The sequence below is a fragment of the Halomicrobium mukohataei DSM 12286 genome (assembly GCF_000023965.1).
GTDB classification, from domain to species: domain Archaea; phylum Halobacteriota; class Halobacteria; order Halobacteriales; family Haloarculaceae; genus Halomicrobium; species Halomicrobium mukohataei.
Window position 1 is genome coordinate 1,938,755 of the sequence record NC_013202.1, and the last position, 228,674, is coordinate 2,167,428.

Genomic DNA, 228,674 nt, shown 5'->3' on the forward strand with positions numbered 1-228,674 from the left:
CGACACCGGCGTCTACTACCCGACGCCGATCCACGAACAGCCCGCCTACGACGACATCGAGTCGTCGTTCCCCGTCGCAGAGCGACTGACACGGGAGGTCCTCTCCGTGCCCGTCCACCCCTCGCTGGCGGACGAGACGGTCGAAACGATCGCGACTGCGATCGACACGGTGATCGCCGATGAGTGAGAACGGATCTCTCAAGACGGGCGTCGTCGGCGTGGGCAACATGGGTCGCCACCACGCACGCGTCTACGCACAGAACCGCGCCGTCTCGCTGGTCGGTATCGCCGACGCCGACGAGGCGACGGCCCGCGAGGTGGCCGACGACTACGACACGACCGTCATGTCGACCGCCGAGCTGCTCGACGCCGCCGACGCCGTCACCGTCGCCGTCCCGACCCGGTACCACGACGACCTCGTCGAGCGGGCGCTGGACGCTGGCGTCCACGTCCTCGTCGAGAAGCCGTTCGTGAAGGACCTCGCCGACGGCGAGGCGCTGGTCGAACGCGCCGCCGCCGAGAACCTCGTCCTCCAGGTCGGCCACATCGAGCGATTCAACCCCGCCATCCGAACCCTGACGGAGGTCCTGGCCGACCACGAGGTGATCGCGGTCGAGGCCCGCCGGCTCGGTCCGCCGGTCGACCGGGACACGACCGACACGGTCACGATGGACCTGATGGTCCACGACCTCGACGTGACCCTCTCCTTGCTCGACAGCGGCGTCAGGACCGTCGACGCGGTCGGCACCTGTGACGGCCAGCACGTCACCGCACAGCTTTCCTTCGAGGACGACACGGTCGCCCAGTTCAGTGCCAGCAGAGTGACCCAGCAGAAGGTCCGTCAGCTGGCGGTGACGACCCGCGACGCGCGGATCACCGTCGACTACGCCGACCAGGACGTGCGAATCCACCGCCACTCCGTGCCGGCCTACGTCGAGAACGACGGCGACGTTCGGTACCGCCACGAGAGCGTCATCGAACAGCCGACCGTCGCCAACGGCGAGCCGCTGGTGACGGAACTGGACGCGTTCGTCGAGGCGGTCGTGACCGACAGCGAACCGGTCGTCTCCGGGACGGACGGTCTGCGCGCCCTCGAACTCGTCGACCAGATCGACGCACAGGTGTCGACCGAACTGGACGCCACTGCCCAGCAGTCCCGCTAACGAGTGTGAGACGACTATGATACTGTCCCGCCAGTGCGTCGGTCCCGGCCCACCGAGAGCGGCCCGCACGGAGGTGAGCGGATGGGGTCGGTAGTGATCTCCGTCGACGCAGAACTCGGCTGGGGCTTTCACGACGTGTCGGGCCACTCGGAGCGACTGGCGGCCGCCCGCGTCGGCTGGAAGCGACTCGCCGGACTCTGCTCGGAGTACGAGATCCCCGCGACGTGGGCGGTCGTCGGCCACCTGTTGCTCACCGACTGTGACGGCCGCCACGAGAACCACCCCCGCGGTCCGGAGTGGTTCCGGTGTGAACGCGACCGCTGGGCCGACCGTCCGAGCCTGCGGTACGGCCCCCACCTCGTCGCCGACGTGGCGGCGGACCCGGTCGGCCACGAGATCGGCTGTCACACGTTCTCACACGTCCTCTTCGGAGCGGACGACACGACGGCCGCGACCGCTCGCGCCGAGATCGAGGCGTGTCTCGACGCGACCAGCGCGACCGACTACTCGCTTCGCTCGTTCGTCTTTCCGCGCAACAGCGTGGGTCACCGGGAGCTGCTCGCGGAGTACGACTTCGACTGCTATCGCGGTGTCGCCCCGGCGGAACGGACGCCGCTGAACAAACTCCGCGAAGCGACCGTCGGCGAGCCCGAGCCACGCCTCGTCACACCCGCCGTCGACGAGCACGGTCTGGTCGACATTCCGGCGTCGCTGTACCTCTTCTCATTCGAGGGCCGACCCCGGCGACTCCTGACGACGGTCTTCGAGGACCCGATCGTCCAGTACGCCCGTCGCGGGATCGACGCCGCGGCCCGCGAAGACGGCGTCTTCCACATGTGGCTCCACCCGAACAACCTCACCGGTCGCCCGGAGATCGCACGCATGCGAGCGATCTTCGACTACCTCGACGAGCGCCGCGCCGACCTCGCTATCGAGACGATGGGCGAGGTCGCTGCCCGAGTCGACCGAGTGGATCCGCCGACGGCGGGCCACTCTCCCGATGGCGTTTAACTCAGAAAACACTATAGGGCGGGCATAACAAACCCGACACGAGTGGAGTTCCTTTCCATGTCTGAACCCAACCTCAGCGACAGATCGGTGCTGGTCACGGGCGGTGCCGGCTTCGTCGGCGGCCAGCTCGTCCAGACGCTCGCCCCGGACAACGACGTGACCGTCCTCGACGACCTCTCGACGGGCGAACGCGACCGCGTTCCCGACGACGTGACCTTCGTCCACGGCGACGTACGCGACCAGCGCAAGCTCAAGCAGGAGATCGAGGCGGCAGACGTCGTCTTCCACGAGGCGGCCGTCGTCGGCGTCCCGGCCTCGTTGCGAGATCCGCCCCGGAGCAACCACGTCAACACCGGCGCGACCGTCCAGTTGCTCGACTACGCTCGCCAGTACGACACGCGGGTCGTCCTCGCCTCCAGCGCCGCGATCTACGGCGAGCCCGAGTCGGTTCCCATCGAGGAGGACCACCCCCTCGAACCGACCTCACCGTACGGCGTCGACAAGCTCGCAGTCGATCACTACGCCCGCGTGTTCGCCCAGCAGTACGATCTCCCTGTCGTTCCGCTGCGGTACTTCAACATCTACGGGCCGCGGACCGGCCCCAATCCCTACAGTGCCGTGGTCGACGTCTTCCTCGAACAGGCTCGGAGCGGCGACCCGATCACGGTCCACGGGACCGGCGAGCAGACCCGTGACTTCGTCCACGTCGACGACGTGGTCCAGGCGAACCTCCGGGCCGCGACCACCGACGAGGTCGGCGTGGCCTACAACGTCGGCACCGGCTCGTCGGTCTCTATCGCGGAGCTCGCCGAGCTGATCCGGACGGCGACGGACAGCGACTCGCCGATCACACACACCGACGAGCGACCGGGCGACATCAGCGACAGCGAGGCGGACATCTCTCGCGCACGCGAACGACTCGGCTACGAGCCGACGGTCGATCTCCGTTCTGGCATCGACCGGCTCGTCGACGCGGCCGCCCCGGCGGATCCCCCCTCCTCCTCGTAGCGCGTCCATAACAAACCCGTCCCGCCGGGAAGAGAGAGTCACCGATTGCTGCACGGACTTTCAGCAGACATGTTCAACGGACACTCTCTCAGCGTCGTCGTACCGGCATACAACGAGGAATCACACGTCGGCGAAGTCATCGACACGCTCCCGGACTGTGTCGACCGGGCGTACGTCGTCGACGACTGCTCGACCGACGACACTTGGTCGGTCATCCAGTCACACGTTCCCGCCCGCGAACGGTCTCGGTCGCGGGCACGCGCCGACGGCGGCGAGGCGGCACAGACGGTCGTCCCGATTCGCCACGAGCGAAATCGCGGGGTCGGTGGCGCGATCAAGACCGGCTACCTCGCGGCGATCCGGGACGGCACGGACATCGTCGCCGTGATGGGCGGCGACGGGCAGATGGACCCGGACCTGCTGCCCGACATCGTCGCGCCGGTGGCCGACGGCCGGGCCGCCTACGCGAAGGGGAATCGGCTGTGTTCGCCGTCGGACCGTTCGTCGATGCCGACCGTCCGTCAGGCGGGCAACCGCATGCTCTCGGCGCTGACGCGACTCGCGTCGGGGTACTGGGGGATCGGCGACCCACAGAACGGGTACACCGCCGCCTCCACGGCGGCGCTCGAACGCAGCGGGGTCGACGAGATGTACGAGTTCTACGGCTACTGCAACGATCTGCTGGTCAAGCTCAACGTCGCGGACTGCCGGGTCGCCGACGTGCCGATGCCCGCCGAGTACGGCGACGAGACCAGCCACATCGACCTCCGGACGTACGTGCCCCGCGTCTCCGGTATGCTGGCTCGGAACTTCTTCTGGCGGCTCCGCCGATACGCCAGCGACGTCGGTCCGGCGATCCCGGCTGCCTATCTCGGCGGGATCGCGCTTTCCGTCCCCGGCCTGGCGGGCGTCCTGTTCGCGTTGCTGGCGGGTAACAGCGGCTTACTCGCCCTCTCGTCGCTGGTCTTTCTCGTCGCGACCGTGGCGCTCGTGGCCGGCGTCGCGCTCGACCGCAGGCACAACGAGGAGCTGGCCGTCGTCGTCGATAACTGAGCCCTACCGTTCGGGAGCGTCGGTAACCCCTTCTTTCGGTGTCCCCTCGGAAGGCGCAACCACGCCGCTACCGACTGGTAGGCAAGTCAGTCCACTTCGACGGAATCGTTTTGTCGGTATGTACGGATTACCAGGTGTTGATGGCTCCGACACCCACCTACCAGGCCCTCCGCGACGTGGACAGTACGTCTACTACTGTCGGCCGTCCGTCCGTGACCGATCTCGCCACCTCGGGGTGGCGGACGGCTTCGCGACGTGACGGCCGACCGTACGAACGACGCCGATGGAGGACCAGACGATGACCAACGAGACGGACAACACCGACAGTGATCCGCTCGCGGACGCCGCCACGACGTTCGCGGGGACGCCCTGGGAGGGCCGGCCGGTCGATCCGGACCTGCACAGCGATCTGGGGTACGAGCTGGTCGACTGGGAGGTCGTGCCCAACGCTCGCGACGACAAGCAGGTGTTCCTCCCGATCGAGGAGTCGATGCTGCGCGACGAGGCGTTCATCGTCGCGGAACCGGACGCCTGCTGTGACCTCGGAACGAAGCTGTAACTGCGCTCTCGTACGGATGTCGCCCGTCGCTTCGCGGTCGGTCGAGTCCCGCGGCGACGCTCACCGGGACATCGCTACAGCCGTCCGTCTCACTCGACGGTCACGCTCTTGGCGAGGTTCCGTGGCTTGTCGATCGGTCGGTCGAGTTCCGCGGCGACGTGATAGGCGAGCAACTGGAGGTGAACGTTCGCGAGCACGCCCGTCAGTGCCGGATCGGTGTCGGGCACCGGCAAGTGAGCGTCCGCTCGGTCGCCCAGCGGGCTGTCGGCCGGGCCGACCGCGACGACCGGCCCGCCGCGTGATCGGATCTCCTCGGCGTTGCTGGCGACCTTCTCGGTGTTGTGGCCCGTGTCGATCGCGAACACCGGCGTCCGTTCGGTCACGAGTGCGAGCGGACCGTGTTTGAGCTCGCCAGCGGCGAACCCCTCGGCGTGTTCGTAGGTAATCTCCTTGAGCTTGAGCGCTCCCTCCAGTGCGACCGGATGGCCGGTCCCGCGACCGACGAAAAAGTACGCGTCGCTGTCTCGAAACTGCCGAGCCACGGACCGAACGTCGTCCGACTCGACGACCGTGCGGACGCCGTCGGGCAGGGCTGCGAGCGCGCGTCGGAAGGGGCGGCCCCGCCCGGTCCCCTCGCGAGCGGCCAGTTGCTCGGCCAGCAACGCCAGCGTCGCGACCTGCGAGGAGAAGGTCTTGGTGGCCGCGACGCCGATCTCGGGACCGGCCCGGATGAACAGCGCGTCGTCGCACTCTCTGGCGGCCGTGGAACCGACCGTGTTCGTGACCGCGAGCGTGGGCTGGTCCTGTGAGTGCGCCTCCCGGAGCGCCGCCAGTGTGTCGGCCGTCTCTCCGCTCTGGGTCACGCCGACGACGATCGTCCCCGCTCGCGCCGGTGGCGGTGCCGTGACGTACTCGCTGGCTAGGTGTGCGCTCGCGGGGACGCCACGCTCGATCAGTAGCCGCGCCCCGTACAGCGAAGCGTGGTAGGAGGTTCCACAGGCGACGAAGGCCACGCGTTCGACGCCGTCGAGGGTCTCGTCCGCGAGGTCGTCGAGCGCGACGCCGTCGCCGAGTCGCCCCTGGAGGGTCTGCTCCAGGGCCCGTGGCTGCTCGTGGATCTCCTTGTGCATGTAGTGGTCGTAGCGCCCCTTCTCGGCGTCCTCGGCGGTCCACTCGACGGTCCGGACCGGTCGATCGCGGACGCGACCGTCCGCGCCGGTCACCTCGTAGTGATTCGGTCCGATCGCGACGACGTCGCCGTCGTCGAGGTAGACCACGCTGTCGGTGCGCTCGATGAACGCGGGCACGTCGCTCGCGAGGTAGTTCGCGTCGTCGCCCAGGCCCAGGACCAGCGGCGAGCCGTTCCGTGCGGCGTAGACTCGGTCGCTGTCGGCGACGACCATCGCGATCGCGTAGCTCCCGTCGATGTCGCCCAGCGTCGCCCGGAGCGCGTCGACCGGCGTCGCGCCCGCGGCCAGATACTCCTCGACGAGGTGTGGCACCACTTCGGTGTCTGTCTCGCTGTCGAGGACGTGGCCACTCGCCCGGAGTCGATCACGCAACGACGCGTAGTTCTCGACGATCCCGTTGTGGACGACGGCGACCCGCCCCGTGCAGTCGGTGTGTGGATGGGCGTTCTCGTCGCTCGGCTCACCGTGGGTGCTCCAGCGCGTGTGGCCGATGCCGGTCGTGCCGCCGGGACGGTCGCGACGGACGCGCCGGGCCAGCTCGGCGACCTCGCCGGAGCGCTTGACGACCTCCAGGGACGCACCGTTCGGCACGGCGATCCCGGCGGAGTCGTACCCCCGGTATTCGAGGTTGTCCAGTCCCGAGAGCAGCGTCGAGACTGCCTCCTCACACCCCACGCAGGCGGTAATCCCACACATCAGCGGTCACCCTCCATGGCGGTGTGGAGGCGTCGCTGTCGGTCGACTGCGCGTCCGAAGGGCGGTCTTGGCATACACACCCGTTACCCGGCTCGTCACCTTTGTTATGGACGACTCAAGGCTAAAACCTCGCCCTTTAGGGCGGGGATACAGCCGACAATTCCTACACAGTCCCCGTCGATTCCAAGGCCGGATATTCCACGCCCTGCTCGTTACCTTTAATATAATGTCCCATAACTGGTTATAAACACAGTACGATGCTGGAGACGACCCGCACCTACGTCGTACGCATCACGAACCACGGTCAGGTTCGTGACGACCTTGACCAGTGCGGGTTCGTAGCATCCAAGCTGTGGAACGTCGGACGCCACTACATCCAAGGTCGGTGGGATGAGGACGGTGAAATACCCGACGAGAAAGAGCTAAAATCGGAGTTGAAAGACCACGAACGCTACAGTGACCTGCATTCTCAGTCAAGTCAGCGAGTTCTCGAAGAGCTTGCTGAGGCGTTCACCGGCTGGTACAACTCCGACGACGGCAATAACCCACCCGGCTATCGGAAACGTGGTGACCGACACCCGCGCTCCACCGTGACGTGGAAGCAGAAAGCCATCAAGCACGACGACAAGCACGGCCAGCTTCGTCTCTCGAAAGGCTTCAACCTGAAAGAGAGTCGATCTGACTTCATCCTCGCGGAATACGAAACCCGCCCTGACGTAGAAGTCGAGCACATCCAGCAGGTGCGTGCCGTCTGGAACGGCGACGAGTGGGAACTACACCTCGTCTGCAAGAAAGAAATTCCAATCGAGGACGCACCCGGCGACGCCACGGCGGGTATCGATCTCGGTATCAGCAACTACCTCGCTATCGACTATGAGAACGGCCCCTCGGAGCTGTATCCGGGGAACGTGCTGAAAGAGGACAAGCACTACTTCACCCGCGAGGAGTATCAGACCGAAGGCGAGAACGGGCCGTCGAAGCGTGCGCGGAAGGCTCGCCGGAAACTCTCCCGACGCAAAGACCACTTCCTCCACACTCTCAGCAAGCACATCGTTGAGCAGTGTGTCGAAGAAGGTGTGGGAAAGATCGCGGTTGGCGACCTCAGCGACATTCGCGAAGGCGAGAACGGTGATTCGCGGAATTGGGGTCCGTCGGGAAACAAGAAGTTGCACGGATGGGAGTTCGGCCGCTTCGCCCGTCTGCTCGAATACAAGGCCGAGGAACACGGCATCCTCGTTGATCGTGTAGACGAGGAGAACACCTCAAAGACGTGTTCGTGTTGCGGACAGATTCGTGCTAGCAACCGCGTGGAGCGTGGGCTGTACGTCTGTGAGTCGTGCGAGACGACGATGAATGCGGACGTGAACGGTGCGGTGAACATTCGGAGAAAGATAACTCAGAGTCCCCCGACGGGGGATATGAGTAACGGCTGGTTGGCACAGCCCGGAGTCTTCCTGTTCGACCGCGAGAGCGGACGGTTCCCACCGAGAGAACAGGGAGACTGTAGACCCTAATATCCCAACGCTCGGGAATCCTCGCCCTTCAGGGCGGGGAGGATGTCAAGCGACGGCTGTCGGTCGTCCGACGGAGTCGACGGGTAGCTCAGAGACCGCCGGCAGTCTTCACTTCGCCCCGCTCTGTGGCGGCCAGAGGATCGCTCGCGAGTTCGGCCAGTCCGGTCAGATACGAGTGGACCGTCATGTCGACTGCCTCGAACTGGCTCGGGACGACTCCCGCGAGTTCGCCGTCGACGTACGTCGCCAGACAGATTCGTGGGAGCTTGATGCAGTCGAACGCTTCGTCGGTGACGAACGATTCACAGACCGTCTGCTCGAAGGGGAGTTCGACCTCGGGATAGCCGTCTGCCCAGCGTTCGAACTCCTCGATCTTGTTGTGCAGGTATCGCCCGACCGGCGACTGGGAACAGCGTTCCCCCGTGTAGAGACGATCACCCCACACCTGAACGGTGAACCGATCGATCCTGTCTCGTTCCTCCAGTCCGTCGAGGCGTTCGAGGACGGCCGACTGCGTCGTCTGGGTGGGCGTCGGTGCCCCCAGCGACCGAACGAACACGTCGACGCGAACGTCGTCACTCGCTTCGACGCGCTCGCTGTGATTCGACCACCACTCACGGTACGGTGTCTCTGACATCGTGTTCTTCTTGTGGGTCCGTACCAGCCGACATAAGCGGGTTCGACCGTTCACAGAACTGATTCGTGATAACCCTCCACTGTCGCCGATATGGTGGGGCTTCGCCGTGCTGGAGTCCAGCCGCCGGTGTCCGAGCGAGGGTTGCGACCTCTCCACCTGCGGTGGCCCGTCCCGCCTTACCGGGCGACGGACCGTTCGTCCGTCCGGTACCGAGCCGAGAGCGTTCGGTAGCCCGGCCATAACAATGCGTGGGCCAGCGGTGCGTCGGGACAAGAAATGGTGATCGGTGTATGAGCTGCCGGGGGCAGGCCACGAGCGGGCACAGCAGCGACACAGCGTCCGATCTTTCCCTCTCCGTGGTCGTCGTGACCTACAACGAGGCCGATCGTATCGAGGCGTGTCTCGATGCGATCTTCGAGGCGTGTCGCCGGTTCGAACGTACCGAAGTCGTCATGGTCGATTCGCGCTCGACCGACGAGACCATCGCGCTGGCCGCCAACTATCCGATCCGTGTCTACCGTCTCCCCGCGTCCACGGACCGCACGCCCGGTGCCGGTCGATACGTCGGGACACAGGTCACGTCGGCTGACCCCGTGCTGTTCGTCGACGGCGACATGATCGTCGAGCCCTCGTGGGTCGCGGCCGCCGCGGCGCGGCTCCGGTCCGAGCCCGCGGTCGCCGGCGTCGACGGCTGTCTCAACGACGCCTCCGGACGGACCGAACGCCGCGTCGACACGCTTCGTGGCGTCGTACTGTACGACCGGGCGATCCTGGCGTCGGTCGGCGGCTTCGACCCGCACCTGCAGGCCCTCGAAGACGTGGAGCTGGGCTTCCGCCTCAGGAACGCGGGATACCACCTGGTGCGGCTCCCGATCGTCGCCGCAACCCACCCCTTCGGCGACGGGCTACCAGAGCTGCGTCGCCGGTGGCGCAGCGGCTACTACTTCGGCCGCGGGCAGGTCCTGCGCAAGTGGTCTCGATCCCCGCGGATGGTCGCGCGCGTGTGTCACTACTCTCGACTCTACGCGGTGATGGGCGGCTGGACGGCGCTCGGAATCTTCGCAACCGGTTCGCTGGGACCGGTCGGGCTTCTGGCGTGGTGCTGCGTGACGGCGGCGCTGGTCGGCGTCTGTCTCCGACTCAAGGGGCGGACCTGGGTCGAAAACAAGTCGATATCGCTCGCTCCCGTCTGGGCGGGCGCACTCGTCGGCTTTCTCGGGCCGCACCCGCCGCCGTCTTCCTATCCGGTCGGACGGGTCGAGCTGATCGCGACGCCGACCGGGCGGAGTTCCGGAGCGGTCGGAGGGATTCGATGACCGACGCGGCCACGCTGGGGGGAGGTCCGTGGATCGGTCGCTAACCGAGGCGTTCAGCGCACTGTTCAGTGCCAAGCTGGCGACTTCGGTGATCAGTATCGTCTCCTTACCGATCGTCGTCCGGGAGCTGGGGACGACCGGGTACGGGGACTACGCCTTCCTCATCTCCTCGTTCAGCCTCTACATGATCCTCGTCAGCTCCGGTGTCACGGAGGGCGTCCAGAAGTTCGTCGCCGAGGAGCGCGCGGACGACCGCTGGCACGAACACGTCGTCGGCTTCTACCTCCGACTGACGCTCGGACTCGGGGCGGTCGGTGCGGTCGTCGTCGGCGCGGCCAGCGCGAGCGGGCTGCCGGACCGCCTGCTCGGTGCGCCGTTCTCCTACTACTTCGCGTTGCTGGCGGTGCTGGTCGTCGCCGCACAGCTCCGGGCGTTCACCCGCCGGACACTGATGGGGCTCGGTCTGGAGCGCTACTCCGAGCCTCTCCGGGTCGCGGCGAAACTCACGTGGGTCGGACTCGGACTCGGGCTGGCCGCTCTCGGACTCGGCGTCGACGCCTTCCTCGTCTCGAACATCGCTGGTGCGACGCTGCTCGCCGTCGTCGGTCTCGCGGTGATCGCCCGCCGACTGTCGGTCTCTGCCATCCTCCGTGGCCCACCAGACGACTTCCCCACTCGAGAACTGCTCTCGTTTAACGGGCTCAACATCGTCCTCGTGCTCCTCTTGCTGTCGCTGTTCCACGTCGACGTGGTGATGATGCGACTCCTGACCGACGGCGGACAGACGGGACAGTACAGAGCCGCCCTGGCGATCGCGGAGTACGTCTGGTTCGTTCCGCTCTCTCTCCAGACGCTGCTGTTGCACTCCAGTTCCCGGCTATGGGCCGAGCGTCGGTTCGAGCGCCTCACCGACATCGCCTCCCGAATTACGCGCTACGTCTGGCTGCTCGTGTCGCTGATGGCGATCGGTCTGTTCGTCCTGGCCGACGCGGCGATCCCGCTGTACTTCGGCCCCGAGTTCACCGACACCGTCGGACCACTGCTCGTCCTGTTGCCCGGGACGATCGGCTTCGCGCTGGCCCGCCCGCTGTACGCCATCAACCAGGGGAGCGGCCGCCTCCGAACACCGATCGTCGCCACAGGCGGGGCTGCCGCTATCAACGTCGTCCTCAACGCGGCACTGATCCCGGCCTACGGAATGATCGGCGCTGCGGCTGCCACCAGCGTCGGCTACGGTTCGATGTTCGCCTTCCACGTCGCCTGCGCGCGGCATCTGGGGTATCGACCGCTGGCCGATCTCCGGTTCCCGTCGCTGGTCGGGACCGCGGTCGTCGCCGCTCCCGTCATCTACGCCGTCGACGCCGTTCTCGTCGGCGACTACCTCTCTCTCGCGGTGGTCCCGGTCGCCGGTGCAGTCGTCTACACGATCGTCGCCGTGGCGTTCGGTGCGGTGACCGTCGACGAACTCCGGTCGGTCACCGGCGCGTTGCCCGCACCGGTCGGTCCTCGTCTCCGAGCGCTCTTGCCTGGGTCCGACCGCTGACGTGTCGCGTCACCCGGCGAATTTATTCTCCACCTATAAATGAAGAAATGTATACTGGTAGCTCGTACCATCAACAGGGTGTGACGTTCGACCGACCGCCGCGACGTATCAGACCTCCAGTTTCGTCTGGAAATATATCGAACACAACAGCCGCCACCCTCAATACGTTTCCGGTGTCGTACCGCCGATCGAGAGGGTCTGGTGCCGTTCGCTACGCGATCGCCTCGACGGTGACGATGTGATCGTCGACGCTGGTACCCTCACTCTTCGACTGTCTCGTGGCCCCACGCGAGATCGCACTGTTCGGTCGTGGCGTCGTCTCGCTCCGGACGCGCCCGCGCAATCTCGACGTGTACCGGAGGTCGGACCGATGTCACACGATCCGGTCCGCGGATTCGAGCATATCAGCGAGAGACGACTACCCAATTTCGATACTGCATCTCAAACCGGTGGTTCGTTTCTCGCGCGAACAAGTGTACGCAGCCATATACGTTCTCCACGGGCCGATGCTTCCGGCCGGTCGCCGCCCGCAGCTCTCCCGAACGTATCACTCTCAGTATACCGTTCCCGACCCGCGGTTTCCTCGCCCGCTCTCGATAGTGCTATCACTGGTACCACCGTTATTTCCTCCTCGTGAACACCTGTGCCAGCTCCCGGATAGCGACCAATCAGTTTCGAAAGAGTTTCTCCCCGACCGCGACAGTCCTTACATCTGTCATACCAGAATCTACAAATAGGAGCGCGCCGTGGCCCGTCACATGAACTCCGGAACGCTAACCGTCGAGAATATCGGCGGCATCGAGCACACGACAGCAGAGATACCGCCCGGCGTCACCGTCCTCGCGAGCCCGAACGCCTCGAACAAGACCTCGTTTCTCCGATCGGTGATGGCCGCGCTCGGTAGCGATCAGGTCTCGCTCAAGGGCGACGCAGACGAGGGGTCGGTGAGCCTCGAACTCGACGGGACGACGTACGAACGGACGTTCGAACGAACGGGTGCGACCGTCCGCTCGGACGGCACTCCCTACCTCGACGACTCTGCCGTCGCAGATCTCTTTGCCTTCCTGTTGAAGTCCAACGAGGCCAGGCGTGCCGTCCAGTCGACCGTCGACCTGCGGGAACTCATCATGCGACCGGTCGACACCGAAGCGATCCAGTCCGAGATCGAGCGTTGTCAGCGCGAACGCGATCACATCGACGAACAACTGGACGAGATCGACTCGCTCAAGCAGCGACTTCCCGACCTCGAAGAGCAAAAGCGCGAGCTGCAAAACGAGGTCGAGGCGAAGCGTTCGGAACTGGAGTCACTCGAAACGGAGATCGAGGAGGCCGACGCTTCCGTCGAAAGCCAGCGCGAGGAACGCGACGAACTCGAAACGGCGCTGGAAGAGCTTCGAGACGTTCGCTCGACACTCGAAGACGTTCGCTACGAGATCGAGGCAAAGCGCAAGCGCCACTCCTCGCTCAAGGAGGAGCGAAACGAGCTCGAAACCGAGATCGACGAACTGGCCGACGTGCCCGAAGACGAACTGGCCAACATCGAGGGCCACGTCGACGACCTTCGCTCCCGGAAGCAGCAACTCGACGCCGAAATAAGCGAACTCCAGAAGACGATCCAGTTCAACGAGAAGATGATCGACGAGGCGACGAGCGGGAGCCACCCGGCCGTCGACATCGCGACCGACGGCGGGGACGGTGCCACCGTGACCGACCAACTACTCGATCAGCGACAGGAGACTGTCTGTTGGACCTGTGGCTCGGAGGTCGAGATCGACCAGATCGAGGACACCGTCGCCAACCTCCGTGACGTACGCCGCGAGAAGCTCGATACGATCGACGACATCGAGTCGGAACTCGACGAGTACAAGCGCCAGAAGAAGTCCTACGAGTCCCAGCAACGCGAACGCGACCAGGCACAGCGCCGCCTCGCGCGCGTAGAGAACGATATCGAGTCCACCGAGAGCGCGCTCGAACGACTGACCGAACGCAAAGACGAACTCACTGACGAGGTCGAAGACCTCGAAGCCCGCGTCGAGGACCTCGAATCCGGCAGCTACGACGAAGTCCTGGAACTCCACCGGACCGCCAACGACATGGAGTACGAACTCGGGCGACTGGAGACCGAACGCGACGAAGTCGAGAGCGAGATCGCGGACATCGAGTCCCGCGTCGCCGAGGCAGACGACCTGCGCGCACAGCGCGAGCAACTCCAGGCGGAACTGACGGACCTCCGCACTCGCATCGACCAGATCGAGGCCGACGCCGTCGAGCAGTTCAACGACCACATGGAACAGCTCCTCGGTATCCTCGACTACGACAACATCGAACGGATCTGGATCGAGATCGTCGAGGAGGAGGTTAGAAAGGGACGACGCAAGACCACCGAACGGACCTTCGAACTCCACGTCATCCGTAGCAGCGACAGCGGCGTCGCCTACGAAGACACCGTCGACCACCTCAGCGACTCCGAGCGGGAGGTGACCGGACTGGTGTTCGCTCTGGCCGGCTATCTGGTCCACGACGTTCACGAGGACGTGCCAGTGATGATCATGGACGCGCTCGAACCGATCGACTCCGAGCGCATCGCCGCACTCGTCGAGTACTTCGAATCGTACGTCGACTATCTCGTCGTCGCGCTGCTGCCCGAAGACGCCGACGCGCTGGAGATCGACCACCACCGAATCACCGATATCGGCGCGTAACGACCGCTGGCGGCTTTCGAACGCTCTCCGACACGATCGCTTGGACTGGTAGTGTTAGCTCTCCTCGCTCTCACACTCGCAACCACCCTCGTCGAGCAACGACGCCACGGTCTTCTGTGTCTCGCAGTCCCGACAGTACACCTGGAAGTCGATGATGAGCCGGAAGTCGCCCAGCGAGATCCGGCCGGTGTCGCGCAGCCGCGTCAGCTTCTCTTCGGTGACTGATGTCGCCCGACTGACGAGGCGCTGGATCGTCGTCTTTTGCTTCTCGATGTGTTCTTCGTCGCTCGGCGTCTCGTACTCCGCGTCACGGACGTCTTTGACGTAGGATCTGATCGCCTGGTACGTGACGAAGTCGCTCTGTAGCTGCTCGACGTCGACGCCCTCCCGTTCGAGCCGCGTCTCGATGGTTGCACGGTCTGTCTCGGCGTCGTCGTTCGCCAGCGCCTCGTAGATCGCCTTCCCGTCGCTGTCGAAGTGCGTGACGCCCTCACTCTCCAGTCGCGCGTCGACCAGCGCGACGTTGAACTCGGTCGCGAGCTGGCGGAGGCTCTTCCGATCGTCGCCCTCGGCCGTCCAGCTGGCGACGAGTTCGTCTCCCAGGCCATCCAGCCCGTACTCGTCCAGCAATCGTTCGACTTTGCTTCGCCGCTGTCTGTTCATATGTGGTTCCAACGCGCTCCCGGGTTATGTAAATTGCTTCCGGCTTCTACACTGGCCGTCCGCTGCAGTGAAATAACGTGGGTATCGGCGTTACGTTTCACTGCGTCCCAGCGTGACTGTCGGGTGCTGCCACAGCCACAGTTCGAGCCTGGCCCACTCGTGCCCACCTTCACTGAACATCTGGGATGTGTGTAGATAGATGGCACTATAAGGTAGTACTGCTTCAATATGCACTCTTTTGTAGATATTCACATCTATATTTGGGGAATTTGACTAAGCAATTCTGGCTACGATATTCTAACTGGAATATTGGAACGTAGAAGGATGCCTTCTATACAAACATCTAGTTATATGGGTGCACCTTGATCGGGGGTTCCGGAGCCGTGGGACTGCCTTCCTGTCTGTAACTTGGCCATTCTGTGGTCGTCGTCTCCGCTGCAAGACTCACACTGTTGGCCGTCATCGCTACAGGGTACTCGCTCCCTCGAAGGCGACGACGTCTCACGCAGACAGCCGGCTGTCCGTGTCGGGTCGATCGTCTGGCTGCCTGCTGTCACTGTGGTCGCCGTGTGCCCGTGATGCAGCCGCTGTCGTTCGGGGAGTTCTAGGGTCGATTCTGACCGTCGGTTCTGCCTCGCTTATATCCCCTCGTTCAGTTACATCACGGTGACGACCACCACACGTGAGCCGTGTGCTGTTATCACAGGGCCGCTTCGAGACGTGCGATTTATATGTACCCCTCCCATCGGGTGTAATACGAAGGTCGCGCCGGGTCGCCCGGCAAGGCCGGGCCGGCAAACCGCCGTGGTTCGTCGGCCACGAAGAGTGAGAGTGTGCCCACCTCGACGCCTCGCGGTGAGTGGCCCTCTCGCGAAGTATGAGGATCCCACCCCTGCGGTCCGCCGTCAAGATGGGATCTGATGTGAGCCCTGACGGACCCAACACGATGTAGCTGGGGAGGGATACCCCAGCGTTTGCTTCCGACGGAGTGACACCTTTCCGCCGCTGACTATGTCAGCACATTCCGGTTGATCCTGCCGGAGGCCATTGCTATCGGAGTCCGATTTAGCCATGCTAGTCGCACGGGCTTAGACCCGTGGCGTATAGCTCAGTAACACGTGGCCAAACTACCCTATAGACCATGATAACCTCGGGAAACTGAGGCTAATCGTGGATATCGCATTCACGCTTGAACTGCCGAATGCGAGAAACGTTCCGGCGCTATAGGATGTGGCTGCGGCCGATTAGGTAGACGGTGGGGTAACGGCCCACCGTGCCAGTAATCGGTACGGGTGGTGACAGCCAGAACCCGGAGACGGTATCTGAGACAAGATACCGGGCCCTACGGGGCGCAGCAGGCGCGAAACCTTTACACTGCACGACAGTGCGATAGGGGGACTCCGAGTGCGAGGGCATATAGCCCTCGCTTTTCTCGACCGTAAGGTGGTCGACGAATAAGGACTGGGCAAGACCGGTGCCAGCCGCCGCGGTAATACCGGCAGTCCGAGTGATGGCCGCTGTTATTGGGCCTAAAGCGTCCGTAGCTTGCCGTGAAAGTCTATCGGGAAATCGACGCGCTCAACGCGTCGGCTTCCGGTGGAAACTGCACGGCTTGGGGCCGGAAGACTCAGCGGGTACGTCTGGGGTAGGAGTGAAATCCTGTAATCCTGGACGGACCACCAATGGCGAAAGCACGCTGAGAAGCCGGACCCGACAGTGAGGGACGAAAGCCAGGGTCTCGAACCGGATTAGATACCCGGGTAGTCCTGGCCGTAAACGATGCTCGTTAGGTCTGCCGTGCACTACGAGTGCACGGTGAGCCGAAGTGAAGACGATAAACGAGCCGCCTGGGAAGTACGTCCGCAAGGATGAAACTTAAAGGAATTGGCGGGGGAGCACCACAACCGGAGGAGCCTGCGGTTTAATTGGACTCAACGCCGGACATCTCACCAGTCCCGACAGTAATAACGACGGTCAGCTTGACGAGCTTACCCGAGTTACTGAGAGGAGGTGCATGGCCGCCGTCAGCTCGTACCGTGAGGCATCCTGTTAAGTCAGGTAACGAGCGAGACCCGCATCCGTAGTTGCCAGCGATACCCCGAGGTAGTCGGGTACACTACGGAGACCGCCGACGCTAAGTCGGAGGAAGGAACGGGCAACGGTAGGTCAGTATGCCCCGAATGGACTGGGCAACACGCGGGCTACAATGGTCGAGACAATGGGTCGCGATACCGAGAGGTAGAGCTAATCTCCCAAACTCGGTCGTAGTTCGGATTGTGGGCTGAAACTCGCCCACATGAAGCTGGATTCGGTAGTAATCGCGTGTCAGAAGCGCGCGGTGAATACGTCCCTGCTCCTTGCACACACCGCCCGTCAAAGCACCCGAGTGAGGTCCGGATGAGGCCATCATGCGATGGTCAAATCTGGGCTTCGCAAGGGGGCTTAAGTCGTAACAAGGTAGCCGTAGAGGAATCTGCGGCTGGATCACCTCCTACTGAACGGGACCAGGCCGACGTGCCTGGCCCACCTGCTGTTACCGTTGGTCGAGCGCGACCAACAATTTGGTCGGAAGACCGTGTTGGGCCGTCAGGGCTCACAAGACCTATCCGAGGCGGATCTTCCTTCGGGGAGGCCGGGTGCAACTCCCGGCGGGTCCGTACCTCGTAGCAGCTCCGAACCGAGCCCCTTAAGTGTGGGACGGCGCTCGGATCTGGTACGAAGACCAGTGCACTACTCCGTGCAAGCGTGGGTAGGAAGGGTCGATGTACAGACCGGGTCGCACCGGCTGTACTGATGACACCGCGTGTACGTGCGATCCAGGCGTCCACTGGACTCGTGCAATTTCATCGAGTCACAACCAAATTTGACGTTGGCTACTGTGCCGCCTGGTGGATAGCTCGGCTCGGAAGCCGATGACGGACGTGCCAAGCTGCGAAAAGCCATGGGGAGCCGCACGGAGGCGAAGAACCATGGATCTCCGAATGGGAATCTCTTTACAATTGCTCCGCGCAATGGGGAACCTCGAGAATTGAAACATCTTAGTATCGAGAGGAACAGAAAGCGCAATGCGATGTCGTTACTAACCGCGAGTGAACGCGACACAGCCCAAACCGAAGCCCTCACGGGCAATGTGGTGTACGGACTACCTTTCATCGGCCGACCATCTTCACGAAGTCTTCTGGAACGAAGCGTGATACAGGGTGACAACCCCGTAGTGAAGGTCAGTACGTCGTGTGGTAACTCCAGAGTAGCGGGGGTTGGAAATCCCTCGTCAAGACGGCAGGCATCGACTGCCAAGGCTAAATACTCTCCGAGACCGATAGTGAACAAGTAGCGTGAGCGAACGCTGAAAAGCACCCTCAGACGGGGGTTGCAATAGGGCTTGAAATCAGGTGGCGATCGAGCGACGGGGCTTACAAGGTCCTGTAACAAACGAGAGCGGCGCGAGCCGTCAGTAGGACTTACGGGAAGCCGAAGTTCCGTCGTGCGTTTTGAAAAACGAGCCAGAGAGTGTGCCTGTTTGGCGAGTCTAACCCGATAATCGGGGAAGGCATAGGGAAACCGACATGGCCGCAGCATTGCGAGGGCCGCCGTCTTCAAGGGCGGGGAGTCAAACGGGCACGACCCGAAACCGGGTGATCTACGCGTGGGCAGGGTGAAGCGTGCCGAAAGGCACGTGGAGGCCCGTTAGGGATGGTGTCCTACAATACCCTCCCGTGACCTACGTGTAGGGGTGAAAGGCCCATCGAACCCGGAAACAGCTGGTTCCAACCAAAACATGTCGAAGCATGACGTCCGCCGAGGTAGTTCGTGGGGTAGAGCGACCGATTGAGGTGCTTCACTTCGAGAGAAGTGAACACTTCTGTCAAACTCCGAACCTACGAACGCCGTCGACGCGGGCAGTCCGGTATGCGGGGTAAGCCTGTGTACCGTAAGGGAGACAACCCAGCGCCGGGTTAAGGTCCCAAAGTGTGGATTAAGTGTGATCGAAAGTGGTCTCAAGCCCTAGACAGCCGGGAGGTGAGCTTAGAAGCAGCTACCCTCTAAGAATAGCGTAACAGCTTACCGGCCGAGGTTTGAGGCGCTGAAAATGATCGGGACTCAAATCCACCACCGAGACCTGGCCGCTCCCGTGAAAGGGAGATCGAGTAGGTTGGCGCTCCGATTGGATGGAAGCAGGGGTGAGAACTCCTGTGGACCGATCGGTGACGACAATTCTGGCCATAGTAGCAGCGATAGTCGGGTGAGAATTCCGACGGCCGAACGAGCAAGGGTTCCTCAGCACTGTTCGTCAACTGAGGGTTAGCCGGTCCTAAGTCCCCCCGTAATTCGAAGGGGACGACATGGGAAGCTGGTTAATATTCCAGCGCTCGTATGCAGTGAAACCGACGCCTCGGGGTCGACCGAGCTGGGCCTTCGCCCAGTCGAATCATCCAAATCCGTGGAAGCCGTAATGGCAGGAAGCGGACGAACGGTGAGATAGTGTAAATCGGTTCAACCTGGGGCCCGTGAAAAGGGAGCATACGATCCGTACCGAGATCCGACACAGGTGCTCGTGGCGGCGAAAGCCAAGGCCTGTCGGGAACAACCGACGTTAGGGAATTCGGCAAGTTAGTCCCGTACCTTCGGAATAAGGGATGCCTGCTCCTGACAGGAGCAGGTCGCAGTGACTCGGACGCTCCGACTGTCTAGTAACAACATAGGTGACCGCAAATCCGCAAGGACTCGTACGGTCACTGAATCCTGCCCAGTGCGGGTATCTGAACACCTAGTACAATAGGACGAAGGACCCGTCAACGGCGGGGGTAACTATGACCCTCTTAAGGTAGCGTAGTACCTTGCCGCTTCAGTAGCGGCTTGCATGAATGGATTAACGAGAGCGTCACTGTCCCAACGTTGGGCCCGGTGAACTGTACGTTCCAGTGCGGAGTCTGGAGACCCCCAAGGGGAAGCGAAGACCCTATGGAGCTTTACTGCAGGCTGTTGCTGGGACATGGTCGCTACTGTGCAGGGTAGGTAGGAGCCGTTACACAGGTACTCGCGCTAGCGGGCCACCGAGGCACTCATGAAACACTACCCGGTAGTGACTGTGACCCTCACTCCTGGCGGAGGACACCAATAGCCGGGCAGTTTGACTGGGGCGGTACGCGCTCGAAAGAATATCGAGCGCGCCCTAAGGCTATCTCAGCCGTGACAGAGACGCGGCGAAGAGCGCAAGAGCAAAAGATAGCTTGACAGTGTCACTACCAACACGGTGACGCTGACGCGAAAGCGTGGTCTAGCGAACGGATGCGCCTGCTTGATGCGGGCCGATCTACGACAGAAAAGCTACCCTAGGGATAACAGAGTCGTCACCGGCAAGAGCACATATCGACCCGGTGGCTTGCTACCTCGATGTCGGTTCCCTCCATCCTGCCCGTGCAGCAGCGGGCAAGGGTGAGGTTGTTCGCCTATTAAAGGAGGTCGTGAGCTGGGTTTAGACCGTCGTGAGACAGGTCGGCTGCTATCTATTGGGGGTGTAACGGAATCTGACGGGAACGATCGTATAGTACGAGAGGAACTCCGATTGGTGACCACTGGTGTACCGGTTGTCTGAGAAGGCACGTGCCGGGCAGCCACGTCACACGGGGTAAGAGCTGAATGCATCTAAGCTCGAAACCCACCTGGAAAAGAGATTCCACCGAGGTCACTCGTAGAAGACGAGATGGATAGACTCGGGGTGTACGCGTCGAGGCAACGAGACGTTGAGCCCGCGAGCACTAATCGACCGAAGCCACACACTCATTGCACTGTGACTCATTGCGTTGCACGAGTCCAGGCGTTCACTGGATCGCACGTAGACGCGGAGACCGAGACAGGTATCCTCGTGGTTCGATTCCACGACTCGGCGTAAAGGCGGCCATAGCGGCAGGGAAACACCCGTACCCATCCCGAACACGGACGTTAAGCCTGCCAGCGTTGCGGTGAGTACTGGGGTGTGCGAACCCCTGGGAAAGCCGGTTCGCCGCCTGCCATTCATACTACAGAGCCCGCAGCCATCGTGGCTGTGGGCTTTTTTCATGTCGATCGACAGCGGCAGTGCTCCCTCCGAGCGGCCGCTGTGGCAAGCGTTTTTCCCCTCGCCCGCGTGTTGATCGTATGAACACCGACGAGATCGAGCGACTCATCGAGGCCGGGATCGACGACGCAGACGCGACAGTGACGATATCGCACGGGACTGCGGAAGACGACCATTACGCGGCGCGAGTCGTCGCTCCGGCTTTCGAAGGCGAGTCTCTCGTCGACCGTCACCAGCGGGTGTACGACGCCCTCGATGGGCACATGACGACGGACATTCACGCGATCGAAATCGAGACGTACGCGCCCGGCGAGGCGGACTAGCACAAGCCATTTGCGCACGGAGGGCGAGGACACGCGTATGACGTTCAATCCGAACGAGGGGCTACCACAGGATGAGGTCACGGAGCGCGTCGACGAGGCGATCGAGAGCAACGAGGTCGTCCTGTTCATGAAGGGAACAGAGATGATGCCTCAGTGTGGTTACTCGGACAAGGCACTCACGCTGATCGGGCAGTGTCGCGACGACTTCGAGACGGTCGACGTACTCGAGTCACTCGACGAGTACCGGGTAGCATTGGAAGAACACAGTGGGCGTGAGACGATTCCACAGACGTTCGTCGACGGGGAGTTCGTCGGCGGCAGCGATATCTTAGAGCAGTACGCCGAACGGGGCGAACTCGAGGCGACGCTCCTGGCCTAGACGAACCGGAACGTTTCGAGGTTCTTCGGGTTGTAGGTCCGCATGTTGAACTTCTGGTAGAGCGCCGACGACAGCTGGTTCGTCGACTGTTCGTCGCCGTGGACGCAGATGACTTTCTCGGGACGGGGATGCATCGTCTCGACGAAGGTCTCCAGTCCCTGCCGGTCGGCGTGGCCGGAGAAGCCGTCGACGGTTTCGATTTCCATTTTCAGCGAGACGCGTTCGGCGCGGGGCCCGCTGCCGTCCGAGAGCGTGATCTCGTCCTGTCCGCGCTGGATCTGTCGACCGAGAGTCCCCTCTGCCTGGTAGCCGACGAACATCATCGTGTTGTCCGGGTCGCTACCGAGCAGGCGGAGCCACGACATCACGGGGCCGCCGGTGACCATCCCGGAGGTCGTGAGGATGATACAGGGTTCGTCGTCGGCGATGTCTTGGCGCATCTCCTGGCCGCCGTCGACCTGCTGGAACTGCTCGGCCAGGAAGGGGTTCTCGTCTTCGTAGAGAATCCGCTGGCGGAGATCGTCGCGGAGGTACTCGGGATAGGCGGTGTGGATCGCTGTCGCTTCGCGGATCATCCCGTCGAGATAGACGGGCACGGTCGGAATGTCGCCGCTTCGCATCGCCTCTTCGAGGACGAGCATGAGTTCCTGCGACCGGCCGACGGCGAAGGCCGGAATGAGGATCTTCCCGCCGCGATCGTGGGCTTCGTTGATGGCTTTCTTCAGGACGCGCTCGGAGTCGGCCTGATCGGTCTGGTAGTCGTTTTTCCCGCCGTAAGTCGATTCGAGCACGAGCGTCTCGACGCGCGGGAAGTCGTTGACGGCTCCGTCGAGGAGACGGGTGTCGGTGTAGTGGATGTCCCCGGAGAACGCGACGTTGTAGTGGCCGTCGCCGATGTGGAAGTGTGTCACTGCTGCCCCGAGGATGTGTCCGGCGTTGTGCATCGTGAGCTTGATATCCGGGGCGATGTCGGTGACGTTGCCGTACTCGACGGGGATCGTGTGCTTGAGTGCGTCCCGGACCTGCTGGCTCTCGTAGGGGGGTGCGCGTCCCTCTTTGGCGGCGACGTCGAGGTAGTCGAGCTGGAGGAGTCCCATCAGGTCTCTGGTCGGCGCGGTGGTGTAGATCGGGCCGTCGTAGCCGTACTTGAACAGGATCGGGATGAGCGCGGAGTGGTCGAGGTGGGCGTGAGTGAGTACGACCGCGTCGATCGACTGCGGACCGGCCGCGAGGGCCTCCGGTGCCTGGAGGTAGGGAACCTCTCCTTCTGCGCCGGGCTTGTCGCCACAGTCGATGAGGATGCGCGAATCGGGCGTCGAGAGGATGAAGGCAGCGCGCCCGACCTCTCGACAGCACCCCAGCGTCGTCAGGCGCACCCAGTCGGCGTCGTCCGTCGTCGGACGGTTGATCTGGCGACCGACGCGTTCGAGGATGTCGCGCCGTTCGGTCCGTTCCTGTTTGAGGAAGTTCCGGACGTTCGAGACGGTCGAGGACTCCATCGGTGGTGTTCGGACGACTTCCGGCGTCCAGCCGACCGACGCCGAGATCTCGTCGAGCGTCTCGCCGTGGCGGCCGATGACGAGGCCGGGCTTTTCGGCTTCGATGAACACTTCGCCGGTGTCGTGGTCGAAGTCGAGGTTCTGGACGCCCGCGGCGTCCGGGATCGTCGACGAAATCTCTTCGCGGGCGCGCTGCTCGTCGACGAGTGCGCCCTGTGTCGGGCGGACGTTGATGCGCTTCTGGAGGGTCTGGGCGAGGTTCGGCACGAGCCGGTCCCTGTTGGCGACCTTCCGCGCGTCGGGCGTGTAGATGACGAGTTCTGGCCCTTCGAACGTCACCGAGGCGATCTCGATGTCGTCCGGCGTTTCCTGCTCGACCGTCGTTCGAATCTTCTCAAGTGTCTCGTCTGCGGAACTCATGGGTTGAAATCAACGATTAGTGGCCGTCAATGGCTGCGAAAACGACGGCAACGGGGGTTCGATAGATGCGGCTATGCTGGGGAGTGGCAAGAACCTTTGCTTCTCGATCCACACACTCGGAGTCCCAGAGTCGGGTCCCACGACGATCTGGCCACGGAGCCGGCTATTCGGTGGCCGCTCGGACCACGCGCCCGATCCGATCGATCGCCGCGTCGACGTCGGCGCGGTCCACGTCGAGGTTGGTACACAGCCGCGTCGTGTACTCGGAGACGCTCCCACAGCGAACGCCACGCGCCACACAGCCCTCGACGAAGGCGTCGCTGGTGATCCCGGCGGGTTCGCTGTCGACGACGACGATGTTGGTCTCCGGTGTCGGCACGCGGAGGCCGTCTATCGCGTCGAGACCGGTCGCCAGCCGCCGTGCGTTCTCGTGGTCGTCGGCGAGCCGGTCGACGTTGTCGAGCGCTTCGAGGCCGGGTGCCGCGATCATGCCCGCCTGGCGCATTCCGCCGCCAAACAGCTTCCGGAGGCGACGGGCCTCGTCGACGAACGACTCGGTGCCCGCGAGGACCGAGCCGACGGGTGCGCCCAGTCCCTTGGAGAGGCAGGCCATCACCGAGTCCGCTTCTCGGGCGAGCGCGGCCGGCGCGGTGTCGAGCGCGACCGCGGCGTTCCACAGCCGCGCGCCGTCGAGGTGGACCGGCACGCCGAGAGCGTGTGCCGCGTCACACGCGGCGTCGACGTGGGATTCGGGGACCGCGACGCCGCCGCGGTAGTTGTGCGTGTTCTCCAGGGTCACCAGACCGGTCCCCGGTCGGTGCAGGTCCTCGGCGACGAACGCCTCGCTGATCTGTTCGGGGGTCGGTACGCAGCGCTCGCTGGCGTCGACCGTGCGACACTGGACCTGTGCGTGCTGGGCGGTCCCGCCGAGTTCCCAGCGATAGATGTGTGACTCACGATCCAGCAGGAGTTCCTGTCCCCGTTCGGTGTGGGCCCGGACGGCGATCTGGTTGCCCATGGTGCCGCTGGGAACGAAGAGCGCGTCGGCTTTCCCGAGCAGACCGGCGGCACGGGCCTCCAGTTCGGCGACGGTGGGATCTTCGCCGTACACGTCGTCGCCGACTGGGGCGTTGCGGGCGGCCTCCCGCATGGCTGTCGAGGGCCTAGTCACCGTGTCTGATCGGAGGTCGATCGGGTCGTCGTGTCCGGACATGGATCAGGCCTGCTGGGCGGCGTCGTCGCTCGGTTCCGTCAGGTGGGCTTTCCCCCACTCGGCCATCGCGTCGATCACTGCTTCGAGCGACGAGCCCCGTTCTGTCAGGGAGTACTGGACGCGAAACGGCTGTTCGCTGATGACTTCGCGATCGACCAGACCGTGTTCCTGCAGGTCTTCGAGACTGTCCGAGAGGACTTTGCTGGAGATCCCGTCGACGCTCTCTTTCAGTTCGTTGAACCCGGACGGGCCGTGTTCGAGCAAGCGATGGACCAGTACCGGGTGCCACTTCTTGCCGATCACCGACGCCGTCGTCGTGATCGGGCACCACTCCTCGCCGGCACACCACACTTCCAGGGGCTCACTGGCGTCTGTCATCGTCGCACGGTTACGTGGTCCCCACGGTTATAGTTACGTATCGTAAGCGGGTTCGGGATGGAAACTCCGGGGGTCGGAGATCACGCATTGCTGGCGGATCGATTGACGAAGAGAGACCGCAGTGGCCCGGAACGCCTACGGTGAGACTGTCGACGCTCGGTAGACCTTCTTGCGGGCGTCGGGCAGAAAGACCTCTTCGGTGACGAGATCGGCTTCCGAGAGGGTTTCGAGCGCGGCGCGCACCGTTCGTTTCGGGAGCAGCGTCTCCTCGGCCAGCTGTGCCTGCGTCATCGCTCCTTCGCTGTCGAGCACCCAGTGGACGAACTTGGCACTCGGCGGTGCGTCTTCGAGGTGGTGGCGCGGCAGTGACTCACCGGTGTCGGACTGTGTCGTTGCGGTCATCCAGTGACCATCCATTGTGGCTTCTGCATTAATAGCTCTTGGTTACCGCCAGCACACCCGGTCTGACCGACGTGTGGCGCGACGTGCGCTCACCCCTCACGTTGTTCGCTGGCGGCCGCCGCCAGCGCGTCGATCGTCTCCGGATTCTCGATGCTGCTGGTGTCGCCGATCGTCTCGCCGGTGTAGGCACCCGCGACGGCCCGGCGGACGATCTTGCCGCTCTGTGTCTTGGGGAAGCCGTCGACGAACACGACGTCTCGGGGACGGAACGGCTTGCCGAGTTCGCGACCGACCTGCGAGCGCAGGTCTGCCCGAAGGTCCTCGCCTGCCTCGACACCGTCTTCGAGGACGACGAACGCGGCGACGGCGGTGCCCGTCGTGTCGTCTGGCACTCCGACGGCGGCGGCCTGATTGACGGCGTCGTGTGCGATCAGTGCCCCCTCGACCTCTGCGGGGCCGACCTTCCGCCCGGCGACGTTGAGCGCGTCGTCGGCTCGGCCGTGGAGGTACCAGAGTCCGTCCTCGTCTTTCTGAGCCCAGTCGCCGTGGTCCCAGCAGTCCTCCCACGTCGACCAGTACTCTTCGAGGTAGCGCTCGTCGCCGCTCCACAGGGACTTCGTCGTGCTGGGACAGGAGTCCCGTGCCACCAGAAAGCCCCGCTCGTGGTCGTCCGCGACGGACTCGCCGGTGCTGTCGACGATGTCGACGTCCATCCCCAGCCCCGGGCCGCCCAGCGTGCAGGGCTTGAGGGGCTGGATCGGCATCGGCATGAGGAAGCACCCGCAGATCTCGGTGCCGCCGGAGATGTTGATGATCGGGGTCTCGCCGCCGCCGACGTGCTCGTAGAACCACCGCCAGGACTCGTCGTCCCAGGGTTCGCCCGTCGATCCCAGCAACCGCAGCGACGAGAGGTCGTGGGCCTCGAGGGGGCCGGTACCGTGCTTGCGAAGCGCACGGATCGCCGTCGGACTGATGCCGAACTGGGTCAGTCCGTGGCGTTCGATCATGTCCCAGAATCGGTCCGGGCCGGGGTGGTCGGGCGCGCCCTCGTACATGAAGACGGTGCCGCCGAACGTGTGGGTCCCGATCAGCGTCCAGGGGCCCATCATCCAGCCGATGTCGGAGACCCAGAAGAACCGATCTGCGGGCTGCAGGTCGAACCCGAAGTGTAGTTCCTTCGCCGTCTGCACCTGGACTCCGGCGTGCGTGTGGACGATCCCTTTGGGTTCGCCGGTGGTCCCAGAAGAGTACAGCAGCATCGACTCGTCGTTCGCGTCGAGGCGCTCGGTCTCGAAGGTCGCGTCGGCGGTTCCGACGGCGTCGGCCCACCGCTCGTCGCGATCGGTCCATGGGATCTCGTCGACTGCACCCAGGCGGTCGAAGACGACGGTGTCTGTGACGCTGCCGGCCTGCTCGATGGCCTCGTCGACGGCGTCTTTCAGCCGGATCTCGTCGCCGCGCCGGTAGAATCCGTCGGCGGTAAAGAGCACGGAACAGTCGCTGTCTGCGATCCGGGTCGCGGTCGCGTCGACGCCGAAACCGGAGAAGATCGGGACGGCGATCGCTCCCAGCTTGAAACAGCCGTACAGGATCGAGACGACTTCGGGGACCATCGGCATGTACAGGCCGACCGTGTCCCCCCGCTCGATGCCCCGCTCCCGGAGCGCGTTGGCCACGCGGTTGGCCTGTCGGTGGAGGTCGTGGTACGTGACGTGGCGCTGCTCGCCGGGTTCGCCCTCCCAGATGCAGGCCACGCGGTTGCGCGCCTCGCTGTCGAGGGCGGCGTGGCGATCCACGACGTTGTGCGCGAGGTTGACGGTGCCGCCGGGGTACCATCGGGTGAACTGCGGGCCGTCCGTGTCGTCCCGGATCTGGTCGTACGGTTCGTAGAACTCGATGTCGAGGTAGTCGACGATCTCGTCCCAGAACCAGTCGATCCCGGACGCGGGCTCTCCGTCTACTTGCCCGGTGGTGCGTGCGATCAGTTCCTCGTAGTCGGCGATGTCGTAGGTCCGCATGAACCGGGCGACGTTTGTCGCCTCGACGAACGCCTCGTCGGGGACGTGGACGAACTCACCCATCGCACTCACCGCCGTCGCGGTCGGCTGTGGAACTCGCCGTCCGGCGAGTGAATCGCTGGCACATATACAGCCGTTTGACATCCATCGACAATGATTGCTTGGTGAGTCATTGGATACTCGACATTTCCGAACTGGCGAACGGTTCTGCCGTGATGGCAACGCATATTAGGCCGACATTGGTACATCTGCACATGGACGACATTTTTGTCGGACGGCTGATGACATCCGACCCGGTAACGGTCTCACCAGATACGCTCGTCGAGGACGCGGCACAGCTGATGATCGACGAATCGATCGGTTCGCTGATCGTCACCGACGACGACAACGACATCCGAGGGATCCTCACGTCGACCGACTTCGTGGAGATCGTCAAGGAGAGCGATCCGAAGGCCCAGACGACCGTCGAGCGCTACATGAGCACGGACGTGCTGACGACGACCGCACAGGAGCAGATTCAGGCGGTCGCAGACCTGATGCTCGAAGCAGGCATCCACCACGTCCCCGTCGTCGACGAGACCGAGGGCGTCATCGGGATCATCTCTACGACGGACCTCACCGCGTACGTCTCGACGGTCCAGACGCCGAGTCCGGCCTGAACGCTCTCTCTCCTGCGGACTCGCGTCGACCGGACGCTTTCCCGGACCGGCGGCTGTCCGCGAACGACTCCATTACCCCAGTGGCGACTGTCCCGGCACGGCGACAGTATCAGTCGTCCGTGTCGGCTCGTTCGCTCGCGGTCGGTTCCCAGACCGTCGCCTCCGAGCGCTGCTCGACGAAGGCGGCGAGCGCGCCGTAGAGACCGATATCGTCGCCCAGTCGGCTGATTCGGATCTCGGGACGCTCGACGAACAGGTAGTCGTCGAGGTGCCGATCGATTCCGTCCAACACGACGTGCTCGTTGTTCATCGCGACGCCGCCCCCGACGGTGATCAACCCCGGGTTGAGAGCGTTACAGATGGCACCGATCCCGGCCGCGTTGTACCGCGCGACGCGATCGAGAAAGGACTGGGCGAACGCGTCCCCCTCCGATGCGGCCCTGAACACGTCTTGTGCCGTCACCTCGGTGTCGAGAGTCGTCTCCGGCTCCTCGGCGACGATGCGTCTGGACACGGTCCGAGCGATCCCACGTCCAGAGCAGAACGCCTCCCACGCGCCCGTGACGCCCGTACTCTCCACTTCGCTGTCGGGTGCGACCGGGAGCAAACCGAACTCACCGGCCTGGGCCGACTCGCCCCGGACGAGCCGGCCGTCGTCGACGACGCCGCCGCCGATGCCGGTGCCGAACGTGACGTGGACGAGGGTGTCGACGTCGTCGCGAGAGCCGTACTGCCACTCGCCCAGCACGGCGGCGTTGCAGTCGTTTTCGACGACGACCGGGAGACCGTGTGCCTCGTGGATCGCCCGGCCGGCTTCGATCCGATCGACGGTGTCGCCGTCGGTCGTGTCCAACTCGTCGATCTGCGCTCTGTTTCTGTCGACGAGGCCGGTACAGGAGATGGCGACCCCAGAGAGCGGTTCCGTCGCCGCCGCGGTCAGATCCGCGACGGCGTCGACGAGCTGGCGCTCCAGGTCGTACGGCCGGGTCGGTTCGACGGTCACGTCCGTGACGATATCTCCGTTCGGGACCGCGACTCCGTACCGAAAGTTCGTGCTTCCGATCCCGAACACGGCGACCTGATCCATACACCATTCCATCCGTTCAGTCAACTTAAGTATCCTTCCGTTAGCGACTGTCCGGTCCCGGTGGGGGCCGGCAGGCGTCGCCTACGCCGTCTCGACTGAGGACCGTCCCGACCGGACGAGTCCCTGGGCCGACACGTATCAGTCGCAGCCGCTTCCAGACGCATGTATCCTTCGGGTAGCCGCTCTATACCGGAGATTGCGAACCCGTACTGCATCTTTAAGTATCACGTGGTCGATATTCATTGTAGATATGGAACGTTCCAGTGCGGAGGACGGAGCCCTGCTCAAGTGGTATCGCAACCGGATCGCCGAGCCGACGACCGACGACGAAGTGTACGGCTACTGGCTGTTCGTCTTCGGTGTCGTGGTCGGTCTGTTCGGCGTGTTACTCGCCGGCTCGACTGCCACACAGACCAGCGGGTCGTTCCAGCGACTGGCCGGGATCGCCCTGGGCGGACTCGGACTGCTGTTCGTCCTGATCGGGCCGATCATCCGGCTCCCGCTGGAACGCCGGGCGACGAGGGTCTCCTACCTCGGGGCGGCCATCAGCGTCCTCGCGATCGTCTGGCTCGTCCTCTCGTTCGACGGCGGGCGCGGACAGCGCACGATCGTCTTCGGGACCTACGGCATCGGGATGGCCGTCATCGCGCTGGGTGCGATCCTCGTGCCGATGCTGAACGAGACCGACGGCGAGACCGCCGTCTCGGCCGCTGAGTCGGCGGCCCAACGGGCGCAGGCGGACGCCGACAGTGCCCGTACGGAGGCCGACGAACACCGGGCGGACGCCGACGACCTTCGCGATCAGGTCGCCGCTCGGACCGACGAACTGGCAGTGCTCCACGACAGCGCGGCGACGTTCGAGCTGTACGAGGACAGGGGCGGCAAGTACCGCTGGCGGCTCCGCCACCGCAACAGCAACATCATCGCCGACAGCGCCCAGGGGTACTCCCGCCGCGTCGACGCCCAGAACGGGATCGAGAGCGTTCGCCGCAACGCACTGGGCGGCGCGCTCGTGGAACTGGAGACCACGCTCGAAGACTCGACCGACGAGGCAGAGACGGGCGTCGTCGCCTATCCGCCGGGCGAGAGCAAGGCGACGTTCGAGCTGTACGAGGACAACGTCGGGGGATACCGCTGGCGACTCCAGCACGCCAACGGCAACATCATCGCCGACAGCGGCGAGGGCTACACCGAGCGCCGCGAGGCCGAGGCGGCCATCGAGCGCGTGAGCGAGCGGGTCGGACCGGCACAGTACCTCCGTGCCGATCCGACGGCCTTCGAGGTGTACCAGGACGCCGCCGAAGAGTGGCGCTGGCGGCTGATTCACAAGAACGGCAAGATCCTCGCCGACAGCGGTGAGGGGTACGCTTCCCGTAGCGGGGCTCGTGACGCCGTCGATCGCGTCCGGTCTGGTCTGGACGACGACGACTACGAGTTCGAGGTCTACGAGGACACGGCCGGCAAGTACCGCTGGCGGCTCGACGCGGACAACGGCGAAACCGTCGCCGACAGCGGGCAGGGGTTCAGCGAGGAGCGGGGCGCGCGCGAGAGCATCGATCGCGTCGAGGGACACGCGCTCGACGCCGCGGCACTGGACATCGGACTGGCGGCTTTCGAGGTCTTCGAGGACAGCGCCGGGAAGTATCGCTGGCGACTCCGCCACCGCAACGGGAACATCCTCGCCGACGGGGGCCAGGGGTACAGCTCGCGGACGAAGGCCTTCGACGGCATCGACAGCGTCAAGCGCAACGCGCCCAACGCCGAGACCACCGACGCCTGACGGCTCACCCGTCGTATTCGACGATCTCGAAAGCCGCGTCGCCGTTTCTCAGCGTGTCGGTCAGCCCGGCCAGATCGTCCGCCACCGCCAGCAGACACACGTCGAGCCCCTTCGTCGCGGCCTCCGCGACGGCGGCCGCCGTCGCGAACTGGATGTCGATGTCGAGGTCGGCGGCGTGGGCCGTCGCGACGGCCTCCGTGCCCGAGACCGCGAGCAGGTCGTGGTCGCTCGCTTCCGCCGCGACGGCTGCGTGATCCACGTCGCTGCTTCCCCCGTCACGGATCGGCGGGATCGAGACGATCGTCACCGTCCCGAGGTCGTACTCCAAGACGCCGTCGAAGTCGGTGATGCCCACGTCCCGGCCCGCCTCGGCCGCCGAGACGGCGACCGCGGTCGCCGTACCGGCCTCGCCCGGTGTCGCGTGCAACACGCCGTCTCGCATCGTCAGCGAGACCGCCTGTCCGTCCTCGATGGCGGTGGTCGCGATGGCGGTCTCGATCTCGACTTCGCCGATCACGTCGTCGGAGACGTGGTCGACGAACTCCCGGAGGTCGGTCGTCTGCGTGATGAGCCAGTCGACCCCCTCCTTGGTGACTTCGTAGCGCCCTCGTCCGTGCTTCTGGACGAAGTCGTTCTCGACGAGATCCTGGAGGTAGTTCGAGACTGCCTGCGAGGTGATGCCGATGCTGTCGGCGATCTCCTGTTGACTGACCGCCGGCTGGCGCTCGGCGATCTCGATGAGGATCTGGTACTGGGTCGCCGACCGCTTGCTCTGGAGGACCGTAGTGCCGTCGTGTGCCCCGTCCGTCATTGTCGATGCTGAGGGCGGCCCGGACAAGTATGTTTGCCCTTCATCCCCACAGGACCGGTGCTGGGGCGCTCACGATCGTCTGAAGGAAAGTCGAGTTGTTACCGGAGCGATCCCGTTGTGGTCGATCCCAGCGTGGTTGTGTCGGGAAAACCGATGATATTTCACCCCACTGGACGGAGTGTCGACCATGACAGACGACGAACTCCCCGACATCCCCGTTATCTGTACGGACTGCGACACCCGGACCAGCGTCGCGTTCGACGAGGTCGAGGCGGCGGTCGAGCGCCACAACGAACAGCTCCACGACGGCGAGGCGGTCGCACAGGTCGATCCCGAAGTCATGGAGGTCCTCGCCGACCGCGTCGCCGAAGACCTGGGACTGCTGTAGTCCGTCAGCGGACGTTCTCGACCCCTGCTCTGACGCGCCGCCCGATGCCGGCGGCGACGCCCCGGAGCGTGTGGCCCGCCCAGTAGAACTCGCTGGTCGCCCAGCACAGGCCGACGAGCACGAACAGCGCGGCGAAGGCCAGGTCGGTAAAGAGCACCCACGGCGGCGCGGTGTAGAGGATACCGTTCGTGACCAGCGACGGCGTCACGTCTTTCAGGGTGAGCCAGAACCGGTCGGCGGGGGTCCGATCGCCGGTCGTCTCGAGCGACGCTCCGACCGAGGGCGGCGTCGCTGTCCCGTTCGCCCCATCCTCCGGCTGGGTCCTGGGTTCGACCGGTGCCCGTCCTCTGAGCCGTGCGGCCGGTCCGCCCTCGCTCTCGTCGCCGGTTCCGATCCGCTCGACGTCGTAGGGCATCCCGACGGTGGCCGACCAGACGATCTCGTCGTCGGCGTTCACCTCGACGAGTCGGTTGCCGTTCGAGTCGACCAGCAGCGTGTTGCCGTTGGGGAGACGGTCGGCGTCCCGTGGCCACTTGAGACGCACGTCCTGCCAGGACCAGCTCTGGACCCACTCGCCGTCGACGCGCTGGTACTCGACGACGCGGGCGTTCTCGGAGTCCGCGACGACGACGGCGGGGCCGCCGTACGCTCGCGGGATGTAGTCGGCGTTGTGTTGCTCGTAGAGGATCGAGTGGTTGCCGTCCTCCCCGAGGGTCCAGTTCTCGTCGACGGCGTACCCCCCGCCGTCGGTCCGATCGAGGAAGATCACCTCGTCCATGTTGCGCGGACTGAGCATGATCCGGCCGTCGGACAGCACTTCCACGTCGTTGACGTGCGTCCAGTCCCCGCCCTGGCCGCCGGCCTCGCGGCTGTAGTGTTCGTCGAAGCGCCACTCCCAGACGACCGAGTCGTCGCGCGTGTCCACGACGAACACCGAGTCTTCGACGATGTCGGCGACGATCAGGTGGGTGTCGTTGATCCTGTCCACGTCGTGCCAGCGGCCGGACGCGACCTGGGGTGTCATCTCCGCGTACACGGTCTCGTGGTCGCCCGTGGTGAGGTTGACGCGGTTGACGACGTTGCGCGTACACTGGCCGCTGTGGAACTGCTCGCAGTCGTCGCCCTCGAAGTGCTTCGCGGCGACGTACTCGACGGTGTAGCGCTCCCCCTCGACGGGATCTACGTCGAAGTAGACGCGGTAGGTGTCGTTGAAGTAGACGACGCTCCCGTCGGGCGTCAACGCGGCCAGCTCCGCCGTCTGGTCGCCCACGTAGAACCCCTGTGTCGCGACGACGGTCAGGCCGCGCTCGCCACTGGCCGCCCGGACCCGCTGGGTCGACCAGTTCTCTCCCGGCAGCGTCTCCGATTTCGCCCGCTGAAACCGTGATTCCACGTCGACCTCCGTCAGACCGCTCGACGGTGGCGCTGCCGTGGCCGTCGCGTCACCGCCGGCCGATCGGTTTTCCTCCGCGACCGTCGTCGCGTCGTCAGGTGTGGTCGCGGCCGGCGTTGCCGTCGCCGTTTCGGTGCCCGTCTCGGCACCGGCAGTCGACTGGAGAAACGACTGTCCGACCGCCGCGGCCGAGAGGATCATGACCGTCAGAAAGAGGACTCGCAGCGCCGATCGTGTGCGCGCTCTCATCGGTTGAACAGGAGATGAGTCGACCGACCGCGGTTAAGTCTTTGTGAACGCTCAGCCTCGCTTTGAGCGACCGGATCGTTCAGCGCTCGCTCATCCTGCGACCAACATACATTGCTCATCAGCCACCAGTACACCAGCTTTGCCTCGCACCGGCGAAATGCTATCAATTACGTTCCCGTTTCGAACGGTCCGCTTCTGGTGCCCGGGTCGCGAAGCTATAAGTCATTATCGCAATAATCATTATCCAGAGTATGACCTTTTACGATCGGGTGGACGAACTGGACACACTCGTCGACGACTTCGAGACTCCAGGTCACGATTTCTACGTCGTGTACGGTCGCCGTCGAGTCGGGAAAACTGCGCTCCTCAAGGAATTCTGTGACGGCCGACCACACATCTATTTCCTCGCAGCACAGGAGGCCGAAGCTCGTCAGCGTGAGAAATTCGTCGAGACCGTTGCCGATCACTTCGACGATCGGGTTCCGCGTATCGACGGGTGGGACGAGGCGTTCAGCTATCTCGGCGAGAAGATCGCACAGGAGCGGTGTATCGTCGCGATCGACGAGTTCCCGTATCTCGTCGACGAGAACGACTCACTGCCGTCGTACGTCCAGTCGTTCGGGGACGAACAGCTACAGGAGACGGACTCGATGCTCGTGTTGTGTGGCTCCAGTATCAGTACGATGGAGTCGGAAGTCCTGGGACACGAGAGCCCGCTGTACGGTCGACGGACGGGACAGATCGATCTCCAGGCGTTTACGTTCCAGCAAGCTCGTGACGTGATCGCGTACGACATCGAAGCGGCGGTCCAGTCGTACGCGATTACGGGTGGAACGCCGATGTATCTCACTCTGTTCGATTACAGTCGTCCACTCGGCAAGAATATCAAACAGGAGATTCTCTCACCGACGGCGGTGCTCTACAACGAACCGGCGTTTCTCCTTCGGACCGAGTTGCGCACTCCCGGCCGCTACATGAGTATCCTCGAGGCGGTCGCGACGGGCAATACCACGCCAAGTGAGATCGCCGGTGCGTCAGGAATCGATTCGGGACCACTCTCGAAATATCTCCAGACGTTACGCCGCCTCCGGCTGATCGACCGGGAAGTACCCGTAACCGCGTCGTCGAAGCAGTCCAAGCGATCCCGCTACCACGTGGACGACGAGTTCCTTCGCTTCTGGTTTCGGTTCGTCGAGCCGAACCGATCCAGTATCGAGGAAGCCCCAGCAGTCGTCTACGACGAGACGATCGAACCGAATCTCTCGGACCACGTCGCGACGACGTTCAAAGATGTCTGTCGGGAGGCTGTTTGGGCTGCAATCAGGCGTGACGATCTCGGACCATATTCTGAGGTCGGGCGGTGGTGGTACGGTGAGGACGAGATCGACATCGTCGGTCTAGCACCGGGTGACGACCGAATCCTGTTCGGGGAGTGCAAGTGGACGAATGAACCCGTCGGACACGGACTCGCGTCACAGCTACGCGAGAAAGGAGAGCGTGTTCGGTGGGGACCAGACACCCGTGACGAGGAGTACGCTCTGTTTTCGAGGAACGGCTTCGTCGACGGACTGGCAGACGATCTGGGCGACGACTGGGAACTGTTTGATTTGAGTAGGATTGGCGAGATCCTCTATAGTGACAATTGAAACGATTTACACACCGATCGCACTGCCGTCGTGCGATCGGGTGTGCATTGATTTTCAATGGCTACTATAGCTCAGTCACAGACAATGGACCGATAGCGCACACTGGCGGCTTGACCGCCTCAGATCGCCACCCCGCTGTTCTAATGAAGATCGTTCGATGCGGGAACGAACGCCCTCAGCGCTCGTCCCACGCGTTCAGACAGGACTCGTCACAGAAGTGCGCTTCCCGGACGGTGTCGTCTTCGATCCAGGTCACCTCGCGGTGGGTCGGCTCGTTCACGATTGCGTCGCCACACTGCTCGCAGTCGGGCGCTTCGGACTCGTCTAGGTCCTCGTGATGGTCCGATGTGGGATCTACCATTAGCCGAATCGTTGGCGTCACGCTATTTAATCCCACAGATATCTCGATCCGCCACCGCCTCTCACCGATCCCGCGTGACCGACTCGCCCGGCGTCGTGGTGGCTCCCTTCGACAGGGTGACACCGGGGTTGATGCTCGTGTTGACCGCGGTCTTGACGCCGTCTCCGGCGACGACGCCGTACTTTCGCCGTCCGGTCGAGACGCGGTCGCCCTTGACTGTCTGTCTGACCGGCTCGCCGTCGTGACGGAGGTTCGCCACCTGCGTGCCGGCTCCGAAGTTCACGCCCTCGCCGAGGACGCTGTCGCCGACGTACGTGACGTGGGGGACGGCCGAGCCGGCACCGATCACGCTGTTTTTGATCTCGACGCCGTGGCCGACGTGGGTGTCCTCGGCGAGCAGGGTCGCTCCGCGGACGTAGGCGTTGGGTCCGACCTCCGCGCCGGCACGGATCAGTGCCGGCCCCTCGACGACGACGCCGGGCTCGACGGTCGCGCCGGCCTCGACGACGACGTTTCCGCGGAGCGTCGCGTCACCGCGGACCTCGCCGTCGATCCGCCGATCGAGCTCCCCGAGCTTCCACTCGTTTGCCGCCAGCAACTCCCAGGGTCGCCCCACGTCGAGCCAGCGGTCGACCTCGACCGCCGAGACGGTACCGGTCTCGATCGCTCGCGCGACCACGTCGGTGATCTCGTACTCGCCGCGCTCGCTTTTCTCGACGTCGAGCCACTCGCGGGCGTCGGCCGGAAACACGTACGCACCGGCGTTCGCGAGCTCCGTCGGCGGGTCGTCGGGCTTCTCGACGATCCCCGTCACGGTGCTGCGGTCCGTCGAGAGGACGCCGTAGGCCGTCGGATCGTCGACGCGAGACGCCGCGATGGCCGGGCCGGCGTCGAACAGCGCGGCGATCGACGATCGATCGTAGAGATTGTCGCCGTTGAGGACGGCGAAGGGACCGTCGAGGTGCTCGCTGGCGGCCCTGACGGCGTCCGCGGTGCCGCGTTGTTCGGCCTGGACTGCGAACTCCACCGGGACGCCGCGATACTCCTCGCCGAAGTACGACCTGACCGCGTCGGCTTCGTACCCGACGACCAGTATCAGCTCGCTCGCCCCCGCCTCGACCGCCGCGTCGGCGGTGTGTGCCACCAGCGGCCGGTCTGCGACCGGCAACATCGGTTTCGGCGTGTCCGTCGTAAGCGGTCGCATTCGCGTCCCCTCACCTGCCGCGAGGATGACTACTTGCATACGCGCCGAGACTCACGGCATCCATTTGAAGCTACGGTCGACGGGACGGGTGGCCGGCGGTCCGAGTCGACGCCGACACCGTCGCTACGCGGTTTCGTGTCCCTCTGGAAACGGCTCCCGCTCACGACGTTGTTCGCGAGAGAAATGCTCGCTCAGGGATCTGAACAGGTGCGAGACGTGCTCGTGTCGCTGCGCGCGACTCGCGTGCTCAAACCCTGTTGGGATGGCTCTCGCTCACGACGTTGTTCGCGAGAGAAATGCTCGCTCAGGGATTTGAACCCTGGTCATTGGCTCGAAAGGCCAATATGATTGGCCGGACTACACCAAGCGAGCGGCGCATGTAGGGAGATAGGCTCGTGGTATTTAAAATCGTCTTTCTGCAGGCAGTTTGCGAACCACTCACTCGAATTCGACGCCGGAGACGGTGACTCGGAGGCCCCCGCTCTCGCTCTCGGACAGCGAGAGCTGCCAGCCGTGGGCCGTAACGATCTGCTCGACGATCGTGAGGCCGTAGCCGGTGCCGTGTTCGGTCGTCGTGTACCCGTACTCCAGTACGTCGCCGCGCTCGCTGGGCTCGATTCCGGGGCCGTCGTCGGCGACGACCAGGCCGTCTTCGGTCCGGTCGACGGTGACGGTCACGCCGGGACCTGCGTGACTGGCGGCGTTCTCGAAGAGGTTCTCGAACACCTCCAGCAGCCGGTTCTCGTCGGAGAGCACCGTCCCGAGGTCGTCGCTGGCCGAGAGCGTGCCGTCCTCCGGTCCGGCGGTCGTCCAGGCTCGGTGGACGATCCGTTCGACGTCGACGGGCTCGGGTTCCGTGATCCGATTGCCGTCCCGAGCCAGCGTCAACACGTCCTCGATGAGCGCTTCGATCCGTTCGAGGGACTGCTCGATGTGGTCGAGGTGGGCCGTATCGTCGGTCTCGCGGGCCAACTGGAGCCGTCCCATGGCGACGTTCAGCGGATTGCGGAGGTCGTGGCTGACGACGCTGGCGAACTGTTCGAGTCGCTCGTCCTGCCGCCGGAGCTTCTCCCAGCCCTCGACGCGTTCGCTGATGTCTGCGATCGTCCCGACGTTGTACCGGGTCCCGTCGACCTCGATGGCCGTCGTGTGTGTCTCGACGGGGACCTCGGTGCCGTCGAAGCGGCTGTGTCTCGCCTCGCGCTGTCGCGTCTCTCCGAGATCGAACGACTCCCAGTACTCCTCGAATCGCGCTCTGTCGATCGCCGGGTTCACCTCCCACAACCCCGTCCCGTGTAGCGACTCGCGATCGGTGCCCAGCAGATCGGCGTACGCCTGGTTCACGTAGGCGAATCGTCCGTCCGCCCCGTAGACGCCGACTGCGACGCCGACGCGCTCCACGACGGCGTTGAAAAACCCCGGCTCGAAGCCGCCGTCGGTCCGTACGTCCGCCCTCGATCGCTGGTCCGCGACACCTCGTCGCCGGCCGTCGCTGGCAGGCTCGCTCTGTGCACCGTCCCGGTCGCCGTGTCTGCTGTGTTCCCCCGTCATGTTCGCACCCACAGCGCGTACCTGACGCTGATACTCCCTCTTCTGAGCCCAGCATCAAAAACCCCTCCCGTGGTAGCACGACACATCCACCACTGGACGGCGGCTCGATCGCTGCCGTTCAGGCGGCTCCGCCACCCGACCGGCGGGGTGGGGATCGATCGCCCACGGTGGTCGACGGCCTACTTGCCCTGGAAGTCCGGGTCGCCGTCACCCATGAACGCCGTGATGCCCTCCATCACGTCGTCGGTGCCGATGAGGTGGCCGAAGGCCTGGGCCTCGACCTCCAGTCCGGCGTCGGTGTCGTCGCGCCCGGCCAGCATCGCCTTCTTGGTCAGCTCCTGGGCGACGGGCGGTCCGGCGGCCAGGTCGGCGGCCAGTTCGAGCGCCCGCTCGTCGATCTCGTCGTTGGGGACGACCTCGTTGACGAAGCCGTAGTCGGCCATCTCTTCGGCGTCGTAGCGCTCGGCCGTGAAGATGATCTCCTTGGCGCGGCCCTCGCCGACGATGTTGCTCAGGCGCTGGGTGCCGCCCCAGCCGGGCAGCAGGCCGAGGTCGTGTTCGGGCTGGCCGAGTTCGGAGCGCTCGCTGGCGACGCGCATGTCCGCACAGGTGGCCAGTTCCATCCCACCGCCCAGCGCGTAGCCGTCGATGCCGGCCACGACCGGCATCGGACAGGATTCGAGCTTGCCGAACGTCTGCTGGCCTTTCCGGGAGAGCTCGATCGCTTCCAGCGGCGTCGCGTTGCTCGCCATCGACTGTACGTCCGCGCCCGCAGAGAAGGCCCGATCGCCCGCGCCGGTCAGCAGGATCGCCCGCACCTCGTCGTCCTCGCTGAGGTGATCGACGGCGTCGGCGATCTCGTCCATCATGTCCGGACTGACCGTGTTCATTCGGTGTGGGCGATCGAGTTCGATCTGTGCGACGTACTCCTCGGGGTAGGACAGCGAAATCGATTCGTAGTCGGTCGACTCCGCTTCCTCGTCGTCGTAGAAGCCACCCTCCCGAGCGGCCGCTTCGAGGCCCGCCGAGAGTTCGTAGCGGGCTGCACCGGTCTCCTCGCGGGCCGTTTCGAGCGCGTCGACGAGCGCCTCCAGCCCTGCCTCGTCTGCGAGCTTCGCCGGCCCGTCCGGGAAGCCGCCGCCGAGCATCACGGCCTCGTCGATGTCGCCGACGGGCGCGACGTCGTTTTCGACCAGTTTCCCGACCTCGTTGGCCATCACGGCCAGTAGACGGTGTTCGACGTCCTCGCGGCCGGCGTCCGTCGGGATGTCGACGCCGCCGTTCTCGTAGTCGTAGAACCCTTCGCCGGACTTCTTGCCGAGCCGCTCGTCTTCGACCGCCTCTTCGAGCAGCGGACACGGTGCGTACTGCTCACCGAGCACCTCGTGCATGTATTCGAGGACGTGCAGGCCCACGTCGTTGCCGACCTGGTCCGAGAGCTCGAACGAACCCATCGGCAGGCCCATGTCGAACTTCGTCGTCGAGTCGACCTCGGCGATCGTCGCCACGTCGTCGTGGACGAGCCAGCAGGCCTCGTTCATCAGTGGCACGAGGATGCGGTTGACGATGAATCCGGGAGAGTCCTTGCGGACGCGAACGGGGGTCTTGTCGAAGGCTTCGGCGAGCGCTTCGATCGCGTCGAGCGTCTCGTCGTCGCTGTGTTCCCCCGAGATGACTTCGACGAGGGGCATCCGAACCGGGGGATTGAAAAAGTGCATCCCGCAGAACTGCCCTGGACGCTCCGTGACTTCGGACAGCTCCGTGATCGAGAGGCTCGACGTGTTCGTCGCGAAGATCGCGTCCTCGGGGGCGTAGGCTTCCACGTCGCCGTAGACGTCTTTCTTGATCTCCATTTTCTCCGGGACGGCCTCGATGACCACGTCGGCGTCGCCGACGGCCGCCTCCATGTCGACCAGCGGTGTCACGCGTTCCAGGGCCGCGTCGGCTTCGTCCTGACTGAGCTGTTCTTTTTCCGCGAGTTTGTCGAGGGACCACTCGATGTTGTCGTACCCGTCCTGGACGAACTCCTCTTTGATGTCGCGCATCTGCACGTCGTAGCCTGCGATGGCGGCGACCTCGGCGATTCCGTGACCCATATTTCCTGCGCCAAGCACCGCCACAGTCTCAATGTCCTCAAAATCCATGACAGGCGTATTCACTCTCGCCCAGGGTTTCAACGTTTCTCTCGCACAACAACCACGTTGCCGTTTATTTCTGTACAAAATCATTATCCGTGATACCGTTTAACACTGATAATATGGACTTCGACCTCACAGACGAGCAACGCCAGGTCCGAGACGAGGTGCGACGGTTCGCGGAAAACGAGATCAAACCCGACGCGACCGAGTACGACACCGAGGAGAAGTATCCCCGTGAGATCGTCGAGCAGGCGGCCGAGATCGGACTCACGGGCGCGAACATTCCCGTCGAGTACGGCGGGGTCGGCTACGACACGCTGACCAACGCGATCATCGCCGAAGAGCTGTTCGCGGCCGATCCCGGCATCGGACTCTGCATCCAGTCGACCGCCTTCGGGGCGGACGCTCTCGTCGGCTTCGGGACGGAGGAACAGAAAGAGGCGTTCCTCGAACCGGTCGCGACTGGCGACGCGATCATGGGTGCGGCGATCTCCGAACCCGACGTGGGGTCGGACGTGTCTTCGGTGTCGACGCGGGCGGAGAAAGACGGCGACGAGTGGGTGATCAACGGCAACAAAATGTGGATTACTAACGGTTCGATCGGAGACTACTTCGTCGTACTCTGTAAAACAGATCCGGAGGCGGAGGGCCGGTACAACGGCTTCTCCCAGATCGTCGTCGAGGCCGATCGCGACGGATTCGAAGCCGACAAGATCACCGGCAAGCTCGGCATCCGCGCGTCGGACACCGCCGAGTTGATCCTCGACGACGTGCGCGTCCCCGAGGAGAACCTCGTCGGGACCCGCGGCGCGGGCTTCCTCCAGCTCATGCAGTTCTTCGACGAGACCCGGACGGGCGTCGCCGCACAGGCCGTCGGGATCGCGAAGGGAGCCGCCGAGCGTGCGCTCGACTACGCCGAGGACCGCGAGCAGTTCTCCAAACCGATCAGCGAGTTCCAGGCGATCCAGCACAAGCTCTCCGAGATGCACACGCAGGTCGAAGCCGCCCGGATGCTCACATACAAGTCCGCCTGGAGCGTCGACAACGAGGACGACCAGCTGACGATGCTGGCCTCGATGGCCAAGGAGTTCGCCTCGCGCGTCGCCGTCGAAGTCGCCGACGAGGCCGTCCAGATCCACGGTGGTGCCGGCTACGTCAACGACTTCGACGTCGAGCGGTTCTACCGCGACGCCAAGATCACCCAGATCTACGAGGGGACCAGCGAGATCCAGAAGAACATCATCGCACGCGAGCTGCTCGGCAAAGGGATGACCTAAACCGCGACGCGCAGCGCTTCGTCGAGGCTGTCGACCGTCTCGATGTCGACGCCGGGGATCTCGCCGATCTTGCTCTTGAGCGCCATCTTCTTGATGTCGTCCGAGACGATAATCCAGTTCGTGATCCCGTACTCGGTGCCGGCCTCCGCGGCCTCCTGTGCCTTCTCGAAGACCTCCCCGTTGAGTGCGGACTCCATTTTCAGGACCGAGACGTGCGTGTCGATGGCGGGATCGGTCGCCAGCTCTTCGAACCGCTCGTTGACGGCCGCAAAGACTTCTTCTCTCGTTTCGATGTCGACACCGAACTCGGCTATCAGCGCGTTCTCCTCTACGTACAGGCTCCAGTCGTCTGTCGTCACGCCCACCGCTCCGTGCCCGCTGAACATAACTGCCACCCTCTGATTATCACCAGCGATACTTCTCCCGTCCTCGCTCCGACACTCGACCGCAACGTTCTCGACGCTCTCGTCCCATCGTCCGTCCGTGAGCGATCCCCACGACCGACTCCGCGAGGATCCCGACTTGGGACCCCTCGTCGAGACCCACGGCGAACTGACGATCTCGCCGGCCGAAGACCTCTTCGCGCGAATTCTGACCTCGATCGTCCGCCAGCAGGTGTCGATGGCGTCGGCGGCCGCCACCCGCGAGCGACTGTTCGACGCCGTCGAGGTGACGCCGTCGGGCGTTCTGGCGGCCGACGACGACGTGCTGCGTGACGCCGGCCTCTCTCGACAGAAGACTCGCTACGTCAACAACGTCGCGAGCGCCTTCGAGGAACGCGGACTCTCACGGACGTACTTCGAGGACATGGACGACGACGCTGTCGTCGACGAACTCACGTCGATCACCGGCGTCGGAGAGTGGACGGCGAACATGCAGCTCGTCTTCTCGCTGGGCCGCGAAGACGTGTTCCCCGTCGGCGACCTCGGCATCCGGACGGGCATGGCGTCGCTCGTCGATCCGGAGATGACCCGCGCCGAGATGTCCGCGTACGCCGAGCGATGGGAACCCTATCGGAGCTACGCCAGTCTCTACCTCTGGCGCGTCGAAGAAGACGTCGAAGAGAGTGTCGACGAGGTCGAATCGCTGTGACCGGCGCGTCTCCCACTGTCGGTGGCCGAAAGACGGCGGCCAGGAGGGCCGAACTGTCGTCCGGGAGCCGGTGCATCAGGATCGAACCGTGTCGCCGCCACTCGCCATCTCCCGTACGAGTATCGCAATACGACTGACAAGAACCTGTCGAAAGAAACCCGTGTGCTGGGCGGCCGCGGAACTCACTCCCCGTCCATCTCGAAGTCCTCGATCGAGTGGCCCTGCCGGACGATCCGCTCGCTGATCAACAGCTTCTCCGTCCGGTCGAGTGCCTCCCAGTCGAGGTGGTCCGGGGGCGACGACTCCAGGGACTCGAACTGCTCGATCACGCGGCCGTTGACGAATCGCGAGAACTCATCGCAGTTCGGGCAGGTAACGGAGAGGTGCGAAACGTCGAAGTCGCGCGTCAGCGTGTGCTCTCGGCAGTTCGAGCACCGATACGTACGCTCGGTCATACCCATCGAAGGGGTTCGAGGGGGTTGAGCACTGCGGTCTGTCGCTACCAGTCGAACGCCTCGTGGACGGCCAGTCCCGCCTCGTGACACACCGGCCCGGTCACGTCGGTGACGCCGTCGAGAATCGCTCCCGATCGAACCGTCGGCTCGCCGCCGGTGAACTCGTGGATCTCGTCGCCGCCGACGCTGTAGACGATCCGCCCCAGTCCGACCGAGCGGAGGCCACCGGCACACATCGGGCACGGTTCCGTGCTCGTGTACATCACCGTCCGGGCGCGTTCTTCCGGCGTGTACGACCGCTCGGCCGCCAGCGCGAGATCGAGCTCCGGATGGCGTCGCAGATCGTCCTCCGTGACGACGCGGTTCGACGCCGCCGCGATCTGCTCGTCGTCACGGACGAGGACGGAACCGAACGGTCGGTCACCGCGGTCGGCGGCCGCACGGGCGAGGTCGATGGCCGACTGCACGTGTCGCTCGTGGTCGAACTCCTCGAAGTCGGGATCTGCCATACCGCCACTCTGGGGTGCCTCACAAAGAAAGGCCGGGTCCTCCTGGCGGTCTCGCGGGGTAGTAGCGGCGGGGTTTAAGAGGCTGGATCTTCGAACGTAGAGTATGCTTCGCGGGCACGCTCGCGACCGACCGGTCGTCCCACGAACGTCCGCTCTCGCCGGCCGCTGTCGGTGAGCGCCCCGCTCTTCTCGTCACCGCGCACCGCTCTTTCACCACGCCTGACACTCCAACAATGTTCGACCGCATCGCAGACGACATCCGATTCGCCAAGGCCAACGATCCGGCCGCAACGAGCACCCTCGTGGTGCTGTTGACCTATCCGGGACTACACGCCGTCTGGTGGCACCGCCTCGCACACGCCTGTCACCGCCGCGGTCTCGCCCTCGCCGCCGCCCTGCTGGCGTACGTCGGTCGATTTCTCACCGGCATCGAGATCCATCCCGGCGCGACCGTCGGCGAGCGGGTGTTCGTCGACCACGGCATGGGGACCGTCGTCGGCGAGACCGCCGAGATCGGTGACGAGGTCGTGATGTACCACGGCGTGACGCTGGGCGGGAAATCCAGCGAGCCGGTCAAGCGCCACCCGACGATCGAGGACCGCGCGCTGATCGGTGCCGACGCGACGCTGATCGGCGACATCACGATCGGCGAGGACGCGACCGTCGGTGCCGGCTCCGTCGTCGTCGACGACGTGCCGCCCGACACGACCGTCGTCGGCAACCCCGCCCGCCCGATCGACGCCCTCGAAGACGAGGAGGGCGTCCCAGACGCGGACGAGGACGACGGAGTCCATCCGGACTGCGCCCCCGGGGTCGAACCCCGCTGGCGGGAAGTCCAGTCGTAGGCGCGTCGCTCACACCACCCGATTCCGCTCGCACCTCCGAGGCCCGCTGCTCGCTTCGCTCTCAGCGCGCCTCGCTACTCACGGGTTGTTCCTCCCCGCTCGCACCTCCGAGGCCCGCTGCTCGCTTCGCTCTCAGCGCGCCTCGCTACTCCTCCCCGGCCTCTTCTTCCTCTGCCTCCAGTTCGCCGTCGGCGTCGGCTCGCCGGGTCACGTCGACCCGGTAGTGCTGGAGGATGTCCCGCCCGAGCAAGAGCGGGTAGTCCATGTGCCCGCGGTCCTCGATGCTGGCGGTGACCGTGTGTTGGGTGCCGCCGACACCGACGACGAGGTCGACGACGGGTCGGGATTTTCCCTTCTTGAGGCTTCCAGAGCGAACGGTCACGATGTCCTTGATCGGGCCGGTTCCCAGACGGGTGGCCAGCTGTGAGTCGATGCTGGTCCGTGTCGCGCCGGTGTCTGACTTCGCGAGGACCGTCTCGGTGCCCCGAGTTCCGGCGACCATCACCTCCTCGATGTAGCCGACGACGGCCGGCTCTCTGGGTTCGGTCTCGGCCGGCGTGGGCGTGCACACCGGGCGGGAGTCGTCAAGCCTCTCTGCCAGCCGTTCGACGTCGTCGTCGGCCACGCTCCCGCCGGCCGCTTCGATCGCCAGGCGTGCGATGTGGGGTGCCGGACTCGTTCCCGTGGCCTTGAACAGCCCCCGGAATCCGGCCGTCGGGTTGACTTCCAGGACGAAGTAGCCGTCGGCTCCCTCGATGATGTCGACTCCGGCGTAGTCGAGTCCGAGTACGTCCGCGGCCGTCGTCGCCATGTCGGCCACTTCCGGCGGGAGATCGTCGGTCACGTCCTCGACGTCGCCGCCGAGTGCGACGTTGGTTCGCCAGTCGCCGTCGGGTGCGTAGCGGTTCATCGCGCCGACGACGACGCCGTCGACGACGTAGACGCGCAGGTCGTGGTTGCGCTGGTCGTCGACGTCGAGGTACTCCTGGAGGAACGCCTGTCGCAGCCCGACCTGGGGGTTGACGGGATCGTCCAGATCGACGAGCCAGGTGCCCCCGCCGTGGGTCCCGATCGCGGTCTTGTACACGGCGCGATCGCCGAAGCGAGCCCGCCCCTCGTTGAGCCGCTCGCTGGACAGCGCCAGCAGGGCGTCTGGCACCGGGACGCCGGCCTCCGCCAGCGCCATCGTCGTCGCGAACTTGTGTAGCGCCGTCGTGATGGCTTCGGGCGGGTTCAGCATCGGGACCAGCCGAGCCAGCGTGTGGGCGAGGCCGATCCCCTCGACGGGCTGTTCGTCGCTGGACAGGAGGAGCCGATTGACGACGACGTCCACGTCCGGTTCGAGCGTCACGTCCCCGTCTCGTACGTCGACGGCCGTGTTCTCCGCGCGGAGCCACTCAGTGTCGTAGCCCAGCGCGTCGACGGCGTTCAGAATCGCTTTCGTTTCCTTGCTGTTGTGGAGGCTCAGAACGCCGACCGTCGGGTCCGCAGCGTCGTTCATAGGGCTGGTGACTCCCACAGACGCCAAAGCCCTGACGGTCGTCGCGAGCCGTCGGACGCGGTTCGGTCGCCGACAGTGCGAACGCGCCCGCTCGCATCGGGGGCGCGCCCGCGGTCGGACCGACGGTCGGACCGGTTTTACCCTTCGGCGTCGATTGGGTGCTATGGACGAAGCGCGGCCGTTCACCTACGACGGCGGACGGGTGGACCCCGGCGAGACCGAGAACGTCAGATACACGGTCAGCCAGACGTATCTCGGCGATCCCGTCCGGATGCCGGTCACGATCGTCAACGGCGAGGGCGCGGGGCCGAGGCTGTTTCTCGCGGCGGCGGCCCACGGCGACGAACTCAACGGCGTCGAGGTCGTCCGCGAGGTCGCCCACGAGTGGGATCTCGCCGACCTCTGCGGGACGCTGGTCTGCTGTCCCGTCCTGAACGTTCCGGGGTTCATCGCCCAGCAGCGGTACCTCCCGGTCTACGATCGGGACCTGAACCGCTCGTTTCCGGGCCGAGACGACTCGACGGGCGCAAAGCGGATCGCCAACGAGATCTTCCGGAACTTCGTTGCACCCTGTGACTACGGGCTCGACTTCCACACCTCCACGCGCGGACGGACCAACATGCTCCACGTGCGGGCCGACATGGCGGACGAGCGGGTCGCGCGACTGGCGAAGTCGTTCGCGACGAACGTCGTCATCGCCTCGGACGGTCCCGGGGGAACGCTGCGACGCGAGGCGACCGACGCGGGCGTCCCGACCGTCACCGTCGAGATGGGGGAAGCCCACCGCTTCCAGCGGGACCTGATCGACCGAGCGCTCGTCGGCGTCCGCTCGGTCCTGGCGGAGTTCGGCCTCCTGCCCAGCGCGTCCGTCCACTGGCCGGGCTGGCGGACGATCATCGACGGGAGCGACGAGAAGACGTGGATCCGGGCCGACGCTGGGGGCCTCGTCGACATGCACTTCGACCGCGGTGCCTTCGTCGAGGCGGGCGACCCGATCTGTACGATCGCCAACCCCTTCAAGACCGATCGGACGGTCGTCGAAGCACCGTTCACCGGACTGCTGGTCGGGGTGCTGGAGAACCCGCTCGTCTACCCCGGCAACCCGCTCTGTCACCTCGTGAAACTCGACGACCGGACCCAGCGCGCGCTGGAGCGCAACGGCGGGATCGACGATCGCGCGTGAGCGACGTGTCGTGTCACGCCGAACGTGAACTACCGATCATGTTTGCCGGGAGCGCGCGTACGTTGTAGTAACTTCTATTTGTCCCCGCTCCAAGTGCTGGGTGTATGAGTCAGTCTTACAATCGCGGCACCGTCGAGGACTTCGGACGGTGGCGGGACTTCTCGGCCGGGATGTGGGCGTGGATCTTCCACAAGTTCACCGGCTGGGTACTCGTCGGCTACCTCTTTACCCACATCGCCGTGTTGAGCACGGCGATTCAGGGGGAGGCACTGTACAACGGCACCCTGCAGGGACTCGAAGCCCTGCTCGTCGTTCGCTTCCTCGAGGTCGGCCTGCTCGCCGTCGCCGTCTTCCACATCCTCAACGGGCTCCGACTGCTGTTCGTCGACCTGGGTATCGGACTCGAAGCACAGGACAAGAGCTTCTACGCGTCGATGGTGCTGACGGGCGCGATCGTCGTCGCCAGCATCCCGACCTTCCTCGGGGGGAAACTCGTCTAATGGCCGAACACTACTCCTCTTTCGAACGGAAGGGATCGCGGTGGCTGCTACAGCGGATCACGGCGGTGTTCCTGATCGGCGTGCTGGCCTTCCACTTCATGCTGCTGCACTTCGTCAACCACGCGGCGGAGGTCACGCTGGCCGGCACGACCACCCGGATGAGCTCCATCGGCTACTTCACGACGATGTGGCTGTTCCTCGTGACCGCGACCTTCCACGGCGTCAACGGCGTCTACAACGCCCTCATCAACCAGGGTCTGACCGGGACTCGCAAGCGAGCGGTCAAGTGGGTGCTGGTCGTCGCCGGTGTCCTGCTGATCGCACAGGGAACCCGCGTCGCCGTCGCCATGACCAACCTGATCTAACCATGAGTACGATCGAACAGGAGACAGAGACCGAAGAGACGACCGACGAGTCGGCCGAGCCGACCGTCGAATCACCGGGCGAGCGCCGCCGGGCGGAGAAACAGGAGCGGGCGCAGGCCCGAGAGGACCAGCGCGTCGACGAGGAGATCGACCACTCCGAAGAGACGATCACGCTCAAAGTCTTCCGCTACGACCCCGAAGTCGAGGGGAAAGAAGAGCCGCGGTTCGACGACTTCACCGTCCCCTTCCACAAGGGGATGACCGTCCTCGACGCGCTCATCTACTCGCGGGACCACTACGACTCGTCGCTGACCTTCCGCCACTCGTGTCGGCAGGCCGTCTGTGGGTCCGACGCGCTCTTCATCAACGGTCGCCAGCGGCTGGCCTGCAAGACCCAGATCGCCGATCTCGACGCCGGGACGATCCGGATCGAGCCGCTGCCCCACCAGGAAGTCGTCAAGGACCTGGTCGTCGACATGGAGCACTTCTACGACCAGATGGAGGCCGTCGAGCCGTACTTCGACGCCGACGAGCTGCCCGACGACGAACTCGAAGAGCAGCGCCAGGACCGCGAGAACCGCGAGAAGATCAAGATGTCCACGCGCTGTATCTGGTGTGGCGCGTGCATGTCCTCGTGTAACATCGCGGCCGGCGACAACGAGTACCTCGGGCCGGCGGCGATCAACAAGGCCTACCGCTTCGCGATGGACGAACGCGAGGGCGAGCAGCGCAAGCAGGAGCGACTCCGTATCATCGAGCAAGAACACGGCGTCTGGCGGTGCCAGACGCAGTTCTCCTGTACCGAGGTGTGTCCGAAAGACATCCCACTGACCGAGCACATCCAGGAGCTCAAACGGGAAGCAGTCAAGAACAACCTCAAGTTCTGGTAATCCTAAGGGAGACTAACAATGCACGAACACGACGTGATCGTGGTCGGTGCCGGCGGTGCCGGCCTCCGAGCGGCGATCGCAGCCGACGAAGAGGGTGCCGACGTGGCACTCGTCACGAAGCTCCACCCCGTCCGGAGCCACACGGGCGCGGCCGAGGGTGGCATCAACGCAGCACTGCGCGAGGGCGACGACTGGGAACTCCACGCCTACGACACCATGAAGGGGTCGGACTATCTCGGGGACGCCCCCGCGATCGACACCTTCGCCCAGGACGCCCCCGAAGAGGTCGTCCAGATCGAGCACTGGGGGATGCCGTTCTCCCGCGAGGACGACGGCCGCGTCTCGCAGCGTCCGTTCGGCGGGATGTCGTTCCCGCGGACGACCTACGCCGGTGCGGAGACGGGTCACCACCTGCTGCACACGATGTACGAACAGGTCGTCAAACGAGGCATCGAGGTGTACGACGAGTGGTACGTCACCAACCTCGCCGTCACCGACCACGACGACCCGGAAGAGCGCCACTGTCACGGGGCCGTCGCCTACGAGATCGCGACCGGCAACGTCGAGGGCTTCTGGGCCCGCGACGGCGTCATCCTCGCGACCGGTGGTCTCGGACAGGCCTTCGATCACACGACAAACGCCGTCGCCAACACCGGCGACGGCTGTGCGATGGCCTACCGCGCGGGCGTCCCGATGGAAGACATGGAGATGATCCAGTTCCACCCGACGACGCTGCCCTCGACGGGCGTGCTCATCTCCGAAGGCGTCCGTGGCGAAGGCGGGATCCTCTACAACGACGAGGAAGAGCGGTTCATGTTCGAACACGGTTACGCGAACAACGACGGGGAACTCGCCTCTCGTGACGTTGTCTCGCGGGCCGAACTCACCGAAGTCAACGCCGGCCGCGGCATCGAGGACGAGTACGTCGACCTCGACATGCGCCACCTCGGCGAGGAGCGCATCCTCGATCGCTTGGAGAACATCCTCCACCTCGCGGAGGACTTCGAGGGGGTCGACGGCCTCGACGAACCGATGCCGGTCAAGCCCGGCCAGCACTACGCTATGGGCGGCATCGAGACCGACGAGAACGGCGAGACCTGTATCAGCGGACTCTACGCTGCCGGCGAGACGGCCTGTGTCTCGCTGCACGGCGCGAACCGTCTCGGGGGCAACGCGCTGCCGGAACTGCTCGTGTTCGGCGCACGCGCCGGCCACCACGCCGCGGGCAAGGACATGAAGACCGCCGAGATCGAGACCGGCCGCTCTGCCAAGAGCGAGGACGGCGACGTGTCGCCGCCCGTCGAACCCGGCGCGATCACGGCCAACGGCGAAGGCGACGTTGCAGCGGACGGTGGTGAGCGATCCTCGTCGGACCGTCGGTCTGACGCTGCGATGGTCGAGCCCAAGGAGACGCTGGAACACACCGTTCAGCAGGAACGAGAGCGAATCGAGTCGCTGCTGGAAGCGGACGGCATCAACCACGCCGAAGTCCGCTCGAACGTCCAGGAGACGATGACGGAGAACGTCAACGTCTTCAGAAAAGAGGAGAGCCTCAACGACGCGCTGCGTGACCTCCGGCGCGCACGCGAGCGCTACGAGGACGTCGCCGTCGCCGACCCCTCGCGCACCTACAACACGGACCTGATCCACACCATCGAGACGCGCAACATCCTGGACGTGGCCGAAGCGATCACGCTCGGCGCACTGGCCCGCGAAGAGTTCCGCGGCGCTCACTGGCGCGCGGAGTTCCAGGAACGGCGCGACGAGGAGTGGATCAAGCACACGATGCTGGCCTGGGACGACGGGACGCCGGAGCTGTACTACAAGCCGGTCCTGCTGGAGAGCCAGTGGAAAGAGTACGAACCCAAAGAGCGGTCGTACTGACCACTCCGTCGTCGCGGCGTCGACGACGCTCGCCGCTGTCGACGCGACCCGCGACCTGATCGCCGGTCAGCTGGCGTCGACGCGTTTTCTCGACCCCAACCGCTTAGGCAGTGGCACACTTCCCTCGTGGTGATGCGACTCACCGGGACCGTCGTCGCCGACGCCGACACCGTCTACGAGGACGGCGCGGTCGTCACGAGCGGTGACGAGATCGTCGCAGTCGGGGACCGCCAGCGTCTGGTCCGGCAGTACCCGGACCACGACAGCCGATCGTTCGACATCGTCGCGCCGGGGCTGGTCGGCTCGCACGTCCACTCGGTACAGAGCCTCGGACGGGGGATTGCCGACGACGAAGCGCTGCTTGACTGGCTCTTCGATCACGTCCTCCCGATGGAGGCTGCCATGGACGCCGAGCAGATGCGGACCGCGGCGACGCTTGGCTACATGGAGTGTCTGGCCAGCGGCGTCACGACCGTCGTCGACCACCTCTCGGTCGCGCACGCCGACCAGGCTTTCGAGGCGGCCGGCGAGATCGGGATCCGCGGCCTGCTCGGGAAGGTGTTGATGGACTACGACGCCGGGGCGCTACAGGAAGACACCGACGCGGCACTGGCCGAGTCCGAGCGCCTCATCGAGCGCTATCACGGGGCCTTCGACGACCGGATTCGCTACGCAGTCACGCCGCGCTTTGCCGTCTCCTGTACCGAGCGCTGTCTCAGGGGGGCTCGCGATCTCGCCGACGCCTACGACGACGTGCGCATCCACACGCACGCCAGCGAGAACCGCGACGAGATCCAGACGGTCGAGGACCGGACGGGCATGCGCAACGTCGAGTGGCTCGACGAGGTCGGCCTGACGGGGCCAGACGTGACGCTCGCCCACTGCGTCTGGACGGACGAGACCGAGCGGGCGATCCTCGCCGAGACCGACACCACCGTCGTCCACTGTCCCAGCTCGAACATGAAACTCGCCAGCGGGATCGCGCCCGTCGAGGCCTACTTGCAGCGGGGGATCACCGTCGCGCTGGGCAACGACGGCCCGCCCTGCAACAACACGCTGGATCCGTTCACCGAGATGCGCCAGGCGGCCCTGCTGGCGAAGGTCGGCGAACTCGACGCGACGGCGCTGCCGGCGGCGACCGCCTTTCGGATGGCGACCGAGCACGGGGGGCAGGCGACTGGCTTCGACGTGGGCGTCCTCGCGCCGGGTCGGCCGGCCGACGTGATCGGCCTCGCGACGGACACCGCCCGGGCGACGCCGGTTCACGACCCGCTCTCGCACCTCGTCTTCGCCGCCCACGGCGACGACGTTCGGTTCACGATGGTCGACGGCGAGGTCGTCTACGACGACGGCTCGTTCGCGAACGTGGACGGCGCAGCCGTCCGCGCGGACGCTCGACGGCACGCAGATTCGATCTACGCTGAGATCTCGTCCAAGGATTAATGCCCGTCTCGTCCCAACGACCGGCCGCGGAAGGGTGGCTCAGTGGTAGAGCGCCGCGACCGACTCCAGCATCGGTCGGCGGTCGTCCCTTCAGGGCTTCGCGTGGTTCGAATCCCGCCCCTTCCATCGTGCTCCGAACGACAGTGCGGAGCCGATGGTGACGCGCGGATTCGCGCCCTGGCAGACGAGCGCAGCGAGTCTTCCTCTGGTTCGAATCCCGCCCCTTCCATCGTGCTCCGAATGACAGTGCGGAGCCGATGGTGACGCGCGGATTCACGCGCTCTGGCAGACGAACGAAGTGAGTCTTCCTCTGGTTCGAATCCCGCTCCTTCCATCGTGCCTCCCATCCGGCGGCGAGCGACGCCGCGCTGTCGATTTTTCGTCGCGAACTGAGCCACACGGCGCGAGGCTGGCGACCGTGTCTCGTACGAGTGCTTCGGCTATCGATCGTGAAAAGCGTAGGAAAGGGGTGGTGGGTGGTGGTGGGTGCTGGCACCGGGGTGGTGCCGTACTTACACATTGTCGATGGATGGTAATAAATGCGTCGGCCAAGTATCAATGTAGATAATTGGAGCGAACGATCGCCGTTCTATCGTCTCTGACAGTACCGTTCGGGTGTTCTCCCCAGTGCTGACGAGCGGTTACCGGTTCCCTGGCGACTCTCCCGAAGTAATCGAGGCGGACACTGCAGGGGCTCGAATCCGCTCGTGTCGATATTTCTGTTCGCTGACGTTCGCAGCAAGAATGCGTGGGACCGGATTCGAACCGGAGGAAGACGAGCGTAGCGAGTCTTCCAGGGCTCGAATCCGCTCGTCCCATTCCTGCTGCTCACGAGTTTGTTCGCAGCAAGAATGCGTGGGACCGGATTCGAACCGGCGGACCCCTACGGGACAGCGCCCTCAACGCTGCGCCGTTGGCCTGGCTTGGCTACCCACGCTCGTTGCGTCGTGCGCATTCAGTCCTATTCCGTGGTTGGGTAAAAGCGCTTTCGTTTGCGACTCTCCGCGCGAACCTCTCACACTCGCGACAAAGCGGGCATTTCAAATACGTTCGGTCCGCTACGGCCCGCATGGCAAAATACTCGACCGGCAGTGGCAGTGGCAGCGCCGGCGAGAGCTGTGAACTCTGTGGCGCGTCCGATGCGGACCTCGAAACGGCGAACGTGGCGGGGGCGACGCTGCAGGTGTGTGCGGACTGCTCTCAGCACGGCGAGACCTCGAAAACCGAATCGTCGGACGGTTCTCGTGGTGACCGAGACACCGATCGAAAGCGCCGTGCGGCCCAGAACGCGGCCAAGATGGCCGACGCACAGCAGCCCGACGCCTCCCACTGGGAGGACGGCACGAACTACGAGGACGATCAGCTCCCGTATCTCGTCTCCGACTACGGTTCCGTGGTCACCGAGGCCCGCCAGGACGCGGGCCTCCAGACTCAGGAGCTGGCCGAGGAGCTGAGTGTCGACGAATCCGACGTTCTCGCCGTCGAACAGGGCCGCGCGACGCAGGCCGGCGTCGGCGGTTCGGTCGTCGCCAAGCTCGAAGACTTTCTTGACGTCGAACTGGCCGAGTGACGATCGCGTCGTGGCATCTATTGGCAAGGGTGCTGTACGTGGTGTATGCACCTTTCGTCCGAGCAGCGTGCTATCCGTGACACCGTCCGCGAAGTCGCGGCCGAGGAGATCCGGCCGGTCGCACGCGAGTGTGACCGCGAGCAGACGTTCCCCGAGGACGCCTGGGACACGCTGGCCGAAATCGACGTGACCGGCCTGACGGTTCCCGAAGCATACGGCGGCCTCGACGTCGATCGCCAGACGTACGCGGTCGTGAACGAGGCCGTCGCCCACGGCTCGTTGGCGGTGGCGACCGCGCTGTCGGTCCACTGTCTCGCGACCTCCTGTCTCGCGACCTTCGGAGACGAGCAGCTCCGGGAGGCGTGGCTCCCGGACATGGTTGCGGGCCGTCCGGTCGGGGCCTTCGCCCTCTCCGAGCCCGAGGCGGGGTCGAACCCTCGTCAGATGCAGACCGTCGCGCGCCGCGAGGGCGACGAGTACGTGATCGACGGCGAGAAGGCCTGGATCACGAACGGGCAGCGCTCTGGAGTCGTGATCGTCTTCGCGAAGACCGACCCGGACGATCCGAACTCGGTCACCCAGTTTCTCGTCCCCAAAGACAGCGACGGACTGACCGTCGGTTCGAAAGAGGAGAAGCTGGGGCTGCGAGCCAGCGACACGACGACGCTGACCCTCGATGATGTCCGCATTCCAGACCGGTACCGGCTCACCGAGGAGGGTCGCGGGCTCGCTGCGGCCCTGTCGATCCTGACCGGCGGACGGGTCGGGATCGCCGCACAGGCGGTCGGTCTCTCGCAGGCGGCCCTCGACGAGGCGGTCGACTACGTCACGGAACGCGAACAGTTCGACGGCCCGATCGGCGACATCCAGAGCGTCCGGCACACGATCGCGGAGATGGAGACGACCGTCCGGGCCGGCCGCGAGCTGACCCACGCGGCGGCGCGGGCCATGGACCGCGGCGACGACGCTCGTGCGAGCGCGAGCGTCGCGAAGTACTTCGCGACCGAGGGAGCCGTCGACGTGACCCAGCAGGCCGTCCAGCTCCACGGCGGCTACGGCTACACGTCCGAGTTCGACGTCGAGCGGTTCTACCGGGACGCCAAGGTGACGACGATCTACGAGGGGACGAGCCAGATCCAGAAGAACGTCATCGCCCGGTCGCTCCTGGGGGAGTGACCGAACGCTCTTGTCCGTCGGGGCCGTGCGCCCGCACATGAGCGCCGACTACGACGCCGTCGTCTACGACCTCGATGGCACGCTCGTGCGTCTGGCCGTCGACTGGGACGCGGTCGCGAGCGACGTCGACGACGTGTTGCGAGAACGCGGCGTCGACACGGCGGGCCACTCGCTGTGGGACATGCTCGAACTCTCGGAGGAGCGGGGCCACCGCGACGCGGTCGAGTCGGCCATCGCCGATCACGAACGACCGGGAGCGCGCGACTCGGAGCGACTCCCGCTGCTCGACGAACTGCCCCTGGACGTTCCCGTCGGCGTGTGTTCGCTCAACTGCGAGGCCGCCTGTCGGATCGCTCTGGAGACTCACGGCGTCGACGGTCACGTCGATGCCGTCGTCGGCCGGGACTCCCTGTCGACGTACAAACCCGATCCGGCCCCGCTCCGGGCGCTGCTTTCGGAGTTCGACGTGTCGCCGTCGGCGGCCCTGTTCGTCGGCGACTCGGACAGCGACGCGACCGCCGCGCGACGCGCGTCGATGGACTTCCAGTGGGTCCGCGAGCGTCACTCCCTGTAGCGTGCGTAGGCGTACACACCGGCGGCGGTACAGAACCAGACGACGGCACCCACCCGGATCGCGAACTCGGCCCACTCCGCCCAGCCCGTCAACTGGACGAACAGCGAGAGGGTAGCGACGATCGGCGCGCCGACCAGGATGGTCGTCACGAAGGTCATCTGCATGACCCAGCCGAAGTCGACGCCCTCCGGGTCCGTCTCCTCGACGTGTGGCATGGCACACACTCGTGGTGTCCGGCGCTAATCAGTTACGGAACCCTCGAACGCGCGTGCCTGTCATACGAAACGACAACCGTCCGTATCAGTGCATGGCAGGGCTTATGCGCCGGGGCATCCCAGCCCAATCCATGCGGGCCAATGACATTCGCGCGAAGGCAGGTGAGGAGCCGGTGACGATGCTGACGGCCTACGACGCACCGACCGCGACGGTCGTCGAGGAGGCCGGCGTCGACATCGCGCTGGTCGGCGACTCGGTCGGAAACCTCCGTCTGGGACACGACTCGACGCTGCCGGTCACGGTCGAGGAGATCGCCAGCCGCACCGCTGCGGTCGCGCGGGCTACAGCGGACGTGTTCGTGCTCGCGGACATGCCCTTCCTCTCGTACGGTGCCGACGAGGCCGAGGCGATCCAGAACTGCGGTCGCATGGTCAAGGAGGCGGGCGCGGACGGGGTCAAACTCGAATCCGGTCCCCACACCGTCGACCTCACTCGTCGGCTGACGCAACTGGGCATCCCGGTCCAGGCACACCTCGGACTGACTCCACAGCGCGAGAACGAGACCGGACTGTTCCGCCAGGGCACCGACGAGGAGTCCGCGACGGAGATCGTCGAACTCGCGCAGGCCCACGAGGAGGCCGGCGCGTTCTCGCTCGTCCTCGAACACGTCCCCGCCAACCTCGGTGCGGCGGTCACGGACGCGCTCGACATTCCGACGATCGGCATCGGTGCCGGCCCCGACTGCGACGGCCAGGTCCTGACCGTCGACGAGGTGATCGGCCTCTCTGAGGACGTGGCTCCCTTCTCGAAGCGCTTTGGCGACGTGCGCGAGGAGATGGCCTCCGCGATCGAGGGGTACGTCGACGCCGTCGAAGACGGCACCTTCCCGGCCGACGAACACAGCTACGTCGAGGACGAACTGGACGACCTCTACTGATCGCGGGCCTGAAAGATTGAATACGCTGCACGGAAACGCTAGAACGTGTCAGAAGACGATCCCGGCCCCGAACGAAACTAGCAAGTAAGACAATTCGTTTTCTGGACTGTGGTCGCGATTGTCGTCGGATTCGTGCTACTCTTTGTCATCCCGAAACTGATCTAATTGTGTCCTGTCACCGTCGACTGCCCGCCACACGAAATGGTCACATGCTCCCTGCCGAAATCAGTACGTTCTGGCCAGGTGAAAGATCCGCCACTCACTGAGCAGTAGCCAGGGCTGTTTCGACGACCGAAGCGGCGTCACGGCGATGGTGTGGGTTCGATATCGCGGAGAAACGTTGCGACGGCGTCGTTGAATCGTACGGGTCGTTCGACCATCGCGAGGTGTGCCGCGTCGGGAACCGTCTCGCACCTTCCTCGCGGAATCTCCTCCGCGAGGGTCTCGTGGTAGGACGGCGGCGTGAGTCGATCGTGTTCGCCACACAGCGCCAGCGTCGGCACGTCCACGGTGTCGAGTCGGTCTCGCACGTCGAATCGATGGCAGGTCTCGAAGTCTCGCCGTGTCACCGACTGTCCGACGGCACGCATCGTCTCGATGGAGTGCTCGCGCGCACGCTCTGGCGGGTCGTGGAAAAGCATGTCCTCGCCGTGCAGGAACGAGACGGCGGCCTCGAAGTCGGCCGCCAGATCGTCTCGGAGCGTCTGGACGACTGGGAGCTTCGCGCCGCTGCCGGCGAGGACGAGCCCGTCGAGCGGGACGGCGCGCCGCAGGACCGTCGCCAGTGCGACCGCACCGCCGAGCGAGTTGCCGACCAGGACCGTCGCGTCCGTCGCTTCGGCGACGGCCACCACGTCGTCGACGTAGCTCGTCAGCGTCGCTTCACCCGGTGCGGTGTCGATGTCCTCGCTCGCACCGTGACCGCTCAGATCGAGCGCTGCGGCCGACGACGCCGGACCACTCGGCGCGTACTGCTGGCTCCAGAGCGCGTGGGTGCTGGCGCTGCCGTGGACGTACAGTACTGTGGCGCTCTCGCCCTCGCCGGTGACGGACCGGTACGCCGTCGTCCGTCCGTGGTGTTCGACCGTCTCCATACCACCGCTTTCGTGGGGGTCTCGTATAGTGGTGGGGCCGGCGTCGGTGTGAACCGCAATCAGTGGGTTCTTCGTCTGGTCGAACGCCTTGTTGCGGTTTTCGACGAAAGGTTTATATAGTTGTCTCACTAACTCGTAGTTAGCATGACTGACCAACAGCAGCTTGTCGGCGATGCCCCGCTACGACGCTACGAGTACGACGACGCCGTCGTGCTGGCGGCGGATATCGGCGTCACCGACGACGCGACGGTCGATGTCGTCGACGACACGGCGATCGTCGTCGTCGGTGACGAGCAGTACGACTTCGATCTCCCGGCGGGTGACGCACGAGCGTTTATCCGCAATGGGGTTCTCACTGTCGAGATGAGCGAGGTGTCCCACTGATGAAACTTACGGTAAAACCCCTCAAGCAGAAAGACGCCGGACGCGGTCTCGCGGCCGTCGACCGTGCAGCGATGGACGAGATGGACCTGGAGAACGGCGACTACATTGTCATTGACGGCGACGGCGGTCGCGCGGTCGCCCGTGTCTGGCCCGGATACCCTGAAGACAGCGGCAAGAACGTCGTCCGGATCGACGGCCAGCTCCGACAGGAAGCCGGCGTCGGCATCGACGACCAGATCGAGGTCGAGAAGGCAGACGTACAGGTCGCAAAGCAGGTCACCGTCGCCCTGCCCCAGAACCTCCGGGTGCGGGGCAACGTCGGTCCGATGATCCGCAACAACCTCAGCGGCCAGGCGGTCACGCAGGGCCAGACGGTGCCAGTGAGCTTCGGGCTCGGTCCGCTTTCGAGCATGAGCGGCCAGAAGATCCCGCTGCGGATCGCCGAGACTGAACCCTCTGGGACGGTCGTGGTGACCGACCAGACCGACATCGAAGTCAGCGAGAAGCCGGCCGAACAGATCGCGGGCGACGCCCCGACCGAGGGCGGCGGCGAAGCCACGCCGGACGTGGCCTACGAGGACATCGGCGGCCTCGACAGCGAACTCGAACAGGTCCGCGAGATGATCGAGCTGCCGATGCGCCACCCCGAACTGTTCCAGCAGCTCGGCATCGAGCCGCCGAAAGGCGTCCTCCTGCACGGGCCGCCGGGCACCGGGAAGACGCTGATGGCCAAGGCCGTCGCCAACGAGATCGACGCCCACTTCACGACCATCAGCGGCCCGGAGATCATGTCGAAGTACTACGGAGAGAGCGAAGAGCAGCTCCGCGAGGTCTTCGAGGAGGCCGAGGAGAACGCCCCGGCCATCGTCTTCATCGACGAGATCGACTCGATCGCGCCAAAGCGCGGCGAGACCCAGGGCGACGTGGAACGCCGTGTCGTCGCACAGCTCCTCTCGCTGATGGACGGGCTCGACGAACGCGGTGACGTGATCGTCATCGGCGCGACCAACCGCGTGGACGCGATCGACCCCGCACTGCGCCGCGGCGGCCGCTTCGACCGCGAGATCGAGATCGGCGTGCCGGACAAGGAGGGTCGAAAGGAGATCCTGCAGGTCCACACCCGCGGGATGCCCCTCTCCGAGGACATCGACCTCGAATCCTACGCCGAGAACACGCACGGCTTCGTCGGTGCGGACCTCGCACAGCTGACCAAGGAGGGCGCGATGAACGCCCTGCGGCGCATCCGCCCGGACATCGACCTCGAATCCGACGAGATCGACGCCGAGGTGCTCGAATCGCTGGAGGTCTCCAAGCAGGACTTCAAAGAGGCGCTGAAGGGGATCGAGCCCAGCGCGCTCCGCGAGGTCTTCGTCGAAGTCCCGGACACCTCCTGGGACTCGGTCGGCGGCCTCGAAGACACCAAAGAGCGCCTGCGCGAGACGATCCAGTGGCCACTGGAGTACCCCAGCGTGTTCGAGCAGATGGACCTGCAGGCCGCCAAGGGCGTCCTGCTCTACGGCCCGCCGGGCACCGGGAAGACGCTGCTGGCCAAAGCCGTCGCCAACGAGGCCCAGTCGAACTTCATCTCGATCAAGGGCCCCGAACTGCTGAACAAGTTCGTCGGCGAGTCCGAGAAGGGCGTGCGCGAAGTGTTCAGCAAGGCCCGAGAGAACGCCCCGACCGTCGTCTTCTTCGACGAGATCGACTCGATCGCGGCCGAACGCGGCTCGGGCGGCGGCGACTCGCAGGTCGGCGAACGCGTCGTCTCCCAGCTCCTGACCGAACTGGACGGGCTCGAAGCGATGGAGGACGTGGTCGTGATCGCCACGACCAACCGACCGGACCTCATCGACTCGGCGCTGATCCGGCCCGGACGACTGGACCGCCACGTCCACGTCCCGGTCCCCGACGAGGACGCTCGCCGGGCGATCTTCCAGGTCCACACCCGCGGCAAGCCACTCGCCGACGGCGTCGACCTCGATCAGCTCGCACGGAGGACCGAGGGATACGTCGGTGCCGACATCGAAGCAGTCGCCCGCGAGGCCTCGATGGCCGCGACCCGGGAGTTCATCAACAGCGTCGACCCCGACGACATCGACGACTCCGTCAGCAACGTCCGCATCACGATGGACCACTTCGAGCAGGCGCTCGACGAAGTCGGGCCGAGCGTCGACGAGGACGTGCGGGAACGCTACGACGAGATCGAAGAACGGTTCGATCACGCCGAGGCGGAACTGGACGACGGCGAGACGGCCTCGCGAACCTTCCAGTAGTACCGTTTTAGTCCTCGGATGTCCTCGGCCGCCAAAGGCGGCCTGTGGGCACCGCTCGTCGTGAAAATCTACGCTAAAAACGGTCCGCACGTCGCGCCGCCGGCACGCTTGCGGTGAACTGCGGCCGAAAGCCGCGGATGTTCTTCGGTCAGTATCGCACGACCTCTTTTCACCTCGAGTTCGCGACGCGAACCGCTCGGCGAACAGCCAGTCTCGCGAACGTTCCAGTCGTCCGCGATCCGGTTTACTGAATTTTCGGCTCGGACGCGGCCTCCGTCCGGAGCTGGACGAACGCGTCGGCCAGGATCCCGTAGTTGACGATCGTGATGATGGAAATGATCGAGAGGACCACGATCTGTCCGATAGCCGGGCCAGCTATCGTGACGAGGGAACTCAGACCGCCGACCGCGCCCGCGACGATCCCGACGATCAAGACGAGTCCGAACAGCCGCCAGCGGTTGCCCGTCGCCAGGTCCCAGCTCCGTCGGAGTGCGTCGACCGGTCCCTGATCTTCCACGCCGATCGCGAAGAAGACGAAGGTGAAGCTCACCGACAGGAAGAGACCGGGGATCACGAGCGCGATCAGACCCAGCGTGACGGCGATCGAGACGAGGACGTTGGCGACGATGGCCGCCAGCAGTGCCCGTCCGACGCGGTGGGTGAACAGCTCGCTCGGGAGCGACGACAGCTCGCTGGAATCCCGGACCAGGAGCCGCGTCGCGACGAGGAGGATGTACGTCCCGAACAGGATCGAGACCACTGCCAGCAACCCGGAGACGCTCGTCGAGATCGGCAGCGTCAGCCCGATCTGTCCCTGTTGGGCCGTGTCCGGCAACATCCCGGCGACGGCAGTGTTGATCGAACCGACGAACACCAGTTGATACGCGATGGTCAGTACCATGAGGACGATACCACTCGTCGACAGCGCACGTCGGCTCCCGCGGCCGAGTGCAGTTCCTATCTGGAGGGTCACGACCGGATTCACTCCCGGACGGGACTTAAACGGTGAGCGTGATTTACAGGGCCAGAAAGTCTGTGCTTTTGTCTATTAAAGGAGAGAAGAATTTGCTATACATCCACCATTTCGCGTAGCTATCGGGATAGATACCTGTATAAGGTATATCGATGCACGAGACCACAATTAGGGAAACGGTTTTTAGCGACCGTGCCACGAGTCCCAGTAACATGGTACAGTGTGACAGCTGCGACGGCGAAGTCCGCGAAGTGTGGCGACACCGCAAACACGCCGAATCGATGACCCACCGGCGTATCGAGTGGGTCTGTCCCGACTGCCACCCCGAGCTGCCCGCGACGGTCGAGACGCCGACGAGGGCCGGGCGGGCCATCGCCGACGGGGGCCAGCCGACTGCAGCGTGTCCGATCTGCTCGGCCGCGACAGTCAACGGACAGGGCCTGTGCAGTTGCACCGAGTGTGGCTGGACCGGACGGCTCTGATACCGTCGTCCGTCACGATCTCCGACCCGTCTTCGCGAGGGCCGCACGGTAGCTCCCGTCCCAGCCGGGCCGGACCACGTCTTCGACGCTCCAGGGGCCCGGGACCGTCGCTTCTCGCAGTCGCTCCGGGCCGAACAGTCGAAACTGCAGAATCTCGCTCGTCTCGCCCTCGTACTCGAAGGTCATCACCCGATGGGCGAGTCCCGGCGTCGGGTCCGCTCGGTAGCCGACGAGCTCTTCGACGCCGTCGGCGGCCGGATCGTAGCTGTGGACGACGGCGGTCGCGTCCGCCGTCGTGACGTGGGCCAGATCGGCGAGAAACTGCCGGAGTCCGTCCATCGAGCCCGCGAGACAGATCTGCGTGCCGATAGCCAGTGCCGACTGGAAGCGGTCGCGCTCGAAGCGGTCGGGCAGCGCGAACATGTCGCCACGTCTGGGGTCCTCGACGCCTCGCTCTCGCATGGTCTCGACGAGCGCGTCGCTTGGGTCGATGGCGACTGTCTCGAACCGCTCCTGGAAGTACAGCGCGTGTCGGCCGGTGCCCGCGCCGAGATCGAGCAGGGGGCCGTCGAGCCAGGATTCGAGCCACTCGCCGTGGCCCTCGCCGTCGAACGGCTCGAAGTAGAACGCCTCGATGGGGTGGTGTTCGGTGTCGTCGCCGTCTCTCACGAGCAGGGGAGCCGTCCGCTCTCCTCGGTGGTGGTCGCGGATCGCGCGGCCGAACGCGTCGGACATGGACGACGGTGGTCGCTCCTCAAATTTGTGTGTTATTGTGACATGGTGTCGTGGGACGTGGGGCCGATCGGCCGCGTCAGTCCAGGTCGGCCAGAATCTCCTCGGCGTGGCCCTCGGGGGAGACGCCCTCGTAGACGCGTTCGATCACGCCGTCGGGGTCGATCACGTACGTGTTTCGGAAGACGCCGTCGAAGGTGTTTCCGAACATGTTCTTCTCTCCGTAGGAGTCGTACCGGGCGGCGACAGCGCCGTCCTCGTCCGACAGGAGCGTGAACGGGAGGTCGTACTCCGCCGCGAAGGCCGCCAGGTCGTCGACCGGGTCGTCGCTGACTCCCAGGACAGCGACGTTTCGATCCGCGAACGCGTCCCACTCGTCGCGGAAGCCACAGGCTTCTTTCGTACAGCCTGGCGTGTCGGCTCGGGGGTAGAAGTAGAGGACGACACGCTGGCCCTCGTACTCCGAGAGCGCCACGGTCTCGCCGTCCTGCTCTGGCAGTTCGAACGTCGGGGCAGTGTCTCCGGCTTCGAGCATGTCGCTCTCTCCGTGGGGGCGTCCCAAAGCCGTGGCGTTCCACGAACGCAACCGCCTTGTCCGCGCGGACTAACCTCCGGCCATGGAACGACTGGTCCGAGAGCGTACCGAGGTCCTGACGGCTCTCCTCACGATCGTCTCGCTCGCGCTCGTCTTCGGTGCCGTCTTGCGGGTGGGTCCCGCGACGGCGCTGCCCGCAGCGCCCGACGCCGTCCTGGCAGCGATTCCCCACGCCAACGCGGCGATCAGCGCGACCGCGATCGGGACGATCGTCGTCGGCGTCCGTGCGGTCAAGCGTGGCGACGTTCGACGCCACAAGCGGCTGATGGCGACGACGTTCGCGCTGTTCGTCGGCTTTCTCGCCCTCTATCTGTACCGCGTCTCGCTGCTCGGCCCGACCGGTTTCCCCGAGAGCGCGCCGGCCTGGGTCGAGACGTACGTCTACTTCCCGGTACTGGCCGTCCACATTCTGCTCGCGATCGTCTGCATCCCACTGGTGTACTACGCGCTCTTGCTGGCGTACAGCTATCCCGTCGCAGAGCTACCGGACACGCCACACCCGCGCGTCGGTAGGGCTGCCGCCGGACTGTGGCTGATCTCCTTCGCTCTCGGCATCGTCGTCTACGTACTGCTGTACTGGCTGTTCTGATACGGACGGTTGTCGGACTGTACCGGTGAGCGTCGCCACGGGGGAGACGCTCACCGTAAGCAACTACACCTTTCCGTATGATACGGTCAACAGAAGATCGCGCGGCTCAGTCGTCGGCTTCCATCGTCTGGTCGCCGATGACGGGCCGGTCGACGTCGCGGTCGGTCTCCTCGCCCTCGATGTCGTAGGGGTACTCGCCGGTGACACAGCCAAGACACAGCTCGTCTTGACCCTTGTCGAGGCTCTGTGCGATGGCCTCGACCGAGAGATACGACAGCGAGTCGGCCTGGATCTTGTCGCGGATCTCTTCGATGGACCGGTCGGCCGCGATCAGCTCGTCGCGGGTCGCCATGTCGATGCCCATGTAACACGGCGAGATGATCGCCGGGGCACCGATGCGGACGTGGACTTCCTCCGCGCCTGCGTCTTTCAGCAGCTCGATCAGCTGCGTCGAGGTCGTCCCGCGGACGATCGAGTCGTCGATGATGGTGACGGTCTTGCCCTCGATCGTCGACTTGATCGGGTTCAGCTTGAGCCGCACTGCCCGCTCGCGCTCGTCCTGAGTCGGCATGATGAACGTCCGGCCGACGTACCGGTTTTTCATCAGGCCCTCGGCGAACTCGATGTCTGCACCGCTCTCCTGGGCTGCCTCGGCGTAGCCGGAGGCGAAGGCGCGCCCGGAGTCGGGCACCGGGAGGACGACGTCGCTGTCGACGCCGGATTCGTCCCAGAGCTTCCGGCCCAGTTCGCGCCGTACCTCGTAGACCAGATTGTCGTCGATGGTCGAGTCGGGGCGCGCGAAGTAGACGTGTTCGAAGAAGCAGTGGGCCGTGTTCTCCTGTTCGACCAGCTGGTAGCTGTCGAAGCCGGTGCCGTCGTCGTGGAGCACGACCAGCTCGCCGGGCTTGACGTCTCTGATCAGCTCGCCGTCGAGCGTGTCGATGGCGGCCGACTCAGAGGTGAGGACGTAGCCGTCGTCGAGCTTGCCGATGCACAGCGGTCGGTTGCCCTCCGGGTCACGAACGCCCATGACGGTGTCGTCGTGAGAGATCGTCAGGGCGTAGGAGCCGTGGATCCGGGACATCGTCCGCTTGACCGCGCGGACGAGGTCGGCTTCGAGGAGATTTCGCGCCAGATCGTGGGCGATGACCTCCGTGTCTCCGTCGCTCGTGAAAGCGTGGCCGAAGTTCGCGAGCTCGTCGCGAATCTCGTCGGCGTTGACGAGGTTCCCGTTGTGGGACAGTCCCAGCGAACCCGACTTGAACGAGACCGAAAAGGGCTGTGCACAGCACGAATCGACGCTGCCGGCCGTCGGATAGCGAACGTGCCCGATCCCGTTCGAGCCGTTCAGCGACGCCAGATCGTCGGGGTCGAACACGTCGCCGACCAGCCCCATCTCGACGTGGCTGTGTTGCTGGAAGCCGTCGTGGGTGACGATGCCGGCCGACTCCTGGCCGCGGTGCTGGAGAGCGTAGAGAGAGTAGTAAAGCGGGCGGGCGGCGTCACGGTCTTGGAGTGCGATGCCGACGACGCCGCACTTTTCGTGCATGTTGTGTTATTCGCCGGATTTGCTCTGCCACTCGTAGTCGCGGCGTTTGGCCGAGTTACCGAAGCCACACGCCGAACAGACTTTCTTCTTTGTATGATAGGACTTTTCGCCGCACCGACGACACTTCGTGTGCGTCGTGGTGTTTTTCTTACCCTGGCTCGGAGTTCCTGCACCAGTCATGGTTTGATAGAGACGACGTTGTCGCCGCGTATAATCGTTGTGTCTTCGTCTTCGATGACGAGATTCATGTGCTGATCGTAGCCCGAGAGCTCACCTTCGTACAGCTCGCCGCCCTTGAGATGTACGGTGACTGTCTCGCCCAGTGACGCCTCGAGCACGTCGAGCGGTCGTCCACTCATACCCCAACGGGCTGGCGACGAGTGTATAAACGTACCGCTTGCGGACTCACAGGTCGACGCTGAACGGTGCGAGCGCGTCGGCCTGGGCCGCGAAGCCGGCCAGGAGGTCTGCCACGGCTTCGAGGTCTGCCGGGTCGATCACCTCGACGGGGGTGTGCATGTAGCGGTTGGGGAGACCGACGTTGAGCGACGGGATCCCGCCACGCGACGTGTAGAAGGCGTCGGCGTCGGTGCCGGTTCGGTTGCCAGTCGCCTGCAACTGCACGTCGATGTCCTCGCTCTCGGCGGTGTCTCTGACCGCATCGACCAGCGCGGGGTGGTTCGCGCTGCCGCGGGCGATCACCGGGCCATCCCCGAGCGCGACGCCGCTGGAGCGCTTGCCCGGCGAGTCCGGCTGATCGGTCGCGTGGGTCACGTCCACGGCGATCGCGGCGTCCGGATCGAGGTCGAAGCCGACCATCTTCGCGCCCTGGACGCCCACTTCCTCCTGGACCGTCGAGACGGCGTAGACCGTCGCGTCGGTTCCGGTCTCCGCGGCCCGTCGGAGTCCCTCCGCGGCGGCCCAGATGCCGATTCGGTTGTCCATCCCGCGGGCCGAGAGGTAGCCGTTCTGCAGTTCGCTGATCGTCTGCTCGAAGGTGATCGGGTCGCCACGCGAGACCAGTTCCTCGGCCTCGTCGCCGTCCTCGGCCCCGATGTCGACGTGTTGTTCGTTGATCCCGGGAACGTCGTCGTCCTCGCCGTTTCGCAGGTGGATCGCCGTCTGTCCGACGACGCCGTCGATCGGGTCGTTGTCGGTGTGGACGGTGACGTGCTGGCCCCGCGAGACGGTGCTGTCCGAGCCGCCGATACGGTCGATCCGCAGGAAGCCGTCGTCGGTCACGTCCCGGACGATGAAGCCGATCTCGTCGCCGTGGCCCGCCAGCGCGACCTCGGCGTCACCGCTTCCCTTCAGTACCGCGACGGCGTTGCCGTAGTCGTCGACTCTCACCTCGTCGGCGTACGATTCCACGTAGTCGATCCAGACTCGCTGGCCCGCCGTCTCGTAGCCCGAGGGCGTCGCGGTCGAGAGCAGTTCGTCGAGAAACTTGCGTCGGTCCTCGTCCATGGTCGGGCCTTCGCCGGCATCCGTCATGTATCTTGCCGAGAGCTGGATCGTGTTCAGATAAGCCGCTGCATCTTCTGAGTTGTAGACACCGAAAGCCCTCGTCGCGCTCCGGCATTCTGTGACGGATATCTTCACTTCGTTCAGATAGTGCCGCCACAGAATGCCGGACCACGACTCGCCCTTTCATCCGCCAGGAGAGCACGCTCTCCTGAGCCTGTGCTCACCCTGTTCGCACAGACGCCAGGATTCGGCCGTTGAGCCGTCTAGACCCTGGTGGATGAAAGGGCGAGCGCAGTCGCGGGACCGCAACTGCGCGAGGGCTTTCGGTGTCTGCACCACTACGCTGACAGTCGCTTATCTGAACACTACCGAGAGCTGCAGGCGAAGCGATAAGTACCGACCGCTCGAAACGCCGCCATGGCCGAGTTCACCTTCCTCGAACTCCACCTCGACGAGGCGACGATCACCAACAACGCGCCCTATAGCGGTGCCGATCAGTCGGATCCAGACGACGAGACAGCGGACGACGACCCCGACGACGGTCGCTCGCTCGGCAGATTGCTCGCGTTCGCGCTCGCCGTCGCTGCCGTAGCGACGGTGATCGGACGCGCGCTCTCGGGGAGCGGTGAGTCCGGAGCAGCGGTCGACGACCTGGTCTGACCGGTCGACCCCGCTACTGTTTGGTCATTCATTTAAGTAGTTTCGGTGAGAACATGTCGTCTGTGAGTCAAACAGACACTCCGGAAGAACGCATCGACGAAACGACGACGTGGCCCGACCTCGCGATCAGCCTCTACGACCGCCTGACCGGTCGCAACGCCGAGATCACCTACGAGTTCGAAGACATGGAAGTCGACGTGCCAAGCGGCACCGGCGACGACGCCGACCACGCCCACTGGCGTGTCGACGGGACGCTGCGGGTCACGACCCGTGAGCAGGACTGATCGGTTCCCGCCGCTGTCGGTCGACGCGGAACTGACGCTGACCGTCGACGGCCACGAGTACCGCGTTCGTGATCGCGGGAACCGGCTCGTCGTCGACGCGCCGACGCTCCCGGCGGCACTGGCGTTGCGCGATTCGCTGCCGGAGGGCGGCGTCGGCAGGCTCCTCTCGACGACCGATCTGGCCGTCGACGTGGCGGTCCACGACGCCGTCGTCGCCACCACCGGCCCCAGCGCCGACGGCCCGGTCGCGACGACTGTCGGTGGGTCGCCGACGACGCTGCGACCCGCGGGACTGGCCACGGCACTCGTCCGCGAGGGACGGGCTCGCCCGGTCGCCACGGCGGCTCTGGTGGCGGCTCTCCTCGCGCTGGGCTGGCTCGTCGGACGCGTGATCGACGCCTTCGGCGACGACTGATTCGGAGTCCGAAGCCGGGAACGGGCCCACGGGGAGAAGGCCTATCCCGACCCGTCGCCTTGTGCGCGTATGGGATTGTACCACAGCGTGCAGGCCGTCGCCGGGGCCTCCGGTGACGGACCGATCGACTGGGACGCCGTCGCGTCAGCGGCCAAGAGTTCGACCGATCCCGGCTCGCTGGCACTCACCGATCGGCAGGAGGTGGCCTACGCCGACGACGTGCGTGCCGCTCGCGACCGCGTTCGCGACGTCGCCGACATCGGCTTCGACCTCCCGGAGACCGTCGAGATCCAGAACCGCCACCACTGGATCGACGCCAACGTCGAGACCTTCGAGCGGGTGATGCGTCCGCTCGAACAGCAAGCCGACCTCATGCCGGGCGTCGCCCGCGTCGCCAACACCGGCTCGATGGCGTTCGCGCTCTCGTTCCTGGGCCGGAACGTCCTCGGGCAGTACGACCCGCTCTTGCTGGCCGACGACGGCGACGACCACGCGCTGTACTTCGTCCACCCGAACATCGAACAGGTCGCGTCGACACTCGCCGTCGATCCCGACCGCTTCCGTCGCTGGATCGCCTTCCACGAGGTCGCCCACGCCGCGGAGTTCGGCGCGGCCCCGTGGCTCTCCGATCACCTGGAGTCGACGATGGAAGACGCCATCGGCGCGCTCACCGAGGGCTCGATCGACCGGGCCTCGCTGGGCGAGCTCGACACGACGATGACGGCCGTCGAAGGGTACGCCGAACTCGTCATGGATCGCGCCTTCGACGACGAGTACGACGACCTCCGGCGCAAGCTCGACGAGCGCAGAGGCGGCCAGGGACCGGTCGCGAAGCTGGTCCGCAGGCTGCTCGGGCTGGGGATGAAGCGCCGCCAGTACGAACGGGGCAAGGCCTTCTTCGACGCCGTCGCGGACGAGCGCGGCGTCGCGGGGGCCGGCGCGGTCTGGGACGGTCCCGACTCGCTACCGACCGACACCGAGTTGGACGATCCCGCCGCGTGGCTCCGTCGCGTCGACCCGTGACGCTCCGATGGCCAGCAAGCATATGTTCGCTGGCGTAATCCCATCTGTATGCGCACACTGGCGATTCTCCTGTCGGTCGCGCTCGTCGCGACCACGGCCGGCTGTGGCTTTCTCATCGGTGACGAAGCGCTCGCGTTCGAATCCGCACCCGCGAGTGTCGGCGACGAGACCCTCTCGGAAACTGGCTACGAGCAGACGCTCAACGAGAGCCAGACGGTCTCTCGGGAGTTCACCGTCGCGGGCCAGAGCCGGCAGGTCAACGTGACGAACCACCTCGCACAGTACGAGCGCTCGATCGACCTCGGCCCGCTGGGCGAACAGCGGGCGGCGGTGTTCGCCACGTTCTCCAGCCCGGAGGTGAGCGTCGCCTCACAGACGTTCAACCCGCTCAGTGACATGTCCAACCGCGAGCTGCTGTCGCAGTTTAGCTCCAGCTACGACGGTCTCAGCGTCGGCCAGCGGGTCGAAAACCGGACACACACGGTCCTCGGAACCGAGACGGGCGTCCAGAAGTACGGCGGGACGGCAGAGCTGGGCGGGCAGTCCATCGACGTGTACATTCACGTGACGACGGTGAAACACGACGGGGACTACGTCGTGGCGCTGGGGCTCTACCCACAGCAACTCTCCGGCGAAGAGACACACGTCTTCGCGATGCTCGACGGCCTCCAGCACGGCGAGTAAACGAGTCGGCTCTCTCCTCGTTACGTCGTAGACGCGGATCGCCACCTCGGGGTAGCAACGACGGACGGGTCGTCGGTCGTCTCAGCGACGCCGGTTCACGAAGCCAAGCGCCACGCTGTCGGGGAACACCCACCAGCCGAGCACGGCACCGGCGACCGTCCCGGCGACGCCGGCCCCACCGATCGTCGGGAGGCTGGCCGAGACGTTCAGTGCGACGAGTGCCATCGACACGCCCACGAACAGGGCGAAGCCGACGCGGAACTTCAGGAGGAACGACCGCCGGTCCTCGTCCGTGACGGAGGGCTGGACCATCAGTGAAAGCCCCTGCCAACGTCCTCGTCGACGACGTCCTCGAACTCGGCTTCGAGCAACTCCTCGGCTTCCTCGAAGGTGTCGGTCAGCTCGTCCATCTCCTCGGGCCGATCGTAGTGGTCGAAGTCCATCGGCCCGTAGGCCGGCGAGTCCAGCGCGTCCATCACGTCCTCGAACAGCGCGTCGGGCGTCGTCGGCGCGTCGGCGTGGGTTTCGAGGACGGTCTCCAGTTCCTTCGCCGTCTCCTCGGCCTCGTCTTCGTCCTCGACGGGCTGTTGGACGCCGAAGGCACCGGTCCCCTGCTCGGGAAACAGCGGATCGAGCTCGTCGTCGATCCGGCGAGCCACCTGCGATCCCACGCCCTGCACGTCGTAGGGGTTCTTGGCGTAGGTCTTGAGCTGGAAGACGCCGGCAGCCGGGTGGCCGATGTAGAGGTCTTCGCCGATGCCGCTCGCGCGGTCGCCGCCGACGGCCCGCCAGCCACCGGGATCGGCGTTCGATTCGACCACGTCTTCGAGGATGTCGTCCCACTCACGAACGCGCATGGAGCCCGTTTGGGGGCGGTTCTGAAAATACCCTTCGGTCGGTCCGATCGCCGGCTGGACCGGGGATTTCTTTGCACCCGAATCCGAGACGTGCAATAGAGCAGTCGTCCGCCGTCTCGCCGGGCCGCCCGGCTGCCCTCCCCGCGCGGCGGCGACCCACTGAGACCATGGTCCCTACGCACCGCACCGCCGCCCGGACGAACGCCCCGACCCGACAGCTCCTGATCGTGGCGACGTGTGTCGTCGGCCTCCTCGTCGCCGCAGCCGCCATGCCAGCCACGGCACCACAGCCGACGCCCCCGGAGTTCCTGAGCGGGGAGTCGGACTGCCAGATCCTCTTCTCCGAGGATCCGGTCGCCGGACACGAACTCACCACGACGGTCCTGTACGACGAGGAGCCGGTGTCGGACTCACCGGTGTGGTTCAACGGCGAACGCGTCGGCCGGACCGACGAGGACGGACGGGTCGTCGGCACCGTCCCCTACGAGCAGACCCTGCAGGTCCGGGTTGAACTGCCCGGCGGGGGCAGCTGTGAGGCCAGCATCGACACCGGCGACTCGGACGCGCCGCTGAAGACCGTCGACCGATCCGGCCTCGGTGTCGCCGCCCTCGACGGCGTGGCCCAGCAACAGGCTCAGAACGGGTCGGGCGCGTACCCGGTCCGTGGCCGGATCGATCTCTCGGTCGACGAACAGCCCTACCCCGGCGAGACGACGACGCTGCGGGCGACGATCCAGGGCAACCCCGTGGCCGACGCGACGGTGTCGGTCGACGGACGGACGATCGGACGGACCGACGCAGACGGCACGATCGAGATTCGCGCGCCGATCGAGGGCGACCGGACGCTCACCGTCCACGTCGAACGGGGGGCCTTCGAACGCGAGACCGAGATCGTCGTCCTCCGCCTCGACGCGACGATACGGACCGACGCACTGCTCGCGCTGCCGGGGCAGAACGCGACGGTCGTCGCCCGGCTCGGCGACCGCCCGGCGGTCAACGCCACGGCGCTGGTCGGCGGCGAGCGACTGGGTCGAACGGACGCGGACGGCCACGTCGAGATGACGCTTCCGGCCGACCCGACGGCACGGCTCACCGTCGCGACGGCCGATCAGGTGGCCACCACGCCGGTCCTGTTGGCGTTCGCGCCGACGATCCTGCTGACCGTCCTCGCCGTCCTCGCGCTCGTCGGCGTGCCGGCGGCCGGCTACTCGATCGCCGGTCGTCGCGGTGTGGCGATCGGCTCCGGCGTCGCCGTCAGCGTCCTGGCGCTCGCGTACGTGTTTCTCCGCTTTGGCCGCACGATCGCACTGCTGGGGTCGCTGGCGCTGCTGGCGGTCGTCGGACTCGTCGCCTTCCTCCGGAGCGACTACAGCGCGGTCGAGGCGGCCCGAGCGACCGCCGGCTGGTTCCGCCGTCTCGGCCGCCGACTGGCCTCCGACGGCCTGTGGCTGTCCGGGCGACTCGAAGCTGCCGTCGGGAGCCTCGAACGCCGTCTCCGGCGTCTGTGGGACCGACTGATGGGTCCAGACGCGACGCCGCTCGCGGACGCCGGCCGCTGGCTCACGTCGCTTCCCGCCCGCCTGCTCGCGCTCGTCCGCGCTCTCGCCCGCGGGCCGAGCTGGCTAGGTGCCGACGAGAGCGACCGCGACGACCTCGCGGGCGAATCCGGAGACGCGGACGACGAGACGACGCTCTCGCGGCGCGCACAGTTCCGCCGCGTGTGGCGTGCGTTCGCCGGTCGGGTCGCCCCCGAGACGTGGCCCCGGCGCACGGCCGGCGAGGTCTCCCGTCGGGCGATCGATCGCGGCCTCTCGCCCGAGCCGGTCCGCGAACTGACCGACACGTTCCGGGCCGTCGAGTACGGCGACGAGTCGCTCACCGACGGACAGGTAGCGCGGGCTCGCGCGGCCCTGGAGGAGATCCGCGACGACTCCGAGGGGGGGTCGGCGTGAACCGCCTCGCCGTCGGCGGCGGTGTCGCGTCGATCCTCCTCGGAGTCGCCGCGCTCGCGGCCGGCGTTCCGGAGACGGCGGAGACGATCGTCGCCAGCGCCGTCGCGCTGCTCGCGATCTTCGGCGTCGGCGTGGCGCTCTGGAAGCTGCTCGCCTCGCCGGGCGGTGACGGGCTGGCCCTGCCGCCGCCGTGGACCGACGACGGCGCGCTCTTCGACCGCGCGCCGGAGCGGAGCCGCGGCGAGGACGCCCTTTCGGGCGAGTCCTTCGGGGCCGTCCTCGCGGACGCCGGTCAGACGGCGCGCTCCGAAGGGACGGTCGAGGCCGGCTACGACACCGTTCGGCCGGTTCTCAGGCGCGCGCTCGTCGACGCGCTGGTGATCCGAGAGGGCGATCGAGCCGCCGTCGAGGAGTCGCTGGCTGCTGGGAGCTGGACCGACCACCAGATCGGGGCCGCCGTGCTCGATCCGGGCGTCGATCCGCCCCCGCGTTCGCTGCGAGCCCGGATCGAGGCCTGGCTCTTCCCGGAGCGCGTCGTCAGGCGACACCTCCAGATCGCCGTCCAGGCCGTCGCAGAGGCGGCCGACGACGCGGTGCCGACGGTGCCGGGCCAGAACGCGTCCCGCTCGGTCCCGGTCAGCCAGCCCCGACTCGAAGACCTCCAGCGCGGCGTCGACGGCACCGTCCAGCGCGCTGTCGATCCGCTGGCGACCGCCCGCGGCCCGCGACCACCCGGTAGCGAGGCCCGCGGGGTCGCGGTCGGTGTCGAGCCGGCCGACGCGGACGGCGACGCAGAGGTCGACGAAAGCGCCGAGCCAGTCGACGACGCCGACGAGCCGGCCCGAGAATCCGACGGGAGCGGGGACGCCGGAGAGCGGGACCGCTTTGCCACGGACGGTGGTGCGCGATGAGCCGGCAGTCGACGCGCTGGCGGGCGACGGTGGCGGCTGCGACGCTGTTCGCTGCGGCCGGGCTCGTGGCCCGCAGCGGCGCGTTACTCCTCGCCGCGGTCGTTCCGCTGGTGTATCTCGCGTACTCGCTGGTCACGAGCGGTCCCGGTTCGGTCTCGCTCTCGGTCACTCGCCACGTCGAGCCGGAGCTGTCGCCGCCGGGGACGCCGGTCCACGTCACGCTCGAACTGACCAACGAGGGCGACCGGCCGGTGTCCGACCTCCGCGTCGTCGACGCCGTCCCGGCGGACCTGGCGGTGACGCGTGGCTCTCCTCGGACGGGCGTGGCGCTCGAAGCCGGCGCGACGACGACGATAGAGTACGTGCTGATCGCTCGCCGCGGCGTCCACGAGTTCGAACCCCCGCGCGTCAGGGTCCGGAGCCTCGGGGGCACGAGCGTCACGACGCTGCGCCCGACTGTGTCGGGCGACACACGGCTCGTCTGCCGCCTCGACGCGGACGCGCCACCGATCGACGACCAGGGCGCGCAGTTCGTCGGCGACCTGACGACCGACGAACCGGGCGAGGGACTCACCTTCCACTCGACTCGGGAGTACCGGCGCGGCGACGACGCGCGCCGGATCGACTGGCGGACGTACGCCAAGACCGGCGAGCTGACGACGATCGACTACGAGCGCCGCCGGGCGGCCTCGGTCGTCCTCGTCGTCGACGCTCGCCGCATCAGTCGCGTCTCGGCGGGTCCCGGCCGACCCACGGCCGTCGAACTGTCCGCCTACGCGGCGACCCACGCGGTCACCGACTTCGTCGCCAGCGGTCACGACGTCGGCGTCGCGGTGATCGGAGCCGACGGTCCGGGGCCGGCCGGACTCCACTGGCTGGCCCCCGAGAGCGGCGACGGGCAGCGGTCCCGAGCGATCGATTACTTCCGGACGGCGACGGAGGTGACCGGCGGCGCGCCCGACATCGACCGCCAGCTGGCCGAGCTGCTCGACCTGGTACCGCCGGGCGCACAGCTGGCACTGTTCTCGCCACTGCTCGACGATCTGCCCGTCGAGGCCGTACAGGCGTGGCGCTCGCAGGGGTACCCCGCCGTCGTCCTCTCGCCGGACGTGGTGACGGACAACACCGTCGGCGGACAGTTCGAACAGGTCCAGCGGTACACGCGACTGGCTCGCTGTCAGGCGACCGGCGCGCGCGCGACGGACTGGCGACGGGGGACGCCGCTCCCGATGGCGCTGGCGTACGCGTTCGCGGCCGACGCACGGCTGCCGAGTCAGCGTCCGACCGGCACTGGGGGGGTCCCGTAGATGGCGCTGTTCGGTCCCCGTCTCGATCGGCCGAGCGCCCTCGGCGACGAGGGGCGGCCGCGGGCGACGAGTCTGACGATCGCGTCCGTGCTGGTCTTCGGGCTGTTCGTCGTCGCGACGACCTGTCCGTGGAACTACGGCCTCCGGTTCGACGGGCTGGTCCCGTCGCTGATCGTCCCCGCCTGCGCCCGGCTGGGTCGGCTGACACTCGCTTTCGGCACCGTCACCGGGCTACTGACCGCCGGACTCGCGCTGCTGACCCGCGAGCGGTTCGTGTCGCTGTTCGTCGGGCAGATCTGCTTCCTGCCGGCCGGTGCGGCGCTGTTGGCCGGTCTCACGGCGCTGCTGGTCACCAGCCCGGCCTACGGCGTCTTCTTCGGCGGCTTCGCCGTGGCACTGGTCGCGCTCGGGAGCACGTGGACGGACACGACCAGTGCGTCGGCCGTCCGCCCGGCGCTGTTCCAGGAGGGGCTGACCTACCTCTCGATGGTCGGCTGGGGGATCGTCGTGCTCGTGCTCGGCGGAGCCGCCCTGCTCGTTCGCGCTGTGGTCGGTCCGGCCGGGAGCGGCTCGGATCCGACCGCGGCGCTCTCGACGTTCCTCGTCGTCGTCTTCGTCGGCGTCCTCTCCGTCCGACTGGGGCTGCGCTGGCTGCCGATCCGACAGCTCACGCCCCGAAAGCGCCGTGGAGCCGTCGACAGACGACTCGGACAGCTCAGACGCGCCACGACCGTGGTCCTGATCGGCACCCTCGTCGCCGTGCTCTGTGTTCTCCCCGCCTGGTTCCTGGGGTGGTTCGACGCGGTGTACGCGCTCTTCCCGCCAGCCCGACTGCTCTTTCCCGTGCTCGCGACGCCGATCCCGGTCGTCGCCGTCCTCGGCGTCGGCGTGGTGACGCTCGCGCTCGGAGTGGGCGCGCTCGCGCTGCGCCGGCTGACCCGCCCGGTCGACACGACGGCGAACCGCTTGCTTGCGCCTGTCGCGGCGGGGCTGGTGCTCGTGCTCGGATTCCTCCCTTTCGCCCTGTCGCTGATCCCGGTGCCCGGCGGCGCACCGCCCATCGTCCTCGTGGCGTTCCTGGTGCTTGGCCCGATCGCGCTCTACCTGCTTGGCTGGACGCTCGTCGCCGCGCAGTACCTCTCCCTGGTCCCCGAGCGCGCTGGCGGCCCGGCGCTCGCGGCCGGCGGGATGGTCCTCGCCACGATCGGCGCGGCCCTCACCGGGGTGCCGACGCCGCTCGTCCTCGCGACGGCCGTGGTCGCGATGGTCGTCTGGGACGTGTCCTCGTTCGGGCTGGGTGTCACCGCCGAACTGGGCCACCTCCCCGAGACGAGACGGCTGGAGCTGTTCCACGCCGTCGTCGCGGTCGCTCTCGGCGCGGCCGCGGTGCTCTCGCTGAGCCTGCTCGACGTGGTGCGTACGTCGCTGGCCGGCGAGGTCGCGGCGACCGTCGCGGCCGCGCTGGCCGTCTTCGGCGTCCTGGTGTTACTGACGCCGCTGCGGGGATACGTCGCCGGGGAAGGGAGAGATTGATGGGGGCGGGCGACGAGCCACCGCGCATGGTCCACCATTCCGGCGGCGACACGGTCGAAGATGGAGCTCAGACCTGCCTCTCCGTCGTCGAGCGTATCGAGGAAGCCGCCGTCGTCGAGCGCACTGTCCTCCACGAAGTCCTGTCTGCCGTCCTCGCGAAGGGACACGTCCTGCTGGAGGACGTGCCCGGCACCGGCAAGACGGTCACTGCCCGCGTCCTCGCAGAGGCGCTCGGCCTTGAGTTCACCCGCATCCAGTTCACGCCGGACCTGCTGCCGGCGGACGTGACCGGCTCGAACGTCTACAACGAACACGAAGGGACCTTCGAGTTCTCCCCGGGACCGATCTTCGCCAACGTCGTGCTGGCCGACGAGATCAACCGCGCGCCGCCCAAGACCCAGTCGGCGCTGCTGGAGGCCATGGAGGAGGGACAGGTCAGCGTCGACGGGACGACACACGAGCTGCCCGACCCCTTCGTCGTCGTGGCGACCCAGAATCCGATCGAACAGGAGGGGACCTTCCGACTGCCCGAGGCACAGCGAGACCGCTTCAGCGTCAAGACCTCGCTGGGGTACCCCTCGGTCGACGGCGAGATGGAGCTACTCGACCGGCGAGCGAAGCGCCGGACACTCGCCCCGAGCGTCGAGCCGGTGATCGAGGAGGCCACCGTCCGCGAGCTACAGGACCTCGCCGAGGACGTCTCGGTTCGGGTCCCGGTCCGACGGTACATCGTCGACATCGCCCGAGAGACGCGGGCCGACGAGCGATCCGAGGTCGGCGTCTCTCCCCGTGGCGTCCAGCGGGTGTTCGAGGCGGCGCGTGCCAGCGCCGTCCTCGCGGGTCGGGACTACGTCGTCCCGGACGACGTGAAACGCCTCGCCGTGGCGACGATGGCCCACCGGGTCGTGCTCTCGACGAACGCCACTGTCGAGGGCACCGAGGCCGCCGATGTCGTCCGCGACGCGCTGGACCGCGTCGAGGTGCCGGCCGTCTCGCCCGACGCCCCCGACTCGGACGCCGGAGCAGACGAGTCGGCCGCGGAGTCCCCGGAAGGGTCCGCCGAGACGACGCCCGCGACCGAGCAGGCGACCAACGGCCACGAGGAGCCGTCCGGCGACGTGTCGACGGACGCGCCCGCTCCAGACTCGACGACGACCGACGGCGACGCAGAGCCCGACGGATCGGACGACGACCTGTTTTGAGACGGCCGCCGGCCCACCCCGACCGACAGCGTTTTTCGGCCTGCCCGCCAGGCTCCGTGCGTGCAATTACGCGGCGTCGCGGTCGAGGTGGGCGACGAGCAGACCGTCAACACGCAGTACGGCGAGAGCGATCTCTGTGAGGTGACGGTTCGGCCCGACGACGGGCGCGGCGAGCCCGTCACCGTCACGCTGTGGGGCAAGTGGACCGAGACCGGCGCGGTGCTCGAACCCGGCATGAGCGTCGCCGTCTACGACGCCGAACCGCGCGAGTACCGAGGCGAGACCCAGTACTCCGTGGGCAGCGACGCACGGATCGTCGTCGAACCGGACTTTCTGGTCGACGTGACCGACGTTCGCTCGTGGGTCCAGTGCCCGCGGATGTACTACCTCAACAAGCTCTCGGGGACCCCTCAGGCCTACCCGGTCGTCAAGGGGACTATCGTCCACGAGGTCTTCGGCGATCTGCTCCGGGGCCGGGACGTGGCGGAGGCGGTAGCGGCCCACGTCGAGGACGCCGGACTCGATCTCGGGCTGCTCGGCCGCGACGCCGACGAGGTCGCCGCCGACGTTCGCGACCACGCCGAGGCAATCGAGGGGTGGCTCCAGCAGGGAACCCTGACCGAAGAAGACGAGTGGCGATCCGAGATGACGCTCATCTCCTCGCGCTACGGCATCAAGGGGCGGGCCGACGCCGTCCGGCGCGGGATGCCGGTCGAGCTCAAGACCGGGAAGAACACCCGCAGAGAGCCCCGCTTTCAGGACAAGATCCAGGCGGCCTGCTACGCGTTGCTCCTCGGCGAGCGCCGCGAGGAAGCGCCCGACACCGGCACGCTGCTGTACACCAAGAACGCCGCCGTCGAGCGGACCGAGGAGTCCGGCGATCTCTCGCCGGCCAAGGAGTTCTCGATCAACGACGGCCTGCTGAACTTCGTCGTCCGAACGCGCAACGAGATCGCGGCCATGGAGTACGACGCGAGCGTCCCGACGGGCTACGAGGCCGACGCAAAGTGTGAGTACTGTTTCGAACAAGACACCTGTATGGCGGTCTCCGGGCGACTGGACCAGGAGTCCAAGGCCGGCCAGGTCGGAACCGCCATCCCCGAGCAAGAGCGCGAGTACTTCGACCGGTTCTACCGGGCGATCGAGGCCGAGCGCCGGGCCGTCCACCGCGAGTACGCCAAGCTGTGGGACCAGCGCCCAGAACAGCGGGCCGACGACGACCGCGCCCTGATCGACCTCGAACCGACGGGCGAGCGCCGACTCGACGGCGGCCGCTGGGAGCTGCGAGCCCGCGGCACGGGTGCGGTCTCGAAGATCCGCGAAGGGGACATCGCGCTCGCCAGCGACGGCGACCCGATCGACGGCGACGCCGAACTCGCTCGCGTCGAGCGGCTGGGTAGCGAGACGCGCGAGGAGCGAAGCGACGAGGGGGTCTCGGAGACGCGAGCGGGAGCGAAGCGACACGCGAGCCGTGCGGACGAGCACAGCGAGTCCGCAGACGGTGCGAGCGGTGAAACCGCGAGCAGCGGCGACGATTCGACCCGCGGTGAGATCGTCGTCACGACCGACGAGCCGGTCGAACTGCGTCGCCTGGACGTGTACCCCTCCGAGATCGGCACGGATCGGATGTTGACGGCGCTCCACGACGCCCTGCTCACCCAGCCGCCCGAACAGAAGGACGTGCTCTTCGACCGGCGCGAGCCCGCGTTCCGATCGATCGACGAGACGTTCATCGACAACAACGACGCCCAGAACGAGGCGGTCCGGCTCGCCGTCGGAGCCGACGACTGCGCGCTCGTCCACGGGCCGCCGGGAACGGGCAAGACCTACACGCTCGCCCGGATCGTCCGTGCGCTGGTGGCACGGGGCGACCGGGTGTTGCTCTCGGCGTTCACCAACCGCGCCGTGGACAACTGCATCGAGGCCCTCGAAGAGCAGGGCTTTACCGACATCGTCCGGCTGGGCACCGAGAGCGGCGTCCGAGAGGACATGCAGCAGTACCGCCTGGAGACGGCCGGCGATCCCGACGACTGCGTCGGCCGGCTGGAGGACGCGAGCGTCGTCGCGGCGACGACGGCCTCCTGTGGCTCCCGGGTCGCCAAGACCCAGTCGTTCGACGTGGCGATCGTCGACGAGGCCGGCCAGCTCACGGAGCCGGGGACGCTGGCCGCCACGACGCTGGCCGACCGGTTCGTCCTCGTCGGCGACCACCAGCAGCTCCCGCCGGTGGTCCAGAGCGAGGACGAGACGCTCTCGCGGTCGCTGTTCGAGCGACTCATCGAGGCCTATCCCGACGCAAGCGTCCTGCTCGACCGTCAGTACCGGATGGCCCAGCAGATCCAGGCGTTCGCCTCGCGGGAGTTCTACGACGGCCAGCTCCGGCCGGCCACCGGCGAGGTGGCGGCCCAGCGGATCGCGGACCTGGACGGCGTCACGCTCGACGCGCTCCCGGAGACGCTGCGTGACGGCGTCAACTTCGTCGATCCCGACGGGCACGTCGACGGCAACACGAACCCGGCGGAGGCGAGGGCGGTCGCCGACGTGGTCGATGCCTACCTCGCTGCCGGGATCGAGAGCGAGGCCGTCGGCGTGATCGCACCCTACCGTGCGCAGGTCGCAGAGATCGACAAACACGTCCCCGAGGGGGTCACCGTCGACACGGTCGATCGCTTCCAGGGATCGAGCAAGGAGGTCATCGTCGTCTCCTTCGTCGCCACGGGGTCGCTCGACGGCCCGATCTTCGAGGACTACCGCCGCATCAACGTCGCCCTGACGCGAGCGAAGAAGGCGCTCGTGCTGGTCGGCGACGAACGCGCGCTCTCGACGGACGAACTGTACGAACGGATGGTCGAGTGGGCTCGCTGACGGCCCTGGCACCGACGCCTGCGGGGCTCAGTCCGTCACGCGCTTGATTCGGTTCATCCGACACACCGGACAACAGACGGCCGTCTCGCGCTGTGGGATACTGAACCGCACCCCGCAGGTCCGACACCGGTACGTGGCCACGCGCCCCTCAGAGAGCTTCGCCATCGCCCTCGATTGGTCGCCAGATAGCCGTGATCGGTCCTGGAACGACCGATTCGGGATCATTCATTGTGCTCACGTTCGGTCGTCGGTTCGGCGGGGCGCGTTGTAGCCGTTGTTTCCAGTTCGATGGGTCTACCCCTCTCTGGGCCACAGTCGGTTCTCAGAGGCGTTCGATTTAACTGCCGATGTGACGACTCCTCGTCCGTGATTCGACTCACTGCACTGTCCCGGTCGATCTGGGAGGCGACGCCGGGGTGGCTGATCGAACCGGCGGCCGTCGTCACGGCCTTCGGGGGTGCGACGGCGCTGCTGTTCGTCCTCTCGTTGCTCTACTGGCTCGACGAGCGGCGCTCGACGGCCACGGTCGTGAGCTACGCCTTCGTCGCACTGGCGGTCGTGATCCTCCTGAAGGCCGCGATCGGCGTGGGGCGACCGCCGGCCTCGGTCCGCTCCATCCCGCTGGCCAACGACCCCTACGGCTTTCCCAGCGGCCACGCGGTCGCGGCGGTCGTCGTCTACGGGGGCCTCGCGACCGTCCGGGACCGTCTCGACGACGCACGCGTCGTCGCCGCTGTCGCCCTCGCCGTGACACTCGTCGCGCTCTCGCGGGTGGTCCTCGGGCTGCACTACCTGGGTGACGTGCTCGTCGGCGCGGCGCTCGGAGCCGTCGTCCTGGGGGCCTGCTGGCGGTTCGTCGGCCGGCGTCCGGGACGGGGCTTCCTCGTGGCCGGCGTGGTGGCCGTCGGTGCCGTACTGGTCACCGGCGGCAGCTCCGAGTCGATCCTCGCGTTCGGTGGCAGCGCCGGTGGGGCGGTGGGGAGCCGCTGGATCGACGCCGCGAGCGGACTCCGATCTCGCCTCGACGGCGCGATCCTCGCGGCGGTGGGCGTCCCGTACGCACTGGTGCTCGATCGGGCCGGCGAGGCGGTCGCGCCGCCGCTGGCGGCCGTCGTCTACGCCGCGCTCGTCGCCGGCATCCTCCTCTTGCCGGTCGCCGTCGACCGACTCCCGCTCTCGGCCGACCGGACCGCTGGTGCCTGATCGACTCGACGGCCGACCGCGGGCGATGTCGAACGCGTTCGCCGTGCTACGGCTCGCGAGCGGACGATTCGGTCGGATCGGGCGTACCCGCATCGACGGCCCCGTCCGGAGCGTCGGCCTCGTCGAGCAGCGCCGTCAGTCCCTGCCGTCGATCGCCCCGTTCGCCGGCCCGGAGGTCGGCCATCAGGCGCTCGCGGAGCGTCTCGTGGACTGTTCGGGCGCGCTGGTCGTCGAGGTCGTGTGCCGTCGCGTCCCCGCCCAGCAGGCTCGCCGTGCTGGCGGTGTCGGCGGTCACGCTGGCCAGCGAGAGGCGACGCTGGAACACCGTTCGCGTGTCGATCACGGTCTGGACGCGGTAGTACGGCACCAGCCGGGTCGACCGCACGAGGACGCCGCTCCGGGTGGCAAAGAGGTGGTCGAGCAGCGCGAACCCGCGGTGCTTCCAGCTCAGGTGACCGGCCAGTGCCGTGACCGGGAGCAGCGCCAGCGGCGCGTACCAGTAGGGGACCGTCTGGACCAGCGTGTCGACGGAAAGCAACAGCCCCGTCGCCACGACCGGGAGCAGCGAGTAGCGGACGGCGTAGCGTCGGCGCGACCTGTCGGGGAGTCGCTCCATCGCCGGAACGTCGGCGTCGGTCAGCGCCTCGGCGACGGCCAGCACCGTCTCGCGATCGTCCAGCGGAATCGCCGTGTTGCTCGCGTCCTGACTCCCAGAACCCGGCGCGTAGCCGGCCGTCTCGACGGCCAGAGCGGCGTATCCCACCTGTCGCATCAGTAGGTTCTCTCGGACGGTGACCGTCTGGACCTTCTCCAGCGGGATCGAGCCGCTGTACTGCTGGATCAGTCCGCGCTCGTATCGCAGGTCGTCCCCGACGTAGTCGAGGTGAAAGCCGTAGTACTCCGTGATCGTGAACGCGGCACTCAGGAGCCAGGCCGCGAGTGCGAACAGCGCCGCGGCGACGCCGACGGTCAACAGCGTCTCTCCCGTCGAGTAGGTCGGGAGCCCCGACAGCGAGACCGTCGACGGGCCGCCCAGTGTCTCGACGGTCGCCGAGAGCAGTCGGAGCGCGTACTCCTGTGCGAACGGGACTCCGAAGAGAACCACCGCGGGGGCTGCGGGCCGGAACGAGACGAGCGCGAGCGTCAGCAGATCTCTGGTCGAGAGCTCGTAGATCCGGCGCTGTCCTGGCCCTGTCGGCTCTCGGGCCACTGTGTCGTGTGCTGGCTCGTCCTCGTCGCTTGCCGTCTCGTCGCCCTCTCGTCGGTACTGAGCGACGGCCGACTGGAGCGCTCTGGCCTCGTCGACGTCGACGGCGTTCAGGACCGCCTCCGTCGCGCTCCCACCGGCCGTCTCGAACTTCACGACGGCGAGGCCGAAGAGCCGCTGGACGGGGCCGCGCTCGATGTCGACGTTCTGGATCCGTCCCAGCGGAATCTCCCGTTCCTGTCGGTCGAAGACGCCGGAGTCGACCGACAGCGTGCCCCCCGCGAGTGCGTAGGTAAAGCGGTAGTACCGCGCCACGGCGTAGGCCGCCCCGACGAGGGCACCGACGGGTGCGAGGACGAACACCGCTTCGAGCGGGAGCACGTCCAGTGGACCCGTGAGCATCATACCGGCGAAGAAGCCGATGCTCCCGAGCCGGACGACGCCGGTGACGACGCTACCGACGGCGCTGATCGGGTGGAGACGGTTCATACGGCGTCGGTGGCCTCGCTCTCGGCGGCGAGCTCGCGCAGTTGCTCGCGCAGTTCGGTCGCTCGCTCCGGACGCAGCCCCGGAATGCGGATGTCGGCACCCCGCGTTCCGGCAGTGTAGACGACGACGCTGGAGAGACCGACGAGGCGCTCGACCGGTCCGCGCTGGGTGTCGGTGTGCTGGAGCCGGACGTAGGGGACCGAGGTGTCGACCTGCGTCACGACTCCACGGACCAGAAAGAGCGCGTCGTCCTGAATCTCGAAGCGCCAGCGTCGAAACCTGAGGACGGCGTGGACGGTCCCGAGAACGGCCGCCACGACGACGACGGCGGCGATCAGCGGCGGGTCGACCGGAATCGCAAAGCGGTCGATCGCGACGGCGACGCCCGCAAGCAGCGCCGCGACCACGACCGCCCGCCCGATCCACAGCAGTTGCACGCGGGAGTTGAGCCTCTCCATGCGCGATTTCCGGGGCGGCGCGGTGAAAAGGGTTGGTGTGGTCCACTCTCGCTCGGCGTCGTCCCGCTCACTGACGGCGGCGTTGCCGACGGTGGAGTGCTGTCGTGTCGTGGCCGGTATCAGACCTCGCCAGCGTCGTCGTCGATAGCCGCCAGCACGCGGTCGTGAAACGCCTGCAACACCGCGGACTCGTCTTCGGCCAGCACCACGTCGCTGGCCAGCAGCGTCGCCAGCCCGAACGCGCGGGGCGACGGCGAGTCGACGCGGACGGTCTCGACGGCGAGCTCGCCGGTCTGGATCGCGCCGGTCACGTCCTCGATCGCGCCCACGTTGAGCTTGTCTTCCAGGATCTCGCGATACGTCTCCTCGACGACGGCGAACTCGCCCAGTTCCTCGGCGAACGAGAGCAGCATCTCGGCGTTGACCTGCTGTTCGCTGGCCGACTTCTCGTAGCCCTTGTACCGCTTGAGGATCATCAGCGCCCGCGTGGCGTTGATCCGGAAGTATCGCTGGAGCAGGTCCGTCCCGTCGAGGCTGGCCCGCAGATCCGCCCGAACCGCCGTCGGATCGATGTCGGTGACGATCCCCTCGATGTCGACTTTCCTGTTCAGCGGCATCGAGAGGGTGAAGCCGTTGTCGGCGACGGCGACCTGGACGTTGGCGCTGGCTCGCTGGGCGACGCGGTAGGCGACGAGCCGCGAGAAGCCGTCGTTGAACCGCCGTCCGTACCCGGAGTGGACGTAGTAGTGGCGCTCGTACTCGTCGTGGTCCAGCGCGACCTCGATCACGAGCCGGTCGTCGGTCGAGACGCTCTTCGAGCCGGCGTAGGCCACCTGCTCGGAGAACATCCGCGTGATCGCACGCACGGTGTTCTCGTCCAGGGGGAACTCCCGGAGCCACAGTCGAACGGCCGGCGGGCCGCCCTCGTCGAGTCGCGACAGTAGCTGGCGCTGGAAGGCGAGGATCTCCCGGCCGAGGTCGTACGATAGCGGCAGCCGTTCAGAGAACCACGACGGGACCGTCGGCCGTGCGCTGGTCCGGTCGACGTACACCTTCGAGCCCCGACGATAGCGATACTCGAAGTTGTCGCCTCCGAGGACGAACACGTCGCCGCTCTCAAGCGTGTCGAGGTAGCCCTCGTCGAGTTGCCCGACCCACTCGTCGCCCGCCCGGGTGTACACGTCGCAGGTGAACGAGTCGGGGATCGTCCCGATGTTGGTCATGTAGATGACGCGGGCCATCCGCCCGCGCTTGCCGATCAGGTGTTCGCCCACCGGGTACTCCTCGTAGTGGTGCTCGCCGTCGGGGGGATCGTTCGTGTCTCGCCAGATCTTCGCGTAGACGTTCTTGTCTTCCATCCCCGGATAGTCGGCGGTGAGATACCGACAGAGCTGCTCCCACTCGTCGTCGGTGTACTCGCGATAGGGGTATGCACGGCGGAGAATCGCCTCGACCTCGCGCTCGGGCCGGACGGCGTTGATCGCCATGCCGTAGACGTGCTGTGTCGCCACGTCCTGTGCGCGTTCGGGGACGAACACCCGGTCGACGAACCCCTCCGTTGCCTTCTTCAACATCACCGCACACTCGATCAGCTCGTCCCGGTCCAGCGCCACGACCCGTCCCGTGACGGTCTCTCCGAGCTGGTGGCCCGCTCGACCGACTCGCTGGAGGAGCGCGGCGACGGACTTGGGTGAGCCGACCTGCACGACCAGATCGACGTGGGGCATGTCGATCCCCAGCTCCAGACTCGTCGAGGTCGTCACGACGTCGAGTGTCCCCGCTTTGAGACGCTCCTCGATCTCCTGGCGGCGCTCTTTCGAGAGGCTCCCGTGGTGGCACCCGGAGTTGTCCTCCCCGTAGCCGTCGAACTCCGAGCGGAGATTGTGCAGGACTCGCTCGGCCCCCGAGCGCGTGTTCGTGAACACGAGCGTGTTCGTGTGGTCCTGAATCAGCTCGTGGAGCTGCTCGTAGAACCGCCCCTGGATCACGTCTCGCGCGGTGTCGATCAGGTCGTCGGTGGGCGTCGTCAACTCCACGTCGAAGTCACGGGCGAAGCGCGCGTCGACGATCTCGCACTCGCGGGGCGACCAGTCGTCGCCGCCCGCGCCGTGGCGCTCACACCCGACCAGGAACCGGGCCATCTCGTCGAGTGGCTCGACGGTCGCCGAGCAGCCGATCCGGGTCGGCGAGCCGTCGGCCAGCGCCTCCAGGCGCTCCAGAGACACCGAGAGGTGGGTCCCGCGCTTGTTCTCGGCGAGGCTGTGGATCTCGTCGACGACGACGTACTCCACCGTCCGGAGCTTCTCTTTGAACTTCGGGCTGTTGAGCAAGATAGCCAGCGTCTCCGGCGTCGTGTTGAGGATGTGCGGCGTCGTCTCCAGCATCTGCTGGCGATCGCTGTCGCTCGTGTCCCCGTGGCGAATCGCGTGTCGGATCTCGACGGCCTCGCCCCGTTCGTCGAGCTTCTCGGTGATGTCGGTCAGCGGAACCGCCAGATTCCGGTGGATGTCGTTTGCCAGTGACTTCAGCGGCGAGACGTACAGACAGTAGACGCTGTTGTCGAGTGCGTCCTCGCGAGCCTTCGCGAACAGCTCGTTGACGATACCGGTAAAGGACGCGAGCGTCTTGCCGCTGCCGGTCGGCGCTGCGATCAGGGCGTTCTCCCGCTCGTGGATCAGCGGGATCGCCTCCTTCTGTGGCGGAGTGAAGAACCCCCCGTTGTGCGGAACGAACTCGCCGAACTGCTCGACCCACCACTCCTGGACGACCGGCGCGAGCCGATCCAGCACGTCGCCGTCGTCGATCGCGACGCTCTCGGGGTCGAACTCCGGATCGACGCCCGCGAGCCGTTCGCGTCCCTCCATTCGTTGTCGAGGGGTAGGACTGGGGCGACAAGTGCCTTCGGACCGCACGGTGAAAGTGAAATCTCGATTCCCAAGCGCTAACCCGTTGCCACTCCGGACTCCGGTATGGACTACAGCGTCGGCTGTCCGATGGTGACTCCGTTCGAGGACGACGGCACGCTCGATCGCGCGTCGCTCCGGTCGCTCGTCGACCACCTCGTCGCGGGCGGTGTCGACAGGCTCGTCCCCTGTGGCACCACGGGCGAGTTCGCCTCGCTGACGGATTCCGAGCGACGGACCGTCGTCGAAACGACCGTCGCGGCCGCCGACGGCCGGGCGAGCGTGATGGCCGGGGTCGGCGGGACGGCGGTCGAAGCCGTTCGCGAGCGCATCGCGGCCGCCGCCGACGCGGGTGCCGACGCGGCGCTCGTCGTCGCTCCGTACTACGGCGGCCAGGCCGCCCCTGCCGGCAACGAACGGTTCTTCGACGCCGTCGCGGCCGGCGCGTCGATCCCGCTGTACCTCTACGACATTCCCAGTGCCACCGGGCAGTCCCTCGCCGTCGAGACCGTCGCGTCCCTGGCCGAACGCGGCCGCTACGACGGTATCAAGGACTCCAGTGGCGACCTGACTCACTTCGACGAACTGCTCGACCGGACGCCCGACTCCTTCGAGGTGCTCCAGGGCTGGGACGCCCAGTACGTCCCCTCGCTGCTCATGGGTGGCGACGGCGGGATCAACGCCGTCACGCACGTCCGGCCCGCGGCCCTCGGCCGGGCCGGTAGCGCCGTCGCCGACGGGGACGTGGCCGCTGCCCGAACGGTCCAGTTCGACGAGATCGATCCCGTGTTCCGGTCGGCCGCCGAACACGGATTCGCGCCGGTCTGCAAGGCGATCCTCGCCAGGCGGGGCGTCATCGAGAACGCCGCGGTCCGTCCGCCACTGGTCGAACTCGACGACGCGACCGCCGCCGAACTGGTCGAGCGGCTGGAAGAGTAGATCGTCGGCCGGTAGGATCGCCTTACCCGGCCGCTCGTTCGCTCGCTGATCGGTCAAACGTCGCTCGCACACTCCACGAGATTCATTACACTGGCCGTCTGTGGTTTCGATATGTCGCTGTTGCCCTCCAGAGGCCCCGATACGAGTACGTCACAGGAGGGGGAACTCCAGGTCGTCGGCGTCGACGACGAGGTGGCCCCGCTACTCGACGCGCTCAACTCCGAGACCGCCCGCGCGATTCTCAACGAGATCTACGACGAGCCGGGCACGCCGTCGGAGATCGCCGACAGACTGGACATGTCGATCCAGAAGGTCTCCTATCACATCGAGAAGCTCGACGACCAGGACCTGATCGCCGTCGCTGGCACCCAGTACTCCGAGAAGGGCCAGGAGATGACGGTGTACCAGCCGCCGGACGATCCGACGGTGCTGTTCGTCGGGACCGAGGAGCGAAAGCGGTCCCTGACGACGATGGTCAAGCGCCTGCTGCCCGTGGTCGGCGTCGTCGCGCTCGGCAGTCTGGTCATCGAACAGCTGTTCGGCAACGGGCTCTCGGTCGGGTTCAGCTCCGCCGGGCCGTCCTCGCAGGGCGGGGACGGCGCGGGTGGCAGTGACTCCGGCGGCGTCACGAACACGACGGGCGCGACCGAGACACCGACGGAAGCGCCCGCAGACACGCCGACGCCCACCGAAACGGCGAGCGACGGTGGCGACATCGGCATCGCGGAGGCGACGGAGACGCCCGCCGACAGCGCCACGTCGACACCGACTCCGCCACCCGAGACCGACACGCCGGTCCCCGAGGAGGAGACGATCGATCTGGCCGCCGAAACGACCACCCAGGCCGCCGATGTGGCGGCAAGCGGCGGTCTGGAGCTCTCTCCGGGGCTGGCCTTCTTCCTCGGCGGCATGACGGTCGTCGCGGTGCTCGGCGTCTGGTGGGCGTACACGAGGAACGCTTAAACTGGATTTTGAGCCACAGGTGGGGCTTTATGGGTATCCTTCGTAGGCGTATCTGCGCCGTCGGCGGGCGGTTCCCGTCACCCGCCGCCCTCGCCGATGGCCGCCGCCTGCCCATCCCGACAGACAGTCCCGCTGACCCCATCCAAATCGCTTAGGCCCTCCACCCCGAGCGATCCGACATGCGCCTGACCTTTCTCGGAACCGGCAGCGCGATGCCGACGGGCACCCGCTTCCAGTCCGGACTGTTGCTCGAAGACGGCTCCGATCGGCTGCTCGTCGACTGTGGCAGCGGCGTCCTCCACGCGCTCGAACGCACCGACGTTGGCTACGAGGGCGTCGACACCGTCTTGCTCACACACCACCACCTCGATCACGTCTCCGACCTCGACGTGTTCATGAAGGCGCGGTGGCTCGCGGGCGACACCGACCTGACGATCGCCGGGCCGCCGGGGACCCGTGACCTGATCGAGGGGCTCCTCGATCTGCACGGCTACATGCGCGGCCGGCTCGACCTCACGATCGACGAGGTCGGCGTCGATGAGCCGTTCACGCTCGCCGGCTTCGATATCGAGGCCATGGAGACGCGCCACTCGATGCAGTGTTTCGCCTATCGCTTTCAGGCCGGGGGCGAGGAGCCGGCGCTGGTCTACAGCGGGGACTCCGAGGCGTTCACGGAACTGATCGAGTTCGCGGATCGGGCGGCCGTGCTCGTCCACGACTGCTCGTTCCCGGACGAGGTGGACGTGTCTAACCACCCGACGCCCGCCCAGCTCGGGACGGTCCTGGACCGCGCCGAGGCCGCCGTCGGCCGCGTGTACCTCACCCACCTCTACCCGCACACGGAGGGCCGTCACGAGGAGATGCTGGACTCGATCGCAGCGAGCTACGACGGCGACGTTCGCTTTGCCGCCGACGGGCTGTCGGTGACGATCGATCCGACAGAGTCCTGACCCGCGGGAGTCTCCCCGGCACCGCGACACCGGTCGTCTCGTACGGTTGGGTGTCGGAACGTACCGGTGAGCGTCTCCCCCGGTGCGACGCTCACCGACAAGCAACGACAGCGTTCCGTCTCATACGGACGGTTGTCGGCGTTTACCCAGTCGACCGCACGCCGTCGTGCGGTCGATCTGGTAAAGACCTACAACTTTCCGTATCAGCCACGCTGGAGCCGAACGCGGAACTCCGCGCCGCCGGCATCGCTCTCGGTGACGGTCACGTCGCCGCCGTACGACTCGGTCAGGGCGCGGACGAAGCCGAGGCCGAACCCGCTGCCGCTGCTGTCGGGGCCTTTCTCGCCCATCTCGAACAGCTCGTCGCGGACCGACGGGTCGATGCCCGCTCCGTCGTCGGCGAAGCAGACAACCACGTCGTCGACGCCCGTCTCGACGCTCGTCCGGACCGTGACTTCTCCCTCGTTGTGGACGACGGCGTTCGTGAGGATGTTCGTGAACACCGATTCGAGCAGGTCCCCGGCGTACACCGTCTCCTCGAATGCCGCCTTGTCGAACTCGACGGTCAGCTCGCCGTAGCCGGTCTCGGCCTCACTGACGGTCCGTTCGAGTATCGGCGCGAGGCCTCTCGGTTCCGGTTCCTCTTCTTCTTCCAGCGTCGAGACGAGGTTCCCGACCCGCTGGATCAGGTCGGCAGAGCTGTGTGCGGCCTCGTTGATCCGCTCGGCGTAGGCAGCGGTCTCGCCGTCGGCTTCGTCGGCGAGGACCTCGGAGAACCCGGTGATCACCTGCAGGTCGTTGCCCAGGTCGTGGCGCAACAGGCGGTCGTACAGTTCGACCATCTCCTTTTTCGTCTCCAGGTCCTGTCTGGCCCGTTCGAGTCGCTCCCGCGACCGGATGTTGCTGATCGCCGTCGCGGCGTGAGACGCCAGAATCTCCATCGGGCGCACGACGGTGTCGTCGAACTCGGACCGGCTCGTCGAGCGCATCACGAGCACCGCCGTCACCTCGTCGACGATCGTCGCCGGGACGGCCAGTGCCGCGGTCGTCTCCGTGTCGGTGGCGGCACGAGCGTCCGCACCGCTGGCCACCTCGGTCGTTCTGGACTCGTAGGCCCGCCGTGCCACGCTCGTCGGCGCTTCGCCGACCGACAACGCGGGATTCGTGCTGTGGACGACCTGCAGGTCGTCGTTTCGAACTTCCACGAACGTGTTGTCGGCGGCGTCGAACAGCAGTGACATCGCTTCCAGCGTCATCGAAACGACCTCGTCGACGCTCTCACATCGGTTCAGCGCCTGTCCGTACTTGTTGAGGTCGGCGACCTGCTTGGCGAAGTCCGTCTGGTTTTCGAATGACATGCTGGTGACTGGCTCCGGTCGGTAGCTGAACTGTCAGTACCTGAAGATAGATGTCGCCAATGAAAACCGTTTCGCCCCGTTCGCCCTCTACTGCAGCCGATACCGCAGTAACGCGGCCACACCGCCCAGATTACGGAGCTGTTGGCCGGGGTCGAACTCGTGGGAGAAGACGGTCACGTCGCCGCCTTTCTGTTCTGTCGTCGTGACGATCTCGTCGACGTCCACGTCCCACTCGCTTTCCTCGCCTCGCTCCTCGCGGAGTCGCTCGTCGAGCACCAGCAGTTCCTCGATCGCGCCGAACTCGGCGGCCTCGGCGACCGCGTCGGGACCGTACGCGACTTTCGCGCCCGTCGCGATGCGTTCCATCAGCTCGTCGATCAGCTCGGCTTCCTCCGCGATACGGGTCCGCTCCTGGACGTCTTCGACCGCACCGCGCTTGAGCACCTCGTGGACGCCGCGGTCGCCGACGGCGCTGGTGTCGACGGTCGTGATCTCCGCTGCCAGATCCGGGTACTCGTCCTGAATGTACTTGAGCGCGTCCTGCTTGGTGAAGCCGGGGCCGGCGAGGATGTAGGCGTCCACGTCCATCCGCCGGAGCACGTCCGACAGCTCCGCGAACAGCTCTTCTCTCGGTCGAGCGTAGTCGCCCTTCCCCGTCGTCGAGGTGATCGACGCGCGCGACTCGGTGCCGTACTGGGCGACGGTGTGGACGTGTGCCTCTCCTTCCTCGACGGTGGCGATCGCCACGTCGGGCTGGTCGGTCGCCTCGGTCGCCTCCTCGACGCGGTCGATCTGGTCGGGCTTCCAGACCTTCTCGACCTCGATCTCGTCGTGTTCCTCGACGTTGAACGTGTGGTGGAAGTCGAGCTGGTCCTCGCGCGAACAGTCGACGATCGTGCCGCCGACGCGCAGCCGGTTGGCGAACTTCGCGAACTCCACGTCGGTGACCTCGACCGCGATCCACATGGGCTCGCGCTCCCCGCCCTTGTCGCGCAACTGATCGTCGTCGCGCTGGATCCGCCGGGTGGTGTCGCCCGCGACGCGGTCGCCCGGCTCGATCACGTACGTCAGGTGCCACAGGTCGTCCAGCGTCTCGGGGACGAGCGTCAGCCGCTCGCGCCCGCCCTCGACCTGCTGGCGATCGGCGATGCGCATACCGTCGAGTCGGCCCGTCGATGGTAAGTGCCCTCCGGTTTCGGCATTCAGGGCTCCGTGTCGACCGCCTCGGGATCGCTCGCGTCGTCGTCGGCACCGTCGACCGCCAGCCCGAGTTCCGACTGGACCAGTTCGACGGCGTTCTCGACGGCTCCGACGCTGCCGAGATAGCCCGCGCCGACGGAGGTCTTGAGCGCGAGCGCCGCCTGGCCGGTCAGGACGCCGTCGCCGACCTGCGCGACCGCGCCGTCGCCGACGCTGACCAGCCAGCCCAGCGAGTCGAAGGTGTACCGATCCAGCCGCGGCTCGAAGCCGCCGGCCCCGGCCAGTCGATGCTCGACCAGCGCCGTGACGTTCTCCGCGGCGACTCCGGCCTCTCGGATCGCCGCCTGCGCACTCGCCGGGACCGGCTCGCCGTCCGTGTCGACGACTCGCGCCACGTCGCCGACCGCGAAGGTCTCGTCCGCGAGCCGCAGATCGCTCCTGACGACGGGGCGCTCGTCGTCCAGCGCCGACGGTCCCTGCAGTCCACCCGTCCAGACGAGCTGGTCGTACGACAGGTCCGCCCCGTCGGCGACCGTGATCGTCTCTCCGTCGACGGCTTCGACGGTCGTCTCCGTTCGGATCTCGACGCCGCGCTGGCCGAGCTGGTCGGCGACGGCCCGCTGGAACGCCTCGGGGAAGCTCGGCGCGACGCTGTCGAGCTGTTCGAGCAGGACGACTTCGGGGCCGCTGTTGCCCTCACCGTCGCCATCGCTCTCGTGGGCTCGTGCCATCTCGACCAGTTCGCCAGCGACCTGCACTCCCGAGAGGCCGGCACCGCCGACGACGACGCGCCCGCCCTCGTCGAGCAGGCCCAGGTACCGTTCGCGGATCTCGCGGGCGTGATCGAGTCGCTTCAGCGGCGTGGCGTGCTCGCGGAGTCCCGGGATGTCGTAGAACGCCGTCTCGGCGCCGAGACAGACCGCGCCAACGTCGTATTCGAGGTCGTCTGCGCCGTCCAGTCGGGCGACGCCTGCCTCGGGATCGACGCTCGTCACCGCCGCCTGCCTGACCTCGCAGTCGAGGAGATCCGTCAGCGGGATCGAGATTTCGTCCTCGACCGCGGGCCGGCGAACGACGCGGTGGAGTTCGTGCTGGACGACGTGGGTCTCGGACTCGTCGACGACGACGAGGTCGGCCGATTCGGGCAGCGACGATTCGAGCTTCCGGGCGAGTGTGAGGCCGGCGTAGCCAGCACCCAGGACGGCGACGCGCATACCGTCAGTTGGGCCTGACCGCGTATGAACGTTGGCTGGATGGTTGAGCCGACTCTTGCCGTAGTCATTCTTATGCCTGGACTACCCTTTCAACCGATTTTGCAGGAACAGGTTTGTGGCGGAACTGTGCGAAAAAAGACCGGCTAACGCGTTAGCAGAAGTATTAGAGAAACACAACTCTGAATCTGAGATGCTGTAATGGAGGGGTTTTAGTGCACTATGAGTTAAAATACTAATTCTATATTTACCATATTATAAGATACTCAACCAATGGAAGATTTTTTATCACTCCGAGATTATCTATATTTGCATGTCAGAAGAATCTGACAATATTAGTCGGAGAACCGTGCTTTCGACCACCGGCGCACTTGCATTCACGGGGCTAGCAGGTGTTCAAAGTGTTCGTGCTGACAGTAATTCCAGTCGAGAAAGCGATGGTCGTCGAACGGCTGGAAGTCGCACCGGAGACAGCGGATCCGTAGAACTCACTTCCGAGAATAGCGGAACCAAACAGGAGTGGGTGTCAATTATGAAACAGCGGGATATCGTCCACCCCGCAGTGAACGAAGATGTGAGTTCTTCCAGTGCAGACGCGAATTTGCAAAATCTCACGTATGTGGATCACTGGAAACAGACCTCAGACCTGGCGCCCAACTGTCCACAAGGAGACAATCCGAACTTCAGTGCCGAACACTTGTGTACAGTGTACAAAGCGGTCGACGACGAAGGGGCTATCGTTCAAGACAGTAACGGCCAGTACAGGTACATTGTCGAACTGTGGCAGCAGTGCACTAAATCGGATAGTAGCGGGTTCCTTTGTGCTGATGCAGAGATTAATCTTCTCCGATCGAATATAAACGACAAGGACGGTGATGTGACCTTCCACGGGCGTGATCCCGCCGGCACTGAGCGAGTCAATGATGAACGCATATCCGTCCGACACTATACCGAGGTTGGCGGTGTCGCATTTGGAGGTGACGAGGTTGTTCGATTCAACGACGGGCTGTTCGGAGCAATCGAATGGACACCTGGACCGGAAGGATCGTATACCGTGTCCTGGAATGGGGAGGAAAAACAAATACAAGACATTATCGCTTTCGTCGACATCGGATCTGATTCAAAGCTTGACTTCGACGACGAAGACACCGGAATCGTTTGGAACTACAGAGTCGAGACCGGCTTTTAATTGGGCGGTCTCCGACGCCGTTGAATAGGTGCTTTCAAACGAATCATTCGAAGATTATCGAGAACCACTTCCCGTATTATGAGACGGAGACAATTCGTCACGCTCATGGCCGGTGGCTCGTCAATGACCGGTGGCTGCCTGGGTCTGGGGGTATCGGCGGACGACGATCAGACCGGAGCAGGCGTCTTCCAGAGTCACCGTTACGAGGGACGACAACTGATTGTGCAATTCCAAGAACGAGCCGAAATTGAGGAGGCCGTACTGGTCGATCGAGCGCTCGACCGTCAGTACCAACGGATCGCCCGCCCTGCCGACCGGGCTTACTTCGACGTCGTGTTCCCGGACAGGCTCGAGTCCTCACTCTCGAAGAACCTCTACGTGAAAGCCAAGACCGCCGGCGGGTGGGTTAGTGAGTGGGTCTGGGAACCAGTCCACGGCGCTGCGAAGAATATCGAGGTCGGGTCGGACGGCAGCGTTGCCTTCGACATTCATAACACGGGCGCTGCTCCGCTACTCGTTCGATTCGTCGGCATTTACGGAGACGTGCCGAACTCTACTGTCGACCTGCAAGCCGACTCGTTCGAACGCGAAGCTCTCGAATTCGGACCGGGTGTCGTCGGCGCTGGAGACAACCGGCCGCTCGATCCGTCGAGAGGCGATCTCGTCGTCGGGCCGGGCGAAACTGCTCGGTTCGAAACGGTCTACCGGCCGTTCGCGTTCGAGGATGGGGCGCCTGCCGGTAGCTGTGATGGCACGGAGCGCACTGGAGATATCGGTATCGTCCACGCATCCGGAACGATCACATCGTACACGTTCTCGTATCGTGGTAGCGGTGGTCGGGTCGCTGCCGAGACCGACGCGAGCGCCAGCCAGCAGGGAGTCGAGGCGTGTGATACAGTGACAACTTCCAGGTGACGGTGTTCCTTCCGTTGGGTGGCCGAAGCGGTGCTATATCGTCGTCGACAGCATGACCTCGTCGACCTGCTCGTCGTCGATCGTGTAGTGGTTCCGGCGGATGGCTTCGGTGTTCCACCCGTGGTCCGTGAGGAACTCGATCGCGCGGTCGTTCGTCATCGGGAGGCTGTTGTACACCTTCCGGTAGCCGTTGGCCTCCGCCCAGGAGAGGCCCCGCCGGAGGAGTTCGCTGCCGATCCCCTCGCCCCGATACTCGGTGGTGACGCCGACGGTCTGCTGGGCGGTCCCGGCCAGCGAATCGAGCTGTGGCAGGTCGAGGTGGGTCCACCCCACGACCTCGCCGTCGATCGCCGCGACGAAGAACACGCGCGACTCGACGGTCGTGTGGCGGTTGATGGTGTCCTCGTAGAGCAGTTCCTCGGCGACGGTCTCGGCGACGACGTACGTCTCCTCGTCGGTCACGTCCCGGATCGCCCGGACGAGACCGTCGAAGTCCTCGTGACGGGCCGGCCGGATCGTCACCGACAGGTCCCCGGTCTCGTACGCCTCGACGGCACCCACATCGAGCGCGACGCGGATGGTGCCGCCGTCCTCGCTGAGATACCCTCGCTCTTTCAGTTCGTCGAGGCGGTCGCCGAACTCCTCGGCGGACGCGTCGCTTTGCTCCAGCAGAATGTGTCGCTTCGCGGTGCCGTGGCGCTCGACGTACTCGTAGATGCGGCGACTGGTGTCAGACTCGAACGTCGGTCGCTCGACTGTCTCCATACCCTCGTTTGGTGGAGCGGGCGCTTAACGATTGCTATGGTATCACATACCTCGTCCGTCACCAGCGGTCGACGGCCGCTGCCGTCGAGAGGACGGTGGCGAATTCCCCGTCGAGGTGTGCCAGCGCCGTTCTGTGAACGAGGGGCGCTTCGAACCGTTCGCCGTCGAGCGTTCGGTCGAACGTCGCCGTCGCGTCTGCCGCGACGAACGTCTCGAATCCTCGGTTCTCGCCCATCCGGACGGTCGTCGACACGCAGTGATCGGTCGTCAGCCCGCAGACGACGATCGACTCGTGGCCTCGTTCGCGGAGCCACGCCCCCAGGCCGGTGTCGACGAACGCACCGTTGACCCGCTTTCGGAACGCCGGCTCACCGTCGACGGGGGCGAGCTCGGGCTTGTAGTCGAAACCGGGCTCGCCCGCCCGCAGTGGCGAGTCGGGCTCCGTCGAGTCGTGGCGGACGTGGACGATCGGACGGTCGTGCTCTCGCCACGTCGAGAGGAGTCGCGCCGCGTTCGCCTCGGCGTCGGGGTTGTTGCGCGTTCCCCATTCGGGTTCGTCGAACCCTCGCTGAAAGTCGACCAGTACCAGTACCGGTGTTCCCGACATGGTCTCAGTTCGGGTGGCCCACGCTCTCGCGGGCGTCAAGGAGTTGCGTCGACTTGGGGTGCTCGCGGGTGGTCGAGATCGGGCACTCGCTGGGTGCCTGTCGGTCGTCCTCCGAGAGCATGTACTGTGGCCACTCTCGATCTCCTTCGACGCCCCAGTCTCCGAGGTCCGCGTGGGGGCAGACGCCGTCGTACCCTTCGAGTCGGTCCTGGATGATCCCTCGGGCGTGTTCGCCGGCCTCGGTATCGGCGGTCACGCCCATGTCCTCGAAGAGCGCCCGCGGCTGGAAGGTGATCTCCAGCCCCACGGGGCAGTACCGGCTCTTTCGACCCTCGTAGAAGGGTGCTCGGCAGGTCGGGAAGATCGGCTCGCCGCCGAAGGAAAACTCCCAGTGGGGATCGTCTGGCTCTGTCGGGATGTCTTCGGGCCAGGGTGCTGGATCGTGGACGTGCAGGAACTGCAAGATGTTCCACAGCGCTTCGTGGTACTGGGCCTCCGTGAGTTCGCGCTCTGGCGGCTTGAAGAACGCGACCAGCGACGCACGGTCGCTGTGTTCCTGGTACGTGTCGAGATACTGCAGGAGGGTCCGGCCCAGATCCAGTAACGCGTCCTTGTCGGTCATCGACGGGACCGCGGTGTACAGCGGATCTCCGTCGGCCACGGATTCGGCCCCGAAAAAGCACGGGAACGGCGTGCCGTTTCGCTCGCCGAGGAGGCCGTCGCGGAACGTGGTCCAGTGGTCGACAACCCAGTCGGTGGTCGCACCCGATGCCACCCGTTCCTCGACGGTCGCCTGGTCCTGAAGCTCGCCGACGATCCGGTCGGTCATAGCCGTGGCGTACGGTCCGTGGCTGCATTTATCCGTCGGTATCGGCGTCGAAACGCTGGCAATCCGCTCAGAACAGCGCCTCGGAGTCGTCGAGCACCCGCGCGGGGCCGCCGACCTCCCAGACGCGGGTGTCGACGCCGCAGTCGGCCACCGTCTCCTCGACGCGGTCGACGTGCTCTGCCGTGGTGTTGACGTAGACGCTCGCGCCGGTGTCGACGGAGAAGTAGACCGGGACCCCCTCTTCGCGGAGTTCGCGGACGGCGTTGAAGATCTCGATCGTCCGTGGCTGCCAGTACACCCAGCCCGCCGGCCCGGTCATCGTCGTGGCCGCCAGCGACAGCGAGTCGTGCTCGGCCAGTTCGAAGGTCCGATCGAACGCCCCCGCCGCGATGGCGTCTCGCGCCTCGGCGATCTGGCCGTGGATGTGGGCCATCCGGTTCTCGAACATGTGACTCGCCGCGGCCTCCTCGTGGGCTGCTTCCGTCTCCTTGTAGGACGGGACCATGCCGGCGACGACCCGGAGGTCCTCTTCCAGCTCGGTCTCGATGCGCTCGGAGCGACAGTCCGCGTCGTTCATGCCGTTCTTGAGGTGGGAGAACCCGCCCGTCACCGCCCGCGCGGCAGAGCACGACCCGCGACGTGCGACCGTCGACACCTCGGGCCGGGTCATGTCCAGGCCCGCCGCCTCGACGAGTGCCATCGCCGCAGCCGCGAACCCGGAGGCCGAGGAGCCAAAGCCGATGTTCGTCGGGAAGGTGTTCTCCGACTCGAAGCGCACGCGGTGGTCGATCCCCGCCAGCTCGCGGACGTGGTCGACGACGGCCGCGATGCGCTCGGCCCCGCGACCCTCGACCGGCTCGCCGTCGATGACGTACTCGTCGGCGTCGAGTTCTGGATCGAACGCCGCGGTCGTCTTCGAGTGGCTCGGTGCCGTACAGACGCTGATGCTGTCGTGGTAGGGCAAGCGCAGTTCCTCGTCGCGCATCCCGTGGTACTTGACGATCCCCTGGATCGGGTGAGCCTTCGCGGTCGCTTTCATACCTCAGCCTCCCGGCGACTCCACTTTGCAGTTCCGAACCGAGGCCGTCCGGAACCGAGCGGTCTTTGATCGTCCAGTCCAGACGTGAGCTATGGAGCGTCGCGCCTACCTGCGAACGGTCGCCGGGGCGAGTGCGGTCGGACTTGCGGGGTGTCTCGGCGGCCTCGCCGAGTCGCGGGACTACGACGTCGGGATGACGAGCAACGCGTTCGACCCCGCCGAGATCACCGTCGCCGCCGGTGACACCGTCGTCTGGCGAAACACGAGCTCTCACGCCCACTCCGTGACTGCCTACGAGGACGGCATCCCGGACGGGGCAGACTACTTCGCCTCCGGCGGGTTCGACGACGAACCGTCTGCCCGCGAGGGGTGGACGAACGCGACAGACGGCTCGCTGTACCAGGGAGACACGTACAGCCACACCTTCGAGGTCGCCGGCCAGTACCGCTACTTCTGTATCCCACACGAGCGCGGGGGGATGGTCGGGACGGTCGTCGTCGAGTAGCTCGTCGGTGACGGATTCCGCGATCCCGCGTCCCGCTTCCTGCAATCGCCACCGCCGTCTCAGGCCACGTCTCGGTCCGCGAGCGCCAGCTCCCACTCTCGCTCGGTCGGATCGACGCCAGCAACGTCGACCGGCCCGTCCACCGAGCGGTGAGCTGGACGCACCGCGAGGACGGACCTGTCCGAGAGCATCGACAGCGGGAACGCGTCACTCGCTCGGAAGCCGAACGCGTCGAGGACGGACGGCGGGATCGGCCCCTCGCCGACCTTGACGACGTCAGAGTCGGCCGCGTCGGCGACGATCGGCGTCAGCAGCGCCTCGAAGACCTCCGGCGCGACCGCGCCCCCGCGTGGCACCGTATCGAGGACGGCGGTCGTCCGGATGCCGCCGCGTTGCTCTCGACAGACGACGCAGGCTGCCACGGCTCTCTCGTCGCGCCGGGCGACGTACGTCGTCGTCTCCCAGCGAGGGTTCGCGAAGCGCCACCGGTAGTAGTCGGCGTCTCGGACCACGTGGACGGCGTCCCGTTCCTCGCCGTCGCTCAGTCCGACGAGCAGATCGGCGGGGACGCCGTGGTGTCGCTCGACGGCGATCGCCGCCCCGTCGCGGCGGAGTCGGTCCCGAACGGAGAGATAGCCCCGGGCCAGGGGCGTCGCCAGCCGGCCGAGGTGTCGAGACGCGATCGATCGAAACTCCCGCTTGGAGCCCGAGCCGTGACGGACGAGTCGCCGGGGGTTCTGGATCCGGTAGTGGGTGCGCGGCCCGTCCCTGAGCGTCCAGTCGAACGACTCCAGGCCCGGCACGAGGGCGGCCGTCGGGAAGTTGAAGTACAGCCGAGCGGGGCCGTCGCTGTACCGTTCGAGCAACCGTTCGGTCATCCCGGTGAAGACCCCGCGCTCGCGGTGGTCGGGGTGGACGACCCAGTCGGCCGGCTGAAAGGCCAGCACCGTCTCCTCGCCGAGTCGCACTCTGAACGTCAGACAGGGCTCGGCACCGACGACCTCCCCGTCGCACTCGGCGACGACCATCGGAATCTCGTCGACGTACGGGTTCTCTCCGAACCGCCAGCGGAACCACGCCGCCCGCCGCTCGTGTCCCCAGACCGTCTCGTGGAGGTCGAGAAACCCCTGTACGTCGGTCGACTCGACGGGCCGATACTCGTAGCTCGACGGCCGCTGTTCGAGGTGACTCATTGGGGGGTTGTTCTGCCGTCGGCCCCTTCGTTGGGCTCCGTCTACCAGCGATTAGCCGGCCGCTACGGGCGTGGCGTCGAAAAAAGCGCGGCGAAAGCGCAGTTACTCCTCGACGTCGACCGTGGTCTCTTCTTCGGCTGCGACTTCCTCGGGACGGGCTTCCATCGTGGTCTTCTGGATCTCGACCCGGCGAAGCGGGTAGATGTCCTTGCACTCGCTGTACAGTGCAGAGGAGAGCCGCCCCTCGACGATGGAGTCGACGAGCTGCTCGAAGCTGCGGTCCTCGGCAGTCTCCTCGACGATGTCGATCATCTGTCGACGGATCGCCTTCTCCTGGGAGGCGTCGGCCTTCTTGGTCGTCAGCGCGACCGGCTGGATCTGGACGCGGTAGTCGTCCGTCGTCAGCACGGTGATGAAGGCCTCGACCTTCGAGGAGCCTCGGCGGACGAGCGACCGCAGGTAGTCGCGGGTCAGCTCGTGCTTGATGAACTCCGTGTACGCGGAGTCGGAGGCGACCTCGTTGATCTTGAAGGTCAGCTTCGTGTTGTTCTCGCTGGCGTCGTCTTTCAGATCGCCAAGCGTTGTCTGGATGGTGCGTCCGAGCACCTTCTCTGCCTCGTCTGCCGTGGTCTCACCGAGTTCCTCCCGGTCGAACTGCTCGGGAGCGAGCACGGTGTACCACCGCTTTTCTTGCTTCTGTCGGGATACGGATCGTTCGCTCATGATGTGTGTGTTGTGTGTTGGTCGGCAAGCTGTGCTGCGACGCGGAGGTTGACGACGTAGTCGTCGACTGTCGAGTGGAGTCCGCCGGTCGTCTCGCGGTCGATCGTCGTCACGATCTCGTCGCCGTCGACGCGCGTGTCCATCTCGTCGGTGTTGTCCGGGCGGAGCGCGCTGGCGATCCGCTCGGCCGTGGCGTCGTCGCCGTGGGCCGTCCGGATCGTCGCTTCTCTCATAGTGCCTCCCGGACCTGCTCGACGAGGTCGTCGGCGTCGCCCTCGAACCGCGCGTTCGTGCGGGTCGCCGTTCCGCCGACGGCGGTCGTCGCGGCGTCGAGCGCGGGCGCGACGGATCGGTCGTCGGTCCCACGAACCGCGGCCCTGTTGCCAGCGACGACCAGCGTCACCGGCTCGGGCGAGCGAAACCGCGCGACGAGTCTGGCGACCGTCTCGACGGGCATCGCGTCGCCACGGACGACGAACAGGCCGTCGTACCGCTGGGTCGACGCGGTCCGGATTCCGGTATGGGCCCGACTCGCGTGCGTGCGCCAGACGTCGAGTGCCTGCTCGCGCACGCCGTCGTGGCCGAGCGCGAGCGCGACGCCGAGACCGGGCCGTTCGCGTGCGACGGCATCCAGCACGTCGCCGTAGCCGCCGATCGTCTCGAACGGGCCGCCGACGTAGGGGTGCAGCGCCCGCTCGATCGCCTCGGTGGCTCGATCGGTGGCGGTCTCGTCGCCCGCGATCGCCAGCGCGACCAGCGAGGCGACGCGACGGTGTCGGTCCGTGTCGTCGTCGGAGCCCAGCGCCTCGATCGCGTCCTCGACGGCCGCGCGCTCGCCCGAAAAGGGCGCGTGCAACAGCGTCGAGTGTGCGAGCCCGTCGACGTACTCGCTCACCGGGACGGCGACGCCGGGGCGGCGCTCGAACCCGGCGGCTTCGGCCAGCGTGGCCTCGCCGGAGTCGCCGTCGGCGACGGTCGCCCCGGCCAGCGCGAGCGCCAGATCGGGCTCGGTGCCAAGCGCCCGCACCGTCTCGACGGCCGCGGTGCTCAGTGGCTCGTCCGCGAGTGTCGCGGTCGCGTCGACGCCTTCGGCACCGACGCTGACCGTGACGTCGGCGTCCGTCGTCCGGGCTCCCGCCTCGCCCGTTCGCGCGACCGACGCCTGGAATGGCGTCTCGCGCGCCGTGAGAGCGCGTGCGAGGAGTCCCGTGGCTGCCAGCCCGTCCCCGTCGGCGCGCGCGACGAGCCGAACGAAGTCGGCCCCGTCGAGCGTGCCGGCGAGGTCACTGGGCGGCGTGGCGGACGCCTGATCGCGACCGGCTGTGGACATCGATTACTCGATCAGTTGCTTCGCTCGCTCGTAGCTGTAGGTGAAGTCCGCGTCGATCTCGTCGCCGCGGTAGTAGTCGACGAGGCGGCGGATCTTCGACTGGTTGTTCTGGAGCGCGCGCTTGTTCTGGTGGTCGCCCGGGTTCTCGTCCATGTGCTCTCGCAGGCGGACGGCCTTCTTCATCAGGTTCCGGAGGTCTTCGGGCAGTTCGGCGGTCGCGTCGTTCTCTTCGAGGATCTCGGTGACCTTCTTGCCCGTCGCGAGCGAGACGTCCGGGATCGGCGTCCCCTGGACACCCTCGTCGCGGAGCTTGAGGCCGATCTCGCTGGGCGAGTGGCCCTGCTCTGCGAGCTCGACGACTCGCTCCTCGATCGCGTCTTCGTCTACGTCGCTCCACTCCGGCGGTTCGTCTGCCACGGGCTTGTCCGAGTCGGACGAGCCGCGGCGTCGTGTGTGCATTCGTGCCATTGTTAGGTTGGAACGGCACAGACCGCTACGTGCTACTCGCAGCGCGAGCGTGTGGTGTCGAAACACCGGACACGGCCGCAATCTCGAAGCCACGCAACCGCGTGGCGGGTCAGATTTGCGGTCGTGCTGTTCCCGACGTACTCTCCCCACTCGGCGCGTAAAACCGTTTCTACTGCGGCCGGTGACTGTCGGTGAACGGTGACCGGCCGGCCCGACCGACTTTTCCTCTCGAATATCACCGGCGATAACCGTTTGAACGGTCCTAAACGGTTCGAACGGTCGCGCGCCTTATTCCCCTCAGTCGCGTCCGTGACGGTATGTACCGGGGCCTCGGCCGGCGCGGGCAGTCGTCGCCGATCGCCGTGATCCTCCTCGTCTCGATGGTCGTCGCCGGCTCGCTGGCCGTCGTGACGCTGGGTGCCCAGTCGCTGTCTGACACCCGAGAGACGATGGACGTCGAGCGCGCCGAGAAGGGCCTGACACAACTGGACTCGAACGTCGCGATGGTCGCGCTGGGGAGTGCCGGCGGACAGGAGCTCTCGCTGTCGAGGACGGACGGGGCCGCCTATCGGCTCCGGGACGACGCGGGGCGGATGACCGTCGCGGTGACGAACACGTCCAACGACTCCACGAAGACGGTGATGAACGCGACGCTCGGCTCGATCGCCTACGAGAACGACGGCCGCTCGGTCGCGTACCAGGGCGGCGGCGTCTGGAAGACGGACGGCGACGGCGGCTCGCTGATGGTCTCGCCGCCGGAGTTTCACTACCGGGACGCGACGCTGACGCTCCCGCTGGTGACCGTCTCCGGCGACGAGTCGCTCGACGGCCGGATCGCGGTTCGGCCGGGCGGTCGCTCGACGCAGCACTTTCCGAACGCCTCGGCCGACGAACAGTGGGTGAACCCGCTCGACGGCGGCCGCGTCAACGTGACCGTCAGGAGTGAGTACTACCGGGCGTGGGGCCGATTCTTCGAAGAGCGTACGGACGGCGAGGCCACGCTCGATCACGCGAACGAGACGGCGACGGTGACACTCGTCGTCCCGGCCGGGCCACAGACCGTCACGAACGCCGTCGCGGCCACGTCAGCGGGCGGCGAGATCGTACTGGCCGGAAGCGGCGATCAGACCCGGACCGACAGCTACAACTCCTCGAAAGGGACCGGGCTGTACGCCGACACGAAGACGCACAACGGGTCGATCCGGACGGCCGGCGACGTGACGGTCAAGGGCAACAGCCAGGTCAACGGCTCGCTGGCGTCGGGAGGCAAGGTGACCGTCAAAGGGAGCGGTGTGGTGACCCGAGACGCCGGTTACACCGACGACATCAAGGTCACCGGCAGCGGCGGTGTCGACGGCTCGATCGAACAGCTCTCGGGCGTCGACGGGATCGGTCCGATCGACGCCGTCGTCGATCGACGGTACGAGAACGCGACCGGGGACAACGACAACGGCGACACGAGCGCGATCACGGGGACGACGCTGAGCGACGGCGACCAGACGCTCTCGGCCGGCGAGTACCACCTCGATCGGCTCGTTCTCGACGGCGAGACGCTGACGCTGGACACCGGGACCGGCGGGACGATCAGTCTCGCGGTCCGTGACTACGTCCAGCTGAAGAACGACGGCCGAATCCACGTCGTCGGAAACGGGACGGTCCGCCTGTACGTCGACGGACAGGCGACGACGGCGTCGAACCACCACTTCTCGATCGAGGGAAGCGGCGGCCAGATCGACATCGACGAGGGGCAGAACGCCTCCCAGTTCTGGCTCTACGGCCGCGAGGACTTCCAGGGACGGATCGACGGGACCTCCAGTGACACCCATCTGTTCGAGGGCGTCGTCTTCGCACCCGGCGGCACGCTCGGCAGTAGCTCGTTCACGGTCGAGAAAGGGAGCCTCTACGGCGGTGTCGTCACCGGGAGCGTCACGATGGACAACGGCGGACAGGTCCACTACGACCGGTCGCTGAAGCGGGTCAACGCCGTCCCGCCGGCCGAGAACATCGTCCGACTGACCTACCTCCACGTCTCGGAGATCGAGATCGAAGCTCGCGACTGACACTGTCGGCTGTACCTTCGTGACGATATTCGCCGCCCGGGGTGGCGACATCGGTCACGCACACAGCCGACAGTGGGACTCCTCGGCCGTCACAGCTCGATCGTCAGATCGATCTCGTGGACGGGAACGTACAGTCGATCCGGCGACGCCCCCGGCTCCAGGTAGCACGTCACGCTGGCCGCGTCCGGATCGGGCGCACACTCCGAGAGAGCTGTCTGCTCGAAGGCTCGCTGCCAGAGCTCCCACCGCGGCGACGTGACGGTCACGCTGACGTTCTCGAACTGTCCACCGGAGACGGCGACGGCCGAGGACTGCTGGTTCGCGCGTACCAGGACGGTCGACCCGCCGACGCTCCGGACGCGCTCGGTCCGCGTCTGGACGATCGGGACGAGCACACGGCCGTCTCGGGCCACCAGCGGCGGTTCGACGGTGTGAAATCCGCCATCACGGGAGACCTGAAACACCGCGCCACCCTCGTAGACGAGCCGTTGCGCTCCGTCGCTCTCGTAGACGATCGGCCTGACCGATCGCTCGACGCTCTCGTTCCCGTCGGCGGTGTCGCGGTCGATTGCGGTCACGTTGATCGTCACGTTCTCGCCCGTGTACAACTGTGCGCTGCCGAGGCTGACCTCGGTCGCTCGGCTCGGGGCCCCCCGCTGATGGATGTCGGCCATGTTGTCCGCCAGCACGTCGAAGGCCTGCTGTGCGTTGTTCGTCTGCTCGGCGTCCCGCACGTCCTGGAGCGTCCCCAGTCCGCTGACCGAGATGATCGCGACCGAGGCGACGACCATTCCGAACACGAGGGCGAACCCGAGCACCTCACTGACCGCGCGATCAGTCATTGCTCACCCCCAGGGCGCTGCCGTCGTAGCCGACGACGACCGTTCCGCCGTCGGCCGACGAGTTGCTGAGTGCCGTCCTGTTCTGAACGCCCACCGTGACACGGACCTCGGGACTGCTCGACCGCAGGCGGATCGTCGGTGACGGCGTCGCCACGAGTTCGAGTCGGTAGGTCGTGCCCGTGATTCGGGCGGGGAACTGCTGTTCGATCCGCACCGTCGCACCGGCCGGATCGTCACTGGCTCTGACGAGCCTGTCCGCGCGTGCGACGTCCGCCGACACCTGCTGGCCGATCACCTGGAGTTCGGATCTGACGACCTGGCGCTGGCGGTCCTCGACGAAGCTGCCGGACGCGACGAGCAGCCCCGTCACCAGCATGGTCGCGATCGCGAGGCTGAGAACGTAGCTGAACGTCGAGGAGACGGCGCGATCGTTCACGGCGGCTCACCCGGCGCGACCCGGATCGTCGTCTCGTAGCGCAGCTTCGCCCCGTCGTAGCGGTACGTGACGTTCGCGGCGTAGATGGCGGGCGTCGCGTACGGATCGTCTCCGGTCGACGACGACGGCAGGTTCCCGTTGCTGGTGGCGTCGTCGCCGACGACCAGCGAGTAGTTGCCGGTCACCTCGTCGCCCTCCTCGTAGGCGATCTCGTAGGGTTCCGACACGCCCTCGCCGAACGACAGCGCCGGACACGGTGCTCCGTCGACGAGCCCCGCCGTCAGATCGACGTGGAAGTAGTCGACCCCGTCGTCGACCGCACAGACACCCTGCCGTCCGGCACCGTCCTCGACGCCGATCTTGTAGGTCCCGTCGGCGGTGTCGTGGGTGACGTTCATGATCCAGGTCGCGCCCGCGCCGTCCTCGATCCGCACACGGAACTGGTCGGCCGGGCCGCCGAAGTTGCCCGTCCGGTTGACGCCGCTCACGTTCATCCTGTAGGCACGCGTCTCCGCGACGCCCTGGGCGACGCGCCAGTCGACACTCGTCGCGTTGCCTTCGCTCGCGTTTTCGAACGAGGAGCCGCCGGGGGCGTCGTCCCTGACTCTGGTCCCGTTCTCGATGTCGGTCGGCCCCGCGACGCTGACCACCTTCCCGCCCGAGGCGTGATGCGCTCCCGACAGCGCCGAGAGCGTCCCGACGCTCTCGTCGAGGCTCGTCGCCAGCGTCGTCGTGTCGCTGGCGTTGTGCGTGTTCGCGTACTCGATCGCGTGGCCGGTCGACTGCTCGATCGACTGGCGCACCAGCAACGCGTCGTCGCTGCCAGCCGTTTCGCCGCGGCTGGCGAGGTTCTCCGTGAAGATCGCCGAGTTGACGACCAGCGCCAGCATGACGAACGTGACTGCCATCACGAAGGCCGCCACCAGAATGACCTGTGCGCGGTCGTCGCCCAGCGAGCGACAGCGGCGACGCAGGCGGCTCAGATCCGCCACGCGACCACCTCCACGCGGACCACGTTGTACACCGAGGTGCCGACCTGCTGGACGGGATAGCGACTCGCCGAACCGACCGTCACCGACTCGTTCGCGGTCTCGTCCGGTCGCATCAGCGGATCGTCCGGCTCGAGTGTCACGGTCCGTGAGGCCGACACCGCGTTGTCGCTCGGCCGACCCCGGTAGATCATCCGCCGGGTGGCGATTCCGCCGCTCGGCCTGCGGTACCGGAGGTAGACGTTGTAGGAGATACTGCGCTCGTCGAGCGTCCGTTCCAGGATCTGCCCGAAGGTCGTGTCCGGCGGCTCGTTCGTGTAGAACCCGATGTCGGGCGCGCCGTGGAACCGACCGTCGGTGTCGTTCCAGTAGCGGACGCTCGTCGAGAGCGCGCCCCGGTCGGCCGCCGTCGCGAGCACGCCCTGCGCGACCGAACGCTGCTGGTTCTCGATGTGCTGGCTCGAGGTGCTGGCCGACAGCGGCGTCACTGCCGTCATCTGCATCGCGAAGACGACGCTGCTCAACAGCAGCAGCCCCGCGATCACCGCTTCGAGCGTGTGGGCCTGCCCGCGGTCAGGACTCGTACTGCCGGGTGTCACTGTTTCACGATATTCGCGACCACGGGACCGCAATATTCTGTACAGACGTACAGCCGGCAGTATCACCATAGTACGACCTCCAGCGTGACGACCTCGCGATTCAGCGACACCACTCGACGCGCGGTCACCGACTCGTCCACGTCGGCCGTCGTCGGTTCGCCCGCCCGGAGAGACACGTCGCCACTCTCGCAGTCGCTCCGGTCCCGCAGCGACGCGGTGTCCGCGTCCCAGCACAGCGGACTCGCCCCCTCCCGGGCCGTCGTCCCGTTTCGCGTCACCGTGACGTTGACCCGCTGGCGGCTGTCCAGCCCCAGCCGCTCGTTCGTCGTCTCGCCCGCGAAGTGACAGCCACTCGCAGAGCGATTGTCGAAAAACACCGCCGTACACGTGCCGTTCAGGACCTTCGGACGCTCGGCGCTGCCCAGCGTCGCCCGCGAGAGATCGTCCGCCACCCTGTCGACGGCGACGGTCTCCTCCTGTGCCCCCGCGGTGAACGGCTCGACCACGCCGGGCACGAACAGGAAGACGAACAGCACGACGGCGAGGAAGAGACTCATACCGAACGCGAAATCCAACGTCGTCTGTCCGCGTGTGTGACCCCGCATACTGTGACCCGAAACCGCGCTGACTCTGATGGAGGGAGGCTGTTGCCCGCCTTATCTATTGTGGCCGAACTGTACATCAGTCGACACGACGTGCTCGACGACGGCGGACGACACCGTGACCCACGGTCCGATCCCTTCGATGGGTTTAAGAAAACCCACACGGTACGAAACGATGCGAGGGCTCGTAGATCAGTGGTAGATCATCCCCCTGGCACGGGGAAGGCCCCGGGTTCAAATCCCGGCGAGTCCACTATTCTGCGTCGCGAGCAAAATTCGCGAGCGGCGCGAATCGTCGTCGACACCCGGATTTGAACCCCTGGAAGTCGCAGCGCCGAGCGCAGCGAGGTGACCGTCTTCCCCTGGCTCAAATCCCGTCGAGCCCATCTGTAACTAAACGATGCTGGTGCCATCTTGAATCGCATTTTCGCTGAAATAACGTCTTTAGCGGAGCGATTGGCGTTTTCGAATGATCCTCAGAAAACGGAGATGCTAAGGAGAGCAAGCGGAGGTCCCGCAGTCTGGCGGTTCCTGAAAGGGAAGTCCGTCGCTAGTACGGCTCGTCTGTCGACGAGTATATCGATTCCCCGGCTCTCCCCAATGGAAGGTGCTGGCCATGAGCGATCCGGCCGAGACGTCCACGAGCCAGAGTGCGAGCATATTGCGGAGACAATCTGGGAAGTACCGTGATCACTCTGTGAGAGCACAGCTATGCCTCCCGATAGATTTAATCCTATCTATCCGGTGGGTTTTTGTTCTCTATGATACAATGCTGTGCTAGCGATCACTGGGAAAATATGTGGGGTCAATACGAACTGGACGAACGCGGTGTCTCGAATCTTGTGGGTGTTATCCTGCTAGTAGCAATTTCCATAACGGGGGCGTTACTGATCCTTACAGCGGGTCAAACGACAATTCAGGACACTCAAAACGAGCAGAACGCGGAAGTCGTATCGGACATGTTCAAACAGGTCGACTCGATGTTCCAGTCGGTACCACGAAACGAGAGCAACTCTGGATCACGATCGGTTGCGGTTCCAGAGAGTGTTCAGGGGTCAGTAAAGGCGAACAACGATACGACATATAGGATACGACTGAACGATAATCCGACCTGTGACACAGGTGTACAACCACTGGGATCAATGCAGTACGAGGAGGATGGCACGGTAGTCGGCTACGAAGGAGGGGGCGTTTGGGAGTCCAGAGAGGGTAGTACAGTGATGGAGTCGCCGCCGGCACTCACGTACAAGGACGGAAGCCTCAACGTCCAGTTCCAGCGTGTGTCTGGAAACATCACTGACTCCAACGAAATTACCGCACAAGTCAACGCTACGGACGAACGCGCGCTCAATGACGAACTCTCGGTACTACTGTACACGAATCTCACACCGTCGAACATCAGCAGTGCAACGTCGTACAGTCTGACGTGTGCGCCGGCACGACTTCAGAACGCCACTGTGTTCATCAATGACAGTCAGTTCGCTGGCGGGTGGGCACGCTACGCAGAGGACCGTTTTAATGACCGCCGTGTCGATGTCCAACCCAGCAACTCAGTGAGTCCACGCGAGAACGTTTCGATCACCTTCGAACTCGGTGATGTGTCGCTGCCAGAATTCTCTGCTCGGAACGTGACCACGAAACGATACAGTGATACGGGCCCACTGTACGTCAACGCCACCGTCCAGAACGAGGGTGGACTGAGCAGTGAGCAAACGGTGACGTTCACCTTCGAAGACCCGGGCGGTAACGAAGTCTCGACCGATTCGAGGGATGTTTCGCTCAACGGTGGTGAGTCAAAGCGAATGAAGTTCGAAGTCCCTGCTAGCGACTTGAGTTCGGTCACCGCTGGGACGTACGACGCAACGATCGAGACGGAAGACGAGTCAGAATCCAGGGCAGTTCAGTTCACGTCTGGGAATCACGTGCCAGAGTTCCAGATCACTTCTGTTTCAGCCCCCTCACAGGGACAGGTCGGCGACGACCTGACAGTTGACGTGACTGTCGAGAACCGCGGAAGTATGACCGGGACGCGAGCAGTCGCCTACGGGTTCGACGGGTCGACAGAGAATACGACAATGTTGCGCCTCCATCCCGGCCAGACGAAGACTCTGAGTTACCCCCTGTCGACGACTACAGACGGAAGCCACGACTGGACGGTCCAGACCGATGGCACTTCCGAGCAAGGAACTGTCTTTGTGGGGACGGGACCGACGTTCACCATCAGTGATACGGACGCACCGAAACATGCGGGCGCTGGCAACACCTTCTGGCTCAATGCCACGATTGGCAATACTGGTCAACTCAACGGCACGCGTGATATCAACCTCACGATCCGGAACGACACTAACGGGAATGTCGTCACGGACGAAGATCAAACTGTCAGCATCAACGGCACGATCGCTGACAGCAGCGACGAGGCGACGGTCAACGCCTCGGGAACAATCACCACACCAGGGACTTACGAGTACAAAATCGACACGGGAGATATGGTCCAGACCGGCGGTTTCACTGTCGGACCGGCACGGTACCCGAATTTCATCGTCACGTCCCTGCGCTTCTCCGACGATCCCGTCGTGAAAGGTGATCAAGTCACCATCGAAGCAGACATCAAGAATACTGGCCGTGTAGATGACACACAGCCTGTCAAGATCTCGACCGAGCGCGATATCTTGACGGCACCTAACCGACACGTCGATCCCGGCGACGTAGTGACGGTTAGTACTACTGTCGACGTCGCGTCACCGACGTTCGTCCTCGGAGAGGCCAACGAAATCACCGTCGAGACCGACAACAATACCGTCGCTCAGAATCTGGAGGTATTGGCCCAAGAGCCCATCGGCGAGACCGACGACGGACAGATCATCGCCAACGAACGTCTAGACGTTAGCGTCAGACTCCTCGGAGCAGAACTGGAAGGGAGCAACAGAGAATGGTGCAATCCCAGATACCGCTCGTGTCTCGGCAGCTTCCGGACAAACGGTGGCTACCAGCGTTACGGTATCATCAACGATCCCGTCGAAATGTCACTCCTGATCAACGGCCAAACGGAGAGTGATCTCTGGCAGTCACTGCCGGGTGATGGCGATGTGAATCACCCTGAAGCCGAACAGGAACTTCTGAACGGTCAGAACCCGTACAACGAGACAGCCACCCTAGAGAAAGACGATCGGGCAATCGTGACTGCAACATCGTACCGCTGTAGTTATTACCAGTACACGGATGTACGGTTCCCCGACCTCATCACGTTGGGTAACACCGAGCAAGACGCCGTCGGCAAAGAGTGCGCCAACCGTGGGAGGACACGGCTTTCGATAAACGGGAATGGCGAAGACGACAGAGTTGTCATAAGGAAGGACGGAGAGAGCATCCGCGGCGGCGAGGAGTTTGAGCCTCAGGCGGCAAACTACCAGCGCAACGTCAAGCAGATGTTGCAGGGTCGCCTGAACGAGACCGGCCACCTTGACCTGTCGCCCGGCGAACGAGTGCTGATTTACGAACTCTCTGACCGAGACGCGACCATTGAACAAGCAAGCCAGTCAGGCGATCCCGACTACAACGACGCCCTCGTACTGTTCAAAGTCCTGTCGAAGAACCGCACTCTCTCGCCGCCGGCATCCTACGAGATTACCGATCTTAGCGCACCGGCGAGCGTTCGACGCGGCGACTCCGAGACGATTACAGCGACCATCAACAACACCGGTGGACAGGAAGGTGAGACAGACATCCAGTTTGCATTCGGCGGTACGACTGTCGAGACAGAATCGACTGGAAAACTCGAACCCGGTGAGAAGACGACCGTAACCTTCGACGTTCCCACGGGATCGACTGGGACCTTCGGATACACCGTAACTGTCGCAGACGAGCCGACGGAAAATCGGGCAGGACAATTGACCGTCGGTGTGCCACGATCGCCCCACTTCCAAGTCACCCAGTTCACTCCCGACGCAACCGCTGTTGAACGGGGTGAGACGGTCGGGATCGAGACGACGATCACCAATGTCGGCGCCACAAGCGACACTCAAACTGTCGAACTGCGCAACGTCACTGGTAGCAACGACACGGTCGTCGACACAGTATCTGGCGTGTCTCTGGCGGGCAACGCCGACACCACACTCCCTCTTGACCTTCCGACACACACCAATGGGACCATCCGGTATACGGTATCGACTGAGGACGACCGTGCGATCCCACAGCGAGCTTACGTCAACGAATCGCACGTTAAGATCAATCAGACTGAGGTTGGGCTGAGTACCTACAACGAGAGTGAACTCATCGAACGAAAGTCAGTGCCACGGATGACCGTGAAACTGAACAATCGTGGCGGACTGGGAGACGACCGTGATGTCAAATTAACAATCACGAACCAGTCCGACGGCACTACTCACTCCGACACGACTACCGTAAGTGTCGGAGACGGGGAAATAAAGCCACTGTACCCCGGATATGCTACGTTCGACACTTCCTCGATGGGGATCTCTGAAGGCTACTACAGTTACTCGATCGAGGTTGAAGACGACGGGGCTCGCGAGGACTACTGGACGGGTGAACTATTCGTTCACGAAGATGGGACGGTCGAACAATCGTCTGACTCTGACTCGCCAATCAACGTCGACTCTGGACAGATCGAAGTCGGCAGCTGAGCACTCGAAGCGGTTGGCTGTTGTCCTTGTTTCTGATGCTCTTTTCGATGCTCCTCTGCGTCGTGGCCTGATGCCCCCGCTCACAGCTACTGTCACGTCAGAAGCGACTGATCGACAGAATGCACTACTACAGTACGCCAGTGTCATCGGTACCCGAACCGCTAGCTCGCTGTCTCGTCACAGCAGCACGCGTCTCGGACAACGAAAGCACGATATCATCTCTCTGTTGAGCGACATCGACTGCTTCATACTGCCAGCAATCCGTTACGAAGCGTTTCTCGACTCCGAGATCCCGAACCCGAAATCCCTTGCAATAGTGACAGCCGACAGTATCAGTTTACAGCTATTCCGACGGTCGTATTGTGGACGACAGCTCGGTCAATCCCGTCACAGGTGTATCGTCCGTTCCCGCCGTTCCATCTCGGAAGTTCCGACTCGAACAGACGCTCCCAGGCGTCGGTGTGTCGTGTGTTTCGAACGTTTACACTCACGTTCTTTACACCTTTATCTGGACTTAGCGGCGTGATCGACTCGCGGTTCTGTGCGTTCGCTCGCACTGTTACGGGACCGTCGCTACTCTGGCTCACCTGACCGTTGATCCTGACCAACGAGACGTGAGCCGTGTCACTCCCACAGCGCAGTGCCGGTGTACCCGTCACGACTTCGCCGTTCGGTTGGCTGCGGAACGTGGCACCAGCCGTGTATATAAATCGTGTCCCACTGTCGGTTCGACGGACGAAGCTCTCGACTGGCACGGTTTCGTTGGTGTAGCTGTCGTCCTCGTAGCCGATCTCGATTCGTATCTCGGCGTCGGCAGTCTGGAGTCGGTCGCCGCTGAGCTCTAGCCGCTGGACGTGCTGTGGGGCTCTGTTGTCTCGGACTGCCCCGACTCCCCTCGCAAAACTGGTCATCGATCGCTCTGCTGTGTTCGCCTGTGCACTATCACTGATATCTTCGACGGCTTCGACACCGTAGACTCCGGTGAAGCCGACCGACGTAATAATGATCGTGAACACGAGAGTAAATGCTAACGTATCCGAGACGGCGCGGTCGGTTCCGGTCATAATTAGGGATCCCTCAATTCGAGACACGGTTCCGAAACGTCGAAAACGACGTTGATTTTCCCGCCATCAACAGCACTCGCACAGACACTGCTCTCGTTCTCGAACCGATAGACGACGGTGCGTTGTGACTCTCCGGTCGCTTCGAGTACTAGAGTCGACTTCGGGGAGTCTGGTTCTAGAACCACGTCGTAGGTCCGCCCTCCGACCCGCGCCGGATGAGTAGTAGTGTAGCTCAGGTCCGCATCGACACCAGTGGTGTTGAACTGGTCCATACTGACGAGTTCACTCGTGACTGCGCTACCAACGTTCTCGAGCCCGTTTTCGACGACGTATGATCGCTGGTCGTCTAGTAGCCCACCAGCACCCACGAGTAAGCCCGTGATCATGATTGCCGAAATACCGATCGTCAGAGCGTGTGTGACGGCCGGCGTCACTGCACGGTTGTCCATCAAGATCCCGCCTCCCCAACGGCGAAAGTGCGGTTGTACGCCGTCGACGGGCTACGATACTTGTAATCGATGCCCGGATACAGAATTCGTTCACGGGTGCCTGCAAAGTTACCTGTATTGACTGAGCCACCGACGACGGCAATCTCGTATCCACCCTCGGCTCTGTTACCCTTTTCGAACTCGATAGTGTACGGGCCGTCTAGCGCATCAGTGAACGACGTGAACGTACAACTGGGGGGTGTCATGGCATCTTCGCCATCGATCAAGTTCAGTTCGATATCGTCGGCATCCGACCGCCTACATGCTGTATTCGTCGATGTCGGCGTTTCGACGACGACATCAACATCGTCTGGGCCTGGCCCAGCTACTGGCACTCCCTCGAGCTTGAGTCTCCATTCGTCTCCCGCAGGGTTGCTGACGACGACTTGGAACGACGTTCCGCCAGTTTTGACGGAAGACTCGTTGAGCCAGAACTGTGACACGGTTTCCGCATCGGTGACCAAGTCCCAGCTGGGCCGCCTGGGACTCGTTTGTTTCCGGTACGGGTCATCCGACTGTGTCATTACTGTTTCGTTGACCGACGCCGCCAGGTTGAGCGTGACGTTCGTGTACGTTGCCCCGCCTGCCGCCGTCATGTTCTCTGAGTAGTTCTGGTACGTCGAGACGTTCTCGCGTAGCGCCTCCTGATACTCCGATCGGTCTGTTCCGTTTCGGACTCTCATATCGAGCCCATAGAGGGCAGCCCGCGTCTCGGCTTCCGCCTGTGCTGCCTGGTCGATGGCGTCAGTCTGAGCGTTAGATCCTATGGTGTCGGTGTACTGGAGGTCATTCAGTTGGATTACGACGCCGACGATGACGACCGAAAAGAGGATTGCTCCGACGAGCAAGAGCTGGCCACGTTCGGCTACCATACGACCAGTCGAACCTCCACGATGTTGTATAGTGGGGAGTCCTCGTCGACATCTGGGATCTTGAACGCTCCCTCACTAATCTCGTATCCTGCTGTCCCACAGCCGTTCCCGAACTGGATCGTCTGATCGTCGTAGAGAGTGATCCGCTGGGTCCCGACCGCGGTGGTCCGGCCGGGCGAAGCGAGCGCCTGGTTCTCACTGGTCGAGATCACCCGCTCTGTGCGATCGTCGACAGAGTCGTTCCAGTAGCTCAGATAGAGGTTGTAGTTTCGGTTTTGCCTATCGAAGGTGTGATTCAGCATCTTCTCAAAGCGAGCGTTCCTGTCGCTCTCGACCGTCCCGTCGACAACTGATTTGTCTGCACCCCAACACCGAACGACTTCCGACAGCGCACCTGTTTCGGCACCTACGGTCAGCACGTCTTCGCTCTGGGTACTGAGTTGCTCCGAGACTTGATCCTGTTGACTGTTCAACTGTCCCGTGTCGACTGCTTGGAGGCCGATCAACACAGCGATTACGACGATGATGGCACCGATTGTCCCTTCCAGCGTGTACGCCTGTCCCCGTTCCATCGTTACCAGACCCTCACGACTAGCAGACAGTTGCTCGAACAGATTGTGCTCTCGTCTTCGAGGGTAACCACCCTCGCTGTACTGGCTGCCCCGTCCTGGTTCTTATAAGCTTCACCCCAAGTCAGTTCTCCGGATATTCCTGTGGCTGGTTTTCGAGAACCATCCGCAAGAGCGTCGCTGCCGACGACTGTGACGTTGATCGATAGATTGATGCGTCGGTCTGTGGCCACGTCTAGCCCAGCACCGGCTCGCAACCGGTCCAGAGAGTCGGTATCCCGGTTGAGTGATTGCTCGATCCCGTCAGACGAATCGTACCGCAAGATATTGTCTTTGTCTTCGACGCTGTAGTTCTCGACGACGTAGGAGGCGACTCGGTCCGCGGACTCTTGTACGTCTCCGCTGACCGGGCGGTCGTACGTCGTTACGACGCTGTTCTGTATGAAAACGAAGGTCGCAATGATCGTCAGCAACAGAACCGCAACCCCAACCGCAAAGTCCTGCGGTGTCTGTCCACGGTCGTTCGTCGGCTTGTCTTTCCGTACTGTCAATCTTACTCCCCCCACAAATGCGAGCGGATGGCTGATCCGCCGTCGTACCGCTCGCTTCGTAGCTGCCCCCCGTCGCAGTTCTGCTGGCTGCTGAACTCTCTCAACAACTGTCCGCAACTTCTGCACAGCGTCCCGAGCCAGCATTGTACTCTCGACATATTCTATCCACGACGGGGCCTGTTGTCACGCACCCAGAAGATGCGTTCGAGTTGATTCAAAATTTGCCCGTCGGATTATTAGTGTTTTGTTACCATAGCGATGTGAAAGGGAACTGCTCGTGTTGAATCTACGATTCGTGAGGTCTGGTGCTATCCGACCGCGATCCAGGTGATGAGCGCGATCGTCGGGAGGATCACCGCGAACTTCACTCCCGAGATGATGTTCACGTCCCGGATGTACCCCGCGATGAACGACGAGAGGAGCGCCTGCAGCGTGACGGCGTGGAAGAACAGCAACGAGAGCAGGTCCGTGTCGACGTTGCCGCCGAAGCTCTGCCCGGTCGCGCCACTTCCCCCCGCACCGGCCGCGCTCTCGGACAGTCCCGCCATCACGTCGAGGAACTGAGTCTTCAGCAGTGCCATCACGCCGAGCAGCGTCAGGTACGTCATGAGGATGATGACGACCTGCATTCGGGTCCGGGCGATCCGCTCGCGGTCGATGTCGTCCTGATTCTCCGAGGCCTGTGCCGCCGTCGAGAGCACGTTCTGGATCTGGCTGGACGCTTCCTGTGCCTCGCTGATGAGCTTGACCGTCCGGGCGAGTCGCGGGACGTGGTACTTGTTGTTGAACTCCCTGAGGGCGTCTTTGAGGCTGGTGCCGTAGTTGACCTTCGCGTGCATGATCTCGAACTCCTCCGAGAGCTTGCCTCCCGATGTCGTCGAGACCACCTGTACGGACTCCAGCAGCGTCATGCCCGTGTCGTTCGCGCTGGCGAGTTTCCTGAGGTTCTCCGAGAGACTGCCGATGATCGTCTTGCGCGAGCGGACGTTCCACTCGTAGAAGATCGCTAGCGGGAGCAGGTTGATGTACAGTGGCACGTACACCCAGAAGAACGTCCCGAGCACTGGTCGAGCGATCATCCCGTCGAGGCTCATCGGTGCGAGATCGAACACGACGACCAGCAGCAACGCGACGATCGTCACGGGGACCGTCACGCCGAGCACGAACAGCGGGTGATCGCGGAAGAACAGGTCCGGGCGCTTGAGCACCTGCATGAACTCGTAGGTCCCTTCGCGGCTCTTGATGCGGTCGAAGATCGTGTACTGGCCGGTGTAGTTCTCGACCAGTCCGAGGTTCAGAAAGCCCAGCCCGTCGTCGACGACGAAGTCGTCGTCCTTGCCGTCGGGCCGCAAGTAGCCGTCGCCGACCTCGTCTCGGGTCACCGTCGAGACGAGCACGAGGAAGCCGGCACCGGTCAGCGGGATCAGCCCGTAGACCGTGCCATAGAGGAGCCGGTTCTGCGCGTCGCCCATCATCGACATGATGACGAGGATGATGATGAGCAAGAGCGGAAACAGCGACAGGGTCATGTACATCTCCCCGAACAGTTCGAGGGTGTCGAGCATCTTCTGCTGTTCCTGCTTTGCGGTCCGCATGTGCTTGTCCTTCTGGTCTTCGAGGAAGGAGGTCATGTCCCCGCCGGAGTTGATGATCGAGAGCATGTCGGTCAGGAACTGCGAGAGCTCGTCCGACGGCGTCTCGAGTGCCTGATTGCGGATCGCGGTCCGGTAGTCAGTATCGAAGTACTCCGTCTCCAAGACGATCGACTGGAACTCCTTGGCACACTCCCCGTAGGTGTCGTCGGCCTTGGCCATCGCCTGGAGAATCTCCAACTGGTTGAGCCCCCCGACCGACAGCGCGTACATGAACGAGATCGAGTCCGACAGCAGGACGTTCACCTCCCGCTCGCGTGCGTTGGCCCGGAAGTACGGGATCGAGACCAGCGATCCGAAGCCGATACCGAAGCCGATGACACCGAACACCAGCCCGGTGACCAGGATCAGCGCCGGGATCTTGATCACGTCGAGCGCGGCCGAGACCCCCTCTGGCAGTGGGATCCCGATGAACGTCGGTGCCTCGGCTCCAGTGCCGCCCAGCAGGAAGGTGACGCCGAGGTAGCCGATCAGCGTGCCCACGAGCCACAGCGCCAGTCCCGAGATGACGCCGATCGCCAGCGCGCGTGCGAGGAACATCTCGACGTTGTCGGCCATCCGGGCCTGTGCGAGCTTCTTCTCGACGTTCCTGACGAAGTCGCCGTCCTCGTTGAACAGCCACTGGAAGAGGGGATAGAACGTGTCCCCGAGCGCGCCACCCGAGAGCTGTCGCTGGCCGCGCGTGTCGAGGCTCATTCGCCTTCGGCCTCCGCGCCGGCTTTGGGTACGAACTCTCCGAAGTCCACCTCCTCGTCGTCCGTCTGCTCGGTGCCCTCGTCGCCGCTCATCAGCGCCGAGACGATGTCCGGCGTCTCGCGCTCCTGGAACTTCTCGAACAGCGGGCCGGCGTTGTCGAGGATGTCGGCGGTCTCGTCGAGCATCTCCGGCGGTGCCTCGGGTCTGGGGACCATCTCCTCTTTGGCCTCGTCGATGTCGATCTTGACCGACTCCATCTCTCGGAGGTCCTCCAGCGAACTCTCCAGGTCGTCGTTGGCGATCAGCGTGAGGATCGTTCCGGGATCGTTGATGAACGCCTGGATCGTCGCCGCCACCTGCGTGTACGTGTTGAGCCCGTTCTCGATGAGGTGTGCCAGTACGACCTTGCGCTTGAACAGCTCCTCGTCGAGTTTCTCCTGGGTCCACCCGCGGTCGAACTTGATCTCTTCGAGGGTGTTGGAGTTGCCCATCTGGATGTACTCGTCGGTCTCGGCGCGCCACTCGTAGACGTCTCGGACGTTGATTTCGTCGTTCTCGGCGGAGTACTCGTTGATCTCGGTCAGGGTCTTGTTTCGGCGGACCTTGCTGCCGTCGACGCGGGTCTGGGTCTGGATCGAAACGAGGTCGAGGGCGGTAAACAGCGTCTTCGAGACGTTGATCGGATCGGTGGTGAACCGCTTGATGACCTCGCCGACGGAGTCGGCGTGGAAGGTGGTGTAGGTGGTGTGACCGGTCGACATGACCTGAAAGAGCACGCGCCCTTCCTCGCCGCGGATCTCGCCCATGACGATGTAGTCCGGGCGCTGGCGGAGCGCGGCTTCCAGCAGGTCGAACTCGTCGACGTCGCCCTTGTCGTCGTCGCCGAACGAGGGCCGGGTGACGCTGGCGACCCAGTTGCGCTGGGGCAGTTCGACCTCGCGGGTGTCCTCGATGGAGACGATCTTCGAGTTCGACGGGATGAAAAGCGAGACGGCGTTCAGGCTGGTCGTCTTCCCCGACGCGGTCCCGCCAGCGAAGATGAGGCTCTTGTTGTTCTCGATACAGAGCCAGAGAAACGCCATCTCGTCGAGCGAGAAGGTGTTCCAGTTGATGAGGTCGATCGGCGTGAAGGGAACGTCCTTGAACTGCCGGATCGTGTAGTTCGTCCCGTGGTCCGACACTTCTCGACCGAGCGTCAGTTGCGCGCGCGAGCCGTCCGGCAGGGTCGCGTCGACCTGTGGCTGGCGCTTCGAGATGCCCTTGCCAGAGCGCTGGGCGAGCTTGACGACGAAGTCGTCGAGGCTCTCTCGACCGTGCTCGACGTTCGAGATGATCTGTTCGTAGTCGGTGTGGTAGACGAACACGCGCGAGTTGTAGCCGTCACAGGAGATGTCCTCGACGTTGATGTCGTGTTTCACCGGGTCGATCTTCTGGTAGCCGATGAAGTCCCGCTTGAGGACGTACAGCAGCTTCTCGACCTGGTACTCGGAGAGTTGCTCGGGGTCGTCTTCGAGGACGGCCGGCTCGGGCCGGGCACTGATGCCGTCGAGCTGGCCGGTCCCGACTGCCTGGGCTTCGACCTCCATGCCCAGGAACTCTTTGAACTGATCGAGCACTCCGGGTTCGGCGCTACCCACGGGGCCGCTGTACAGATCGTAGCGGTTCAGCAGCTGCTCGGCTTCCCGCTGGATCACGTCGGCCCGGTCGGCCTCCGACCCCTGTACGATCACGTCGTCCTCGGAGTACTTGATCGCGGTCTTCAGCTTGTTCGAGAGGAATCCCTTGAGATCGTCCTCGATCTCGTTGTGGTAGGGCTCGACGACGTAGTACTTCTTCTCGTTTTCCTTCCGAGAGTGGAAGATGATCACGCAGGCGTAGGGTTTGTTGACCCAGTAGCGCTCGATCTCCGTGAAGTGCGTCTTCTTCTTCAGCGGGACGGCCTTCTCCAGATCGTAGCGGTTGACGACGGTCGTGTGACCGTCCTGTGTCGAGAAGAAGGCGTCTTCGTCCAGTTCCGGATTGACGTCGACGGTTCGCTGCTCGACGAGGTTGTCGAGTAGCTCTGCGGCCCCGTCGGCCGCCGACAGTTCGCTCTCGACTTCCTCGGGCTCGAAGCCCAGATACTCGGCGGGGTCGAACGGGATCTTCTCGCCGTCGCCGTCCGTCGGCGGCGTACTGTCTTCCTCGTAGTAGTACTCTTGCTTGAAGTGTTCCCACGTGTAGACCCCTTTCGCGACCGGCGTCGCCGCCGGATCGACGTAGGCGTCGAAGGGCTGTTTCAGCGTCTTGGCGTTGCTCGCGGCATCTGTCAGTACCGATTCGATGTCGTTCGGGTCGAAGCCCAGATACTGGCTTCGATCGAACCGACCCCCGCTGTGGTGGTCCCGCCGAAGATCTTCCCAGGTGTACTCACCGACGATGGCCGGCGGATCCTCGGTCACCTCCCCCCGAGTGACCTCGGACCGGCTCTCCCCCGTGTCATCAATTGCCATTGTGTTTTCTCTGCCCCTACCGGTGAAAAAGCTTTACGCCATCGATGGTGGTCGCTGATACTCGGCCCGCCGTCGCCACCGCGATGCCGGTGGCTCGATCGCGGGAGCGCTACTGGTCGGCGAGGAACGACTCGATTCGGTCCATCGCCGTCTTCAGGTCCGACATCCCGGTCGCGTACGACACTCGGAGGTGGCCGTCCCCGCCCACGCCGAAGGCAGAGCCCGGCACGACGGCGACCCGTTCGGCTTCGAGCAACGCCTCGGCGAACGCGTCGGCGTCGTCCCAGGGACACTCCGGGAACGCGTAGAACGCGCCCTTGGCGGTAAAGCAGTCCAGCCCCATCTCGTCGAACCGCGAGAGGACGAGCTGTCGACGGCGGTCGTACTGCTCGCGCATCTCTCGGAGTTCGCTCTCGCAGTTGTCCAGCGCCTCGATCGCCGCGTACTGGGGCGTCGTCGGGGCCGACAGCATCGTGTACTGGTGGATCCGGTTCATCGCTGTGATCGCCTCGGGCGGGGCCAGCGCGTATCCGAGGCGCAGGCCGGTCATCGCGTACGCCTTCGAGAAGCCGTTGAAGACGACGGTCCGCTCGCGCATCCCCGGGAGGGTGGCGATCGACGTGTGATCGTGCTCGTAGGACAGCTCCGAGTAGATCTCGTCGGCGAACACGAGCAGGTCGTGCTCTCGGGCGAACTCGGCGACCGGGCGCAGCTCCGCCTCCGTCATCGTCGCCCCGGTCGGGTTGTTCGGGTAACAGAAGATCAGCGCGTCCGCCTCGGCCGCGCCGCTGTCTTCCAGGACCTCCCGGGTGAGCTTGAAGTCGTCCGCGACGCGCGTGGGCACGTCGATCACGTCGGCCCCGGCGAAGGTGACGCCCGGTTTGTAGGAGACGTAGCAGGGCTGGGCCACGGCGACCTTGTCGCCGGGGTTCAGCAGTGCGCGAAAGGCCAGGTCGACGCCCTCGCTGGCCCCGGTCGTCACGAGGACCTCCTCGTCGGGATCGTAGTCGAGGTCGTACCGCTCGGCCACGTCGTCGGCGATTCGCTCGCGCAGCTCTCGCTTGCCGCGGTTGGCGGTGTAGGAGGTCTTGCCCTGTTCGAGCGAGGCGATCGCCGCCTCGCGCGCGCTCCACGGGGTCGAGAAGTCCGGCTCGCCGACGCCGAGCGAGATGATGTCGTCCATCTCTTCGGCCAGCTCGAAGAACCGCCGGATTCCGGAAGGGGGCACTTGATCGACGCGGTCGGCTGGTTCGAACGTCATGGCGAGATCGAGAGTCGATCGTCGTCGCTGCCGTCGCCGAACTCGATGCCCTGTTCCTTGTACGACTCCATGATGTAGTGTGTCACGGTCTGAGTGATCTCGGGGATCGGCGCTATCTTGTCGCTGACGAAGTGTGACACCTCGCTCATCGAGTCGCCTTCCACCTCCATGTCGAAGTCGTAGTCCCCACTGATCAGGCGCAGCGACTTCACCTGTGGGAACTTGGCGATGCGCTCGGCGATGTCGATGTAGCTGGTCTCGCGGTCCAGCGTGACGTTCAGTTCGACGGTGGCACGCACGGGCTCGTCGCCCTCCTCGACGGCCTCCCAGTCGACGATCGCCGTGTACCCCTTGACGACGCCCTCGGATTCGAGTTCGTCGACGATACGCTCGACCTCTGGCTCGGTCAGGCCGGTCTGGCGGGCGATGTCCGCGTTCGACTGGCGGGCGTTCTCGCGGAGGACCGCCAGCACGTCCTTCCGATTGCTCATACGTATACCCGCGCTGGGGCCGACTAAAGCGTTGCTACACCGTGGTGGGTCGACACACGCTCGGACACGTTTATCTTATTCCAGACCGACGACCGGATATGGACGGCCCCGACAGCGACGACACTGCATGGCACGTCGTCGCGGAGCACGACGACGCTGCGGCACTGATAGACACGCTCCTCGAACTCGACCCCGAGGCGTCGTTCACCAAGACAGAACTGAGCGACCGGGCGGACGTGCCGCTCAAGTCGCTGTACCTCAACGGAACGCTGGACGCGGTCACGGAGCTCGGCCTGCTGGAGAAACGCGAGCGCGACGGCGAAGAGCCGCTGTACTCTGTCGACGACGACAGCGACGCCTTCGCGGCGGCCCGGTCGTTCGGTAACGTCACCCGAGCGGCGGCGTCGACGGAACCGTAACGACTGGCGAGGTTTCTTGGGCGCTCCCGACCAACTCTCGGTGAAATGGTCGCACTCGATTCGGAGGACGACGTCCTCCAGCGTGGCGACGAGGCACCGGTCTTCGAACTGCCAGGGACAGACGGCGAGAGCTACACCCTCGACGCGTTCGCCGACCGCGAGGCACTGCTCGTCGTCTTCACCTGCAACCACTGCCCGTACGCACAGGCGAAGTTCGACGAGCTGAACCACCTCGCGGCGGAGTACGACGAGGTCGCCGTCGTCGGGATCAACGCCAACGATCCCGAGGAGTACCCCGACGACTCCTTCGAGAAGATGCGGGAACTCGTCGACGACGGGACCGTCGACTACGACGCGTACCTCTTCGACGAGTCTCAGGAGATCGCGGCGGCCTACGGCGCTCGCTGTACGCCCGATCCGTTCCTCTTCGTCGACGACGGCGGGACCTTCCGGCTGGCCTACCACGGTCGCCTCGACGACGCGACCAACCCCGACGACGAGCCCACCGAGCGCGAGATGAAGGCCCACATCGAGACGCTGCTGGCCGGCGAGGAGATCACGGCCGAAGCGAAGCCGTCGCGTGGCTGTTCGATCAAGTGGAAGCCGGGCAACGAACCCGACTACTGGGACGCGTAGCACGGGTCGTCCAGCGCCCTTTTCTCCCGGTCGGCCGAACGACGGGCATGACCGAAACTGCACTCGGAGCGATCCGACCGCTCGTCGGGATGGTCCACCTGCCGGCACTGCCCGGCGCGCCCGGCTTCGAGGACCGAGAGGCGGTCCGGGAACACGCGCTGGCAGACGCTCGCACGCTCGCCGACGTGGGCGTCGACGCGCTGGTCGTCGAGAACTTCGGCGACGCGCCGTTCTACCCCGACGACGTACCGGCCCACGTCGTCGCCGAGATGACGGCCGTGACGCGTGCGATCACCGACGCCGTCGACTGCCCCGTCGGCGTCAACGTCCTGCGAAACGACGCCACGGCAGCGGTCTCGGTCGCCGCAGCGGCCGATGCCGACTTCGTCCGCGTGAACGTCCATACCGGCGCACGCCTGACGGACCAGGGTATCGTCGAGGGACGGGCCCACGAGACGGTCCGCCTGCGCGAGCGCATCGACGCGGACGTGTCCATCCTCGCCGACGTGGCGGTCAAACACTCGGCCCCGCTGGCAGCACGTGGCGTCGCCGAGATCGTCGGCGACACGATCGAGCGCGGTCACGCCGACGGGGTCGTCGTCTCGGGGGTCGGGACGGGGAGCGAGACCGACGCGCCGGACGTGGAGGCCGTCGCCGCCGCACGGGACGCTGTCGACCCGACCGTCCCGGTGTTCGTCGGCAGCGGCGTGACGAGCGAGACGGCCGCCTCGCTGCTCGACATCGCCGACGGGCTGATCGTCGGAACGGCGCTCAAAGCCGGTGGCGCGGTCGAGAACCCGGTCGATCGCGACCGCGTGGCCCAACTCGTGGCCGCGGTCCGCTGATCGGTCCCAACGGTTTTGTCCGCCGGGCCGCACCTCACGGTCGTGAAACGACCCGTCGGCTACGGCTCGCTCCTGCTCGCCGCCGTCCTGGCTGTCGGTGCCGCGTACGCAGATCTGCTTCCGGTCGAGGGCGTGGTCGGTGGGGTGCCGACGCCGCTCGTCGTCGCACAGGCGCTCTCGGCGGCTGCGATCCTGTTCGCGAGCTACGGGCTCTACATGTTGACGCGGCGCGTCCTGGTGGACAACGCACCGACCAAACGCCGCGGCCACGACGTTCGAAACGTGCTCCGGCTGGCGTTCGGAGCCGCGACGGTGATCGCGCTGCTGGGCGTGCTCACCCAGCAGTGGGTCGGCGTCCTCTTCTCGCTGGGCGTCGTCGGCTTCGCCGTCACGTTCGCGCTCCAGCAACCGCTGTTCTCGGCCATCGGGTGGCTGTACATCATGGTCAAGCGGCCCTATCAGGTCGGGGACCGCGTCGCGATCGAGGATTCCAGAGGGGACGTGGTCGAGGTCGACTTCCTCGTGACGACGCTGTGGGAGATCGACGGCGGCCTCGTCAGTTCGAACCAGCCCTCCGGACGGATCATCACGCTGCCCAACAGCGTCGTCCTCTCCTCGCACGTCGCCAACTACACCCGCGAGGAGTTTCCCTACGTCTGGAACGAGCTCACGGTCCAGGTCGCCTACGAGACCGAACTGGAGTACGCCCGCGAGCGGATGATCACCATCGCCGACGACTATCTGGGCGACGAGATGGCCGCCCGGATCGAGACCTACCGGGAACGGCTCTCCGAGACGCCGGTGGAGCTGGAGGTCCGGGACCGCCCCTCGGTCAACGTCGTCCAGCAGGAGTCGTGGGTCGAGCTGCGACTGCGCTACCTCGTCCACCCGCGGCGGGGCCAGCGGGTCCGCAACGAACTGTACGAGCGGATCCTCGCCGACTTCAACGAGGCACCGGATCGGGTCCGGTTCCCCGTCAGCCGGAACCGGTAGCGGACGTTTTTCACGGCCGGTGCTGTACGGGCGAGTATGCCTGACGATCCGCTGCCCGACGTGACCGAGGAGTTCGCGCGAACGCTGGCACCCGGCCGTGACGACGTGATCCGTGCGATGGACGAGCGCGCCGACCGCGAGGGCTTTCCCACCGTCGGCCCGGCAGTCGGGGGGTGGCTCCGCCTGCTCGCCCGGGCCGTCGACGCCGAGCGCGTCTTCGAGTTCGGCTCTGGCTACGGCTACTCGGCGTACTGGGTCGCGTCGGCGATCCCGGCGGACGGCGAGATCGTCCTGACCGAGATCGACGCCGACGAACTGGACGACGCGCGTGAGAACCTCGCGGCGGGCGGGTTCGAGGATCGCGCGCACTTCGAACACGGCGACGCCATCGAGACCGTCGACGCGTACGACGGCCCCTTCGACCTCGTGTTGATCGACAACGAGAAGGACCGCTACGCCGAGGCTTTCGAGGCCGTTCGCGAGAAGGTCGCGCCCGGCGGGATCGTCGCCGCCGACAACGCCATCGAAGCGGGGCCGATCGACTTCGAGGACGTGCGCGCGCTCCTGGCGGGCGACGCCGTCGACGCGACGGCGTCGAGCCACGGGATCGCCGACTACCTGGCGACGGTCCGAGACGATCCCGACTTCGAGACCAGTCTGCTCCCGCTCGGTGAGGGGATGGCCGTCTCGATCCGGGTCTGATCCGACGGCGGTCGGACGCGCCGTGGTTCGTCCTCGCTCGGCCCCGGATTCGTTCCCCAATTCTCGTCTCCGAAAATGAGGGTGCATAGCTTATGTGTGAGGCCGGGTAACCCCTGTCCAACGATCGACTACTCATGAGCCTGATGATCGATATCCGGAAGCTGGGGCTGTTCAACAAGATGGCGAAGGAGGGCGGCAACACCGTCGCGAACCACCTGAGCCAGATGACTGGGATGGAAACGGAGATGGAGATCACCAAGATCAACTTCATCGACATCCCCGACATCAAGACCCACATCGGTGACGAACGCCAGATCGGGATCTCGATCCGGATGCTCGAACCCCCACACGGCTACATCCTCTTCCTGTTCAACGCCGAGAACGCGAAGAAGCTGGCCAGCGGGATGATCGGCGACATGGGCGAGACAAGCGACGCCACCGACGGCTTCACCGACATGGAGCGGTCCGCGATCCAGGAGATCGGCAACATCATGACCAGCGGCTTCATCGACGGCTGGGCGAACGTCCTGGAGACGACCATCGACATCTCGACGCCGAACTTCACCTTCGGCCCCGGCAGCGGGATGGTCGACGAGCTCGTCGGCGACCGCGAGACGGACATGGCGCTGATGTTCGACTCTCGCGTTCACGCGCTGGAGTCAGACATCAACGTCAAGGTGTACACCTTCCCCGAACTCGACGAACTGGTCGAACTGATGCAGGAGATCGAAGTATAGGCCGTAAACCTCACTATCGTTTGCCGGTGTTCCACGAGCTATTTGGGAACGCGGCCCGTAATACTGTACATGGATCTCCTAGAAGAGACAGTCGTTCCCGAAGAAGCACGGGACATCAAACAGGAAGCCCGTGAGTTCGCAGCGGAACACATCGAACCGAACGCCCAGGAGTACTACGAGCGCGGCGAGTACCCGGTCGACATCCTGGAGGAGGGGATGGAAGCCGGGCTGGTCGCACAGGACATCGGCGAGGAGTACGGCGGGCGCGGGCTCTCCCTCCAGCAGGTCCTCGCGATGGCCGAGGAGTTCTACAAGGCCGACGCCGGCATCGCTCTGACCCTACAGCTCGCGAGCTTCGGCGCGGAGATGCTCGAAGACCACGGCAACGAGGAACAGAAAGAGGAGTACCTCCGTCCGGTCGCGGAGAACGAACAGCTCACCGGCCTGGCCGTCTCGGAGCCCGAGACCGGGAGCGACATGGCCGGGATGCAGACGACGGCGGAGAAAGACGGCGACGAGTACGTCCTCAACGGCGAGAAGTACTGGATCGGCAACGGCGTCGAAGCCGACTGGGTCACGGTCTACGCCAAGACCGGCGACGACCCCAACAACCGCTACGGCAACTACTCGCTGTTCATCGTCCCGACCGACACCGACGGCTACGACGCCGAGCACATCCCGGAGAAGATGGGGTTCCGTGCGTCCAAACAGGCCCACATCGTCTTCGACGACTGCCGGGTTCCCGAGGAGAACGTCATCGGCCACGAGGGCGCTGGCTTCTACATGCTCGCGGAGTTCTTCAACCACGGCCGCGTGATCGTCGCCGGCCACGGCCTCGGACTGGCCGCGGCCGCCATCGAGGAGGCGTGGGAGTTCGTCCACGACCGCGAAGCCTTCGGCAAGTCCGTCGACGAGTTCCAGGCGGTCCAGCACAAGCTCGCGGACATGCGCATGGAGTTCGAGTCCGCCCGTGCACTCACGTGGCGCGCGGCCGACAAGGTGGCCAACCAGGAGGACGCGGGATTCTGGGCGGCCATGGCCAAGACGAAGGCGACCGAAGTGTCGACCCAGTGTGCCGAGAAGGGGATGCAGCTCCACGGCGGCCGTTCGGTCCTGACCGAGAACCGGATCTCTCGGGTCTACCGCGACGTGCGCATCCCGGTCATCTACGAGGGCGCGAACGACATCCAGCGCAATCTCATCTACAGTCAGACGCCCCAGTAACGCGTCGCGGGAGTGAAGCAGCTCAACCACGGCGATCCTTTCTCCTAACCGGCCGTAAATGATCTTGTCAGCCGCTGGCACAGCGTTCTCGGCAACCGACATCGGATAGTTCGTTTCCCCCTTCTGTAGCTATATATTATCAAAACAGACTTATACGATAGGTAGTTCTGACAGAATAGAACGCGACGGCTACTCGGTGGTGGCTGGTCGAATGAAGCGCTCAACGACCGCTTCGGGAGGTGGGTCTACAATGAACGAGAGGATCAACGCATCACGACGACAGTTGCCGGACGGTAGACAATTGCATGAAAAAATAAGAATGTTGTCACTATCGCAGCGAGGGCGACACCCGCTGTGGAGACTACGATGACGGCAGCGACACCAGGTGGGCGCTCGCTGCGGTCGCTGTGGCTCGCTACGCTACTCGTCGTCTCCGCGTGCTGTGTGCCCGGGCTACTCGTTGGGACCGCAGCGGCCGCGAACAGTCCGACAGCGCCCGAAATCAGCGGTAACCCGGCTGTCACGATCGACGAGAGCGCCACCCGCACGGTCGACGTAAGCTTCGAGGTGACAAACCTCAACGAGAATCAGTCGGGCGGACCAGTCGATTTCACTGTCGCTCCCGGCGAGGGCGTCACAGCCACCAGTGTCAGTGCAGTCTCGGTGAGCGGTGACGGAGTGGTGGTCTCAGACGCGAGCGTCGATGGAGGCGAAGTCTCCTTCGCTCTCAACCAGAGCACTCGTGCGTACGATCCAGAGACGATCACACTCCACAACGTAGTGCTCGCTGCCGACGAGGTCTCTTTCCCCGATCTCGCAGCAAACCTCTCGGTGTCCGTCATCGACGCCGGTGGCTCCAATGCGTCCGTCACGAACGTCGACGCGATTCGGATCAACGAGACAGCGACGCCGGAATTTCTGTACGCACCGAACGTCACGGATGCCGACGACGACGGAACACTCTCCGCTGGTGAGAAGCTCACAGTGAGTGGCGAAGTTGCCCCGACACCTGTCCAACCGAGTGAGATCCGTGCGACGGGCGCAAACGTGACAGCAAACGGTGGCTACGTGACAAGCGACTCAGTGTGGACCAGCGACACACCGGTCGGCCAATCGAGAGTCCTCTTTCACGGGTTCTTCACGTCGAGCCAGCGCGTCGATACTGTCGAGGTGACCTTCGCGAACGAGCCGCCGAACTCACTGCGCGTCCAGCACGGAGCGACCCGAGAGATAGTCACTCCGACGAATCGAACTGTCCGAGCGAACGTCTCTGGTGGTGAATCGAGTCTCGTGCTACTCGACGACAGAGACGAGTCGAGCACCCACCATCTGCAGGTTTCGGACATCGATCTGTATCGGAACGGATCGAAGATCGACGAATCGTGGGGCTACACCGGATTCACGACTCGTGTCGAAAGCGGGGTCGCGGACGAACTCTCATCTCCGGACGGTGACTGGGAGACGCGGATGCCTCTCGCGTCGAACTATGCGTTCGTCGACGTAGTCCTCGACGAGCCACAGCCGATCACTGGTCTCCGCCTCGACCAAGCACCAAGCAATTATTCGTCGAATGGCACTGTTCGACTCTTGAATACCACAGGCGGAGATCGCAACCACGTCGCCAACTGGGACCGCAACGTCACCAGTGCCGAGACGGAGCTCTCGATCCCTGCGACGAGTGCTGACACGGTTCAACTACGCTCCACTCGCTCGGCGGCCGACCGGCCGTGGACGATCGAGCAGATCACGCCACTCGTCGAGCCGACTGCCGACACCACTTCGGTTACGATCGACGCTTCCAGTATCGGTGCCGGGACCGTCGATGCAACCGTCGAAAATGGATCGTTCGCGGCGACGATCCAGCCCGATGTCTCGTCTGTCGAAGACGGCACGTACACCTTGCCAGTGACGATCACCGACGAGGATGGCAACAGTCGAACGATCCAGTCGACGTCCGTAACCGTCGCGAAGGCACCTGAACAATCGGTTGCTATCGAGGAACGTATCGTCTCTGGACCTGCAGACGGTTCGATGGCGATCAACGTCTCGCTGGTGGACACCGACCGAGCGACGATCTCGATCAGCCACGAGCAATCAGACTACAGGTCTACCAGTGTGATTGAGGACGACTCCGGAGACGGGACTGTGACGGTCCAGTTCGATCCATCGAGTGACTCGAATACCATCACCACTGCGAATCCAAGCGACACCGTTGGACACCTCTCTCTCAGCCCCGTTCCGGAAACCTCCGATGGTGACTACCTTGTCAGAACGAAGCCAGTCCTCAACGACTCAGGTCCGTTCCCGGTCGCGGATAGTGCCCTGCTCTCCTTTGGAACACCCGAGCCAGATGTCTCTGGGCAGCCCACGATTGCACTCCGAGACAGCGGCGGGGACGGCGTGTTAGATGACGGAGAGTCGCTCACCGCAGTCGTCGACAGTACACAGTCGCTCGATCCAGATCGGACTGCAGTGGCGGCGACGAATCAGTCGACTGGAACGAACGTCAGTTCGAACAGTCGCCCCATTGCGCTGGAGACCGACCAGTTGACCTGGATCTCGGATCACTCGCTCGACTCGGCGAGATACGAAATCGTCTTGCAGCCCGATGGGCCGCGTCCGATCTCTGGCGTCGAGATCGCACACGCGAACGGATCGGCGATGCCCGAACACGTCGCAGTCATCGTGACCGACGCCGACGGAAAAGAGCAGGTCTATAACCGCTCGCTCGCGAGTCGGAACGAGACGCTCACGATTCCGACGACCGAGGCGAAAGCGCTTCGGATCGTCGATCGCGACCGAACGAGGACTCGATCCTGGCATGTCACTGACCTCTCGTTCGTCGTCCCTGGCGGTGCGTACGAGACGGGAACGATTAACGCAACGTCACTCGGTGCCGGGACCGTTGTGATGAGCGAGGGCCAGAGCGGAGCGCTCAGTGCGACGTTCGAACCTGACCTCTCCGTTACGTCCCGTGATGAAGCGCAGCTGCCGGTCACTCTCACCAGCTACGACGATCGCTTTTTCCTCGGGGTGAGCGAGTCGATCTCGATCGCATCGTCGACAGATGCCGGGCAAGACGACGGTGGGGGTGGCGACTCCGGTGACCAGACCGACAGCAACGACGATGGGACCGACGGTAACGACGACGGACCAAGCCGTGAGACCGGCGACGGCGTTTCCGGTGGGTCGACTGCACCGACTGGTCCCGTCTCCTCGGGGAGCACCGGTACGAACGTCGACATCGAGATCGTCGACGTGACACTGGCGAACCAGACCATCGAACCGGATTCGGACGTTCAACTGAACATCACGGTCGAGAACGCCGGCAACGCGGACGGAAGCGAGACAGTTCTGGTTACTGCGGGTGAGCACCGCTGGACGACCGACGTGACCGTGCCGTCGCAGGAACGCAAGACAGTCAGCATTCGACGGTCGCTCTCGCAGGCAGGATCGTATACGGTCGAATCCGGGGACGTCAGTGCCGGGACACTCACGGTGACGGCGTCGAAGCCGGTATCGAACGAGACTACGACGCCAACACCGGTATCGACGGTCGACTCGACAGATACCGAGACTGCAGTCGAGACGGTGTCGGCCGACCAGACTGACACACCGGCCAAGTCACCGCCTCCAACGGATCGAACGACGCCCGAAGAGACGGTGACGGAGACGCTCGCCGAGGGTGGTGCACAAGCACGTGCGACGACAGAGACCACCAGCGAGAGCGGACCGATCGGACTGGGGACGGCGCTCGCTTCGCTTTCGGTGCTGTTCCTTACGCTCTACCGGCGGACAGTATAGGGCCACCCCGACTGTCTATTGCTCGATACGTCCGTACGTCGAGCGCAGGTGTTCGAGGATCCAGTCGACGGTGTCCGCGTCGTACGTCCAGAAGCCGTAGAACTCTCTCGGGGCCCGTTCTTCGGCCAGCAGCGCGCACTTCTGACCGTCGTCGCCGCCGCCGTCGAAGACGACGAACCACGACTCCTCGATCTCGGTCGCACGCTCGATGTGGAGCGTGAAGTTGTCGGTCTCTGGGCGCTCCTCGTCGGGTGCGGCGTAGGCGTGTACGTCTATCGCGCCGTCGCCCAGCTGCTCGTACCTGTCGAGTTCCCCCGCCAGCGTCGACACCGTCTGGAAACCGGCGTGGAGCGAGCCGCGACCGACGCGGAACGCCCGGTCTTCGATCTCTCTGGTCGCGGCCATCATCTGTCCGATGCTCCAGGACGTGAACATCGTCTCGTCGAGTTCGTCGAGGATCGGACGATACGGGCTCTGTTCGACGCCGATGGGCCGGTCGTTTCGAGCGAGTCGATCGGTGAACTGTTCGAGACTGGCCGCCGCGATCACCCCGTCCTCGTCACTCAGAGCGACGAACTCCCCGGGCCGTCCACTGACCGTCTCCTCGGCCGTGACGGCGACGTTTCGGTCGGAAAACTGCCGCCGAAGGTCGGCGGTCGCGTCATCTCCGGCGTTGAACACGATGAGTCGTTTCTCGTGGTCTTCGACCCCGGCGATGAGTTCCGAAAGCGACATTGCGTCTACGGTAGCAACGGTCCGGGTCGGCTTAGGGGTTGTGCCTCGTCTCTGTCTGCCCGTTGTTCATGGTATTCCGTGTGCTAGCCGACCACTTGACATGTCGAAAACGGCCATTTGAGTGGTATCTGCGCGACGTTCATGATTAATGGGGTGCGACGTAGTGGAAAATCTTTAGTCACGGCCCTCCAACGGTGGATATACGGCTTCCCAACTGGGGCCGATGATCTCAAATGACAGATAATGAACTAATCTGGCGAATCGCTGGCGGTTCCGGTGACGGGATCGACTCGACGAGCCAAAACTTCGCAAAGGCCCTGATGCGCTCGGGACTTGACGTTTTCACGCATCGTCACTATCCCTCGCGCATCCGAGGCGGCCACACGTTCGTAGAGGTACGCGCAGGCGACGAAGACGTACGCTCGCGCGGTGACGGCTACAACTTCCTCCTCGCCCTCGGTGACTCCTTCGCACGGAACCCACAGGACGAAGCCTACTACGGCGACGAGGAAGTCAAGCCGCTCTCGGAGAACCTCCACGATCTCCGGGAGGGTGGCGTCATCGTCTACGACGAGGGACTCCTCGACGAGGACGCCATCGCCGAGCTGAACCTCGAAGCGCGTGCCGAGGAGAACGACTGGCACGTCTACCCGATGAACCTCCGCGAGATGGCCCGCGAACACGGTCGCGAGGTCATGCGCAACACCGCTGGCGTCGCCGTCACGGCGGCGCTGCTGGATACGGACCCGGCCTTCTTCGAGGAGCTCATGCGAGAGAACATGTCGGGCGACATCCTCGAAGACAACCTCGCGGTGCTCGAAGACGCCTACGAGCGAGCCGAGGAACTCGAACACACCCACGATATCACGATGCCGGAAGCGGAAGACCACGACGACGAGCAGGTCCTCCTCTCCGGATCGAACGCTATCGCCTACGGTGCCCTCGACGAGGGCTGTCGCTTCATCGCTGGCTACCCCATGACGCCGTGGACCGACGTGTTCACGATCATGTCCCAGCACCTGCCGAAGTTCGGCGGGATCTCCGAGCAGGTCGAAGACGAGATCGCCGCGGCGGCGCTGGCACTCGGTGCCAGCCACGCTGGCGTCAAGTCGATGTCCGGCTCCTCGGGCGGTGGCTTCGCACTGATGTCCGAACCGCTCGGTCTCGCCGAGATGACCGAGACGCCGGTCGTGCTCGTCGAAGCGATGCGCGCCGGCCCCTCGACCGGGATGCCGACCAAGCCCGAGCAGGCCGACCTCGAACACGTCCTGTACACGAGTCAGGGCGACTCGGCTCGCGTCGTCTTCGCACCCGCCAACATCCGGGAGTGCTACGACCAGACGCGAGCGGCCTTCCGGATCGCCTACGAGTACCAGATCCCGTCGATCGTGATCTACGACCAGAAGCTCCAGGGCGAGCTTCGCAACGTCGACGAGAGCTTCTTCGACCGCGAGCCAAACGCCGACCCCGGCTCCGTGCTCACCGAAGAGGAGATCGCCGACGCGGCCCACCACGCGTCGGGCAAGTTCCAGCGCTTCCAGCACGAACCGGAGGACGGCTCCAACGTGAGCCCGCGCTCGGTGCCCGGCCAGAAGGACGGCCGCTACCTCGCGACCGGCAACGAACACAACCCGTCGGGCCACATCAGCGAGGACCCCGACAACCGGATCGCACAGATGAACCGTCGGCTGGACAAGCTCGACGACATCCGTGCTGACTTAGACGAGAACACGTCCCACCAGACCTACCACGGTCCGGAGGACGCCGACTACGGCATCCTCGTGTGGGGCAGCCACCAGGACACCGTCTTCGAGGCCGTCGACCGTCTCAACGACGGCGGCCACTCCGTGAAGGCACTCGGCGTCTCCGATATGGCACCCTACCCCGTCGAAGAGGTCTCGGCGTGGCTCGAATCCGTCGACGAGGCGCTCGTCGTCGAGATGAACGCCAGCGCACAGTTCCGCGGCCTCACGCAGAAGGAGATCGGCCGCTTCGGTCCGAAACTCTCCAGTCTGCTGAAGTACAACGGGAACCCGTTCGAACCGGCGGAGATCGTCGAGGGCTTCGAGACCAGCATCAACGGCGAGGATCTCGCCGCGAGCAACATGAAGTACCTCCCAGCGGCAGGTGACTAAGCTATGAGTGCATTCTCAGCAATCGGCGACGAACGCGAGGTTGACCGCGACGAGTTTACGCCCGGTATCGAACCACAGGCGACGTGGTGTCCCGGCTGTGGCGACTTCGGCGTCCTGAAGGCGCTCAAGCAGGCCATGCCGGAGGTCGGCCGCAACCCCGACGAGGTCGCGCTGTTTACCGGTATCGGCTGTTCGGGCAAGCTCAACAGCTACTTCAACAGCTACGGCTTCCACACCATCCACGGGCGCTCGCTGCCCGTCGCACGTGCGGCAAAGCTCGCGAACCCCGACGTCGAGGTCATCGCGGCCGGCGGTGACGGCGACGGCTACGGGATCGGCGGGAACCACTTCATGCACACTGCCCGCGAGAACCACGACATGACCTACATCGTGTTCAACAACGAGATCTTCGGCCTCACCAAGGGCCAGACCTCGCCGACCTCCCCGAAGGGCCACAAGTCAAAGACCCAGCCCTCGGGTTCGGCGAAGTCCCCGATCCGCCCGCTCAGCCTCGCGCTGACCTCCGGTGCGACGTACGTCGCCCGGACCGCGGCGGTCAACCCCAACCAGGCAAAGGAGATCATCGCGGAAGCGATCGAACACGACGGCTTCGCGCACATCGACTTCCTGACCCAGTGTCCGACCTGGAACAAGGACGCGAAGCACTACGTCCCGTACACGGACATCCAGCAGTCCGACGACTACGACTTCGACACCTCGAACCGCGAGGAAGCCCAGAAGATGATGTTCGAGACGGAGAACAAACTCTACGAGGGCGAGGTCCTGACCGGACGCTACTACGTCGACGACGAGAGCCCCTCCTACCAGGAAGAGAAGCAGGCCACCGGTGAGATGCCCGAAGAACCGCTCGCAGAGCGGTACTTCGACGAGGACTACGAGTGGGAACGCACTGCCGACTCCCTGCTCGACCACCACAAGTAACGCCGCTCGGCGGGACTGCATCCTCGTTTGTGTATTCGGAAGGTATTTTTTCGTCCGTGGCAAAGAAACGTCTATGAGCGTCGATTCTACGGAGCGCCGCATTCTCTCTGTCCTGGAGGACGATGCACAGGCATCGTACGCGGAGATCGCCGAACGGGCGGACGTTTCGAAACCGACCGTCCGAAAGTACATCAACAAACTCGAAGACGAAGGCGTCATCGTCGGCTACTCGGCCGACGTGAACCCGAAGAAGCTATCGAGCCAGTCGATCGCACTGGTCGGGATGGACGTCGCGAGCGACTGTTACGTCGAGGTGACCCGAGCGCTCTCCTCGATCGACGCCGTCGAGTCGCTGTACACGTCCAGTGGCGACCACATGCTCATGGCGGAAGTGCGGGCCGCCGACGGCGGCGAAGTCGGCGAGATCATCGAAGACGAGATCCTCTCGACGGAGGGAGTCACGGCGGCACATCCCTCGTTCCTCCAGGAGCGGCTCAAGTAAGTGGTTTTTAGACGCTCCATCGCTCACTCTCGCGTATGACTTCTCGCCTGGTGTTGGGGGCGGGGCCGCTCGTCCGGTCACTGCTCGACGAACTCGCAGCCGGCCGTGGCGAGGTGACGGTCCTGACCGAGGACGAACACCGGGTCGACACGCTCCGTACGGACGCGATCACGGTGCAGTTGGCCGATCCAGCCGACCGTTCGGTACTGTCGTCGCTGGACGTGACGCCGGAGACGGTGTTCGTCGCTGTCGGCGACGCCAAGCGCAACGCGGCCGTCGCGCAGGCGGTGCGATCTGTCTTTCCCTCTGCGATGCTCGTCGCCTACAGCGGACTGGAGACCGATCCGGCGGTCGACGACGCACTCGAACACGTCGCCGACCGGGTCGTCGATCCCGGCGCGGCGATCACCGACCACCTCATGGAACGCGTCGGCGAGGCCGGTCTGCGGACTCGACAGCTCCAGCGCGTGTTACGCGACGTGGACGGAACGCTGGCGGTCGTCATGCACGACAACCCGGATCCAGACGCCATCGCGAGCGGGGTGGCGCTGTCGCGGCTGGCACAGGCCGTCGGCTGTGAGACGGAGCTGTGTTACTACGGCGAGATTACCCACCAGGAGAACAGAGCGTTCGTGAACCTACTGGAGTTCGACCTCCAGAACCTCGACGCCGACGCGGATCTCGACGCGTACGACGGCTTCGCGCTGGTCGATCACTCCCGCCCCGGCGTCAACGATCAGCTCCCGCCCGAGACGCCCATCGACATCGTCGTCGATCACCACCCGCCGCGCGCGCCCGTCGAGGCGCGGTTCGTCGATCTCCGGAGCGACGTGGGTGCGACCAGTACGCTGCTTGCCGACTATCTCCGCCGGTTCGACTCGCTCGTCGAAGAGGCGGTCGCGACGGGACTCCTCTTTGGCATCAGCGTCGACACGCGCGAGTTCCGACGCGAGGTGTCGGTCGACGACTTCGAGGCCGCGGCCTACTTGCTGCCACACGCCGACCTCGACATCCTCCAGCGCATCGAGGACCCGAGCATGAGCGCCGACACGCTCGACACGATCGGACACGCGATCGCGAACCGCCAGCGGGAGGGTTCGGTGCTGCTGAGCTGCGTGGGAGAGCTCTCGGACCGCGACGCGCTCGCACAGGCAGCGGATCGACTGCTCGACCTCCAGGGAATCAACTCGACGCTGGTCTACGGCGTCAAGGACGGAACGATCTACGCGTCGGCGCGCGCTCGCGGGACCGAGATCGACCTCGGTGAAGTGCTCCGCGAGGCGTTCGGCCAGATCGGCAGTGCGGGGGGCCACGCCGACATGGCCGGTGCCCAGATCACGCTGGGCGTCCTCGAATCCATCGAGGACCGGGACGAGTCGCTCCACGAGGTCGTTCGCGCCGTCGTCGACGACCGGTTCCTCGACGCCGTTCAGGCCCGCCCCAACCATCTCCTGAGCCCGGTGTACACGGCACCGCGCTACGGAGTGACCGACGGGTATCTCGACGTCGAGGACGGCGAGGAGTGACGGACCGCCGGGGCCTTTTTCTCTCGTGGTCTCGTCCCAGAACACATGGAAGCGGACGGCGAACCACGCGTTCGAGAGTACATGACCAGCGACGTGGCCACGGTGTCGCCCGACGACACGGTCGAAGCGGTGGCCCATCGAATCGCCGAAAGCGACGAGTACAGCGGCTTTCCGGTGTGTGAGGGGCGTCGTGTCGAGGGCTTCGTCAGCGCCCGGGACCTGTTGCTGGCCGAGGATCACGAGCCGATGTTTCGCGTGATGAGCGACGACATCCTCGTCGCTCACCCGGAGATGGGCGTTCAGGACGCGGGGCGGGTCATCCTCCGGTCCGGCATCCAGAAACTCCCGGTCGTCGACGACGCGGGCCATCTCGTCGGCATCATCTCGAACGCGGACGTGATCCGTTCGCACATCGAGCGCGCGACGCCGAACAAGGTCGACAAGCTCACTCGGACCCTGGAGTCGATCCACGACGTGTCCGCGCGGGACGAACGGCGCGAGGTCGTCATCGACGAGCTGGTGCCGACACAGGGGACCGTCTACGCGGACGAACTGGAGGGGCGGACCTACGAACTCAAACGCGGACTCGCCGAGCCGCTCGTTGTCATCGACAACGGGGGGCTCCAGCCGCCCGATCAGGCGACCGTCACCGAGTTCGCCGACGGCGAGAGCCCGGAGCAGACCCGCGAGCTGTTGCTGGCCGACGGGCACCACCGCGTGAAAGCGGCCGAGCAGCTGGACATCGAGACGATGGACGCCTACGTGATCGTGCTGGACGACCCCGTCGACCTCGGGATGGCACGCACCGCCGACGATGCGGACCTCACTTCGATCAGCGACATCGAGGTGGTCGACTACGCGCGCCACCCGCTGGTCGAGACGACCGAACGCCTCCAGGGCGAAGACGACTAGGGTCTCTCGACGCGTACAAGATTTATTGTCACATGATGTCAACGAACACAGTATGTACGACGAGGCCGACCTGGCAGCCATCCGGGAGGCGAAAGCCGACTGGGAGGCCGAGACGCTCGATCCAGTACTGGACGCCTACGGCGAGCGAGCCGAGCGGTTCGCTACCGTCTCGAATCGCGCGGTCGACAGACTGTACACGCCGGCCGACGTTGCCGATCTCGACTACGAGCGCGATCTCGGCTTCCCAGGCGAGGAGCCGTACACCCGCGGCGTCTATCCGACGATGTACCGTGGCCGCCAGTGGACGATGCGCCAGTTCGCCGGCTTCGGCACGGCTCGGGAGACCAACGAGCGCTTTCAGTACCTGATCGACGAGGGCCAGACGGGGCTCTCGACGGCCTTCGACATGCCCACGCTGATGGGGATCGACTCGGACGACCGCATGGCCGAGGGCGAGGTCGGCAAGGAGGGCGTCGCCGTCGACACGCTCCGGGACGTGGAGATCCTCTTCGACGGGATCGACCTCGCCGAGATCTCGACGAGTTTCACCATCAACCCCAGCGCACCCGTGATCTACGCGATGTACGTCGCGCTCGCGGACCGCCGCGGCGTCGACCGCACGGAGCTTCGCGGGACTCTCCAGAACGACATGTTCAAGGAGTTCATCGCACAGAAAGAGTGGGTCGTTCCCCCGGAGCCGTCGCTGGGGCTCGTGACCGACGTGATCGAGTTCGCCACCGAGGAGACGCCGTCGTTCAAGCCGGTCTCGGTCTCGGGCTATCACATCCGCGAGGCCGGATCGACGGCCACGCAGGAACTGGCCTTCACGCTCGCCGACGGCTTCGCGTACGTCGAGGACTGTCTCGACCGGGGCCTCGACGTGGACACGTTCGCCCCGCAGCTCTCCTTTTTCTTCAACTCGCACAACTCGATCTTCGAGGAGGTCGCGAAGTTCCGGGCCGCGCGGCGGATCTACGCGCGGGTCATGGACGAGTGGTACGACGCGAGCGAACCGGCCGCCAAGCAGCTGAAGTTCCACACCCAGACCGCTGGCCAGTCACTGACCGCCCAGCAGCCGCTGAACAACGTCGTCAGGGTGACCATTCAGGCGCTGGCCGGCGTGCTCGGCGGAACCCAGAGCCTGCACACGAACAGCTTCGACGAGGCGCTCGCCCTGCCCAGCGAGAAGGCGGTCCGAGTCGCGCTGCGGACCCAGCAGATCATCGGCGAGGAGTCCGGCGCTGCGGACATCGTCGATCCGTTGGGCGGGAGCTTCGCCGTCGAGGCGCTGACCGACGAGATCGAGGCGGACGCGATGGCGTACATCGAACACGTCAGGGACGAACTGGGCGACGGCTCCATGCGAGCGGGCGTCCTCGCGGGGATCGAGGACGGGTACTTCCAGCGAGAGATACAGGACGCCGCCTACGAGTACCAGGAACGCGTCGAGGACGGCGAGGAGACCGTCGTCGGCGTCAACGCCTACGCGGTCGAGGAGGAGACCGAACCCGATCTCCTGCAGGTCGAGGACCGCGTGCAAGAACAGCAACGCGAGCGTCTCGCGACGGTCCGAGACGAACGCGACGACGAGGCCGTCGACGCGGCGCTCGAACGGGTCCGCGAGGCGGCCGTCGGCGGCGAGAACGTGATGCCCGCGATCGTCGAGGCCGTCAAAGTCGAGGCGACGATGGGCGAGATCATGGGCGTCTTCGAGGACGAGTACGGGAACTACCGGGAGACGATCGGGGCCGCGTGACGCGGTCGAGCACCGCCCGGAACGTTTATTCTTTCCCGACAGGTCGTCTGTGACGTGAAGCCCACTGGTGCCCTCTCGACCGGTATCGATACCCTCCGCAGACAGCCCCAGATCGTCGCGATCCTCTTCGCGTTCTCGCTGCTGAGCACCGGACTGTCCGCCGTTCAGTTCGTCAATCCGCTGCTCGCGTATCCGGCGACAGGGGTCGTCTACCTGTTGCTACCGTTCCTCGTCGGCGGACTCGTCGCCTACGTGGCGGCGTCGATGACGGATTCGCCGTCGTTCGAGCAGTTCCTCGCGGCCGGCCGGGACCACTACGTCGGCCTCCTTCTGGGCGGACTGCTCCTCGGTGTCGTCACGCTCGTCGTCTACGTTCTCGTCGCGATCGTCTTCTTCGTGGCAGTCGTCTTGGTGTTCGGGGCCGCGCTCAACACCGGGTTGGGGGCCGCGACCCTTTCGGTGGTCGTGCTCCTCTCGCTGGTCGGTTTCCTCGTCGTGCTGGTCCCGTGGTTCTTCTCGCAGTTTTTCCCCGCGGCGATGGTGCTTGACGGCGACGGCGTCGCCGACTCGTTCCGTCGAAGCGTCTCGCTCGTCCGCTCGAACGCCGTGTCGGTCGTCGGGTTCGACCTGATCGCGTTCGTCATTGGCCTGCTCGTACAGACTCCGACCGCGTTCCTGTTCTACAGTAGTTTCGACTCGATGGCACTCGACGCCCGGTCCAGAACCGGGATGGTCTCGGTCTTCGATTACATGTCGACCACCGAAGTCGGCCTGTTTCTCGGTTCGAGTCTCGTGATCAGTACGGTCGTCGGATCGATCATGTACGCGTACTACGTCGCCTACTACCGTGAGATCGGCGACGCCTCGTCGGCGGCGACCGACACGACCAGGCTGTAACGCCGCTCGACACTCCCGTCTTTGCTCTCCAGTGATCGTTCGCCTCCACTGGATCGACGCTCGCTTTTGACCGGAGATCCCGGCGGTTGAGCCGTAGGTGTTTCAGAGTGGTAAGGTGAATGGCTTCGCAGTGCCTGCCTGCCATTCGTTTGTCACTGGGAAACGAGATGCCAGTATCTATACAGATCATGTCGCTTGGAATAACTTAATACGGTTCCACTGTGAGCACCTGTATGAGGTATATTTAATCATGCCAGATGAGGGACCTGAACTCGAGGCTCGCCTGACGGAGCAAGAGTACTTCCGTCCGCCGACGGACTTCGTCGGCCAGGCAAATGTAACCGATCCGGACATTCACGAACGATTCGACGAGAACTATCCGGAGGCGTTCGAGGAGTACGCAGAGCTGCTCGACTGGGACGAACACTGGGACGAGGTGCTCGACGACTCGAATCCGCCGTTCTACGAGTGGTTCACTGGCGGGAAGCTCAACGCGTCACACAACTGTATCGACCGCCATCTCGACGAGCGCAAGAACCAGGCCGCGATCATCTGGGAGGGGACCGACGCCGACGAGAGCGAGACGATCACCTATCAGGACCTGTACAACCGGGTCAACGCGATGGCCGCCTCGCTGCAGGACGTGGACGTCCGCGAGGACGACGTGGTCACCTGTCACCTCCCGATGCTCCCCGCGCTGCCGGTGACGATGCTGGCCTGTGCCCGCATCGGCGCGCCACACTCGGAGGTGTTCGCCGGCTTCTCGGCCCAGGCGCTGGCCGACCGGATCGACTCCGCCGACAGCGACGTGGTCGTCACCTGTGACGGCTACTACCGACGCGGCGAGTTCCTCAACCACAAGGAGAAGTGCGACGAGGCGCTGGAAGCCGCCGAGTCCGACGTGGACACCGTCCTGCTGTGGACGCGCGAAGACGAACTCCACCCCGACGTCGAGATCGGCGAGGACGATCCGTACGTGCTCGTCGACGACCTGCTTGCCGACAACGAGCGAGCGCGCGTCGACCCGGTCTCGCGTGACGCCGAAGACCCGCTCTTCCTGATGTACACCTCCGGGACGACGGGCCAGCCGAAGGGCTGTCAGCACCGCACCGGCGGCTATCTCTCCTACGTGACGGCCACCTCGAAGAACGTCCTCGACATCAAACCCGAGGACACCTACTGGTGTGCCGCCGACATCGGCTGGATCACGGGCCACAGCTACATCGTCTACGGACCCCTCTCGCTGGGGACCACCAGCGTGATGTACGAGGACACGCCCGACTATCCCCACAAAGGTCGCATCTGGGAGATCGCCGAGCGCTACGACGTGGACATCTTCCACACCTCGCCGACCGCCGTCCGGATGTTCATGAAGTGGGGCGAAGAGTACGTCCAGGACTACGACTTCGACTTCCGGCACATGACGACGGTGGGCGAACCGATCCAGCCGGAAGCGTGGCTGTGGTACTACAAGTACATCGGCGGCGAGGACGCGGCCATCGTCGACACCTGGTGGCAGACCGAGACCGGCGGCCACCTGATCACGAACCTGCCCGCGCTGGACGACATGAAGCCTGGCTCCGCCGGCAAGGCGGTTCCGGGCATCCAGCCGGCCATCTACGACGACAACGGCGACCCCATCGAACCCGCGTCGGGACGCGCCGGCAACCTCGTCATCGAGAAGCCGTGGCCCGGCATGCTCCAGACGGTGTACGGAAACGACGAGCGGTTCATCGAGGAGTACTGGCAGGACTTCTCGGACACCGACTCCGACGACCCCGAAGACTGGGTGTACAAAGCCGGCGACGGCGCGGTCCACGGACAGGACAGCTACTATCGCGTCCTCGGTCGTCTCGACGACGTGATGAACGTTGCGGGCCACCGTCTCGGAACGATGGAACTGGAGTCGGCGGTCGCCGAGGTCGAAGACGCTGCCGAGGCTGCCGTGGCCTCCCGCGAAGACGCCGAGAAAGGAGAGGTACCGGACGTGTACGTCGTCCTCCGAGACGGCATCGAGCCGAGCGAAGCGGTCCGTGACCGGATCGTCTCGGCCGTCGAAGACGAGATCGGGAAGTTCGCCCGTCCGGCCAACGTCATCTTCTGTGGCGACTTGCCCAAGACTCGCTCCGGCAAGATCATGCGCCGGATCCTCGAAAACATCTCCAACGGCGAGGAACTCGGCAACACGACGACCCTGCGTGATCCGAGTGTTCCCGAGGAGATTCGCGACCAGGTCCAGGGCGACTGATCACCCGACTGCCTACTCTTTTCTGGCGTCGTCGTCGAAGTTGTTCGCGACGTACACCACCAGCGCCAGCAACACTCCCAGCCCGGTCCCGATCGTCACCATCCCGAAGACGGCGACGCCGACCGGCGTCGGCGGCAGCGCGACGACGCCGAACAGCTCCGGTTCGAGCGTCTCGTCGGTCGCCCAGGCGAGTACGTACCCCATCACGCCCGTCAGCGCCACGATGATCAGGTAGAGTCTGACGACGAGTCGATCGCCACGCAGCGTGCCACTCACGATTTCCTCTCGGGAGCGAGTCGATTAGCCTTTTTCGCTCCAGTGCCAAGGGCCGCCATGGCCGAAAAAGACCTCCTCTTTCTCGTGCTCGCCGGGATCGCGTCGCTGATGTTCATCACCGGGATCATCCTCATCTCGGGCGGCGTGTAGACGATCGGCAAATCGAAAAGAGACGGATCGAATTACCGTTCGTCCGACTGCTGGCCGGGCTGTCCGCCGTCTGCCATCACGGACTCGTCCTCTTCGCCGCCGTCGGCGAGGGCGGTCTCACGCTGTTCTTTGAACCAGCTGAACTCGTTGCCCAGCATGTCGTTCTCTTCGAGGTTCCACGGGTCGTGGCTCTCGACGCGGCGACCTTCGAGCCAGGAGGTCACGACGTTCCAGACGAAGATGAGCTGTCCGACCAGCAGGATGAACGCGCCCACGGTCGCCAGCTGGTGGAACGTCGTCACCTGCGCGAGCGGTGCGATGGCACCGTCGAAGTTGTAGGTCGCGTAGCGGCGCGGCATACCGAGGTAGCCAAGCGCCAGCATCGCGAAGAAGGTGACGTTGGTGCCGATCATCGACAGCCAGAAGTGGGCCTTTCCGAGCGTCTTCTGGTACATCCGCCCGGAGACGATCGGGAACCAGTAGTAGATGCCGGCGAAGACGGCGAAGCCGATCGCACCCATCACGATGTAGTGGAAGTGACCGACCACGTAGTAGGTGTCGTGGAGCACGAGGTCGACGGGGATCGACGCCAGGAAGACGCCGGTGACACCGCCGATGATGAAGTTCGAGACGAAGCCGATACAGAACAGCATCGGCGTCGTCAGGCGAAGCTGTCCGTTCCACATCGTCGTGATCCAGTTGAACGTCTTGACGGCGCTGGGGATCGCGATGGCCAACGAGACCGCCATGAAGGAGGCGCGCAGCCGCGGGTCCATCCCGGTCGAGAACATGTGGTGGGCCCAGACGCCAAAGGAGAGCACGCCGATCGCCAGCGTGGAGTAGACGACGAATTTGAAGCCGAACAGCTTCCGGCCGGAGAACTTCGGGAGGATGTAGCTGACCAGTCCCATCGGCGGGAGCACGAGGATGTACACCTCGGGGTGGCCGAAGAACCAGAACAGGTGTTGCCACAGCATCGTCCCGCCGTTCCCGGTTGCGAAGAACGTCGTCGCGAGATTCCGGTCGAGCAGGAGCATGATCATCGCGCTGCCAAGCAGCGGGAAGGCAAAGAGGATCAGTCCCGACTGGGTGAGGACCGTCCAGCTGAAGATGTCGAGGTTGGCCCAGTTCACGCCGTCACCGCGCTCGGTGAAGATGGTCGCGATGAAGTTGATCGCGCCCATCGTCGCTGCGACCCCGGAGAGGTGTAGGCCCAGCAACATCAGGTCGACGCCGGGGTTGGCCTGTTCGGCCGACAGCGGCGTGTACATCGTCCAGGCCGTCTGTGCGGGCTCGATCTCGTTGCCCGTCAGCGGCGCGGTGAAAAAGCCCGCCCAGATCAGGAGTGCGGCCGGCGGGAGCAACCAGAACGCGATCGCGTTGATCCGCGGGAACGCCATGTCGTCGGCCCCGATCAACAGCGGGACGAAGTAGTTCGCGAACGCGGCCAGGATCGGCGTCCCGAACAGGAACAGCATCGTGATCCCGTGGCTCGTCAGGAGCGAGTTGTAGTAGCTGTTCCCGACGATGACGCCGCCGGGCAGCGTCAGCTGCACCCGGATCAACATCGCCATGATGCCACCGACGGCGAAGGCAACCACGGCGTAGACGCCGTAGAGGATCCCGATGTCTTTGTGGTCGACCGTCGTGAGCCAGCGCACGAGCCCACCCGGTTTCTCTGCGTGTCCGTGTCCCGTCGCCTCGCCGTAGCCCCCACCGCTCGCGAGGGGCGTGTACGACCGCCAGTCCTCGGCTCGCGCGAGGGCCCCGACGATCACGACGAGGAGAACGGCCATGAGTCCGGTCAGTACTAACTGCTCTCCTGCCATGGGTGTGCCTCAGGTTTGGGGCATAATGAAAGGGTCGGTTCAACTTGAAAGGGCGACCGAACGGATTCGAAGAGAGCGACGAACACGACACAGTCGGGACTCATACTGCCGGCTGTACCTTCGTTCAGATATTCGCCACCCGGGGTGGCGAAATCCGTGTCAGATGTACAGCTGGTGGTATCAGAACTGTCGGCGCAACGCGAGAAAAGCGGCGTTACTCGGCGTGCTCTTCGCCCTGCTGTTCGGCCCCTTCGATCGCTTTGCCGGTGTAGTACGAGAGAATCGCCAGCCCCGCGAACATCGAGCCGATCAGCGCGAACTGCATCGTACTGAACACCGGATCGACGCCGAACGCCGGGACGACGGCGAAGGCCGCGATGAAAAAGAGGAGGATCCCCAGTGGGATCGCGTTGACGGTCAGATCCAGGAGCGTCTCTTTCTCGAAACCGAGCAGTGACATACCTGGTCGTTAGCGAACGGCGACTAATAGCTCTTTGATTTTCCGTCGGTCAGACCGTCGTCTGCTCGGCGACCGAGGCGACGCTCCCGGCTGCCGCGAGGATCACGCCGGCAGCCACGATAGCGACGCTGCGCGAGAGGAGACCGTCTCGTCCGAAGTTCTCCAGGGTGACCGTCGCCAGCGGGACCTGCCAGACGACGAGCGCGAGTCCGGCGACGGCAAGGAGTCCACCGAAGCCCAGCAGCGTCGGCCACGGGCGGGACGTGTACCCCGACTCCGTCAGGATGCCGGCGATACTGCCACCGAACAACACCAGTCCGAACACTGCGACGGTAAACAGGCCCAGGAAGACCCCGACCTCCGAGACGACCAGTCCCAGAGCGACGAACAGCGGCCACGGGCTCGCTCGACCGTACTGATCGCTCAATCCCGGCTCCTCGTTCATACGCGCGTTTGCGGGCGAGGAAACATAGTCCCGTCGGAGTCGTCGTGCCAGACCGGGCGCAAAGTATTTGTCCCGCATGCGGCTTGTGGGTTACAATGAGTACACGCACGGTCGAGCAGATCGACTCGTGGGACACCGTGCCCTTCTCGGGTGGGTACGAGGGGCTCCGCGAGCTGGCCGACTCGGAGTTTTCCGGCGTCGTCGCCGGTCCGTCTCGGCTGTTCATGCTCAACGGCAACGTCGTCGGAATCCTCGACGGATCGATCGAGGACTTCGAGGACGCCGATGGGACCGCACGGAAAGCACCGCATCCCGGACTGCCGTTGCTGGCAGTCATGCAAGAGCACTCCGACGAGGTCAGGGCGAAGTACTACACCGAGGACACGCCCATCGCCGAGGTCGACCAGACGCTCTCCAGTGGCGGTTTCACCGGCTACGTCGAGCTCTCGGAGAACGTTCTCTCGGGCGACTACTACCAGATCTACCACCAGGGGCGCTCGATGAGCGTCGCCTGGGTGGGCAACAGCGACCAGCTCGTGACCGAAGACGAGGCCTTCGAGCAGGCCAACGACGAAGTCGGGATCTACGAGGTCCGGCCGGTCGACATCGAGATCGTCGACGTGCCGGAGCCGACGACGCCCGAGCCGGCGTCGAGCGAGGAGACGGCAGGTGTTTCCGGCCAAGCGCCGGGCGACGACGGGCCAGCGGACGAACCCGCCCCGGAATCGGCTGCGTCTCCGGGCCCGGACACTGCCGACGAGCCGACAGCGCCGGGCGACGACGGACCAGCCGACACCACCGCAGACGACGCCGGTGGGGGTGCGGCGGGACACGGCGGGAACACCCGAACGGATCCCGTCGCGAAGACGGGGACAGAGACGACACGGCGCCACGAAGCGGACGCCGACGCCCGCGAACAGACCGAGCCACGCAGGTCAGAGCCGTCGTCGACGGACGAACGGTCGGACGCGGCTGCGGACTCGCCCGCGCCGTCCTCCGAGTCCCGGGAACCCGAGCAGTCACCGCCGGACCGAACACCCGAGCAGTCGCCCGACAGCCACCAGCGTCCCCGCGACCGATCCCAGAGCGATCAGACGCCGGCCGGCGACAGATCCGGGGAGCCGACGCGGCGCGAACGGGAGACCCAGAGCCAGCCCGCGACCGACCGGCCTGCGGGCGAGAACGCGACACGCGCGTCCAGCGAGCCGGTCGATCCTCAGCCCACCGACAGCGTCTCGGAGGAACCCGAGGCGGGCAGACAGCCCGAACCAGCGGGGCAGTCCGCGAGTGGCACTGGCGTCGCGCCCGCGCCCAACGATCCGTCGGCCGCGGGTGCCGGTGACCTCGAAACTCGTTCTATCCCGTCGCTCGATCCGTCTCACTCCGGCACTGCGAGCGCGGTCGCGGCCGCCGACGAGCGCTCGGACCCGGAGCCGTCGGCCGGGACGAACGGCGGTGTCGAGAGCGACCCGGAGCCCGAGCGCCGCCAGTCTCGCCATCCCGGCGCACCGGCCGACCAGCAGTCGGCGACGGCTGAGCCGGAGCCGGACCGAACGCGCGAGCCCGAGCGCTCCGCCGAGGCGACCGAGCGCCGCCGTCCCCAGCCGGGAGACGAGCCCGAACGACAGCCGACGGGACGGGCCGACCAGCAGTCGGCGGACACGGCCCAACGTCAGCCGACGGACGAACCAGCGCCCGAGCCGACGGACACGACAGAGCGCGTCGCGGAACTCGAACAGGCTCTCGAAGAGACCGAGGCCGAGCGCGACCAGCTCCAGTCCGAACTCGACACGCTCGCGAACGAGCGCGATCAGCTCCAGTCCGAACTCGAAGAGGCTCGCACGGAGATCGAACGGCTCGAACAGCGCGTCGAGGAGCTGTCGGTCGAAGACGACGACGTGCCGGCCGCGGAGACGCGGCTGAGCCAGCGAGAGGCCATCGACCAGACGAACCTCTTCGTTCGCTACAACTCGAAAGGCGACGCGACGCTCGCTGCCGTCCACTCCGGGAACGCCGACCGATCTGGGGTCGACGACAATCTCAGACTGGAGTTTCACACGCAGTTCGACGCGGCGACGGCGGCGGTCGGTGACACGGAGTTCGAGACGTTCCTGCCCGAGAGCATCCAGTACCGGTTCGTCGACTGGCTCGTCAGGAACCTCCTCTACGAGATTCGCGACACCGGCAACCCCGAAGCGATGTCGGAGCTGTTCGACGCACTGCCACAGATCGACAGAGCGGAACTCAACGGGCAGATCGCCGTCGAATACACGGAAGACGGCGAGCAACACCGCTCCCAGGAGCAGTTCGACGTGGTCGTGCGCGACCGGATGGGGAATCCGCTGATCGTCGCCAACATCAACGACTCCCGCGATCCGGCGACTGACGACATGATGACCGACCTGATCACGCGGGCCGAACGAGTCGGGTCATCGAACGAGTCACTGGCCGGTGCCTTCCTCGTTACCGAGAGCTTCTTCGAACCGCCTGCGCTCGAAACGGCCGAGGAGGCGACTTCCAGCGGACTGCTGAGCCGCGACAAGCGAAAGAGCTTCGTCAACCTCTCGCGCAAGGACGGTTATCACCTCTGTCTGGTCGAGGCGCGCAACCAGGAGTTCCACCTCGCGGTCCCGGAACTGTAACTGACGGATCGAACGGCGATTCGATCCGGAGAACTGAACGTGGCTGTCCGATCCCCACCCGACTGGAGCGTCAGCCTTCGATTTCGGCGGCGTCTTCGATCTTCATGCCTTCGAGCTTGTCGATGATCTCGTCGACTTTCTCGTCGAGGTCGTCGACGAACTCGGAGGTCTGTTCGGTCGTGATGGCACCCTGGCTCGACGGCTCGATGAGGTTCTCCTCTTCGAGGACGCGCAGCGAGTACCGAACCTTGTGGTGCGGGTAGCCCGTCTCGTTGGACATCTTCACGATACCGATCGGTTCGTTCTCGATGACCATCCGCAGAACCTGCAGATGACGCTCCAGCATATCTACTTCCTTCTCAAGCCTATCTATCATGGCAATTGTTAACTTGTGTTTGCAGGATTTAAAAGTTGCTGTCGTGGGGGGCCGTTTGCCGGTATATTTCGCCGATCCCCACCATCTGGCAGCGAGCTATCTTAGCGTACAGCGAATGTGTGCATAAAGCTGTCGTGGTGCGTGCGCACAGTCTCGTCGCGCGCGGTACCGTAATCTGTTTACCCCGGTGGCTGAAAGTCGGGATTGATGACCGTAACCATCGTCGGCTCGCAGCTCGGCGACGAAGGGAAAGGCGGGATCGTCGACGTCTACGGCGACGCGGCGGACATCGTCGTCCGCTATCAGGGCGGCGACAACGCCGGCCACACCGTCGTCGACGGCGGCGAGGAGTACAAGCTCTCCCTCGTTCCGAGCGGAGCCATCCGCGGGAAGATCGGCGTTCTCGGGAACGGGTGTGTCGTCAACCCCGAGACGCTGTTCGACGAACTCGACGCGCTGCGCGAGCGGGGGATCGAACCCGACGTTCGCGTCGCCGCTCGTGCCCACGTTATTTTCCCTTACCACCGCGTTCTCGACGGAATCGAAGAAGACGCAAAGAGCGAGGAAGGTGATCTCGAAGCGGCGACGACCGGCCGCGGTATCGGCCCGACCTACGAGGACAAGGCGGGCCGGCGCGGCGTTCGCGTCGGCGATCTGCTCGATCCCGAGACCCTCCGGGCCCGACTGGAGTACGTCGTCCCCCAGAAGCGTGCCCTCGCGGCGGACGTGTTCGGCATCGAGACCGACGAGGCCTTCGAGGTCGAGCCGCTCTTCGAGCAGTACCGCGAGTACGGCCGCCGACTCCGAGAGGAAGGCATGGTCGTCAACGTCGGCTCGTTCCTCGACGACGCCATCGACGGCGGCCAGAACGTCATGCTCGAAGGCGCTCAGGGCACCTCGATCGACATCGACCACGGAATCTACCCATACGTCACCTCCTCGAACCCGACGGCCGGCGGGGCCTGTACCGGGACCGGCCTGGGTCCGACCACGGTGGGCCAGGGCGAAGTCCTCGGGATCGTGAAAGCATACCTCTCACGCGTCGGTACCGGCCCGCTCCCGACGGAGCTGGCCGGCGTCGAGGGCCACACGCCCGGCTACGAGGACAGTGAGTCACCGGATGTCTCGGCGGACATCGCCCAGCCACAGAGCGAGGAGGAGCTGGCACACTACATCCGCGAAGAGGGCGGCGAGTACGGGACCGTCACCGGCCGCGCGCGCCGCGTCGGCTGGCTCGACATGCCCATGCTTCGCCACGCCGCGCGGGCCTCCGGCTTCACCGGGATCGTCGTCAACCACGTCGACACGCTCGCGGGACTGGACGAGATCCGGGTCGGCCACTCCTACACGCTCGACGGCGACGAACTGCTTTCGATGCCCCCGACGACCGAACGGTGGGGCGAGTGTGCGGTCAACTACCGGACCTTCGAGGGATGGGACGAGCAGGACTGGGCCGCGATCGCCGACGAGGGCTACGACGCGCTCCCGGAGACGGCCCGGACCTACCTGGAGTACGTCAGCGACGAACTCGACGTTCCGATCTACGCGGTCGGCGTCGGTCCCGGCCGCGAGGAGACGATCGTCTGCGAACGGCCGTTCTAGACCGTCGACACCCGGCACGTTTTTCACAGCGCCGACCGGAGACGGGTGTATGAAGGAGGATCTGATGGACATCATCTGCTGTCCGCTCGACAAGCACGAGCTCGACCTCGAAGTCGACGAGCGCGACGACGAGGAAGTGCTCGCCGGCTCGCTGGTCTGTACGGAGTGTGGCGAGAGCTACCCGATCGAAGACGGGATCCCGAATCTCCTCCCGCCGGACATGCGCGAGGACGCGCCGGCCTGATGGCTGTCACTACGTGAACCTTTTTCTGCCGGCGTCGCCCACTCTCTGGCGTGCCTGATACGTTACCCGTGCACGTCAACAGGGCGTCGTTGCACTCGCTCGAAGTCGCCGACCGCTTCGAGACCGACGACTCCTTCGAGATCCTGTTGATCAACCACGGCGAGCCGACCCACGTTCACCTGCACGTAGACGACGCCCTCTCGGAACTGGCCTCGATCGAAGCGCCGAACCACCACGTCGAGCGCGAGTCCGAGCGGCGGGTTCGCGTCACCGTCCACAGCCACGGCTCGACGTTCGGCAAGCTCAAGATCGCTACCAGCTACGGGGCCGAGACTCGCTACGTCGACGTCGACATCGACGAGCCAATCGAGACCGAGGAGCCTGTCCAGGTCGACGAGTCGCTGTCCAAGCCCCAGCCCCGGTCGGACGGGCGCGACGACGCGACCGGCGTGAGCGCGGTTCCGTGGCCGTTGCTGGCTCTCGGGCTCGTCGCCGTCGCGCTGGCGCTCGTGGTCGCAGCCTGGGTCGGTGGGACGGCCGCCTGGCTCGGGGCGTTCGTCGTCGTCGCGGCCGTCGCCGTCGCGACCGCGCTCGCAGTCGGCGAGTGACGATCACTCCGCGTCGGTCTCGACGCCACAGAGGTTCCCCTCGTCGTCGAACAGCTTCGCCCGCAGGAATCGCGTTCGGTAGCGGTTAGCTCCGTCGTACACGTCGGCCTCCCTGATCGCTTCGGTCTCGCCGTTGGCCACCGCCTCGACGATCCGCTCGACCTGTTCTTTCTCGCTCGGGGTGAGCTCGAACTCGTAGGTCTGGGCCTGTTCGCCTTCCAGCTTCGTCCAGCGGCGCGCGGCAGAAATCACCAGCGAGCACGGTTCGCGACACGGGAACTCGCCGTCACCGCCGTCGACGTCGAGTTCGGTCTCGTCGTCGTACTCCCACTCCCGACGCTTCAGACACTGCGAGTCGTCACAGCAGGCCTCGGCGACCCAGTTGACGTGTTCGTACCCCTCGCCGCGATCCCAGGTCTGGACCACGCCGTAGATCCCGCTCTGGCGCTCCATCGTCTCGCGCCAGTGGTTGACGTCGAGGTCGCCGGTCCGTTCGCGGTGCCAGTTGGCCACTGTCGCGGGGTAGACGAACTCGACGGTCTGGACCAGATCGGCCGGGTCGAGGTCGACGAACTGCCAGCCGGTCCGCAGCGTCGGAGCCGTCTTCAGCGGACGGTACTTGCCGTCGTCGTCGTGCTTGACGAGCGTTCGCGCGTCGAGCGGGTCGTCGTAGCGTTCGGGCGTCGCGTCCGTGGCCGTGTCGTCGACGTGACTGATGTCGTAGCGCCGATTGCCGTCGTCGATACGGGCCGTGATCCGTAGCTGTCCCCAGGTCTGGGTCACGCCCTCGGCGAGCGCGTCGTAGCGCTCTGGCACCGTGCGTTCTTCGGCCCCCTCGATCCAGCGGAGGAACGCCCACCGGTCTGCCTTCTGTGGCGCGCTCGCGTGCCAGAAGTACCAGTTCGAGACGTACGCAGGGTACTCTGTCGCGACGCGACGGAGGTCGTCGTCGGTCTCGACCGTGTGACTGTCGCCGTCGACCTCGACGACGTAACCGCGGTCGTCCGGTTCCACGGCGAGTCCGTCGAACGCGATGCCGTCGGCTGCCGTCGTCACCAGTGCGTCCAAGTGGGCACCCTGCATGGTCGAACGGACGGATTCTGTCGAGAAAAGTGGGGCGATTCATACTACCGGCTGTAAATCTGTGAACGATTTCGCCACCCCGGGGTGGCGAAGATCTTCACGAAGTTACAGCCGGCAGTATCAGTGGGACATCTGGCCCCAGTACTCGGGGCTCATACGGAAAGTTGTAGTTGCTTACCGGTGAGCGTCGCCACGGGGTAGACGCTCACCGGTAAATTCCTACAACCGTCCGTATCAGTCGCCCCTGGCCTCTGCCCCGCCGGTCTCGGATTTCACTCGCTGGATCGCGTCGCCCACGTCCGCGCCCGCGTCGGCGGCCCGTTCGAGCAACACGTCGGCCATCAGGGGCTCCGTTCCGACGGCACCGGAGTACCAGATGTCGTGGCCGTCGACCGTCGTGGGCACGTCGTATCCGGTCCGGTAGTCGTCGGTCAACCCCATGTCCTCGGGGATGTCTTCCTCGGTGTGGTAGCCGTCGGCGACGAACAGCGGCACGACGACGATGTCGTCGCTCTCGAAGTACTCCGTCACGTCGTCGATCTCGGGGTCCTCGTCCATGAACAGCGCCTGCACTTCGTCGAAGCGGTCGCGCTCCCCGATGCGGTCGGCGTGGTACTCGATGGCCTTCGCGGAGTTCTCGTTGCGCTCCGTGCCGTGACCGACGACCGCGAGCCCGAAGCCGTCGCCGACATCCCGATCGCCGGTCACGGACTGGGCTCGCTGGACGATCACGTCGCTCATCGCGTCGTGGGTCCCGGCGGGACCACAGTAGTGGATCGTCTGCCCGGTGTCTTCGGCCGTCAGCGTCGCCGTGTCGGCGCTGGTGCCGTCCGAGTCCCACAGCTCGGGCTCCCACTCGTCGAGGCGGAACTCGCGGGGGATCACCTGCTCGGTGAAGTACCCCTCACTGATAAAGAGCGGCACGAGATAGACCTCGTCGGCGTCGACGGTCCGCAGCACTTCCCTGAAGTGTGGCTCCTCTTTCCAGAAGCTCTCGCGGACCTCGTCGAAGGCGCTCACCGCGCGGATCGTGTCCGCGTGGTCGAACGTCGGCGTCGATGACCCGGCGCTGAGATGCGATCCGTGGGCCGCGATGACGAGCGCTTGCATAGCCCGTTCTTGGGGAGAGGCGGTCTTAGGGGCTTCGTTGCCGGAACCAGTGGCGCTTTTCCGGGGCCGACGGAACGGTCCGCTATGGCATCACTCGCAGCGCGAACGCGCGAGGCCGTCCGTGCGAGACCGTTCCTCTACGACGCGCTCCGGGCCGGCGTGGTCAACTACACCGCCGCCGCCCGCTGGCTCTCCGTTGAGGGCGACACCGAGGCCGTCGCGACCGCGCTCCGGCGCTACGCCGAGGAACTGGACGGCGACGCTGGCCCCGAATCCGACGCGCGCGTCGCGATGCGCAGCGGCCTCGGCCGGGCCGACGACGAGGACGCTCTGATCGCGGTTGCCGACGCCGCGTACGCTCCCGACAGTGGCTCACTGACCGGCATCGTCGTCGCCGGCCTCACCGGCGTCGACACGTTCGAGCGGGTGCTCGGCGCGCTCAGAGCAGCGGGGATCGGCGTCGACGCCGCGGGATTCGCCGCGGAGACGGCCCTGGTGGTGGTCGGTCGCCGTGACGGCCCGGACGCGGTGCGGGCCGTCGAGGCGGCGCTGGAGGCGTGAGTGTGGCCGCACATCCGACGCTTTGAAATCGCCGCCTCGTCTGGTACTCGACGATGACGCTTCGCGTGACCAACACGCTCACCGGCGAGCGAGAGGCGTTCGAGCCACGGGATCCCGACTCCGTCCTGCTCTACTACTGTGGCCTGACGACCTCCGATCCCGCTCATCTGGGGCACGCTCGCGGGTGGGTCCACGTCGACGTGATGCATCGCTGGCTGGCGCACCTGGGCTACGACGTGCGTCACGTCGAGAACTTCACCGACGTCAACGAGAAGATCGTCGCCCGCGTGGGCGAGAACGGCGAGAGCGAGGCCGACGTGGCCCGCCACTACGTCCAGTCGGTGATCGACGACATGCGCGCGCTCAACCTCCGGCGCGCGGAGGTGTACCCGCGCGTCTCCGAACACGTCCCCGAGATCGTCGCGATGGTCGAGACGCTGATCGAGAAGGGCTACGCCTACGAGGCCAACGGCTCCGTGTACTTCGACGTGACGACCTTCGAGGAGTACGGGAAGCTCTCGAACCAGCAACTCGACGAGATCGAAGCCCAGGGCGACCCGGACGAGCAAAGCGAGAAGCGAAACCCCGCGGACTTCGCGCTGTGGAAGGCCGGCGGCGTCGATCCGGCGGCGATCGAAGACCACCAGCACGAAGGCGCGTCGCCCCCCGAAGCGGCCTGTGAGACCGCCCAGACCTGGGACTCCCCGTGGAGCGAGGGCCGACCCGGCTGGCACATCGAGTGCTCGGCGATGAGTACGACCCACCTCGGAGAGACCATCGACATCCACGTCGGCGGTCAGGACCTCGTCTTCCCTCATCACGAAAACGAGATCGCACAGAGCGAGGCCGCGACCGGCCAGCAGTTCGCGCGCCACTGGCTCCACGTCCGCCTCTTGGAGACCAAAGGCGAGAAGATGTCCTCGTCGCTGGGCAACTTCTTCGCCGTCGAGGCGGCCGTCGACGAGTACGGGACGGACGTGGTGCGAACGTTCCTGCTGTCGACGGCCTACCACAACAGCGCCGTCTACAGCGAGGCGACGATCGACGAGGCAATCGAGCGCTGGGAGACGCTCGAACGGGGCTACGAACGCGCCGTGCGGGCGTGTGACGACGTAGACGCGTACGCGACGGTCGAAGACGACACGCTCCGGACGGCCGTCACCACCGCCCGCGAGCACTTCGAGACGGCGATGAACGACGACTTCAACACCCGCGAGGCGCTCGCTGCGCTGACGGAACTTGTCGGTGCCGTCAACGTTCACGTCGACGAGCAGTCGTCGTTCGACTACCGGGCGCTTCGCGAGGCCGTCGAAACGATCGAGGAACTGGGCGGTGGCGTCCTCGGGCTCTCGTTTGGTGGCTCCGAGGGCGGCGACGTGTCGGTCGCCGAGGACCTCGTCGAACTGCTGCTGGACGTGCGCGAGGCCGAGCGAGCCGCCGGCAACTACGAGCGGGCGGACGAACTCCGAGACGAGGTCGAGTCTCTCGGCGTCGAAGTACAGGACACCGACGACGGCCCGACCTACCGGCTCGGATAGCCGGCCTCGCCTGCGAGCGGTCCGTCCGCTCACCACCGCCAGCGGCTCGGTGACCAGCGAGAACGCTTTTGTCGATCCCCGGTGTGGACCGTCGTATGACATCGTCAGCGAGGACCCGCTCGCGTGTCAGCTCCGCCCGGTCCGAGACGATCTCGGCCGGCGAGAGCCCTCGCTCGTCTGACTCTCGGGGAGGGTCCGCGCCGTGATCGACGCGTTCGTCTTCGGCGACGACGGGATCAGCCGCTACGACGAACTCTCGGCGGCACGCGACGCCGAGGGCACGACCTGGATCCACGCGCCCGAGGTGACCGACGCGGAACTGGACGCCATCGCCGAGACGTTCGCCATCCACCCGCTCACCGTCGAGGACCTCCGGAACGGCGTTCGCGCCAAGACCGAGACGTTTCCGGAGTACACTTTCGTCTTGCTGAAGACGATCACGCTGGCCGGCGGTGAGACGACGTTCGCCGAAGAGCTCTCGACGACACCGATCGGACTGTTCGTCGGCCACGACTGGGTCGTCTCCGTCTCGCCGGGCGCTGGGTCGGCCGTCGACCGGGTCCGACACGCGGTCGAACGCGAGGACGAGCGACTGCTCCAGCACGGGGCCGACTTCACCGCCTACCGCGTCATCGAAGTCGTCGTCGACGACTACTTCGAGGTGCTGGACCGCGTCGAGGACCTCATCGAGGCGATCGAAGACGAGGTGATCGACTCGCCGGATCGGGAGACGCTCGAACGGATCAACGCGGTTCGGCGCGACCTGCTCTCCTTCCGGAAACAGATCTGGCCGGCCCGAGAGGCCGTCGGCGTCCTCGCGCGGGGCGATCCCCCGCAGGTCCAGCCACAGACCGAGAAGTACTTTCGGGACGTGTACGACCACCTCGTCCAGCTGGCCGACCTCACCGAGACGTATCGGGACCTCGTTTCGGGCGCGCGGGACATCTACCTCAACGCGCTCTCGCAGTCGACCAACGAGGTGATGAAGACGCTGACCGTCGTCGCGACGATCTTCATCCCGCTGACGTTCGTCGCTGGCGTCTACGGGATGAACTTCGATCCGGCCGCGAGCCCCTACAACATGCCCGAACTGGGATGGGCCTACGGTTACCCGGCGGTCCTCGTCGCGATGGCACTGATCGGCGTCGCGATGCTGGCGTACTTTCGCCGACAGGACTACTTATAGCGCCAGGGGGACGAGCAGGACGCCCATCAGATTCGCCCGCCGTGCGCCACAGCGGGCGGGGACGAGTCCGATCACGGTGCCGGCGGCCAGCGACGCCACGCCGACGGGGCCAGCGAACACCCACCCGAGGCCGACGAGCGAGGCCAACACCGCGACTGCGAGTCGCGTGGTGTCCAGCGTCCCCACGACGGCGAGGTAGCGATCGCCCACCAGCGGGACCAGCACGAACCCGGCGGTCGCGGCGACGGTCACGCTGACGAGCAGGAGGCCGACGGCCAGGGGCGCGTCGGTCTGCTCGAAGGCGACGAGCACGCCGGTCCGCGGCGTTTCGAGCGCGACGAGTGCGAACAGCGCGAAGACGGCCGTCGCCGTGTTGACGCCGCTGGTCGCGACCACGAACTCTCTGGGTCCCGATCCCGACAGCGCGGCCAGGGCACCGGTCGCAGCGATCGCTGCCGTCACGCCGGGCACGTAGCCGACGATCGCTCCGGCGACGGTGCCGGTCAGGGCGACGACGCCGATCGACCGCCGGGAGAGCGCGACGGTCGCGTCGTCCTGCGGGGGCACGCCGTCGCCGCCGATGCTCTCGATCAGCACCGGCGCACCGAACAGCCCCGCGAACAGCGGCATCAACATGCTCCCGACCGAGACCAGACCGTCCGGTTCGATCGGCAGCACGACGACGCCGAGGGCACCGCTGCCGACCAGCGCGACGCCGGCACCGATCCGCGACCGACGTCCGCGTTCGGTGAGCACCAGGGCCACCGCGACGAGGGCGAGCAGCGGGCCGAGATGTGTACGGACCGTCGGGTACAGGTACGTCATCGCCAGCGTGACCGGGACCGCCAGCGGGACGGCCAGTGCCACCGCGAGCCCGCTGCCCAGCGCCGACAGCCGGAGCGCTTCCCGTCCCCGGCCGGCGATCACGAGCCGGTGGCTCGGGAGCGCGCTGGCGGCCATCGCCGGATCGGGCACGCCCAGCGCCATCGCCGGCACCACGTCGAGGAATGTGTGGGTCGTCCCGGCGGCCAGCATCGCCGCGCCGACGAGCCGCGGCGGTCCCGGCACTGCCGGCGCGACGGTCGCCAGCCCCAGTGCGAACGTGTTGGCGTGGATGCCCGGCACGAGCCCGCTGACCGTTCCCAGCGCGATCCCACCGGCAATCGCCACCAGCGCCGCCGCTGTCAGCTCCGGGTGGACGACGAACTGGACCGGTCCGGTCACTGCGACGGGCTGGCCCCGCCTTCGAAGATAAACCTGTGGCGTCGCTACCGGGGCGAATCACGGACTCGGCGCTGTCGCTCTCGGATCTGTGTCGAAAGAATCGAAGTGTTGGTGCTGTGGCCGAATTAGCCGAACAGCTCGCCGAGGCCTTCGCCGCCGTCGCCCTCGTCCTCGTCGTCGTCGCCTGCTTCCTCTTCTTCTGCGGCCTCTTCTTCTGCGGCCTCTTCGTCGGCACCGGCGTCTTCCTCGGCACCGCCCTCGGCGGCCGGCGCGGCAGCGCCGCCGGCTGCGACGGGTGCGGCGGCGGCCTCGTCGACGGCCTCGTCGATGTCGACGTCCTCGAGTGCGGCGACGAGCGCCTTCACGCGGGACTCTTCGACGTCGACGCCAGCGGCGTCGAGCACGTCAGTGAGGTTGTCTTCGTTGATCTCTGCGCCCGATTCGTTCAGGATGAGTGCAGCGTAAACGTATTCCATTGTTGTAATTAGAACATTGCTCCGAGTGCGTCACCAGCGTCCTCGTCGTCGTCATCGTCATCGTCGTCGTCGTCCTCGGCCGCTTCGGCCTCGGCGTCGTCGCTGGTGTCCTCGGTTTCAGCGTCGGTTTCGTCTTCGTCGGTCGATGCGTCCGTGGCTGCCGGCTGGGCGTCGACGCCCTGGAGCTCCTCCGGCAGCGCTTCTTCGTCGTCGATCTGGGCAGCGATCGCACGGACCTGTGCGTCGGCCTTGCTGACCAGATCCGGCACGACCTCGGGGTCCTCGATAGACGCGAACACCGCGAGGCTCTTGGCGTCGCCGCGTGCGTTCTGCAGCAGCGTCGACGCGTTCTGCGTGGTCGGGTACTCGGCGTTGACCGAGAGGTTCCACCCGGCCGACGCGGCGGCCTTGATGTCTGCTTCGTACTCCTCGACGTCGAGTTCGAGCTCCTCGGGTTCGAACAGCACGCCGTCGGCGAAGACGCCGCGCAGGTCCAGCCCGACTTCCTTCGGCTCGATCCCGAGTTCGCCGAGGACGTTCTCGAGGTCCGTCGAGACCTCCCCGCCCGCTTCCAGCACGGTCGAGTCCTCGACGACCTTGATCGAACCGCCGTCGATGCGCGCGTTGGCTCCGACGTTCTGGAGTTCGCCGACGAACGGCCCCGGATCCACGCCCGTGTCACCCTCGGGGATGACGATGTCGTTGGGAGCGATCTCGCCCGCGCTGATCGGTGCGGGCGTCTTCGAGGCTTCCAGTTCCTTGTACAGCCCGAAGGGGTTGTCGTTCGTCCCGATCAGACCGACCTGACCGGAGACGTAGTCGCCCAGCTGTTCGAGGCCGGCGTCGACCTCGTCGAGTGCGCGCTCCAGCAGCGTGTTGCGCGAGACGCGCAGTTCCGCGGTCCCGTGCAGGCCACGGCGCATGTCCTGGAGCTGGCGCGACGGGATGCCGGTGATCGCGACGACCCCGATGCTGTCGTAGGACTCGATCATCTCGACGATCGAGTCGACTTCCTCGCGCTTCCACTCGGGGATCGTCTCGGTCTTTCGTTCTGCTTCGGCGCTCATGTTAGGCCACCTCCACCGCGGGGCCCATCGTGGTCTTGACGTAGACCGAATCGATGTTCATCGGCCCCTTCTCTAGGTCGGCGTGCAGGCGGCGCAGGATGACGTCGATGTTGTCGCCGATCTCCTCGGCGGACATGTCCTCTGCACCCACGCGGGTGTGGAAGGTTCGGCGGTCACCGCTGCGGATCTGCACGGACTTGCGCATTCGGTCGACCATCTCGACGACGTCGTCGTCGGGACTGATCGGGTCCGGCATCTTCCCGCGTGGACCGAGGACGGTCCCGAGGTAGCGACCGATGTCTTGCATCAGCCCTTCCTCTGCGAGGAAGAAGTCGGTATCGTCGGCGAGATCTTTCGCTGCATCGTCGTCGTCGCCCAGCTCGGCCAGCTCGTCGCTGGACATGACCTGGTCGGCAACGTCTTCGGCTCGCAGAGCGGTCTCCCCCTCGGCGAACACGACGATGCTCGTCTCCTGACCGGTACCGGCAGGAAGGACGATGCTCTCGTCGATACGGTTCGACGGATCGTTCAAATCAAGGTCGCGCAGGTTGACGGCGAGGTCGACTGTCTCGGTAAAGTTCCGAGGATCGGCCTCGTCGAGTGCGCGAGAGACTGCGTTCTCTATATCCTGGTCTGCCATTGTTCACCTCCGTAGTACGCCCAACGGGCTTCTACGGGTCAGTGAAACAGGGCGTACTGTCGTAGACAGTACAGTCGCCTGTCTCACCCGGTACGAAGCCGATGCGACACTTAAAGCCGTCGAACCACGGCAGCGACGGCACTGTCGTCGGTCCCGTGTCACCTACCTGTCGGTGAGGATCAGCAAAAACGCGGAAAACCGGCGTCGGTGGCCTCGCTACGCTTCGGCAGCGTCCAGCAGGATGTCGTCGTACTCGCCGGCATCGACCTTCTGCTTGAAGTCGCGGGGGTTCTCGCCCTCGATGGTGACACCCAGCGTGACGCAGGTGCCGACGACTTCCTTCGCGGCGTTTTTCGTGTCGTACGCGAGCAGGTCGGTCTGCTTTTGCTCGGCGATCTGTTTGATCTGGTCGACCGAGAGATCGGCGACGAACTCCTCGTGGGGTTCGCCGGATCCGGTGTCGAAGCCAGCTTCGTCCTTGATGAGTTCGGCCGTCGGCGGGACGCCGACCTCGATCTCGAAGGAGCCGTCGTCGTCGTAGTCGACGGTGACGGGCACTTCGGTGCCGTCGAAGGCCGCGGTCTGGTCGTTGATCTCCTGGACGACTGCCTGCACGTCGACGGGGGTCGGCCCCAACTCCGGACCGAGGGGCGGGCCAGGGTTGGCCTCGCCGCCCGGAACGAGCACTTCGATAGTTCCAGCCATGTTAGGTTTGACCTGCCCAGCAGTTTTAAGGATTGCTTTTCGACGACGCCGCGTGGGAGTGAACCACACCGCTCTGGTCGGTGTCGGAGAATCGCGTCGATCACGACCGTCGAGACGGTCCGTACGGTGTCTCGCGACCCGGCGTCGCGAACAGCAAACAGTGACGGTCGACGGCGTCATACGGAAAGTTGTAGGTCTTTACCAGATCGACCGCACGCCGTCGTGCGGTCGACTGGGTAAACGCCTACAACGGTCCGTATCAGGCGAGGTTGACGCCGTTCATCGCCAGGAAGTCCGAGGCCGCCTTGATCTCCACTGGCGAACCGATGATGCGGACCTGTGTGCCCTCCTCGCGTACCGTCAGCGTAAACTCGCGTTCGAGATCTTCGCGGATGCCGTCCAGGGCAGCGGCTGGCAGGAGGATCTGCGTGCTGTCGCGAAACCGGTCGGCACTTGCCATTATCGGATGTGGTGTCGGACGAGGTATTAGTGTATCGAAGTACTCGTATCGCCGAGAATTCGATGTTCGTCCGTTCTCTCGTCTAATACTCCCGTATATTTCGCATCGGCAGCTGTCGGCGCTGTGACACCGTTTTGACGGGCGTTCACTGCTGGTAAACGAACCGGAGAGCGTGGTCACTCGACCATCCGACTGCCGCCCGGCGGGAGGAACTCCTGGATCAGGTCCGGGCTGGCGACCTTGCGGACGAACGACTCGTCTTCGAACCGCTCTTTGAACTCCCGGTACAGCCGCTTCGCGATGTCGTTCTGTGCGTACTGGCCGGGTTCGATCTCGATACTGGTCGCGACGCGATCCTCGACGGCCGATCGCGGGCCACCGAGAACGCCGGTCCAGTCCTCACAGGAGATCCCGACGGCCACGTCGACTTCGAGGTCCCGGAAGTACGTCCGGTCGCCTCGAATCGCGAACCCCCCCTTCTCCAGGTACTCGCCGCTCTCTGGAGTCTTCGATACCTGGTCGGGATCGACCATGTACGCGTCACCGGCGTACTTGCCGTCCTTCCACACCGACGAGTACGCCACTGCGAACGTCGCCGCTTCACGTTTGTCCTGGTCCGGGATGTCCACGTCGCGGCTGGACTCGCTGGGACCGGTCGCCTTCAGGACGGTCACGGGACCGCCGTGTGCCTGTGCGTGGAAGAACTTGTCTCCGCGGTCGAGGTACTTCTTGACCAGTTCCTCGTTCTGATCGGCGTTACGGCCGCCGATCACGAGGAAGCCGTTCGAGGTGCGGAACCACCGGAAGCGATCGTACCACGGCTCCTGTCTCCGGACCGGAATCGACGCCCGCGAGAGCCAGTCGACGTCGTCTGCTTCCGCCGTCTGCTCCTGGGTCTCCGTCGTGTCCTCGGCTTCCCAGTTCTCGCGGCGTCGCTCGACCGCTTCGAGATCCTCTCGCGTGTCTTCGATCGCCGCCTGCGCGCCCTCTTTCTTCTCCTCGATGCGCTTTGCCGCCTGGTAGAGCTGGTCGGCGTTCTTCTCGACGCCCATCGTCGCGTCGATCGTCACGCGCACGTCGTCGATCGACAGGGTCACCGTCCCCTCGCTGCCGTCGAGGCCCTCGACGGCCTCGGCCGCGGCGATGCCCTGCTCTTTGCCCTCCTCGAAGGTCGCCTCGATCTCGTCCCACGGCGTGTCCTGGGTTCGCGCGCCCTGAATCGTCGAGAGGATCTCGTCGACGAGGTCGTAGCGAGCGTACAGCAACTCCGCCTTCTCGCGCTCGGCCTCGGCGTCGGACTCGAAGTCCTCGATCGCGCTCTGCTGTTGCTGGATGATGCGCTCGTACTTCTCGATCTCGCTCTCGAAGTCCGGCCGGTCGACGCCCGCGTCGGCGATCTCCTCGGCCGTGTCCTCCCGTTCGACCTCGTAGAAGTACTCGTCCAGCGCCTCGGTGAAGGTCTCGAAGGCACGGCTCTCTACGTCGTCGTACTCTTCGAGGGGAATCGGCGTCACGTCCACGCGACGCTCGATCTCCTCGCCCTCGATCTCTTCGTACTCGTAGTAGACGCGCGGATCGAGGTCGCCGCTGCGGAGCCGCGCTTTCAGATCGGCGATCACCTCGTACAGCCGCTCGAACTCAGCTTCGTCGGTGTCTCCGATGGCCTGGTTGTACGGAATCCCGGCCCGCGTACACAGCTCCTCGCCGTAGAGCCCCCCGAAGTTCAGCTGGGTCGCGAGCGTCCGTACCACGTCGGCGTCGGACTGGCGCATCCGCTCCAGAAACGTCTCGTAGTCGACGGTCAGCGGATTGAACCGCGCCGACGGGAACTCGTACTGGCTGCCCGGCGCGACGGTGCGTGACTTGAGTCGGACCGTCTCCAGGCAGTCGACGACCTCGCCGTGTTCGTCGAGCACCGCGACGTTGCCGTCGCCGAACAGCTCCGCGACGACCGTGGTGGAGGCGTCGGGACGGTCGAACTCGAACTCCATGATCCGGTCGAACTCGAACTGGCGCACGTCGGCCAGCTCGCCGCCCGAGATCCGATTGCGAAGCATCATCGCGAAGTTGGGCGGTCGGCCCGGCGCGTCGGGGACGTGGTCGGCGTCGACGACGTGGGCGCGCTTGTTCTCGCCGACCTCGATCAGCAGCTCCACCCGCCCGCGGTCGAAGTCCCGCATCTTGAGCCGCAGGAGGTCGTCCTCGTAGAGGTACGCCTTGTCGAGCTTGGCCCCCTCGTAGCCGCCCAGCTCCCGTTCGAGGGCGGCGAGGTCGACGCTCGTCAGCTCCCGCTTGTGGTCCATGTCGGGTGGTGCAGGCCGGCACGCAAAACCGCTTCGCTACAGGTGCTCGCCGATTCGCTCGCCGGTTCTCAGCCCGTTCCGGAGCGCTGCGTGGAGCCGCGCCTCGCCCGCGACCCAGTCGCCGGCCAAAAAGAGGTCGTGCGCTGCCGCCGTCTCCAGGGCGTCCGCCCCCACGCCGTCGTCCGGCAGCGCGTACCGCCAGTGCTGGTGGTCGGTCCAGTCGGGTTCGGCCAGCCGGTCGTCGTCCAGCAGCGTCGCCGTCGCGTCTGCGATGGCGTCGGTCAGCGTGGCGGCGTCGTCGCGGTAGTGGGTGACCGACCAGTCCGGTGCCATCTGGACCACCAGGAGCGTCTCTCCGTCGGGGACGTGCCCCGCCTTGCACTCTTCGCGGCCGATCCAACCCACGTCGTGGTCTCCGGCTTCGCTGACCAGTCCGTAGTACGGGCGGTCGAGTTCGAACTCGTAGTGCAACAGACCGGCGACGACCGTCCGATAGGGAACGGACGCGGCGGCCTGCCTGAGCCGTCGTCGATCGGCGTGTTCCCACTCCGATTGGCCCAGCAGGTCCGCGGTCTGTGGACCCGGTGGCGTCAGGAGGACGGCGTCGAAGGAGTCGTACGTACCGCCCTCGGCGTCGGTGACACGCCAGCCCGCCCCGCTTCGCTCCAGTGACTCGACGCGCGTGTGCCGGTGGACCGTCGCGTCGCCGGCCGCGAACAGCCGCTTCGCGAGCTGGGTGATTCCCTGCTCGTAGGTCCACCGCGTCGTCTGCTCGTCGCGACCCTCGCGTATCTCGCGGTCGGCGTCGAACGTCCACACCGGCTCGTCGATTTCGGTGAGTCCCTCCGAGGGTAGTTCCGCGGTGACCAGTTCGGCCACGCGGTCGTCGTCGGCAGTCAGGTAGTTGGCCCCGTACTCGTAGACACAGCCGTTTCGCCGCCGTGTCGCGGCCCGACCGCAGACGCCGCCGCTCTTCTCGAAGACGGTCACGTCCGCGGGGTGTTCCCGGAGCGCGTACGCCGCCGCCGCACCGGCCGCGCCCGCACCGACGACCGCGACTGATCGTTGCATAGACAGATCTCCGCACGGACAGTACAAAAACCCGCTCGTTCGATCGGTCAGAGAGTCGCAGCGAGTGCGCCGAGTACGTCGTCACCGTCACGGACGAACGGCGTTCCGTGGGCCATCGCCGCCACCTCGAAGGCGGGAGCCCGCGCGGCGAACTCCCGCACAGACGCCCGGACCCGGTCCATGTCGTAGGAGTCGAACCAGATCGGCGTCGTCATCGCACCGCCTTCCTCCCAGACGAGGTCGCCGAGCAGCGCCACGCCGCAGTCGTGGACGTACACCGTGTGCCCGGGGTTGTGTCCCGGCGTCGCGTAGCTGGTGAACCGACCGACGGCTTCGCCGTCGTCGACCGGCCGGAGGTCGATCCCGTCGGGCAGCGGACAGAGCGTCCGGGCGGCGCGGTGGAACAGCCCCTTGTGGTTGTTCGACGGCGGCGGCGCGCCGTTCTCGACCAGTTCGTAGTCGGCTCGCCCGAGAAAGACCGGACCGGTGAACTCCGGTTGCAGCCGTTCGAGCCCGCCGACGTGGTCCAGATCGTAGTGGGTCAACAGGACGCGGTCGAGATCGCCGGGCTCGTAACCGACGGCTGCCAGTTCGTCCCTGATCGAGGGCTCGTTCCAGAACAGTCCGGTGTCACACAGCGTCACCGCCTCGCCGTCGGTCCCGTCCATGTCCCGCTCATCGAGGAGAAACGCGTTCGACGCCAGCGGCGGCAGTAGTCCCAGATCGAGCTCCCAGACCCCGTCGATCAACCTCCGTGCCATTGCCGACCGTACGCCGGCCCCACGCTAATGGCTGTCGACCGACTTCACGACGGCGAGACTGGAGGCAAAAAGCCGGACGCACTCCGTTCGTCCGGTTACAGCCGCTTGCTGACGTACGGACCGTCTTGCTTGTAGTCGAGCTTCTCGCGGTAGTACTGCCGGACGCCGATACCGGAGATGACCGCGAGCTTGTCGTAGCCGGCGTCGGCCGCCAGTTCCTCCGCCGTCGCGAGCAGTCGGCGACCGTATCCCTCGTGCTGGTGTTGGTCGTCCTCGCTGGCGCTCCCGAGGCCGACCTGGCTGCCGTAGACGTGGAGTTCCCGCACGAGCGCGGCGTTTTGCAGTTCGCGGCGAACCGGGTCGTTCGGGAATCGGAGCCGACAGAAGCCGATCAGCAGATCCTTGTCGGGGTCCTCGAAGCTGATGAAGTGCTCGGTGCCGCCGGCGGCCTCGTAGGTCAGCACGTCTTTCTCGATGCGCTCTGGGTCCTCGTCGTTCATCCCGACCTCGCGACAGCGGATGCAGTCGCAGGTCCAGCCGTGTTCGTCCATGCGCTGTCGGGCGAGCTGTCGGAGGTTGGACTTCCAGACGCCGCCCTCGATGAAGTCCGCGGGGATGTCACGCTGGACGCGCTGGAGGCGCGTGTACTTCGGGATCATCGACTTGATCTCGGCGACCAGCTCCGCGGCCTCGTCGTTGTCCAGTGGCTCGAACTCGTCCTTGCGGTACCAGTCGTAGGTGACGGTCCCCTCGACGACCAGCGTCGGGTAGATCTTGAGGTAGTCCGGTCGCCACTTGCTGTCCTCGAAGATGCGCCGGAAGTCCTCCAGGCACATCTCCTTGGACATGCCGGGCTGGCCGGGCATCATGTGGAAGCCGACCTTGAACGCCGAGTCGCGCAGCCGGCGGTTCGCGTCGACGCTGGCCTGGACGCCGTGACCGCGGTGCATCTCGCGGTTGATCCGCTCGTAGGTGGTCTGGACCCCGACTTCGACCTTCGTCCCGCCCAGCCTGAGCATCCGGTCGATCTGCTCGGGATCGCACCAGTCGGGCTTCGTCTCGAAGGTCGTGGCGACGTTTCGCACGTCGGCGGTCTCGTTCTCGGTGATCACGTCTTCGAGGTAGCGAAAGTCGTACTCGTCGGGGTCTTCGGCGAAACTCACGTCTTCCGCGGGCTGGGGCTGGGCCCCGGCGTCGAAGTCGTTCATCGCTTCGAGCGCACGCTTGACGAACCACTCCTGGTAGTCGTGGCTCCGGGCGGTCATCGTCCCACCCATGATGATTAGTTCGGCCTTGTCGACGGGGTGGCCGATCTCGCGCAGTTGGTTCAGCCGCAGCGTCACCTGTCCGTAGGGGTCGTAGTCGTTCTGGACGCCGCGGGCCGCTGCGGGCTCGTGGCCGGTGTAGGACTGGGAGGACGAAAACTCCGAATCGGGCCCGCCGGGACAGTAGAGACACTTCCCGTGTGGACACCGGTGGGGAGAGGTCATCACCGCGATCGGCGAGACGCCCGAAGCGGTCCGCACCGGCTTGCGCTGGAGCACTTCCTCGAGCTCTTCGCGTCGCTCCAGTGGCGCGTAGTCGAGGATCTCGGAGTTCTTGGGGACCTTCGGCGCGGAGTACTTCGAACAGACCTCCATCTTGGCGCTTTCCACGTCCTCGCGCTCCAGTTCGCCCGCGAGGATGCGGTCGACCAGCTCCGCACAGACCTGCTCGAACGCCTCGGACTCCGTCGGATCACCCGTCTCGGTGCTCATTGCCGTTGTCACAGTTCGTTCGCTCGCGCGAATAAGCGTGTCGCTACTCCTCCCGCTGGCTGCCTCCATCCCCGCCGTCCCAGTAGGGCACCTCGGCGTCGGCGTCGAGATACTTCGAGAGGCGGCGCTCGCTCTCGTCGCCGCCCGGTGGCGAACCGGCGAACACCCCGACGGCGTCGTTGTCCGGGTAGACGGTGATGTCGGGGTCGTACATCGTCGACATCGCGAGATACCGGAGCCCGTCCGGTCCCGCTTCGAGTTCGTGCTGGCCGTCCTCGCCGCGGGGGAAGACGGCGAAGTCGCCCGCTTCGAGGTCGCGCTCCTCGCGGTCGCCGCCGAGCCACAGGGTGGCCGACCCGTCGAGGACGAACATCGCCTCCTCGTTGCCCTCGTGATAGTGCGCGGGCCAGCCCCGTTTGCCCGGTTCGATCTCGTAGAGGCTACAGCCCAGTTCGCTGGCGGCGCTGGCTCGCGTGAACCGCCTGCCGCGGAACGCGCGGTCGCCGTGGTCGTGTGCCTCCCAGTCGAGACTGTCGCTGTCGACGATCCGGTCGTCCATACCTGGCGTTCAGCCAACGACCGCAAGAACGTTCTGGTGGTCCGTGGACGACTACCGGGGCGGTAAGAGCTCGACCGTCGCGTCCGGGTCGGATCTGTAGTGTCGCCAGCCGTAGACGCTCAGCACGATGCCCAGAAGCGACGCTCCGACGACGACGGCGCTCACGAGTGTCTGATCGAAACCGGCCAGCGTAGATCCCGAGTCGATCACCGTGTTCGCCAGATTCGCGACCACTGCAAGCCAGGCACCGGCGACGAGCGGGACCTTCCAGCGCCGAATCGCTCTTCGCCGGACGACGACGGCGAGCACGAGCGCGGGGAGCAACAGTGCCGCCGATACGAGCACGGCTGCTGGTGAGAGGAGGGCCACGGCTGCTGGTTTTCGTGGACGGCACAAAGAGGCTGTGTTTGCTCGACCGCCGCTATCGCGGTGATCGGGCCGTCAGAACTGCTCGCCGACGACGGCCAGCGTCGCGTCGATGACGGCGTCGCGCTCGCCCGAGAGGAATCGGATCGACTGCTCGCGGGCGCTGCGTGTCCGGACGGCCGCTTCCGGTGCGGCCTCGTCGATCGCGTCGGCGAGGTCGTGTACGTCGACCGTCTGGTCGGCCCGCACGAACAGCGTGTCGTCGGCGACGCCGACGAGTGCGTCCGTCCCGCTGTCGGCTTGCCGGAACAGTTCGTCGAGCAGGATCGTCGACGGCGGGAAGTCGTAGCGGTGCGTGAAGGCGTCGGTGTCGAGGACGGCGACGGTCGTCCCGCCGATCTCCTCGCGCTCGATGTTGGCCGTCGCGGTGTCGACCTCCGTCGCGAGCTTCTCGCGGAACTGCTCGGCGACGTTGCCGGCGAGCCCGGTCACGTCGTCCTCGTCGTCGCCAAAGAGCAGGTCCTTGATCAGTTCGCGCTTGTCCTCGTAGGACTGGTAGTACGCTTCCAGCGCGACCGCGTCGCGAAGCTCCGTAACCGAGGCTTCGTCGTAGCCCGCCTCCGCCGCGGCGTCGAGGTAGGACGCGGGCGTCTCGTCCCAGAAGCTGACGGCCGGCAGATGGACGAGATCGTCCTGTACGTGCTCGTTGACGTGGGCGGCGACGTTGGCCGCCAGCGCCGTCGCCGTCGTCGGCGACGCGCCGGCCAGCGACGGACTGACGAGCGTGTCGACCGAGTCGGCGATCAGTTCGTCGGCGACGGCGTCGTCGATCACGACGCGGGGTGCGCCGTACACGTCGAGCAGATCGAAGCCGTCGAGGCTCTCGCGGGTCCCGCCGGCGGCGACGAAGACGAAAAGCGGGAGCTTCTCGTCGTGGCGCTCCCGGTTTTCGAGCATGTTCGTCACGTCCTTGGTGGCGTCTTGCATGTCGTAGACGCCGCCTTCCAGCGGTCGTCGATCGAAGTAGTGGTACTGCGCGTCGGCTCGGCGGTGCTCGTCGGCGACCAGCGGGAGCGTCGCCCGTTCGAGAGCCACGCCGGCGACGTAGCCGTCGGCGGTCGCGGAGTGGCGGACGATCACTGGGCGATCGGTGATGACTGCGCGCCGGATCGCCGTCGCGGCGTCGACGAGATCGTCGGCCAGTGCCTCGATCGTCGGGTCCTCGGCGAGTGCGTCGACGGCGGCGGGCCGGGCGCGGTCGTCGAGCGCGTCGGCCATCCGGTCTACGACGGTCTGGCGTTCCTCGTCGTCGAGCGCGACGAGTGCCTCGGTCTCGACCTGAATCTCGCCGCGGCGACGGCGCACGTCGCCGTCCAGTCGAACGATGTCCTCTTCGACGATGTCGGGATAGGCGCGGACGCCCGCCTCGACGAAGGCCGCACAGTCGACGGTCCCGGTCTCGTCTCGGAGCTCGAACACCGTCGGCCCGCTGGTCTGGCGAACGTCGACGATCTCGCCTTCGAGGCGAACGTCGTCGCCTTCGTGGTCGTCCAGGCTGTCGACCGCCACGACGGGGTGGTCTCGCTGCTGGTCGACTGCATCGTCGCTCTCGGCGTCGGCCGACGTGTCGTCGCTCTCGGCCGTCCCCGTACTGCCCTGTCCGACGACGCTGGCGCTTCGTTCGACGCGCTCGCTGTCGTCGGCCTGGCTGACCTTCGCCGCGTCGGCGTCGGTCGTCGTCGCCTCGGCGGTCTGGTCGTCTGCCGACGAGTCTGTGTCGGTCGTCGTCGCCTCGGCGGTCTGGTCGTCTGCCGACGGCTCGGAGTCGGCGTCGTCGCCCGTCGCCGGCTCCTCACGCCCGTTTCCCGACTCGTCCTCCTCGACGTCGTCGGCGAGTCGCGCCGTGTCGAACTCGGGGTCGTCGATCAGCGTGCCGCGGAACTCCCGCTCGGCCTGTCGGATCGACCAGCCGAGGTCGATGTTCCCGTTGTCCCGGACGTTTTTCACCTTCACGAAGACGGTGTCGCCCGGCTCCCAGTCCAGCGAGTCGAGTCGCTGATCCAGCTCGCTGCGGTGGAGCAGCCCGGTCACGCGATCACCGATGTCGACGAAGACGCCGAACTCGGCGAAGCCGTCGACGGAGCCGCTGTAGTATCGGTTGGTCGTCAGTTGATTCGGATGGTCGCCTCGGAATTCGAACAGGACGTCCTCCTCGTGGAGGTCACAGATGTGACCGTCGACGGAGGTGCCACAGATGATACACGAACCCATTGACCGGTGAAAGCATTTCGGCACTAAAACGGTTGTCGAAATCCTCGTCGCTCGCCGATCGGCCGGGCGGGGCCTGCCGTCGGTCGGTTCCGTCCCGCTACTCGTAGATCTGGCTCTCCGATTCGAGCATCTCGACGCCACGCGCCACCTCGCTCGCCTGCTCGGGGGTGAGGGCGATCTCGAACTGGCTGCCGTCGTCGTCCTCGAAGGCGAACTTGACGCGCTCGTCGCCGAACTCCCGTACGTCGATGCCTTCGACATCGTACAGCTTTGCGGTCGCGGTCCGGTTCGAGGGGCCGACGTGCTTGATTGCGCCGTCTTTGAGTTCGAACATGAAGTCGTCCAGGTCGAGCGTGAGCATGTTCGAGGCGGCGGTCGGCAGCCACCTAAACCGTTCGACGTGTCCGGGCGCTACAGCAACGCGTCGGCCGCCGCGAAGGCCCGAAAGCCGTAGCCAAAGAGGACGGCCGCGGGAGCGACGCTGACGACGAGGGCACGCGGGAGCGAGAGGTTGTGGATCGTCCCCATTCCGTAGACGTACAGCCCGGCAGCCCAGATGCCACAGGCGATCCGCACCTCCGGGAGCGGTAGCCCGGCGAAGACACACGGAGCTGTCGCGTAGGCGATCACCTGCACGGTCTCGCTGATGCCGCCCCGATCCGGTGCCAGCGGTGCCAACAGGAGCGTCTGGGCGGCCGCCGTGAGGTGAAGCACCGCGGGCGCGACGAAGACGACGATGGCGACCAGCGCCAGCAGCGCCGTCAGTGGTTCCAGGTCACCGATCACCGGGTAGTCGTACGGCCCGAGCGACAGCTGTCCGCGCTGAGCGAGTTCGACGACCGCGAACCGCGACCCCTCCTCGACGAGGACGACGACGGCGATGAAGACGAGTCCCGGTGCCTGATCGCCGGGTGCGATCCCCGCCTGGAAGAACCGTTGCGGTCGCAGAAGTATCTCGGCCCACGCGCGAACGAGCGCGATCGGGCCGCGGTCGCGCCCGCCCGTCGGGTTCTCGACCCACTGTGTCACGGGTCGTCGTAGGTCCAGCGAGCGTTAGTCAGTTTCCTTTCCCGACGGTCACAGTCGCTCCCACGCTGCCCGGAGTGCTTCCCGCGGACTCTCTCGGAAGCGCCCCAGCGCGGGGAGGAAGTCGTGCTTGAGACCGTGGAGCGCGACGCCCGCCAGCCCGATGCCCAGCGTGGCACCAGCGAACAGAAAGGACAGCAGTACCACGGGACCGTCGACCGCTGCGGGCACGGTCTCCAGTGAGATCGGTGCTCTCGGTGTTCTGACACACAGCTGTCAGTCCATGGACCGACTCGCCGCCCGGGGCGGCGAACGCCGAGACGACGAACTGCCGGCGATGTCATACGGAACGTTGTAGTTGCTTATCGGTGAGCGTCGCACGGGGTAGACGCTCACCGGGACATTCCGACAACCGTCCGTATCAGTCGTCCGCCCCGACGTTCTCGCAGCTCTCGATACTCTGGGGATCGGGCTCGATGTTCGCGTACTGGACGGCCTCGCGCCCGAGCGTCTCGACGCGGTCGCGCATCGCCTCGTCGACGAGCTGGCCGTCCTCGAAGGCGCTCGACGCGCGTGGGAGCGCCGCCTGGTGTGGAATCACCCAGCAGTCCAGCGACCGTCCGACCGACCGGAGATGCTCCAGCGCCGTCACGGGGAAGCCCCCACCGGCGACACACAGGAGGCCGACGGTCTTGTTCTCGAACTCGTCGAAGCCACAGTAGTCCAGCGCGTTCTTCATCGGCGTCGAGAACGAGCCGTGGTAGACCGGCGTTCCCAGCAGGATCGAGTCGGCTTCTCGGATCCGCTCGCGGAACGCCGCTGCGTCGCCAGCGTCCTCGGCGTCGGGGTCGAACACGGGGAGGTCCCACTCGCGGAGGTCGAGCAGGTCGGTGTCGCCACCGGCCGCCTGTGCGGCCGTCAGTGCGATCTGGAGGCTCTGTCGCGTGTAACTGCCCTCGCGGAGACTGCCACAGATGCCGACGACGTTCGTTCGCGTCATGGCGAGCCAAACGACTGGGGTTTATTTATGAGTACCCCTCGTCCGATCGCCCGGTGCAGAACGGCAGTTAGCGACTGCTCTAGATGAGGTCCCCGGGGTCGTGAACGTCCGCCATCCGCTGGGCTTCTGTGGCGTATCGCTCGCGCAGGTCCGCGTCGTCGACGGCCCCGAGGTTCCCCGGCTCGGCGTCGACGGCTGCAGTCGTGTCTCGGATGTCCCCGAACGAGGTGAGCGCCCGCTCCTTGCGGAAGTACCGCTCGCCGTCGGGCGTCGCGTACGTGAGGATGATGAGGTTCTGCTCGTCGTCGGAGTAGGTCCGTTCGACCAGCCAGACGCGGACGGTCTCTGCTTGGACAGTCATACGTGAACATCGGTCACGGACGTGCAAGTACCACCGGGTGCGTTCTCACTCGCTGAGACCGACCACCAGCGACTCGTCGCCGTCCTCGACGCTGACGAGGCCGTCGTCCGCGAGGTCCTCGACGAGGCCGCGGAGCCACTCTCGGCCGTGTTCGCCCTCGGGCGCGTAGTCGACTCGCACGCGCGGGCCGAGGTCGTCCAAGGCGAGGCGGTCGTACTCGCCGAGGACGTTGACGATCCGCCCGCGGAACTGCCGACGGCTCCCCTCGAAATCGGGCTGGGTGGGCACGTCCGGCGCAGTGAAGTCGCCGGTGTCGTAGGCGTGACACCACTCGCGCCACGGGCAGCCGGCGGCGTCGCAGGCCGGCGTCTTCTCGCAGGCGACCCCGCCGAGCTCCATGATCGCGTTGTTCCATATCCGTGACCGTCCGTCGGGCATGAGCGCCCCCGCGACTTCCTCGAACGCCGCGTCGTCGTCGGGCACGTCGAACGCGCGGTGGAGGACGCGCTTGACGTTCGTGTCGACGACGGCGTCGCCCGCGTTGAACGCGAACGAGGCGACCGCGTTGGCGGTGTAGGGGCCGACGCCGTGGAGCTCCTGCAGTTCGGCGGGCGTCTCGGGGAACGCGCCGTCCCACTCGTCGATGATCTGGTTCGCGGCGGTGTGGAGGTACTTCGCCCGGTTGTTGTACCCCAGCGAGTGGGCCGTCCAGAACGCGACCACGTCGGACTGGTCGGTGGCCGCCAGCGCCTCGGCGTCGGGCCACCGATCGAGGAACGCCCGCCAGGCCTCGACGACGCGGCCCAGCTGGGTCTGCTGGCTCATCACCTCGGAGACGAGGATCTCGTAGGCGTCGTCGGTCTCGCGCCAGGGAAACGACCGGTGGTCGGCCTCGTACCACTCGATCAGGGCCCGCTGGACGGCCTCGCGGTTCTCGGGGACTGCGCCCGGCAGCTCCGTCATTACCGCGGCGTTACGAGCGACGGCGCTTGTGCGTGACGGTCCACAGCCGACCCGCGGAGACGAAAGAGGTTTTCCCGCGCTGGACCACCGCCCGAACGTGACGCTGGACGATCTCTCCGACGATGTACAGGCACAGTACTCCGAGCTGGGCGAGGAACTCGCCGTCTCGCTGGACCGCGAGACGCGCAACGAGCTGGCGATGCTGACCAGCGCGCTGGACCCCGACGACCCCGACGAACTCGTCCGCCGCGCGGTCCACATGCTCTTTCAGAGCGCCGTCGAGACCGGCAACCTCGACTTTCACCTCCGATCGGGCTACGACTGCACCTACGACGAGTACCTCTCGGGGATGACCTTCGACGAGATGACCGGCGCGGACCAGTTCCCACAGGCCCAGGAGAAAGACGACCGGCGCTACCAGTTCTAGACGGCCGGGACGCTCCGACGCGACCCGCTCACTCGACGAGCGGCGCTGCACCGGCCCACAGTTGCTGGAAGTGCCGTTCGAACTCCTCGACGATCTCCGAGTCTTTGATGCCGAGGACGCCGATTCGATCGTCGGCGGCGACCGGGTGCGGGATGTCGATGGTCGTCCCGATCCCGTCGACGACGTCGAAGGACAGTCCCACGTCGGGCAGCGTCCTGACGGCCACGTCGCCAGGCTGGTCGGCGATCAGCCGGTCGAACGTCTCGGGCAGCGTCAGCGCCACCTTCTCGCTGACGAGGAGCTGCACCGTCAGATCCGCGCTCGCGCCCTCGAAGAAGGCATCACACTCCGTCTGGAGCGTCTCCCACGTCGCGTTCTCGTAGGGCGTCCCGACGATGCCGTGGACGAACTCCTCGGCGGTGCGCATGTGTTCTTGCAGCGCCGAACGCATCTCCTCGCTGCCCAGCGAGCCCAGCCAGAAGCTGCTCTCGGTCGGTGGCGTCGGGAGCACGTTCGTGCGGACCGCCGCCGCTCGCTCCCGGTAGTGGTGCCACTCCTGTCTCAGCTCGTAGGCCCGTTCGGCCAGCAGCCTGTCGACGACGGCCTCCGGCTCGACGGCGACGTACTGCTTCGGATCACTCGACTGGAGTCGGACCACTCTCCGGGCTTCGAGGCCGTTGAGCACGTCGTAGATGCGACCTTTCGGCACGCTGCTGGCCTCGGAGAGCTCGGTCGCCGTCGCCGCACCCGTCAGTAACAGCGTCCGATACACCTTCTCCTCGTAGCTCGACAGGCCGAGCGCACCCAGCTCCGTCATGCACCCTCGTTGCGAGCCGGTCCGTAAATATGTACCCCGTGTGGTGGTTCTCGGGTGGCCGTGTCACGGCCGGCCGTCGCCGCTCGGGACCGACGACGGTCCGTCGTGGATGCCGTCGCATCGCCCGCGGGATGGCTGATTACGGCGGCGCTGGTGGTGGACCATCTGGGCTGTCGGTATACGAATTGATTGCAGTCGAATCAGCGTACATCACCGACTGAGAATCGCACCAGATCAAGGAGACTCCGAGCAAGGAGGAGAAATCCGAGAACGCTGCCAGCAACGAGCGCAACCAGCGGGGCAAGCATCACACCGCTCGCATCAGCGATAGTGATGACGTACACGCTCCCGATCACCCACCAGAGCGTGTAGCCGGCGAGTCCGCCGAGGACGAGTGATGCTCCAATCCGCGGAAGGCTCGTATCGTCAGGTTGGGTCCGGTTATCGGAGCCGACATATGACGACGCAAGTCGCACGCCGTGTCGTCCCACACGAGCGAGTACTGACACTGCGAGAAGTCCCGGAACGAGGAGTGTCGCTGGGATAAATATGGGGTTGGCAATCACCGCGACGATTCCGTCGTCGAACATGAACCCGGGCTCAGCCACCCAAACGGCAGCGAGTATCACCGTCAGTACGGCGAGCATCGGCTCGACAGTTCTCCTGCGAACCGACGACGAGAACGGGGCCCACATCATTCGTTCACCCCACAGATGTCTTTGAAACGATCAAAAAGCCGTGATCGGTGGGTATTCTCCACAGCGTCCAGAATCTCTGTCCTTCGAGTTTGCCGGTTCTGTGATTGATTGCTTGTCGTTTCCATAGCGTGTCGTTCCCACGGCTCTACGATAGACGTGGCTACTACTCAAACGCTCATTTGAGTACCCATGGGTTTCTTGCCAGATTACCTACAACGCCCGGTATGGATCTCGCCGGTCGGATCGTCCGTCGGTTTCGGGGTGACCCCGACGAGCCGGTGATCGCTGGTATCGAAGACGAAGATGCTGATCAACTGTTCGATGCGCTTAGCTCCGAGATGTCGCGGGCGGTGTTAGCAGCGTGCTACGATGACGGACGGACTCGATCGGAGCTGGCGGATGATCTAGAAACGAGCATCCAAAACATCAGCTATCACGTCGACAAGCTCGAATCTGCTGGGTTACTTGAACCAGTCGAAACACGGTATGGAGCGAACGGCAGCGAGGTTCTCGTCTACGAACCATCGAAACAGGCAGTTGTTATCGCGGCGGGAGAGACTACTTTCGTCGATCGGCTCTCTGAGGCGATCGATACGTTGTTCGCACCGGTCGCCCTTGCTGGGCTTCTAGCAATAGTTGTGGGCGTACTTGTCCGCGGTCCTGCACCAGTTGGAATGATGGGTGGTGGACCAATGAATGAGACCACAGGAACACAAGTAGGGCTCGTAGCTGCCAGTGTCACGTTCGTTTCTTGCCTACTCATCATATCTTTGATGGAGAAAAAAGGTGCGTTCAATAGTGGCAAAACAGACGGTTCCCGCCGAGAGGGTTTGATGAGTGTTTTGTTCGGACGGAGCGTCACCAGAACCCGACAAGATGCTATGCTGATCACAGCTCTCGTGTTCGTGACGTTTCTGGCGCTCGACTTGGTTGCTACCGGTGCTGGACACCAATTGACCGTGGCAGCATCGATCACGATTCAACTGGCAATTCCCGGGGGGATCGTGCTAGCTACCGTGCTAGCATACTCTAACGACGGCTTATTGATGAGTTGGGGGGCTTCAAGTGCACCTATCGTTGGTATCTGGGCCTATCTCGTCGCTGGCGTTCTCACAAGCGGTGGTTTTGCACCTATCTTGATCGCACTCGGGCCGGTTGTAGTTACGCTGGTTGCTGCACCAGTAGGATCGATCGCTTATCTCGGCGGTCGAATAACTGCCAAACATTTCCGAGGCCGGAACATTGAATCCCTTTCGAGACGGGCCATTGGGCTCTTCGTAGCACATCTGATCACGGCTGGTGCGATTGTAGCCGGTTGGGCTCTCGTACTTAGGTAGCTATGGATTCGTTGGACTACTCACCAGGCTTCAAAACACGACGGGAAACGCGGTGCAAGTCCCGACCTGTTCCAACAGTCGGATGTCGGTGGGCTCCCCAGCCGGCGGTATGCATCCGTACGTCCTGCTCGGTGGTGCGATCGTCTCCGAACTCCTCGGTACGACTGCCCTGAAGCTCTCAGACGGATTCTCACGGCCGTTGCCCAGCCTCGGGGTCGTCGTCGGCTACGGCGTCGCCTTCTACCTCGTCTCGCTGACGCTCGAAGAGTTGCCCATCGGCGTCGTCTACGGGACGTGGGCGGCACTGGGGATCGTCGGTGTCGCAGCGATCGGCGTCGTCGTCTTCGACGAGCCCATAGACCCCGTGGGGATCGTCGGGATTCTCCTCATCGTCGGCGGCGTCTACTGTGTCAACGTCCTGTCTCAGATGTCCGCCCACTGATGGCGCGAGCCGACGGCCGGGAACAACGAACTGGAAGTGGGAGCCCGTTTCGACATCTTTTCTACGTCGTTGGCGTATCCACGGACAGATTCGTGAGTTCGCTATGGCGCTCCACCACTGTCTGTTCGCCGACGTATCGCCGACGCACTGTCCCCGTCGACACGGTCGCCTGACCCAGAGCCATGCGTGACAACTACGACGTGGTCGTCGCCGGTGCGGGCCCGGCCGGGGCCCAGTGTGCGCGAGATCTCGCCGACCGCGGGTACGACGTGGTCGTACTGGAGACCGAGACGGCCGAGGAGTTCCCGGCCCGGAGCGACAAGTCCACGGGCGGGACGTTCGCGTCGATGATGACGGCCTTCGGGATCCCGGACGACGTGGTGATGCACGCGACCGACGCCGTCGTACTGGAATCGCCCAACGACCACTTCGTCCGGGACCAGCCGGGTTTCGTGCTGGACTTCCCGGCGTTCAAGCAGTTCCTCGTCGACGACGGCCGGGCGAAGGGTGCCGAGTATCGGTTCGACGCTCGCGTCCGCGACCCGATCGTCGAAGACGGCTCCGTTGTCGGGGTCCGGTACAACGGGGCGGAGACGGTCTACGGTGACATCGTCGTCGACGCGACCGGACCGGCGGCACCGCTGGCGACGGAGCTGGGCGTCGTCGATCTCGAACGCCGGAACCACGCCATCGGCATCGAGCACCAGTTCGAGGGCGTCGAACTGGACCATCCCGACTACGCCGATCTGTCGGACGCGATGATGCTCCGGCTGGACCACGACTTCGCACCCGGCGGCTACTCGTGGATCTTCCACACCGGCGGCGACACGGCCAAAGTCGGCGTCTGCTACATCCAGAACGAGCAGTACCGGGCCCACGCGAGCGACGACCGGACCGTCGACGGCTACCTCGATCACTGGCTCGACAGCGACCCGCGCTTTGCCGACGCCAGCCGAGTCGAGTCGACCCAGGTCCGTGGCTCCGCACACGTTCAGCCGCCGGAATCGATGAGTACCGACTCGTTCGTGGCGATCGGCGACACGGTCCCCTCCGTCGATCCCGTGTGGGGCGAGGGGATCGACAAGGGAATGCGCTCGGCACGCGCGGCGGCGATGACCGCGGATCGCTGTCTCACCGGGGGCGTGGATACGTCCCGCGAAGCGATGGCGGTCTACGACGATCTCTGGCACGAACGGGTGGCTCCCAGACAGGAGCGTCGCCTGTTCATGACGCGACTGCTGTATCTCGTGCCCAACGAGCGATACGATCGGCTCATGCGGGACCTGAACGCTCTGGATCGTGAGACCCTCTCGAAGATCAACGAGGGCAGCAGACGGCAGATCCTCAGACTCCTCTCGCCGAGCGATCTCTCCTACCTCTGGCGATACGTCCGGGAGTTCGCGCTGCCCGTCTAGGCCACGCCGGTGGAGCGTTCGGCGCGGGTAGAATCAGGCCACCGCGTCGATGGCATCCGCGAGCAGTCCGGACCCCAACTCGATCTCCCTGCGCGTCGAGTCGAGCGGCGGGAGCAGGCGCAGCGTCTTCCGACCGCAGCCAAGCGTCAACAGTCCGCGTTGCATGGCGGCCTCGATCACCGCTTCCCGTCGTTCCTTGCTGTCGAACTCGACGGCGAGCAAGAGCCCCTCGCCGCGAACGTCTTCTACGGCCGCCGACTGGGCCGTCGCGTCGCGGAACCGCTCGACGAACGCCCGCCCTCGCTCGGTCGCGTTGTCGAGCAGATCGTACTCCTCGATGGCGTCGATGGTGAGCGCGCCCTGGGCGCACGCGAGCACGTCTCCAGCTCCCCACGTCGAAGAGAGTCGCCCCTTCTCGTCGGGGAACACGTCCGCGCTGGCGATGGTCGCGCCGACACGGAGCGCCTTCGCGCTGGCGATCACGTCCGGATCGAACGGGTAGTGATCCGAGCCCCACCACTCGCCAGTGCGCCCCAGACCGGTCTGGACCTCGTCGACGACGATCGGTACGCCGTGTCGCTCGGCGATGTCGGCGATCTCCGTCGCGAAGGCGTCGCTGGGAAACCGGTACCCTCCCTCGCCCTGGATCGGCTCGAAGATGATGTAGGACACGTCGTCGGGGTCGACGTGGCCGGTCTTGGGGTCGAGCATCCGTCCCAGCACCGAGCCGTCGCCCGTGAAGAAGCCACAGTCACAGCTCTCGGGCGTGCAGTGGCGGTCGTCACAGAAGGGGGCGTCGTGGACCGTCGCGATCTCGGGGAACTGTCTGCGGTACACCGCCTTCGAGCGGTTGAGCGAGAGCGCCCCCAGCGTTCGGCCGTGGAAGGCACCTTCGAAGGTGATCGCGTACTTGCCCCGGCGGTGGTCGTAGCTGATCTTGATGGCGTTCTCGACCGCCTCGGCACCGCTGTTCGAGAGGAAGACGGTGTCCATCCCGTAGTGACTGGAGATGTCCGTCAGGCGATCCATCAGCCCGGCCGCGCCGGGGAGATCCGAGCCGGTGCCGGTCGCGTAGAAGTCCTGTCCCGCGATCTTCGTGGGCTCGACGAGGTCGAACGCCGACAGCGGATCGAGGACTTTGGGGTTGTTGTAGCCCAGTGGCATCGCGCCGACGTGGCCGGTCCAGTCCATCAGGACGTTGCCGTCCACGTCGGTACAGAAGGGACCGATCGCCGGTGCGTCGCGGTCCCAGACGAACTCGTAGACGTAGGTGCTGGGGGCTGCGTGCTCGTGGTGGTACTCGACCCACTCGCTTGCGCGTTCGCCGGGGAGGTCCCCGACCGTCGGTTCGACGCTGTCACGATCCATGCTACCGAACTACACCTCCACTCGTAATAAAAGGCCCCGCCGGATGGGTGCCACCCGACTGACGGCCGTCTCAGAGGATCACCGCGAGCGTCACTGCGGTCGCGCCGGCCAGCAGCGCGAGGCTCCAGAGCGCCACTCTGACCGCGAAGCGACGGTCCGGACTCGCGATCGTCAGGCCGGCTTTCACCGCGATGCTCGCGGCCGTCGCCAGCAAGATGGCGATCGTCGCGGTGTTCGAGTCGACGGCACCGCCCCGATAGAGCAACACCGCCGAGGTGGTGCCCGCGCCGCTGGAGACCAGCCCCGACAGCAGCGCGGTCAGGTACAGTCCGCCGGTACCGAACTGGGCTCTCGCGACCGTGCTCGCCACCAGAACGACGAGGAAGATCCCGCCGAACACGAGCGCGTTGCGGAGCGAGAACGGACTGTCGAGTTCCATCTCGACCGACTCCGTCCAGTCGGCGGTGTAGGCCGCGACGGCGACACTCCCGATCGCGACGGCACCGAGCGGGACGATCGACTGATAGAGGATCCCCCGCTCGAACGTGAACGCGATCGCGATGACGAGATTCCGCAGCGCCATGGCGGCGTCGGCCAGCAGGATCGCCGCCAGGGCGTAGCTCGCGGCGGCCGGCCGCTGGCGGACGTGATCGAGCATGGTCCCGACGACGGCCGTCGAGGAGGCCAGCCCGCCGAAAAAACCGGTCACCGCGATGCCCCGTCCGCCGTAGGTCTGGACGATCGCGTAGTTCGCGATGCCGATGCCCGCGACGGTGACGACGAGCAGCCACGCGACGCGCAACTCCAGTTCCAGGGAGAGCTCCCCGACCGAGACCGGGACCGGAGCGGCGGGCAACAGCGGGTAGACCACGAACGCGAGGATCGCGAACTCCGTCGCAGAGCGCAACTCGGCGCGGCTGAGACCCCAGGCGAAGCTGTGGAGTTCGCGTTTGAGCACCAGCAAGAGCGACGAGAGAATCGCGACGGTCACGCCTTCGAGGATGTACGACTGCATCACGAGCGCGCCGACGCCGTAGGCGACCAGCATCGAGACGGAGGTCGTCAGGGACAGCCCCGCCGCCTCGTCCCTGAACCCCTCCGCCGCCAGCAACACGCCCTGGACGATGACGAGCAGGCCGCCGACCACGAGCAGGCTGTCGGCCTCGACGAGCGTGAAGACGGCACCGAGCAGGCTGAGGAGGGCGAACGTGCGGATCCCGGCGGACTTCTGGGACCACTCCCGTTCGATGCCCAGGAACATCCCGAGGGCCGCCGCGAGGACGATGCGCCCCACCTCGTCGCCGACCGGACTCAGTCCGAGTGTCGTCAGCGCGATCACGGGTACCGCATCACGCGCCTGGCATAAATCTCCGCGGTCGGTCCGTGTTCCGGACCGACCCCGACCTTTTTTTCGGGGTCCATCGAAAACGGTGCTATGGTCGAGTTCGAGTTCGATGTCGACTGGCCACGAACTGCGTGGGTCGCCCTGGGGTTCGTGCTCGCCGCCGCCCTCGTCTTCGTCGCCTATCGCTTCGTCGGGACCTTCGTCTTCGGACTGTTCGTCTACTACGCGACCCGGCGGCTCTACCGCCGGGTCCGGCGACGGATCGAACAGCCGTCGGTCGCCGCGGGCGTCTCGCTGGTCGGGATGGTGCTTCCGGCGCTCCTGTTGCTGGCCTACACGCTCGGGATCGCCCTCCAGCAACTGAGTCGCTTCGCCGACGAGATCGACGGTGCCGGGTCCGGGAGCCAGATCGAGGACCTGCTGGCGATGGCCGATCCGTACCTGAACCTGACGGTGTTGAGCGATCCGACGGCGCTGCTGGACAACCTCGGCGGCGTCGGGACGATCACGACGACGCTCGAATCGGCGCTTGGCTACCTCGGAGTCGTCGGCACGGGACTCTTACACCTGTTCGTGATGCTCGCGCTCGCGTTCTACCTGCTCCGGGACGACCGCCGGTTCGCGGGCTGGGCCGGCCACCTGACGGCAGAGCGCACCGTCTTCGAGGAGTTCGTCGCTGCCGTCGACGAGAGCTTCGACAAGGTGTTCTACGGGAACATCCTGAACGCGATGATCACGGGGCTGGTCGGTGGCATCGTGTACACGCTGCTCAACCAGATCGCGCCCGCGTCGGTCGCCATTCCGTACGCGGCACTGGTCGGCGTGCTCGCCGGTGGGGCGAGCCTGATCCCCATCGTCGGCATGAAACTGGTCTACGTTCCGATGGCGGCCTATCTCGCCGTCCTGGCGGGGACCAGCGGCGAAGGGTGGTGGTTCGTCGTCGCCTTCGCCGCGGTCAGTTTCGTCGTCGTCGACGTGATTCCGGACCTCCTCGTGCGGCCCTACGTCTCGGGCGGGGAACTCCACACCGGTGCGCTGATGTTCGCCTACATCCTCGGGCCGCTCATCTGGGGATGGTACGGCATCTTCCTCGGTCCGATCGTGCTGGTGTTGGTCACGCACTTCGCACGGATCGTCCTGCCGGAGCTGGTGACCGACGAACCGATTCGCGCCAGAGAAGTCGATCCGGCCGCGTTGACCGGCGACACCGACGGCGCGGACGCCGTCGGCGGCGAGAGAGACGGCGACGAGGGCACACCAAGCGGGGCCTGACACTGTCGAGACTCGTCGGTGACACACTCCTCGTCCGAGATAGTCTGCCGGGTGCTACAGTGACAGACAGCAGTCAGCGTCGCTACGTTACGTCCACGTACTCGTCTTCCCAGTCTCGGCGTGCCTCGATCTCTCGTCGGCCGCGCCGCGTGAGACTGTAGTAGTTCGTCCTGCGGTCGCGCTGGCCTTTCTCCACCAATCCCTTGTCGACGAGCGTATCGAGATTCGGATACAGCCTCCCGTGGTGAATCTCCTTCTCGTAGTAATCTTCGAGCTCCTCCTTGATCGCCAGTCCGTGTGGCTCCTCTTTCCCGGCGATGACGTACAGGAGGTCTCGCTGGAATCCTGTCAGGTCGTACATCGGTAAAGTCTATCACGTATTTATTGTCGGAATCTAATAAGTATATCGGATCCGACTCGACGCTTCCGCTTCGCTTCGAAATCACGCGCTCGTGGCGACCTCTCGCCAGATCCGCCGGTGTCAGCTGAGTGCGAAGGAATAGTTGTTGCACTGACGGTATCGCGATCTGTCGACGTATCTCAGATACGTCATACCTCGGTGCTGAACGGCGGCGTTCGCGGTGCAGTCGCTCGACCGGCTCGCGTCTGTTCCCGAGCGACGGCGTCGCGACTACCGAGTTTCGAAACGAAAGTGGAAAGCGAATCAGGCGGAAGGCCCGATTCGCTTGCCGCCCTGAATTGGTCCCCGCTGACGCTTCGGCCCTCCAAAGCGAAGCGTCACTTGGTCGTGGGTCGTTGAGTAACTTAAAGCTGTCGCCAGCAGCCAGATCAGGTCGCTGCAGTGACCACTATCGCGAGCTACATGTGCTCTTCTTCGAGGACCCACCCCAGTGCGCGCCGATAGTGTGTCAGCATCATCCGCACGCGATCGTGGTTCATCTCCTCGCTGTCCAGCTGTTCACAGAGGAACTCGTACTGCTCTCTGATCTCTGCTTGCTCGCGCATACCGATCGTTCGACCCGGCGACGGAAGGAACTTGAGGCTGCCACGCCGACAGTGAGCCATGAAGGTTCGAGGCCACCGCGAGTGCAAGGCGTGTGGCAGCCGCTGGTCGTACTACGAGACGGCCAGCGTCGAGTGTCCCGACTGCGGGAGTCTCCGGAGCGTCGGCGTCGACGACCGTACGCGTCACACGAACGCCCCCGTCGAGTACGACCTGACGCCGGTGCGCGGGTCGATCGACGAGCAACCGCTCGAAGAGATCGCCACGGACGCCGCCGAGCGGTCGTCGGAGTACGTCCGTCGGCGCGGCTTCGTCGACGGCGGATCGCTGCTCGCCCTCGACGAGACCTTCGTGGCCGCGACCGAACTCCGCCACGTCGCCAGCGAGATCGCACGCACGCTCCAGCCGACCGACGCCCAGGAGCTGTACTTCGTCACGCTACTCAGGGGTGCCGACGAGGGCGAGCGGCCGGAGCCCCGAGCGGTGCCGTCGGGACTGCGTCCGTCCTACGGCCTGGCGATGACGGCCGCCGTCGAGGCCTACCAGCGTGATCTCCGCGCGCACCTCGACGACGAGCCCGACCCGCAGGCCCGGTCGCTGTCCGGTCGAATCCGAGACCACCGCAAACGGATCGAGGCCCTCGACGGCGACGTGGACCCGAAAGACGCCGACCGACTCGTCCACGCCGCGCGGGACCTCGGTCGATACCTCGCGGAGGGTGACGAGAGCGCGCTCGTGACGGCCGACAACTGGCTCAACGGTCTCGACGGGTAGCTACCGCAGTTCGTCGATCACGTCGCGGTCGACGGTCGCGGCGGGCACCTCGTCGTGCCACGCGGCGGCGGTGACAGACGCCCGCGCCGGCTCCGGCTCACCGGCCGCTATCTCGCCGTCGTAGATCTCGAACGCGAGCGACGTCTCGCGGTCCCCGTCGGTCAGGGTCACGTCGTTGACGGCCACCAGCGATCCGACGGTCAGCTCCAGGCCGGTCGTCGCCGCGACGGCATCGCGGAGGGCGGCCTCCCGCGACTGGTCACCGCCGACTTCGCCACCCGGGAGGCTCCAGCGCCCGTCTTCACAGACTAGGAGAACGCGTCCGTCGGCGTCCGTCAGGAGGGCCGCGACGGCACACTCGTAGCCGCCGTCGAGCCGCGACTTGGCGTGGTTGAACGCGTCGGGGTCCAGACGCTGGGTCGACTCGAACCGCGCCACGCCGTCGCCCGCGTCGTTTGCGTCGCGGTCGTGTCCCTCGGCCATCTCAGGGGAGGTCCACGTCGACGCCGTGTTGCTGGGCCGTCGCCTTCACGGTGTTGTACAGCAACATCGCACGCGTCATGGGGCCGACGCCGCCGGGGACCGGCGTGATCGCGCTCGCCTTCGCTTTCGCGCTCTCGAAGTCCACGTCGCCGACCAGCTCGTACCCCTTCTCGGTGTCGGTCTCGACGCGGTTGACGCCCACGTCGATCACCGTCGTCCCCTCGGTGAGCATCTCGCCGTCGATCAGCTCCGGCACGCCCGCCGCGGCGATCACGATGTCCGCGTCGCGGGTCTTGGCCGCCATGTCGTCGGTCCGGGAGTGACACACCGTCACCGTGGCGTTGCCGCCCTCGTCTTTCTGAAGCAGGAGGTTCGCCATCGGCTTGCCGACGATCTCCGAGCGGCCGACGACGACGGCGTCTTTGCCCTCGGGATCGACGCCGGCCGCATCGAGGAGCTTCTGGATACCGTGGGGCGTACACGGCTTGAAGCGTGCGTTCCCGGCCACGAGGCGGCCGACGTTTTCCGGGTGGAAGCCGTCCACGTCCTTGGCGGGGTCGATGTTTCGCAGGACCGCTCGATCGTCCACGTGGTCCGGGACCGGCATCTGGACGAGAACGCCGTTGACCGCCTCGTCGCCGTTGAGCTCGTCGATCGTGTCGTACAGCTCCTGGGCGTCGGCGTCGGGCGAGATCTCGATGTCCAGCGCCTCGATGCCCACCTCCTCGCAGTCGTCTTGCTTCATCGAGACGTACGTCTCGCTGGCGGGGTCGTCGCTCATCAACACCGTCGCCAGCGCGGGCGTGACGCCCGCGTCCTCCAGCGTCGCGATCGCGTCGCCGAGGCCGTCCCGGATCTCCTGGGCGACCTCGTTGCCGTCGATAATTTCGGTCATCACCTGATGGGGGTGGCCCGCGAAACAAAAGCCCTCCTATGACAGTGTCGACACAATCGGGACACGGTCGGCAGAGTCGTTCACGGGCAGTCGCCGTCGTCGAACTCTGCCGGCTCTGGCCCCTGCTGAACGGCCCTCGTTGCCCCACTCTCGGTGTCGACGACCATCGCCTGGCCGCCGTAGCCGTGTGTCTGGTCGTGGCCCCGGACGACGACGCAGGTCGTTCCCTCGGGCACTTCGATCGTCTCCGAGCGCGTGAACGGTGCCGTCGAGTGGGCGTGCAGGAGTTCTCTGCGCCCGAGGCGATCTCCCGCCAGCGTCTCGACCTGCCACCAGTCCGCGTACCCGTCCTCTCCGTCGTCGTCGTGATACAGCGTCACACTGAACTCGACCGCTCGCCCGCCTGCCGACTGGAGCGTCACGTCGACGACGTTGGCCTCCCGCAGGTCCAACTCCGATGTCTCGGTCTCGTCTGCCCGCGTCGCGCTCTCGCCGCCCTCCGCCACTGTCGCCTGTCGAGTGGTCTCGCCGCCGCCGTCCGTCTGGGTGTCGCCGGATCTGCCAGTCGGTTCGGGCCCTCCGTCCGAGGTCTGAGTTGTGGACGGTGCTGTCTCGCGGCAGCCTGCGATCGCGCTCATTGCCACTCCGAGACCGAGCAAGACTGCTCTCCGGGGACGAGGGCACATGGGCGACAGCACTCGCGGCGTCGACAAAAGGGTTCACCAGCGAGTCGTCGCTGTTCGCCGTCAGCGCCCGCTTTCCTCACGGGTCACTGACGTTCCCCGTTCGTTGTAACGTGATCTTCGCTCCGCTCAGATCACGCTCGCTTCGAGGGCCGACACTCGCTCCGTGCTCGCGTGTCGCTCACTCCGTTCGCTCCCGCTCGCTTCGAGGGCCGACACTCGCTTCGCTCGTGTCGCCCCTCGCTACTCGTAAACGAGCCCTTCGCTGTCCTCGCCGTAGAGATCGAACTCGTCGGTGAGTTCGTCGACGCGCGCACTGACCTCGGCGATCACGTCCTCGTCGTCGGGTGCGTCGACGACCTCGTAGATGAGGTCTGCCACTTCCTCGCAGGCTTCCTCGTCGAAGCCTCGCGTCGTGAGGCCGGGCGTGCCGGCGCGGATGCCCGAGGGGTTGAACGCCGATCGGGTCTCGCCGGGCACCGTGTTGGCGTTGAGGACGATGCCTGCCTCTTCGAGGGCCTCCTCGACCTCTTTGCCGGTCGTGTCCGGGTGGGACGGTCGGAGGTCGATCAGGACGAGGTGGTTGTCCGTGCCGTCGGAGACCAGATCGAGGCCGTGCTCCTGCAGGCGGTCGCCCAGTGCCTTCGCGTTGTCGACGGTCGCCTGTGCGTACTCCTCGAACTCCGGTTCGAGCGCTTCGCCGAAGCCGACGGCCTTGCCGGCGACGTTGTGCATCAGTGGACCGCCCTGCATGCCGGGGAACACCGCCGAATCGATGTCGTCGGCGTACTCCTCGTCGCACATGATGATGCCGCCGCGGCCGGCGCGGATCGTCTTGTGCGTCGATCCGGTGACGAAGTCGGCGACGCCGACCGGCGAGGGGTGGACCCCGGCGGCGACCAGCCCGGTGATGTGTGCGATGTCCGCGAGGTGGTAGGCGTCGGCGGCGTCGGCGGCCTCCTGGATGCGCTCCCACTCGACGGTTCGGGGGTACGCGGAGTAGCCCGAGACGACGATGTCGGGGTCGTACTCCTCGGCCTGTGCCCGGAGTTCGTCGTAGTCCAGGCGGCCCGTCTCGGCGTCGACCTCGTACTGCTCGACCTCGTAGACCTGGCCGGCGAAGTTCGCGGGGTGGCCGTGCGAGAGGTGCCCGCCGTGGGTCAGGTCCAGCGAGAGGATCTTGTCGCCGGGGTCGAGCACCGCGAGGTAGACGCCCATGTTGGCCTGGGAACCGGAGTGTGGCTGGACGTTGACGTGGTCGGCACCGTACAGCTCCTTGGCCCGTTCGATCGCGAGTTCCTCGATCTCGTCGGCGGGCTCACAGCCGCCGTAGTAGCGCTCGCCGGGGTATCCCTCGGCGTACTTGTTCGTCAGCGCCGAGCCCTGTGCTTCGAGGACGGCCTCGCTGACGTGGTTCTCCGAGGCGATCATGGCGAGCGTGTCGTTCTGTCGGTCGACCTCGTCCGTCAGCGCGGCGGTGACGTCGGGATCGGCCGACTCCAGATGGTCGAAGTGCATACTCGAACCGTACGGTCCGGCCGTCAATAATCTACCTTTCCGGCGCGCACCTGTGGGCCGTTCACACACTGGTAGAGCATGTGACACTCTGGCACGCGACCAGCAACCATTATGTAGGCGAGGCACACATACCATGCTGTATGTCTACCTGGGGGGTGACATACGCCGGAGACCGGTCGGCCGAGTCGGACGCTTCGGGGGGATTCGAAGGGGCCGATCCGACCGGACTTCCAGCGTTGTGTGCCCAGCTGAATCGACTGAGCGAGGCGTCGTCGTCTGCGATTCCGAGAGATATCGACGAGTGTTTCGAGGGCGAGGCCGATCGGCTCTCGATCCCGTGTTCCGACGTGATGGTGACGGCACTCGACCTCGACGCCCAGTACCGCGTGACGACTCCGACGGAACTCCCCGACGGGGAGTACCTCCTCAGGTGCCGCACTCGATCGGGGGCGTCGGCCCACGGGCCGACGAGCTACCTCCGGTTTCCGGGACCGGCGTCGGTCAAGCCGGCCGGCGATGAGTTCGTCGTCTCGTTCTGGGAGCCGACGACGGTGACCGTCGGCGGCTCGTCTGGCAACCGGGCCGGACCGGGCCGGATCACGATCGAACCGACGCCGTCCGGACTCGCCACCGGACTGACTCACCTGGCGGCCGCCCACCACACGACCGCTCCCGTCAGGTCCCACCCGAGCTTCAGGGCACACCCGCCCTTGCTGGAGTTGGGATCGGAGACGAGTGTTCCGTCGGCCGTCGCCGCCGAGACGCCGGACACCGGGATCGAGTTCCTGGTCCCGCCGGAACTGGATCGGCTCTTCGTCGCCGCGCCGCTCGCGTACTACCTCGGCGCGACCGTCGAGGTAACCGACTGCGACGCGCCCGTGTTACGGGCCGACGACCCCTCGATTCGGTACGAGTTCGACGATCTCCCCGGCTTCCAGCATCAGTGCGCGCAGCTCCTGCGGCGGGCCTTCTTCCTCGACTGTCAGGCTCGCCGGGTCGCGCCCGACCGGGCGTCAAGCGACGGGCTCGAACAGCTCCCGATCGATCTGGACTCGCTGTGTCAGCTCGGCCCCGCGGCCCGTCTCGAACAGTGTCTCTCGCTGTCCGAGCGGAATCTGGACGCGCTGTTGCCCGACTGGCACCTCTCGACGTACGCCAAACCGACGCCGGGCCGGATCACGTGTCTCCCCTTCCTGCTGGACAGACTCAGCCTCGTTTACCTCCCGCGCGCGACCGAGCTCGACCGGGACGAACTGCTCGAACAGACGCTGTCGGACGCCTACACTGCACGCGGCGAGACCGCCACGTCGGGCGTACTCAAACCGGAGCTACAGGCCGGACAGCTCCACGCGTGGCTCGCGCCGGGGACGCCGATCCACGCGTTCAAGCCCCTCCCGAAAGCGTACCACAACCGCGGCAAGTACCGGCATCGAAGCAACGACCAGCTCCAGGTCGGCGTCGTCCTCAACGACGACGCGATGTGCGAGGAACACCAGATCGTCTCCGACATCTACGAGGAGCGTGCCGCCGATCTCCCGATCGACGTGACGATCCAGTCGCGGCTCGACCGCACCGAACTGGCGGCCACGTTCGAGGCGAAAAACGACTTCGTCCACTACATCGGGCACTGCGAGGACGGCGGGCTGCGGTGTACGGACGGCACGCTCGACGTGGCCGAGATCGAGGAGTCGAACACGCAGACGTTCTTCCTCAACGCCTGTGGCTCCTACGACCAGGGGCTCTCGCTGGTCGAGCGGGGCTCGATCGCGGGCGGTGTCACCTTCGAGAAAGTGCTCGACCAGCAGGCCGCGAAGGTCGGGACCGCGTTCGCGCGGCTGCTCGTCCACGGCTTCAGCATCGAGCGGGCGCTCCAGCTCGCCCGTCGACGGATCATGATGGGGAAAGACTACGCCGTCGTCGGCGACGGCACGTACGCGCTCTTGCCGAGTCCCAAACAGCCCGCGGTCGTCAAGATTGCCGACGCGGGAGAGCGCTACACCGTCAGCTGCGAGATGTTGACGGCCCAGTCTAACGGGGACCGGTACGACCTCCCTTTCGACGGCAGAGAGATTCTCAACGGCGACACGCTGGAGAAGACCGTGACCGGGGCGGAACTGCGCGAGGTCCTCGACGCCAAGTCTCTGCCCGTGATCTACGACGGCGACTTCCACTGGTCGGAGGAACTGGTCGACGAACTCTGATCGCTCACGGGGACTCTCCGCGGGGCGATCGTCGCTTCCCCGTCGACGTGGCCGGGCTGTCTGTCATTGTCCCCCAAACGGTACCGGCAACAATTATGTCTTGACGGCGTGGCAGTATTATCTCTGCAGACGAATTCAATCGAAGTCGGCCAGTAAAATTAAATATGACAAAATCGTAGTAGTCTAACAGAAGCATGCGTTCGAACCTACTCGAAGACGACGTAAGAACTGTTCTGTCCGAAGCACTGGACAGTGAAGACAGTTCGCTCACAGTTGTTAATCCCTCTAGAGAAACGCTTTCGGAACTCGTCTCGGTGCTGGACGAACACGAGGATCCGCCCGCCGTCCGCCTCCTCGCGGAGAACCGAGCCCTGAAAGACGAGATGGGCGACTTCATCGTCGCGAGCACGGCCGCGGACCTGGTCGAGGCCGACGTGCTGGAGCTGAAGATCCTCGAAGACGTTCCGAACCACTCGCTGCTGATCGGCTCCGAGAGCGTCGTGTCGCTCATCGACGCCGGTGACGCGGTCGCCGGACTCACGTCCGACGAGGACGCGTTCCTCGACGACATCTCGTCGTTCTACGACGACGAGTGGGACCGCGCCGACAGCTACTCGCTGCGGACGCCAGCGATGTCCCGCGTGATGGACACGCTGGAGTCCGACATCGGTCCCGAGACGGCCGCAGACTTCGAGGGCGTGCTCGCCTCGCTCCAGACCGCACGCGGGGACGGCGACGGGCTCGACGAGGTGACGATCAGTCTGCTGGTCGCTGCCAAGAACGGCGAGTTGCTCTACGACATCAGCAAGTGGGGCGAGGACATCGGCCTGGCGAGCAAGGCGACGTTCTCCCGCACCAAGACGACCCTCGAAGACATGGGCCTGATCGACACCGAGAAGGTGCCCATCGACGTGGGCCGGCCGCGGCTCCGGCTGATGCTGGGCGACGAGCGGCTCCAGTCGGTCGACAGCGACGAACTCGCGAGCGTCGCGCAGGGCATTATCGCCTCCTAGGCTTTTTTACCCCGACTACTGTTACTCGCCGGCATGGGTACGGTAGTGGACGTTGTGGGGAGTGGACCGGCGACGGAGAGCCTTCTCGCGACACTCGACGACCTCGACGTGAGTATCGACCACCGGGAAGCGCCCGCCGTCGACAGCGCCGACTTCGCGGTCGTCGTCGACGAGACCGGGGCCGCGACGTTCGAGACCGCCAGCGAGCAGGCCCGCGACGGTGGGACGCCGTGGCTCGCGGTCGAACTCGGCGGCGTCGGCGGCCGCCCGGTCGTCCCGGCAGCGGTCACTGGATTCGACCCCGACCGCGAGTGCTACGACTGTCTGTGCGGCCGTATCGAAGCCAACACGACGGCGGCCGCCGAGGGTGGGGAGGACCCCGGACCAGCGACGCTGCGCGTCGCTGGGGCCGTCGCCGGGGAGGCCGTCGCCGACTATCTCGCTGCCGGCTCCGCACGGACCGACGCTGACTCGTCGGTGCTGGGCCACGTGGTCGAGTTGCCCCACCGGAAACGCCGTTTCTTCCCGCTGCCGGGCTGTTCGTGTGGCGGCGAGCGCGAGACGACGATCGATCGCTCTCACGCTACGGTCGACACCGAGCAGGCGCTCGAACGCGCCGAGCGGGCGCTGGACGACCGGGTTGGGATCGTCCAGCAGGTCGGCGAGGCGGAGTCGTTCCCGGCACCCTACTACCTCGCACAGCTCACCGACACGTCCGGATTCAGCGACGTCACGGCCCCGCGACAGGCGGCCGGCGTCGCGGCCGACTGGGACGGGGCGTTCATGAAAGCGCTCGGCGAGTCCTACGAGCGCTACGCTGCCGGCGTGTACACGGCCGCGGAGACGACGACCGCCACGGCGGCGTCGCTGGACGACGCGGTCGCGCCCGAGGCCTTCGTCGCGCCCGACGACGCCGGCGCGGACGCGACGACCGAACTCGACTGGATCGGAGCCCGGAACCTCGCGACCGACGAGTCGGCGCTGGTGCCCGCCGAACTCGTCTTTCACCCGCCCGTCGGGTCCCACGTTCGCCCGCCCCTGACGACCGGGCTGGGACTGGGATCGTCGGGCTGTGAGGCGCTGTTGGCCGGACTTTACGAGGTGATCGAACGGGACGCGGCGATGCTGTCGTGGTACTCGACGTTCGAGCCGCTGGGGCTGACCGTCGACGACGACGTGTTCGGGACGCTGTACGAGCGGGCCGCGTCGGAGGGACTGACGGTGACGCCGCTGCTGCTGACACAGGACGTGGACGTGCCCGTCGTCGCCGTCGCCGTTCACCGGGACGAGTGGCCCAGCTTCGCCATCGGGTCGGCGGCCGATCTCGACCCCGAGCAGGCCGCTCTCGGCGCGCTCGAAGAGGCGCTCCAGAACTGGATGGAGCTTCGGAGCATGGGCCCCGAACAGGCCGCGGAGGCCAGCGGCGCGATCGGGGAGTACGCCGACAAGCCAGACCGGGCTGTCGACCTGCTGGCGTACGATCAGACCATCCCGGCCGAGGCGGTCGGCCCAGACGCCGTCGACGACGGCGAGGCCGAACTGGACGCCCTCGTCGCAGCGCTCTCGGAAGCCGGACTGACGCCGTACGCGACGCGGACGACGACGCGGGATCTGGACGAACTCGGCTTCGAGGGCGTCCGCGTGTTGGTGCCCGAGGCCCAACCCCTGTTCCTCGGCGACGCCTTCTTCGGGGAGCGAGCGGAGACGGTCCCGACCGAACTCGGCTTCGAGCCGCGACTCGATCGCCCACACCACCCGTTCCCGTAGATCCACACCACGGGATCGACCGCGTGGAATCGGATCGCTGGTGGTCTGTCGAATCTCCATCTGAGCGTTCGGTAGTTTATTGACAGTTTCGATCGAACGCCGGCATATGCCCTCCAGCAGATTCGTCGCCGTCGCTTGTCTCGTCATCTTCGCAGTGACCACGCTCGCAGTCGCTCCCGTGGTCGGTGCGCCGCCGCCTCGTCCCCTCTGTGACGCCTGTGGCGATTCCTTCGCCGAGACCGCGAGCGCACACGGTGTCGAGGCGACCGTCGTCGAGAGCACTGCGACCGTGCAGGTCGCCCGAAACGGGACGGCGACCTGGACCGTACGAAACACGCTCCGAGAGCCCGCGGCCGAGCGGCTCCGGGCGAACGAGAGCCTGCGGACGGCGATCGCCGATCGGGCGATGTGGGACGTGACGCTTCTGGGGTCGAACGTCTCGTCGGACGGCGTTCTGACGCTCCGCTACCGCGAGCCCGACTTCGCGGAGCCGTCGGCCGGGGGAACACTGCGCTCGGGCGCGTTCACCGAAAGCCACGGCTACAGCTCTCTGGACGGGCTCGGTGCGGATCGCCTCACGGTCGTCGCGCCCGAGGGAATGACGGTCGAGCGGACCGTGCCGGGTGCGACCGTCTCGGCCGACCGAACGCGGATGACGCTGACCGGGCTGGATCGATACGGCTTTCTCACGTTCACCGAGCGCGGTGATCCTCTCGGGGCCGTGTGGAGTACGGTGGCCCTCCTGGCGCTGTTGGGGCCGGTCGCCGCGCTGAACGCCGCCGTCCTGATCGGGCTCCCGACGGCGGTCTTCGGAATCGTCGTGGCCGCACTCTGTGGTGCCGTCTCGTGGCTCGATTTCGACTTCGGGGCGTCCACCGAGCAGGTGGGCACCGCTCTCGGTGGACTCGGCGTCCTCACCGTACTGGGAACGCTCGCCGGGGCGGCGATCTCACTGTTCGGCACGGCGGACGCTCCGCTCGTCGGCGCTGGCGTCGGTATCGCCGCCGTCGGTGCCACGCTGACGGCCTCCGGCGTCCGCGATCGGCTGTCCTATCGGACCGTCCTCGCTCTCGCGGGCGCGGGCCTCGTGGCTGCCGTCGGTACGGCCGTCGTCGCGCTGCCGGTGTTCCAGCAGTCCGGCCTCCTCCGGTCTCAGCGCGTCTTTCTGGGGCTTCTCGTCGCGCTGTTCGCGTTTCTGCCGGCCGGCTACGCGCTCGGTCGCAACCGCCACAGACTCGCTCTCGCGACGGTCAGTGTCGGCTTCGCCGCTGCGCTCTTCCAGCAGGGGCTACCGATCGGGCCGCTGGGTCTCGGGATTCTGATCGCGCTGGTGAACGGGATCTACGGAGTCGTGGTGGTCGCCTGCGGGACGCCGCTGTTGCTCGCCGGTCGGGAGATCGGGCGGGCCGACGGTCGGACCTAGATCCCGAAGGTCACGCGTAGCATGTCCCGCGTTCCGGGACCCAGACCGACGGCCGTCACGGCGACGAGCAAGAGGAGCGCGTACCGCTGGCTCTCCTCGACGAATTCCTCGGTAAAGAGCCACAACACGAGCGAGGCGACGAGCATCTTGACGACGAGGAAGGGCCACGACGTGCCGATCGTCGCCGACAGGGAGGCCGGCTGAATCGCTTCGGTCACGTCGACGATGATACGGTTTGCCGGGTGCTTGGCGAAGTACTCGCCGGGAATCCCGAGCGCGTCGAGCCAGTCGCCCGTGATTACGTTCGCGATCCCGTCGATCGCGTGGCCCCAGAGCACGAAGAAGCCGATGTACGCCGTCGCGTCGGTCAGCTCCGGCCAGGCGGCCTCGATGGCCTTCCAGTTGACGTACGCGAGCGCGATCGCACCGACGACGACGATGGTCACCATCTGGGGGTAGAGCGTGACGTACTCTCTGGTGACCGACAGCCAGAGGAGAGAGAGGAGATTCAGCGAGAGCAGGCCCCAGCCGACGACGCCCAGAGCGCGGTTGCCGTCGTCGATCTGTCCACCTCGTTCCAGTCGGCGCACGACGACGAGCGATCCGAGCGTCAGCACGAACAGCGTGAAGTAGATGACCGGACTGACCAGCAGGGAGTTCAGGGGGTACGAGATCGCCGGGTCGACGCCGGCCCTGACGGCGGCGTCGGTCGCGTCCTCGACCACCCGGAGCGAGCCCCCCAGCAGCATGAACGGAACCAGCGGGTAGTACAGGTCGATGTCGGTGACGAGTTCGTACCGCTGCAAGAAGAGGTAGACGCCCACCAGCATGTACACCAGCACGAGCATGTACCCGACCTCCGAGACGATCGTGTACCCCGGCTCGGCGTAGATCGCCGTCCCGGTGGCCCGGGCCTGCGCACAGGCGTCGGCGCTGAACACCAACTCCACGGCACTGCCCTCCCGCAGCGCACAGCGGGCCGCCTGCGCGTCGGCCGCGACGGGCCCCCAGAAGTACTGCCAGACGAATCGGTCCCAGACCGTCTGCGTGGCCACCAGCGCGGCCCCGGAGAAGAGTCCGATCAGCCCAACCAACGAGGCGACCCAGAGCCCGAGCGGGTCGCGGCCGTCGAGTCTCGATTCCAGTCGAGCCACTGCGTCCATGCATGTCTCGCCGTGAGGTGGGTGTTTTAGCGTTCCGGTCCTGTGTCCGTTTCACACCCACGCGTCGCGTTCCAGCGGCGGTCTCAGTCGGCGCTTTCCCCGCGGACCTGCGCGACGGCGTCGAGCACGGCCCCGTGATTGGCACCGTTCGACGCCACCATCCCCTCGCTGTCCGGGGTCCAGCGGTCGCCGTCGACGTCCGTGACGGTCCCGCCCGCCGCGCGGACCATGTGGACGCCGGCCACGGTGTCCCAGGCGTTCGCGGACTGCGTACAGACCGCGGCGTCGAACCCGCCGTCGGCCAGCAGCGACAGGGTCGCCTGGAACGAGCCCAGCCGTCGCACGTCGCCCAGCTCCTCGTCGGCGATTCGACACAGCTCGCCGAAGGCGGTCGCGTCCTCCCAGCGGTTGACGACGGCGACCAGGAACGCGTCGGTGTCGGCCTCCTCGCTGACCCGCATCGACTTGCCGTCCCGGGTCACGCTCTCGGGCCCCGCCGCGTAGAGGTCGCCCATTGCCGGGAGGTAGTTCGCCGATCCGACCGGTTCGCCGTCGACCAGCGCCGTGACGCTTGTCGCCCACGTCCGATTCCCGCGGACGAAGTTCGTCGTGCCGTCGATCGGATCGACGATCCAGGCGGGGCCGGACTCGGGCACGTTCTCGACCAGCGTCTCTTCGACCGCGTCGCTCTCCGGCCCGGCGAGCTGGGGGCTGTCCTCCTCACAGACGAACTGGTCGCCGGAGAACTCTTCTCGGATCGTCGCGACGACCTGCTGTTGGGCCTCTCTGTCGGCTATCGTCACCAGATCGGTCTTGTCGGCCTTGGTCTCGATCTCGAAGGTCCCGCGGAACCGCTCGCGAGCGACGACGCCGCCGGCACGCGCTGCGCGCTCGGCGATCGCCGCCCGGTGGTGGACGTCTGTCATGCCGTGGAATCTGTCGTCCTGACAAATAGCCTCACCGCTTCCGACCGCCCCGTCGACGCTACTCTCTCGGTGCTTCGTCGGCGGCTGCGAGGATCGACTCAGCGATGTCACGGGCCTCCTCGGGCGTGTACAGGACCTGATTCCCGAGGGACTGTTCGATGCGGACGTACCCGTCGTCTGTCTCGATGGAGAAAAACGCCGTGTTCTCCAGCGGTGTCACGTCGAGACCGGTTGGCTCGCGCTGATCCGTAGCCATGTGACAGTCTACCACGCCGACGGGCTTAAATCTACGCCATGGTGAAACGAACGCTTGACACATCCGCTCTTTCTCCCGCTGTTTCTCGTTGCGACGTGCTCCTGGTCACTCGGTGGGTGCCGATACCGGGACGACTGTTCGGTCGGCGTCGGTAGAAGTTTGCGAGGGAAGATCGCTCCGTCGGATCTCCCAGCGCCGGTCGCTGTTTGCGGGGGCCGCGTGGGCCACATACCGAGTGCATTCCGCACCGACACGCGTCGTGTCGCCGCGTCATGCGAGGGAAGGGATTTGAACCCTTGGACCCCTACGGGAGCGGATCTTGAGTCCGCCGCCGTTTCCAGGCTTGGCTACCCTCGCACGCTTTGCGTTCGGGTTCAGTGTGGGGAAGTATATATGCAGTACGGAACGATTCTGTCGCGTCCGAACTGTTTTGTCCGGTTGACTGGAGACTCCGGATATGCCCTCCGAGATCGAGTACTGTCCGTTCTGCGGGGCGCGGTTGGCGGACGAGGAGTCACTCGACGACCACTGTGGGGACGCCGAGGAGTGTGCGAACGCCCGCGACCGCTGGCAGTCGAGCCGCCCGCGTGGGTCGCTCCTCGCGAGCCGGCGACAGCGTGCCCTGGGCTGGGTCGTCGCGGGCGCGGTCGTGCTCTACGCGTTCGTGCAGGCGTCGCTCCTGCTCGGGATCATCGCGAGCGTCGTCGTTCTCGCCGTCGCTCACGTCGACTGGACGGGGCTCGCGTAGCGTCCGCCGTCGAGCGGAGGGATTACCTCCCCGCCACTCCTGTACTCGGTATGGACGATCACACCCGCGATTACGATGTCGCCCCGCCGGTTTCGGGGAACCCGACGGGCTGGGACCGGGATCGTCGCGCGTCGAACGGGTGGGAACACGGCACGCTCCGCGGGGCCGTGGTCCACGGCGTTCGACTCTACAACGCCGGGGAGTTTCACGAGGCCCACGACTGCTTCGAAGCGGAGTGGTACAACTACGGACAGGGGACCACGGAGAGCGCGTTTCTCCACGGGATGGTGCAGGTCGCCGCGGGTGCGTACAAGCACTTCGACTTCGAGAACGACGACGGGATGCGGAGCCTCTTTCGGACCGCCCTGCAGTACCTCCAGGGGACGCCGCCGGACTACTACGGCGTCGACGTGCTCGACGTGCGAACGGTGGTGACCGACGCCCTGGACGATCCGACGGCCCTGCACGGCTGGCAGATCCGGCTGGACGACGAGTGTCCCACCGCACGCGAGCGGGACTTCGAGTACGCCGCGTCCCTGGAGTAGAGGCCGGCGAGCGTGTGATACTTCTCCGTGGAGCCGCTGCATTCTGCTGTGTACGTCGAACAACTGGGCGACGGCGATCCCGAGGTCGCCGTCGTGGGTGGGATTCACGGTGACGAACCCTGCGGTGTCCACGCGGTCGAGACGCTCCTCGAAGCGTCGCCGACCGTCGAGCGATCCGTCGCGTTCGTGATCGCCAACGAGGCGGCGATCGAGCGCGGCCAGCGCTACGTCGACACGGACCTGAACCGATCGTTCCCCGGCTCGCCGGACGGCTCTCGCGAGGAGCGACTGGCGGCCAGGCTGGTCGCGGAGATCGGGGACTGTACGACGCTGGCGCTGCACTCGACGCGGTCCTACGGCGGGATGTTCGCGCTCGTAGACACGATCGACGACCTCGCGCGGAGCGTCTGCCCGCGACTCCCGATCGACGCCGTGATCGAGACGGACGGCTCGAACGAGGGGCGGATCTTCGACGGGATTCCGGCGACGATCGAGGTCGAGTGTGGTTATCAGGGCTCCGAGCAGGCGGCCGACAACGCCGTCGTGCTGACGCGGGCCTTCCTCCAGGCGGTCGGCGTACTGCCAGCGGAGTCACGCACCGAGCCCAGAGACGTGCCGGTGTACGAACTCGGCGAGCCGATTCCGAAGGCGATGGGCGAGGTCTACGAGGTGTACGCGGACAACTTCGAGGAGGTCGGTGCCGGCGAGGCGTTCGCCGCCACCGACGGCGACCCCCTCGTCGCCGACGAGCCGTTCCACCCGGTGTTGCTCTCGCCAGACGGCTACGAGGACGTGTTCGGCTACACGGCCGAGCGGACCGGCACCCTCCGAAGTGGCGATTGATACGGATTATTGTAGCGATTTACCGGTGATCGTCGCCACGGAGTAGACGATCACCGGTAAGCAACTACAATAAACCGTATGAGACGGCGTCTCGTCGCCGTTTCTCCAGTCGACCGAACGACGGCATCGCCGTCCGCGTCGGCGGGCGTGACCGTCAGCGGCCGCTGCGCTCTTCGGGCGGTGCCAGCTCGACGAGCGTGAGGTCACGATCCAGTCCGCAGTAGTCGTGGGGGGGATCGCCGACGATCTCGTCGATGCGGTACTCCTCGTCGAAGGACGCTCCCGCCGGCTCGCAGTACTCGTGGCTCGGACAGCCGGTGTAGGGACACGGCCCCTCCAGCGTGGCGCTACTCCCGGCGTAGGCTCCTTTCGCGCTGACGTTGGCTTTGATCGGTGCGGGTTCGACCTCGACGGCCTTGACGCCGCTGTCGTGGACGGCACAGTCCAGTATCTGTCCCGACTCGCGAACGTCTGTGATCCGGTAGCGCACGCCTTCGGTGAGGTTGAGGCACTGGTCGCGATAGGGACAGCCGTCACAGCCGCTGGCCTCGCCGCGATAGACGAACTCCTCGCCGGCCGTCGCGAGGCGGGAGCCGATCAGCGTCACGGTAGTCATAGTCGTTCGTTCTCGGGGAAGACCACTATAGGTGTCGACTGGGCCACGGGCCGGTCGCGGGCCACATATTTACGTACCGAACGTCCCTACGTCGGGTAGTGACCTATCTGCGGCGATACCTCGACGGCGAGCCGACCGTCCTCGTCGTCGGATTCGACGACCCGCCACAGGTGGCCCAAGTGGTCCCGGCGTACGAACTGGAGGGCGTGGCCGACCGCGAGGCGGCGCTCGCAGCGCTCGACGAGGGCGTCGTCTGCCTGCTCGCGCGCGACTCGCTTCCAGACGGGACCGGCGACGATCTCGCGACCGACGTGTTCGAGATCACTGACGACGTTTCCGTCCTGATCGCTCCGACGGCCGGCGGGGCAGACCGCGCCGGTGCGGTCGGCCTCACTGGAGCCCGCTACGTCCCCCCGTCGGCCGCTCGGGGCCAGTTCGCGACGGCACTGGCCAGTGGTGCCGAGTCGGGCGAGCGCAGGCGAAGCGAGTCGCTGCTGGCGGACGCGTTCGAGCAACTGCTCTCGACACGGAGCGAGACGATCTACGTCAAGGACTCGGACGGGCGCTATCTCGCCGTCTCGAACTCCGACGAGCGGGATCGCTCGCTGTTGGGCACGACCGACGAACAGCTGGCACGCGAAGGCGACGCCGACGCGCCACTGCTCGAACGCCGTCACCGGGACGCGCTCGCGGTCGCCGAAGGGGGCGAGCCGATCGTCGGGGCCGTCGAGCGGTTCGGTCACGGCGAGGGTGCCGCCTGGCTCGAACGGACGATCTACCCCTGGCGGGTGGACGGTTCGATCGTCGGCGTCGTCGGCATCGAGCGGTCCGTCACGGAGCGCCACGACACCCGAGCCGCGATGCAGACCCGGATCGACCGTCTGGAACGGTTCACCAGCTACGTCAGTCAGGAACTCCGGTCGCCGCTGCAGGTCGTCGACGCCTACCTCGACCTCGCCTGGGCCGGCGACGAGGTCGCCTTCGACCGTCTGGCGGAGGCCACAGACCGGATGGCCGAACTCGTCGACGCCCTCGAACGACTCGTCGACGGTCAGCACGTCGACATCGAGCGCACGCAGACGGCCCGGATCGCGGCGATCGCTCGCGACGTGTGGACGGTCGTGGGCGATCGCCGAGGCTCGCTGTCGGTGGCGCTCTCGGACGACGCTGTCGTCAACGCACCCGAATCGACGATCAGGCCGCTCCTCGAAGCGTTCTTCGAGACGGCCGTCGCCGCGAACGACCGCCCCGACGGCGGCCGGGAGAGCCGATCCGTCGAGGTGTCTCTCGGTGCGCTCGACGACGGCTTCTACGTCGAACACGCCCACACCGACGCCGCTGGCGACGACTCCGAGCCGGTGTCGCCGGGCGTCCGGTCGACGGTCGAAGCACAGGGGTGGACGCTCGCGGTCTCCCGCGCGGACGGCGTCGCGCGCTACGAGGTCCGCAACTGCATGCTGGTCTCCCGGACACCGCGGGTCCCCGAACTGTGCGCGGACCGCACGCTCGACGGCTCGACCACCGTCGGGAACGACCAGTTCGAGGGCCGTGTCGCCGTCGACGGCGACCGCTGGACCCTCTCCAGCGGGCGCAGTTCCGACGAGGGTCAGCGAAGCGAGTTCGCGTACGCGGCAGTCGACGGACCGGTCGAGATGACGGCTCGGCTCCGTCGGCTGGACGAGGCCGGTCCGGACAGCACCGCCGGACTCGCGATCCGGTCGTCGCTGTCGACGGACGCCGTCTCTGGCTCCGTCGGGCGGACGGCGGAGGGCGGAACCGAGGTCCGCTGGCAGACGGCGGCGACCACGGCCGAAACGAGCCAGCGGCTGGACGCGGTCGTCGGACGGCACGACTGGTTTCGGCTCACCTTCGACGGCGACCGGGTCACGATCTCCGTGTCGGTCGACGGCCGGTCCTGGCAGCCGGTCGACCAGCGCACGCTCGAACTGTCCGGACGGGCGTACGTCGGACTGACCGTCTCGGACACTGCGTCCCAGCGTCGCTGTACTGCGGTGTTCGACGACGTCTCGGTGCGAACGGTCGACGACGGGCGCTGATTCTTTCGGTCCGTACGTTTATTTCACTCAGCGTGTAACCCCAGCTATGACGCTCTCCCGTCGGTCGTTCGGACAGACGCCGACGATCCTCGCCGTCGAACCAGCCGACTCCGACGCCCTGGACCCGCTGAGCGAGCTCGACCGGTTCGCCGTTCGCTCGGTCACAGAGCGCCTCGCGGCCGACCAGATCGACCCCGGTGTCGTCTGTGTGGTCGCCGCCGACTCCGATCGTTCGAGCGTCGATCCCGGAGCGGTGTCGACCGCCGACGGCGTCCCTCGGATCACCGTCTCCGAGACGTACGACGCCGACGAGGCGGCTGCGACCGCTGCCGCAGGCGGAATCTACCTGCCCCTCTCGACGATTTCGCGTGCGTCGTTCGTCGAGGCGGTCCGGGACGTGGCCCGCCGGGGGGAAGCCCACTCCGTGGCCCGCCTCCGGACGGACGCCTTCGAGCAGTTGCTCGACGCTCACGACGGATCGCTCTCCGTCAAGAACCGCGCCGGACAGTACGTCGCTGCCGCTGCCGACGGCGAACTGGACCGGGAACTGCTGTACGGCCGCACCGACGCGGACCTCGCGAGCGAGCGCGACGGCGCGTCGCACGTCTTCGAGCACGCACACGACCGAACGCAGTCGGTCCTCGAAACCGGGGAACCGATCGTCGGAGCCGTCGAACGGTACGACACCGGCGAGTCCGACCGCTGGATCGAGCGCACGATCCTCCCCTGGACGGGCGGAGCGGGCGAACTGCGCGGCGTCGTGGGCTGGGCGCGCGACGTGTCCGAGTGGGAGCGCGAGCGCCGGGAGATGCAGCGCCGGATCGACCAGCTCGAACGCTTCACCGGCTTCGTGACCCACGACCTGCGGTCGCCACTCCAGGTCGCCGACGGCTATCTCGAACTGGCCCAAGCGGGCGACCACGCGGCGCTCGACCGCGTGGAGAACGCCAACCGCCGGATGCAGGAGCTCATCAGCGACTTCGAGACCCTCGTCGGCGACGCACACGACGGCGACCCACACTACACGCGACTGGCCGACATGGCCCGAGACGTGTGGGAAGTCGTCGCGCGGGAGTCGTCGACGCTGCGGATCGATCTCCCGGACGAGACGATCGTCAACGCCGAACGGTCAGCGCTGCGTCCGATCCTGGAGAACCTCTTCACCAACGCGATCGATCACGGGGGATCGGACGTGACAGTCTGGCTGGGTGCGCTGGCGGACGGTTTCTACGTGGCAGACGACGGCCCCGGTATCCCGGAGTCAGAACGCGCCAAGGTGTTCGAAGCCGGCTTCACGACGGCCGAGGACGGCACGGGAACGGGGCTGGCGATCGTCGCCGACGCCGCCGACCGGCTGAACTGGGAGATCGGCGTCGAGGGCAGTCGTGCCGGCGGCGCGAAGATCACCCTCCGGAACTGCATGATGGCGACCGATCCGTCACGCCACGCGCCGGCCGACGCGACGTACGACCTCACGGACGCCCGCGACGTCGGCAGCGTGGCCCTCGCGGGGAGCGTGAGCGAGGACGGCGACGAGTGGGTCGTGACCGGCGGCGGTAGCGACGGCGAGCGCGCCGGGTTCTACTACGTCTACACGAGCGTCGCCGGACCGATCAGCGTCCGTGCCCGCCTCGCCGACTTCGAAGGGGCCGGACGCGACAGCCAGGCCGGACTGACCGTCAGGGACGACGCCGCTGGCGGCGCTCCGTACGGCTACGTCGGCCGAACGCCGGACGACGAAGTGGAGACCTGCTGGCGACAGACGCGGAGTGCGACGCCGATCAGCCAGCGCCTCGGATCGGGCGTGGCAGACGCTCGGTGGCTCCGTCTGGATCGGATCGGCGACAGCCTCACCTGTTACGTCTCCCGCGACGGCCATGGCTGGCGGACGATCGACCAGCGCCCGCTCTCGTTGTCGGACCCGATCACGCTCGGGCTGGCGGTCCACGGCGGAGTCGATCGGGACCGGGCGACGGCGGCGTTCGACGACGTCTCGATCCGCCGGATCGCTCCCGACGAGTGGTGACGGACGGTCTCCCTGCTTCGTCTGGACGGTGCGTCGTAGAACCGTTCGATGCTGCTGACGGACGGCTGTGGGTGCTTCGCGTGAGAGTTTACTCCGTGACGACGCTCACTCGTCTGTCGGGCCGACCACTTCGTCGAGCGCCCGAAAGTACCCCTCGCGGGGCACCTGATACTCGTCTCTGTAGTCGATCCGGCCGGCGTCGAAGTCGTCTGCGAGCGACACCGCGGCGTCGATCGCCGCCGCCCGATCGTCGTACCGATCGGTGCCACAGTCGACGTCGGGTTCGAGGTACAGCGTGACGAACCAGTCGTGGCCGACGCGTTCGCCACCGGGGCGACGGCCCCGTTTACCACGCGTCACGTAGATCGTCGGCAGACACGCCGCCGGCAACGACCCTCCGTCGAACACGTCCGGCCGGTACGCGAGCACGATCCGCCCTCGCTCCTCGTTCCAGCGTTCCCAGGCCGGATTCAGCGCGTCGAGTCCCATGTGCGGTCGACGGTCGCCCCGGAGAAAGGTCCGACGATCGCTCTCGGAGTGACGACCGTAGCGGTGATCCCCGAGCGTCCCAGCCGGCCCACGCGGGCCGACCTACTTACGTAATCGTACTTTCTCGATGACAAATATTGGAATTAATGGCGACTCTGGTGGCGGCCGAGGGAAGGATTATATGTCTGTATCTCCCATACGTTAAATAGTATCGGAAACGGTTCGATCAGCGATATGGTACCAACGACCAGGATAACGGCGTTTGTCCCGGCCATTGGTACGCATACACATGGCACGAAAAAGCAACAGACGCCCGGACCGTCGGTCCGAGCGTTCCAGTACTGCTGACCCGAACGGTTCCCGAGACACTGGTTCCGGCACGGCTGACGGCGTCGTCAGCGTCCGACCACACGCTGTGATAGTATGACAGGCACCAAAGAATCACTCGAGGAGTTGAGCAGAGAGTACCAGGATTCCATTCCGGCGGATCTCCGGACGACTCACTCGTTCGACTGGTACCTCGACGAGCTGTACGACCACCCCACGATCGCCCGCAACGCCCACCAGCGCGTCGCCGACATGTTCGACTACTACGGCACCGAGTACGACGAAGATGCCGGCGTCGTCGAGTACAAGCTCGCCTCCGAAGACCCGATCAACGACGGCGAGAACACCTTCTACGGACGCGTCGTCCACGAGGCGATGCACGAGTTCGTCAACAAGGTCAAGTCGGGGGCACGCGGGCTGGGGCCGGAGAAGCGCATCAAGCTGCTGCTGGGACCGGTCGGCTCCGGGAAGTCCGACTTCGACCGACAGATCCGCCGGTACTTCGAGGACTACACGCTCCGTGACGACGGCCAGATGTACACGTTCCGGTGGACGAACCTCTGTGACGTGATCGACGATCAGGACCCGGCCGACGACGTGGTCCGATCGCCGATGAACCAGGACCCCATCGTCCTGCTGCCACAGAAACAGCGCGACCGCGTCATCGAGGACATCAACGAGGAGCTGGACGCTCCCTACACGATCCGAAACGAGCAGTCTCTCGATCCGGCCAGCGAGTTCTACATGGATCGGCTGCTCGCCCACTACGACGACGACCTCGAATCGGTGCTCGACAACCACGTCGAGATCGTCCGCTTCGTCGCCGACGAGAACCAGCGTCAGGGGATCGAGACGTTCGAACCCAAAGACAAGAAAAACCAGGACGAGACCGAGCTGACCGGGGACGTGAACTACTCGAAGATCGCGATCTACGGCGAGAGCGACCCGCGGGCGTTCGACTACTCCGGGGCGTTCTGTAACGCCAACCGCGGTATCTTCTCCGGCGAGGAGCTGTTGAAGCTCCAGCGAGAGTTCCTCTACGACTTCCTGCACGCGACCCAGGAACAGACGATCAAGCCCAAGAACAACCCTCGCATCGACATCGACCAGGTGATCGTCGGCCGGACGAACATGCCCGAGTACCGGGACAAGAAGGGCGACGAGAAGATGGAGGCGTTCAACGACCGCACCAAGCGCATCGACTTCCCGTACGTGCTGGGCTACGAGGACGAGGCCAGGATCTACCGGAAGATGCTGCGCAACGCCGACCTGCCGGACATCCAGGTCGAGCCCCACACCCTGGAGATGGCCGGCCTGTTCGGCGTCCTCACCCGGATCGAGGAACCCGACTCCGAGACCGTCGACATGCTCCAGAAGGCCAAAGCCTACAACGGCGAGATCGGCGAAGCCGAGGACGTGGACGTGAAGAAACTGCGCGAGGAGGCCGCCGAGACGGCCGACATCGGCGAGGGGATGGACGGCGTCTCGCCGCGGTTCATCGGCGACGAGATCGCCGAGGCGATCATGGACTCGATGCACCGCAGCCGGCAGTTCCTCTCGCCGCTGACGACGTTCAACCACCTCGAAGGGAACCTGGAGAACCACGGATCGATCCCCGAAGAGGAGTTCTCGACGTACTACCGCTACCTCGAACTCGTCCGCGAGGAGTACAAGCAGCGAGCCATCGAGGACGTACGCCACGCGCTGGCCTACGACGTCGACGAGATCCAGCGCCAGGGCGAGAAGTACATGGATCACGTCATGGCCTACATCGACGACGACACCGTCGAGGACGATCTCACCGGCCGCGAGCAGGAGCCAGACGAGCAGTTCCTGCGCGGCGTCGAGGAGAAACTCGACCTGCCCGAAGACCGCAAGGACGACTTCCGGCAGGAAGTGAGCAACTGGGTCTCACGGCGCGCACGCGAAGGGGATACGTTCAACCCGCAGGACAACGACCGCCTGCGCCGCGCCCTGGAGCGCAAGCTCTGGGAGGACAAGAAACACAACATCAACTTCTCCGCGCTGGTCTCCAGCGGCGAGATGGACGACGACGAGCGCAACGAGTGGATCGACGCGCTGATCGAGCAGGGCTACTCCGAGGAAGGGGCCAAGGAGGTGCTGGAGTTCGCCGGTGCGGAGGTCGCCAAAAGCGAGATGGAAGAGTGATGAGCGGCGAGGACTTCATCGGTCGGGCGAACGAGACACTCGACAGCACCTACGAGGAGCCCGTGAGCCTCGCGGCCTTCCTCGATCGGCTGTTCGAACGGCCCGCGCTGGCCTCCCACGCCTCGAAGTACCTGCTCGACGCCATCGAGGACGCCGGCACCCGGACCGTCATCGAAGAGGGCGAGCGAAAGGACCGCTATCGGTTCTTCGACGATCCCCACAACGACGGCGAGCACGCCATCCTGGGCAACACCGAGGTGTTGAACAAGCTCGTCGACGACCTGCGGTCGATCGCCGCGGGCCGGGGGAAAGACGAGAAGATCATCTGGCTCGAAGGCCCGACGGCCACCGGGAAATCGGAGCTCAAACGCTGTCTCATCAACGGGCTGCGCGAGTACTCTCGAACCGACGAGGGCCGGCGCTACACCGTCGAGTGGAACGTCGCCGGGGCCGGCGGGAGCGACCGGACGCTCACCTACGGCGACGACCCCGTGGCCGACGAGGACGACTGGTACGAGAGCCCGGTCCAGGTCAACCCGCTCACGGTGTTCCCACAGGACGTGCGTCGCGATCTCCTCGCGGCGCTGAACGAGCGCCTCGGCGACCACGTCACGCTGCGCTCGGAGGGCGACCTCGATCCGTTCTCGCGAGAGGCCTACGAGTTCCTCGAAGAGCAGTACCGCCGCGAGGGGGTCGAGGACCTCTTCTCTGCGGTCACGAGCCCAGAACACCTCCGGGTCAAGAACTTCGTCGTCGACGTGGGCGACGGCATCGGCGTCCTCCACTCCGAAGACGAGGGGTCGCCCAAGGAGCGACTCGTCGGCTCGTGGATGCACGGCATGCTCCGGGAACTGGACTCGCGCGGGCGCAAGAACCCGCAGGCGTTCTCCTACGACGGCGTCCTCTCGCAGGGCAACGGCCTGCTGACGATCGTCGAGGACGCGGCCCAGCACGCCGATCTGCTCCAGAAACTGCTGAACGTCCCCGACGAGGGCCACGTCAAACTGGACAAGGGGATCGGGATGGACATCGACACCCAGCTGATCATCATCTCGAACCCCGACCTCGAAGCCCAGCTCAATCAACATGCCGACCGCGAGGGACAGGATCCGCTGAAGGCACTCAAGCGCCGCCTGGACAAACACGAGTTCACGTACCTGACGAACCTCTCGCTGGAGGCAGAGCTCCTCCGGCGCGAACTCACCAACGAGACGACGGTGTGGCAGGCCGACTCCTGGGACGAGCTGGAGACGTGGATCCAGGAACCACTCACGGTCGCCGTCCGGGACAGTGCGAACGAGGTGACCGACGTGGAGCTGGCTCCCCACACCCTCGAAGCGGCGGCGATGTACGCGATCGTCTCCAGACTCGACGCGACGGACCTGCCTGGCGGGCTCGATCTCGTCGACAAGGCGCTGCTGTTCGACCGTGGCTACCTCCCGGAGGGCGACGATCGGATCGCGGCCGAGGAGTTCGACTTCTCCGACGCCGCCGCCGACGGCGAGGGGGGGATCCCCGTGACGTTCACGCGGGACGTGATCGCGGACCTGCTGCACGAAGCCCAGGACCGCCACCACGCCGAGTTGCCCGTCGAACGGGTCCTCATGCCACGGGATATCCTCAACCGGATGGCCGAGAAGCTCGGGACTGCGCCGGTGTTCTCGCCGACCGAGGCCAGCGAGTTCGAGGAGCGCGTGGTCCCGGTCAAGAACCACGTCTTCGCCGAGCAAGAACGGGACGTGCTCGACGCCATCATGCGAGACAAGCGCGTCGACGAGTCGACCGTCGAGGAGTACGTCGAACACGTCTACGCCTGGGAGTCCGACGAGCAAATCGAGAACGAACGCGGCGAGTACGAGGAGCCCGACCCGCTGAAAATGAAGGTGTTCGAGATCGAGCACCTCGGCCGCTTCGCGGAGGACAACTACGACGGCAACGAGCCCGACGACGCCGTCAGATCGTTCCGGACCGAGAAGATCATCACGGCGCTGAACCGCCACGCCTGGCAGTCCCGTGACGAGACGTTTCACGTCGGCGACGTGAACCCCAAGGAGATCCCCGTCATCCAGACGGTCCTGGGGAGCCACGACTGGGCCGACGTACAGCGGGCCTACGAGGACTTCGACCCGCGCCAGTGGGACAACCCGCCGAGCGGGACCGAGACGGCCGACCTGAAGGAGACGACGATCGAGAATATGCGCGAGCTCTTCGACTACAGCGCGGCGTCGGCGGAGCTGACGAGCCGCCATGTCATGAGCCAGGTGAGTTACAAATGGGACTGAGAGACGACCTCGAACGGTACCGTGAAGTCGGCGAGCAACGCCGCCAGGACCTCGCCGAGTTCATCCAGTACGGCGACCTCGGCCAGAGCCGACAGGACTCGGTGCAGATCCCGATCAAGATCGTCGACCTCCCCGAGTTCGAGTACGACCAGCGCGACATGGGCGGCGTCGGTCAGGGCCAGGACGGCCAGCCCCAGCCCGGCGATCCGGTGGGCCAGCCCCAGCCAGACGACGACGGCGACGAGGACGGCGAGCCCGGCGAGCCCGGCGAGGACGGCGGCGACCACGAGTACTACGAGATGGATCCCGAGGAGTTCGCCCAGGAACTGGACGAGCAACTCGGACTCGACCTCGAACCGAAGGGCAAGCAGGTGATCGAGGAGGTCGAGGGCGACTTCACCGACATCACCAGGTCCGGCCCCTCCTCGACGCTGGACTTCGAGCGGCTGTTCAAGCAGGGCCTCAAGCGAAAGCTCGCGATGGACTTCGACGAGGCGTTCGTCCGCGAGGCGCTGAAAGTCGACGGCTGGGGGCCGGCGACCGTCTTCGAGTGGGCCCGCGAGCAACACATCCCCGTCTCGAAGGCCTGGATCGAGGAGGCCTACGCGGAGTTGCCGGCCGACGAGAAGGCCGTCTGGGACAGCATCGACGAGATGACCGACGCGGTCGACCGAGAGAGCACCGCCAACCGGATCCGACGGGAGGGCGTCGACCAGATTCCGTTCCGACGGGAAGACGAGCGATACCGCTACCCGGAGATCGAGGAGGAGCGCGAGAAGAACGTCGTCGTCGTCAACATCCGCGACGTGTCCGGGTCGATGCGCCAGAAGAAACGAGAGCTCGTCGAGCGGACGTTCACGCCGCTGGACTGGTACCTCCAGGGCAAGTACGACCACGCCGAGTTCGTCTACATCGCCCACGACGCCGACGCCTGGGAGGTCGATCGCGACGAGTTCTTCGGCATCCGCTCTGGCGGCGGGACCCGCATCTCCAGCGCGTACGAACTCGCGCTGGCACGGCTCGAAGAGGCCTACCCCTGGGCCGACTGGAACCGCTACGTGTTCGCGGCCGGCGACTCGGAGAACTCCTCGAACGACACCGAAGAACACGTCATCCCACTGATGGAGGAGATCCCGGCGAACCTCCACGCCTACGTCGAGACCCAGCCGTCGGGCAACGCGATCAACGCGACCCACGCCGAGGAAGTGGAGCGCCACTTCCGCGAGACCGACGACGTGGCCGTGGCCTACGTCTCCAGCCCGGAGGACGTGACCGACGCGATCTACGAGATCCTGAGCACGGAGGACGAATCATGAGTACCGACGACCACATCCGCAAACGGCGCGTCGCCGCCGAACTCGAAACGTCAGTCGACGAGGCGGCGAATCTGGCGAAGAAACTCGGTCTGACCCCCTACCCGGTGAACTACTGGATCGTCGACTACGACGAGATGAACGAGCTGATCGCCTACGGGGGATTCCAGCAGCGGTACCCCCACTGGCGGTGGGGCATGGCCTACGACCGCCAGCAAAAGCAGGGGCAGTTCCTCGGCGGGAAGGCCTTCGAGATCGTCAACAACGACAACCCGGCCCACGCCTTCCTCCAGGAGTCCAACGAGCTGGCCGACCAGAAGGCCGTCATCACCCACGTCGAGGCCCACGCGGACTTCTTCGCGAACAACGACTGGTTCGGACTGTTCGCGGGCGGAGCGGCCCCGGGGGCCGCTGACAGCGAAGACGGCCAGCGCCGTCTGAGCAATCCCGAGGCCGCGGCGATGCTGGGACGCCACGCCGAGACGATCGAGGAGTACATGCAAGACCCCGAGATCGACCGCGCCGAGGTCGAGAAGTGGATCGACCACGTCCTCTGTCTGGAGGACAACATCGACCAGCACCAGCCCTACGCGCCCGTCGACGGCGAGGACCGCCCCGACGAGGCGGACCTCGAAGAGATAGCGGACCAGCTCGGCGATCTCGAACTCTCGGAAGAGGTCCGCAGACAGGTCTTCACTGAAGAGTGGCTCGACGCCCAGAGCGAGGACGACGAGCCGATCACGTTCCCCGAAGAGCCACAGAAAGACGTGCTCGCCTTCCTCCAGACACACGGCATGCAGTACGACGCCGACGGCGAGAAGGCCGTCGAGATGGCTGACTGGCAGTCGGACGTACTGGAGATGCTCCGCCGGGAGGCGTACTACTTCGCTCCCCAGAAAATGACAAAGGTGATGAACGAAGGATGGGCAAGCTATTGGGAATCCGTCATGATGGCCGGAGAGCAGTTCGCGAGCGCCGACGAGTTCGTCCTCTACGCCGACCACATGTCGAAGGTGCTCGGGTCGGGCGGGCTCAACCCCTACAAGCTCGGGCTCGAACTGTGGACGTATCTCGAAAACAGCGAGAACCGCCGGGAAGTCGTCGAGCGACTGCTTCGCGTCGAGGACGTGACCTGGCGGAACTTCCACGACGTGATCGACTTCGAGCGGGTACAGGACCTGATCGCGCCCGATTCGGCGGTGACCGACGTGCCCGCCAGCCTCGACGATCTCGACCCCGACGATCCGCGAGTCGACGCCGACGCGCTCGCTCGCGCCCGCGACGGAGAGATCGACGTCGAGACCTACCCGTGGAAGGTCCTGACCGAAGCGGGGATGGCCGAACGCCACTACTCGCTGGTCAAGCCACAGTACCGCGGATTCGTCTCGCGCATCAGCCAGTCGGAGCTGGAGCGCATCTCGCGGTACATGTTCGACGACGCCCGGTACGAGAGCGTGGCCGACGCCCTCGCGGATGTGGACTACTCGCGGGGCTGGGACCGGATGCGCGAGGTCCGCGAGAGCCACAACGACGTGACCTTCCTCGACGAGTTCCTCACCCAGGAGTTCGTCGACGAACACGACTACTTCACCTACGAGTACACCCACTCCTCGGGCAACTTCCGTGCCACTTCGACGGCCGCCGAAGACGTGAAAAAGAAGCTGATGTTGCAGTTCACCAACTTCGGCAAGCCGACGATCACCGTCGCCGACGGCAACTACCGCAACCGCAACGAACTCCTCTTGACCCACCAGTACAACGGCGTCGTGCTGGACCTCGAACAGGCTACAGAGACGCTGCAACGCGTCTTCGAACTCTGGGGGCGGCCAGTCAATCTGCTGACCATCGACAAGGAGTTCGACGAACACGACGTGGAGGTCGCGCGGCGACGCGACCAGGAACCCGAGCCCGAGGCGGTCGGCAAGCGCCTGCGATACGACGGCGAGGAGGTCACGATACAGGAGGTCGACTGGTCCGAGGTCGAACACTTAGACGCCGACGACATCGACTACGACACCAAGCCCGAGGAGTGGCTGTCGTAGCGGCCCGGCTCGCGAGAGTCACCCTGAGATCGTCCGTCTTCGTGTGATCTTCCGCCAGTTCGGTCGACCGGACACCTACGCTGTTATCCATTGGTACCAGGCCGCCAGCGGCCGTTGACTGTATCATGAGTACCGTTCTCGTCTGGTTCCGCCGCGATCTGCGCTGTCACGACAACGCGACGTTGCGACGCGCCGTCGCCGAGGCCGACACCGTCGTGCCGCTGTACTGTCTCCCGGATCGACTGACCGGCGAGGGGATGTTCGGGCTCGACAGGGTCGGTCCCCATCGGGCGCAGTTCCTGATCGAGAGCCTCGCGGACCTGCGCGAGTCGTTGCGGGACCGGGACGGCGAACTGTACGTTCGCAGCGGCGACCCCGGGACGGTCGTCCCCGAGGCCGCTGAGGAGTTCGACGCCGACGCGGTCTACTGGCAGGCGCTCCCGGGTCCCGAAGAGCGGGACGAAGCTGGCAGCGTTCGGGCGGGGCTGGCCGACGCCGGGATCGACTCCGAGACGTTCTGGACGCACACGCTGTACCACCGCGACGACCTCCCCAGACCGCCCGACGAGATCGAGGACACCTTCACGCCGTGGAAGGACCGAACCGAAGCGAAGGCGACCGTCCGACCGCCCAAACCGGCCCCGGAGTGGGTCCACGCCCCCAACGGCGGCCGGCGCGCCAGCAGCGGTGCCGACGATCTCCCCACGCTCGCGGACTTCGGCTTCGGCGAGGACGAGGCGACGGTCGACGACCGCGGCGTCCTCGACTGGACCGGCGGCGAGACGGCGGGGCTGGATCGCGTCGCGACGTACGTCTGGGAGCGTGACTGCCTGCGGGAGTACCGCGAGACGCGCAACGGCCTCGTGGGTGCCGACTACTCCTCGAAGTTCTCGCCGTGGCTCTCCTTTGGCTGTCTCTCGCCGCGTCAGATCCACCGCGAGGTCGAGCAGTACGAGACCGATCGGGTGGAAAACGACTCGACGTACTGGCTCGTCTTCGAGCTGACCTGGCGGGACTTCTTCCAGTACCAGCTCGCGAAGTACGGCGCGAAGTGGTTCCAGCCCGGCGGCATCCGCGACCGGGACGACATTCGGTGGCGGCGCGACCGTGCGCAGTTCGAACGCTGGGCGCGTGGCGAGACGGGGATCCCCTTCGTCGACGCCAACATGCGCGAGCTGAACGCGACGGGATACGTGAGCAATCGCGGCCGCCAGAACGTCGCCTCGTTTCTCTCGAACAACCTCCGGATCGACTGGCGGCTCGGGGCGGCATACTTCGAGTCGCGGCTGGTCGACTACGACGTGGCCTCGAACTGGTGTAACTGGGCGTACCAGTCACAGGTCGGCAACGACTCGCGAGACAGCTACTTCGAGATCGTCGGCCAGGCGACACACTACGATCCCGAGGGGGCGTACGTCACTCGCTGGTGTCCGGAACTGTCGGCACTTCCGCCGGAGTACGTCCACGAGCCCTGGACGATGAGCGAGCACGAGCAGGCCGACTACGGCGTCGAGCTGGGGACCGACTACCCCGCGCCGATGATCGACCTCGAAGCGTCCTACGAGAAGCTACGCTGATACGCCGGTACGCAACGACGACCGTCGGATCAGTCGTCCACCGTAACGGGATCCTCGTAGATCTCCGAGAGCCGGTCCTCGAAGGCCTTCCTGATGTTGCGGCGCTTTTTCTTCATCGACGGCGTCAGGAGGTCGTTCTCGGCGGTCCACTCCCTTGGGAGCAGCACGAACTTCTTGATCGTCTCGACCTTTTCGAGGTCCTCGTTGACCTCGTCGACGGCCTCCTGGATCCACGCGTGGACGCGCTCGTCGTCACACATCTCGGCCTCGCTGTCGGGCAGGTCGATCCCCTCGCGGTCGGCCCAGCGACGCAACTGCTCGAAGTTCGGGACGAACATCGCCGCGATGAACTTCTGGTCGTCGCCGACGACCATCGCCTGTGCGACGCGGTCGCTGGTCGAGAAGGCGTCCTCGATGGGCTGGGGAGCGACGTTCTTGCCCGTCGAGAGGACGATCACCTCCTTGAGGCGGTCGTGGTAGATCAGGAAGTCGTCCTCGGTCCGCTCGACGATGTCGCCGGTGTGGAACCAGCCGTCGGGCTCGAAGGACTGGGCGGTCTCTTTCTCCCGGTTCCAGTAGCCGTCGGCGACGTTCGGCCCCCGGACCAGCAACTCGCCCACGTCTCGGCTGGTCTCGAAGTCGTCCTGATCGACGACGTGGGTGTCGAGTTTGACCTCCTCGTCGACGACGGGAACGCCCATCGTCCCCGGTCGCACGTCTTCGGGAGGGTTGACGCTGACGACCGGTGCGGTCTCGGTGAGGCCGTACCCCTCGACGATCGTGAGGTCCATCCCGAGGAACGTCTCGCACAGCTCCTTCGAGAGGCTGCCGCCGCCACTGACCATGAACTCGATGTTGCCCCCGAGGTTCTCCTTGAGCTGGCTGTACACCAGCCGGTCGCTGACCGCGTGCTTCAGGCCCAAGAGCGGGCCGGGATCGTCGGTCCGGGCCCACTCCCTGGCCACGTCGGTCGACCACTCGAAGATGCGCTCTTTGATCGGCGATTCGCTGGCCTGATCGCGCATTCGATCGAAGATCCGCTCGTAGACGCGGGGGACGCTCGCACCGGTGTCGGGCCTGATCAGCTTGATGTCGTCGGCGAGCGTGTCGGGATCCTCGACGTAGCCGACCGTCGCGCCCGCGGCGAACATCACGAAGTGGCCGGCGAGCCGTTCGAAGACGTGTGCGAGCGGCAGGAAGGAGATCGAAGTGGTGCCCGGCGAGAGCGTCGGATGGTCCGGGTCCTTGTCGGGGCGGGGCGCGAGTCGCTTGTACACCTGGTTGACGTTCGAGCGGAAGTTTCTGTGGGTGAGCTTGACTCCCTTCGGCTGGCCGGTCGTCCCGGACGTGTAGATCAGGCTCGCGAGGTCCGACGGAGAGCGCTCTTCGAGCCAGGACCGGTAACGAGCGTCGTCGTAGGCTTTGGCACCGATCTCGTGGAGCTCTCCCAGCGTGTACACGTCGTCGCGGTCGGTGTCGTACTCGTCGATGGTGACGATAAAGGAGAGTTCGAGTCGATCCTCGACTTCGAGAAGCCGGTCGAGCAGCGCCTCGTTCTCGACGACGACGCCGTCTGCGCCGGGATCGCTCAGGAGGTACTTGACCTGACGCGGGGAGGACTCGGTGTAGACCGTCGTGACGATGCCGCCGGCCGCCAGCGCCGCGAAGTCGGACAGCGCCCACTCCATGCGCGTACTGGAAAAGAGGCCCACGCGAGTGTCGTGGTCGACGCCGAGTTCGCGAAAGCCCGCCGCGAGGTTGTGGACCATCGACTGCATCTCGTCGTAGGTGATCGAGGCGTAGTCTCCGTCCGGAGCCGCCGGCATCACTGCGGGTGTCAGCGAGCGGTCGTAGGTGCCGCCCTTGTACAACTGGGCGGTCCTGTCCGCGTTTCGCTGTGCGGTGGCCTCGAACAGCTCCGGGATCGTCGTGTCGGCGACGACTTCGTCCGAGTACTCTCGCTCCGCTTCACGCCACGACGGCACCGTTCTTGACCCAGCCATGAGACACATATACACGGTCGACCGTGATATAAATAGGGGCGTATAACTGTCTCGGAGTTCCCGTTCGTTCCCGTTGTTCGCCGTTTACTGTCGACCCTCCGAACGGACCAGCCGCTCGCCCGCGATCGACGGGACCGACCGCGCCTTTTAACGCGGCGGCCCTGCAAACACGCTCTATGACTGACGGGTGGTTCGCCGGGCTCGATCCCGACGACGACGAGGCAGCGGTCGCCGCGATCCGCGAGGGCAGCGCCGACGAACCGGCCGAGTGGCCTCGGCTGGCCGTCGACGCGGGGTTCGCTGACGACACCGACGACTACTACGACCGCCTGCGCGCCGCGACGATGGCGGCCGCGGAGCAAGCCGTCCAGGAGCGGGAGGGTGCCGACGACCGCCAGCTCGTCCACGCGGTGCGGTCGATGGCCGACTGCGAACGGACGGCAAACGAGCTGGCAGAGCGAGTCGCCGAGTGGGGCGAGAGCCGCTCGGCGGACGCCGGCAGCGGCGTCGAGTACGCCCGCGAGCTGGCCGCGAGTGAGCCGTCGGATCCGGCCGGGGAGAGAGTGCAGTCGCTCGCCCAGCGGGTGGTCGATCTCGACGAGGAAGCCGACCGTCTGCGAGCGTACATCGACCGGACGGCTCCCGAGGTCGCGCCGAACCTGGCGGCACTGGCCGGGCCCGTGCTGGCCGCTCGTCTCGTCTCGCTGGCCGGCGGGCTCGAATCGCTCGCGAAAAAGCCGAGCGGGACGCTACAGGTCCTGGGCGCTGAAGACGCGCTCTTCGCGCACCTCCGTGGATCGGCCCCCTCGCCGAAACACGGGATCATCTTCACCCACGAGGCGGTTCGGGGGACTCACCCGGACCACCGCGGGTCGGCTGCCCGTGCGCTCGCTGGCAAGCTCACCATCGCCGCACGGATCGACCACTACAGCGGCGACCTGCGGCCAGACCTCCAGGCGGAACTCGACGAGCGGATCGAGGCGATCCAGTCCCGAACGGGAGGTGACGGCGAGTGACGCTCCCGGACGGCGTCGAGCGCCACGACTTCGGCGGCGAGACGGGGCTGGCGACGCGGGGCGAGCCGGTGTACGGCGAGGCGACCGACGGCGCGTGGCGACGCTGGGACCCCGACCGTTCGAAGCTCGGCGCGATGCTCGCACTCGGGATGGAGACCGGCCTGGCGGGCAGCGAGACGGTGCTCTACCTCGGTGCCGCCGCCGGGACGACCGTCAGCCACGTCGCGGACTTCGCCGGGCCGACCTACGCCGTCGAGTTCGCGCCACGGCCCGTCAGGGATCTGCTCGATGCGGCGGACCCGCGACCGAACCTCTTCCCGCTCCTGAAAGACGCCCGCGAGCCGGAGTCGTACGCCCACGTCGTCGAACCGGCCGACGTGCTCGTCCAGGACGTGGCGACGCGCGGACAGGCACTCGTCGCCAACCGCAACGCACGCTTCCTCCGCCCGGACGGACGGCTCCTGCTGTCGATCAAGGCTCGCAGCGAGGACGTGACCGCCGATCCAGCGGCCGTCTTCGAGGACGTACTGACGACGCTCGAAGAGCGCTACGAGATCGAGGCCAGCGAGTCGCTGGCACCGCACCACGACGACCACCTCGGCGTCGTCGCCCGGCCTCGGCGTGACGGAACGTTTTAACGCCCGGCAACCGACACTGTGACCGATGGAGGAGACGGGTTCCGCCGCCGCGTTCGACCGGATGGGCACGCTCGGGATCGAAGAGGAGTTCTACGTCGTCGACGAGTACGGCCGGCCGACTGCAGGGTCGGACGAGCTGGTCTACGAGAGCGACCCGCCGACGATCCTCGACGGACGGCTCGACCACGAACTGTTCAAGACCGTCGTCGAGACTCAGACGCCGACACTCGACGGGCTCGATGACGCACGATCGGCTCTGGAAGACGTTCGCAACGCACTGGTCGACCACGCCGAGGCCAACGGCTTCCGGATCGCGGCGGCCGGGCTCCACCCGCTCGCGAAGTGGCGCGAACTCGAACACGCCCAGAAACCCCGCTACCGCTCCCAGCTGGATCGCATCCAGTACCCCCAGCACCGCAACACCACAGCGGGCCTCCACGTCCACGTCGGCGTCGACGACGCGGACAAGGCCGTCTGGATCGCCAACGAACTCCGCTGGCACCTCCCGCTCGTGCTCGCGCTGTCTGCGAACTCGCCGTACTGGAACGGCTACGACACCGGGCTCGCGTCCGCTCGTGCGAAGATCTTCGAGGGGCTCCCGAACACGGGAATGCCGACCGCGTTCGAGTCGTACGCGGCCTACGAGCAGTTCGAGCGCCGGATGGTCGAGACCGACAGCATCCGCGACCGGGGAGAGCTGTGGTTCGACGTGCGACCACACTCCGGACACGGTACCGTCGAAGTCCGGACGCCGGACGGCCAGCGGAACCCCGAGTACGTGCTGGCCTTCGTCGAGTACGTCCACGCGCTGGTCGCGTCCCTGGCCGACCAGTTCGAAGACGGTGCCTCGGGAACCGATACCCGGCGTGAGTATCTGGACGAGAACAAGTGGCGAGCGATGCGCCACGGTCACGACGCCTCGCTGCTCACCCGAACGGGGTCGACGGCTCCGCTGGGAGAACTGGTCGACCGGGAGTGTGACCGACTCGGAATCGACGGCCTCCGGACGCTCTACGACCGCGAGAGCGGTGCGAATCGCCAGCGCCGCCTCCGGAAGCAAGGCGTCGCCACTCTCGCAGACGACCTCGTCTTGCAAAAGAACGCGTAATTGGGTACTACCCCCACTCCACGTCACTTCGAGCCCGTCGCGGGCATCCCGGTGCCGGCCGGGTCACCACGCCGGCCGAACGTCTACTTGCGGTGTACCATCCCATGCCACACCGCTACCGTTACATTGTGGGGTATCTGGTAAATAGTTTCCGAGACATCTCGTCCGCGATAATGGCGGAGGGTATCAGCCATTCTTTAAGTAATATTCCTGCAAAAGCAATTTTGACCTTCCGGAGAGGACCCAAGGTTTTAGTGCGCTGGCGACTTCCGTCCTTCTAGAAACGACATGACGACAGACGACACATCCGACGATCGCGAGGACGAGGGCGACGACTTCGGCGAGGACCCGTTCGGCGACGACCCTTTCGACGAGGAACTGGACGACGACGTGGACGTACGCGAGCGACTGGAAGAGGAGGCCGACCGCGCCGTCGAGTCCTTCGACGAGGGGATCGTCGACCTGCTGTCGTGGGTACTGGACACGGAGACCCGGGCACGGATCTACGTCCACCTCCGGCAGCGTCCCGACAGTACGAGCGACGAGATCGCAGAGGGGACCGGACTGTACCCGAGCACCGTCCGAGAAGCGCTTGCGGAACTCCACGAGGAGGGGAAAGTCGCCCGCCAGAAACGCGAGAGCGACGGCGCGGGGAACAACCCCTACGAGTACGCCGCGATGGCTCCCAGCGACCTCGTGACTGACGTTGTCGACGAGGTTCAGTCGGAGCTCAACACCGTGTTCAACCTCGACAACTACCTGGGCGGTCGCGACCGCGACACCGAGGACACCGAGACCGAGCCGGTCACCATCAGCGTCAGTGACGAGGCCGACGACGAGGCCGACGACGAGACCGACGACGAGACCGACGACGAGACCGACGACGAGGCGACCGACAGCGACGACGACGCGGCCGCTGACGACGACGAGTAGCCCCCTCGTCTCGTACTGCCGGAGTCGAAGCCCCTAAATCGAGAGCCCTTCTGCCACGTTGTATGAAGGTCGCGCTGGGTGGGACGTTCGATCCGATTCACGATGGTCACCGCGCGCTGTTCGAGCGTGCGTTCGAACTGGGCGACGTGACGGTCGGGCTGACCAGCGATGATCTCGCGCCCGAGCTCCGGAACGAAGACCGCTACGTCCGCTCCTTCGAGGAGCGCCGTCGGGACCTCGACGAGGAACTCGCCGACTTCGCCGCGGAGTACGACCGCGAGTACGACGTCCGAGAGCTGACGGAACCGACCGGAATCGCCACCGAACCCCAGTTCGACGTACTGATCGTCTCTCCCGAGACCGAGACCGGTGGCAAGCGGATCAACGAGATCCGAAGCGAGCGTGGCCACGACACGCTCGACATCGAGGTCGTCCCGCACGTCTACGCCGACGACGACGAGGTGATTTCGAGCACACGGATCGTCCGCGGCGAGATCGACCAGCACGGCAACGTCACGCCCGACCGAGACGGTCGCCCAGAACGGGCCTGATTCTGCCGCCGTGCGGTTTCCGTGACCGGCCGAACCTTTCGACGGAGTTCCGACGGCACGATCACCAGTCCGGGGCGTCCAGCCCGGCGTCTTCGAGCAGTCCTTTCCACCGCTGTTGAATCGTCAGCCGAGACACGTCCGCCGCGTCGGCGACGACGCGCTGTGACCGCTCCTGTCCGCTGACCAGCGCACCGACGTAGAGGCTCACCGCCATCACCGCACGCTTGGAGCGTTCCTCTTCGACCGGCATCGACGAGAGAAACAGGTCGACCGCTCGGGACCGTGCCGTCCCCTCCAGGTCGAGTCGATCTGCCGTCGCTTCGAGATTCTCCAGCCACTCCTCGTGTTCCCGCCGGTCGCTCGCGCGGTACATACACCCTCGTTGGCCCCGATCGGACTTAAACGCTCGTCGATCTGTCGGCGACGATCTCACCGTCGTCGAACGGCTCGACGATCCGGACCCGCCGGCAGACGCCATCCGGGACCGCGCCGGAGAGCGTTAAGTACTTGAACCGGTCGGGAATAGCCACTCCTGCGCGCGGGTAGCCAAGCACGGAAAAGGCGTAGCGCTTAGGACGCTATCCCGTAGGGGTCCGCCGGTTCAAATCCGGTCCCGCGCATGAGCGAACGGAGTGAGCGAAGAGCAGGGCCGAATTTGAGCCCTGGAAGACGATCGAAGCGAGTCTTCGTCCGGTTCAAATCCGGTCCCGCGCACTGACTGAGTGTTTCGAGCGGAGCGAGCAAACGAAAGACGGAGCAGGGCCAGATCCGAGGCCCAGAAGACGAACGGAGCGCAGCCTCGCCTCGTTCTCGGTTCGATGCCTACGGACGAGGTTCCGGAACCGGGAACCGAAACTCGAAGACGGTGCCGTCTTCGCCCGTCTTTGAGAGGGTTACGGAGCCGTCGTAACTGTCCGTGATCTCGCTGACCAGATAGAGCCCCAGTCCGTGGTCGCTCACCTGTGGCCGGTCGAACAGCGTCGCCAGTTTGCGCTCCGGAATCCCCTGGCCGTCGTCTTCGATCGTAACGACGACGGCGTCGTCGACGCTCACGATGTCGACCACGATCTGCAACGATGGCGTCTCGTTGTGCTCGACCGCGTTTCTGAGGATGTTGGCGAAGATACGTCCCGCCAGCTCGTCGGCACGGATGTAGTGGTCGTCCTGACATCGCAACTCGACGTCGATCTCTGGATGTTGATCCCGAACCTTCTGGATCTCGTTTCGGAGGACGTTCGTGAGGTTCGTCTCCGTCAGTTCCCGGCCGTCCTCGATCGTACTGAGCAGCGTACGCACTTCCTGGATGACGGTCGTTATCTCCTCGCCTTGCCTGTGAACGCGTTCGATCCGCTCGTCGTCGGGATCGATGGGTTCCTCGGCGGCCATCAACACCGATGCGTTCCCGGTGATCACCTGCGCGGAGTTGAGTACTTCGTGGCGCAGAATGCCGTTCATCTGATCGATCAGATCTCGCTGCTTCTCGGCGTGTTCCGCACGAAGTGACTCGCGTTCTGCAGTCAGTGTACTGACGACCACCCGTACCTGTGCGATTCCGACGACGAGACCGACGCCGAGACCGACCGCGAGCGACCAGCGAATCCAGCTCACGAGTATCCAGATGCTCTCCGTCGAGATCGAGGCCATGAGGACGACGTTGAACACGAGAAAACAGCTCCCACCGGTCAGCCAGTACAGTTTGATCTTCGAGCACTGCTCGGTCGAAAATTCGCGCTTCCGTGACCACTGCGCTCCGTAGATCATTCCGAGACAGGACGGGACGACTGTGAGAACGCCGATAATATACTTCGGAGTGTGCAGTACCGGCGAATCCAGTGCGTACAGGTACACCGGTTCGGCTGTCGTCCACACCAGGAGCAGAAGTGCCGTGAGGCTAATCACATCGACGGCGTTAGAACGTGGCTTCGTCCCCAGATACCTCTCTATCACGTCCATCTATCTATCGGTAAGTCACAAAAGAGTCACAGACGTTATCGATCGAAATAACAGCCCGGGAGACGACTCACGCCAAGGCTACACGCCGGTTAGATGAACTGTCGGAACGAGATAATACCTCTCGATTGGACGGTGTACTCACACGCCAGTACACAGCCATCGTACGGTCAGACGGACCCCCTGCTCTGTGTGACTTCAGGGTTTGTGCGTGAAGATGACGACGTTGCCGTCGTCGATGGTCGTACAGAGGTCGAGATCCATGTCCAGATTGAGCGACGTGAACTCGTTCTTGCAGACGACCATGTCGTCGAACGGCTCTTCGCAGGCCGGGCACGCGACGGCGGTCGTGTTCTGGTACGACGAGATCGCGTCGTTGTCTTCTCGGGGGGTCAGCGACGAGACGAGTTCCTCGAACTCTTCCATACTGGTGCGGGCGGTGGCCGCGACAATAAATTGTGGGGCGAACCGACTCGGGCGTAACCGACGCGTTCAAGTCCGCCTGCGCCGGGAACTGATGCAATGAGTACAGACGGTGGCACGCGACTGGTCCTCGTCGCTGGTTCGACACGGACGGCCGAGATCGACGGTATCTCTGCGGCCGGGGCCGACGAATCGCTGCTGGCACACACACCTGCTGCCGACGCCGAGATCCTGCGCTACGGCGATGTCGTGCGAGCGCCGGAGGTCCCCCAGAGCCCGACCGGCTGTCTCACGCCCGCCGTCGTCACGCGTGCGGTCGTCGAGTTACTGGACCTGGACGTGACCGTCGTCGACGGCGGGCTCGCCGAGCCGAGCGGTGCGCCGACGGTGACGGTCGGCGCGAGGCCGGGCCGAGACGTTCGCGAGCAGGACCCGGTCCCGTCGGCACCGGGCGCGTTCGAGGCGGCCCGGCAGTTCGGCCGCTCGCTGCCCGCCGACGAGGTCGTGATCGGAGAGACGATTCCGGGCGGGACGACGACGGCACTCGGCGTCTTGCGGGCGCTGGGCGAGCGCGGTGGAGTCTCCTCGTCGCTCCCTGAGAACCCGGTCGACCAGAAGGAGTCGGTCGTCGAGGAGGGGCTGACCGCGAGTGCGATGGAACCCGGCGAGGCGGCCGACCAGCCAAAGCGGGCTGTCCGCCGGATGGGCGATCCGGTGCTGGCCGTCGCCGCGGGGGTCGCGATCGGTGCGATCGAGACCGGGCGAGCGGTGACGCTGGCCGGCGGGACCCAGCTGGCGACCGTGGGCGCGCTCTTGCGCCACGCCGGCATCGAGGGGCCGCTGTCGCTCGCGACTACGTCGTTCGTCGACGACGATCCCTCGGCCGACGTTCGCGGACTGGCGGCGGATCTCGACCTCGATCTGACGGTGACCGATCCGGCGTTCGATCGGGCCGACCACGTCGCGATGGAGCGGTTCGTTGTGGGCGAGGCCAAGGAGGGCGTCGGGATGGGGGGTGCGCTGGCGCTGGCCGATCGGGCCGAACTCGATCCGGCGGTGGTTCGTGACCGGGTCGCTGCGATCGCCGACGATCTCGCGTTCGAGCCCTGACGGCGGACAGCCGTCTGACGCGAGTCAGACGGCCAGCAAACCTTTTTGACGCACCCCAGCAAAAGGAAAATGATGAGCGCGTTGCGCGAGTTCCTCGACGACATCGTCGCCGACACCGACGCGGTGTTTCTGTTCTCTCCGAGCGCGTCGCTGTACCAGTCGTTCGAGGACGACGACACCGAGGTCGTGGTGATCGCTCCGGAAAACACGGTCGACGCGGAGACGTTCGTCGAGTTGCCCCTGGAGTTCACCAACATGGCCGACCGGATTCGCTTCGGTGTCGAAGGTGCGCTCGAACAGGAGTACGTCGAGGAAGACGCCGACGTGGTCTGTATCGGTGACGTGTTCGACGACACGCCGGATTCGATCGTTCGCGTCCAGGTCGCCGAGTTTTCCCCCTCCGGCGTCTACGGGCTGTTCGTCAACTCCCGAGCGGAGCCGTCGGTCATCAACGACGTACTGGACGTGGCGATCGAACTCGGGAAGAAAGGACAGAAGGGAAAGCCGGTGGGCGCGCTGTTCGTCGTCGGCGACGCCGGCAAGGTGATGAACAAGTCCCGCCCGCTGTCGTACAATCCCTTCGAGAAGTCCCACGTCCACGTCGGCGATCCGATCGTCAACGTGATGCTCAAGGAGTTCTCCCGGCTCGACGGTGCCTTCGTCATCTCGGACGGCGGCAAGATCGTCTCGGCCTACCGGTACCTCGAACCGTCCGCAGAGGGGGTCGACATTCCGAAGGGGCTGGGCGCTCGCCACATGGCCGCCGGTGCCGTCACCAGAGACACCAACGCCATCGCCATCGTCCTCTCTGAGAGTGACGGACTCGTCCGGGCGTTCAAGAGCGGTGAGTTGATACTCGAGGTCGATCCGGAGGAGTACTGATGCAGTTGGACTGGCCGGCGATCGTCCGCAGTCTGTTCTCGCGTGAAGCCGTGACGGCGGTCGCGATCAGTATCCTCGTCCTCGGGGTGTTACTGGCGTATCTCTCGTGGCGGTACATGCACTACTTCCTCAGCGACGCCGGCATCGACGAGGCCGTCGAGGGGACGGCGTTCGAGCGGACGGCCCAGCGGTTCGGAACGTCGACCGTCGGGCTGATCGCCACCCTCGTCGGCATCTCGATCTACATCGGCGCGATGCTGCTCGCCGGGGCCGTCTCACAGCGGTTCCGGGACGTGTCGCTGTGGTCACCGTTCGTCGCCTACCTGCCGAATCTCTTCGTGGCGCTGTTTGCCCTCATGATCGGGCTCATCGCCGGAGACAAGGCGAAGCTCTCGGTCGGCGAGAAGTTCCGGAGCATCAAGCTACCGGAGGCGGAACTGCTCCCCGAACTGGTCAAGTACAGCATCATCTTTCTGGCCGGACTCGTCGCGCTCGGCCAGCTCGGGGTCGCGACGGAGGCGCTGTTGATCCTGCTCGCCGCCTACGCGTTCGGTCTCGTGTTCCTCGGTGGACTGGCGTTCAAACAGCTGCTGTCGGCCGGGGCTGCGGGCGTGTATCTCGTCCTCAGCCAGCCGTACAGCATCGGCGACGAGGTCCGCATCCAGGGCCAGCAGGGCATCGTCCAGGAGGTCGACGTCTTCGTCACCCATATCGAGAGCGAGGGCGAGGAGTACGTCGTCCCCAACGATCAGGTGTTCGCTGGCGGGATCGTCCGGATCCGCGGCTAGTCGTTTTCCGACCGGCCGAGCAGGTCACGCAGCTGCTGTCTGTCGACCGTCCCCGACTGTGTCCTGGGTAGCGCATCGACCAGCGTGACGGTCTTCGGGACGGCGAAGTCCGCGAGATCGTCTGCGACTGCCTCGATCACCGCAGGGGCCGTGAGTTCGTCCGTCACGGGGACGACTGCTGCGGCCACGCGCTGGCCCCACTCCTCGTCCGGGACGCCGACGACCGCCGCGGTTTCGACGGCCGGCAGTCGCTCGATGGTGCGTGCGACGCGTGCCGGCCGGACGTTCTCGCCGCCCGTCACGATCATGTCGTCGACGCGGCCGACGACGAAACAGCGACCGTCGTCGTCGCGGTAGCCCAGATCACCCGTCCGGAACCCCCGCTCGTCGAAGGCGTCTGCCGTCTGGCTCTCGTCGAGGTAGCCCGGCGTCACTGTCGGTCCCGAGACGACCAGCTCGCCCACTTCACCGGGCCGGCACGCATCGCCGTCGTTCAGGACGGTGACGGTCGTGCCGTCCAGCGGTCGCCCGACGGTCTCGGGCTGGTCGAAGGCCTCTGACGGCGTCGCGGTCGTGATCTGTGACGCCGTTTCCGTCGTTCCGTAGGTGGGGTACACCGGCACCTCGGCGTCCCTGCAACGCTCGATCAGCGCCGGCCGTGCGGGAGCCCCGCCCAGCAGGACGAACCGGAGCCCGTCGGCCGGCCGCCACCCCTCGTCGAGGAGCCGCGTGAGCATCGTCGGGACCAGCGAGACGCCGGTGATCGACGCCGCCCCGAGGACGCGTGCGGTCTCGGCCGGGTCGAACGACCGCTGTAGCACCGTCGTGGTGCCGTACAGCGTCGAGCGGACGAGCGGAGCCAGTCCGCCCATGTGATACATCGGCAGACAGACGAGCCAGCGGTCGCTCG

General features: G+C 65.6%; 211 protein-coding genes, 6 tRNA genes and 3 rRNA genes (2 of these 220 running past the window's edge). 110 read left to right on the forward strand and 110 right to left on the reverse strand.

Annotated features, from left to right (window positions below):
- The 6 genes from HMUK_RS09765 to HMUK_RS09790 all read left to right on the forward strand — a co-directional run.
- Positions 1–187, forward strand: partial view of a DegT/DnrJ/EryC1/StrS family aminotransferase gene (locus HMUK_RS09765; RefSeq protein ID WP_015762992.1) — the 3' end only. 929 nt of this gene lie to the left of the window's left edge; only the last 187 of its 1,116 coding nucleotides appear in the window; its start codon lies beyond the left edge, outside the window; it ends in the stop codon at positions 185–187.
- Positions 180–1,163 carry a Gfo/Idh/MocA family protein gene (locus tag HMUK_RS09770; protein ID WP_015762993.1) on the forward strand — a complete coding sequence of 328 codons (984 nt, stop codon included), beginning with the start codon at positions 180–182 and terminating at the stop codon, positions 1,161–1,163. Before HMUK_RS09765 ends, HMUK_RS09770 begins: the two co-directional genes overlap by 8 nt.
- An 81-nt stretch (positions 1,164–1,244) precedes the next feature.
- Positions 1,245–2,174, forward strand: a complete 930-nt coding sequence (locus tag HMUK_RS09775) for a polysaccharide deacetylase family protein (RefSeq protein WP_015762994.1) — start codon at positions 1,245–1,247, stop codon at positions 2,172–2,174.
- A 57-nt stretch (positions 2,175–2,231) separates the two neighbouring features.
- Entirely contained in the window at positions 2,232–3,182 is a 951-nt protein-coding gene (locus tag HMUK_RS09780; protein WP_015762995.1) for an NAD-dependent epimerase/dehydratase family protein, read from the forward strand.
- 69 nt (positions 3,183–3,251) lie between these two features.
- Complete coding sequence (locus HMUK_RS09785; protein WP_015762996.1) at positions 3,252–4,235, forward strand: glycosyltransferase family 2 protein; 984 nt, start codon at positions 3,252–3,254, stop codon at positions 4,233–4,235.
- A gap of 298 nt (positions 4,236–4,533) precedes the next feature.
- On the forward strand, positions 4,534–4,794 hold the full coding sequence (locus HMUK_RS09790) for a hypothetical protein (RefSeq protein ID WP_015762997.1): 261 nt from the start codon (positions 4,534–4,536) through the stop codon (positions 4,792–4,794).
- Between the two features lie 89 nt (positions 4,795–4,883).
- On the opposite strand, the gene glmS is transcribed toward HMUK_RS09790, so the two are convergent.
- Positions 4,884–6,680, reverse strand: coding sequence for a glutamine--fructose-6-phosphate transaminase (isomerizing) (gene glmS, locus HMUK_RS09795; protein ID WP_015762998.1), 1,797 nt, complete (start codon positions 6,678–6,680; stop codon positions 4,884–4,886).
- Positions 6,681–6,937: 257 nt separating this feature from the next.
- Between glmS and HMUK_RS09800 the strand changes: the two genes are divergently transcribed.
- Positions 6,938–8,194, forward strand: a complete 1,257-nt coding sequence (locus tag HMUK_RS09800; protein WP_015762999.1) for an RNA-guided endonuclease InsQ/TnpB family protein — start codon at positions 6,938–6,940, stop codon at positions 8,192–8,194.
- Positions 8,195–8,282: 88 nt separating this feature from the next.
- On the opposite strand, the gene HMUK_RS09805 is transcribed toward HMUK_RS09800, so the two are convergent.
- Positions 8,283–8,831, reverse strand: a complete 549-nt coding sequence (locus HMUK_RS09805; RefSeq protein WP_015763000.1) for an HTH domain-containing protein — start codon at positions 8,829–8,831, stop codon at positions 8,283–8,285.
- A 290-nt stretch (positions 8,832–9,121) separates the two neighbouring features.
- On the opposite strand from HMUK_RS09805, the gene HMUK_RS09810 reads away from it, so the two are divergent.
- From HMUK_RS09810 to HMUK_RS09820, 3 genes are all read left to right on the forward strand, one after another.
- Positions 9,122–10,147, forward strand: a complete 1,026-nt coding sequence (locus tag HMUK_RS09810) for a glycosyltransferase (protein WP_015763001.1) — start codon at positions 9,122–9,124, stop codon at positions 10,145–10,147.
- 28 nt (positions 10,148–10,175) lie between these two features.
- The gene (locus tag HMUK_RS09815) at positions 10,176–11,690 is read left to right on the forward strand and encodes an oligosaccharide flippase family protein (protein WP_015763002.1); all 1,515 of its coding nucleotides are present in this window, start codon (positions 10,176–10,178) and stop codon (positions 11,688–11,690) included.
- Between the two features lie 758 nt (positions 11,691–12,448).
- On the forward strand, positions 12,449–14,392 hold the full coding sequence (locus HMUK_RS09820) for an archaea-specific SMC-related protein (RefSeq protein ID WP_015763003.1): 1,944 nt from the start codon (positions 12,449–12,451) through the stop codon (positions 14,390–14,392).
- Positions 14,393–14,446: 54 nt separating this feature from the next.
- Here HMUK_RS09820 and rdfA read toward each other — a convergent pair whose 3' ends face one another.
- On the reverse strand, positions 14,447–15,055 hold the full coding sequence (gene rdfA / locus HMUK_RS09825) for a rod-determining factor RdfA (protein WP_015763004.1): 609 nt from the start codon (positions 15,053–15,055) through the stop codon (positions 14,447–14,449).
- 1,021 nt (positions 15,056–16,076) lie between these two features.
- Here rdfA and HMUK_RS09830 point away from each other — a divergent pair.
- The 5 genes from HMUK_RS09830 (at position 16,077) to HMUK_RS09850 (ending at position 21,815) form a co-directional block, all read left to right on the forward strand.
- Positions 16,077–17,548: ribosomal RNA gene (locus tag HMUK_RS09830) — 16S ribosomal RNA — on the forward strand.
- Between the two features lie 371 nt (positions 17,549–17,919).
- A 23S ribosomal RNA gene (locus tag HMUK_RS09835) occupies positions 17,920–20,837 on the forward strand.
- 109 nt (positions 20,838–20,946) lie between these two features.
- Positions 20,947–21,068: ribosomal RNA gene (gene rrf / locus HMUK_RS09840) — 5S ribosomal RNA — on the forward strand.
- Together the 16S, 23S and 5S rRNA genes form the textbook arrangement of a ribosomal RNA operon.
- A 125-nt stretch (positions 21,069–21,193) precedes the next feature.
- Positions 21,194–21,436, forward strand: coding sequence for a BolA/IbaG family iron-sulfur metabolism protein (locus HMUK_RS09845; protein WP_015763005.1), 243 nt, complete (start codon positions 21,194–21,196; stop codon positions 21,434–21,436).
- Positions 21,437–21,473: 37 nt separating this feature from the next.
- Positions 21,474–21,815 (forward strand): glutaredoxin family protein, encoded by a 342-nt coding sequence (locus HMUK_RS09850; RefSeq protein ID WP_015763006.1) that lies wholly within the window; start codon positions 21,474–21,476, stop codon positions 21,813–21,815.
- Here HMUK_RS09850 and HMUK_RS09855 read toward each other — a convergent pair.
- The 5 genes from HMUK_RS09855 to HMUK_RS09875 all read right to left on the reverse strand — a co-directional run bounded on the left by HMUK_RS09855 (position 21,812) and on the right by HMUK_RS09875 (position 27,808).
- Positions 21,812–23,734 carry a beta-CASP ribonuclease aCPSF1 gene (locus HMUK_RS09855; protein ID WP_015763007.1) on the reverse strand — a complete coding sequence of 641 codons (1,923 nt, stop codon included), beginning with the start codon at positions 23,732–23,734 and terminating at the stop codon, positions 21,812–21,814. The genes HMUK_RS09850 and HMUK_RS09855 overlap by 4 nt on opposite strands.
- Positions 23,735–23,897: 163 nt before the next feature.
- Positions 23,898–24,947, reverse strand: a complete 1,050-nt coding sequence (locus tag HMUK_RS09860) for a threonine aldolase family protein (protein WP_015763008.1) — start codon at positions 24,945–24,947, stop codon at positions 23,898–23,900.
- A 3-nt stretch (positions 24,948–24,950) separates the two neighbouring features.
- The gene (locus HMUK_RS09865) at positions 24,951–25,325 is read right to left on the reverse strand and encodes a winged helix-turn-helix transcriptional regulator (protein ID WP_015763009.1); all 375 of its coding nucleotides are present in this window, start codon (positions 25,323–25,325) and stop codon (positions 24,951–24,953) included.
- A 135-nt stretch (positions 25,326–25,460) separates the two neighbouring features.
- Positions 25,461–25,727: a helix-turn-helix domain-containing protein gene (locus HMUK_RS09870; protein ID WP_015763010.1), complete on the reverse strand. Its 267-nt coding sequence runs from the start codon at positions 25,725–25,727 to the stop codon at positions 25,461–25,463.
- 89 nt (positions 25,728–25,816) lie between these two features.
- Positions 25,817–27,808: an AMP-binding protein gene (locus HMUK_RS09875; protein WP_015763011.1), complete on the reverse strand. Its 1,992-nt coding sequence runs from the start codon at positions 27,806–27,808 to the stop codon at positions 25,817–25,819.
- 191 nt (positions 27,809–27,999) lie between these two features.
- Between HMUK_RS09875 and HMUK_RS09880 the strand changes: the two genes are divergently transcribed.
- The gene (locus HMUK_RS09880; protein WP_015763012.1) at positions 28,000–28,404 is read left to right on the forward strand and encodes a CBS domain-containing protein; all 405 of its coding nucleotides are present in this window, start codon (positions 28,000–28,002) and stop codon (positions 28,402–28,404) included.
- Positions 28,405–28,513: 109 nt separating this feature from the next.
- On the opposite strand, the gene HMUK_RS09885 is transcribed toward HMUK_RS09880, so the two are convergent.
- On the reverse strand, positions 28,514–29,491 hold the full coding sequence (locus HMUK_RS09885; protein WP_015763013.1) for an ROK family protein: 978 nt from the start codon (positions 29,489–29,491) through the stop codon (positions 28,514–28,516).
- A gap of 250 nt (positions 29,492–29,741) precedes the next feature.
- Between HMUK_RS09885 and HMUK_RS09890 the strand changes: the two genes are divergently transcribed.
- Positions 29,742–31,271 carry a YegP family protein gene (locus tag HMUK_RS09890; protein WP_015763014.1) on the forward strand — a complete coding sequence of 510 codons (1,530 nt, stop codon included), beginning with the start codon at positions 29,742–29,744 and terminating at the stop codon, positions 31,269–31,271.
- 4 nt (positions 31,272–31,275) lie between these two features.
- On the opposite strand, the gene HMUK_RS09895 is transcribed toward HMUK_RS09890, so the two are convergent.
- Positions 31,276–32,082 (reverse strand): DUF7839 domain-containing protein, encoded by an 807-nt coding sequence (locus HMUK_RS09895; RefSeq protein WP_015763015.1) that lies wholly within the window; start codon positions 32,080–32,082, stop codon positions 31,276–31,278.
- Between the two features lie 187 nt (positions 32,083–32,269).
- On the opposite strand from HMUK_RS09895, the gene HMUK_RS09900 reads away from it, so the two are divergent.
- Entirely contained in the window at positions 32,270–32,470 is a 201-nt protein-coding gene (locus tag HMUK_RS09900; protein ID WP_015763016.1) for a hypothetical protein, read from the forward strand.
- 4 nt (positions 32,471–32,474) lie between these two features.
- Here the strand turns inward: HMUK_RS09900 and HMUK_RS09905 are convergent, their stop codons facing one another.
- Entirely contained in the window at positions 32,475–34,112 is a 1,638-nt protein-coding gene (locus tag HMUK_RS09905) for an aryl-sulfate sulfotransferase (RefSeq protein ID WP_015763017.1), read from the reverse strand.
- A 251-nt stretch (positions 34,113–34,363) separates the two neighbouring features.
- Here HMUK_RS09905 and HMUK_RS09910 point away from each other — a divergent pair, with 251 nt between their 5' ends.
- Positions 34,364–35,758, forward strand: coding sequence for an ATP-binding protein (locus HMUK_RS09910; protein ID WP_015763018.1), 1,395 nt, complete (start codon positions 34,364–34,366; stop codon positions 35,756–35,758).
- A gap of 175 nt (positions 35,759–35,933) precedes the next feature.
- Here the strand turns inward: HMUK_RS09910 and HMUK_RS09915 are convergent, their stop codons facing one another.
- The 5 genes from HMUK_RS09915 to HMUK_RS09935 all read right to left on the reverse strand — a co-directional run bounded on the left by HMUK_RS09915 (position 35,934) and on the right by HMUK_RS09935 (position 41,018).
- Positions 35,934–36,119 (reverse strand): DUF7576 family protein, encoded by a 186-nt coding sequence (locus HMUK_RS09915; RefSeq protein ID WP_015763019.1) that lies wholly within the window; start codon positions 36,117–36,119, stop codon positions 35,934–35,936.
- 61 nt (positions 36,120–36,180) lie between these two features.
- Positions 36,181–37,362 carry a bifunctional sugar-1-phosphate nucleotidylyltransferase/acetyltransferase gene (gene glmU / locus HMUK_RS09920; RefSeq protein ID WP_015763020.1) on the reverse strand — a complete coding sequence of 394 codons (1,182 nt, stop codon included), beginning with the start codon at positions 37,360–37,362 and terminating at the stop codon, positions 36,181–36,183.
- Positions 37,363–37,620: 258 nt separating this feature from the next.
- Positions 37,621–37,695, reverse strand: a tRNA-Glu gene (locus tag HMUK_RS09925).
- 66 nt (positions 37,696–37,761) lie between these two features.
- Positions 37,762–38,874 (reverse strand): sensor histidine kinase, encoded by a 1,113-nt coding sequence (locus HMUK_RS09930; RefSeq protein ID WP_015763021.1) that lies wholly within the window; start codon positions 38,872–38,874, stop codon positions 37,762–37,764.
- 179 nt (positions 38,875–39,053) lie between these two features.
- Positions 39,054–41,018 (reverse strand): 3-hydroxyacyl-CoA dehydrogenase/enoyl-CoA hydratase family protein, encoded by a 1,965-nt coding sequence (locus tag HMUK_RS09935; protein WP_015763022.1) that lies wholly within the window; start codon positions 41,016–41,018, stop codon positions 39,054–39,056.
- Positions 41,019–41,131: 113 nt separating this feature from the next.
- On the opposite strand from HMUK_RS09935, the gene HMUK_RS09940 reads away from it, so the two are divergent.
- Entirely contained in the window at positions 41,132–42,289 is a 1,158-nt protein-coding gene (locus tag HMUK_RS09940; protein ID WP_015763023.1) for an acyl-CoA dehydrogenase family protein, read from the forward strand.
- Here the strand turns inward: HMUK_RS09940 and HMUK_RS09945 are convergent.
- A complete protein-coding gene (locus HMUK_RS09945) occupies positions 42,286–42,675 on the reverse strand; it encodes a hypothetical protein (protein ID WP_015763024.1) in 390 nt (129 codons plus the stop codon). The genes HMUK_RS09940 and HMUK_RS09945 overlap by 4 nt on opposite strands.
- Before the next feature lie 97 nt (positions 42,676–42,772).
- On the opposite strand from HMUK_RS09945, the gene HMUK_RS09950 reads away from it, so the two are divergent.
- Entirely contained in the window at positions 42,773–43,381 is a 609-nt protein-coding gene (locus tag HMUK_RS09950) for a DNA-3-methyladenine glycosylase family protein (protein WP_015763025.1), read from the forward strand.
- A gap of 182 nt (positions 43,382–43,563) precedes the next feature.
- Here the strand turns inward: HMUK_RS09950 and HMUK_RS09955 are convergent, their stop codons facing one another.
- On the reverse strand, positions 43,564–43,836 hold the full coding sequence (locus tag HMUK_RS09955; RefSeq protein ID WP_018259427.1) for a hypothetical protein: 273 nt from the start codon (positions 43,834–43,836) through the stop codon (positions 43,564–43,566).
- Positions 43,837–43,880: 44 nt separating this feature from the next.
- Entirely contained in the window at positions 43,881–44,345 is a 465-nt protein-coding gene (locus tag HMUK_RS09960; RefSeq protein ID WP_015763027.1) for a nucleoside deaminase, read from the reverse strand.
- A 233-nt stretch (positions 44,346–44,578) separates the two neighbouring features.
- Between HMUK_RS09960 and cysE the strand changes: the two genes are divergently transcribed.
- On the forward strand, positions 44,579–45,190 hold the full coding sequence (gene cysE / locus HMUK_RS09965; RefSeq protein ID WP_015763028.1) for a serine O-acetyltransferase: 612 nt from the start codon (positions 44,579–44,581) through the stop codon (positions 45,188–45,190).
- Positions 45,191–45,335: 145 nt separating this feature from the next.
- Here the strand turns inward: cysE and HMUK_RS09970 are convergent, their stop codons facing one another.
- Complete coding sequence (locus HMUK_RS09970) at positions 45,336–46,691, reverse strand: RimK family alpha-L-glutamate ligase (protein WP_015763029.1); 1,356 nt, start codon at positions 46,689–46,691, stop codon at positions 45,336–45,338.
- 163 nt (positions 46,692–46,854) lie between these two features.
- On the opposite strand from HMUK_RS09970, the gene HMUK_RS09975 reads away from it, so the two are divergent.
- From HMUK_RS09975 to HMUK_RS10005, 7 genes are all read left to right on the forward strand, one after another.
- Positions 46,855–47,874, forward strand: coding sequence for a succinylglutamate desuccinylase/aspartoacylase family protein (locus HMUK_RS09975; RefSeq protein WP_015763030.1), 1,020 nt, complete (start codon positions 46,855–46,857; stop codon positions 47,872–47,874).
- Positions 47,875–47,978: 104 nt separating this feature from the next.
- Positions 47,979–48,374: a succinate dehydrogenase, cytochrome b556 subunit gene (sdhC, locus tag HMUK_RS09980; RefSeq protein ID WP_015763031.1), complete on the forward strand. Its 396-nt coding sequence runs from the start codon at positions 47,979–47,981 to the stop codon at positions 48,372–48,374.
- A complete protein-coding gene (locus HMUK_RS09985) occupies positions 48,374–48,739 on the forward strand; it encodes a succinate dehydrogenase hydrophobic membrane anchor subunit (RefSeq protein ID WP_015763032.1) in 366 nt (121 codons plus the stop codon). Before sdhC ends, HMUK_RS09985 begins: the two co-directional genes overlap by 1 nt.
- 2 nt (positions 48,740–48,741) lie before the next feature.
- Positions 48,742–49,629 (forward strand): succinate dehydrogenase/fumarate reductase iron-sulfur subunit, encoded by an 888-nt coding sequence (locus HMUK_RS09990; protein WP_015763033.1) that lies wholly within the window; start codon positions 48,742–48,744, stop codon positions 49,627–49,629.
- 18 nt (positions 49,630–49,647) lie between these two features.
- A complete protein-coding gene (locus tag HMUK_RS09995) occupies positions 49,648–51,513 on the forward strand; it encodes an FAD-binding protein (protein ID WP_015763034.1) in 1,866 nt (621 codons plus the stop codon).
- A 132-nt stretch (positions 51,514–51,645) separates the two neighbouring features.
- Positions 51,646–52,956, forward strand: coding sequence for a 5'-deoxyadenosine deaminase (locus tag HMUK_RS10000; RefSeq protein ID WP_015763035.1), 1,311 nt, complete (start codon positions 51,646–51,648; stop codon positions 52,954–52,956).
- 28 nt (positions 52,957–52,984) lie between these two features.
- A tRNA-Trp gene (locus HMUK_RS10005) sits at positions 52,985–53,082 on the forward strand.
- Positions 53,083–53,808: 726 nt separating this feature from the next.
- Here HMUK_RS10005 and HMUK_RS10010 read toward each other — a convergent pair.
- Positions 53,809–53,893 (reverse strand) — tRNA-Leu (locus HMUK_RS10010).
- Between the two features lie 132 nt (positions 53,894–54,025).
- Between HMUK_RS10010 and HMUK_RS10015 the strand changes: the two genes are divergently transcribed.
- The 3 genes from HMUK_RS10015 to HMUK_RS10025 are packed head-to-tail and all read left to right on the forward strand — an operon-like array spanning position 54,026 to position 56,276.
- Positions 54,026–54,526, forward strand: coding sequence for a helix-turn-helix domain-containing protein (locus HMUK_RS10015; RefSeq protein ID WP_015763036.1), 501 nt, complete (start codon positions 54,026–54,028; stop codon positions 54,524–54,526).
- 45 nt (positions 54,527–54,571) lie between these two features.
- On the forward strand, positions 54,572–55,702 hold the full coding sequence (locus HMUK_RS10020; RefSeq protein WP_015763037.1) for an acyl-CoA dehydrogenase family protein: 1,131 nt from the start codon (positions 54,572–54,574) through the stop codon (positions 55,700–55,702).
- A 37-nt stretch (positions 55,703–55,739) separates the two neighbouring features.
- Positions 55,740–56,276, forward strand: a complete 537-nt coding sequence (locus HMUK_RS10025) for an HAD family hydrolase (protein WP_015763038.1) — start codon at positions 55,740–55,742, stop codon at positions 56,274–56,276.
- Here the strand turns inward: HMUK_RS10025 and HMUK_RS10030 are convergent.
- Positions 56,264–56,491, reverse strand: a complete 228-nt coding sequence (locus HMUK_RS10030; RefSeq protein ID WP_015763039.1) for a DUF5822 domain-containing protein — start codon at positions 56,489–56,491, stop codon at positions 56,264–56,266. The genes HMUK_RS10025 and HMUK_RS10030 overlap by 13 nt on opposite strands.
- Positions 56,492–56,622: 131 nt before the next feature.
- Here HMUK_RS10030 and panB point away from each other — a divergent pair, with 131 nt between their 5' ends.
- Positions 56,623–57,429 carry a 3-methyl-2-oxobutanoate hydroxymethyltransferase gene (panB, locus tag HMUK_RS10035; RefSeq protein ID WP_015763040.1) on the forward strand — a complete coding sequence of 269 codons (807 nt, stop codon included), beginning with the start codon at positions 56,623–56,625 and terminating at the stop codon, positions 57,427–57,429.
- A gap of 302 nt (positions 57,430–57,731) precedes the next feature.
- Here the strand turns inward: panB and HMUK_RS10040 are convergent, their stop codons facing one another.
- Positions 57,732–58,523 carry an alpha/beta fold hydrolase gene (locus tag HMUK_RS10040; RefSeq protein WP_015763041.1) on the reverse strand — a complete coding sequence of 264 codons (792 nt, stop codon included), beginning with the start codon at positions 58,521–58,523 and terminating at the stop codon, positions 57,732–57,734.
- Positions 58,524–58,667: 144 nt separating this feature from the next.
- Here HMUK_RS10040 and HMUK_RS10045 point away from each other — a divergent pair, with 144 nt between their 5' ends.
- Both HMUK_RS10045 and HMUK_RS10050 read left to right on the forward strand, forming a co-directional pair.
- Positions 58,668–58,907, forward strand: coding sequence for a DUF7127 family protein (locus tag HMUK_RS10045; RefSeq protein ID WP_015763042.1), 240 nt, complete (start codon positions 58,668–58,670; stop codon positions 58,905–58,907).
- A complete protein-coding gene (locus tag HMUK_RS10050; protein ID WP_015763043.1) occupies positions 58,907–61,180 on the forward strand; it encodes a CDC48 family AAA ATPase in 2,274 nt (757 codons plus the stop codon). The genes HMUK_RS10045 and HMUK_RS10050 overlap by 1 nt, the downstream gene beginning before the upstream one ends.
- Before the next feature lie 244 nt (positions 61,181–61,424).
- On the opposite strand, the gene HMUK_RS10055 is transcribed toward HMUK_RS10050, so the two are convergent.
- A complete protein-coding gene (locus HMUK_RS10055; RefSeq protein WP_223270948.1) occupies positions 61,425–62,153 on the reverse strand; it encodes a hypothetical protein in 729 nt (242 codons plus the stop codon).
- 212 nt (positions 62,154–62,365) lie between these two features.
- Between HMUK_RS10055 and HMUK_RS10060 the strand changes: the two genes are divergently transcribed.
- Positions 62,366–62,635, forward strand: a complete 270-nt coding sequence (locus tag HMUK_RS10060) for a hypothetical protein (protein WP_126967092.1) — start codon at positions 62,366–62,368, stop codon at positions 62,633–62,635.
- A gap of 12 nt (positions 62,636–62,647) precedes the next feature.
- Here the strand turns inward: HMUK_RS10060 and HMUK_RS10065 are convergent, their stop codons facing one another.
- Both HMUK_RS10065 and bcp read right to left on the reverse strand, forming a co-directional pair.
- Positions 62,648–63,370, reverse strand: coding sequence for a class I SAM-dependent methyltransferase (locus tag HMUK_RS10065; RefSeq protein WP_015763047.1), 723 nt, complete (start codon positions 63,368–63,370; stop codon positions 62,648–62,650).
- Positions 63,371–63,446: 76 nt separating this feature from the next.
- Complete coding sequence (gene bcp / locus HMUK_RS10070) at positions 63,447–63,902, reverse strand: thioredoxin-dependent thiol peroxidase (protein ID WP_015763048.1); 456 nt, start codon at positions 63,900–63,902, stop codon at positions 63,447–63,449.
- An 82-nt stretch (positions 63,903–63,984) separates the two neighbouring features.
- On the opposite strand from bcp, the gene HMUK_RS10075 reads away from it, so the two are divergent.
- Positions 63,985–64,551 carry a DUF420 domain-containing protein gene (locus HMUK_RS10075; RefSeq protein WP_015763049.1) on the forward strand — a complete coding sequence of 189 codons (567 nt, stop codon included), beginning with the start codon at positions 63,985–63,987 and terminating at the stop codon, positions 64,549–64,551.
- A 106-nt stretch (positions 64,552–64,657) separates the two neighbouring features.
- Here the strand turns inward: HMUK_RS10075 and purF are convergent, their stop codons facing one another.
- The 4 genes from purF to HMUK_RS10090 are packed head-to-tail and all read right to left on the reverse strand — an operon-like array spanning position 64,658 to position 67,567.
- The gene (gene purF, locus HMUK_RS10080) at positions 64,658–66,100 is read right to left on the reverse strand and encodes an amidophosphoribosyltransferase (protein ID WP_015763050.1); all 1,443 of its coding nucleotides are present in this window, start codon (positions 66,098–66,100) and stop codon (positions 64,658–64,660) included.
- A 6-nt stretch (positions 66,101–66,106) separates the two neighbouring features.
- Entirely contained in the window at positions 66,107–66,280 is a 174-nt protein-coding gene (locus HMUK_RS16795; RefSeq protein WP_015763051.1) for a 50S ribosomal protein L37e, read from the reverse strand.
- Positions 66,277–66,459 (reverse strand): LSM domain-containing protein, encoded by a 183-nt coding sequence (locus tag HMUK_RS10085; protein ID WP_015763052.1) that lies wholly within the window; start codon positions 66,457–66,459, stop codon positions 66,277–66,279. Before HMUK_RS10085 ends, HMUK_RS16795 begins: the two co-directional genes overlap by 4 nt.
- 46 nt (positions 66,460–66,505) lie before the next feature.
- A complete protein-coding gene (locus HMUK_RS10090; RefSeq protein WP_015763053.1) occupies positions 66,506–67,567 on the reverse strand; it encodes a M20/M25/M40 family metallo-hydrolase in 1,062 nt (353 codons plus the stop codon).
- 417 nt (positions 67,568–67,984) lie between these two features.
- Here HMUK_RS10090 and HMUK_RS10095 point away from each other — a divergent pair, with 417 nt between their 5' ends.
- The 5 genes from HMUK_RS10095 (at position 67,985) to HMUK_RS10115 (ending at position 70,633) form a co-directional block, all read left to right on the forward strand.
- Positions 67,985–68,227 carry a hypothetical protein gene (locus tag HMUK_RS10095; RefSeq protein WP_015763054.1) on the forward strand — a complete coding sequence of 81 codons (243 nt, stop codon included), beginning with the start codon at positions 67,985–67,987 and terminating at the stop codon, positions 68,225–68,227.
- A 53-nt stretch (positions 68,228–68,280) separates the two neighbouring features.
- Complete coding sequence (locus HMUK_RS10100) at positions 68,281–68,511, forward strand: hypothetical protein (protein ID WP_015763055.1); 231 nt, start codon at positions 68,281–68,283, stop codon at positions 68,509–68,511.
- Positions 68,498–68,926, forward strand: coding sequence for a hypothetical protein (locus tag HMUK_RS10105; RefSeq protein ID WP_015763056.1), 429 nt, complete (start codon positions 68,498–68,500; stop codon positions 68,924–68,926). The genes HMUK_RS10100 and HMUK_RS10105 overlap by 14 nt, the downstream gene beginning before the upstream one ends.
- 69 nt (positions 68,927–68,995) lie before the next feature.
- Positions 68,996–69,949: a zinc-dependent metalloprotease gene (locus HMUK_RS10110; protein WP_015763057.1), complete on the forward strand. Its 954-nt coding sequence runs from the start codon at positions 68,996–68,998 to the stop codon at positions 69,947–69,949.
- 48 nt (positions 69,950–69,997) lie between these two features.
- Positions 69,998–70,633, forward strand: coding sequence for a DUF6517 family protein (locus tag HMUK_RS10115; protein WP_015763058.1), 636 nt, complete (start codon positions 69,998–70,000; stop codon positions 70,631–70,633).
- A gap of 81 nt (positions 70,634–70,714) precedes the next feature.
- Here HMUK_RS10115 and HMUK_RS10120 read toward each other — a convergent pair whose 3' ends face one another.
- Both HMUK_RS10120 and HMUK_RS10125 read right to left on the reverse strand, forming a co-directional pair.
- A complete protein-coding gene (locus tag HMUK_RS10120; RefSeq protein ID WP_015763059.1) occupies positions 70,715–70,945 on the reverse strand; it encodes a hypothetical protein in 231 nt (76 codons plus the stop codon).
- Positions 70,945–71,490 carry a hypothetical protein gene (locus HMUK_RS10125; protein ID WP_015763060.1) on the reverse strand — a complete coding sequence of 182 codons (546 nt, stop codon included), beginning with the start codon at positions 71,488–71,490 and terminating at the stop codon, positions 70,945–70,947. The genes HMUK_RS10120 and HMUK_RS10125 overlap by 1 nt, the downstream gene beginning before the upstream one ends.
- Before the next feature lie 167 nt (positions 71,491–71,657).
- On the opposite strand from HMUK_RS10125, the gene HMUK_RS10130 reads away from it, so the two are divergent.
- The 7 genes from HMUK_RS10130 (at position 71,658) to HMUK_RS10160 (ending at position 82,463) form a co-directional block, all read left to right on the forward strand.
- Entirely contained in the window at positions 71,658–73,442 is a 1,785-nt protein-coding gene (locus tag HMUK_RS10130) for a DUF4129 domain-containing protein (protein WP_015763061.1), read from the forward strand.
- On the forward strand, positions 73,439–74,353 hold the full coding sequence (locus HMUK_RS10135; RefSeq protein WP_015763062.1) for a DUF7269 family protein: 915 nt from the start codon (positions 73,439–73,441) through the stop codon (positions 74,351–74,353). Before HMUK_RS10130 ends, HMUK_RS10135 begins: the two co-directional genes overlap by 4 nt.
- Positions 74,350–75,660 carry a DUF58 domain-containing protein gene (locus tag HMUK_RS10140; RefSeq protein WP_015763063.1) on the forward strand — a complete coding sequence of 437 codons (1,311 nt, stop codon included), beginning with the start codon at positions 74,350–74,352 and terminating at the stop codon, positions 75,658–75,660. The genes HMUK_RS10135 and HMUK_RS10140 overlap by 4 nt, the downstream gene beginning before the upstream one ends.
- Positions 75,661–77,193, forward strand: coding sequence for a DUF7519 family protein (locus tag HMUK_RS10145; protein ID WP_015763064.1), 1,533 nt, complete (start codon positions 75,661–75,663; stop codon positions 77,191–77,193).
- 26 nt (positions 77,194–77,219) lie between these two features.
- Complete coding sequence (locus tag HMUK_RS10150; RefSeq protein WP_174259123.1) at positions 77,220–78,395, forward strand: AAA family ATPase; 1,176 nt, start codon at positions 77,220–77,222, stop codon at positions 78,393–78,395.
- A 60-nt stretch (positions 78,396–78,455) separates the two neighbouring features.
- On the forward strand, positions 78,456–81,260 hold the full coding sequence (locus HMUK_RS10155) for an AAA domain-containing protein (protein WP_015763066.1): 2,805 nt from the start codon (positions 78,456–78,458) through the stop codon (positions 81,258–81,260).
- Positions 81,261–81,626: 366 nt separating this feature from the next.
- On the forward strand, positions 81,627–82,463 hold the full coding sequence (locus HMUK_RS10160; RefSeq protein WP_126967093.1) for a phosphatase PAP2 family protein: 837 nt from the start codon (positions 81,627–81,629) through the stop codon (positions 82,461–82,463).
- A 46-nt stretch (positions 82,464–82,509) separates the two neighbouring features.
- On the opposite strand, the gene HMUK_RS10165 is transcribed toward HMUK_RS10160, so the two are convergent.
- From HMUK_RS10165 to HMUK_RS10175, 3 genes are all read right to left on the reverse strand, one after another.
- Complete coding sequence (locus HMUK_RS10165; RefSeq protein WP_015763069.1) at positions 82,510–84,159, reverse strand: PH domain-containing protein; 1,650 nt, start codon at positions 84,157–84,159, stop codon at positions 82,510–82,512.
- Complete coding sequence (locus HMUK_RS10170) at positions 84,156–84,617, reverse strand: PH domain-containing protein (RefSeq protein WP_015763070.1); 462 nt, start codon at positions 84,615–84,617, stop codon at positions 84,156–84,158. The genes HMUK_RS10165 and HMUK_RS10170 overlap by 4 nt, the downstream gene beginning before the upstream one ends.
- Before the next feature lie 119 nt (positions 84,618–84,736).
- A complete protein-coding gene (locus tag HMUK_RS10175; protein ID WP_015763071.1) occupies positions 84,737–87,481 on the reverse strand; it encodes an ATP-dependent helicase in 2,745 nt (914 codons plus the stop codon).
- 105 nt (positions 87,482–87,586) lie between these two features.
- Here HMUK_RS10175 and HMUK_RS10180 point away from each other — a divergent pair, with 105 nt between their 5' ends.
- The 3 genes from HMUK_RS10180 to HMUK_RS10190 all read left to right on the forward strand — a co-directional run bounded on the left by HMUK_RS10180 (position 87,587) and on the right by HMUK_RS10190 (position 90,372).
- A complete protein-coding gene (locus HMUK_RS10180) occupies positions 87,587–88,459 on the forward strand; it encodes a dihydrodipicolinate synthase family protein (RefSeq protein WP_015763072.1) in 873 nt (290 codons plus the stop codon).
- A 111-nt stretch (positions 88,460–88,570) separates the two neighbouring features.
- The gene (locus tag HMUK_RS10185) at positions 88,571–89,422 is read left to right on the forward strand and encodes an ArsR/SmtB family transcription factor (RefSeq protein WP_015763073.1); all 852 of its coding nucleotides are present in this window, start codon (positions 88,571–88,573) and stop codon (positions 89,420–89,422) included.
- A gap of 179 nt (positions 89,423–89,601) precedes the next feature.
- Entirely contained in the window at positions 89,602–90,372 is a 771-nt protein-coding gene (locus HMUK_RS10190; RefSeq protein WP_015763074.1) for an MBL fold metallo-hydrolase, read from the forward strand.
- A 203-nt stretch (positions 90,373–90,575) separates the two neighbouring features.
- On the opposite strand, the gene HMUK_RS10195 is transcribed toward HMUK_RS10190, so the two are convergent.
- The 3 genes from HMUK_RS10195 to HMUK_RS10205 form a co-directional block, all read right to left on the reverse strand.
- Entirely contained in the window at positions 90,576–91,730 is a 1,155-nt protein-coding gene (locus HMUK_RS10195) for a sensor histidine kinase (RefSeq protein WP_015763075.1), read from the reverse strand.
- A gap of 87 nt (positions 91,731–91,817) precedes the next feature.
- Complete coding sequence (locus HMUK_RS10200; protein ID WP_015763076.1) at positions 91,818–92,885, reverse strand: mRNA surveillance protein pelota; 1,068 nt, start codon at positions 92,883–92,885, stop codon at positions 91,818–91,820.
- Positions 92,886–92,932: 47 nt separating this feature from the next.
- Entirely contained in the window at positions 92,933–94,144 is a 1,212-nt protein-coding gene (locus HMUK_RS10205; protein ID WP_015763077.1) for an NAD(P)/FAD-dependent oxidoreductase, read from the reverse strand.
- A 310-nt stretch (positions 94,145–94,454) separates the two neighbouring features.
- On the opposite strand from HMUK_RS10205, the gene HMUK_RS17215 reads away from it, so the two are divergent.
- The gene (locus HMUK_RS17215; RefSeq protein ID WP_126967094.1) at positions 94,455–95,330 is read left to right on the forward strand and encodes a hypothetical protein; all 876 of its coding nucleotides are present in this window, start codon (positions 94,455–94,457) and stop codon (positions 95,328–95,330) included.
- A gap of 222 nt (positions 95,331–95,552) precedes the next feature.
- Positions 95,553–96,245 (forward strand): hypothetical protein, encoded by a 693-nt coding sequence (locus HMUK_RS10215; protein WP_174259124.1) that lies wholly within the window; start codon positions 95,553–95,555, stop codon positions 96,243–96,245.
- A gap of 33 nt (positions 96,246–96,278) precedes the next feature.
- Here HMUK_RS10215 and HMUK_RS10220 read toward each other — a convergent pair whose 3' ends face one another.
- The 4 genes from HMUK_RS10220 to mvaD form a co-directional block, all read right to left on the reverse strand.
- On the reverse strand, positions 96,279–97,010 hold the full coding sequence (locus tag HMUK_RS10220; RefSeq protein WP_015763080.1) for a GNAT family N-acetyltransferase: 732 nt from the start codon (positions 97,008–97,010) through the stop codon (positions 96,279–96,281).
- A gap of 58 nt (positions 97,011–97,068) precedes the next feature.
- On the reverse strand, positions 97,069–97,617 hold the full coding sequence (locus tag HMUK_RS10225; protein ID WP_015763081.1) for a cysteine hydrolase family protein: 549 nt from the start codon (positions 97,615–97,617) through the stop codon (positions 97,069–97,071).
- Between the two features lie 4 nt (positions 97,618–97,621).
- Complete coding sequence (locus HMUK_RS10230) at positions 97,622–98,446, reverse strand: YqcI/YcgG family protein (RefSeq protein ID WP_015763082.1); 825 nt, start codon at positions 98,444–98,446, stop codon at positions 97,622–97,624.
- A gap of 67 nt (positions 98,447–98,513) precedes the next feature.
- The gene (mvaD, locus tag HMUK_RS10235) at positions 98,514–99,485 is read right to left on the reverse strand and encodes a phosphomevalonate decarboxylase MvaD (protein ID WP_015763083.1); all 972 of its coding nucleotides are present in this window, start codon (positions 99,483–99,485) and stop codon (positions 98,514–98,516) included.
- A 91-nt stretch (positions 99,486–99,576) separates the two neighbouring features.
- On the opposite strand from mvaD, the gene HMUK_RS10240 reads away from it, so the two are divergent.
- Positions 99,577–99,990, forward strand: a complete 414-nt coding sequence (locus HMUK_RS10240) for a plastocyanin/azurin family copper-binding protein (protein ID WP_015763084.1) — start codon at positions 99,577–99,579, stop codon at positions 99,988–99,990.
- A 59-nt stretch (positions 99,991–100,049) separates the two neighbouring features.
- Here the strand turns inward: HMUK_RS10240 and HMUK_RS10245 are convergent, their stop codons facing one another.
- The 5 genes from HMUK_RS10245 to HMUK_RS10265 all read right to left on the reverse strand — a co-directional run bounded on the left by HMUK_RS10245 (position 100,050) and on the right by HMUK_RS10265 (position 103,704).
- The gene (locus tag HMUK_RS10245; RefSeq protein WP_015763085.1) at positions 100,050–101,183 is read right to left on the reverse strand and encodes a GNAT family N-acetyltransferase; all 1,134 of its coding nucleotides are present in this window, start codon (positions 101,181–101,183) and stop codon (positions 100,050–100,052) included.
- 102 nt (positions 101,184–101,285) lie between these two features.
- Complete coding sequence (locus HMUK_RS10250) at positions 101,286–101,906, reverse strand: 30S ribosomal protein S3ae (protein ID WP_015763086.1); 621 nt, start codon at positions 101,904–101,906, stop codon at positions 101,286–101,288.
- Positions 101,903–102,139, reverse strand: coding sequence for a KEOPS complex subunit Pcc1 (locus HMUK_RS10255; RefSeq protein ID WP_015763087.1), 237 nt, complete (start codon positions 102,137–102,139; stop codon positions 101,903–101,905). The genes HMUK_RS10250 and HMUK_RS10255 overlap by 4 nt, the downstream gene beginning before the upstream one ends.
- Complete coding sequence (locus tag HMUK_RS10260; RefSeq protein WP_015763088.1) at positions 102,136–103,236, reverse strand: hypothetical protein; 1,101 nt, start codon at positions 103,234–103,236, stop codon at positions 102,136–102,138. Before HMUK_RS10260 ends, HMUK_RS10255 begins: the two co-directional genes overlap by 4 nt.
- Positions 103,237–103,239: 3 nt before the next feature.
- Complete coding sequence (locus HMUK_RS10265) at positions 103,240–103,704, reverse strand: 30S ribosomal protein S15 (protein ID WP_015763089.1); 465 nt, start codon at positions 103,702–103,704, stop codon at positions 103,240–103,242.
- Positions 103,705–104,021: 317 nt separating this feature from the next.
- On the opposite strand from HMUK_RS10265, the gene HMUK_RS10270 reads away from it, so the two are divergent.
- On the forward strand, positions 104,022–105,764 hold the full coding sequence (locus HMUK_RS10270) for a DUF7289 family protein (RefSeq protein ID WP_015763090.1): 1,743 nt from the start codon (positions 104,022–104,024) through the stop codon (positions 105,762–105,764).
- 89 nt (positions 105,765–105,853) lie between these two features.
- Here the strand turns inward: HMUK_RS10270 and HMUK_RS10275 are convergent, their stop codons facing one another.
- From HMUK_RS10275 to HMUK_RS10295, 5 genes are all read right to left on the reverse strand, one after another.
- Positions 105,854–106,606 carry a DUF7289 family protein gene (locus tag HMUK_RS10275; RefSeq protein ID WP_015763091.1) on the reverse strand — a complete coding sequence of 251 codons (753 nt, stop codon included), beginning with the start codon at positions 106,604–106,606 and terminating at the stop codon, positions 105,854–105,856.
- Positions 106,599–107,042 carry a DUF7266 family protein gene (locus tag HMUK_RS10280; protein WP_015763092.1) on the reverse strand — a complete coding sequence of 148 codons (444 nt, stop codon included), beginning with the start codon at positions 107,040–107,042 and terminating at the stop codon, positions 106,599–106,601. Before HMUK_RS10280 ends, HMUK_RS10275 begins: the two co-directional genes overlap by 8 nt.
- Positions 107,039–108,034: a DUF7261 family protein gene (locus HMUK_RS10285; RefSeq protein WP_015763093.1), complete on the reverse strand. Its 996-nt coding sequence runs from the start codon at positions 108,032–108,034 to the stop codon at positions 107,039–107,041. Before HMUK_RS10285 ends, HMUK_RS10280 begins: the two co-directional genes overlap by 4 nt.
- Complete coding sequence (locus HMUK_RS10290) at positions 108,022–108,630, reverse strand: DUF7288 family protein (RefSeq protein ID WP_015763094.1); 609 nt, start codon at positions 108,628–108,630, stop codon at positions 108,022–108,024. The genes HMUK_RS10285 and HMUK_RS10290 overlap by 13 nt, the downstream gene beginning before the upstream one ends.
- A 62-nt stretch (positions 108,631–108,692) precedes the next feature.
- Entirely contained in the window at positions 108,693–109,187 is a 495-nt protein-coding gene (locus HMUK_RS10295; protein WP_126967095.1) for a DUF7287 family protein, read from the reverse strand.
- Between the two features lie 226 nt (positions 109,188–109,413).
- Between HMUK_RS10295 and HMUK_RS10300 the strand changes: the two genes are divergently transcribed.
- Together HMUK_RS10300 and HMUK_RS10305 are read left to right on the forward strand one after the other, a co-directional pair.
- Positions 109,414–109,485: transfer RNA gene (locus HMUK_RS10300), tRNA-Ala, on the forward strand.
- A 544-nt stretch (positions 109,486–110,029) separates the two neighbouring features.
- Positions 110,030–113,872, forward strand: a complete 3,843-nt coding sequence (locus HMUK_RS10305; protein ID WP_449271739.1) for a DUF7289 family protein — start codon at positions 110,030–110,032, stop codon at positions 113,870–113,872.
- Positions 113,873–114,204: 332 nt separating this feature from the next.
- Here HMUK_RS10305 and HMUK_RS10310 read toward each other — a convergent pair whose 3' ends face one another.
- From HMUK_RS10310 to HMUK_RS10350, 9 genes are all read right to left on the reverse strand, one after another.
- Positions 114,205–114,936, reverse strand: a complete 732-nt coding sequence (locus HMUK_RS10310) for a DUF7289 family protein (protein ID WP_015763097.1) — start codon at positions 114,934–114,936, stop codon at positions 114,205–114,207.
- 2 nt (positions 114,937–114,938) lie between these two features.
- Complete coding sequence (locus tag HMUK_RS10315) at positions 114,939–115,385, reverse strand: DUF7266 family protein (RefSeq protein ID WP_015763098.1); 447 nt, start codon at positions 115,383–115,385, stop codon at positions 114,939–114,941.
- Positions 115,385–116,296, reverse strand: coding sequence for a DUF7261 family protein (locus HMUK_RS10320; RefSeq protein ID WP_015763099.1), 912 nt, complete (start codon positions 116,294–116,296; stop codon positions 115,385–115,387). Before HMUK_RS10320 ends, HMUK_RS10315 begins: the two co-directional genes overlap by 1 nt.
- Complete coding sequence (locus HMUK_RS10325; RefSeq protein WP_015763100.1) at positions 116,290–116,868, reverse strand: DUF7288 family protein; 579 nt, start codon at positions 116,866–116,868, stop codon at positions 116,290–116,292. The genes HMUK_RS10320 and HMUK_RS10325 overlap by 7 nt, the downstream gene beginning before the upstream one ends.
- Before the next feature lie 2 nt (positions 116,869–116,870).
- Positions 116,871–117,560 carry a DUF7287 family protein gene (locus HMUK_RS10330; RefSeq protein WP_015763101.1) on the reverse strand — a complete coding sequence of 230 codons (690 nt, stop codon included), beginning with the start codon at positions 117,558–117,560 and terminating at the stop codon, positions 116,871–116,873.
- 164 nt (positions 117,561–117,724) lie between these two features.
- The gene (locus HMUK_RS10335) at positions 117,725–119,764 is read right to left on the reverse strand and encodes a type II secretion system F family protein (RefSeq protein WP_015763102.1); all 2,040 of its coding nucleotides are present in this window, start codon (positions 119,762–119,764) and stop codon (positions 117,725–117,727) included.
- Complete coding sequence (locus tag HMUK_RS10340; RefSeq protein ID WP_015763103.1) at positions 119,761–122,256, reverse strand: type II/IV secretion system ATPase subunit; 2,496 nt, start codon at positions 122,254–122,256, stop codon at positions 119,761–119,763. Before HMUK_RS10340 ends, HMUK_RS10335 begins: the two co-directional genes overlap by 4 nt.
- A 109-nt stretch (positions 122,257–122,365) precedes the next feature.
- A complete protein-coding gene (locus HMUK_RS10345) occupies positions 122,366–123,517 on the reverse strand; it encodes a pyridoxal phosphate-dependent aminotransferase (RefSeq protein WP_015763104.1) in 1,152 nt (383 codons plus the stop codon).
- Complete coding sequence (locus HMUK_RS10350) at positions 123,514–124,008, reverse strand: Lrp/AsnC family transcriptional regulator (RefSeq protein WP_015763105.1); 495 nt, start codon at positions 124,006–124,008, stop codon at positions 123,514–123,516. The genes HMUK_RS10345 and HMUK_RS10350 overlap by 4 nt, the downstream gene beginning before the upstream one ends.
- A 98-nt stretch (positions 124,009–124,106) precedes the next feature.
- Between HMUK_RS10350 and HMUK_RS10355 the strand changes: the two genes are divergently transcribed.
- From HMUK_RS10355 to HMUK_RS10390, 8 genes are all read left to right on the forward strand, one after another.
- Complete coding sequence (locus HMUK_RS10355; RefSeq protein ID WP_015763106.1) at positions 124,107–124,427, forward strand: hypothetical protein; 321 nt, start codon at positions 124,107–124,109, stop codon at positions 124,425–124,427.
- Between the two features lie 45 nt (positions 124,428–124,472).
- Complete coding sequence (locus HMUK_RS10360; RefSeq protein ID WP_015763107.1) at positions 124,473–125,063, forward strand: thioredoxin family protein; 591 nt, start codon at positions 124,473–124,475, stop codon at positions 125,061–125,063.
- 47 nt (positions 125,064–125,110) lie between these two features.
- On the forward strand, positions 125,111–125,908 hold the full coding sequence (locus tag HMUK_RS10365) for a BtpA/SgcQ family protein (protein WP_015763108.1): 798 nt from the start codon (positions 125,111–125,113) through the stop codon (positions 125,906–125,908).
- A gap of 42 nt (positions 125,909–125,950) precedes the next feature.
- The gene (locus HMUK_RS10370) at positions 125,951–126,901 is read left to right on the forward strand and encodes a mechanosensitive ion channel family protein (RefSeq protein WP_015763109.1); all 951 of its coding nucleotides are present in this window, start codon (positions 125,951–125,953) and stop codon (positions 126,899–126,901) included.
- Positions 126,902–126,937: 36 nt separating this feature from the next.
- Positions 126,938–127,603 (forward strand): O-methyltransferase, encoded by a 666-nt coding sequence (locus HMUK_RS10375; protein WP_015763110.1) that lies wholly within the window; start codon positions 126,938–126,940, stop codon positions 127,601–127,603.
- Between the two features lie 134 nt (positions 127,604–127,737).
- On the forward strand, positions 127,738–128,340 hold the full coding sequence (locus tag HMUK_RS10380) for a chemotaxis protein CheC (protein ID WP_018259295.1): 603 nt from the start codon (positions 127,738–127,740) through the stop codon (positions 128,338–128,340).
- Positions 128,341–128,409: 69 nt separating this feature from the next.
- The gene (locus HMUK_RS10385) at positions 128,410–129,564 is read left to right on the forward strand and encodes an acyl-CoA dehydrogenase family protein (protein ID WP_015763112.1); all 1,155 of its coding nucleotides are present in this window, start codon (positions 128,410–128,412) and stop codon (positions 129,562–129,564) included.
- A 366-nt stretch (positions 129,565–129,930) separates the two neighbouring features.
- Positions 129,931–133,368, forward strand: coding sequence for a DUF7827 domain-containing protein (locus HMUK_RS10390; RefSeq protein WP_015763113.1), 3,438 nt, complete (start codon positions 129,931–129,933; stop codon positions 133,366–133,368).
- Positions 133,369–133,383: 15 nt separating this feature from the next.
- On the opposite strand, the gene HMUK_RS10395 is transcribed toward HMUK_RS10390, so the two are convergent.
- Entirely contained in the window at positions 133,384–134,103 is a 720-nt protein-coding gene (locus HMUK_RS10395; RefSeq protein ID WP_015763114.1) for a DICT sensory domain-containing protein, read from the reverse strand.
- A 233-nt stretch (positions 134,104–134,336) separates the two neighbouring features.
- Between HMUK_RS10395 and HMUK_RS10400 the strand changes: the two genes are divergently transcribed.
- The 8 genes from HMUK_RS10400 to acs all read left to right on the forward strand — a co-directional run bounded on the left by HMUK_RS10400 (position 134,337) and on the right by acs (position 145,021).
- Positions 134,337–136,238: a 2-oxoacid:acceptor oxidoreductase subunit alpha gene (locus HMUK_RS10400; RefSeq protein WP_015763115.1), complete on the forward strand. Its 1,902-nt coding sequence runs from the start codon at positions 134,337–134,339 to the stop codon at positions 136,236–136,238.
- 3 nt (positions 136,239–136,241) lie between these two features.
- On the forward strand, positions 136,242–137,180 hold the full coding sequence (locus HMUK_RS10405) for a thiamine pyrophosphate-dependent enzyme (RefSeq protein WP_015763116.1): 939 nt from the start codon (positions 136,242–136,244) through the stop codon (positions 137,178–137,180).
- A gap of 73 nt (positions 137,181–137,253) precedes the next feature.
- Positions 137,254–137,682, forward strand: a complete 429-nt coding sequence (gene lrpA1, locus HMUK_RS10410) for an HTH-type transcriptional regulator LrpA1 (RefSeq protein ID WP_015763117.1) — start codon at positions 137,254–137,256, stop codon at positions 137,680–137,682.
- A gap of 35 nt (positions 137,683–137,717) precedes the next feature.
- A complete protein-coding gene (locus HMUK_RS10415) occupies positions 137,718–139,208 on the forward strand; it encodes a DHH family phosphoesterase (protein ID WP_015763118.1) in 1,491 nt (496 codons plus the stop codon).
- Positions 139,209–139,253: 45 nt separating this feature from the next.
- Positions 139,254–140,120, forward strand: a complete 867-nt coding sequence (locus HMUK_RS10420; RefSeq protein ID WP_015763119.1) for a CBS domain-containing protein — start codon at positions 139,254–139,256, stop codon at positions 140,118–140,120.
- Between the two features lie 52 nt (positions 140,121–140,172).
- Positions 140,173–141,876, forward strand: coding sequence for a methylmalonyl-CoA mutase family protein (locus HMUK_RS10425; RefSeq protein WP_015763120.1), 1,704 nt, complete (start codon positions 140,173–140,175; stop codon positions 141,874–141,876).
- A gap of 54 nt (positions 141,877–141,930) precedes the next feature.
- Positions 141,931–142,773, forward strand: a complete 843-nt coding sequence (locus HMUK_RS10430; protein WP_015763121.1) for a DUF7847 domain-containing protein — start codon at positions 141,931–141,933, stop codon at positions 142,771–142,773.
- Positions 142,774–143,023: 250 nt separating this feature from the next.
- Positions 143,024–145,021 (forward strand): acetate--CoA ligase, encoded by a 1,998-nt coding sequence (gene acs / locus HMUK_RS10435; protein WP_015763122.1) that lies wholly within the window; start codon positions 143,024–143,026, stop codon positions 145,019–145,021.
- A gap of 12 nt (positions 145,022–145,033) precedes the next feature.
- Here acs and HMUK_RS10440 read toward each other — a convergent pair whose 3' ends face one another.
- The 4 genes from HMUK_RS10440 to HMUK_RS10455 all read right to left on the reverse strand — a co-directional run bounded on the left by HMUK_RS10440 (position 145,034) and on the right by HMUK_RS10455 (position 148,181).
- Positions 145,034–145,297 carry a DUF7520 family protein gene (locus HMUK_RS10440; protein ID WP_015763123.1) on the reverse strand — a complete coding sequence of 88 codons (264 nt, stop codon included), beginning with the start codon at positions 145,295–145,297 and terminating at the stop codon, positions 145,034–145,036.
- A gap of 182 nt (positions 145,298–145,479) precedes the next feature.
- Positions 145,480–147,276, reverse strand: a complete 1,797-nt coding sequence (locus HMUK_RS10445) for a cytochrome c oxidase subunit I (protein WP_015763125.1) — start codon at positions 147,274–147,276, stop codon at positions 145,480–145,482.
- Positions 147,277–147,490: 214 nt separating this feature from the next.
- Positions 147,491–147,736: a DUF6684 family protein gene (locus HMUK_RS10450; protein WP_015763126.1), complete on the reverse strand. Its 246-nt coding sequence runs from the start codon at positions 147,734–147,736 to the stop codon at positions 147,491–147,493.
- A gap of 49 nt (positions 147,737–147,785) precedes the next feature.
- Positions 147,786–148,181, reverse strand: coding sequence for a DUF7541 family protein (locus HMUK_RS10455; protein WP_015763127.1), 396 nt, complete (start codon positions 148,179–148,181; stop codon positions 147,786–147,788).
- Between the two features lie 95 nt (positions 148,182–148,276).
- On the opposite strand from HMUK_RS10455, the gene HMUK_RS10460 reads away from it, so the two are divergent.
- Positions 148,277–150,823: a DUF7527 domain-containing protein gene (locus HMUK_RS10460; protein ID WP_015763128.1), complete on the forward strand. Its 2,547-nt coding sequence runs from the start codon at positions 148,277–148,279 to the stop codon at positions 150,821–150,823.
- Between the two features lie 70 nt (positions 150,824–150,893).
- Here the strand turns inward: HMUK_RS10460 and HMUK_RS10465 are convergent, their stop codons facing one another.
- Entirely contained in the window at positions 150,894–151,199 is a 306-nt protein-coding gene (locus HMUK_RS10465; protein ID WP_049940805.1) for a hypothetical protein, read from the reverse strand.
- A gap of 207 nt (positions 151,200–151,406) precedes the next feature.
- Between HMUK_RS10465 and HMUK_RS10470 the strand changes: the two genes are divergently transcribed.
- The 3 genes from HMUK_RS10470 to HMUK_RS10480 are packed head-to-tail and all read left to right on the forward strand — an operon-like array spanning position 151,407 to position 153,653.
- Positions 151,407–152,801, forward strand: a complete 1,395-nt coding sequence (locus HMUK_RS10470) for an adenylosuccinate synthase (RefSeq protein ID WP_015763130.1) — start codon at positions 151,407–151,409, stop codon at positions 152,799–152,801.
- A gap of 49 nt (positions 152,802–152,850) precedes the next feature.
- On the forward strand, positions 152,851–153,045 hold the full coding sequence (locus HMUK_RS10475; RefSeq protein ID WP_049940806.1) for a methytransferase partner Trm112: 195 nt from the start codon (positions 152,851–152,853) through the stop codon (positions 153,043–153,045).
- A gap of 50 nt (positions 153,046–153,095) precedes the next feature.
- The gene (locus HMUK_RS10480; protein WP_049940807.1) at positions 153,096–153,653 is read left to right on the forward strand and encodes a DUF7524 family protein; all 558 of its coding nucleotides are present in this window, start codon (positions 153,096–153,098) and stop codon (positions 153,651–153,653) included.
- A gap of 3 nt (positions 153,654–153,656) precedes the next feature.
- On the opposite strand, the gene HMUK_RS10485 is transcribed toward HMUK_RS10480, so the two are convergent.
- Complete coding sequence (locus HMUK_RS10485) at positions 153,657–154,736, reverse strand: DR2241 family protein (RefSeq protein ID WP_015763133.1); 1,080 nt, start codon at positions 154,734–154,736, stop codon at positions 153,657–153,659.
- Positions 154,737–154,970: 234 nt separating this feature from the next.
- The gene (locus tag HMUK_RS10490) at positions 154,971–155,846 is read right to left on the reverse strand and encodes a CbiX/SirB N-terminal domain-containing protein (RefSeq protein WP_015763134.1); all 876 of its coding nucleotides are present in this window, start codon (positions 155,844–155,846) and stop codon (positions 154,971–154,973) included.
- A gap of 84 nt (positions 155,847–155,930) precedes the next feature.
- Between HMUK_RS10490 and HMUK_RS10495 the strand changes: the two genes are divergently transcribed.
- The 3 genes from HMUK_RS10495 (at position 155,931) to corA (ending at position 159,131) form a co-directional block, all read left to right on the forward strand.
- Entirely contained in the window at positions 155,931–156,407 is a 477-nt protein-coding gene (locus tag HMUK_RS10495; protein WP_015763135.1) for a DUF7523 family protein, read from the forward strand.
- A gap of 53 nt (positions 156,408–156,460) precedes the next feature.
- Positions 156,461–157,945 (forward strand): cysteine--tRNA ligase, encoded by a 1,485-nt coding sequence (gene cysS / locus HMUK_RS10500; RefSeq protein ID WP_015763136.1) that lies wholly within the window; start codon positions 156,461–156,463, stop codon positions 157,943–157,945.
- A 202-nt stretch (positions 157,946–158,147) separates the two neighbouring features.
- On the forward strand, positions 158,148–159,131 hold the full coding sequence (corA, locus tag HMUK_RS10505) for a magnesium/cobalt transporter CorA (protein ID WP_015763137.1): 984 nt from the start codon (positions 158,148–158,150) through the stop codon (positions 159,129–159,131).
- Here the strand turns inward: corA and HMUK_RS10510 are convergent.
- The 19 genes from HMUK_RS10510 to HMUK_RS10600 form a co-directional block, all read right to left on the reverse strand.
- Entirely contained in the window at positions 159,126–160,355 is a 1,230-nt protein-coding gene (locus HMUK_RS10510) for a tripartite tricarboxylate transporter permease (RefSeq protein ID WP_015763138.1), read from the reverse strand. The genes corA and HMUK_RS10510 overlap by 6 nt on opposite strands.
- 125 nt (positions 160,356–160,480) lie before the next feature.
- Complete coding sequence (gene rpl12p / locus HMUK_RS10515; protein ID WP_015763139.1) at positions 160,481–160,831, reverse strand: 50S ribosomal protein P1; 351 nt, start codon at positions 160,829–160,831, stop codon at positions 160,481–160,483.
- An 8-nt stretch (positions 160,832–160,839) separates the two neighbouring features.
- Positions 160,840–161,898 (reverse strand): 50S ribosomal protein L10, encoded by a 1,059-nt coding sequence (locus HMUK_RS10520; protein WP_015763140.1) that lies wholly within the window; start codon positions 161,896–161,898, stop codon positions 160,840–160,842.
- 1 nt (position 161,899) lies between these two features.
- Positions 161,900–162,538, reverse strand: coding sequence for a 50S ribosomal protein L1 (locus tag HMUK_RS10525; protein ID WP_015763141.1), 639 nt, complete (start codon positions 162,536–162,538; stop codon positions 161,900–161,902).
- A 216-nt stretch (positions 162,539–162,754) separates the two neighbouring features.
- Entirely contained in the window at positions 162,755–163,243 is a 489-nt protein-coding gene (locus HMUK_RS10530; protein ID WP_015763142.1) for a 50S ribosomal protein L11, read from the reverse strand.
- Between the two features lie 259 nt (positions 163,244–163,502).
- Positions 163,503–163,703 carry a VNG_1110C family protein gene (locus tag HMUK_RS10535; protein WP_015763143.1) on the reverse strand — a complete coding sequence of 67 codons (201 nt, stop codon included), beginning with the start codon at positions 163,701–163,703 and terminating at the stop codon, positions 163,503–163,505.
- Positions 163,704–163,879: 176 nt separating this feature from the next.
- Positions 163,880–166,006 carry a ribosome rescue protein RqcH gene (rqcH, locus tag HMUK_RS10540; protein WP_015763144.1) on the reverse strand — a complete coding sequence of 709 codons (2,127 nt, stop codon included), beginning with the start codon at positions 166,004–166,006 and terminating at the stop codon, positions 163,880–163,882.
- Positions 166,007–166,042: 36 nt separating this feature from the next.
- Positions 166,043–167,077 carry an NAD(P)/FAD-dependent oxidoreductase gene (locus HMUK_RS10545; protein ID WP_015763145.1) on the reverse strand — a complete coding sequence of 345 codons (1,035 nt, stop codon included), beginning with the start codon at positions 167,075–167,077 and terminating at the stop codon, positions 166,043–166,045.
- Between the two features lie 47 nt (positions 167,078–167,124).
- Positions 167,125–167,838, reverse strand: a complete 714-nt coding sequence (locus HMUK_RS10550; RefSeq protein ID WP_015763146.1) for an MBL fold metallo-hydrolase — start codon at positions 167,836–167,838, stop codon at positions 167,125–167,127.
- 95 nt (positions 167,839–167,933) lie between these two features.
- A complete protein-coding gene (locus HMUK_RS10555) occupies positions 167,934–169,595 on the reverse strand; it encodes a tRNA uridine(34) 5-carboxymethylaminomethyl modification radical SAM/GNAT enzyme Elp3 (RefSeq protein WP_049940808.1) in 1,662 nt (553 codons plus the stop codon).
- A gap of 43 nt (positions 169,596–169,638) precedes the next feature.
- Entirely contained in the window at positions 169,639–170,154 is a 516-nt protein-coding gene (locus HMUK_RS10560) for a cupin domain-containing protein (protein WP_015763148.1), read from the reverse strand.
- Positions 170,155–170,205: 51 nt separating this feature from the next.
- Complete coding sequence (locus tag HMUK_RS10565) at positions 170,206–170,523, reverse strand: hypothetical protein (RefSeq protein WP_049940809.1); 318 nt, start codon at positions 170,521–170,523, stop codon at positions 170,206–170,208.
- A gap of 72 nt (positions 170,524–170,595) precedes the next feature.
- On the reverse strand, positions 170,596–172,791 hold the full coding sequence (locus HMUK_RS10570) for a DHH family phosphoesterase (protein ID WP_015763150.1): 2,196 nt from the start codon (positions 172,789–172,791) through the stop codon (positions 170,596–170,598).
- 97 nt (positions 172,792–172,888) lie between these two features.
- On the reverse strand, positions 172,889–173,152 hold the full coding sequence (locus HMUK_RS10575) for a hypothetical protein (RefSeq protein WP_015763151.1): 264 nt from the start codon (positions 173,150–173,152) through the stop codon (positions 172,889–172,891).
- Positions 173,153–173,202: 50 nt separating this feature from the next.
- On the reverse strand, positions 173,203–173,820 hold the full coding sequence (locus HMUK_RS10580) for a YIP1 family protein (protein ID WP_015763152.1): 618 nt from the start codon (positions 173,818–173,820) through the stop codon (positions 173,203–173,205).
- A gap of 48 nt (positions 173,821–173,868) precedes the next feature.
- Complete coding sequence (locus HMUK_RS10585; protein ID WP_015763153.1) at positions 173,869–174,048, reverse strand: hypothetical protein; 180 nt, start codon at positions 174,046–174,048, stop codon at positions 173,869–173,871.
- A gap of 190 nt (positions 174,049–174,238) precedes the next feature.
- Complete coding sequence (locus tag HMUK_RS10590) at positions 174,239–174,817, reverse strand: NADPH-dependent FMN reductase (RefSeq protein ID WP_015763154.1); 579 nt, start codon at positions 174,815–174,817, stop codon at positions 174,239–174,241.
- A gap of 79 nt (positions 174,818–174,896) precedes the next feature.
- Positions 174,897–175,178, reverse strand: coding sequence for a hypothetical protein (locus HMUK_RS10595; RefSeq protein WP_015763155.1), 282 nt, complete (start codon positions 175,176–175,178; stop codon positions 174,897–174,899).
- Between the two features lie 45 nt (positions 175,179–175,223).
- Complete coding sequence (locus tag HMUK_RS10600; protein WP_015763156.1) at positions 175,224–176,141, reverse strand: HhH-GPD family protein; 918 nt, start codon at positions 176,139–176,141, stop codon at positions 175,224–175,226.
- Between the two features lie 97 nt (positions 176,142–176,238).
- Between HMUK_RS10600 and HMUK_RS10605 the strand changes: the two genes are divergently transcribed.
- Positions 176,239–176,568, forward strand: coding sequence for a hypothetical protein (locus tag HMUK_RS10605; protein WP_015763157.1), 330 nt, complete (start codon positions 176,239–176,241; stop codon positions 176,566–176,568).
- A gap of 28 nt (positions 176,569–176,596) precedes the next feature.
- On the opposite strand, the gene HMUK_RS10610 is transcribed toward HMUK_RS10605, so the two are convergent.
- Positions 176,597–177,385 carry a TrmB family transcriptional regulator gene (locus HMUK_RS10610; protein WP_015763158.1) on the reverse strand — a complete coding sequence of 263 codons (789 nt, stop codon included), beginning with the start codon at positions 177,383–177,385 and terminating at the stop codon, positions 176,597–176,599.
- Positions 177,386–177,585: 200 nt separating this feature from the next.
- Entirely contained in the window at positions 177,586–178,032 is a 447-nt protein-coding gene (locus HMUK_RS10615; protein WP_126967097.1) for a hypothetical protein, read from the reverse strand.
- Positions 178,033–178,307: 275 nt separating this feature from the next.
- On the opposite strand from HMUK_RS10615, the gene HMUK_RS16800 reads away from it, so the two are divergent.
- The 3 genes from HMUK_RS16800 (at position 178,308) to HMUK_RS10625 (ending at position 181,277) form a co-directional block, all read left to right on the forward strand.
- On the forward strand, positions 178,308–179,420 hold the full coding sequence (locus tag HMUK_RS16800; protein WP_015763159.1) for an ArsR/SmtB family transcription factor: 1,113 nt from the start codon (positions 178,308–178,310) through the stop codon (positions 179,418–179,420).
- A 109-nt stretch (positions 179,421–179,529) separates the two neighbouring features.
- A complete protein-coding gene (locus HMUK_RS10620; protein WP_015763160.1) occupies positions 179,530–179,862 on the forward strand; it encodes a DMT family transporter in 333 nt (110 codons plus the stop codon).
- 182 nt (positions 179,863–180,044) lie between these two features.
- On the forward strand, positions 180,045–181,277 hold the full coding sequence (locus HMUK_RS10625) for a digeranylgeranylglycerophospholipid reductase (RefSeq protein WP_015763161.1): 1,233 nt from the start codon (positions 180,045–180,047) through the stop codon (positions 181,275–181,277).
- A 33-nt stretch (positions 181,278–181,310) separates the two neighbouring features.
- Here the strand turns inward: HMUK_RS10625 and HMUK_RS10630 are convergent, their stop codons facing one another.
- Together HMUK_RS10630 and HMUK_RS10635 are read right to left on the reverse strand one after the other, a co-directional pair.
- On the reverse strand, positions 181,311–182,645 hold the full coding sequence (locus HMUK_RS10630; RefSeq protein WP_015763162.1) for an aminotransferase class III-fold pyridoxal phosphate-dependent enzyme: 1,335 nt from the start codon (positions 182,643–182,645) through the stop codon (positions 181,311–181,313).
- A gap of 70 nt (positions 182,646–182,715) precedes the next feature.
- Entirely contained in the window at positions 182,716–183,984 is a 1,269-nt protein-coding gene (locus HMUK_RS10635) for an MgtC/SapB family protein (RefSeq protein WP_015763163.1), read from the reverse strand.
- Positions 183,985–184,080: 96 nt separating this feature from the next.
- On the opposite strand from HMUK_RS10635, the gene HMUK_RS10640 reads away from it, so the two are divergent.
- On the forward strand, positions 184,081–185,262 hold the full coding sequence (locus tag HMUK_RS10640; protein ID WP_015763164.1) for an AI-2E family transporter: 1,182 nt from the start codon (positions 184,081–184,083) through the stop codon (positions 185,260–185,262).
- 82 nt (positions 185,263–185,344) lie between these two features.
- Here the strand turns inward: HMUK_RS10640 and HMUK_RS10645 are convergent, their stop codons facing one another.
- Positions 185,345–185,623 (reverse strand): PadR family transcriptional regulator, encoded by a 279-nt coding sequence (locus HMUK_RS10645; protein WP_015763165.1) that lies wholly within the window; start codon positions 185,621–185,623, stop codon positions 185,345–185,347.
- A gap of 458 nt (positions 185,624–186,081) precedes the next feature.
- On the reverse strand, positions 186,082–186,228 hold the full coding sequence (locus HMUK_RS17615) for a hypothetical protein (RefSeq protein WP_015763166.1): 147 nt from the start codon (positions 186,226–186,228) through the stop codon (positions 186,082–186,084).
- Between the two features lie 58 nt (positions 186,229–186,286).
- Between HMUK_RS17615 and HMUK_RS10650 the strand changes: the two genes are divergently transcribed.
- A complete protein-coding gene (locus HMUK_RS10650) occupies positions 186,287–187,000 on the forward strand; it encodes a DUF7117 family protein (RefSeq protein ID WP_015763167.1) in 714 nt (237 codons plus the stop codon).
- Here the strand turns inward: HMUK_RS10650 and HMUK_RS10655 are convergent, their stop codons facing one another.
- From HMUK_RS10655 to glyA, 4 genes are all read right to left on the reverse strand, one after another.
- Positions 187,001–187,483, reverse strand: a complete 483-nt coding sequence (locus HMUK_RS10655; protein ID WP_015763168.1) for an NUDIX hydrolase — start codon at positions 187,481–187,483, stop codon at positions 187,001–187,003. It lies immediately after the preceding gene.
- Between the two features lies 1 nt (position 187,484).
- A complete protein-coding gene (locus HMUK_RS10660; protein ID WP_015763169.1) occupies positions 187,485–188,378 on the reverse strand; it encodes a bifunctional methylenetetrahydrofolate dehydrogenase/methenyltetrahydrofolate cyclohydrolase in 894 nt (297 codons plus the stop codon).
- Positions 188,379–188,458: 80 nt separating this feature from the next.
- Entirely contained in the window at positions 188,459–189,016 is a 558-nt protein-coding gene (locus HMUK_RS10665; protein ID WP_015763170.1) for a hypothetical protein, read from the reverse strand.
- A 288-nt stretch (positions 189,017–189,304) separates the two neighbouring features.
- On the reverse strand, positions 189,305–190,579 hold the full coding sequence (glyA, locus tag HMUK_RS10670) for a serine hydroxymethyltransferase (protein WP_015763171.1): 1,275 nt from the start codon (positions 190,577–190,579) through the stop codon (positions 189,305–189,307).
- A gap of 140 nt (positions 190,580–190,719) precedes the next feature.
- Between glyA and HMUK_RS10675 the strand changes: the two genes are divergently transcribed.
- The 4 genes from HMUK_RS10675 to HMUK_RS10690 all read left to right on the forward strand — a co-directional run bounded on the left by HMUK_RS10675 (position 190,720) and on the right by HMUK_RS10690 (position 196,983).
- A complete protein-coding gene (locus HMUK_RS10675; RefSeq protein WP_015763172.1) occupies positions 190,720–192,780 on the forward strand; it encodes a hypothetical protein in 2,061 nt (686 codons plus the stop codon).
- A 194-nt stretch (positions 192,781–192,974) separates the two neighbouring features.
- Positions 192,975–193,793, forward strand: a complete 819-nt coding sequence (gene tbsP / locus HMUK_RS10680) for a transcriptional regulator TbsP (protein WP_015763173.1) — start codon at positions 192,975–192,977, stop codon at positions 193,791–193,793.
- Positions 193,794–193,826: 33 nt separating this feature from the next.
- Positions 193,827–195,560, forward strand: a complete 1,734-nt coding sequence (locus HMUK_RS10685; RefSeq protein ID WP_015763174.1) for a YcaO-like family protein — start codon at positions 193,827–193,829, stop codon at positions 195,558–195,560.
- A gap of 106 nt (positions 195,561–195,666) precedes the next feature.
- The gene (locus HMUK_RS10690) at positions 195,667–196,983 is read left to right on the forward strand and encodes a hypothetical protein (RefSeq protein ID WP_015763175.1); all 1,317 of its coding nucleotides are present in this window, start codon (positions 195,667–195,669) and stop codon (positions 196,981–196,983) included.
- Here HMUK_RS10690 and HMUK_RS10695 read toward each other — a convergent pair.
- From HMUK_RS10695 to HMUK_RS10710, 4 genes are all read right to left on the reverse strand, one after another.
- Positions 196,980–198,146 (reverse strand): DUF63 family protein, encoded by a 1,167-nt coding sequence (locus tag HMUK_RS10695; RefSeq protein WP_015763176.1) that lies wholly within the window; start codon positions 198,144–198,146, stop codon positions 196,980–196,982. The genes HMUK_RS10690 and HMUK_RS10695 overlap by 4 nt on opposite strands.
- A gap of 83 nt (positions 198,147–198,229) precedes the next feature.
- The gene (locus HMUK_RS10700) at positions 198,230–199,072 is read right to left on the reverse strand and encodes an inositol monophosphatase family protein (protein WP_015763177.1); all 843 of its coding nucleotides are present in this window, start codon (positions 199,070–199,072) and stop codon (positions 198,230–198,232) included.
- Positions 199,073–199,130: 58 nt separating this feature from the next.
- On the reverse strand, positions 199,131–199,328 hold the full coding sequence (locus HMUK_RS10705; RefSeq protein WP_015763178.1) for a hypothetical protein: 198 nt from the start codon (positions 199,326–199,328) through the stop codon (positions 199,131–199,133).
- A gap of 273 nt (positions 199,329–199,601) precedes the next feature.
- Positions 199,602–199,685 (reverse strand) — tRNA-Leu (locus HMUK_RS10710).
- 100 nt (positions 199,686–199,785) lie between these two features.
- On the opposite strand from HMUK_RS10710, the gene HMUK_RS10715 reads away from it, so the two are divergent.
- The 3 genes from HMUK_RS10715 to HMUK_RS10725 are packed head-to-tail and all read left to right on the forward strand — an operon-like array spanning position 199,786 to position 201,464.
- Entirely contained in the window at positions 199,786–200,076 is a 291-nt protein-coding gene (locus HMUK_RS10715) for a DUF4187 domain-containing protein (RefSeq protein WP_015763179.1), read from the forward strand.
- 50 nt (positions 200,077–200,126) lie between these two features.
- Positions 200,127–200,621 carry a DUF309 domain-containing protein gene (locus HMUK_RS10720; protein ID WP_015763180.1) on the forward strand — a complete coding sequence of 165 codons (495 nt, stop codon included), beginning with the start codon at positions 200,127–200,129 and terminating at the stop codon, positions 200,619–200,621.
- Between the two features lie 48 nt (positions 200,622–200,669).
- On the forward strand, positions 200,670–201,464 hold the full coding sequence (locus HMUK_RS10725; RefSeq protein WP_015763181.1) for a M14 family metallopeptidase: 795 nt from the start codon (positions 200,670–200,672) through the stop codon (positions 201,462–201,464).
- 154 nt (positions 201,465–201,618) lie between these two features.
- Here the strand turns inward: HMUK_RS10725 and HMUK_RS10730 are convergent, their stop codons facing one another.
- Complete coding sequence (locus tag HMUK_RS10730; RefSeq protein WP_015763182.1) at positions 201,619–202,080, reverse strand: UPF0179 family protein; 462 nt, start codon at positions 202,078–202,080, stop codon at positions 201,619–201,621.
- 98 nt (positions 202,081–202,178) lie between these two features.
- Here HMUK_RS10730 and HMUK_RS10735 point away from each other — a divergent pair, with 98 nt between their 5' ends.
- Together HMUK_RS10735 and HMUK_RS10740 are read left to right on the forward strand one after the other, a co-directional pair.
- Positions 202,179–204,137: a PAS domain-containing protein gene (locus tag HMUK_RS10735; RefSeq protein WP_015763183.1), complete on the forward strand. Its 1,959-nt coding sequence runs from the start codon at positions 202,179–202,181 to the stop codon at positions 204,135–204,137.
- Positions 204,138–204,183: 46 nt separating this feature from the next.
- On the forward strand, positions 204,184–206,163 hold the full coding sequence (locus HMUK_RS10740) for an ATP-binding protein (RefSeq protein ID WP_015763184.1): 1,980 nt from the start codon (positions 204,184–204,186) through the stop codon (positions 206,161–206,163).
- A gap of 105 nt (positions 206,164–206,268) precedes the next feature.
- Here the strand turns inward: HMUK_RS10740 and HMUK_RS10745 are convergent, their stop codons facing one another.
- Complete coding sequence (locus tag HMUK_RS10745) at positions 206,269–206,652, reverse strand: DUF5820 family protein (RefSeq protein ID WP_015763185.1); 384 nt, start codon at positions 206,650–206,652, stop codon at positions 206,269–206,271.
- 423 nt (positions 206,653–207,075) lie between these two features.
- Here HMUK_RS10745 and HMUK_RS10750 point away from each other — a divergent pair, with 423 nt between their 5' ends.
- The 5 genes from HMUK_RS10750 to HMUK_RS10770 all read left to right on the forward strand — a co-directional run bounded on the left by HMUK_RS10750 (position 207,076) and on the right by HMUK_RS10770 (position 216,362).
- A complete protein-coding gene (locus HMUK_RS10750) occupies positions 207,076–209,148 on the forward strand; it encodes a PrkA family serine protein kinase (RefSeq protein WP_015763186.1) in 2,073 nt (690 codons plus the stop codon).
- The gene (locus HMUK_RS10755; protein ID WP_015763187.1) at positions 209,148–211,430 is read left to right on the forward strand and encodes a PrkA family serine protein kinase; all 2,283 of its coding nucleotides are present in this window, start codon (positions 209,148–209,150) and stop codon (positions 211,428–211,430) included. The genes HMUK_RS10750 and HMUK_RS10755 overlap by 1 nt, the downstream gene beginning before the upstream one ends.
- Positions 211,421–212,746 (forward strand): YeaH/YhbH family protein, encoded by a 1,326-nt coding sequence (locus HMUK_RS10760; protein WP_015763188.1) that lies wholly within the window; start codon positions 211,421–211,423, stop codon positions 212,744–212,746. The genes HMUK_RS10755 and HMUK_RS10760 overlap by 10 nt, the downstream gene beginning before the upstream one ends.
- The gene (locus HMUK_RS10765) at positions 212,743–214,785 is read left to right on the forward strand and encodes a SpoVR family protein (protein ID WP_015763189.1); all 2,043 of its coding nucleotides are present in this window, start codon (positions 212,743–212,745) and stop codon (positions 214,783–214,785) included. Before HMUK_RS10760 ends, HMUK_RS10765 begins: the two co-directional genes overlap by 4 nt.
- A 125-nt stretch (positions 214,786–214,910) precedes the next feature.
- Entirely contained in the window at positions 214,911–216,362 is a 1,452-nt protein-coding gene (locus tag HMUK_RS10770) for a DASH family cryptochrome (RefSeq protein ID WP_015763190.1), read from the forward strand.
- A 29-nt stretch (positions 216,363–216,391) separates the two neighbouring features.
- Here the strand turns inward: HMUK_RS10770 and HMUK_RS10775 are convergent, their stop codons facing one another.
- The gene (locus HMUK_RS10775; protein ID WP_015763191.1) at positions 216,392–218,374 is read right to left on the reverse strand and encodes an AMP-dependent synthetase/ligase; all 1,983 of its coding nucleotides are present in this window, start codon (positions 218,372–218,374) and stop codon (positions 216,392–216,394) included.
- 167 nt (positions 218,375–218,541) lie between these two features.
- Between HMUK_RS10775 and HMUK_RS10780 the strand changes: the two genes are divergently transcribed.
- The 5 genes from HMUK_RS10780 (at position 218,542) to HMUK_RS10800 (ending at position 222,611) form a co-directional block, all read left to right on the forward strand.
- On the forward strand, positions 218,542–219,381 hold the full coding sequence (locus HMUK_RS10780; RefSeq protein WP_015763192.1) for an NOP5/NOP56 family protein: 840 nt from the start codon (positions 218,542–218,544) through the stop codon (positions 219,379–219,381).
- A complete protein-coding gene (locus HMUK_RS10785) occupies positions 219,378–220,019 on the forward strand; it encodes a fibrillarin-like rRNA/tRNA 2'-O-methyltransferase (RefSeq protein WP_015763193.1) in 642 nt (213 codons plus the stop codon). Before HMUK_RS10780 ends, HMUK_RS10785 begins: the two co-directional genes overlap by 4 nt.
- A gap of 25 nt (positions 220,020–220,044) precedes the next feature.
- The gene (locus HMUK_RS10790) at positions 220,045–221,127 is read left to right on the forward strand and encodes a glutamate--cysteine ligase (RefSeq protein ID WP_015763194.1); all 1,083 of its coding nucleotides are present in this window, start codon (positions 220,045–220,047) and stop codon (positions 221,125–221,127) included.
- Positions 221,128–221,415: 288 nt separating this feature from the next.
- Positions 221,416–222,060 (forward strand): winged helix-turn-helix domain-containing protein, encoded by a 645-nt coding sequence (locus tag HMUK_RS10795; protein WP_015763195.1) that lies wholly within the window; start codon positions 221,416–221,418, stop codon positions 222,058–222,060.
- A 62-nt stretch (positions 222,061–222,122) separates the two neighbouring features.
- A complete protein-coding gene (locus HMUK_RS10800; protein WP_015763196.1) occupies positions 222,123–222,611 on the forward strand; it encodes a phosphopantetheine adenylyltransferase in 489 nt (162 codons plus the stop codon).
- A 61-nt stretch (positions 222,612–222,672) separates the two neighbouring features.
- Here the strand turns inward: HMUK_RS10800 and HMUK_RS10805 are convergent, their stop codons facing one another.
- Together HMUK_RS10805 and HMUK_RS18020 are read right to left on the reverse strand one after the other, a co-directional pair.
- Positions 222,673–222,984, reverse strand: a complete 312-nt coding sequence (locus tag HMUK_RS10805) for a cyclin family protein (RefSeq protein WP_015763197.1) — start codon at positions 222,982–222,984, stop codon at positions 222,673–222,675.
- Between the two features lie 25 nt (positions 222,985–223,009).
- Complete coding sequence (locus HMUK_RS18020) at positions 223,010–223,141, reverse strand: hypothetical protein (protein ID WP_262983431.1); 132 nt, start codon at positions 223,139–223,141, stop codon at positions 223,010–223,012.
- A gap of 6 nt (positions 223,142–223,147) precedes the next feature.
- Here HMUK_RS18020 and HMUK_RS10810 point away from each other — a divergent pair.
- A tRNA-Leu gene (locus HMUK_RS10810) sits at positions 223,148–223,231 on the forward strand.
- A gap of 202 nt (positions 223,232–223,433) precedes the next feature.
- Here the strand turns inward: HMUK_RS10810 and HMUK_RS10815 are convergent.
- Together HMUK_RS10815 and HMUK_RS10820 are read right to left on the reverse strand one after the other, a co-directional pair.
- Entirely contained in the window at positions 223,434–224,564 is a 1,131-nt protein-coding gene (locus HMUK_RS10815) for a sensor histidine kinase (protein ID WP_015763198.1), read from the reverse strand.
- A 195-nt stretch (positions 224,565–224,759) separates the two neighbouring features.
- The gene (locus HMUK_RS10820; protein WP_015763199.1) at positions 224,760–224,987 is read right to left on the reverse strand and encodes a DUF7385 family protein; all 228 of its coding nucleotides are present in this window, start codon (positions 224,985–224,987) and stop codon (positions 224,760–224,762) included.
- A gap of 96 nt (positions 224,988–225,083) precedes the next feature.
- On the opposite strand from HMUK_RS10820, the gene HMUK_RS10825 reads away from it, so the two are divergent.
- From HMUK_RS10825 to HMUK_RS10835, 3 genes are all read left to right on the forward strand, one after another.
- Entirely contained in the window at positions 225,084–226,094 is a 1,011-nt protein-coding gene (locus HMUK_RS10825; RefSeq protein WP_015763200.1) for a nicotinate-nucleotide--dimethylbenzimidazole phosphoribosyltransferase, read from the forward strand.
- A 72-nt stretch (positions 226,095–226,166) separates the two neighbouring features.
- Positions 226,167–226,976, forward strand: coding sequence for a diadenylate cyclase DacZ (gene dacZ / locus HMUK_RS10830; protein WP_015763201.1), 810 nt, complete (start codon positions 226,167–226,169; stop codon positions 226,974–226,976).
- Positions 226,976–227,764, forward strand: coding sequence for a mechanosensitive ion channel domain-containing protein (locus HMUK_RS10835; RefSeq protein ID WP_015763202.1), 789 nt, complete (start codon positions 226,976–226,978; stop codon positions 227,762–227,764). Before dacZ ends, HMUK_RS10835 begins: the two co-directional genes overlap by 1 nt.
- Here the strand turns inward: HMUK_RS10835 and HMUK_RS10840 are convergent.
- Positions 227,761–228,674: the 3' portion of a class I adenylate-forming enzyme family protein gene (locus tag HMUK_RS10840; protein WP_015763203.1), read on the reverse strand. 628 nt of this gene lie beyond the right edge of the window; only the last 914 of its 1,542 coding nucleotides appear in the window; the start codon falls outside the window, past its right edge; the stop codon is at positions 227,761–227,763. The genes HMUK_RS10835 and HMUK_RS10840 overlap by 4 nt on opposite strands.

Coding starts and splice junctions, on each gene's coding strand:
- HMUK_RS10555 (WP_049940808.1), bottom strand. CDS start 169,595: ATGAGCACCGAGACGGGTGATCCGACGGAGTCCGAGGCGTTCGAGCAG.
- HMUK_RS09930 (WP_015763021.1), bottom strand. CDS start 38,874: ATGACGGGGGAACACAGCAGACACGGCGACCGGGACGGTGCACAGAGC.
- HMUK_RS09890 (WP_015763014.1), top strand. CDS start 29,742: ATGGAACGTTCCAGTGCGGAGGACGGAGCCCTGCTCAAGTGGTATCGC.
- HMUK_RS10260 (WP_015763088.1), bottom strand. CDS start 103,236: ATGTCCACAGCCGGTCGCGATCAGGCGTCCGCCACGCCGCCCAGTGAC.
- HMUK_RS10095 (WP_015763054.1), top strand. CDS start 67,985: ATGGCCGAGTTCACCTTCCTCGAACTCCACCTCGACGAGGCGACGATC.
- HMUK_RS10745 (WP_015763185.1), bottom strand. CDS start 206,652: ATGGGACTCGACGCGCTGAATCCGGCCTGGGAACGCTGGAACGAGGAG.
- HMUK_RS09905 (WP_015763017.1), bottom strand. CDS start 34,112: ATGAGAGCGCGCACACGATCGGCGCTGCGAGTCCTCTTTCTGACGGTC.
- HMUK_RS10730 (WP_015763182.1), bottom strand. CDS start 202,080: ATGACTACCGTGACGCTGATCGGCTCCCGCCTCGCGACGGCCGGCGAG.
- HMUK_RS10420 (WP_015763119.1), top strand. CDS start 139,254: ATGGAAGCGGACGGCGAACCACGCGTTCGAGAGTACATGACCAGCGAC.
- HMUK_RS10490 (WP_015763134.1), bottom strand. CDS start 155,846: ATGCAAGCGCTCGTCATCGCGGCCCACGGATCGCATCTCAGCGCCGGG.
- HMUK_RS10045 (WP_015763042.1), top strand. CDS start 58,668: ATGACTGACCAACAGCAGCTTGTCGGCGATGCCCCGCTACGACGCTAC.
- HMUK_RS10125 (WP_015763060.1), bottom strand. CDS start 71,490: ATGCGCGTTCGTGAGTGGGACGACATCCTCGAAGACGTGGTCGAATCG.
- HMUK_RS10610 (WP_015763158.1), bottom strand. CDS start 177,385: ATGACGGAGCTGGGTGCGCTCGGCCTGTCGAGCTACGAGGAGAAGGTG.
- HMUK_RS10765 (WP_015763189.1), top strand. CDS start 212,743: ATGAGTACCGACGACCACATCCGCAAACGGCGCGTCGCCGCCGAACTC.
- HMUK_RS10380 (WP_018259295.1), top strand. CDS start 127,738: ATGAGCCTGATGATCGATATCCGGAAGCTGGGGCTGTTCAACAAGATG.
- HMUK_RS10225 (WP_015763081.1), bottom strand. CDS start 97,617: ATGTCGGGAACACCGGTACTGGTACTGGTCGACTTTCAGCGAGGGTTC.
- HMUK_RS10320 (WP_015763099.1), bottom strand. CDS start 116,296: ATGGTAGCCGAACGTGGCCAGCTCTTGCTCGTCGGAGCAATCCTCTTT.
- HMUK_RS10205 (WP_015763077.1), bottom strand. CDS start 94,144: ATGCGCGTCGCCGTCCTGGGTGCTGGCTACGCCGGCCTCACACTCGCC.
- HMUK_RS10790 (WP_015763194.1), top strand. CDS start 220,045: ATGGAGGAGACGGGTTCCGCCGCCGCGTTCGACCGGATGGGCACGCTC.
- HMUK_RS10820 (WP_015763199.1), bottom strand. CDS start 224,987: ATGGAAGAGTTCGAGGAACTCGTCTCGTCGCTGACCCCCCGAGAAGAC.
- HMUK_RS10665 (WP_015763170.1), bottom strand. CDS start 189,016: ATGAGCGCGATCGCAGGCTGCCGCGAGACAGCACCGTCCACAACTCAG.
- HMUK_RS10140 (WP_015763063.1), top strand. CDS start 74,350: ATGAGCCGGCAGTCGACGCGCTGGCGGGCGACGGTGGCGGCTGCGACG.
- HMUK_RS10150 (WP_174259123.1), top strand. CDS start 77,220: ATGGTCCACCATTCCGGCGGCGACACGGTCGAAGATGGAGCTCAGACC.
- HMUK_RS10275 (WP_015763091.1), bottom strand. CDS start 106,606: ATGACTGATCGCGCGGTCAGTGAGGTGCTCGGGTTCGCCCTCGTGTTC.
- HMUK_RS10475 (WP_049940806.1), top strand. CDS start 152,851: ATGAAGGAGGATCTGATGGACATCATCTGCTGTCCGCTCGACAAGCAC.
- HMUK_RS10770 (WP_015763190.1), top strand. CDS start 214,911: ATGAGTACCGTTCTCGTCTGGTTCCGCCGCGATCTGCGCTGTCACGAC.
- acs (WP_015763122.1), top strand. CDS start 143,024: ATGCCAGATGAGGGACCTGAACTCGAGGCTCGCCTGACGGAGCAAGAG.
- HMUK_RS09775 (WP_015762994.1), top strand. CDS start 1,245: ATGGGGTCGGTAGTGATCTCCGTCGACGCAGAACTCGGCTGGGGCTTT.
- HMUK_RS10815 (WP_015763198.1), bottom strand. CDS start 224,564: ATGGACGTGATAGAGAGGTATCTGGGGACGAAGCCACGTTCTAACGCC.
- HMUK_RS10445 (WP_015763125.1), bottom strand. CDS start 147,276: ATGGCAGGAGAGCAGTTAGTACTGACCGGACTCATGGCCGTTCTCCTC.
- HMUK_RS10245 (WP_015763085.1), bottom strand. CDS start 101,183: ATGAGTCACCTCGAACAGCGGCCGTCGAGCTACGAGTATCGGCCCGTC.
- rpl12p (WP_015763139.1), bottom strand. CDS start 160,831: ATGGAATACGTTTACGCTGCACTCATCCTGAACGAATCGGGCGCAGAG.
- HMUK_RS10625 (WP_015763161.1), top strand. CDS start 180,045: ATGCGTGACAACTACGACGTGGTCGTCGCCGGTGCGGGCCCGGCCGGG.
- HMUK_RS10385 (WP_015763112.1), top strand. CDS start 128,410: ATGGATCTCCTAGAAGAGACAGTCGTTCCCGAAGAAGCACGGGACATC.
- HMUK_RS09845 (WP_015763005.1), top strand. CDS start 21,194: ATGAACACCGACGAGATCGAGCGACTCATCGAGGCCGGGATCGACGAC.
- HMUK_RS10040 (WP_015763041.1), bottom strand. CDS start 58,523: ATGGAGACGGTCGAACACCACGGACGGACGACGGCGTACCGGTCCGTC.
- HMUK_RS10450 (WP_015763126.1), bottom strand. CDS start 147,736: ATGTCACTGCTCGGTTTCGAGAAAGAGACGCTCCTGGATCTGACCGTC.
- HMUK_RS10695 (WP_015763176.1), bottom strand. CDS start 198,146: ATGGACGCAGTGGCTCGACTGGAATCGAGACTCGACGGCCGCGACCCG.
- HMUK_RS10075 (WP_015763049.1), top strand. CDS start 63,985: ATGGAACGACTGGTCCGAGAGCGTACCGAGGTCCTGACGGCTCTCCTC.
- HMUK_RS10520 (WP_015763140.1), bottom strand. CDS start 161,898: ATGAGCGCCGAAGCAGAACGAAAGACCGAGACGATCCCCGAGTGGAAG.
- HMUK_RS10425 (WP_015763120.1), top strand. CDS start 140,173: ATGTACGACGAGGCCGACCTGGCAGCCATCCGGGAGGCGAAAGCCGAC.
- HMUK_RS10645 (WP_015763165.1), bottom strand. CDS start 185,623: ATGTACGACCTGACAGGATTCCAGCGAGACCTCCTGTACGTCATCGCC.
- tbsP (WP_015763173.1), top strand. CDS start 192,975: ATGCGTTCGAACCTACTCGAAGACGACGTAAGAACTGTTCTGTCCGAA.
- HMUK_RS10265 (WP_015763089.1), bottom strand. CDS start 103,704: ATGGCACGAATGCACACACGACGCCGCGGCTCGTCCGACTCGGACAAG.
- HMUK_RS10050 (WP_015763043.1), top strand. CDS start 58,907: ATGAAACTTACGGTAAAACCCCTCAAGCAGAAAGACGCCGGACGCGGT.
- HMUK_RS10690 (WP_015763175.1), top strand. CDS start 195,667: ATGCCCTCCAGCAGATTCGTCGCCGTCGCTTGTCTCGTCATCTTCGCA.
- HMUK_RS09810 (WP_015763001.1), top strand. CDS start 9,122: ATGAGCTGCCGGGGGCAGGCCACGAGCGGGCACAGCAGCGACACAGCG.
- HMUK_RS09910 (WP_015763018.1), top strand. CDS start 34,364: ATGACCTTTTACGATCGGGTGGACGAACTGGACACACTCGTCGACGAC.
- HMUK_RS10545 (WP_015763145.1), bottom strand. CDS start 167,077: ATGCAACGATCAGTCGCGGTCGTCGGTGCGGGCGCGGCCGGTGCGGCG.
- HMUK_RS10145 (WP_015763064.1), top strand. CDS start 75,661: ATGGCGCTGTTCGGTCCCCGTCTCGATCGGCCGAGCGCCCTCGGCGAC.
- HMUK_RS10595 (WP_015763155.1), bottom strand. CDS start 175,178: ATGACTGTCCAAGCAGAGACCGTCCGCGTCTGGCTGGTCGAACGGACC.
- HMUK_RS10415 (WP_015763118.1), top strand. CDS start 137,718: ATGACTTCTCGCCTGGTGTTGGGGGCGGGGCCGCTCGTCCGGTCACTG.
- HMUK_RS10685 (WP_015763174.1), top strand. CDS start 193,827: ATGGGTACGGTAGTGGACGTTGTGGGGAGTGGACCGGCGACGGAGAGC.
- HMUK_RS10170 (WP_015763070.1), bottom strand. CDS start 84,617: ATGGAGAGGCTCAACTCCCGCGTGCAACTGCTGTGGATCGGGCGGGCG.
- HMUK_RS09780 (WP_015762995.1), top strand. CDS start 2,232: ATGTCTGAACCCAACCTCAGCGACAGATCGGTGCTGGTCACGGGCGGT.
- HMUK_RS10360 (WP_015763107.1), top strand. CDS start 124,473: ATGGTCGCACTCGATTCGGAGGACGACGTCCTCCAGCGTGGCGACGAG.
- HMUK_RS10305 (WP_449271739.1), top strand. CDS start 110,030: ATGTGGGGTCAATACGAACTGGACGAACGCGGTGTCTCGAATCTTGTG.
- HMUK_RS09790 (WP_015762997.1), top strand. CDS start 4,534: ATGACCAACGAGACGGACAACACCGACAGTGATCCGCTCGCGGACGCC.
- HMUK_RS09805 (WP_015763000.1), bottom strand. CDS start 8,831: ATGTCAGAGACACCGTACCGTGAGTGGTGGTCGAATCACAGCGAGCGC.
- HMUK_RS10375 (WP_015763110.1), top strand. CDS start 126,938: ATGCCTGACGATCCGCTGCCCGACGTGACCGAGGAGTTCGCGCGAACG.
- HMUK_RS09855 (WP_015763007.1), bottom strand. CDS start 23,734: ATGAGTTCCGCAGACGAGACACTTGAGAAGATTCGAACGACGGTCGAG.
- HMUK_RS10180 (WP_015763072.1), top strand. CDS start 87,587: ATGGACTACAGCGTCGGCTGTCCGATGGTGACTCCGTTCGAGGACGAC.
- HMUK_RS10315 (WP_015763098.1), bottom strand. CDS start 115,385: ATGGACAACCGTGCAGTGACGCCGGCCGTCACACACGCTCTGACGATC.
- HMUK_RS10400 (WP_015763115.1), top strand. CDS start 134,337: ATGACAGATAATGAACTAATCTGGCGAATCGCTGGCGGTTCCGGTGAC.
- HMUK_RS10590 (WP_015763154.1), bottom strand. CDS start 174,817: ATGACGCGAACGAACGTCGTCGGCATCTGTGGCAGTCTCCGCGAGGGC.
- HMUK_RS10825 (WP_015763200.1), top strand. CDS start 225,084: ATGAGTACAGACGGTGGCACGCGACTGGTCCTCGTCGCTGGTTCGACA.
- HMUK_RS09985 (WP_015763032.1), top strand. CDS start 48,374: ATGGCCGAACACTACTCCTCTTTCGAACGGAAGGGATCGCGGTGGCTG.
- HMUK_RS10175 (WP_015763071.1), bottom strand. CDS start 87,481: ATGGAGGGACGCGAACGGCTCGCGGGCGTCGATCCGGAGTTCGACCCC.
- HMUK_RS10065 (WP_015763047.1), bottom strand. CDS start 63,370: ATGTCCGACGCGTTCGGCCGCGCGATCCGCGACCACCACCGAGGAGAG.
- HMUK_RS10620 (WP_015763160.1), top strand. CDS start 179,530: ATGCATCCGTACGTCCTGCTCGGTGGTGCGATCGTCTCCGAACTCCTC.
- glmS (WP_015762998.1), bottom strand. CDS start 6,680: ATGTGTGGGATTACCGCCTGCGTGGGGTGTGAGGAGGCAGTCTCGACG.
- HMUK_RS09995 (WP_015763034.1), top strand. CDS start 49,648: ATGCACGAACACGACGTGATCGTGGTCGGTGCCGGCGGTGCCGGCCTC.
- HMUK_RS10350 (WP_015763105.1), bottom strand. CDS start 124,008: ATGAGCAATCGGAAGGACGTGCTGGCGGTCCTCCGCGAGAACGCCCGC.
- dacZ (WP_015763201.1), top strand. CDS start 226,167: ATGAGCGCGTTGCGCGAGTTCCTCGACGACATCGTCGCCGACACCGAC.
- HMUK_RS10020 (WP_015763037.1), top strand. CDS start 54,572: ATGCACCTTTCGTCCGAGCAGCGTGCTATCCGTGACACCGTCCGCGAA.
- HMUK_RS10630 (WP_015763162.1), bottom strand. CDS start 182,645: ATGGATCGTGACAGCGTCGAACCGACGGTCGGGGACCTCCCCGGCGAA.
- HMUK_RS10195 (WP_015763075.1), bottom strand. CDS start 91,730: ATGTCATTCGAAAACCAGACGGACTTCGCCAAGCAGGTCGCCGACCTC.
- HMUK_RS10535 (WP_015763143.1), bottom strand. CDS start 163,703: ATGGCAAGTGCCGACCGGTTTCGCGACAGCACGCAGATCCTCCTGCCA.
- HMUK_RS10030 (WP_015763039.1), bottom strand. CDS start 56,491: ATGCCACACGTCGAGGAGACGGACCCGGAGGGCGTCGACTTCGGCTGG.
- HMUK_RS17615 (WP_015763166.1), bottom strand. CDS start 186,228: ATGCGCGAGCAAGCAGAGATCAGAGAGCAGTACGAGTTCCTCTGTGAA.
- HMUK_RS10190 (WP_015763074.1), top strand. CDS start 89,602: ATGCGCCTGACCTTTCTCGGAACCGGCAGCGCGATGCCGACGGGCACC.
- HMUK_RS17215 (WP_126967094.1), top strand. CDS start 94,455: ATGTCAGAAGAATCTGACAATATTAGTCGGAGAACCGTGCTTTCGACC.
- HMUK_RS10090 (WP_015763053.1), bottom strand. CDS start 67,567: ATGGACGAGGACCGACGCAAGTTTCTCGACGAACTGCTCTCGACCGCG.
- HMUK_RS10355 (WP_015763106.1), top strand. CDS start 124,107: ATGGACGGCCCCGACAGCGACGACACTGCATGGCACGTCGTCGCGGAG.
- HMUK_RS10760 (WP_015763188.1), top strand. CDS start 211,421: ATGGGACTGAGAGACGACCTCGAACGGTACCGTGAAGTCGGCGAGCAA.
- HMUK_RS10200 (WP_015763076.1), bottom strand. CDS start 92,885: ATGCGCATCGCCGATCGCCAGCAGGTCGAGGGCGGGCGCGAGCGGCTG.
- HMUK_RS10560 (WP_015763148.1), bottom strand. CDS start 170,154: ATGGACGACCGGATCGTCGACAGCGACAGTCTCGACTGGGAGGCACAC.
- HMUK_RS10185 (WP_015763073.1), top strand. CDS start 88,571: ATGTCGCTGTTGCCCTCCAGAGGCCCCGATACGAGTACGTCACAGGAG.
- HMUK_RS09875 (WP_015763011.1), bottom strand. CDS start 27,808: ATGGGTGAGTTCGTCCACGTCCCCGACGAGGCGTTCGTCGAGGCGACA.
- HMUK_RS09885 (WP_015763013.1), bottom strand. CDS start 29,491: ATGGATCAGGTCGCCGTGTTCGGGATCGGAAGCACGAACTTTCGGTAC.
- HMUK_RS09800 (WP_015762999.1), top strand. CDS start 6,938: ATGCTGGAGACGACCCGCACCTACGTCGTACGCATCACGAACCACGGT.
- HMUK_RS10250 (WP_015763086.1), bottom strand. CDS start 101,906: ATGAGCGAACGATCCGTATCCCGACAGAAGCAAGAAAAGCGGTGGTAC.
- HMUK_RS09900 (WP_015763016.1), top strand. CDS start 32,270: ATGACAGACGACGAACTCCCCGACATCCCCGTTATCTGTACGGACTGC.
- HMUK_RS09770 (WP_015762993.1), top strand. CDS start 180: ATGAGTGAGAACGGATCTCTCAAGACGGGCGTCGTCGGCGTGGGCAAC.
- HMUK_RS10335 (WP_015763102.1), bottom strand. CDS start 119,764: ATGAGCCTCGACACGCGCGGCCAGCGACAGCTCTCGGGTGGCGCGCTC.
- HMUK_RS10330 (WP_015763101.1), bottom strand. CDS start 117,560: ATGCTGGCTCGGGACGCTGTGCAGAAGTTGCGGACAGTTGTTGAGAGA.
- HMUK_RS10460 (WP_015763128.1), top strand. CDS start 148,277: ATGAGTACACGCACGGTCGAGCAGATCGACTCGTGGGACACCGTGCCC.
- HMUK_RS10485 (WP_015763133.1), bottom strand. CDS start 154,736: ATGCAGGGTGCCCACTTGGACGCACTGGTGACGACGGCAGCCGACGGC.
- mvaD (WP_015763083.1), bottom strand. CDS start 99,485: ATGAAAGCGACCGCGAAGGCTCACCCGATCCAGGGGATCGTCAAGTAC.
- HMUK_RS10600 (WP_015763156.1), bottom strand. CDS start 176,141: ATGACGGAGCTGCCGGGCGCAGTCCCCGAGAACCGCGAGGCCGTCCAG.
- HMUK_RS10115 (WP_015763058.1), top strand. CDS start 69,998: ATGCGCACACTGGCGATTCTCCTGTCGGTCGCGCTCGTCGCGACCACG.
- HMUK_RS10340 (WP_015763103.1), bottom strand. CDS start 122,256: ATGGCAATTGATGACACGGGGGAGAGCCGGTCCGAGGTCACTCGGGGG.
- lrpA1 (WP_015763117.1), top strand. CDS start 137,254: ATGAGCGTCGATTCTACGGAGCGCCGCATTCTCTCTGTCCTGGAGGAC.
- HMUK_RS10795 (WP_015763195.1), top strand. CDS start 221,416: ATGACGACAGACGACACATCCGACGATCGCGAGGACGAGGGCGACGAC.
- HMUK_RS10230 (WP_015763082.1), bottom strand. CDS start 98,446: ATGACCGACCGGATCGTCGGCGAGCTTCAGGACCAGGCGACCGTCGAG.
- HMUK_RS10800 (WP_015763196.1), top strand. CDS start 222,123: ATGAAGGTCGCGCTGGGTGGGACGTTCGATCCGATTCACGATGGTCAC.
- HMUK_RS10310 (WP_015763097.1), bottom strand. CDS start 114,936: ATGACCGGAACCGACCGCGCCGTCTCGGATACGTTAGCATTTACTCTC.
- HMUK_RS10705 (WP_015763178.1), bottom strand. CDS start 199,328: ATGGCTACGGATCAGCGCGAGCCAACCGGTCTCGACGTGACACCGCTG.
- HMUK_RS09955 (WP_018259427.1), bottom strand. CDS start 43,836: ATGACCGAGCGTACGTATCGGTGCTCGAACTGCCGAGAGCACACGCTG.
- HMUK_RS10390 (WP_015763113.1), top strand. CDS start 129,931: ATGACGGCAGCGACACCAGGTGGGCGCTCGCTGCGGTCGCTGTGGCTC.
- bcp (WP_015763048.1), bottom strand. CDS start 63,902: ATGCTCGAAGCCGGAGACACTGCCCCGACGTTCGAACTGCCAGAGCAG.
- HMUK_RS10165 (WP_015763069.1), bottom strand. CDS start 84,159: ATGAACCGTCTCCACCCGATCAGCGCCGTCGGTAGCGTCGTCACCGGC.
- HMUK_RS09935 (WP_015763022.1), bottom strand. CDS start 41,018: ATGGATTTTGAGGACATTGAGACTGTGGCGGTGCTTGGCGCAGGAAAT.
- HMUK_RS10650 (WP_015763167.1), top strand. CDS start 186,287: ATGAAGGTTCGAGGCCACCGCGAGTGCAAGGCGTGTGGCAGCCGCTGG.
- HMUK_RS16800 (WP_015763159.1), top strand. CDS start 178,308: ATGGATCTCGCCGGTCGGATCGTCCGTCGGTTTCGGGGTGACCCCGAC.
- HMUK_RS09945 (WP_015763024.1), bottom strand. CDS start 42,675: ATGTTCAGCGGGCACGGAGCGGTGGGCGTGACGACAGACGACTGGAGC.
- cysS (WP_015763136.1), top strand. CDS start 156,461: ATGACGCTTCGCGTGACCAACACGCTCACCGGCGAGCGAGAGGCGTTC.
- HMUK_RS10655 (WP_015763168.1), bottom strand. CDS start 187,483: ATGGCCGAGGGACACGACCGCGACGCAAACGACGCGGGCGACGGCGTG.
- HMUK_RS09940 (WP_015763023.1), top strand. CDS start 41,132: ATGGACTTCGACCTCACAGACGAGCAACGCCAGGTCCGAGACGAGGTG.
- rqcH (WP_015763144.1), bottom strand. CDS start 166,006: ATGGACCACAAGCGGGAGCTGACGAGCGTCGACCTCGCCGCCCTCGAA.
- HMUK_RS10740 (WP_015763184.1), top strand. CDS start 204,184: ATGACGCTCTCCCGTCGGTCGTTCGGACAGACGCCGACGATCCTCGCC.
- HMUK_RS09860 (WP_015763008.1), bottom strand. CDS start 24,947: ATGTCCGGACACGACGACCCGATCGACCTCCGATCAGACACGGTGACT.
- HMUK_RS09960 (WP_015763027.1), bottom strand. CDS start 44,345: ATGGCAGATCCCGACTTCGAGGAGTTCGACCACGAGCGACACGTGCAG.
- HMUK_RS09785 (WP_015762996.1), top strand. CDS start 3,252: ATGTTCAACGGACACTCTCTCAGCGTCGTCGTACCGGCATACAACGAG.
- glmU (WP_015763020.1), bottom strand. CDS start 37,362: ATGCAAGTAGTCATCCTCGCGGCAGGTGAGGGGACGCGAATGCGACCG.
- rdfA (WP_015763004.1), bottom strand. CDS start 15,055: ATGAACAGACAGCGGCGAAGCAAAGTCGAACGATTGCTGGACGAGTAC.
- panB (WP_015763040.1), top strand. CDS start 56,623: ATGCGGGCCAATGACATTCGCGCGAAGGCAGGTGAGGAGCCGGTGACG.
- HMUK_RS10775 (WP_015763191.1), bottom strand. CDS start 218,374: ATGTGTCTCATGGCTGGGTCAAGAACGGTGCCGTCGTGGCGTGAAGCG.
- HMUK_RS10495 (WP_015763135.1), top strand. CDS start 155,931: ATGGCATCACTCGCAGCGCGAACGCGCGAGGCCGTCCGTGCGAGACCG.
- HMUK_RS10530 (WP_015763142.1), bottom strand. CDS start 163,243: ATGGCTGGAACTATCGAAGTGCTCGTTCCGGGCGGCGAGGCCAACCCT.
- HMUK_RS09820 (WP_015763003.1), top strand. CDS start 12,449: ATGAACTCCGGAACGCTAACCGTCGAGAATATCGGCGGCATCGAGCAC.
- HMUK_RS10470 (WP_015763130.1), top strand. CDS start 151,407: ATGACCGTAACCATCGTCGGCTCGCAGCTCGGCGACGAAGGGAAAGGC.
- HMUK_RS10465 (WP_049940805.1), bottom strand. CDS start 151,199: ATGATAGATAGGCTTGAGAAGGAAGTAGATATGCTGGAGCGTCATCTG.
- HMUK_RS09865 (WP_015763009.1), bottom strand. CDS start 25,325: ATGACAGACGCCAGTGAGCCCCTGGAAGTGTGGTGTGCCGGCGAGGAG.
- HMUK_RS10615 (WP_126967097.1), bottom strand. CDS start 178,032: ATGCTCGCCGTACTGACGGTGATACTCGCTGCCGTTTGGGTGGCTGAG.
- HMUK_RS10550 (WP_015763146.1), bottom strand. CDS start 167,838: ATGGCACGGAGGTTGATCGACGGGGTCTGGGAGCTCGATCTGGGACTA.
- HMUK_RS10755 (WP_015763187.1), top strand. CDS start 209,148: ATGAGCGGCGAGGACTTCATCGGTCGGGCGAACGAGACACTCGACAGC.
- HMUK_RS10345 (WP_015763104.1), bottom strand. CDS start 123,517: ATGACGTTCGAACCAGCCGACCGCGTCGATCAAGTGCCCCCTTCCGGA.
- cysE (WP_015763028.1), top strand. CDS start 44,579: ATGTTCGACCGCATCGCAGACGACATCCGATTCGCCAAGGCCAACGAT.
- HMUK_RS10525 (WP_015763141.1), bottom strand. CDS start 162,538: ATGGCAGACCAGGATATAGAGAACGCAGTCTCTCGCGCACTCGACGAG.
- sdhC (WP_015763031.1), top strand. CDS start 47,979: ATGAGTCAGTCTTACAATCGCGGCACCGTCGAGGACTTCGGACGGTGG.
- purF (WP_015763050.1), bottom strand. CDS start 66,100: ATGCACGAAAAGTGCGGCGTCGTCGGCATCGCACTCCAAGACCGTGAC.
- HMUK_RS10780 (WP_015763192.1), top strand. CDS start 218,542: ATGACTGACGGGTGGTTCGCCGGGCTCGATCCCGACGACGACGAGGCA.
- HMUK_RS10060 (WP_126967092.1), top strand. CDS start 62,366: ATGGTACAGTGTGACAGCTGCGACGGCGAAGTCCGCGAAGTGTGGCGA.
- HMUK_RS09850 (WP_015763006.1), top strand. CDS start 21,474: ATGACGTTCAATCCGAACGAGGGGCTACCACAGGATGAGGTCACGGAG.
- HMUK_RS10675 (WP_015763172.1), top strand. CDS start 190,720: ATGTCTACCTGGGGGGTGACATACGCCGGAGACCGGTCGGCCGAGTCG.
- HMUK_RS10325 (WP_015763100.1), bottom strand. CDS start 116,868: ATGGAACGGGGACAGGCGTACACGCTGGAAGGGACAATCGGTGCCATC.
- HMUK_RS10295 (WP_126967095.1), bottom strand. CDS start 109,187: ATGAGTCTCTTCCTCGCCGTCGTGCTGTTCGTCTTCCTGTTCGTGCCC.
- HMUK_RS10455 (WP_015763127.1), bottom strand. CDS start 148,181: ATGAACGAGGAGCCGGGATTGAGCGATCAGTACGGTCGAGCGAGCCCG.
- HMUK_RS10405 (WP_015763116.1), top strand. CDS start 136,242: ATGAGTGCATTCTCAGCAATCGGCGACGAACGCGAGGTTGACCGCGAC.
- HMUK_RS10750 (WP_015763186.1), top strand. CDS start 207,076: ATGACAGGCACCAAAGAATCACTCGAGGAGTTGAGCAGAGAGTACCAG.
- HMUK_RS10085 (WP_015763052.1), bottom strand. CDS start 66,459: ATGAGTGGACGACCGCTCGACGTGCTCGAGGCGTCACTGGGCGAGACA.
- HMUK_RS10720 (WP_015763180.1), top strand. CDS start 200,127: ATGGACGATCACACCCGCGATTACGATGTCGCCCCGCCGGTTTCGGGG.
- HMUK_RS10395 (WP_015763114.1), bottom strand. CDS start 134,103: ATGTCGCTTTCGGAACTCATCGCCGGGGTCGAAGACCACGAGAAACGA.
- HMUK_RS10835 (WP_015763202.1), top strand. CDS start 226,976: ATGCAGTTGGACTGGCCGGCGATCGTCCGCAGTCTGTTCTCGCGTGAA.
- HMUK_RS09895 (WP_015763015.1), bottom strand. CDS start 32,082: ATGACGGACGGGGCACACGACGGCACTACGGTCCTCCAGAGCAAGCGG.
- HMUK_RS09975 (WP_015763030.1), top strand. CDS start 46,855: ATGGACGAAGCGCGGCCGTTCACCTACGACGGCGGACGGGTGGACCCC.
- HMUK_RS10365 (WP_015763108.1), top strand. CDS start 125,111: ATGACCGAAACTGCACTCGGAGCGATCCGACCGCTCGTCGGGATGGTC.
- HMUK_RS10700 (WP_015763177.1), bottom strand. CDS start 199,072: ATGACAGACGTCCACCACCGGGCGGCGATCGCCGAGCGCGCAGCGCGT.
- HMUK_RS10640 (WP_015763164.1), top strand. CDS start 184,081: ATGGTCGAGTTCGAGTTCGATGTCGACTGGCCACGAACTGCGTGGGTC.
- HMUK_RS10805 (WP_015763197.1), bottom strand. CDS start 222,984: ATGTACCGCGCGAGCGACCGGCGGGAACACGAGGAGTGGCTGGAGAAT.
- HMUK_RS10130 (WP_015763061.1), top strand. CDS start 71,658: ATGGTCCCTACGCACCGCACCGCCGCCCGGACGAACGCCCCGACCCGA.
- HMUK_RS09915 (WP_015763019.1), bottom strand. CDS start 36,119: ATGGTAGATCCCACATCGGACCATCACGAGGACCTAGACGAGTCCGAA.
- HMUK_RS10715 (WP_015763179.1), top strand. CDS start 199,786: ATGCCCTCCGAGATCGAGTACTGTCCGTTCTGCGGGGCGCGGTTGGCG.
- HMUK_RS10660 (WP_015763169.1), bottom strand. CDS start 188,378: ATGACCGAAATTATCGACGGCAACGAGGTCGCCCAGGAGATCCGGGAC.
- HMUK_RS10120 (WP_015763059.1), bottom strand. CDS start 70,945: ATGGTCCAGCCCTCCGTCACGGACGAGGACCGGCGGTCGTTCCTCCTG.
- HMUK_RS10240 (WP_015763084.1), top strand. CDS start 99,577: ATGGAGCGTCGCGCCTACCTGCGAACGGTCGCCGGGGCGAGTGCGGTC.
- HMUK_RS10100 (WP_015763055.1), top strand. CDS start 68,281: ATGTCGTCTGTGAGTCAAACAGACACTCCGGAAGAACGCATCGACGAA.
- HMUK_RS10575 (WP_015763151.1), bottom strand. CDS start 173,152: ATGCTCACGCTCGACCTGGACGACTTCATGTTCGAACTCAAAGACGGC.
- HMUK_RS09990 (WP_015763033.1), top strand. CDS start 48,742: ATGAGTACGATCGAACAGGAGACAGAGACCGAAGAGACGACCGACGAG.
- HMUK_RS09870 (WP_015763010.1), bottom strand. CDS start 25,727: ATGACCGCAACGACACAGTCCGACACCGGTGAGTCACTGCCGCGCCAC.
- HMUK_RS10000 (WP_015763035.1), top strand. CDS start 51,646: ATGCGACTCACCGGGACCGTCGTCGCCGACGCCGACACCGTCTACGAG.
- HMUK_RS10570 (WP_015763150.1), bottom strand. CDS start 172,791: ATGGGTTCGTGTATCATCTGTGGCACCTCCGTCGACGGTCACATCTGT.
- HMUK_RS16795 (WP_015763051.1), bottom strand. CDS start 66,280: ATGACTGGTGCAGGAACTCCGAGCCAGGGTAAGAAAAACACCACGACG.
- HMUK_RS10220 (WP_015763080.1), bottom strand. CDS start 97,010: ATGGAGACAGTCGAGCGACCGACGTTCGAGTCTGACACCAGTCGCCGC.
- HMUK_RS10270 (WP_015763090.1), top strand. CDS start 104,022: ATGTACCGGGGCCTCGGCCGGCGCGGGCAGTCGTCGCCGATCGCCGTG.
- HMUK_RS10025 (WP_015763038.1), top strand. CDS start 55,740: ATGAGCGCCGACTACGACGCCGTCGTCTACGACCTCGATGGCACGCTC.
- HMUK_RS09880 (WP_015763012.1), top strand. CDS start 28,000: ATGGACGACATTTTTGTCGGACGGCTGATGACATCCGACCCGGTAACG.
- glyA (WP_015763171.1), bottom strand. CDS start 190,579: ATGCACTTCGACCATCTGGAGTCGGCCGATCCCGACGTCACCGCCGCG.
- HMUK_RS10110 (WP_015763057.1), top strand. CDS start 68,996: ATGGGATTGTACCACAGCGTGCAGGCCGTCGCCGGGGCCTCCGGTGAC.
- HMUK_RS09970 (WP_015763029.1), bottom strand. CDS start 46,691: ATGAACGACGCTGCGGACCCGACGGTCGGCGTTCTGAGCCTCCACAAC.
- HMUK_RS10255 (WP_015763087.1), bottom strand. CDS start 102,139: ATGAGAGAAGCGACGATCCGGACGGCCCACGGCGACGACGCCACGGCC.
- HMUK_RS10015 (WP_015763036.1), top strand. CDS start 54,026: ATGGCAAAATACTCGACCGGCAGTGGCAGTGGCAGCGCCGGCGAGAGC.